This is a genomic window from Moraxella sp. CTOTU47616, from assembly GCF_032017465.1.
In the GTDB taxonomy this organism is placed as follows: Bacteria; Pseudomonadota; Gammaproteobacteria; order Pseudomonadales; family Moraxellaceae; genus Faucicola; species Faucicola tetraodonis.
In genome coordinates this window covers 1-230,686 of record NZ_DALZPU010000003.1, presented here as the reverse complement: position 1 = coordinate 230,686, position 230,686 = coordinate 1, and the positions used below count along the sequence as shown (strand labels likewise).

The window sequence follows — 230,686 nt, the reverse complement described above, 5'->3', positions numbered from 1 at the left end:
TTACTCCCACAAAAAGGATACGCTATGTATCCTTTTTTAAATGCCCCCTGTTGTTGGTAAAGTAAGCTTCAGCAGTGGGCAAGTCAGCGCTTAAAGAGACTGACTTGAAAACCGCAAATCTGCCCATCGTGTTCTAGGTTCTGTAGGGTAATTTGCAAACCATGCAGCTCAGCGATACGGCGCACAATCGACAGACCCAAGCCACTACCAATCTCAGCTTGACCTGCGGGACGAAAAAACCGCTCTGATAGCCGAGCAAGGTCGATAGGTGCAACCCCATTGCCATTGTCGATGACTGAAATCACCTCGCTATCTAACACTAACCGAATCGTGGTATGGTCAGGGCTATAGCGAATGGCATTGTCCAATAGGTTACGCAGCAAAATGCCGATTAACGTGGCGTTACCTGTCAAAGGCAAAATAGCTTTGGCATCCACTAACACATCACGGCGTAATTGGCTGTTTTTTTCGCGGGCACGACGGTTGACTTCTGAGAGGATATCATTGGATAGGGCTATCCAATCAATCGGTGCAAAGGTCTGCGGGTCGAGCCCTTGCTGTGGCGCCAGTTTTGCCAAAATCAGCAATTGTTCGACCAGTCGATTGGCGCGCTCATTACTATGACTGATTTGTCGGCAGTGACTCAGGAGTGCATCGGTTTGACTATCGGTTAAATTGGCTTGCAAAATGGTTTGTTGTAGTACATCGGTCTGTAGTTTGATGGCAGTGAGCGGGCTGCGTAATTCATGAGAGGCATCTGCGGTAAAGCGTTTTTCACGCTCAAGGGTATCCGCGACTTTATCAAATAACTCATTAAGCGCGTTTAGCAAGGGTTGAATTTCTAATGGTGTATCGACCGATAATGGGGTTTTATCTTCAGGGCTGCGAGTGCTCAACAAGTCACTAATCCGTTTAAGTGGAACAAACCCTCGTCGCACTGACAGCCATGTCAGCATAATCAATAGCAGCACCCCAATCAGCGAGGGAACGAGTTGAATGGTTAATGATTTATAGATAATCTCTTGACGCGAATTAAGGTTTTGCCCGATAGCGATGAGATGGTTGGTGGCGTCATCATGCGCATAAAACAGGCGCCACGAGTGACTAAAGGGATTGAGCTCTTGATAGGCACTGTTGTTTTCCAAAAACCCATGTTGTTTGGGCAAAAATGTAAAATGCTGACCGTCTTTATCAGCCATCAGTAATTTACCGTTTTGATCCCAAATCGCAAAACCCATATAGTCTTCTTCGGCATCCCCTAAATCGCCTGATAGCAAGCCATTTTCAAGATTTAAAATTTTAGGCTCATTGGCAGGGTTGGTGAGATGAAGCTTAACGTCTTGAGAAATACCAATCAGATAGCGGGCTAATTGGGTGATTTGGGTGTCATTGATTTCGTTGATTTCGTGTGAAAGCCGCCATACCGATATGAGGGTAATTGATAGCCAAATAATCGGTAGTCCGATGAGCAGGGAATTGAGCAGCTGCCTTTGGATACTATAAGCTTTTTGGGTGGTAGGGGTCATAATGGTAACCGCTTAAAGAAGGATAGCGGGCGAATCATTCAGGGTGCTGCAAGGCAGGATTGAGATAATAGCCAATACCACGCCGAGTGAGGATAAAATCATTGCCGAGTTTTTTTCGCAGGTTATGAATATGTACCTCAATCGCATTGCTTTCAATATCTTGCTGCCAACCGTATAGCTTATCCTCAAGGCTGGCACGGCTATGCACCAAATTGGGATAGCTGATAAACTGCTCAAGGACAGTGATTTCTTTGGCAGTCAAATCCACCCATTTGCCTTGATAAAAAACTTGCTGCTGCTGTGGCAAATAGCTGACATCCCCATAACGGATTTCGGTTTGACTGCGCCCTTGGCTACGGCGAATCAAAGCCTGCAAACGGGCAACCACTTCATCTAAAGCAAAGGGTTTGACCAAATAATCGTCTGCGCCAGCATTGAGACCTGCCACGCGGTTGGCAATGGCATCACGCGCCGTAATAATCAAGACAGGCGTGTCAATCTTTTGCTGTCGCCAATTGGCTAAAATGGTCATCCCATCGCCACGTGGCAAGGTCAAATCCAATAACACGGCATCAAACACCCCTTCATGAATTGCCATTTCACCGAGTTTGGCATCAGCAAACCAATCCACCATCATGTTTTGTTGGCTCAAGCCTTTGACAATACCATCGGCAATGGTGGCATCATCTTCAATCAGTAAAATTCGGGTCATGAGGGTCTTCCGTGTGTTTTAGCTTAGTTTTTAGCGAAGGTATTTATTGAACAGTTTTTTCACCCGTTATCATCGATTTTACCAAGTTTTGCTGTTGTAGTCTGCCCATTATAATCGCGGCTGCCACATGTAAAGGGACTAGTACCCAAAGACTATTGGCTAAAAATTCGTGAATCGCTTGGATGCTATCTTCTCCCCAAAATTGGTCGGTGGTTTGCAGATAGCCTGTGACACCCAGCGCGATAATAACGCCCCACAGCGCAAACATCATCAGCGCACCCAACGGATTGTGACCCAGATGACCTTGAAACTTATGCTGCTTGATGTCGGTCATATGCTCGCGAATGCGGGTTGGGGTAGGGAAAAAATTGCTAAATCTGGCATATTGGCTACCCATCAATCCCCAAAGCAAACGAGATACTACGAGCGCCACGACGGCATAACCCATGTACTCATGCACATCACTACCACCTTCAGTGACGATAAGGTTGGCAAAAATACCCGCAGCGACTGCCCAGTGAGTGATACGCACCCAAATATCCCAGACTTTGACGGTTTGTGCAGATTGTGGTTGTGGTAACATTGCTATTTTCCATTGTCCAAAATATCAACACGGCTAAGTTAGCCGTGTCAAGGCATAACATTGGCAAACCTACCTCAAATTGCGTTGGTTGGACGGTTTGCTTAACCCATCATTAGTCGATTTCTGATTTAACGATTTTGCCATCTTTGGTGTCAAAGTACATTTCGACTTTTTTACCACCTTTGCTTTTGCCATACATCTCAAAGCAGTTGCCATCAGTTTTGAATTTTTTGATAGTAAAGCCATGTTTTTCTAACGCTTTTTGAAAATCGGCTTGCGGGATTTGTTCGTTTTTTGGGTGCGCTTGGCAGTTGGCTTCGGCAAATGCGCTGCTGGCTGATAACATAGCGAGTGCCAATAAGCCTGAGGTGATTAATGATTTTTTCATAATGCCATCCTAAGTTTTTGATAAATTTGTCAGGTCACGGGATAAGGTTGATACTGAGATATATCCGAGTGGCTAAGTGTATTAAAACAACCTAACCTTAACGAAAACTTAGCTGAAGATGGTGCAATAAAAATTAAAGCGAAAAATTAAAACCACTTGCAAAAGCAAAATTTTTTGGTAAAATGGCACTCCTACTTACGCAAGTAGATTGTTAGACCCTTTTAGGCATATAGCTCAGTTGGTTAGAGCACCACCTTGACATGGTGGGGGTCGTCTGTTCGAGTCAGATTATGCCTACCATATTCCAAAAGCCCCAGTCGATTGATTGGGGCTTTTTTATTGCAGTTGTATTAACGGTTTACATGGTTTTTCGAGAATTGAAATTTTGACCACTTTTGTGATTTTGGGCACAGAAAAATCGCTTAAAAATCTTGTGTGCCCATTTTGTGCCCAAATTGTGCCTTGGTTAATTTTTGAGCAAGTAGATTTTGACACCCACCCGAATTTAAAAGAGATGAAACTGAATTTTTTTTGATTTTCATTGCTTATTTTAAATAGCCTTCATGTCCTAAAAAAAATCCTTTTAAAGTATCCCTATCAAAACTATAAACATGAGCAAGTGGCGATTCACTAGTCACTATCCACTTTCATTGTCATCAATGTAGGTTGTTAATTTAAGATGAGGCGTAACTGCCAAATTTCTCCATTAAAAAATCAATGAGAAGCTGTATTTTTTTAGCTTTAACAGGTGTTGGCAAATAGTATAAATAATTGGCAGGAAAGGTTATCCAATATTCTTCAAGTACAGGTATCAACGCTGAATTAGTTGCTAAAGGTTCAAAGATTCGCCCTATGCCTAATCCTTGCAAAGTGGCATCTAACACTTGTTCAGAATCATTAAAAATCAGCGTGTTTTCAATCGGTTGTAGTTTATTTTCCCCATTTATTTGCAAAAATAAGGGCTCGATTCGATTACTACTCATAAAACGAAAGCCAATCATCCGATGATGTTGTAAATCATCTAGGGTCTTTGGTATGCCGTATTTGCTTGCATAGTCTAAAGAAATATACAGCCCTTGCCGAAACGCAGGATAAATGGGCTTAGCCACCACGTTGTCAGTCAAGTTATTACCAAATCTTACCCCCAAATCAAACCCTGCTTCTATTAAATCCACACTAGCATTATTAATAGAAAATTCCAAAATTATCTTTGGATAACGCGCACAAAATTCTGCATAAAAAGGTTTAAATATCAGTTCGAAATGTAGCTGTGATAAAGTGATTCGTACAAGACCACTTGGTTGTTGATACTGATCGCCAATATGTTGCCAAGTGTTTTGTAACCTAGAAATCGGTTCTAGGGTTTGGCTGTAAAGTTGTTCGCCAGCATCGGTTAATTGTAGTTTACGTGTTGTGCGAACGAATAAGGCAATACCAACATTACGCTCTAATGTCTTAAGCGCCTTGCTTACCGATGGTACGGTGATACCTAGCTTTTTAGCCGCATTGGTAATCGATTTTTCTTGAACAATACTATGAAAAATCAGTAATTGCCCAAAGTCAGATTGATTCATGATAGGTTCTCTATTATTGCCTTTTAGCTAATAATATTTTAGCTTATTATAGACTAATCGTTTGTGAATAAGCGTTTTATAATAGCTTAATCTTAACTCAGTCAAATAAAGGAATAAAAATGAACCCACAAAAAATTGCCGTCATCGGAGCCACAGGGTATGTTGGGAAAGCGGTGGTCAAAGAATTAGCACAACGTGGACATCAAGTTACTGCGTTTGCCCGCCATATTGATAAAATCGAACCCCAAGACAATGTCACCGCTGTACAAGCTGACGTGATGAGTGCGGATTTTCCACAAAAATTACAAGGGTTTGATGCCGTTGTGAGTGCATATAACCCCGGATGGACTAACCCCAATATTGGTGAAGAATTTACACAAGGTTCTCAGGCGATTATTGAAGGGGGTAAACAGGCAAAAGTACCTTATCTGCTGATTATCGGCGGTGCTGGTAGTTTGTATGTTGCTGACAATAAACAGTTGATTGATACACCAGATTTTCCTAAAGAAATCTTTGACGGTGCCAATGCAGCACGCCATTTAATCCAAGCGTTAACAGACCGTCGTGATGTGAATTGGGCGTTTATTTCTCCGCCTGCCATGCTTGGTGTAACCGCTGGTTATAGTGAAGAGCGTACAGGAGAGTATCGTTTAGGTGACAACCACCTGTTGATGAACGGCGATATACCTGCAGGTATCAGTGTGGCGGATTTAGCGATTGCCATTGCCGATGATTTAGAAAATAAAACCCATCTGCATCAGCATTTTACAGCGGCTTCTATTTGAATGTAACCGACTGACTGAATTTAACTGAATGACTCACAAGGGCAAGGCTGCTATTGTTATGCAGCCTTGTTGCTTGCAAAAATTTGTTTATAATCTTTTCAATAATAATCCAGTGAAAGCCAACCTCACAAACTGCAAGCAGGTATGAGTTGAAACTGAATAATACCCAACACCCTTCAATCCTATCTTCCTTCAATTCCATCTTCAATATAACCTTCAATCCAATCTTAAAGCATACCAAATTTGCTGCGAGTTAAACTAACCTTTTTTTCTACGGATAATAGCTAGCTCTACGGATAACTGCAGTTAATTTATCCACGCTTCCTTTATATATCCGCAAGCTAAAGTATCCGCATTGTAGAGCGGTTAGAAAATTTCTCTATATTCTTATCAATTATAATTATTAAGCTTTGTTATTATTTTGTGGAATAATGTCACCATTCGATGATACTTGATAGGGCTTTATAGCATTTCATATCGAAAAAATGAAAAATTTTGAGGATAAGGACAAATTGTCCTAAATATTGTATAAGGTATTGTAATGAGAAAAGTTTCTGCTCTACTTATTTCGGGGTTTAGTATTAGCTTGCTATTAGCAGGTTGCCAGCAAAATACCACCAAATCTGCCAATGCGGCAACCACCAATGAAGCACAGACCAATGACGCTAAGAGCGGTGATTCAAAACCACTTGAAGAAGTGCGTATCGGATTACAAAGTTCAGGAGCGTTGGTGTATCTGCGGGAAAGTAAGCTGCTTGAAAAGTCGCTCGAAAAATCCGGCATCAAAGTCAATTGGGTGCAGTTTCAATCGGGACCGCCGATGCTAGAAGCGCTAAATACCAACAATATTGACTTTGGCACCACAGGGGACACCCCACCCATTTTTGCCCAAGCCGCGGGTAGTAATCTGGTGTATGTTGCCTATGAAAAACCTTCACCACAGTCTGAAGCCGTCATTGTCCCCGCCAATTCAACCTTAAAGTCCGTGGCTGAATTAAAAGGTAAAGCTGTGGCGGTGACTAAAGGCTCTAGTGCTAACTATACGTTACTAAAAGCATTGGAACGTGACAAATTGAGTTTTGCTGACATAGATGTCAAGTATTTACAGCCATCTGATGCCCGTGCTGCCTTTGAATCGGGGAAACTGGATGCTTGGACCGTTTGGGAGCCTTATCTGTCGAGTGCCAAAATTGAGCTAAAAGCGCGAGTTTTGACCGATGCTACAGGTCTTAAGCCCAATAATACATCGTTTTATTTGGCATCAACGGATTTTGCTCAAAAACACCCCGATGTGGTTAAAGACATTGTCAAAGCCATTGATGAAGCGGATAAAGCGATTACCGCTGACCCGGTAACTTTTAGCAAAATGATCCAAAAAGTCACCAATCTAAAACCTGACGTGGCGTTAGCCTCGGTGAAATCAAGAAATTACGGTGTCAACTATATCACCGATGACATCATTCAAGCGCAGCAGCAAGAAGCGGATACTTTTTATAAAAATAAATTGCTGCCAAAACAAATACAGGTAAAAGATATTGTCTGGTATCCACCCAAGTAAACCCTATTGCTAGTAAAAACATGGCTAGTAAAAAAGGGTAGGTAACCTTTATGACGCTAGCTTGCACTTACTACGTTGAAGCGATACAGCCGACAGTTAGGCTTTTAACAGTTAGCTTAATAAAGATAAATTTGCATTGAGAGATTGTTTATGAAAACGTCAAGTTTTGTTGCGGATAATTCAGTGGTCGCGGCATCAAAGCCGCTACCGACGAAACCGATAAGGGTGAATGCGCCAGTCAAGACATTGTCAACCCGCAAGGTTGTTAAAACCCTATTTGCGCGTACAGGGGGTTGGTGGTTGCCATTACTTATGTTGGCGGGTTGGCAACTGGTAGCAAGTTATCAATTACTGCCTGAGGCTTACCTTAAAAATATTTCGTCACCCAGTGCCGTTCTTCAAGCGGGCTATGAACTCATAAAAAGTGGTGAGCTTTGGCAGCATCTAGGCATTAGTGCGCTGCGAGCGTTTGCTGGGTTGTTGATTGGCGGGTTGTTTGGGTTGGGGTTTGGGCTATTGACCAGCACTTTGCCTGTATTTCGCACCTTATTGGATACCACCTTTCAAATGCTGAGAAACATTCCACATTTGGCATTAATTCCCTTGGTCATCGTGTGGTTTGGGATTGATGAAGCGGCAAAGGTTTTTTTGGTGGCAGTTGGCACATTTTTTCCGATTTATTTGAATACCTATCATGGCGTCCGTAATGTGGATAAACATCTGGTTGAGATGGCAAAAAGCTATGATTTAACGGGCTGGGCATTGTTTAAAGAAGTGATTTTACCTGGGGCATTGCCGAGTATTTTGGTTGGGGTGCGTTTTTCATTGGGCATTATGTGGCTGACGCTGATTGTGGCGGAAACCATTTCGGCCACCACAGGCATTGGGTATTTAGCCATGCACGCTCGCGAATTTTTTCAGATTGATATCATCATGTTTTCAATCTTGGTTTATGCACTATTAGGATTTCTAGCCGATTTTATTGCCAAAAAGCTTGAGTTTGTTTGGCTCAAATGGCACCCCGCTTACCAACAAGGAGCACACTGATGTCAACGCAATTGTCAGCACCATTGTCAGCGCCATCCAGAACGCCATTAAAAACCTCAACAGGATTGGCTTTAAGCTTAACCAATGTGGTCAAAAAATTTGACAATCGAGAAGTCATTAAAAACCTAGATTTGCACATTCAAAGTGGTGATTTTATCGCTATTGTCGGGCACAGTGGCTGTGGTAAATCAACGTTGCTACGTTTACTTGCTCAGTTAGAAACGGCGAGTAGTGGGGAGTTGACAGCCATGTCAATTGCCAATCAAGCAATGTCGCCTCAGGCATGGCGACAATCCACGCGGCTGATGTTCCAAGATGACCGATTATTACCTTGGAAAACGGTACTGGAAAATGTGGGGCTTGGGCTAAAAATGCCAGATTGGAAAGCGCAAGCGTTGAAAGCGTTAGCGGAAGTCGGCTTGGCAGAGCGAGCGGATGATTGGCCATCGGCATTGTCAGGGGGGCAAAAGCAGCGAGTGGCTTTGGCCAGAGCGATTATTCATCGTCCCCAGCTGTTGCTACTTGATGAGCCATTGGGGGCGCTAGATGCGTTAACCCGTCTTGATATGCAGCAACTGTTGGTCAAATTATGGCAAGAACATCGATTTACGGTGATTTTAGTGACCCATGATGTCAGTGAAGCGGTCATCACTGCTGATAGGGTGATTTTAATTGAACAAGGCAAAATTGGACTAGACTTGCCAATCTTATTGCCACATCCCCGTAATAATATGACTAAAACTGCGCCACTTGAGCAAATTGTGCTGGATAAGATTTTAGCGGTGCATTGAGTCTGTCAATCGTTCAATGACAAGCAACTGACACCTTTTGGCACTCTTTGCCACCCTTTATTGAGCAAAAGCCCATTAAAAAATTAATGGGCTTTTTTAATGATAAAATTAATCGATTTGATTTTTCTGTCTGGGCTAGCCGAAGCTTTGCTCAGTGCTTTTATTGGTGCTAAGTCAGTAAGTAAAATCCACCTAAACATTATGCGCTCACAGTACCGCCTGTTAGCAGAATTTATTATATTCATATCAGTTATGGTTACTAAGTGTAATCAATAATTTATGGAATAATGCCTTTTTCATTTGATACAAGTGCTATATCAATACTGGGAGAAAGGAGCGTGAGGTCATGAAATTTTTAAAAAATGAGGATAATTGGTCGGTTGTACTGGGACTATTTATTGTGGTAGTGATTTGCACCTTGTATATATCGCAAATACCTATTGCCAACTTAAATGTTAAAATAAAACCTTGGTCAGACTTTAGTGAGTTATTTAACCTAGTTAGCCATTCAATCCTAGGACTGCTAAGCTTAGGAATTGGTTTCGGGTTATTGCTATTTTTGGGTGCCAAATCCGCGCAACCTGAAATAAAGTTACCCCCATTTTTAGCCAAATTTGTCCTATTGTTTTTGATGGCGGCGGGCATTTTGATTTTAAGCAGTAATAAGACTGTCAAAGCATGGCAACTAGAAAGTCCTTTGGTAGCCTTGTTCATAGGTCTGTTAATTGGCAATTTTACCTCAATTGCTGATAAATTAAAGGAAGTGCTGAGAACCGAATACTATGTCAAAATTGGTATTGTTTTAATGGGGGCAACCTTACCCTTCACTACGATTTTAAAAGCGGGTCCGGCGGCCATCGTACAAGCCTTAATTGTTTCGGTTGTGACTTTTTCTACCATTTATTTCGTAGCAACAAAAGTGTTTAAGCTTGATAACCGATTTGCAGCGACCCTTGGGGCAGGTGGCTCGGTGTGTGGGGTGTCAGCGTCGATTGCCATTGGCGGTGCCTGTAGAGCCAAGCATGAGCATGTGGCGGCGTCAATTTCGTTGGTGATTGTGTGGGCAGTAATTATGATTTTTGCGCTGCCATTTGCTTGTAAGTTGTTGGATTTGCCACCTGCGATTGCCGGTGCCTGGATTGGAACGTCTGAATTTGCAGATGCTGCTGGTTTTGCAGCGGTTGAAGCGATTGGTAATGAGTCTGCTACCCAAGCCTTTACATTAATGAAAGTGGTAGGCCGAGATATGTTTGTTGGATTATGGGCATTTTTGGCAGCTTATTTATCGGTCACTGTCTGGGAGCGTGCTTCAACGAACGAGCGAATTGATAAATCAGAGATTTGGCGTCGATTTCCTAAGTTTATTATCGGTTTTTTTATTGCCTCAATCATCACTACCTTATTTGTATTGATTGCACCCAACGCTGAAGCTTTTAATAAACAAGCATTAGGTCTTATCAAAGACTATCGCGGTTGGTTTTTTACCTTAACGTTTTTATCCATTGGTATGACAACGCGATTTAAAGCATTGGCAAGCGTGGGCATTAAACCTGTACTTGCGTTTACAGCGGGTGTTTTGGTCAATCTGCCGCTGGGCTATTGGCTCTCTAACCATGTGTTTGCAAACTATTGGATAAATTTATGATTACCCAATCAACCACTATCAAAAGTCAAATCCCATTACCAAAGACGGTGTTAGCACAATTTGGCTTTAGCAATCATTGCTCCCAAGCCGTCTTTGATACGTGGGAGTTAAAAAAAGCCCTCAAAGCAGCGGGTATTGATGAAAATCAATATCAGCTGACAGTAAATTATCACCGACAGTGGGGATATTTTTGATGGTTTGAAAAAACCTATCCCTACAAATTAGCTTTGTTATTGGTTAGAAATTTATCCAAAAATTTACCTGTTGGTCTAAGCCCATTAAAAGATTGATGGGCTTTTTTTATGTTCACCCAATCAATCAAATGACATGCTGTTCATCACATTTCTTGCTATAGATAGCAAAATATCTTGGTTATCTTTGCGAAAAAAAATCTTTACCATGATGCCTTATTCAAGCATTTAGCGGTAAGGAATTAGCATGACGGATTTTAATCAGCCACTTGATAAATATGCCAAAGCGCAACGCATTGTCACTGATGAGCAAGCCATTCAAGCTGCCAAGCAAGTGGCGGCTTTTGCCCTCATCAAGCGCGACGAGCGCGACCAACAGCGACAATTGCCTTTTGCAGTGATGGATCTATTTAGCCAAACCGGGCTTGGCGGCATACGTATTCCCAAACAATATGGCGGCGCCGAAGTGTCAAATCGCACCTTGGCAGAGGTCTTTCGTATTTTGAGCAAAGCCGATGCCAATATTGGATTGATTCCACAAAATCAAATCAGCCTACTCAATATCATCAATATCATCGGCAATGACAGTCAAAAACGTTTTATTTTTGGCGAGATTTTGTCAGGCAGTCGCTTAGCCAATGGCGGGCCAGAACGTGACACCAAAGACAGCAAAACCTTGGCAACGACATTGACCATTGCCAACAATGGTTACTATCTTAACGGGGAAAAATTCTATTCAACAGGCAGCAGTTTTGCCGATTACTTGGCGATTAAAGCCTTACACCCTGAGGGTCATGTGGTACTCACCCTTATTGATAAAACCGCAACGGGCGTTGAGGTAGTAGATGATTGGGATGGTTTTGGACTGCGTACCACCTCAAGCGGCACGGTCAAACTCAACCAAGTCAAAGTCCTACCTGAGCTAATTTTTGATGAGCGCTTGCTTAGCGATGCACCGACGTATCGTGGGGCTTATTCTCAGCTGATACAAGCGGCGATTGATGTCGGAATTGCAGAAGGGGCGTTTGAAGATACCTTAGCTGTGGCAAAAAAAGCCCGTCCCATTGTCGATGCCAAAGTCGAAGCTGCGCGCTTTGAGCCGTATTTGCTACAAGTAGTGGGAAAGTTAAAAGTACGCTTGGATGCGGCTACCCTATTACTGCAAGAAGCGGCTGATTATTTGGATGCGCTGGATAGATTGGATTTTGTCACCGCAGAAGAGGCAGCACTCGCGTCTATCAAAGTGGCAGAAGCCAAAGTATATGCCAATGACGCCGCTCTCACGATTTCTGAAAAACTGTTTGAAATTGGCGGTAGTCGTTCATCACTTAGTGAGCATGGCTTGGATCAGCATTGGCGAAATGCTCGCGTGCATACTTTGCATGACCCAGTGCGCTGGAAGTTACACGCATTGGGCGATTATTACTTAAATCACAAATTGCCCAACCGTCATGCTTGGATTTAGAAAGTAAGGAAAACACCATGTCAGATACCATCACCCGTCCAGTAACGGACGCTCAAGCCTCGTTAATCAAACCTACGCCCGTCGCCCATATCATCAAGTCGGACAACGAAGCATTAGAAATCGCCTATCAGCTTGCCCAATCGTTTAAACAAGCGCGTATAAAACGAGACCGCGAACGGCTATTACCCTTTGCAGAAATTGAAAGCTTGAGCCAATCAGGGTTATGGGCAATCACCGTGCCAAAACGCTTTGGCGGCGCTGATGTATCAAGTTGGACCGTCGCTCAAATCATTGCGCTGTTGAGTGGTGCAGATGGGGCGATTGGGCAAATTCCGCAAAATCATTACTATGCGTTAGAAGTATTAAAAAACACGGGGACAGAAGCCCAGCAGCAACGCATTTTTGCTGAAGTATTACAAGGGGCGCGGCTAGGCAATGCGCTGGCTGAGTTTAAGCCCAAAAATGCCGTTGATAAAACCACCAAACTCACCTCAACGCCAGGCGGTTATCTAATCAATGGCGAAAAATTTTACTGCACAGGCAGTCTGTTTGCACACCGTATTCCGACTTTGGTAAAAGATGACAACGACGGCGAATTTTTGGCATTTGTGCAGCGAGACGCCAAAGGTCTCACGCTAATTGATGATTGGCAAAGTTTTGGTCAACGTACCACAGGCTCAGGCACGGTCTTATTTGACCAAGTTTTTGTGGATAAAGACGATGTCATTGCTTTTGATAAAGCCTATCAAAATCCAACGGTTTGCGGGCCGTTTGCCCAGCTGTTGCACGCCGCCATTGAGACAGGTATTGCACGTGGGGCGTTTGAAGAAACCTTGGTACAAGTGCGGCAAGCTCGCCCTTGGATTGATTCGGGCGTGAATAAAGCCACCGATGACCCACTCACGCTATTGCAAATTGGGCGCAGTGCGGCAGATGTGCGAGCGGTGGAGGTATTACTCAAACACGCTGCCCAAACCATCGATGCCGCTCGTCCAACGCCCAATGAGCAAAATATTGCCCAAGCGTCATTGGCGGTCGCGGCAGTGCGCGCATTAAGCACCGAAGTGGCACTAAAAACCTCCTCACAGCTCATTGAGCTGGCAGGCAGTCGCGGTAGCCAACGTGACAAAGGGCTAGACCTGTATTGGCGAAACGCACGGGTGCATACCTTGCACGATGCGGCACGGTGGAAATACTACTTTATTGCCAACTATGCACTCAATGGGGTATTGCCGCCACGGCGAGGGACGTTGTGATGGGTGAGACGGTGAAACAAGAAAATAACCTGCCAAAGCCGATTATTCTTAACGCCTTTGATATGAATTGCGCTGGGCATATCAATCATGGTTTGTGGACGCACCCAAGGGATGAATCTTATCGATTCAATGAGCTTAGCTATTGGACAGGCTTGGCAAAAACCTTGGAGCAAGGGCTGTTTGATGGGTTGTTTTTGGCGGATATCACAGGCTGTTATGACGTTTATCAACATAACATTGATGTGACCCTTAAAGAGTCGGTGCAATTGCCAAGCCATGACCCGACCACCTTGGTGTCTGCCATGGCGTCGGTGACCGAGCATTTGGGCTTTGGTATCACTGTAAATTTAAGTTATGAGACGCCTTATCAATTTGCTAGACGTATGGCGAGTCTAGATCACTTAACCCAAGGTCGTTTGGGATGGAATATCGTGACAGGGTATTTGGACAGTGCTGAGCGATTGATTGGTAATCAAGGGCTAAAGGCACATGATTTACGCTATGAGCAAGCGGACGAGTTTTTGCAGTTGTGCTACCAGTTTTGGGAAGGCTCATGGCAAAACGATGCAGTCAAAATAGACAAACAGGCGCGCATTTTCACTGATCCTGCCAAGGTAAAAGCGATTCACCATCAAGGGCGTTTTTACCAAAGTGACGGCGTTTTTCAAGTGATGCCGTCTATTCAGCGCACGCCGGTGTTATTTCAAGCAGGGGCATCAGCCAAAGGTTTGGCATTTGCTACCCAGCACGCGGAGGCGATTTTTATTGGGGGTGGCGAAAAATCAGCGATTAAACGGCAGGTGGAGACGATTCGCCAGTTGGCAAAAGCACAAGGTCGCAATCCCAATGACATCAAAGTGCTGATGGGGATAACGGTAGTGACTGACGAGCGTCACGACCTTGCCCAAGCAAAACTGGCAGAGTATGAAGGCTATGCAAGTAGCGAGGCAGGATTGGCACATTACTCAAGTTCGGTGGGGATTGATTTATCACAGTATGCCGATGATGAGGTGATTGCCTACCAACAAACCAATAGCATTGCGTCGGTGAACCAGCGCTTTCGGCAGCAGGTTACCAAAGCGCAGCTGATAGCCGAGCATCGGTTAGGGGGACGCTATCCGCTAATCGTGGGTGATGGGCGCGAAGTGGCTGAGGCGTTGTTGACCTGGGTGGACGAGACAGGAATTGATGGTTTTAACGTTACTCGCACGGTCACGCCTGAGTCTTACGAGGATTTTATTCAGTATGTCATTCCTGAGCTACAACGTCGTGGACGCTTCAAAACCGAATACAAACAAGGCAGTCTACGCCACAAGCTCATTGGCAAAGGTGAGCGGTTACCCAGTTCACACCCAGTGCAAAGCTTTCGATGCTAAGGGCTTGTTTAGAGGACTTTTTTCAGCGTTATCAGTTTTTTATGTTTTAAGCAGCTATTTCTAAGCAGCTATTTTTAAACCATCATTTTTAAGGAGCTATTATGGCAATCGCAGCAAAACATCGTGCTACTGTTTTAGGGGTAACTATCATTGCTGTCTTGGTGTTACTGAGCGGCTGGGCATTTTACAATAAAAGCCAAGCATCAAACGTCACCAAAGACAATCCGTTAACCATCGGTATTAGCCCGCCTTTTGCTAATCCACTTAAAGAAGCAGTCGCGGCGGCAAAACAGCAAGGTATCAACGTCAAATTGGTCGAGTTTACGGATTGGAATACCCCAAATGTAACACTTAACAGTGGCGACATCGATGCCAATTATTTTCAACATCAGCCGTTTTTAACCAATGCACTCAAACAGCATCCAGAGTATAAGCTATCGGCTTTGGGGAAAGGGGTTGCCACCCATGTCGGTTTGTATTCTAAAAAATACCAAAGCCTAGCAGCATTGCCGACGCGTGCCCGTGTGGTGGTGCCAAATGACCCTGTTAATCAAGGGCGAGCGCTACTACTGCTGCAACAGGCAAAATTAATTGGGCTAAAAGACCCAAATAATTTTCTGTCTAACTTAAGCGATATCAGCAGCAATCCAAAACAATTGCAATTTGTTGAAGTTGAAGGCCCGCAGACCGCAAGAGCGGTTGATGATGCTGATTTGGTGTTTAGCTACCCGCATTATTTGCGCTTAGCCAAAACCATTGACCCCAATCAAGCCTTAATCCTTGATGATACCACCAACAACCGCTATGCGATTTTATTTGTCACCCGGGATGATTTTGCCCAAAAAAATCCTGAACGAGCCGAACAGCTGAAAAAATTTATTCACATTTATCAAACGTCACCCAACGTAAAACAAGTGCTTGACAAAGAAATCGGGGGAAAACTTTGGTTTCCAGGTTGGACCTCGTAATGCGTTAACAAGTTTTAGCCATAACAATTACAAAGGATCATGCTATGCAGTCGTTTACTCATATTACCCAAGATGACAGTCATTCATCACCTCCCTATATCCGAATCGATAAGGTCAATAAGTTTTATCAAGGACAAGCGCAAGCGATTCATGCACTAAAAGATATCTCGCTTGAGGTGCCAACAGGCAAAATTCTGGGTATTATCGGTAAAAGCGGGGCAGGCAAATCATCTTTATTACGCATTATCAACGGCTTGGAGTCGATTAGTGATGGTCATGTTTATATCGATGATAACAATGTGGCAGCACTCAACCAAGCCCAGCTACGACAGCTGCGACAAGGCATTGGTATGATTTTTCAGCATTTTAATCTGCTGTCGAGTAAAACGGTACAAGACAACGTCGCCTTGCCATTAAAAGTCGCCAAGGTAAGTCAGGCTGATATCAATAAACGGGTGGCGCAAGTGCTAGAGATGGTGGGGCTCAGTGATAAAGCATTGATGTATCCGTCCCAGTTATCAGGCGGTCAAAAACAGCGGGTAGGCATTGCGCGGGCGCTCGTGAATGAACCCAAAATGTTATTGTGTGATGAAGCCACGTCAGCACTAGACCCAGAAAGTACCCAGTTGATTTTGCAGTTACTCAAGCAAATTAATAAAAAACTCGGCATTACCATTGTGCTCATTACCCATGAAATGCAAGTCATTCGAGATATTTGCGACCAAGTGATTGTCATTAACCAGGGGCAAATCGTTGAAACAGGACCGGTGTGGAAAGTATTTGCCTCACCCATGCACACCATGACCCAAGAGTTACTAGGCTATAACCAGTCATCCATTGATTTGGGTGAGGATAAACTCACCGACAAGCACAATGCCACTCATACCTTGCTCAACCTAAGATACGTTACCCCAAGAAAATCTGCCCCTGATTTAAAAGCAATTTTTGCACAATTTGAAGCGCCCGTCTCTTTGTATCAAAGTCAAGTGGATACCATTCAAGGCTATTTGGTAGGCAATATCGTCGTTGGCGTCGCAACCACGGGTTTAGATGTCGCCCAATTAGCGCATCGCTTGGGACATCAAGTTTTGCATGTGGAGGTAATTGGTTATGCTTGAATTATTACTGACGGGGTTGATTGATACCCTGATTATGGTTGGCGTATCAGCGATTTTAGCATTTTTATTGGGACTACCGATCGCATTGGTATTGGTCAATTCAAGCGAGCAAGGTATTGCCCCATCATTTTTGACCAATCTAAGTTTGGGTTGGTCTGTGAACATTGTGCGTGCCATTCCTTTTTTGATATTGATGGTGGCTATTATTCCAGCCACTCGAATGATTGTCGGTACAAGCTATGGTGTGTGGGCAGCCGTGGTACCGTTAACCTTAGCAGCGACGCCTTTTTTTGCCCGAATTGCCGAAGTGAGTCTGCGTGAAGTTGACCCAGGGCTCATAGAAGCGGCACAAGCGATTGGCTGCAACCGTACACAGATTATTCGGTATGTCTTATTGCCCGAAGCATTGCCTGGCATTATTGCCGGGTTTACCGTGACGATTGTCACCATGATTAATTCGTCTGCCATTGCTGGCGCGATTGGGGCGGGGGGCTTGGGCGATATTGCCTATCGTTATGGCTATCAGCGCTTTGATGTGCAAATGATGGTATCAGTCATTGTGGTTTTGGTGGCATTGGTGATGTTGGTGCAAGCCACAGGCGATAGTTTGGCTCAATGGGTCGATAAACGCCAATTGTAGCTCTGCAGATTTACCACTTTGATATGGCAAATTTGATATAGCAAAAAATCAGCTAAATAATGCAGATATTGTTGTTTCACAAACGGCTTAATTTTTCGTTTAATGGGCTTATCGAAATGTCATCGATTTATCTGATTACACTAAATTAAGGAATAAAGATGTCTATCACTCAAAATTTCACTAATCAATCAAATCCAGCCATGCCACTCAATATCGTTGCGGTATCGGGTGGGCTCAACACACCATCAAAAACCGAAAGTCTGGTGCAAAATATTGTAGATGAGTTGGCACAAGCCACGCCCATCAACGTACATTTTATCAAACTTAGTGAAATCGGGCCTTTACTCAGTGGGGCGATTTATCGTAACCAACTGCCAGAGCGAGTACAAAACGACTTGGCAGCGATTGAGGCGGCGGACGCCTTGATTGTAGGAACGCCGGTGTATCGCGCGTCTTTTACCGGATTGTTTAAACACTTATTTGACTTTGTGGAGCAGACCGCGCTCGTGGATGTGCCGGTATTGTTGGCTGCCTCTGGCGGTAGCGATCGTCATGCACTGGTACTAGAGCACCAGCTTCGCCCATTGTTTAGTTTTTTCCAAGCCCAAACATTACCAATAGGCGTGTATGCGACGGATAAAGACTTTACCCCAGAATACACCGTCTCAAGCCAACAGTTGCGTGACCGTATTGTGTTAGCGGTGGCGCGCGCGTTGCCGATACTTGAGTGGGCACCCGCTAAAGGCCGACGCGCCCAAGCCATTAAAGAAAAATCAGCGCAAGCCAATCAGCAGCTAGGCATTAATAAACAAGTCGAACAAGCCGAAATATTACCCTCTGTGGCAGTGCCAGATTTATCGAGCGCCGAAGCCAGACTACACCCGCAAACTGTTCAATCACAGCCTAAAACCCATCCATTCGTTGCTTGATGGGAGAGTGCCTTAGTGATTATTAGCTGAGCTGACAAGGGCAGTTATCGTCAATATCACCTGAGCAATCGAAAGCTTAGTTTTATTCGAAATATTTTATTTTTAACATTGTTATATGTAATTTTGGAATATTAATTTGTTTGATGGGTGTTTGTTGTCTTAGGCCGCTCGGCTTACACTAATTTGATTGATTATCAGATTATTTAGGCCAACAGACTATGAATTTTCAACAACTTCGTATTATTCGAGAAACGGTACGCTGTGACTATAACTTGACCGAAGTGGGCAATGCATTATTTACCTCACAATCGGGTGTGTCCAAACATATCAAAGACTTAGAAGATGAGCTTGGCGTCGGGCTGTTTGTGCGTAAGGGTAAACGGCTATTAGGTTTGACCGAGCCGGGTAAAGAGTTATTGGTGATTGTAGAGCGGATGCTACATGATGCCAACAATATCAAAACCTTGGCTGAACAATATACCAGCCAAGATAAAGGCGAATTGACCATCGCAGCCACCCATACCCAATCTCGTTATATTTTGCCGCCCGTTGTGCAAGCGTTTAAACAGCTTTTTCCTAAGGTGCATTTACGCTTGCTACAAGCCGCACCGCCAGAAATCGCAGCAATGCTACTTGATGGACGAGCGGATATTGGCATTGCCACCGAAGCCTTGTCAAGCTATAGCGAGCTTGTGACTTTTTCTTATTATCACTGGTATCATGCGATTGTGGTGCCCCCAAACCATCCGCTAACCCAGCTTGAACAGGTAACGCTTGCCGACATTGCCCATTATCCGATTATCACTTACATTAGTGGTCATACCGGGCGAACGATGATTGATGAAGCGTTCGCCAAAGCAGGATTACAGCCTGATATCGTGATGACGGCCTTGGATTCTGATGTGATAAAAACTTATGTGGAATTTGGCATGGGCATTGGTATCATCGCGGATATGGCGTTCAATCCCAATAAAGACACCCAGTTAACATTACTCAATTGCGAGCCGCTATTTCATCAAAATACCACCTTGCTCGCGGTGCGACAAGGGCATTTTTTACGAGGATTTGGCTATCAGTTTTTAGCCTTGTGTAACCCTACGTTAACCCAAGCAACAATGCATGATGCCATACAACCTAGCAGCTAACGCTAAATACTGATAAGCAAGTTGGCAAAACTTATCATCTGCTACATCCGATGTAATACGCGTCAAATTCGCTTGTTGTCTCGCTTGCTGTGCTATTTTTAAGATTTGGGCTTGTTTATCTGATGTTGATATCAATTCATTTGACGATAAAACGCTTTATGGTGAAAACTGTAAAGCTTTTTTTATGTCACTGCTTTAGCGATTAAATTGATAGGGTTAGCAGCAAAATTATTAAGTATTTTTTGTGCTAACCAAAGCAGTTTTTGTTATTTTTTATTGCGCGATATTTGCTTTAAGCTTATGGCTACCGATAAACCGCCCATGACAAAAGGCGAGTTATCTTAATCAATTTTTGAGCTTACAAGCAGGGGTTACGATGAAAATTTTTTGGTTTATACCGACACATGGCGACAGTCGTTATTTAGGTACAAGTAAAGGGGCAAGAACCGTTGACCATACTTATATGAAGCAAATTGCAGTGGCAGCCGATAACCTTGGCTATGAAGGCGTGTTGATTCCGACAGGTCGCTCATGTGAAGACCCTTGGTTGGTCGCTGCTAGTCTCATTGATGCGACCACTCGCTTAAAGTTTTTGGTGGCATTACGCCCTGGGGTGACGACACCCGCGCTTGCCGCTCGTATGACAGGCACCTTTGATCGATTATCAAATGGTCGATTGCTGCTTAATCTGGTCACAGGCGGCGACGAACAAGAGCTTAAAGGCGATGGCATCTTTGAAGACCACGCGACGCGTTATCAGACAGCCAGTGAATACACCACGATTTGGCGAGAGATTTTAACCCGCTCGCACACAGGCGAATCCTTTACCTTTAACGGTGAACGCTTGCAAGTCGAAGATGCCAAATTGCTATATCCCCCTCTACAACAGCCGTATCCGCCCTTGTGGTTTGGCGGTTCATCTGAGGCGGCGCAAACACTGGCTGCCGAACAGGTTGACAGTTATTTGACCTGGGGTGAGCCGCCTGCTGCCGTCAAAGAGAAGATTGAGCAGCTTAAAACCAAAGCCGCTGCCAAAGGTCGCACGTTAAGCTATGGGATTCGTCTGCACGTGATTGTGCGTGAAACCAATGAAGCCGCTTGGCAAGCCGCTGATGAATTATTAAGTCATGTCACTGACGACACCATTGCCGCCGCCCAAGCCAAATTTGCCCAAATGGACTCGGTGGGACAACAACGTATGGCAGCCTTGCATGGCGGTCGCCGTGATAACTTAGAAATTTCGCCCAACTTATGGGCAGGGATTGGACTGGTGCGTGGTGGCGCAGGCACGGCACTGGTGGGCGACCCACAAACCGTTGCCGCGCGTATTCAAGAGTATGCCGATTTGGGCATTGATAACTTTATTTTCTCAGGTTATCCACACTTGGAAGAAGCCTATCGGTTTGCTGAATTGGTTTTCCCATTATTACCGATTGACACCCAAAACAGCTTGGTCAAGCCAAATTTGACAGGACCGTTCGGTGAAATTGTCGCTAACAACTATGCACCCCCGCAACAAACCAGCGACACTGCAACCCCAAAAACACCCGCTACTGCCATACCCAAACACGCTATTGCCTCTTAAATTTATTTTAAAGACATATTAAAGGCGTCTTAAATGCTTGTGATAAAACGTGCTAACTAAGGCACGTTTTGCGTCTCGTCTATACCTATCTATATCTATTATCCGACAGAGTACGCGGAATCCATCCTAGCCATGATAAACCTTTTAACTGATAAATCTTTTAACTGATAGACCTTTTTTTTAAAAGTGAGAGTCAGTTATACCGTGAGATTATACCAGCTCATGCCAATAAGCTACTTTGCTAAAGCTTGTCTTATACCTACTTATTTGACCTATCCAATCCCCACTGTTTTTAGCAAATACAAAGCAGGAAAGATGAATTCTCTATAGCTAGGTTATATTCGGGATGTGAATAACCTATTGATAGTAATGAAAATTTTTTAAGCCAACACTGTTAGTTTTACGGTCTCTAGTATGTCATTTTTTAATCAATAGTTTAGTTTTGTAATTTTATGGGTGATAAAAGTTAATTTAGCGCTTTTTACTTTTTACGGCTTATATAATGAAAAAGATTTAAATCTTAAATAATAAAACAATGGGATAAATAAATTTAAATCATGCACGTCAATTAATGATCAACTAACTATAAGGGCAATAAAACATGACAACTGAAAACAACGAAAAACTTTCTTTATTAGATGATGTGGCATTGAAAGCACAAATGCTCATGGCAAACTTCAAAGAGGGCGCTAATGATGGCTATGACCATTCTGTCACCAGTGCCGGTGAAAAGGGCTTAAAATCAGGCAAAGTGTCTGAACTCACCGCCATCGCTCCCTTAACCAAAGATGGGGCAGCTCGTATCAAGCGAATTTTAGAAATCACCAAAGGCAATCTTGCAGGGGCGACCAATGTAGGCACCTTGCATGATTTGCGGTTGGTGTTTTTAGACAATGATACTAAGCTCCTGTTTTGTACCGCCTATGATGGCGACTGGGATGCTTACATTAATGACTTTGCTACCAAAATTCCAGAACTCATGGACTTGATTTTTGGCAATGTAGAGGGTTGGCCTGGGATTAAAAGCCCGACGGTTAAGCAATTCATCCTTGACCATCAGATTACCGCTACCGGTTGGTATGTGGGTGTGCCTCATCTGACGGTTCGTGATATTGCGCGTAATGACAAAATCGTGCGTGGCATTAATAAAGCCATTGAACAAGCCCAATAAGCCGACTTAGAACCTGTATTCACCATATCACGTTTATCGTACTATTCTAACCGTACTCTGAACGGGCAAGCTTTAGGTTAAAATTTCGATACAAAAGCGATTTGTTCAGTGATTTTACCATAAGCAAGCGATATTTAGCGTGGTGTATGGTGAACAAGCTTTCAGCATCAAATTTTTAAGATTCTCTGCTAGGAACGACCATGAATAACGACAACCCAGCGAATGAAAGCCTACTTGGCAAATTAAAAACCCATCTACAAGATGGTATCGAGCATGGTATAGAGGCCGTTAAAGACAAACTTGAACACAGCGATACACCCGCTGAAAAAGGCAGTGTCAAAGAACGGGTACACGAAGCGAAACAAAAAATCGGCACGCAGCTGCACAGCGTCATGACACGGGCAACGAACGCTATCTATCCCAATATCGCCACGATGGAGCTTGAGGATATTCAAGCTATTATTTTGCATGACCGCCCTGCGCCTTACTACGGCACGCTTGTCGCGCTAAAAGTCAATGACAGCAACGCGGGTCGTGAATTACTAAAAGCGGTATTACCAAACGTCACAGGCTCAAAAAATTTCCAAAAAGATATGGATGCCAATTTGACCATTGTGATGACGTATAAGGGGCTAAAAGCTTTAGGCTTACCGCAAAGCTCGCTTGATTCTTTCCCAGAAAATTTCAAAGCAGGTATGGCAGGCCGCTCCGATATCTTGGGTGACAAAGGCGATAATGACCCTAGCAACTGGCTTGCGCCATTTGGTGATAAAGGCGATATTCATATTTGCGGCGCGGTGATTGCCAATAGCCAAGAAAAATGGCAAGCCAAACTTGCCGAACTTAAACAGACGTTTGCCCCTTATCTAGATACCAGCCGTAACGCGATCGAAATCTTAGTGGAACATGATTTTGGCGTAGATGGTGACGTCAAAAACGTGTTTGGTTATCGCGATGGCATCAGTAACCCAGAAGTTGATGGCAGTGGTATCAGCCTTGAAAATAACACCGAACGTCCGATTGCGGCGGGTGAATTTGTGTTAGGTTATAAAGGTGAAGCGGGCGTGGTACCTCCCATGCCACAGCCTGAAGTATTGGGAAAAAACGGTTCGTTTATGGTACTGCGAAAATACCGCAGTAATGTCGCTGACTTTCACCGCTATTGCCTTGAACAAAGCGACAATGACCCAGCTAAAGCCGATAAATTGGGGGCAAAAATGTTTGGTCGCTGGCGTTCGGGTGCCCCCATCACCCTAAGCCCAGACCATGATGATGAAGCCCTCGGCAAAGACAATGTAGCAAACAATAAATTTGACTACACGGACGATCCCTATGGCAAAGGCTGCCCGTTTGGTGCCCATGCTCGCCGTATGAACCCCCGCAATACCAAAGATTTTATTCTAAGCGATGTGCGTCTTCACCGTATCATCCGCCGTAGTGTATCGTATGGCGATATCGTGCCGCCCAACGTGACCCAAGACGATGGTCAAGAGCGGGGGTTATTTTTTATCGGTATCAACGCCCATGCCATGGACACGCTTGAGTTTTTGCAAAGCCAATGGATTAATGACGGCAACTTTATGAACCTTGGGGAAGAACGTGACCCAATGCTAGGCGTACACGCAGGTAGTGACGCTGATAGCGATGTGTTCACCGTACCCGATGAGCCAATTCGTAAGCGTCATACCAATATTTTGCAATTTAATACCCTACAAGGCGGTGAATATCTTTTTGTACCGAGCTTGTCGGCACTCAAATGGATGAGTGAGCTTAACGAAAATTCATATTAGAGTAAATCTAAATAAAAAAAGGTTAGGAGCTTTTAGTACACCTAACCTGATAAAAATAACAAAGGACAATCATCATGTTAAATAAATTATTCGGTCGTCGTTATGCCAAGTTTGACCCAGCCATCGACCAGCTTACTAGCGCCGATGAAAAAGCCATCGACCAAATCACCGCAGATATTCGTGACTATATCGGCAAATCAGACACGGTTAGCAAAATCAACTATCACACCCGAGATGCCCATGCCAAAGGCTACTGTGCGTTAAAAGCCAACTTTGAGATTTTACCAAAACTGCCCAAAGAATACGCCCAAGGTATCTATGCCAAACCCGCTCGCCATGAAGCGGTGATTCGTTTTTCTAACGGCTCATCTCGTGTGGCTGCCGACAACAAGTTGGGGCTTTCTCAAGGGTTGGCGATTAAAGTCTTTGGTGTCAAAGGCGACAAATTACTGCCAGATGAGCCAGATAGCCCAAACTTTGACTACAATCTGATTAATTTTCCTATTTTCTTTTGTAATACTATCCAAGACTATAGTTATATTTCACGGCTATTTTTACAATTAAATGATTATTTTGCCAAAGGTGCGAAAGGTCAAGCCAAGTTTGCCTTTGATTGGATTACCCAATATGGCAAAAAACTGCCATCCAAAGAATCCCTCAAGACTTTTAGGGCTTTTAGTAAATTTAAAACCATCAAACCGCAAAATACCTTGTTATACAGTTTTTACTCACAAGGGGCAGTGCGTCATGGCGACTATATGGCAAAAATCCGTGTCGCCCCGACCAAAGCTTCACAAGCCAAAATCAAACGCCGTGATCTTGATGTAAACGCTACTAACGAGGCGATTCGTCCTTTGATTTTACAAGAAATCCGTGAGCATGATTATGAGTTTGATGTGCAAATCCAGCTGTGCCGTAACTTAAAAGACCAACCCATCAATGACTTGACCAAAGAATGGGATGAAAAAGACGCGCCATTTGTGACAGTAGCAAAACTTACCATCCCTTGCCAAGATGTACCGGATGACGGCAACTTTGACATTATGGAGCATTTGTCATTTACCCCGTTTCGCTGTATTGAAGCCAACCGTCCAATTGGTAATTTGCAACATGCGCGACTGCGTGCCTATCAAACCGCCTCGACCACGCGCCATCGTTTAAATCATAAAAAACGTGCCGAGCCAACCAACCTAAAACAGGCATTTGATAAAGATTTTTATAACCTTTAATTAAAAAAACCTAATTAAAAAAATAAGGATAACAGCCATGAAAGCACAACAAAATATTTTAGTCACTATTTTTGATGTATCAACTGAAGCCTACAAAGCCTTTACCGAGCTTAAAGCTTACAAAAGCAACGCTGAAACCTTGATTGCGCAAGCGTTACTCATTAAAAAAGAAAACAGTGTGATCACAACGGTCGATAGCCTAGACCAAGGCGAACAAATTAGTGGTGGGGCGGTTATGGGCGGTCTGTTTGGTGCATTGCTTGGCGTATTGGGCGGACCTGCAGGTTTGTTAATCGGCGGCTCACTGGGTATGGTACTCGGTAGTGATGTCGGTGCGGCAGCATCTTTTGGTCAATCATCGTTACTTGAATACGTTGCCCAAAATCTAAAAGACGGTGAAGTGGCGATTTTAACGTTGGTTCAAGAGCAAAACGAGCAACCACTCAACGACTTTTTTGCGCAGTATAACACGCATAGCCAACGCTTTGACGTAGCTCATGTACAAAGTGAAATAATCGCAGCTAAAGAAGCACATGACCAGTCGGTTAAACACTTGCAACAAGTATGGCGTGAACAACGCAAAGCTGACCATTCGTCAAAATTGGACGCATTTCGTGATGAAATAAACCAAAAATTTCATCAATTGGGTGAAAAACTCAATCTCCATAAATAAATCAAAAACCGTTAGTGTTTGAACATGCTAACGGTTTTTTTCTTTTAATCTAATCAAAAATAGTCGACAGCAAATACGATAATACCAAAAATAAAGTTGCGTATTTGCCTGTTAATCTAGGAGTATTGTATGTCAGAGTCGAATTCTCTTGTTAATTTTACCCATATCACAGTCGCAGGCAGTGGTGTTCTAGGCTATCAAATCGCCGTACAAGCGGCGTTTCATGGTTTTAAAGTCGTTGTGTATGATATCAATGACGAGGTGCTCAATAAAGCCAAAACCAAATTTGCCGATATCGCCAAACGTCATCAGGCTGATTTGGGCGAAACAAGCGAACAAGCCAAACAGGCTGAACAAAACTTGCGTTATAGCTCAGACTTAAGCGCCGCCTTAAAAGACGCCGATTTGTTGATTGAAGCGGTGCCCGAAGATGTCGCCATCAAAAAAGATTTTTATAGCAAAGCCTCAGCAGCCGCACCCGAGAAAACCGTATTTGTCAGTAACTCATCTACCATGTTGCCCAGTGATTTGGTCAAATTTACCGACCGTCCTGCTAAGTTTTTAATGATGCACTTTGCCAATGAGATTTGGAAGCGCAATCTTGCCGAAATTATGTCGCATGCCGATACTGACCCTAATGTATTTGATGCGGTGACTGCGTTTGCCAAACAAATCGGTATGTTGCCTATTATCGTCAACAAAGAAACCTCGGGCTATGTACTAAATTCACTACTCAATCCTTGGTTAAATGCAGGGATGCAGCTGTATATCCAAGGTATTGCTGACATTCAAACCATCGACAAAACTTGGATGCTTGGCACAGGCTCGCCGATGGGACCATTTGCTTTTTATGATATGCTGGGGCTGACTACCCCTTACAATATTTACAAGCTTGCTGTAGCTAAGGGCAAACAACAAGACCAAGCGGTCGTCGATATGCTTAAAAAAGAGTATATCGAGCAACATAAACTGGGTGTGCCAACGGGCGAAGGATTTTATCAATACCCCAATCCCGCCTTTAAAAATCCTGACTTTTTAAAACCACCTAAAGCGGATTTATCCAAAGTACCCTATAAAAATATTACCGTGGCAGGTAGTGGCGTATTGGGCAACCAAATTGCGGTGCAATGTGCGTTTCATGGGTTTAACGTGACTATTTATGACATTAACGATGACGCGATTGCTAAGGCGAAAGCTCGCTTTACCGACCTTGCCAATCAGCATCAGCATGACCTAGGTGAAACCGATGCCCAAGTGACAGCAGCTAGCAAAAATTTGGCTTACACCACGGACTTGCATGAGGCGTTAAAAGATGCAGACCTATTGATTGAAGCGGTGCCAGAAAGCTTAGACATCAAAAAAGATTTTTATAGCAAAGCCTCAGCCGCCGCCCCTGCCAAAACCGTGTTTGCCAGTAACTCATCGACGCTATTGCCAAGCGTGTTATCGACCTTTACTAACCGTCCAGAAAAATTCTTGATGCTGCATTTTGCCAATCACATCCATATCCGTAATACGGTGGAGTTGATGGCGGCAGCAAGCTGCGACCCACAAGTCTATGCTGACGTCATCGAATTTGCCAAAGCCATTGCCATGTTACCGATAGCGGTAAAAAAAGAACAATCGGGCTATGTGCTTGATAGCTTATTGATTCCGTTATTGGTAGCGGGGTTAAAACTGTGGGCAAACGGCGTTGCCGATGCCGCAACCATTGATAAAACGTGGATGATAGCCACGGGTTCACCCTTTGGACCGATGGCGATTTTGGATAAAAATGGCATGAAAACCAACTACAACATCTTTAATGAACTGGCAAAAATGGACCCCTCTTTGCAGCAGCCCGCTGAAAAGCTCAAAGCAGAACTGGTCGATACTAACAAACTGGGTGAAGCCACGGGTGAGGGGTTCTATCAATATCCTAACCCAGCTTATTTAGCGAAAGATTTTTTAAGCCTATCTGACTAAATTGCGTTTGGTAGAGGAGAATAAAAAAGGGTTAATTTGCTAACTTGACGTATCTACCGTTGCCACTACCGACATGCCTGGCATCAATTCATTCAGACGACCTTGGTTGCCATCGATGTCAATGCGTACAGAAATGCGCTGTACCACTTTGGTAAAATTCCCGGTGGCATTGTCGGTTTTAATGACACTAAATTCTGACCCTGTTGCGGGGGAGATGCTTTTGACTACCCCCGTAAATTTTTGTTTGCCTAGGGCATCCACAGTAAACCACGCTTTTTGCCCGATTTTCATTTTATCAATTTGGGTTTCTTTAAAATTGGCAATGACCCACATCGATTTTGGGATGAGGTAAACCAACTGTGTGCCTTGCGTCACCAGCTGACCGGTACGGATATTGATTTGCCCTAATTTACCTGAGGTCGGGGCGGTGATTAAGCCATACTCTTGGTTGGTATTGGCTTGATTTAGCTGTGCATTGGCGCTTTTAATCTGTGCCACCAAACCAATCTTTGCTACTTCTGCGGTCTTTTGACCTTCGCGGGCGACATCGACACTGGTGATTGCTTGGCTCAACAGTGCTTCATTGTTTTTTACTGCCGCTTTGGCAGTATCGACTTCATTTTGTGACACGGCGCCAACGCCGACCAAGGATTCAAGTCGTTTAAGCTGTTGGATAGACAATTCTAACTGGGTTTTAACTTGTGCTACTTTTGCCTGCGCGGCTTTGACATCGGCTTTGCGCTGCTCGATGATTTGTTGTTGGTTGGCTAAATTGGTGGTCGCTTGTTCCAGTCCTGACTCGGCTTGTACTACTTGCTGTGAGTAGTTAGCACTGCTGACTTTAACTAACGGCTGACCTTGTTTGACGTCCTCAAAATCACTGACGTAGACTTTTTCGATATAACCATTAATTTGTGCCGACAATAGGGTGATATTGCCTTTGACATAACTGTTTTCGGTTTGTTGCAGTGGCGTATTAAACGGACCCAAATGCCATGCCCATAAAATCACCCCAACACCGAGCAAAAAAACCAATAACATGATAATTAAGGTAAGCGGCCTAGGCTTAATAATCTTTTCAGGCGCCTGTGCGGGTTTGTCATCGCTGTCATCAGCTGGCGCATCATTTTGGGTTTTTGCTTCACTACTCATGAGTTAGGTTTTCCGTAAGCATTTTATTGATGATTAAATTTTATTGGTCATTCAATTTATCATTAAACTGTTATTTAAAAAAACACTTATCTAAAAACAGTTATCTAATTAGGTCGCCTTGTTAGACTCTCTAGCATATCCAGTCTATGTTTGCTTAATTGCTACTTTTTGCCGATTTTCAATGTATTTTTTGCGGGCGATATTAATCATACCCCAAGCAAATAAAAACGTGGCAATGTAACTGTTCACAGTAATGATATCGCCATACGCTTTAATCTGCGCTTCTCGTGTGACAATTTGGTTGAGGGCTTGTTGGGCTTGTTGCTGTGACAAATTGTTGTCGGTGATGACGGGTTTAAACCCTGCTTGGTATTGTTGAAGCCGCTGGGTTACTGTGGCATCTGTCGATTGCATTTGCTGTAAAATACTTTGTTTATGATACTGGGTGCGCTGCTGTTGCAGGGTGCTATAAAAAGCCGAGCCTACCAGCCCGCCAAAGTTTTGGGTCGCACCAAACAATATGATAAAGGTGATGACATGATTAACGCTTTGTCGCAGCGTCAGCCCAAATCCCATCAATACCAATGGACCCATAAACAGTGAGCCTGCAAACGCGACTGCAAATTGACTGAGATAAAAATTTTGGGGTCGCACGTCACTGGTGAGCATATTGGCATCATACACACTGGCAACCGCTACGAGCAAAGTCGCCACCACCATCGGCGGAATCAAATGATCCCGTGAAAAGGTCAGTGCACTGACTATCAAACCTGCCAACATACCAAAAAATATGACCGTATAAAAACCCACAAACTGGTCGGACGTTAGACCTTGGGATTTTAAAAAATTCACCACCGCATAACTTTGCTCAGACATAATCAAACGCAGTAAAAAAGCGCCTACTACAAAGCGCCATAACGCAAAACTCCCCAGCCAGCGGGTCATAATCAAGGGATTTTTGCGGTAATGCTCAAAGAAAAAGCCTGACATCAACAGCGCCAACGCGCCAATGAGCATATACGCCAATAACGGTGAGTTTTCCCACCATAAAATAGGCCCTTGTACCAACACCCCACACAGTAACCCAAAACCGGGCGCCAATAACAAAAAGGTGAGAATGTCTTTCTTTTCATACACTTCGATACGTAAACTTCGTGGCAACTTGACGGCGACCACCATCGCAAAACAACACAGCGCCAAACCAAACTCAAAGGTGTAAAGCCGAGTCCAGTCGTTCACATTGACCAAATAAGGGGAGATTATCCAAGCCAACGGAATCGCCAATGCACTGACCCCAAAGCCAATATACAAACCTTGCAGGCGATACTTACTGGAAAAGGCTTGCATCACATAATAAAGCCCGAGTGAGGATAACGGCGCCGCGACAAAGCCTCCTATCGCCCTCACCAGTAAAGCCATCGGATAGTTTTGCACAAATATATGAATAAACATCACCAGCATGAACATCAGCAGGGATATTTCAGAAAACCAGCGCAACCCAAATTGTTGACGCGCTTTAAACAGCAGCAGGTTGGCGCTGACATTTGCCATCACATACACAGCAGGTATCCAAGCCACTTGTGAGGGTGTCAGCGCATATTCGCCTTGGATTTGCGGTAAATTGGCGGTAATAATGCCGTTGCCCAAGCCACCACAAATGGCAATAAAAACACCGATGACAAAGTACAATATACTTTTTGATCGAGAGTGAGCAATACTCGGCGGGGAACCGGGTAACGCGGGTTTTTCATCTTCGGTCCAATTGGGTGGCGTTTCTAAGATTCTAGGTGATTTCAAAGGGTAGCTCGATTTTGATACTGTTAAGACAAGAGAGGTTGGCTATAGTGTAATCAAAAATAGGCTTAGCGTCAGCGACAAAATAGTTCGATAAATGTGACATGATACAGTTTTATCAACGTGACATATGACATGGACTAGCGCTATGCTAGTCATCATTACCCAACTCTTCGTTATCCAACCAATCATTATTCCACAGGTCATTAAAACCCATCAGACAAGCTATGGTCAAATCCATCCATTCGCTTAAGGTCTAACATTTTTAAACAAAAAAATTCGATTTTTTTGGCACATAAGTATTTTTTAGTTGCCAAAATGCGCTAGGCTATCCATTCATTCATCACTGATTCATCACTGCTATGAACCCGCTTCACCAAACCGATTTGCCGACACTGGGGCGCAATACTGACATTGACCACCATGCTGATTTACAAGTGTTGCAGCGTATCAAACGATTTTTATTGCCCCGTGATTTTGAGGTGTCAAAGGATTTATTGCAACAGATGCAGCAGGGGTATGGTATCGCAGATCAGCCTGTCGATGCGCTGTTATCCAGCGGTATCAAATTTGCCAAACCCCTGCAGCAATTGATTTTGCATGAGCAAGGGATAGCGCAAACGAATAACGTATCAGCAGCCAAAGCGTTATTGCAACAGCCCGCGTTTGAGACGCTGTATCAGCAGTTTTGCCAATATCCAAGTTGGTATGATGCCAAGCTTGCCGAGATTGGCGCAATTGCCTATCGGCGCTATCCGTTAATGCTGATTTGGTTACTGCGTAATGTCGCGCTAATGGCAGGGTATAGTATCCCTGCGCTGTCATTGCCACTCATCAAAACAGGGGCGTTAGTGCATGATGCATTGCCAAGGCTCATGCGAACCTATGGCTATATTTTGGCAGTGTCTGAGTACCCAGCGATTAGCCGCAACCAGCAACCCCCATTGGCAATTGGCACGGAAGGTTGGCGGCAAAGTCTGCAAGTGCGTCAGATACACGGTCTGGTAAGACAACAATTATGCAGCCATGATTGGGACAGTGGCTACTGGGGGTTGCCCATTAACCAAACCGATATGGTGGCAACCCACTTGCAGTTTTCGCTACTCATTATGCGCGGACTAAAATTACTGGGGGCAAGAATCAGCGCCGAAGAGTCCCAAGGCATCATGCACTTATGGCAACTGGCAAGTTGGTGGATGGGGATTGAGCTGGCGCGCATTCCTGAAGATGAAACCGAGGCGTGGGCATGGCTTTATAGCTATTTGGCAACCCAGCAATTAGATTTTGAATTTGGTAAACCTCTCGCCAAAGCGCTGCATGATTTACCCTCGCAAATTATGGGTGAGGATAACAGACGTGGACAGCTGGTTGAGCGCGTCAATGCCAGTGTCACACGGACTTTAGTGGGTGATGATATTGGCGATGGCTTGGGACTGCCTAGCCCAAAATGGCGCTATGGCGTGCTTGTTAGTGTGCCGATTGTGTTTGGGCTTGATACGGCGCGAGCACACAATGCGGCTATTGCCAAAAGATTGGAGCAATTTCGCGCCAAACGCCAAGATAATATGAACTGGTGGCTCAAAAAGCACGACAACTATTACCAATGAGCTAGCACATACCAATCAACTAGCACATACCAATCAACTAGCACATACGACGTTACTAATTTACAAGAGCGACAGTAAAGGTTATCTAGGCAAGGTCGTCTATGCTGGGTTATCTAGGCAATGTTATCCATACAAGCTTCTCTAAGCATTGCAATCACTAGGCTTTTAAAATCACCTTCATCATGTTCCAAAAGGTCTTGCCATACGGTGGTTGAAGCAAATGCGCGAAGTTAAGGTGACTTTGTTTAAACACCGCTTTTGGATGAGAGAAGGTGTCAAAGCTATATTTGCCGTGGTAACGCCCCATTCCTGATGCCCCGACACCACCAAACGGCAGATTTTGCTGGGCAATGTGAAAAATAGTTTCGTTAATACACGCGCCGCCACTCACCGTATGCGCGAGCACGTAGTCGGTGTCGGTTTTGTCCTCGCCAAACACATACAGCGCCAGTGGGCGGTCACGCTCATTCACATACGCCACCGCTTGCGCCAAGTCTTGGTAGGACACCAGTGGCAATACGGGGGCAAAAATCTCCTCGGTCAGCAATTTAGCATCGCTTGGTAAATCGGTGACAATCATCGGCGGGAAAAATCCAGTTTCGATATTCACTTCATAATCGGTCAGTGGAATGAGGGTGGCACCGCGCTGTTTGGCTTCATCAAGATAACCTTGCACGCGGCTGGCTTGCTTGGGATTGATGACAAAGCTATAGTCAGGATTGTCTGCAAGATTGGGGTAGTGGGCGTCAAGCCATGCGGTTGATTGTTCGATAAAGGCGTGTTTTTTATCCGCCTGCATCAACACATAATCAGGCGCAATACAGGTTTGCCCTGCGTTCATGGTTTTGCCTGTCCATACGCGGTTGACAGTTTTTGCCAAATCAGCGCTCGGCGTCACCACGACAGGGGATTTGCCGCCCAGCTCAAGGGTGACAGGGGTCAAATTCTGTGCAGCGGCTTTCATGATATGTTTGCCCACTGCGGTAGAGCCAGTAAAAAATAAATGGTCAAATGGTAAGCGGCTAAAGGCTTGCGCGACTTCGACACCCCCTGTAATCAAGGTCACTTCGTCTGCGGCAAAGTATTTGGGTAACGCATTAGCCAGCCACTGCTCAAAATTCGGTGAGGCTTCTGAGACTTTGAGCATCGCACGATTGCCTGCCACCAATGCGGCAGCCAGCGGCGCAATCACCAAATACAGCGGATAGTTCCAAGGTGCAATAATGCCTACGAGTCCTAACGGCTGTGGCTGGATATAGCTACGAGCGGGCAAAAACCAAATCCCAGTTTTGACCGGTTGTTTGGCAGACCAAGCTTTGCCGTGCTTTTGTGTATAACGAATCGCTTCAAGCGTTGGGAACAGTTCAAGCATGGTGGTTTCAGCCGCTGGGCGCTGTCCAAAGTCGGCATGAATAGCGGTGATAATCTCGCTTTGGTTGTCCATCACCAGCTGTTCTAATTTTTTTAGCCGCGCACTGCGAATTGACCAATCAACATGTTGGTCTTGGCGGCTAGCTGTCCGCATGATGTCGAACTGCTGCTGCATGGTATTGATAGTTGCATCCGAATTAGTTGCATCCGAGTTGTCTTGAGGTGTCATGTGTATTATCTCAATCATTTAGTTAAACTTTAATTCAACATAGCAGTTAAGCCGGTATCTTGCTAGCATCTTTTTGAACGAGCGTCACGTTTTGCCTTGTGGTATCTGCAGCATGCAGTAACTGGGTCGATTTGTGCGGAATATGGCTCATGGCATGTTCTGTCAACGCTGTTATGGTGAGGCTTGGGTTGACACCCAAGTTGGTCGAGATATTGCCGCCATCGCAGACATAAAACCCTTGATAATTAAACAATCGATGGTACTTATCGACCACGCCATCTGCTGCAGAATTGCCTAGCGAAATTCCACCCATACAATGTGCGGTGGTCGGGATGTTCAAAAATACTTCCGATAGCACGCCATAACCGACTCCCCCCATTTGGGTTGCCATCTGCTCGGCAAACGCGCTTGCTTCTGGAATAAAGGCGGGGATGGCAGGGCCATAGGTTTGCATCTGGTAGCGACTACCCAACCAAGCCCGCCACCACGGGCTTTTTTGATAGCGCATTTCAAGCGCATACGGCGTGCTTTGCATACATAGCAAGATAAGGCTTTGTTTTGCCATATTATGCGGTCGAAATGCACGCCACGCTTGACGGGGCTTGACGATAAACTGCACTATAAAACACCATAACCAAGCCAGTAGCGACATTTTTTTGCCGTTTTTATAATTGCTTAACGTCGCCAAAAAGGACGCAATATTAAAGCCTTCAGGATAACGCGTCGCCTCAATATGTGTGCCATCACCCAAATAAATCCCAGAGCCAATAGCCACGCCATCGCTCATGGCGCCATGTTGGTCATCCAAAAATCGCACGCCTAGCAAAGATTCAGCATTGGTATAGATACGCTTGCCAAGATAAGGGGAAATATGGGGCATATTGCCTTTATGGCGCTGCTCAAACAGCAGTTTTTGGCTACCGAGGCTAGAGGCTGACAGCACAATTTGTTGGGTGGCGATTTGATACTCACCTTTATCCGCTGATTGCAGCGTCACCCGATAGCCTTGCGAGCCGTTTTGATAGGCAGGGTCGCTTGATGATTTGCTATCATCAGTTATCGGTACTATATCCGTGACTTTGGTTTCAGCGAGCAGGGTAGCGCCATTTTTTTGGGCAAAATACAGGTAGTTTTTATCTAGGGTATTTTTGGCGCCATAACGGCAGCCCACCATACAGCCACCACAGCCTATACAAGGACTGCGCTTAGGACCTGCGCCGCCAAAATACGGGTCACCATTGACAGAGGGGTGAGCATACGTGTCATGTTCACTAAAGTAGGCGCCCACATTGGTAAGATAAAAACTATCGCCCACGCCACTCATGTTTGCCATTTTTTGTAGCATCAAATCTGCGTTACCGACTTTTTTGTTTTGGCTCACGCCTAGCATGCGTTTGGCGGTCTCATAATGTTGTGGCATCACCGCTTCCCAGTCGTGAAGCCCTGCCCAGCTACCTTGTTGCCAGATTTTGTCTTCTGGCTGTAATAAGGTGTTGGCATAAGTGATTGAGCCGCCGCCCACCGCATTCCCATGCAACACCATGACATGCTTAAATAGCTGAAGCGAAAAAAAACCTTTGTACTTGAGCGCAGGCAACCACAAAAACTGCTTGATATCGCGCACGGTTTTGGGCATGGTCTCGGGGGATATATGCTTGCCTTGCTCAGCGATAATCACGCGATAGCCTTTTTCGGTCAGTCGCATCGCCGAGACGCTACCGCCAAAGCCTGAGCCTATGACCAAAAAATCCGTATCAAATGATTGACCCTCCATGTATCGCTTTCCTTATTTTCCTTAATAGTTGTCCTTATAGCTGACCTGCCGCGTGCTACCTTACAGTGACTTTTTGGCTGTATCTGTCTTTGTATAACAGCGGTTTAGCGCTAAACAGTTCACCCGCTACCTGATTAGGGTATACTAATTTTTCAGCAGGCTGCTGCAACTGTGACATTTGGGTTCGTTTTGTTTTGATAAATTAAGTAAAGGATTGAGTTGAAAGGATTAACGCGTGCCAAAGCCAACCTTCACACCGCTTCTATCGCCCACGGGTACGAGTATTGAGTCGAGCTTGAGTGATTTTGGACAGCAGGCGCATATCATGGGCAATGCCAACACCGTGGTCAGACGTTCGCTCGCCATAGCGCTGCTCAAATTCATGGAGTCCACCCCATTTGCCGATATCAGTGTCACCGAGCTGACCCAAAAGGCGGGCGTGAGTCGCATGGGCTATTACCGCAATTACGATAGCAAACTTGCGTTACTCAAAGACTATTTGGCGCAGATTGAGCATGATTTTCCTTTTATCGATTTGACGGCGGCAAGCGAGGGCGAGTTTTATGCGTTTTTGGTACGCGTGTTTGACTATTTGAGCAAGTTTGAGTTATCAACCAAGATTTTGCTCAATCAAGGCTTTGAAGGGCTGATTTTAGATACGCTGCTCAATAGCAAAATTTTTGTTGAATACCGCAAAAAGCAGTCATTGACTTGTCAAGCTATCACAGCGCCACATCAGGATAAAAGCGGGGAGTACAATCTGGTATTTGCTTCAGGAATGCTGTATCACACCTACATTCATTGGGTGCGGCAAGGGCAAACAGAAACGCCACAGCAACTAGCCAGTTGGCTCATGGCGTCTGGGTTTTATCGGTTATTTCACCCTAATGATGACTAAACTGATGACTAAGCAGATTGGGTTTTATCAAACGCTATCACCATCCCCATACCTACTAGCATGGCGACAAAAAATACCACCCCTTGCCAGATACCCATGCCCATCAGAACCACCGCAGGGGCAGGGCAGATACCAGCGATGCCCCAACCGATACCAAATATCATCGACCCAATCGCCAAGCGCTTATCAATACCGCGGCGAATCGGTGGGAATGGCGCACCCGATAGACTGGTCTTTTTTAAGCGACTTAAGTTAAAACCGATGGTGGCGACAATGAGCGCGCCAACCATCACAAACATCAATGCAGGATTCCACTCACCTGCAAGGTCAAGAAAGCTTTGCACGGTTTTTGGGTTTGCCATATCACTGACAATCAAACCCGTACCAAAAACCAACCCACAGATAGCACTAATCAATAACACAATTTCTTTTCGCATGATATATGCCCCTAACGTCTCAATTAAATCAATGACAACAAATGACGACCGATAAACACCGTCACAAACCCTGCGGACATAAAGACAATGGTTGCCAGCAGTGAGCGCAGTGAAAAACGTGCATTGCCACAAATGCCATGACCACTGGTACATCCTGAGCCCATCCGCGTGCCCACACCGACCAATAACCCTGCGATGACATACAGCCAAGGCGATGATGATACCGTGATGGTTGGCAAGCCAAATAACTGACCAACCAGCCAAGGCGATACCAGCAAGCCCACAAAAAACGCCAATTGCCAAGCAAAATCAGGTGAGTTTGGCTGCCAGAGACTGGCAACAATGCCACTGATGCCAGCAATCTTGGCAATACTCCACCACAGCATAACCGCAGAGAGCCCAATCAACATGCCACCCACCAATGGATGACTATAATCTGCAATAGAAAATAACAACATACGCCACCTAAGTATTTCACAATAATATATATTATACAATATTGTATAATATATAGCGTGTTTAAGGGTAAATTTTTTTAAAACGGGAAAATAATCAACGAAAAACTGCCAACCAACGCGCTTTTTGCAAAAAAACTATGTTAGATTAAAGCTAGATTAAAACAAATACAAAACCATGATGATAGGGCTTAACGGCTTAATTAATAAGGCAACCTATGTATAAACTTACCACCTACATACCGACCGATTATCTAGAGGCTGTAAAGCAAGCCTTGTTTGACGCAGGGGCAGGGCAGATTGGCAATTATCAGTATTGCTGTTGGCAGGTGTTGGGTACAGGACAGTTTATGCCATTGGCAGGCAATCAAGCCTTTATTGGTACCACCAATCAATTACAAACAATCGAAGAATGGCGAGTCGAGATGGTGGTTGCAGAGGAGCGCATCAAAGCGGTGGTGCAAGCCTTAAAACAGGCACACCCGTATGAAACCCCCGCTTATGATGTGCTAAAGCTTGAAGACATTTAGTCATCCAGTTTATCCTCACCCGATGACTGATTCGCTTACCTATCTACTTACATGCCTAAGGTTATTAAACGCCTTTTTTGGCTCGACTACAAGTGAAAATTATGACCAGAATATAGGGCAAAAAGCGATTGTGGCTTGGGTTTAAATGGTCTATAGTCAATAGTAAATAATTTGTTACACTTTACTTCAACCCATCAGCCGACCATTGAATTTAAGGAGCGAGACATGGCAAATCCCCCCAATAGCACAGCGGTAAATAATGCCAAAACTGACAGTGCCAAAACTGACAATGCCAAAACGGATAAAGCGAAGCCCCAAAAATCGCAGCCTACCAAAAACCTAGCTACCAACACCCCAGCGCGCCGCAGCACTAAAACACCAGCGACCGAGCGCATTGACCAGCCTTATGAGACCGACCCCACAGTGTTGCTTGAGCAGTCGCAGCAAGCAGGGGTGAGTGAAAAAGCCAATGCCAAAAAGCGCGCCATCGAAAGCATCATGAATAAAGACCTAACCACAGGCAATGTCGAGAAAATGGCAGAGCACTTGCAAGCGCTGATCAATGGTATGTCCAATGATGAAATCAACGAAGTCAAAAAATTATTTGGCAGCCAAACCACTAGCGTGCAAAGCAAAATTAATAAAGACGACGAATTGGCGGACAACTGGCGTGAAGGCGGTTATCCCTACAAAAACCGTATGTCACGCAAAAACTATGAAGCCCAAAAATATGAGTTACAAGTTGAACTATTAAAACTGCAAAAATGGGTCAAAGATAGCGGGCAAAAAATCGTCATCATCTTTGAAGGTCGTGATGCGGCAGGTAAAGGCGGTACCATCAAACGCTTTATGGAACACTTAAACCCGCGCGGTGCCAAAGTCGTCGCCCTGGAAAAACCCACCGAGCAAGAAGCCGGTCAATGGTACTTCCAGCGTTATGTCCAGCATCTACCGACCAAGGGCGAAATCGTGCTATTTGACCGTTCATGGTATAACCGTGCTGGTGTCGAGCGTGTCATGGGTTTTTGTACCGAAGAACAATACAATGACTTTATGCGCCAAGTCCCAGAGTTTGAAAAACATCTGATTAGCTCAGGTATTCATTTAATCAAATTTTGGTTCTCAGTCAGTCGTGAAGAGCAGCGCCGCCGTTTTGCCGAGCGTGAAGCCCATCCGCTCAAACAATGGAAACTCTCACCCATTGACAAAGCATCACTCGACAAATGGGATGATTACACCCTTGCCAAAGAAACCATGTTCTTTAACACCGACAGTGCAGAATCGCCTTGGATTGTCATCAAGTCAACCGATAAAAAACGCGCGCGTTTGAATGCGATGCGCTATGTATTAAGCAAACTACCTTACGACAATAAAGACCCTAAAGTCGTGGGGACAGTTGACCCCTTGATTGTGGGTCGTGCCGGGGCTTTATATGAAAAAGGCGAATATAACGAATTGGCAGTACCAAATATCTTATTCAATCACCACAAATAATTGCTCAGCAAACTGATGCAATAAACATCACAACACAACAACCCCAGTGCATGGCATTGGGGTTTTTAAATATAAAGATAGCAGCAAGTAGATCGCTACCATTGCTACCAAAACATTGCTGCCAAAAGGTGGGGACATATCAAACAAGCCAAAACCATATTTTTTTATCGACAATCGCCTATTTTTCGTCAGCCAAAGTCAAGCCAGCCAAATTCAAGATAGACGGCAAGCGTATTCAATACCCCCGAATTTTGTTAAAATAGGCAAAAATTTATTCAGCTGAGGGCCCCATGAATTCAAATAACTCAAACAACTCGACAACCAACCAATTACTGTTTAGACAAGCCAAAGCCCATATCCCTGGTGGGGTGAATTCACCTGTGCGGGCATTTGCAGGCGTGGGGGGTACACCTGTCTTTATCAGCCGTGCCCGTGGCAGCAAAATGTATGATACCGAAGGCAAACCCTACATAGATTATGTGGGCTCATGGGGACCGATGATTTTGGGTCATGCCCACCCCCATATTATCGAAGCGGTCAAAAAAGCGGCAGATGACGGGTTAAGTTTTGGCGCCCCCACCACGTTTGAGACCACGGTGGCTGACAAAATCTGCGAATTGATTCCCAGTGTTGAATTAATCCGTATGACTAGCTCAGGCACTGAAGCCACCATGTCCGCCATTCGTCTAGCACGCGGCTATACAGGACGCGACAAAATTGTCAAATTTGAAGGCTGTTATCACGGTCATAGCGACAGTCTACTGGTCAAAGCGGGTTCGGGCATGCTAGATATCGGTGAACCAAGCTCAAAAGGCGTCCCTGCCGATTTTGCCAAACATACCATCACCATTCGTTACAACGACCCGCAAGCCATCAAGGACTGCTTTGCGCAATTTGGCAATGACATTGCTTGTGTGATTGTCGAGCCTATCGCCGGCAACATGAACATGATTGTACCCACGCAAGAATTTCACGATACCTTGCGTGCCGAGTGTACCGCGCATGGCGCTGTGCTAATTTTTGATGAAGTGATGACTGGGTTTAGGGTTGGCTTACAGTCAGCGCAAGCCTATTTTGGCATCACACCAGACTTGACCACGTTTGGTAAAATCATCGGTGCAGGTCTGCCAGTCGGGGCGTTTGGTGGTAAACGTGAGATTATGGAGTGTATTGCGCCGTTAGGCGGCGTGTATCAAGCAGGCACCTTATCGGGCAATCCACTGGCGATGCGTGCCGGTATTGCCATGTTTGATTTGCTCACGGCTGAGGGTTTTTATGACGCATTAAGCGAAAAAGTCGTTTACTTGACTGATAATCTTGAACAGTTGGCGAAGGATGCGGGTATTGGCTTTAAAACCACGCGCTGTGGCGGTATGTTTGGGATGTTCTTTACTGATAGCGATACATTGCCACAAAACTTTGAAGAGGTGTGTCAATGCGATGCGCAAAAATTTGCGACCTTCTTCCACGGTATGCTCGATCGCGGTGTGTATCTTGCGCCATCCGCCTTTGAGGCCGCCTTTGTAAGTAGTGAGCATTCGCAAGAAGACTTGGATGCGACCTTGCAAGCGGCAAAAGAAGTATTTGCGATAATGGCGAAAGCATAACGGTTGCACATAAAAAATTTGCCAAAGGATTTTTAATTGCGTTTGGACGGTTGCCTTTGGTGAAGTTTGCCAAAGGTCAAAGCGCAAATAGTGATTTAAAGACTAACAATTTTCAATCAAATAGATTTTAGAGAATAAAAACCACCCATGCGACAACTTCCCCAAGCGTTAACCCCCGAATCCATTGCACAGCGTAATCTTGAAGAAAGTCAGCAGCCGCAACACTTTTTTGATGAGTTTGCCAAATCTGTTACCTTGTATCGTGATGACGACATTTGGGTCATCGACAAACCGCACGGACTGTTATCGGTGGATGGTAAAGAATTAAAAGTAAGCTTGCAATCGCGTTTGCTCAAAGCCGACCCCAACGTCAAACTTATTCACAGACTTGATATGGACACATCAGGCATTATTATTTTTGCGCGCCATAGCGAGGCGCAAACCCATATCAGCAAACAATTTATCGAGCGTATTCCGAGCAAAGAATACCAAGCGCTGGTCTGGGGAACGCCGCCGCAGCAAGGCGAAATCGATGTGCCGGTGCGCTACGACCCACCTCAAAAACCCAAGCATATCATCGATATGAATTGGGATAAACGCGCCTATACGAAATACGAAACCTTGCACCACGAACTGCGTGAGGGTAAGGCGGTTAGCCGTGTCGCCTTGTATCCTGTCACAGGGCGAAGTCATCAACTACGCGTTCATATGCTGCATATCGGGCATGTGATGCTTGGCGACCCCATCTACGCGCAAGATGTATTGGACGGTCAAGCGTTTGATTTATCGCCTAGGCTTTGCTTACATGCACACAAATTACGCTTAAAACATCCCAATACGGGTGTGTGGATGGAATGGGAAAGCCCCGTGCCGTTTTAACCGCGTGGGTTATTAGCAATCTATCTTTTAAAATGATAGGGTTTAGCGTGCTGTTTTCATCCTACTGTTAGCATCAAACAAGGGGCATAATCACTATGCCCCTTGTTTAATTACCCATGTTGGTGCAACCAATCAAGGGTTTGCTGCCAAAGTAGCTGGTTTTGTCGGCTAAAAAATTTCATATGACCGATATGCTGTAAGCCATAATCTTTGGGTTGTAGCGTTCGGGTGGTGGCTTGCATGTTGGGAAACACCCGAATCATATCGGCGACATTCTTATCATTGGCGATATCATCATCGGGCGCATTCACCCACATAGCAGGCAAGTTAACCTCATTGTAATAGTGGGTTTTCACTGTTTTACCAAAAGCGGTTTTGATATAGCCTGCGCCATTGCACCAATCTCGCCACTGTTTGGCGACATTTTTGGGCAAATCTTCGCCCATGCCAATTTTGCTTGATTGGGTATAGCCAAACAACACATTGGACACGGGAATAAATACATCCATAAACCACATGGCTTTGGCACGATACGGCATCGCCATATTGCGGATTTGCCCAGACGAACAGGCAACGTTAAACACGGATGTGAACTTGTGATGATTGGGCATCAAACCAAATAATTGACCGCCCGCGCTATGACCGACCAGATGATAGGTGGTGTTGGGAAACTCTTGAATCAGCCTATCAAGCACCGCAGTCATATCGTAGCGCCCCCAACTAATCAGTGACGCATTAGAATGCTTGAGGTCGCCTTGCATCGACTCGCCAATATCTTCATTGTCATAGCTAATGACGCCATAGCCATGCTCCATTAAATACTGCGCAAAATTTTGATAAAACTGCCGTTTGATACCTGTTGCCGGCGCAATCATCACGGCGGCTTTAACCGTATCGGGACGAAACACAGTCGCCGCCAGTGTGGCAGGGTGTTTGGTGGCTATTTGAATGGTTTGCTGGGTAGTGTGTGTGGCTAATGCTGACGGTATTTTTAGGTTTAGATTCGACATGACTGTTATCTTCCTTGGTAATCAACTGTTTATACAAGCTTATACGAGCGCTTTTTATACGAGCGCTTTTTATACAAGCACTCAGCCAAATGTTGACAAATGATGATAAGACTCGTTTAAAAGCGACTATAGCAAACAATTTATCGGTGCAAAAAAGTTATCATGAACATAACAGTCATAAAAAAAGCAATCAGCGGTGACCAATTGCTTGCTTGAATCGTTGACGAAACAACTAAGGGGTTTTCACAATAACTTTTTGGTTGGTGTTGATTAAAATCTCAGAAGGCCCATCAACGGTAACGCGCACTTGGTTATTATTAGGGCGCTGTGAGCGAAAATATTGGTCTTCAGCAGGGGTACAGCCCAAGCAGCGATCGAGTGCCGCCAGTGGCTCAAGAATCAGCTTGCGTTCTACCTGATCGATTTCATCGTTATAGATGGTAAATGGCATACTGGCAATCGCCGTCACCACGCCCCCCACCACTGCCAATGCACCCAATGGCTTACCCACAATGGTATCAGCGACCATGGAGCCATAGGTTGGACCAAAATCTTTTTCATCTATTTCGGTAGCGGCAAAGCTGCAAGTCGTCGTTGCAACCATCAAGGCTACGGCTGACGCAATCGTATTTAATAGTTTCATAGCAGGTTCCTAACTGGAAGCAAGACACCATTAACGAGGTAACTAGCTAACTAATTAAATAAGTAATTAATTAGGCAACTAGATAACCAAATAACGGGGGTCGACTGACAGGTTGTACCTAACAAGTTTTGCTAGGTTGTTGCTGAATAGTTCAGGAACATTACATCAATTTTGCCAAGAATTATCAAGTAAAATTGTCTTTGCTGCAGGTTTTTTTACGTTAAAGCAGAGCCGTTATTTTTTTAAGCGTTTTTTTGAGTGGTTTTTTCACTGATTTTTTCACTGATTTTTTGTGGGTTATCAGCGGCTGGCAAGTGGGACAAAACGTGCTGGCACGCTGATTGATTTTGACATTTTCAATGGTAGTGCCACAGCTTGGGCAATCACCGCCTTTATGCCCATATACTAGTAACGTTTGCTGAAAATACCCCGTTTGTCCATCCGCTACGGTGAAATCTTTTAACGTTGAGCCGCCTTTTTCAATCGATGTTTGTAGGACTTGTCGAATATGGGCGACCAAGGTGGTCAGCTGTTCATGGCTGATGAGATGGGCAGGGGTCAACGGATGAATTTTTGATAAAAATAGGCTTTCGGTTGCATAGATATTGCCCACACCGACCACAATCTCTTGCGCCATAATCACCGATTTTATGGGGCGTTCAATCGGTTTTTTGCGACTGTGGATATGGTGATATAGATAGTCAGCGCTAAAGTCTTCTGACAACGGCTCTACACCCAAATGGGTAATCAGCTTGTCTTCATAGTCATCCAGCCACAGTAACATGCCAAACCGCCGTGGGTCATGATAATGCAGTTGGGTGAGTTTTTTGCCATTATTAAATGTCAAAATCACGTGATCGTGTTTACGCTTGTCAAACCCCACAGGATGCTGCTGTAAGCTACCCGACATCCCCAAGTGGATGAGCAGTTTTTTTTGCGCCGCGCCGCCTTTAAAGGTGAGAATCAGGTATTTGGCTCGGCGCTCAATATCGATAAGTTGATAATCTCTCAAACTCACCAAGTCATCAGGCACTGCCCAACGCAATTTGGGCTGAAAGACGCTAACTTTTTCAACGGTTTGATTGAGCAAAGGTTGCAGACTCGTCGCTGTCGTCTGCACTTCGGGCAATTCTGGCATGTGCCGTGTGACTCCTATTTAAAGCATTAAGACTTGTTATTGACGATACGACGCGCCAAGATAATACCATGTTGCTGCTCTAGTTTTGCCAAAAGCTTGGACAACTGACTTAGCCCCGTCACTTCTATGGTAAAATTCAACCGCGCGATATCATCATCCCCGCTTAGGGTGTCGACTTGGCGGATATTGACATTTTCTTGGTCGATGATTTGGGTCAGGTCTTTGAGTAAGCCCCGCCTGTCATACGATTCAAGGTATATTTGTACCAATTGGCTTTTGCCTTTATTGCCATACCAAGCGGCACTAATGGCGCGTTCAGGCTCCCGCTCCACCAGTCGCTCGTATTCGACGCAATCACTGCGGTGGACGGATACGCCATTGGACTGGGTGATATAACCCGCAATTGGCTCACCTTGCACAGGTGAGCAGCAATTTGCCAAGTGAATAGCAATGTTATCCAAGCCATCGACTTCGATTTTATACGCATCTAGCTTGCCTGTGGCTTTGGGGTGAATACTGGGGATAAGCTCAGTATCAGTGACTTCGGGTTCTAAATCTAGATGACGACTGATATGACCGGTCAAATTATGCAATTCAACGTTGCCATTGACTAGTCCTACCAAAATATCATCACTGTTTTTGGCATTAAAAAATTTGACGTAATCATTTAAATCGATACTGTTAGGGTGTACCGACATGCGCGCCAATTCTTTGGTTAATATGTGCTTACCTGTTTCGATATTTTTATCACGGTCTTGCTTATTAAACCATTGGCGCAATTTGCTACGAGCGCGACTGGTATTGATATAACCTAAGGATGCCACTAGCCAATCACGGTTTGGCTCGCGTGATTGCTTGGTAATAATTTCAACTTGTTCGCCTGTTTTGAGCTGATAGGTGAGCGGCACATAGCGTTTGTTGACGCGAGCGGCTTGGGCGCGATTGCCGACATGGGTATGCACATGATAGGCAAAATCAAGCACAGTTGAGCCTTTGGGCAATTCGATGATATCGCCATCACGACTAAACACATAAATCCGCTCAAATTCCCCAAAATCAACAACTTGTTCTTCTTCATCGAGCTCGCCATTCTCATGCTCAACATGTTTATCTAATACAAATTTTAACGGGTCATGATTGTCAGCATTTTCTTGATTGAGCAATAACTGACGCAGTGAGCTGATTTTTTTGGTCAGATAGTCGTCTTTTTTGTTTTTGGTACCTTCTTTGTAGTTGACGTGTGCACACATGCCAAGTTCAGCTTCATAGTGCATGTCAAAGGTACGAATTTGTACTTCAAGCGATTTGTTCTCAGCAATCACCGCGGTATGTAGCGAGCGATAGCCATTGGTTTTTGGGTTGGTGATATAGTCATCAAACTGTTCGGGGATATAACGCCACAAACCATGCACCAGCCCCAGTACGTGATAACAATCGGCATTGTTATGCACCAGTACCCGCAGTGCGCGGATGTCATATAACTGGTCAAACGACAGTGATTTGAGTTTCATCTTACGATAAATCGAATAGATGTGTTTGACACGACCGGTGATTTCCCCGTCAATCCCTTGTGCAGCTAACGCCTCGCGCAGTTGTTGGGCAACCCGGTCAATATAGGTTTCGCGCTCGCTACGTTTTTCGGAGAGTAATTTGGCGATTTCTTTGTAGCGGTCAGGCGCAAGATAACGAAACGATAAGTCCTCAAGCTCCCATTTAAGCTGGGCAATACCCATACGATGCGCTAGCGGCGCGTAGATTGTCATGACCTCACGGGCGACCCGTTGCTGACGCTCAGGACTAGCATACGACAGCTCTCGCATCGCAAAAGTACGCTCAGCCAATTTGATTAACACCACGCGCACATCGTTGGTCATTGAGATGAGCATGTTATAAATGCCCGATAACTGCTCGCGCTGGTTGTTGTTAAAGTGGTCTTCTAAGCGCTTGTTGTTCTCTATCAAATCGGACAGTCGCCCCAGCGCTAGGGTTTCTTGCACCAGCTCTGCGACTTCATCGCCAAAGGTGGCTTGGATTTGTTTGGGGTTAAAAATTTGGATACGCGCGGCACGATATAACATCGCAGCAACGAGTGTGTCTTCATCTTGGTACAGATAACCCAAAATATCGGCAATCCCAATCCCAGTCAAAAACGCATTAGAGCGGTTGCTTTCGGTACTTAAATCTTGATTTTTGAGTAGTTGACAGGCTTTGGTCAGCTCAGGCAGCTCAGTGAGATGAGCGCGTTTTGCCATCGATGCCAGCCAAGCTTCGGTATCAATGGTATGCTCATCGATGATGTGACTGGCAGGCTCAGAGAGAATGGGCAAGTCAGTATGGGTGAAATGACGCTGGCTGGCAGTGATACTCGCAATCATCGTGGTACTATCATGATCAACGTCTTTTCCATCCAAGAGCGGCAAACTTTCTCGTATTTTTACCATGTCAATTCTACACCTTACTTACCAGATTTCCTCAAAGAGCAAAAAAACTAACCTTGTTCATTTAAAATTATCAACTCACTTTCCCTGTGAATTTTTGTGTGATTAAGTTTGATTTGATACTGCGCTAGCAATAATAAAATATGACAGAGTAGTCGCTATAGCAGCGCGTTTTAGCTATGATAGTGCGTTGGTTTTGGGCGTGTTAAGCCTTAAAATAAATGTTAAACGTTAAAATAAAGTAAATACCATATTCACTTTATATATCTTAACCGTTTTAGGGTTGCCCATGTTTAGCCATTTAACACTAACTTTATTACGCTTACTCATGTGTTAATTTTATTAAGATGTGTTTATTAGCAAACAATTGCAAGTCAACACGTCGATAAAATTTTTGTATCACTGTGATGATTCAATCTAAAAACTGTGCGGCACATGTAGCAATAAATGAGTGTTAGGCAACGACCCAATCAGCGATTTGCCCGAACTTCAATCCAAATTAAGATAAAACTATCTTGTTCAGTATAGGTGAGTTTAATGAAATTACCATCTCATTTTGTTACAAATGCGACTACTATAGCGTCAGATTTTACCATGACTCGCTCAAAAAGCCTTGCGAACTTTGGTAAAACCCTGTCGATGTTGGCGATAACGCTGACTTTATCGCTTGGGTTGACAGGATGTGAGTATTTTCAAACGCAAACCGACGCTAACTCGCCCATTGGTGCCAAACAAATTGCCAAACTGATTCCCAAACGTGGACAAGATAGCAAAAGCTGGGCGCAAGACATCAACCAAATTTTTGATACCCTAAAAATAGAAAAAAACGCGCAAAATATTTGTACCGCTGTCGCCATTATCGACCAAGAGTCTAATTTTAAAGCCAATCCGCCTGTCCCGAATTTAGGGCAATCAAGCCTAAAAGCGATGAATGAGGAGTTGGAAGAAAAATTGGGCTCAACGCTAGCCCCATATTTTCGCACCATGCTAAAAACTGAGCCCACGCCTGACAACAGCTTTGAAAAACAAATCGCTCAAGTCAAAACCGAAGAAGAACTTGACGACATTTATCATCAGATGTTTGCGTATTTTTCAAGCAAATATTATGCCAGCAAGCTGAACAGCGTCACCAAATTGGTGGGCGGGGATATCGAAGAAAAATTAGACCCGATTACCACGTTAGGCTCAATGCAGGTGCAAGTAAGTTATGCGCGTGACCATCGCCGGATGAATGGCAATAATCTTGAACTACGTAAAGACCTATATAGCCAATATGGCGGATTGTACTACGGTATCCATCGCTTGCTACTGTATAAAGCCAATTATCAAGACCCGATTTATCGCTTTGCTGACTACAACTCAGGGATGTATTCAAGCCGTAATGCCGCTTTTCAAAAAATGCTAAAAGAGTTATCCAAAGCCGAAATAGACTATGATGGCGATTTATTGATTTATGAAAAAGGCAATAAAATCAGTGCTAACATCAGCCAAAGTGAGCAGGCGCTGATATCAATGATACAACAAGGCATGATTAGCCTGACGGAGCGCCAAGTGCGTATGGACTTGGCAAAAGAAAAAAGCCAAGATTTTGAAAATACCGAAAGCTATCGCACCATTGGCAGTCTTTACAAAATGAAAACTGGCAAAAACGCCCCTACCGCCATCATGCCACAAGTGGTCATCTCTGGCGCAAAACTCAGCCGCGATTATAATACCAAATGGTACGCCGACAAAGTCAACGTACGCTATTTAAATTGTATGAATAAAGCTAAATTTTAGCGTTTCTCAAATCGTGCAATACTTTCCACATGCCCTGTGTGCGGGAACATATCCATCACGCCCGCGTGGGTGAGCTTGTAGCCTTTTTCAAGCAGCACGGCGGTATCGCGGGCAAGCGTAATCGGATTGCACGACACATACACGATGCGTTTGGCATTGAATTTATCCAAATACTGCATCACTTCTAAGGCACCTGAGCGAGGTGGGTCAATCAGCAGTGCATCGACTTGCCCAACCCAAGGCTCACTCGAGAAATCTTTGGTTAAATCTTGGGCAAAAAAGTCGGTATGGTGCAAGCCGTTGGCGGAGGCATTCATTTTGGCGCGCTGTGTCATCTCACTGCTACCTTCCACCCCAATCACAAAGCCAGTTTCACCCACTTGACGTGCCAGTGGCAGACTAAAATTGCCCAAACCGCAAAATAAATCAAGCACTCGCTCGCCTGGCTTCAAATCTAACAAATCAATTGCCAGCTTGGTCATTTTACGATTGACTGACAAATTGACTTGGGTAAAATCCAGTGGTGAGAATTCAAACGTCACATCAGACTCTGGCAACCGATAAAACAAACCGCCCGTCGGTGGCACGGTCAGGCTTGATGGGCGCGCATGGGCAGTATTTTCATACAATGGGTCAATACGATGTACCGTGTCGCTACCTTTGGGCTGTAAGAATAACTGCCAGTTACGCTCGGCAAAAAAAGCTTGCAGTTTTGCGATATCATGCTCACCTAAAGCCACCATATGACGGACAATAACGGCAATTGATTTTTTGCTATCGATAACATCATCAAGCGTTTCACCCATCGCTAATTCAAGCTGTGGAATATGGTCACGGGCGTCAAGCGAACTGATAAGCGCTTTTAAGTTCTCAATTTCAAAGCCGACACGCGGGTCAAGTATATGGCATTCATTTAAATTTGCCAAAAAATTACTGGCGCGCTCACGAAAACCGACCAATGCTGTGCCTTTTTTCTCAACATAGCGCACGCCCATACGTGCCTTGGTGCGGTAGCCCAAACGGTCAGCAACCAATGGGGGAAGCCAGTTTTCAGGCTGGATATGGGCTTGGTGTTCGAGCAGCTCTGCCAGTACCGATTGCTTAAATTGAATCTGCCCATCGGGTTGCCAGTGCTGTAAGCTACAGCCACCACACACCCCGAAATGCGGGCAAGGTGGGGTGGTGCGTTGAGGGTTTGGGTTTGCCAACACTTCAAGCGCGTCACCTTCTTCCATACTTTTACGTGAGCCTGTGATTTTGACGCTCACGGTCTCGTTGGGTAGCGCAAAGCTGACGAATACTTTTTTGCCATGTTTATCAAGGTGATGGTCGGGTTGGTCACCGTAAGTTGCCACGCCCCTTCCGTCATGGGCAAGGTTGGTCACTGTTAGGGTAACGGGTGGGGCGTCTTGCAAACGTTTACGCACCCGCGCGGTGGGTTTGATTTTTTTGCTTGGGTTTTTGGTGAGTTGGTTAGACTGGGTTTGGTCAGCGGTAGCGTTTGACATTTATTAAAAAACCTATTTAATCGAGGGTCAGTGTAAATATTTATTACAAAATTCATCAAAATTTTGCGGTTATGATAGCTTAAAATGGATTTTTTTTATATCAATACCTGACTTTACATCGCTCAAAGAAGAAGGTTTGGATGTGATTGCATAACTGGTCATCACTTATCATAGGGCATTCTTTAAATGCTTTAAAATTTTACCATTAACAAATGAGCCAAGTGGTTATTTTTAAAAAGCAAAGTTGTGCTATGATGGTGTTTTATCCGTTAGCTATATAGGTTAATCGACACCATCATGCACGAACTAGAACTCAAGTTTGCTGTCCCAAGCTATCAACAAGGCGTCTTAAGAAAAAACATCGACACCAAAACTGCGCGGCAACAGCGGCTATCGGCGTATTATTTTGATACCCCCAATCAACATCTTGCCAAACAAGGCATCGCCCTGCGTATTCGTTTTGAAGACAATCAATGGGTACAAACCCTCAAAACAGCGGGTGACGGCGTTGCCAAACGCGTTGAGCTCAATACCGTGCTGAGCCTGACGGGTACGCCAGATACCCTTGATGTTAGCAGCCTTGTGCCTGATATTTCACTGATTACAGAGCCAACAGTCGTAGCGCAGCTGACTAGCATCATGCCGCTCGACCAGCTCGCTCAAGCCTTAACCGTGCAATATTTTACCGATGTCCAACGCACTTCTCGCCAAATTAAGAAAAATAACAGCCGCATCGAAATCGCTTATGATATCGGCAAAGTTGGCATAGGTAGCCTAATCTCACAAAAATCCGTCAATAATCACGGGTTAACCCAATCGGATATTCATGAAATTGAATTTGAGCTTCTTGAAGGTGACCCAAGTGATTTGATTGAGGTAGCTAAAACTTGGTGCAAAAAATACAAATTATATTTATCAACCGTTACCAAAGCCCAGCGGGGTAGTTTGCTACTCGCGAATAAGCAATATGCCCAGCCTGTCAAAGCGGATTTGGCTGTGCTGCAATTACACAAAGGCATCAGCCAATTTGCGTTTTTGCAGGCAGTGGTCAATAACTGCCTCGTGCAGATTTTGCCCAACGCCTCTGCAATTGCTGAAGGCAGTCCCGATGGCAACTTAGTGCACCAACTGCGTGTCGGCATTCGGCGTTTACGTACTGCCCTCAAACATTTCAAATTTGCCCAAGATTATATCGACCCAAATTGGCTGATGGTACTCAAACAAACCTTTAGCCTGCTAGGGGAGTATCGTGATAAAGAAATCTTGCAAATAAAAACCCAGCCCCTGCTAGAGTCAGTCGGTGCACCGCATGTCGAGTGGTCAACGGCAGTCGATATCATGCCGATTGATGCCGTCAGAGCCAATGATTTTCAAATTCTGTTGTTAGAGCTGATTGGTTTTACCCATTTAGCCGTACCTGCGGACAACCCAAAAGCCAAAGCCACTGTTGCCAAAAAGTTGGAAAAACTATTTACCGCGATTGCTGTGGCAAGTGATAAATTTGCCAGTCTCGATACAGAAAGCCAGCATGGTGTCCGTAAAGACCTAAAAAGCCTGCGTTATGTCAGTGAGTTTGCTGCGCCGCTTTTTGCCAGCCAAACCAATGGCAAAAAAGGGAAAAAAGCAGCTGAGCTCAATGCTTTCTTGCAATACTTAGAGCCTGCACAAGACGTACTCGGTGAGTATAATGACAATGTGGTCGGTCATGCCAATTATTTGGAAAAAGCCAAAACCGACCCAAATGCACTATTTGCGGTGGGTTGGTTTAGCGGGCGTGAGCAAGCGAGTGCCGAGCAATGCGCGGTGAGTCTAAAAACGGTTAAAAATGCGCCAAAGTTTTGGTAGTAGTTTGGCTTGATTGTAGGCATGTGAATTAAAGAAAATTGCCTCTGCAGAAAGCACTAATCAGTCAATCACTGTATGACTAGTTAGGTCAGTCATGGATGACAGCATTTAGCCGCTAATTTCGATACCGACAGTAGATAATATGCGGTATATTGTCGGGTTTTTACTGAGCTAATTTTTTAGTTAATGGCAATCAAATTTATATAAAAAAGCCAATACCGTCAGATATTGGCTTTTTGCTGTCACTAGCACTAGCACTAGCACATGCATTGTAGTGCACATTAAAAAATTATTTTCCGTAAACTTTTAAGCGTTTTTCAATAGGTTCAAAGGTTTTTTCACCTGCTGGGGCGGTGATACCACCAAATACCATCTGCGCAATAAGTTTCCAGTTGCTATCGATGTTCCATGTTTCTGCCACTTTTCCATCAATCACGCCATTGTAATGCTGTAAGTTTGCACCGATGTTGAGCGCGGCTAAGGCGTTCCAAATCGCATATTGGTGCATGGCACTGGTGTGTTCAGCCCATACTGGGAAATTATGCGCATACAGCGGGAATTGTTCTTGTAAGCCTTTGACCACTGATTGGTCTTCAAAATACAAGATAGTCCCTGCAGCGGCTTTAAACATGGCCATTTTATCGGCAGTTGATTTGAATTTTTCATCATCATTCACCATCGCGCGTAGCAAATCTTCGGTGATTTGCCAAAGTTTTTGATGGTCTTCACCAAATAATACCACCAAGCGGCTTGATTGTGAGTTGAATGAAGAGGGGGTATGTAACACGGCATGTTCAACCAGTTTAACTACCTCATCTTTTGAGACAGGTAATTGGTCATTGAGCATATAGATAGAACGGCGAGTTTCTGCGATATTGTGTAATGTTTCGACTGACATAATCAGCTCCTTTTCATTGTTATTTGATAATCAATCTACCTTATTAATTAAAGTTAAAGCCGATTGATGTGACACGGCTATTATATGCCTAAAATACTAATAAATAAAAACTATTTTGTAATTTTTTTTAACCATTAATTGTATTTATTAATTTTATCTAATATATTATTAAGGTTAATTTTGATAAATTTACGGCAAAATTTCGACCGCTGTACCAATATCCACTTGGTCATACAGTGTGATAATGTCTTGATTGCGCATGCGGATACAGCCATGAGAAAGCGGAATGCCCATCGGCTCGGTATTGGGCGTCCCATGAATGTAAATGTAACGCGCCTTGGTATCACACACCCCTTGCTCATTGGCGCCTTTATTAAAGCCCGTTTCATTTCCCTCTAACCACAAAATCCGTGTCAAAATCCAGTCTCGATTGGGGAATGTAGTTGCCAAATGATCGTCATAAATTTCGCCGGTAAATTGACGTGCCACAAAAACACTGTTGATAGGTAAATTATCACCAAATTTTTCGCTAATCAGGTGCGCACCGAGCGGTGTACAGCCAGTATCCTGTAGTTGTCCAATACCATTTTTGGCAGTAGAGACGGGGTAAGTTTGTGATTGGGTGGGGCTCAGATGTAAAGTAAGTTGTTGTTTTTTTATTGAAATAATGATTCTTGGGTAACACATAATCGACTCGTTTAACATTAAGCTTAGACTATCATAACAAAAAAACCCATCATATTCATGACAGGCTTTTTAAGAAAAATTTGAAAACATACAAGCACTTATTTAATGTCAGCAGTGGATACCCACAAGGTAGAATCGGCAATGTTCACAAAGCCATTTTTGGCTAATACCCAGCTAAACTTGACGCCTTTGGGCAGGGTCTGCACGACGGGGACGGGGCATAAACGATTGGGACAAGAACGTACAATCGCCTCTTTTTTGGTTTGTGCTTGATGAACGCTATCGGCTTGCGCAGTGAGTGGTAAAACCACCCATACCAAAGCCGCAGCCAAATTTGTCAGTTTATAGTTAGCAAGGAATAATTTAATGCTCGAGCTCATGATTTTTCAAAAAATACAGTCAAATAAATACAGCCAAATAGTGAGAAAATTTTATCAATAAATTATCTATTAAAACGAAAAAACTATTGTCATATTCACGTAAAAATACTGTGACAATAGGTATAACAAAAACTTAAAAAAGAAAAAGGCCTACGAAAACGTAAGCCTTTTTAATTTGGTCGGAACGGCGGGATTCGAACTCGCGACCCCTTGCACCCCATGCAAGTGCGCTACCAGACTGCGCTACGCCCCGAAAGGTGTACTATTCTACCAAAAATGACAGAATTTGCAATACCAACTTATCCAATTAGTTCTTTTAACAGCTGATTAACTTGAGCCGGGTTGGCTTTACCTTTGGAGGCTTTCATCACTTGACCGACAAGACCGTTAAAGGCTTTTTCTTTACCTGACTTGTACTCATCGACCATCGCTTGGTTGTTTTTCAACACGTCTTCGACAATCGCTTTAATCGCGCCTGTATCGGTTTCTTGTTTTAAACCTTTATCGGCAATGATTTTATCTACGGCTGTTTCATCGTCACCGCCTTCGCCAGCGAATAGGGCGATAAAGGCTTGTTTAGCCAGCTTGCCTGATAAGGTATTGTCTTTGATACGCTCTAGCAGTTTGGCAAATTGGCTCACCGAAATCGGGCTTTGCTCAATGGTTTTTTCATCTTTGTTGAGCGCGCCGAGCAGGTCACCCATTATCCAGTTGGCAGCCAGTTTGGCGTTATCATGACCGACTTTTGCCACTACTTGCTCAAAGTAATCAGCGAGCGAACGGCTAGCGGTTAAGATACGGCTATCATATTCAGGTAAGCCAAGCGCCGATTGAAAACGCTCACGACGTGCCACTGGCAATTCTGGCATGGCGTTTTTGATTTGTTCAAAAGTTGCGGTATCAATATGCACAGGTAAAAGGTCTGGGTCTGGGAAGTAGCGGTAGTCGTTGGCTTCTTCCTTGGTACGCATTGAGCGCGTTTCGTCTTTGTCGGGATCGTATAGGCGAGTGGCTTGTATGACTTTGCCGCCGTCTTCAATCAAGTCAATTTGACGCTCGATTTCCACTGTGATGGCGCGCTCGATAAAGCGAAACGAGTTGAGGTTCTTAATCTCACAGCGAGTACCCAAGTCGGCACCGGGTTTTCGCACAGAGACGTTACAGTCGGCACGGAACGAGCCTTCCGCCATAATGGCATCAGAAATACTGAGCCAAGTGACCAACTGGTGAATGGCTTTGACATAGGCAACCGCCTCGGCAGCTGAGCGCATATCAGGCTCCGAGACGATTTCAATCAGCGGCGTACCGGCGCGGTTTAAATCCACGCCTGTCATTTGTGGCACCGCATCATGCACCGATTTGCCCGCATCTTCTTCTAAGTGAGCACGGGTAATGTGAATACGTTTGGGATATTCGTTTTTTTCACCTTCATTGACCACGATGTCGATATAGCCTGTACCGACAATCGGGTGCGCCATTTGGCTGATTTGGTAGCCTTTTGGCAAGTCGGGATAAAAATAATTTTTACGGTCAAAGGCATTCATCATACCAATTTCAGCATTGACGCCAAGCCCAAACATCACCGCTTTTTCTACCACATCTTTGTTGAGTACAGGCAGCGCCCCTGGCATGGCTAGGTCAACGATATTGGCTTGGGTGTTGGGTTCTTGCCCAAATAGCGTTGAAGCCGATGAGAAAATTTTGGTGTTGGTATTGAGTTGGCAGTGGATTTCGATACCGATAACCACTTCATAGCCATCCACTAAAGGCGCTTGCGGTTTATTTTCGTTTGTCATAACAAGGCTCCTTAGGCTTTGGCGATGGGTGATAGTTGTTGGTGAAAATTAGTGACTTGCTGATACGCATCGGCAGTTTTCAGTAGTGTCTCTTCGTCCCATGCCTTTGCAATCAGCTGTAAGCCCACAGGCAGATTGTCACCATCAAAACCCACCGGATGGCTTAATGAAGGTAAACCGGCTAAATTCACGCCAATGGTATAAACATCTCCCATATAAATTTCGGCAGGGCTAAGGCTTGCACCGATTTTATAAGCCGTCGTTGGCGCAGTTGGGGTGGCAATGACATCACAGCTTTCAAAGGCTTTGGCAAAATCTTGGCTGATGAGGCGGCGCACTTTTTGCGCTTTGACATAATAGGCATCAAAATAACCCGCTGATAGCGCATAGGTACCCATCAAAATACGGCGCTGTACTTCGGCACCAAAGCCTTCAGAACGTGAGCGGGTGTATAAATCTTCCAAGTTTTTTGGGCTATCACAGCGGTAGCCATAACGCACCCCATCATAACGCGATAAGTTAGATGAAGCCTCGGCTGGGGCGAGCAAATAATAAGTGGCAAGGGTGATTTCAGGTTTGGTCAAATTCACATCCACCAAGCTTGCACCCAAGGCTTGGTATTGTTTTAATGCCGCTTCTACGCCAGCTTTAACCTCGCTATTTAAGCCATCAGCAAAATACTCGGTTGGGATACCGATGCGTAACCCTTGAAGCGGTTTATCATGGCTGGCATTGGCTTGGCGTTTGCTGGTCAAACTCGCGACAAAATCGGGCACATCTTTGTTGGCAGACGTTGAATCTTTGCTGTCATGACCTGACAACACTTTGAGCAAATAAGCACAATCCTCTGCGGTTTTACCAAAACTGCCAGCTTGGTCAAAACTTGACGCATACGCCACCATGCCATAACGTGAGACACGTCCGTAAGTTGGCTTAATCCCTGTCAAACCACAAAATGACGCAGGTTGACGAATCGAGCCGCCGGTATCTGAGCCTGTGGCAAAGGGCGCAAAACCTGCCGCAACCGCTGCCGCGCTACCGCCCGATGAACCGCCTGGTACACGGCTGATATCCCAAGGGTTGTGCACGGCGCCAAAGTAAGATGACTCATTGTCCGAGCCCATCGCGAACTCATCCATACTGGTTTTGCCAAGCATGACTAAGCCTGCATTTAGGCAGTTTTCAACGATGGTGGCGTTGTAAGGCGCTACAAAATTTTCTAGCATTTTTGAGCCACAAGTGGTTAAAACGCCTTGGGTACAAAAAATATCTTTATGAGCCAGTGGCACGCCCGTCAAGTCTGTACCTTTGCCTTCTGCCAATAATTTATCGGCGGCGGCAGCTTGCGCTAACGCTTGTTCAGGCGTGACTGTGATAAAGCTGTTAATGGCTTTATCATGCTGGGCAATCCGATTGAGAAAGTGCTTGGTAAGTTCGGTACTGCTAAAGTCTTTATTTTTTAGACCTGCTGCCAATTGGGCAACCGAAAACGTATGTAGTTCAGACATAATTTTCACTTATAATTAATTAACAAAAATTTGACAAGGTATTCGATGAGCTGTGGTTTATTCAATGACCTGTGGTACAAGGTATAGACCATCAGCGACACTTGGCGCAATGGACTGATTTAGCTCACGATTGACTTCGACCCCATTACCGCCAATAACATCTTCACGCAGTGGCTGGGTCATATCATGGACATTGGTAAGCGGGGCGATATTGTCAGTATTGACCTCTGCCAAAATATCCATCATCGATAGAATTTTGCTTAGGTCATTGGCATAACTATCTGCCTGCTCAGTAGTCACGCCAAGTCGAGCAAGTTTGGCGATGTTCATAATTTCATCAGTTGAAAGCGTCTGCGACATGATGAGTTCCTTAAGTACAAACAAAAATAAAAAACGGACAAACAAGGCAAATGTTTGATGCGATTTTACACCAGCCAATTATAGCAACAGGCTATAATAAAGCGTGATAAAACTTGATAAAAAACAGTTGCATAAGTTTAGTTGCTTTTAATAACAAATTTGAAAAAATAGGGTGATGTGACCTAAATAATTTGTCACAAAAAATTCGTGAATAAAGATAGAATGTGATTAAATCACTATATTTTGCGATATTTTACCGCTATAATCTAGCACTATTCTTACTAAACGCAAATTAATCGCATTAAAGTCACTATCGCCTAAGCTTCTTTAAAATCATCGTCACTTTTTTTATGTAAAAAGATAGCCTTTTAACTGTGAATCGTTAAGAGTTTCTTGCTATTTTTTATGTAAAATACAGCGGCTGTAAGTAGCTTGCTTCAGATTTTTTTGTTAGTGGGCACAATAGGGTGGTTTTGAAACACGGGCATTAGAAACATCGGCATTAAAAGCTTTTAAATAAATGCTTTTAAAAAATGCGTCGTTGACTCGATATGCGATTAGACACCCCGCTAATTTCTGCTTTGCTTGCAGTGTAGTTTTGTTATCACTGGGAAATGATACATGAGCCTTTTCGGATTTTTATCAAGTAATATCGCCATCGACCTTGGCACTGCCAACACGTTAATTTTCACCCCAGGTAAAGGTGTGGTCCTCAATGAACCAACGGTTGTTGCGCTTCGTAGTAACCGTACCCAAAATCCTACCGTTGCGGCCGTCGGTCTTGATGCCAAACAAATGCTAGGTCGTACCCCAGATAATATCACTGCGATTCGTCCACTCAAAGACGGTGTGATTGCCGATTTTGAAGTGACCCAAAAAATGCTCAAGCATTTTATCAACAAAGTGAAAGTGAAACGCTTTTTGGCCAATCCAAACGTGATTGTTTGTGTGCCTTGTAAATCAACCTTGGTAGAACGTCGTGCGATTCGTGAAGCGGTTGAATCAGCAGGCGCAAACAAAGCTTTATTGCTTGAAGAGCCTATGGCAGCTGCGATTGGCGCAGGGTTACCCGTGCATGAAGCCAGCGGTTCGATGGTGGTGGATATTGGGGGTGGTACCACAGAAATTGCGGTGATTGCGCTATCAGGCTGTGTGTATGCCGACTCCATCCGTATCGGCGGTGATGTGTTTGATGAAGCGATTATTACTCATGTCCGCCGTACCCACGGCTGTGTGATTGGTGAAACCACGGCTGAACGCATCAAAACTGAAGTAGGGACGGCAATTGAAGATCCCGAAAACCCCTTGGAAGTGGAAGTGCGTGGTCGTAGTATGGCAGAAGGGGTGCCTAAGTCATTTGTGGTGACATCCGCCGAAATCCAAAAAGCCTTAAGCGATCCTATTGCTGGTATTATCTCAGGTGTCAAAGCGGCGCTTGAGCAAACGCCGCCTGAATTATCAGCCGATATCGCAGAGCGTGGTATTGTATTAACCGGTGGTGGCGCACTATTACGCAATCTTGATGAACTGATTTCACGTGAGACAGGCTTGCCTGTCACGGTAGCCGAAGACCCCTTGACTTGTGTCAGCCGTGGTGGTGGTAAAGCGTTAGAGTTTATCAATAACAAAGCATTGAATATGATTTTTGTCTGATGTTAACTGATGTGTTACCGTTAACCGCTATTTTTTAATAGCGGTTTTATTGCTTTATTGACAAGATGATTTTACGATAGCTTTGTTTAAAAGCTTTTTGCTACCCTTATCTGTGTTGTGCTGCTTGCTGTACTGACTGTCACGATTTTACTTGGATGTTACTTATGTCACTTACTATTTTTACCCAACAACCGCTCGCCATTCGCAAGACCCTTATTGTGGTGTTTGCGGCGATTGTGCTGATGTTATTGGATAGTAAAAATAGCAGTTGGTTTCAGCCAGTACGTACCGCGACCCATGCCGCCATGCAGCCCATCTATCAAGTATCGGCTTATCCAAGTTTTTTTGCAGGCTGGCTTGATAGTACCATGACCGAAAAAGAAGCGTTACGCCGTGAGAATGTGCAGTTGAAAGCTGAGCTGGTGCATGCCAAAGCGCAATTACAGCAGCAAGATTATCTTGTCGCGCAAAATGCCCGACTGCAAGGGATTTTATCTGCCACCACGCCAGACCAGTTTAATTTGCTGTTGTCGCACGTGATTGGTACCGATAGCAATCCACTGCGGCAAATGGTGGTCATCAATAAAGGCAGCAAAGACGGGGTAATTGTCGGGCAAACGGTGATTGATGAAAACGGTATTCTTGGACAAGTCGTCAATGTTTATCCCGATACCTGCCGTGTGGTGTTAATCAGTGATGACCAACAATCCGTTGCAGTGACTATCAAACGTACCGGGCAAAAAGCCATCGTATCTGGTAAGGGTAATCCGCAGTATTTGGTGCTAGATTATATCTTTAAGGCATCGGATGTACGCATTGGCGATGAGCTAATTTCATCCGGGCTTGGTGGTCGTATTCCTGCTGGATTTCCTGTTGGGCGTGTGGCAAAAGTAGAAGCCGAGCAAGCAGGGGGCTATGCCAAGATTATGGTGAAACCCGCTGCCAATTTTATCAATACGTCTTATGTTTTATTGCTTCAGCAAAAGGTTTAAAATCACTGATTATGGTCGTCGTTCAGCGCAAAAAAACCAAACAGCATTTATATATTGTGATGGCAATCAGTTTTATCATCGCATCGGTACTTAGTGTGTATCCGCTGTCGGCAGAGATTGCGCTATTTCGTCCGATGTGGATGATCATGATGCTGATTTTTTGGCTAATATTTCAACCGACTTTAATTGGCATGGGATTGGCGTTTGTGGTTGGTTTGTTTGCTGATTTACTGACGGATAGTCGAATCGGTCAGCAAGCCTTATGTGCAGTACTGGTGGCATTTTTTATCAAGCTTGTCAGTGGTTATTTACGCCAATTGTCCTCGAACTTGGTGTGGCTTTTGGCGGGAGCCTGTTTGCTGATTTATCAATTTGGGTTAATTTTTCTGCATTTATTTACTCAAGGGGTGTTTGCACCCCAATTGCTTTATACCGTTGCCGTCAGCACCTTGATTTGGCCACTGTTAGTCGCTGTCATGCTGCGTTATACGCGATAAGCATATTGAGAAGTTATTATGTATCAATTTAATGCCATTATACCGATTATCTTGGCGTCCACGTCACCGAGGCGGCGTGAGTTGTTAGATCAAGTTGCGGTGCCACATACTTGCGCGGCAGTCAACATTGATGAATCACAGCTAGCAGAGGAATCGGCGATTGACTATATTGGGCGTATGGTGAGTCAAAAAGCGCAAGCCGCTTTACAAGTTTTGCCAACCGCTATGACCGAGTGTGTGGTGATTACCGCCGATACTATTGGCGTATTGCCGGATGGGGCAGTACTGCAAAAACCTAACGATTTTGCCGATGCCTGTGCGATGTGGCGGCAAATGAGCAATGCCTCGCACCAAGTATGGACTGCAGTTCAAGTGAGCCGACTGGCGCATCGTGACGGTCAATGGCAGATGGATTACGCTGAGCGCACTGTGGTGAGAACCGATGTCAAATTTATCGCACTCACTGACAGCATGATGGCGCATTATTGGCATACGGGCGAACCACAAGACAAAGCAGGCGGTTATGCCATTCAAGGGCTGGGCGCTGCGTGGGTCAAAGCGATTGACGGTAGTTATAGCAATGTGGTTGGACTGCCACTGGTAGAAACTTTAGACTTGCTTTCTCAGGTGATGCAAGCCCATTAGTAAAAATAAACTTAAAAAAAGCCATAAGTGCAAATCTTATGGCTTTTTTATCATGTTTTAAAGGGTTAACCCAATGTTGCTTTGACCAACTTTGAGATCAAAGCGGGGTCAGCGCGACCTGCGGTTTTGACTTTTAACGCATTCATCACAGCGCCCATTTGCTGCATTGAAGTGGCACCTTGCTCAGCAATTTCAGCAGCTACCAGATTGGCAATTTCTGCTTCACTCATGGGTTGTGGCAAGAATTGACTAATCACATCAATCTCGAATTGTTCTTTTTGTGCCAAGTCTTCCCGACCATTGGCGGCAAAAATCGCGAGCGACTCTTGGCGCTGCTTGGTTTGCTTTTGTAAGATGTCTAGTACACCTGGATCATCGAGCGTTATTTGGCGGTCAATTTCGATTTGTTTTATCACCGCTTGTACGTTGCGTAGCACTTTAACTTTTTCAAGCTCACGCGCTTTCATGGCGGTTTTGACCACATCGGTCAGGGTGTCTTTTATGGTAGTCATGGTTTTAACGCTCCCTAATGTTAGCTAATGGCGTTTTTAAAATTGTGGTTAGCAACATAGCATAAAAAAATCCACTTAACAAAGTGGATTTTATCATTTACTGGTATTGGGTTGTCTGTCGACAAATTACCTTAGTAAAGACGAGTCGTGCGTACTGATTCACGTGACATTTTCTTTTTGTAACGTTTTACCGCAGCTGCTTTTTTGCGTTTACGTTCTTGAGTTGGTTTTTCATAGAACTCATGTTTACGTACATCTGCTAAAATACCGGCTTTCTCACAAGCACGTTTAAAGCGGCGAATTGCGATATCTACAGGTTCGTTCTCTTTTACCTTTACTGCTGGCATGTAGACTCCTTAAGTCTAGGCTGAGTGATAGACAATGAATGTGCTATCAACAAAGCGGGGTTAGTGGGTCAGGAACATTAATCCGGCTGTATAGGTGATTATTAGCCAACCTACCCATGGTTTGGCATCAGCTCAGATTAGGATAAAAATAGGTGCGAATTTTAACTAAATATTGCATGTAAGTCAATGTAAATTTTAGCTTTTTAATAACCTGTTAAACTAAAAAATCCTCCTCCTAGCCAATTGCCCTGTTTTAGCTAGCCAGTAAAAAAATTTTTGCCCGTTAGCGTAACAAAATACACAACGATAGTAATGATTTAGCAAGGTGGCTTTAAAATGTTATTTTATTCATACCGCAGTAATGCTAATATAGTCACTAATTCTCATGTGATAACAACATACCGCTAAATGTTGTACTAGCCATTTGCCAGTCGACATTACCACGTAAAACATTACCATGCAAAAACAGTTTGTAGGGCTATTAAAAATTTATACATTGATGTGAAATTAGATTTCACCTTATTTGAAAGGAAAAGGTTATGCCGATATCAACACGCAATGCCACGCTAGCCAGTCTTATGCTTGCCTTGGGTCTTACCATGAGCGCATGTAGTAAGCATGAGTCAGCTGAAAGCAAACCAACCGAAGAAATTGCCGCACAGCAAGGTGAAATCGCTCGTGCAAACCATCCCATGCCAGTGGCTTCACAGCCTGCTTCATTTGTACCACCAACAGCCGCCTCAGCCGCTGCCACCACGACGACAGCAACCGCTACCCCAGTTTCTGCTGATGCTGGTGAAAAATTGTTTGGTAGTGTGTGTACCACTTGTCACACAGCAGGCTTGATGGGCGCACCAAAACTTGCTGATAAAGCCGCTTGGGCACCTCGCATTGCGCAAGGTAAAGACACGCTTTATAAACACGCCATCGGCGGCTATCAAGGAAAATCCGGTGTAATGCCAGCCAAAGGCGGTAGCCAAGCCTCAGATGATGAAGTAAAAGCTGCCGTCGATTATATGGTCTCAAAAGCAAGCTAATAGGTAGTGCGCCATTTATAAAATCAAGGCTATACATTAAAGCCTAGGCAACAACTAGCATCGAGCCTCTCACTAAATCCAGTCACTAGCAAAATAGTTGGCTGGTTTTTTTATACGTTTTTTATACCCAATGTGCTTTGTTTTAACCCGCAGTTTGGTTATGATGAATGACTATGTTCAATCACCAAACCCTGTTAAGAAACCGCCATGACACCTGCCGTTAATCTTGCCAAAAAACTAAAAATCAACTTCCAATTACATGAATACCATCATGACGCTCATAGTGAAAGCTATGGGCTTGAAGCAGCAGAAAAACTACAAGTTGAGCCAAAGCGGGTATTTAAAACTTTGGTGGTGCAAGATGACAACGACAAACTCGCTGTTGCGATACTGCCTGTTGAGCATTTATTAAACCTAAAAAAAATCGCCAAGGCCATTGGCAGTAAAAAAGCACAAATGGCAGACCCTAAATTGGTAGAACGTACCACAGGCTATGTGCTAGGTGGGGTAAGCCCGCTCGGTCAAAAAAAACGCCTGCCCACGGTCATCGATCAGTCGGCACAACACTTTGCGACCATTTATTGTAGTGGCGGTAGACGCGGCTTGGAGATTGAGTTGTCACCGTCGGATTTAGCAGGCGCAGTAAACGCCAAATTTGCAGATTTAATTCAAGAATAAAGGATAACACCATGCCCAATGTCATTATTGAAGTGAGTCACGACCATCTTATTAGTCAGCCTGATAACCTGCTAGCGCGGGTCAATGATACGCTATGGCAGTCTGGCAACTTTAGGCTGCAAAGTGATATCAAATCACGTATCTATTACCCAAATCACGTATTGGTGGGACTGACCGATAGCGGAGATGAAGCCTTTGTTATGGCGCATTTTTATCTGATGCCAGGGCGTGATGACGCTACCATTCAATCATTGGCGCAGCGCATTGCCGATGCTATCAAAGCGCATCTGCAGGAATTCGAAAGTGAGGTGCCTGCTGGCAATTTACAGATTTGCGTCAATTCCACCACGCTAAGCGCCAATTATGTCAAGCAGTATGTCGAATTCAAATAGAGGGGTTAGTGATAAAAATTGACTACTTTAAGCACATTTTTGCTGACTTTTGCCAACTGGTAAGATAGTAGGTTTGGCAACAAAACCCGCAGCAGCAGCGGCCCCGTTGCTAGCCAATGACTAAACAGTCATTTGCGTTATTCTCAACTTATCGCAAACATAGTAAACTAGTCAAGATTTTGTTTTGTCTGCGGTATGTAAAAATTTTAATAAGCATCTTTTAACAAGCATCTTTTAAAGACATCATATAAAGACATCGTGCAAAACATCATTTTTTCGGTTTTCCCCGTTGATTTCAACATAACTCAAGGAGTTAGCAATGATTTATCAAGGAAATAGCATCTCGGTATCGCTACTCGAAGACGGTATTGCTAAATTAAACTACGATAATCAAACTGAGAGCGTTAATAAATTTGACCAAGCCACCATCAAAGAATTTGGCGAAGCAGTCACGGCATTAGAACAATCTTCAGACGTTAAAGGTCTAATCGTTACTTCAGGAAAAAAAGTTTTCATCGCTGGTGCAGACATTACTGAATTTGTTGGTAACTTCAAAAAACCAGAAGGCGAGATTGCTTCGTGGGTACTTGACATCAACAAAACGTTCAACCGTTTTGAAGACCTGCCTTTCCCAAAAGTTGCGGCAATCAATGGCGCATCCATGGGCGGCGGTACAGAGATGACGTTGGTGTGTGACTACCGTGTCATGAGTGACAAAGCGAGCATCGGTTTGCCCGAAGTTAAATTGGGCATCTTCCCAGGCTTTGGTGGTTCAGTGCGCTTGCCACGTATCATCGGTATCGATAATGCGCTTGAAATCATCGCAACTGGCGAAGCACAAAAACCAGCCGCTGCATTGAAAGTCGGTATGGTGGATGCGGTTGTTGCCGCTGACCAGTTAGAGGCTTCAGCGATTGATTTAGTCAAAAAATGTATCGCAGGCGATTTAGATTGGAAAGCACGCCATGACGAAAAAATCAATCCAGTCAAATTAAACGCCCTAGAACAAACCATGGCATTTAACTCAGCCAAAGGTGTATTGTTCTCAAAAGCCAATCCAGCCCAGTACCCAGCACCAAAAATTGCCTTAGAGTCCATCGAAAGACACGTGAACCTACCACGTGACAAAGCGTTAGAAATTGAATCTGCAGGTTTTGCAAAAGCAGCAAAAACCCCACAAGCAGAAAGCCTAGTCGGTCTATTCTTAAACGACCAAGCAGTTCGTAAACTCGCTAAAACTCACAGCGCCAAAGCGCATGATATTAAAGAAGCTGCTGTATTGGGCGCAGGTATCATGGGTGGTGGTATCGCTTACCAAGCCGCCTCAAAAGGCTTGCCCATCATCATGAAAGACATCAAGGCAGAGCAACTTGACTTGGGTATGAGAGAGGCCAGCAAACACCTATCAAGCGGTATGGCACGCGGTAAAGTAACCCCAGCACAAATGGGCGAAACTTTAAGCCGTATCCGTCCTACGCTCAACTACGGTGATTTTGGTGAGACTGACATCGTGATTGAAGCGGTTGTTGAAAATCCAAAAGTTAAACACGCGGTATTAAAAGAAGTTGAAGGGCTAGTTAAAGACAACTGTATCCTAGCATCTAACACTTCGACCATCTCTATCACCTATTTAGCTTCGGTACTAGAGCGCCCAGAAAACTTCGTCGGCATGCACTTCTTTAACCCAGTCCATCGTATGCCGCTGGTTGAAGTAATTCGTGGTGAAAAATCAAGCGAAGAAGCGGTAGCGACTACGGTAGCGTTAGCAGAAAAAATGGGTAAAGTGCCAGTTGTGGTAAATGACTGCCCAGGCTTCTTAGTTAACCGCGTATTATTTCCTTACTTCGGTGCGTTTGACTTATTGATCAAACAAGGTGCTGACTTTGTTCAAATCGACAAAGTCATGGAAAAATTTGGCTGGCCAATGGGTCCTGCTTACTTGATGGACGTTGTGGGTATCGACACAGGGGTTCATGGGGCAGAAGTCATGGCTGAAGGCTTCCCAGACCGCATGAAACCAGACTACAAAGTGAGCGGTCAGATATTGTTTGAAGCCAATCGCTTAGGTCAAAAAAATGGCGTTGGTTTCTACAAATACGAAACGGATAAAAAAGGCAAGCCAGTTAAAACTGCCGATCCACAAACCGTTGAATTATTAAAACCATTTATCGATGCGCCAAAACAGTTTGAAGACCAAGAAATCATCGATCGTTTGATGATTGCATTATGTAATGAAACGGTTCGCTGCTTAGAGGACAACATCGTATCGACGCCTGCAGAAGCAGACATGGCGATGATTATGGGTATTGGTTTCCCGCCATTCCGTGGTGGCCCATGCCGTTACATCGACCAAATCGGTCTACAAAATTACCTAGCCCTTTGCGACAAATACGCAAGCTTAGGTAAAGCCTATGAAGCGCCACAAATGATTCGTGATATGGCGGCAAATGGTAAAACTTTTTACCCACAAGCGTAATCGACGATTATAAATTTTAAGGAGAATAAAATGACTACATTAAGTCCAAAAGATGTCGTGATTGTCGATGGCGTTCGTACCGCAATGGGCAAATCAAAAAATGGTATGTTCCGTAATGTACGCGCTGACAGCATGTCTGCCGAGCTTGTTAAAGCATTGGTAGCACGTAACCCGTTTGATACCCAACTTGTAGAAGATGTTATCTGGGGCTGTGTCAACCAAACCCTAGAACAAGGTATGAACATCGGTCGTAACATTGGTTTATTGGCTGAATTACCACGTACCACAGCAGGTCAAACGGTCAACCGTTTATGCGGTTCATCCATGCAAGCGCTTCACACCGCAGCGGCACAAATCATGACCGGTCAAGGTGATGTGTTTATTATTGGCGGTGTTGAGCATATGGGTCACGTGGGTATGATGCACGGTATTGACATCAACCCAGAGGCTTCAAAATACTATGCAAAAGCCTCTAACATGATGGGTTTAACCGCTGAAATGCTTGGGCGTATGAATAACATCAGCCGTCAAGAACAAGATGCGTTTGGTGTAGAATCACATCGCCGTGCCTGGGAAGCGACACAGCAAGGTCGTTTCAAGAACGAAATCATCGGCATTGAAGGTCATGACGAAAACGGTAACCTACAACTTTGCACTATCGATGAAGTGATTCGTCCTGATGCCAACATGCAATCATTTGCGGCATTACGCCCCGTATTTGATCCTAAAGGCGGTACCGTAACAGCTGCCACCTCATCAGCCTTATCTGATGGTGCATCTGCGATGCTTATCATGTCTGCACAAAAAGCCAAAGATTTAGGTCTAACACCGCGTGCCCGTATTCGCGGTATGGCAGTTGCAGGCTGTGATGCCGCTATCATGGGTTATGGGCCAGTGCCTGCCACCAAAAAAGCCTTAAAACGCGCTGGCATGAGCATCGACGATATGCAAACCATCGAGCTAAACGAAGCATTCGCCGCACAAGGCTTATCGGTTCTTAAGGGCTTAAACCTACAAGACAAACTAGACATCGTTAACCTAAATGGTGGTGCTATTGCGTTAGGTCACCCACTAGGCTGTTCTGGTGCGCGTATCACCACCACACTTCTAAATGTGATGGAGCAACAAGACACCCAACTCGGTCTTGCCACCATGTGTATTGGTCTGGGTCAAGGGATTGCCACCATTATTGAACGTGTATAATTATTTTGTTATTAAAAAACCCTTGATTTCAAATCAAGGGTTTTTTTACGCATGAAGTTTTTTACCCATTTTTTTAACAATGTTTTCTTATCCCTTCTTCTTTAATCAATGTTTGTTTGCTAGTATTGCTTTACCATAAAGTCTAAGAAATTTTTTGCCAAATCTGTTATGTTGTCTAGATAAAAATAGATAAATATGGGTGTATTGTGAGTTTATTCCAAAATCTACTAGTTATTTGTATATTAGTATTGATTTCCAGTTTTTTCTCCATTTCCGAAATTGCCTTGGCAGGTGCTAGGCGCATCAAGCTAAAGTTGTTGGCAGAATCGGGTGACAATCGCGCCAATAAAATTTTGCATTTACAAGAAAATTCTGCCGAATTTTTTGCTACCTCACAAATTGGGCTAAATGCCGTGGCAATTTTGGGCGGTATTGTCGGTGAGTCTGCGCTTCGCCCCTACTTTATTGACCTTATCTCCCCCTTTTATCAAGGCAAAATGCTCGATAATATCGGTTTTATAATGTCATTTTTGCTGGTCACTTTGTTGTTTATTTTGTTTGCTGATTTGATTCCTAAACGCATTGGCATGATTAACCCAGAACGCGTGGCGTTAGCGGTGATTGAGCCTGTACTGCTGTCAATCAAAGTATTTAAGCCGCTGGCTTGGATTATCAACGGGTTGGCAAATCTGATTTTTAGAATTTTCAAAATCAACATGGTAAGAGAAGAAAATATCACCTTTGATGATGTTTCTGCCGTGGTGGATGCAGGGGCGCAAGCGGGGGTGTTGCTCAAGCAAGAACATCACTTTATCGAAAACGTTTTTGAGCTTGAAGAACGCAACGTGCCCTCTAGCATGACCACCCGTGAGGATGTGGTGTATTTCACCCTTGGCGAGTCTGAGCAAAGTATCCGCCAAAAAATCGCCAATTACCCGTATTCAAAATTTTTGGTATGTAAAGACCATATTGATGAAGTGATTGGGTATGTCGATACCAAAGATATTTTGGTAAAACTTCTTAGTAACCAGTCGCAAATTTTGCTCAATGAAACTACGATTCGTAATGTATTAATTATCCCCGATACATTAACCTTATCCGAGCTGCTAGACCGTTTTCGCTCTAGTAAAGAAAAATTTGCTGTGGTAATGAACGAGTATGCGCTCATTGTCGGTGTCATTACGCTCTCTGATATCATGATGACAGTGATGGGGGATTGGGTCGCACCGATTGAAGATGAGCAGCAGATTATCCAGCGTGATGAATTCTCATGGCTGATTGAAGGTACCACACCGATTGAAAATGTCAAACATGCGCTCGGTATCGAAGATTTTCCTGATTGGGATAATTATGAAACTTTAGCGGGTTTTATGATGTATAAACTGCGCAAAATTCCTCGTCCTGCGGATTTTGTTGAATATCAAGGTTATAAATTTGAAGTAGTCGATATTGATCATCATAAAATTGACCAATTACTCGTTACCCGTTATATCAAAGATGAAGAAAACCAAATTATCAGCGATAGTTAGTCAAGGTGACTGGGTAATACTGCCGCTTTGACATTGAAACTGATTAACTTTTTTCACGTTTCTTGTTAAAGTAGTTCATGGTTTCACCAAATCGTGAACTTTTTTCTTTTGGGCTTGGCAAATGGTAAAATTATTTTATGCTTGAAATCCGCCACCTTCAATTATTGACCGCACTACGTGAGCAAGGCTCGCTTGCTGCCGCGGCTGAGGACTTGTATGTCACGGCATCAGCAGTCTCCCATCAGCTCAAAGAAATCGAAAATTATTATGGTGTTAGCCTCGTCAATCGCCGCTCAAGACCACTAAGCTTTACCCCGGCGGGCAAAGAAGTACTCAAGCTTGCCGACAGTGTGCTACCGCAATTTAATCGTACCACCGCCAACCTTAAAAGACTGGGTCGTGGTCAAACGGGACAATTACGTTTGGCCTCGGAATGTCATAGCTGTTTTGATTGGTTGATGCCTATTCTTAATCGTTATCGCAGGGAATGGCAAGACGTTGAGCTGGACTTTAGCTCAGGCTTTGAACCTGAGCCCCACCAAATGCTACTCGATGAAGAAATTGATGTGCTTATCACAGCCAGTCGCTTACCCTTGGAGGGAATCAGCTATCTGCCGTTATTCCAATATGAAAGTCGGTTGGTGTTGTCACCGACGCACCCATTAGTCGATAAAAAATCGCCGATTTTGCCAGAAGATTTGATTGATGAAACGCTTATCGTCTATCCTGTGGAAGCCAAGCGGCTCGATATCATCGCGCATTTTTTTGCGCCTGCAGGACTTGCGCCCAAGAAACTAAGAACCACAGAATTGACCGCCATGTTAATTCAGCTAGTTGCGAGCGAACGAGGGGTTGCCTCATTACCGAATTGGGTGGTCAATGAATACGAAAAAAAAGGCTGGGTAATATCAAGGGCATTGGGGGAAGGTGTGTTTTGCCAGCTTTATGCGGCGACCCGTACCACAAGTAAAGAGGTGGCTTATATTCAAGGGTTTTTAGATTTACTGCCAGAGATTACCCATAAACCGATATTACCAGCCCATCATCGAGCCTAATCGATTAAACCTAACCGATTAAAAATGCTGGATGTGATGTTACAACACCACTATTATGTTGATGAATGCCACACCCAAATTACATATCAACATACGCCAACAAAAGACACGCCAATAAAAGCCAAATCGAGGTCACCCAAACAAAGTAGAATGGAATTACTTTGAAGCCAAGTTAACCTCTTCAGGTGAGATATGCGTTGTTGCTAATACTGTTGGCTCATCGTATTCAACTTTTTCAGTGACCAATTCTTCATGGCGCAGTGTCACAGGAATTTGCGTTTCATGACTGACATTTTGGGTCATTAACTGCACTTTTTCCGCCACAATGGTTTCAATATTTACTTTAGCTATTTGTTGAAGTAGAGGAACCTCAATCGGGGTATCGCCTAAAGTAATCGCTTGCCCATTCACCATCAACTGTGGCACATTGACATTATTAGTAACCACGCTAACTAAATTATCATGAGGCGCGTTAGCCTGGGAAAATACATGTTCAATCACTAACACTTCTTGATTGAGTGTCACAGGAACGTTAACCGTTTGGCTGATGATTTTTTTTGATAATTTAATATTGTCTTTGACAAATCGCTCAATTTGCACTCGGGGGCGTTCAGCTAATAGCTCTAAAGTGTTGGTGGTATCTTCACGAAGATCAACGGTTTTGACAATGTTATCATGAGTATGGGTATCATAGGTGTTTGGTTCAGTAGTATTCATCATCGGGTTTTTCATTGAGTGTTTTCCATTGCAAAGTTATTGTTCCAAAATCCTGTAATAATATATAACAATCACAAAAAAGACAGATGAAATCATCTGCCTTTTTCAAGCCAATGGCAACACCGTTGGCAGAAGTTAAGCTTTATAGTAATTAATTCTAATGATATTAATTATCAAAGTTTACGGGGCGCATTTGGATCGATTGCAGGTGATACATTACCATCGATGGTATCAACACCCGTTACACGCTCAACGCCATCTTTTTGTACATCTAACTCTTCACGGCGAACGGTTTCATTAAAGGTCTCAGTGCGAGTTTGTGCCACTTTATCTACGTTAACTTCTTCAGTGACATAAGTTTGTTTGTTGACATTTGCACGTTCTGCTTCAAGTTCAACCTCAATAGTGGCATTGTCATTATCACCGATGCTGCGGTCAGTAGGTTTATTAACTGGTGTACGCTGGATATGCGCTTGTTCTTCAGTTAACTCAACGTTGACAGTGCGTGGCTCAGACACAACGTGTTTACCAACTTTTAGTAAACCTGCTACGATTTTGTCCTTATTGACTGAAATGCGTTCTTCAAGTAACTGTAATGTATTAGGTGATTGGTAATCGTTATCAGTAAGCTTAACAGGTGTGGCAGCACGGTCAAATACGTGACGGTCACGAACCGTTTGTTCTTCAATACTGTAGTTGTAGTCAGGATCGTAGCTATCCATTGTTTCAACAGTATCTCGGCTGAGCGAATCAAAGTATACATTGTCGTCTTGAATACGAGCTAGACCCGCGGGTACTAAAACTTCTTTCGAGCTAAACCAGCCACCTACATCAACAATGAAATAGCGAATACGGCCTGTGCTCTCATCAACTAAAGCACCTTGAATACTACCCACTTTGTCGCCATTGGCGCCATAAGCGGTTTTACCAGTTGGATCAAAATAATCGTTACCTAAAAGGTCAACGTGGGTATCTTGGATATCGCGTAAACGTATTAAACTTGCCATGGAAAAATCTCCTTTAGATATCTTATTGTTTATTTTTTATTAAGGTAGTTAAGTTAAAAACTAAATAAATATAAGATAGTTTTTTATAGTTAAATGAAAATTGTTATAATAAAATTTTTAAAATTCAACAAATTAAATCTTTCATCATTGATGGATTGTTGAATTCGCCGATGATAAGAGTTATGAAAAAATTCGTAAACTTTATCGTTCGACTTGCAAACAAGATTACTGAAAAAAGCTCCCATTAAGTAGTAGGATTTGATAAATTTTTGTTTAGAGGGTGTAATTGGCAGTTGTCTTAAGTAACTTTTGCAACCAAGCGTAAAAAAAATTGGCTTTTAGCAATAAATTAAAAACATAGAAAAAAGTCGGGTAGAGCACTTAGCGCGAAACACCATTGCCCACCCAATAAGGCGTTATAAAAGATAAGTAATAAAAAATAATGAGTTATCAACATATATATTAGGTGATTTTCGATGACAAAATATCAGGGCAAAATAACCCGCTGGCAAGATGACAAAGGCTTTGGGTTTATTGAGCGGACGGATAACAATTTACAAAACTCAGCCATCTTTTTTCATATCAGCGAATACCGAGCGAACCAACGTCCTGTGCTTAATGAAGCGGTAGTTTTTGAAATAGGGCAAGGCAGAGATGGCAAACCCTGCGCTGTCAACGTGCAGCAACAGACGTTTGTCAGACAAAAAGTTGCCCAACAAAATGCCCGGCAAGTTCGTCAAGCTCAAAACGGCCTTAAAAATCAAACATTACTTACGTGGGTGGCTATTGGGGTGCTGTTTTTTGTGTTACTGACCGCTGTTGTGCTGGTTAAGCACTTACCCTTATGGATTATAGGTTGGTATTTTGCAATGAGTTTAGCGACCTATCTGCTGTACGCGCATGATAAAAAAGCTGCGCAAAATGGTGATTGGCGCGTGCAAGAAGCGTCACTCCATAAATTAGCTTTTGCTGGGGGTTGGGTAGGGGCGGCGTTTGCCCATTGGTTATTGCGCCATAAATCAACCAAGCCAGAATTTCGTAGGGCTTTTTACTTAACAGTGATCGGGAATCTCTTAGCTTTGGCAATCATAAGTTATATCAACCTAAAAATCAAATGATTGCTTGATAGATTGATGGTTATAGGTCGATTGTTGAGCAAAAAAAATCCCTAATCTAGCTTAGGGATTTTTTTTGCATAAGACAATTAGATTAATTCAATGGCTAAGGCAACGGCTTCACCGCCACCGATACATAGGCTAGCAATGCCTTTTTTACCACCTGTGCGTTTGAGTGAGTTGATGAGTGTGACTACGATACGCGCACCGGATGCTCCGACGGGATGACCTAATGCACAAGCACCGCCTTCGATATTAACTTTAGCATGATCAAGGTCATTTTCTTGCATAGCAAGCATGGTTACCATGGCGAATGCTTCATTGATTTCCCAAAGATCAACGTCTTCTTTGCTCCAGCCAGCTTTTGCTAAAACTTTTTTCACACACTCGATGGGTGCGATGGTAAATTCGCTTGGGTGTTGTGAGTGAGTGGCTTGGGCAACGATACGTGCAAGTGGTTTTAAGCCTTTTTCTTTGGCTTTGTCTTCTGACATCAATACAACGGCGGCTGCCCCATCAGAGATTGAGCTTGAGTTAGCGGCAGTGACTGTACCATCTTTTGAGAACGCGGGTTTTAAGGTTGGGATTTTGTCTACATTGGCTTTACCGGGTTGTTCGTCCGTGTCAATGACTACATCGCCTTTACGAGTTTTGACAGTAACCGGAACGATTTCGTTTTTGAAGTGACCTTCATTGATGGCGGTGTTGGCGCGTTTTAGCGATTCGATAGCAAATGCATCCATCGCCTCACGTGTGATACCCCGTTTATCTGCCATTTCTTGCGCAAATGCACCCATTAACTTGCCGGTATCAGCATCTTTAAGACCATCTAAGAACATGGTGTCTTTGATCTCGCCATCTCCCATGCGATAACCACCACGTGCCTTTGGTAGCACATAAGGGGCGTTGGTCATTGATTCCATACCACCTGCTACCACGATATCAAACTCACCACTACGAATTGAGTTGGCACCTAGCATAATGGCTTTCATACCAGAACCACAAAGTTTGTTGACATTGACTGCGCCTGTGGCATCTGGGATACCTGCTTTACGCATCGCTTGACGCGCTGGGCTTTGACCTGCACCTGCGGTTAAGATACAACCCATGATAACTTCGTCAATCTCTTCTGGTTTTACGCCAGCACGGTTAACGGCTTCTTTAATGACGGTTGCACCAAGCTCTGGCATTGATACTTCGTTCAAATCACCTTGGAATCCACCCATTGGGGTGCGAACGCCATCTACGATTACGACTGAATTTTCCATATTAAATTTCCTTTGAGTTAGGGTTTCTGTTGTCACAAGCAAACTACGACCTAAATCACTAGGGTCTATAAACAGGGTTGTAAACGGCAACCATGCCAATCACAATAGATGTTTTAAGTTTTGCTAATGCGATACATTTCATATTATCATAGTTAAAATGTAAATTAAACTACTGAAAACACTGTAAAATATACCAATTAAGTCTACCTAAATTTTACTGCATTAACTCATCCAACCGAATGCGCACCACCTTATCTGTCACGGTATCTAACGCTTCGATTTTAGCAATCGCTTCATTCATATTGCGCTCAACAACGGGGTCAACCATAATAATGATTGGCAAATCAGTGCTAGTATCATCATGCGCTGGCTGTTGCAAAATTGCATCAATACTAATTTTAGACTCACTTAAAATGCGGGTAACTTCTGCTAGTACACCCAAATCATCTTTGACTTGTAGGCGCAGATAGTAGCCTGTGATCATTTCATCGCTCGATAAAATACGTGTGTTATTGAGTGTCTCAGGCTGGAACGCCAAATGTGGCACCAAATTGGCAGTTGAATCATTGGTCTCTGCAAGGGCGCGTACCATGTCCACCACATCTGCCATCACGGCTGATGCAGTTGCCCCTGCGCCGGCACCCGAACCGTAATACAAGGTTTGTCCAACAGGCTCTGCGTCAACCATGATGGCATTTTTTACCCCATTCACATTGGCAAGTAACACCTGTTTTGGAATCAAAGTCGGATGTACACGTAATTCAATACCTTCTTCGCCACTGTCTAAAATACGACGTTTGGCAAACCCTAAATGCTTGATACGGTAGCCAAGCTCGTTGGCATAACGCACATCTTGCTTGGTGATTTTGGTAATGCCTTCACAGTAAACTTTGTCAAATTGTAGTGGGATACCAAACGCAATTGACGCAAGTAGCGTTAATTTATGCGCAGCATCAATCCCCTCGACGTCAAATGTCGGATCGGCTTCGGCATAACCCAGCGCTTGGGCTTCAGCGAGGACATCTGCAAAGTCCCGCTTTTTATCGCGCATTTCAGTCATGATAAAGTTGCCTGTACCATTGATGATACCTGCAAGCCAATCGATTTTGTTGGCAGCTAAGCCTTCACGTAAGATTTTGATAATCGGAATACCACCTGCAACCGCGGCTTCATACGCCACTTTGACGCCCTTGGCCTCCGCCTTGGCAAAAACCTCATTGCCATGTTCTGCTAGTAAGGCTTTGTTGGCAGTCACAATATGTTTGCCATGCTCGATTGCTGCTAAAATCACCTCTTTAGCCGTGGTCGTACCGCCCATCAATTCCACCACAATATCCACATCATCTTGCTGAACGATATCAAGCAAATCGGCAGATTGTTTGATGTCTGTTGGAATATCGGTACGTTTGCGACGCGTGCCTACGTGGGTAATTTTAATCTCACGTCCTGTGCGACGCGTCATTTCATCAAGGTTATTTTGTAGTAGTTCAACCACCCCAGTACCCACAGTACCAAGCCCTAAAATCGCTAATTGAATAGGTCGATTATTCATAAAAAAAATTCTCAAATGTCAAAAATATAAAAATAAAAGTTTAAAAGTTGGCTAGCTAAATATACCATGCTAACTTGTGATTGGTAAGGTATAAAATCCAATTGCCCAAAAAAATTAAAATAAAAAAACCAGCGAGTGATGACTAGCTGGTTTGTATCCCATCCGGGGTTAACTTATTTGAGGTTGAGCGCCTGTGCCAATTCAGCCGGTGGCACATAACCGCCAAGTTGATGACCTTCTGTGTCAAACACGGCTGGGGTGCCATTGATACCCAAGTTCGCACCTAACTCATAAATTTTACGTACGGGGTTACTGCAAGTCGGTGCGTTGATAGGCAGGCCCAATTTGGCATCGGTTAAGGCTTTTTTGCGGTCACTGCTACACCAGATTTTTTCCATGATGGGCATGGTCTGTTCACTACGTGGCCAAGGTAGATAGCGCACTTCGATACCCAGTGCATTTACTTCATCAATTTCACTGTGGAATTTACGGCAATAACCACAATCTGCATCGGTAAACACATAGATTGCTGCTTTCGTCTGCCCCTTAGCAGGGAAGATAATCATGTCTTTTTTATCAATGGTGGCAAGGCTGGCTTTCGCATCTTGCGCTTGCAAGTTCGCTGAGATGTGCTCAGGTTTGGCACCACCGACTTTGATGATATCCCCTTGTACCACATATTGACCTGTCGCATCGGTGAAAAATGCCGGTAAACCTTCGGCTTTGACCCAATAGATGTTTGGCATACTCGTCGCTGTCACCGAGGTGATTTTGGCGGTGATACCTGATTTGGCTAAATTCGCCGCTAGCAGTTGCTGTAGCTGTGATTCATTTTTTGCCGCGGGGGCTGAGCTGTTAGTCGCTTCAAGTTTCTGAGTTTCAGACTTGGCGGGTGTGCGCGATTGGGCATTATCACAGCCTGCCAAACCAACCATGCCAGCCACGGTGATGACACTGGTAATTAAACGGGTAGCTAATGAGGTTTTAGAACGATAAGTTGCAAAACGAATGAGCATGAGAAAACCCACAGAACGTTAATATAGGTTTTTATTTTACCATATTGTTATGGCGTATGAGCGCTACCCCTGTCAACTTATTGTTAATAATCTATCAGGTCTACTAGGTCGGGGCTCACATTTTTGCCCGTTCCAATCTTTCTGCTCGTCTCAATCTTTCCGCTTGTTTCAATCTTTTGGTGCGCTAAAAGCAACCGGCTCAAAGCCAAGTTCTATTAATGGATTAAAAGGTTGTTTAACAAAGTTTGCTTAACTAGGTTTTTTAAAAAAATTCAGCGTTTAAGCAAATAACTTTTGATAAGTTGCAATACAATTTAAACATTGTGTTTGAATGACAAATTTGTAAACTAATAAATCGTCAGCTAGTTATAACTATTATTATTTTTTCATCTTTTACTATTTTTTAGGAATTTATCATGGCAATTGCTAGTTTGTTAACCTTACTCGATGATATTAGCGTCATCCTAGATGATGTATCGGTGATGACAAAAGTCGCTGCCAAAAAAACGGCGGGCGTGTTGGGCGATGATTTGGCACTTAACGCCAATCAAGTGTCAGGGGTAAAAGCCGATCGCGAGTTGCCTGTGGTGTGGAGTGTCGCCAAGGGTTCTTTAGTCAATAAAGCGATTTTGGTGCCGCTGGCTTTAATTATTAGTGCAATTTCGCAAGCCTTGGTGACCGGGTTATTGATGATTGGTGGTTTATATCTGTGTTATGAAGGGGCAGAAAAAGTGGTGCACAAATTTTGGCCCCACTCTGGTAGTAATGACCCTGAGCAAGCCGAGCGGGTAGCAGCCAATGCCGATGAAAGTGTGGATTTGGTGGCGCATGAAAAAGAGAAAATCAAAGGGGCAGTGCGAACGGACTTTATTTTATCGGCTGAAATCATTGTGATTTCCCTCGGCACCATTGCGGCAACGGTGCCTTTACTAGATAAAGCGATAACACTGGTAGTAATTTCACTCATCATGACAGTGGGTGTGTATGGCTTTGTAGCTATGATTGTCAAGATAGATGATTTAGGGCTGCACTTGCAGCAAAAGTCGTCATCAGCGGCACAAAGTATAGGTAAGGCGTTATTAGCCTTTGCGCCTATTTTGATGAAAGTGCTATCAATCGCCGGTACTTTGGCGATGTTCTTGGTGGGTGGTGGTATTTTGGCACATGGCGTTGGCGCGTTACATCATGGAATTGAACATTTAGGTGACTTGTCAGGGGCGTTTTCAGGCTTAACCACCAACCTATTAAATGCACTGGTTGGTTTGATAGCAGGTTTAGTGGTAGTTGCGATCATGACAGTCATCTCAAAAATTCGTAACAAGCCTGCCCATTAAACAAGCCCGCCAATTCATTGTATCTAAAATTTGTAGCTAAAATAAAAAAGCAGTTCATGTTGAACTGCTTTTTTATTGCTATACGTGCACGCAAACACGATTGACTTACTGATTGTGCTGCGGCGCTTCCGATTCATCGTGAGAGGGCGCCAATTCAGTTTGGGCGGTGGTCGTTGATTTTTTAGTGACAACCACGGCATTTTCCACCTTTTTACTGGTACGCGTTTTGGGTTTGGCTGCTGGTTTTTCGCTCGCCTTAGCTTTCCGCGTACGGGTTTTTGGTGCTTTTGGGGTTGCCAAGGTCAGCATACCAACGGTTGCCGGTTTCATTTGTTCTGCCACACTTTCAATCATGTTCTTATAACTTACCGGTGTGGTTTTACGTTTTTGCGCAGCTGCTTCTGCGCTATCTTCTACGTCCGTTTGTTCAAGCGCTTCGGTGCCAGTGTTATGGTCTAATGCGGATTCATCCGCTGTTGGCACTGAGTCAACGTCCTGATTCACTATAGCATCATCCGCTATTGTTGTCGCAGAGACTGGCTCGGTTGGTCGGTTAGCGACTGGCGCATTGTGTGCTTGCAAGTAAGCTTCGACCAATTTACCTTGCTCAATCAACGCATGACCTTTATCGCCCAAACGCGCCACAATCCATGCGCCTACGCTACCTGCTTGATAGGACAGATGGTTTTGGTTAGGCGACGCTGATTGAGTTGAGGCTGCTTCTACTTGACCTGTAACGCTGCCAGTTTCGGAGTTAGGCTCAGCAACTGACGGGTTTGAGTCAGTCGGCGCTTGAGTGACAGCAGTATTAACCAAAGAACCGCGTGGGTCATTGATGGCGCGTTTAGTTACCGCTGGTAGTGCAGCGTCAGTTTTGCCTGCTTGGCGTTGGAACTGATTGGCTGGCAAAATGGCCGTATGATAATCATCCAAATTTTGCGCGGATAGACTGGCATAGCCATAATTTCTAAAGTACTGCCCAAAACGCTGTTGTTCAGCCACTATGACATTATCTTTTGCGGGGGTAGTGGTAGTAGCAGCTTGATGATTAAAAGCATCGATGGCTTGGATAAAGCAGCTAACCACGCTGTCGGTTGCCATTTTTTCAGCGGCATTATCTAAGTACTGGTTAATAAACTGACTCACCGTACCTGAAATTTTTGTCACCGAAGTGCTCACTACAGAGGCAACTGGGCTAAATTGCGCTTGATAAGCCTTATAGACTTCGCGTGGGTCATTTTTGGCACGGCCTTGGCTCGGTGTCACTGCCAGCTGTGCTGTGGTTGGTTCAGCTGATGGCGCAGATGGTGTCGATGCTTTAGCAAGCTCGGCTACCTCGTCATTGGACACTGTAACGTTGCTAGGGTTAACTGGCGTCTCAATTGCCTGTTCGGGCATCGAAGCTGATGCTATTGGCTGCGCCTCAGGTTTTGCAATTTCCCCTTTGCTGGCATCTAGCGAGAGATGCGTTGTTTCAACCGCAGCTATAGGTTGTTGTTGTTCAGTTTTAAATACTTGAACTTGCACACTGTTGGGGTCACGTTGTTTGGTGCCTTTCGGTTTTTCTGCTCTGGATTGGTTGTTTTTTCTACCATCGACAGGGGCAACAGCGGTATCAGTCGCTGTCACATCATTGACTACAGCCGCGTTACTATCTTCATTCGCTAGTGTTGGACGACGTTCTTTGACCCCGCGGCTGTCACGGCGACTATTCGGCTCGCGTTTTGGCAGCTCACTAGTTTTAGCAGTTTTTGACGCATCGTTTGACTTGTCTTTATTACTGTCAGTGTCCTGTGATGAAACTTCCGTCTCACTCGTTTCAGATTGATAACGGTTTGGTTTTTTAGCCTTTGGTTTGCGGTTACCACGTTTACGGCGCTCAGCATCTTTATCGCTTGATTCAGCCGTGGCCGAAGGTTGTTGAGACGCTTCTTGATAAGGATTGGCGCTAGTTTCATTGGTGTTAGCTGTCACCGCAGGGATGCTTGCCGTCAATGCCGCGTAATTGATTTGACCTTGCACCCCCAAGCTTTGCGCGCCGGTATTGACAAGACTTTCAATCGCCGAAGCAGCATCTTGACCACTAAAGTGTGGGGTGACTTGGGCTTGCTGGGTAGGGGCAAACAAGTTCGATAGCCAAGCGACTGCAGAAGTTGCAGGGACAGTGGCAGCCGGCTGCACGGGTTGTGGCGCGGCAGCTTTGGGGGCAGTCGTATTGTTGGCAGTTTGCTGAGATTTGTTGGATGGCGTTGCAGGGTTAGGCGTGGTATTGGCGGCGTTGCTAGCATTACTCCAGGCATTATGATTACCTGTCGGCGCTACACGGCTGACTTCATTGTCATCGGTGTGCCAGTTGCTCGTATCGTAGCCACGGTCTTTATATTCTTGTTGTTGGCTTTCGGCGACACGCTCATAGCTCGATGGCGCGAACCCATCACTGTTATAAGTGATATTAAACTCGGGGGATTCAAGATGCGCATGCGGCAAGATGGTAATGCGCGTACCACTTTCTTGCTCAAGACAGACGAGCGTTTCACGTTTTTCGTTGAGTAAAAATGCCGCGATGTCGGTTGGCACTTCGGCTTGTATTTCGCCATGACGCTCTTGTAGCGCCCGTTGTTCGATTTGACGCATGATTGACAAAGCAAGTGAACGCAAGTCACGAATCATACCGGTACCGTGACAACGGGGGCAGAGGTAACCTGTGGCTTCTTCAAGTGACGGACGCAAGCGTTGACGACTCATTTCAAGTAGTCCAAAACGTGAAATTTCAGCGAATTGGATACGCGCGCGGTCGTTTTTGGTGGCTTCTTTGAGACGACTTTCCACTTGTTTTTGGTGGTCATCGGTTGCCATGTCAATAAAGTCAATAACAATCAAACCACCCATATCACGCAGGCGTAATTGACGGGCGATTTCATCTGCTGCTTCTAAATTGGTATTAAACGCCGTTTCTGAGACATCCGCGCCTTTGGTGGCTTTTGATGAGTTGATATCAATCGATACGAGGGCTTCAGTTTGGTCAATCACAATCGAACCGCCGCTTGGCAAACGTACTTCACGTTGGTAGGCGGTTTCGATTTGTTTTTCAATCCCAAAACGGGCAAACATCGGCTCATAGTCAGTGTATTTGCGCAGTTTATTCGCTTGCTGCGGCATCACCGCTTCAATAAAATTCGCCGCTTCATTATAGGCGTATTCATTGTCGACCCAAATTTCCGTGATATCATCACGCAAGTAGTCGCGTACGGCACGGGTGACTACGCCAGCTTCTTGGTGCAACAGGCGAGGTGAGGGAAATTTTTGGCTTTGTTGTTGGATGCCTTTCCAAATGTTTAATAAATGGTCAAGGTCTTGTTGTAATTCATCCGTGGTTTTACCAATCCCTGCGGTACGGATGATAACGCTCATGCCTTTGGGTAGTCTTAGATCACTTAACGCTTGCTTCATCTCATCGCGCAACTTACCAGAGATTTGGCGAGAGATACCGCCGCCACGCGCATTGTTGGGCATCAATACCAAATAACGACCCGCCAATGAAATCAAAGTAGATAACGCAGCGCCTTTGTTACCACGTTCTTCTTTTTCCACCTGAACGATGAGTTCATCGCCTTCTTTAATCAGTTGTTTGATGTTAGTGGTAGAGCGAGGGTCGCCTGCTAGATACTCTGGGGCGATTTCACGAATCGGTAAAAAACCTTGACGTTGTGAACCGTATTCCACAAATACCGCTTCAAGCGATGGCTCGACACGGGTCACATGACCTTTATAAATATTGGCTTTTTTTTGCTCGCGGGTACGGTTTTCTAAATCGAAATCATACAAATGATTGCCATTGCACAGGGCAACACGGATTTCTTCAGCGTGGGTAGCATTGATGAGGATGCGTTTCATGTGTTTTCTCCTAAACACACAAAACATACGAGTGTCGATAAATGTTGCTATCAAACATTACTATCAAATATTAGGCGAAACAACGTCAAACAGTCTTGACTATACTCGCTGATACCAAGCGCAAGTGGCTTGACAACGCTTGATAACAAGGTTTGTTGTTCACCAAAAATTGCATGATTAAGTTGGATTATTCCCATAGCGAGGTTGTAAGCCTGTTATGTAAATATAGCCGTCATGCTGGATTGGGGTTATAGCCCAAAACAATGTGTGTTTTAGGACAAATGAATGAACCCTTTTTCCCTATTGGTCAAAAAGTGTTAGCGTTAGTTTTCGCTTTAAATGGCAAGCCTGATAAGTTAGGTTTTACAAAGGCGTGGGCAATTTAAAATGGTAAATCGTCCAAAACCGTAAACGTTTATCTCAAAATCGCAACTACTGAGTTCATTTACCTAGGCGCATAATACGCTAATCGTTACCAGCAGTTTTGTGGTTGTAAGGCACAAAACCCACCATTTATCTGTTATCTCTATACATCACTAATCTTTACAAACTATTTGAACATGTTTTCAAATGACAATTATCTTCGTTACTCGTATGTCGTGTGCTGATATTGATTAAAATCAGTCTTAAAATCTATAAATATTGGCAGTCTAGTGCGCCCTATCGTAAGTCATACCGCCATGAATAAATTTCGGCTGTATGGGCGACAGCAAAAGCGACAGTTTAATTATCCCGCATACACTCCATTGTAAAGAAGTTTAACAGGGTCCAGTCGAATTGATGGCGCGAATTCATAGCGGCACAGGCACTAAACTGCTAAACTATAGCAAATTTTTATGTAAACGGCTATCAAAATATGACAGAGCACTCGCAGTCTCCCAAACGTCCTGCCCATCCTAACAAAAAACGCGACACCCCATCGCAGCAATCGGCTCATCAACACCCCAAACGCACGCCCAGCAAACAACCGCCGAGCAAACAACCGCAGTCTGCAGATGATGATATTTTAGATTTTGCTAAAGTCAATTACTTGACCGTCACGCGCCAGCAGCATGACCAACGTGTTGATAATTTTTTGTTGGGTCGTCTTAAAGGACTGCCGCGCTCACACGTCTATAACATGATTCGTTCTGACGAAATCCGTGTCAATGGCAAACGCTGTAAACCCCACGATAAACTGCAGCGTAATGACGTGGTGCGCATTGCACCCATCAAGCTTGCCACGCGTGAAAAACCCGTGATTAGCCCTGACTTTGCCCAGAGTTTGCTTGAGCGCATTGTGTATGAAGATGAGGGTTTAATCGTACTCAACAAGCCATCGGGTATGGCAGTGCATGGCGGCAGTGGCGAGAGTTTTGGCGTGATTGAAGCGATGCGAGAAGCAACGGGTAAAAAATACCTTGAGTTGGTACACCGCATTGACAAAGATACCTCTGGCTTACTGATGATTGCCAAAAAACGCTCAACCCTTAAAACTTTACAAGAGCATTTGCGAGAAAAAACCTTGCAAAAAACCTATCTGTGTTTGGTGGTAGGTTGGATAAGTAGCGAAACACAAACCATTGATAAACCGCTATTAAAATACACGTTGCCTGCCACACAAGAAGGCAAAAGCGGTGAACGCCGTGTCAAAGTAGATGTAAAATCCGAAGATAGCAAGCCAAGCCAAACCCAAATTAAAGTGTTGCAAAAATTCGAGTTAAATGGTCAAAAAGTCAGCTTAATTGAAGCCAAACCGCTCACAGGGCGTACCCACCAAATTCGGGTGCATTTGGCGAGTATCGGGCATCCGTTATTGGGTGATGATAAATACAATCCGAATGTAGCTAAAGGCGATAAAAGCGTGCGCCGCTTGTGCTTGCATGCTTATCAGCTTGCTATTCCAGAATATGAGGTGATTACAGCCGAATTGCCAGACGATATGCAAAATTTGATAGAGAATCAACATGATTAACATGAAAAACAAATCGCTAATCATTTTCGATTGGGATGGCACGCTGATGGATTCGGTTGGCTTAATCGTCGCTGCCATGCGCTATGCCGCTGAAAAGCACGGTTTAACCGTCACCGATGACGCGACAAAATCCATTATCGGCATTGCACTCGTAGATGCGTTTCCGATGCTTTTCCCCAATGACAGTGATAAATATGATGAACTTTTAGCGACTTACTCAGAATATTACGTTAAACATTGCGACAATGACAAACTGTTTGAAGGTATTAAAGAATTGATTCAAGATTTACACGCACAAGGTAAAACCTTAGCGATTGCCACAGGGAAAAAACGAAAAGGTCTGCAGCGCGTACTACCCAATTCTGGCATTCAAGCGTTTTTTACAGTCACCAAAACCGCTGACGAAACCGCAGGCAAGCCAAATCCCTTAATGCTTGAGCAAATTTTGGTAGAAACAGGCACAAGAATTGAAGACGCTGTTTTTATCGGTGATAGTATTCATGACATTCGTATGGCAAATGCAATACAGATGGATAGCATTGCTGTAAGTTATGGCTGTGAAAAAGCTGACGTTTTGGCAAAAGAACATCCAACCAGGCTTGTTGCAACAATCAATGAACTAAAACAACAGCTAATTTAGTTTAGCTTTGTGCAGATAACTAACTTCGAGTAGAATAACGGCAATTAAAAATTTTAAAAAGCTGTTTACAATGACCGAAGAACTACTCATCAACATCAGTCCATCTGAGAGCCGAGTCGCGGTGCTCGAAGATGGAATACTGAACGAAATCTTTATCGAACGCCATAGCAAACTTGGCTCAGTGGGCAATATCTACCTTGGCACAGTGGTGCGCGTACTGCCAGGCATGCAGGCGGCGTTTATCGATATTGGGCAATCGCGTACCGCGTTTTTGCACGTCAATGATATGCAGACCCTGCGTCCTAAGCTCTCAGCCATTGAACCGCCCAAACCGCAAAACCCCGCAATTGACAACACCTTAGACCCTGACACCACTACGCTTGCGATGACCACAACCACCTATCAGCCACCGCCTAGCGAGTTGATAGAGAACCGCTTGTATGAAGGACAGCGTATCTTGGTGCAAGTGATTAAAGACCAATTAGGCAGTAAAGGCGCACGACTGACGACGGATGTGTCATTGCCTTCGCGTTATTTGGTGTACTTGCCGTATGGTGAACATATCGGCATCTCACAGCGGATTGATGGCGATGAGCGAGAGCGGTTAAAAACACAGCTTGGCGAGCTGATGCACCAAGTCAAACTACAAGGCGGATTGATTGCCCGTACCGCTGCCGAAAATATCCCGCAATCCAAACTTGAAGAAGATATTTATTATCTATTGCAGCTTTGGCGTATGGTACAAGCCCGCCGTGAACAAACGCCGACCCATCGCCGTTTTGAGCTAATTTATCAGGATTTGTCGCTACCTTTGCGCGCGATTCGAGATTTGATTGGTGAGCAGACTGAAAGGGTGACGGTCGATAACGCCCGAGTGTTTGACGCTATTCGTCATTTTGCCAAAGAATTTGTCCCTGCCATTTTCCCACGTATTCAATTGTATGAAGGCGAGCAGGCGTTATTTGATGTTCACCGCGTTGAAGATGATTTAAAAGATGCGCTCAATCGCCGTGTTAATCTCAAATCAGGCGGTTATCTTATCATCGACCAAACCGAAGCCATGACCACCATTGATGTCAATACAGGCTCATTTGTCGGAGGGCGTTCCCTTGAAGATACGGTGTATAAAACCAATCTTGAAGCCACCCACGCCATCGCCCGTCAGCTGCGACTGCGTAATTTGGGCGGGATTATCATTCTTGACTTTATCGATATGCAAGAGCAACAACACCGCGATGAGGTATTAGCAAGCCTGCAAGAACAGCTCAAACGCGATTATGCCAAAACCAACATCAGCCAAGTCTCAGCGCTTGGGCTGATAGAGATGACTCGTAAACGCACGCGTGAGAGCCTACAACAACAGCTTTGCGAGCCGTGTCCAACCTGTGGCGGTAAAGGCTTTGTCAAAAGCGCCGAAACCGTGTGTTTGGAGATTTTTAGAGAACTCATGCGCTGCGCCAGAACCTACAACGCCCCTAAGAAATTTACCGTGGTCGCAAATAGCGGGGTAATTGATTTGCTTGAAACCATTGAAGCGGATACGGTGGCAGAGATGGAATATTTGCTGGGTCGTCCGATTAACTTAGAAAGTGATAACCGTTTTAATCAAGAACAATATGATATTTTGCTAGATTAGCCTATTGCTTTTACCCAAAAAATCGGTATAATACAGCCCACTTAACTTATTGCAGGGCGACGAAGATGATTCGTCAATTCATAAAAGAATAAGCCCTTTAATACAGTCGCTCCATTGATTGCGACACGAAATTAAAAAATACAGTTTCACCGACTATTAATAATGCTATCTATGTATTGCAAGTTAGTAGTTTGAGTGGGACTGAAATTTTTTTATTTTCAAAAAGTGCCTGTCAAAAACAGGTAAAAAATGCAAGTTAGGTGTTTACTCAATAACAGCTTAACACCCAACGCAAATTAACCCATATCAAACTTTATATTAGGAGCTTACTGGCATGGCTAACCAGAAAATCCGTATCAGACTTAAATCTTTTGACCATCGTCTGATTGACCAATCAGCTCAAGAGATTGTTGATACCGCAAAACGCACAGGTGCACAAGTTCGTGGTCCAGTACCGCTACCAACTCGCATTGAACGCTTCAACATCTTAACCTCACCACACGTGAACAAAGATGCCCGTGACCAATACGAAATCCGCACATTCAAACGTATGGTAGATATCGTTCAGCCTACTGACAAAACAGTCGATGCACTGATGAAGTTAGATTTGGCGGCGGGTGTTGATGTACAAATCGCATTAGGCTAACCCCTTAGGTTTCATCCTTAGGACTCAGACCTATATTGAATAACAGTAAAAATTAAGAGGTTAACAACATGGCGATCGGTTTAGTCGGAAAAAAATGCGGCATGACTCGTATCTTCACAGAAGCAGGTATTTCAATTCCTGTAACTGTTGTTGAAGTTACTGCCAACCGTATCTCTCAAATCAAAACACAAGACACAGACGGCTACCAAGCTATCCAAGTAACAACTGGTGAACGTCGTGATTCTCGTGTTAATGCAGCTCAAAAAGGTCACTTTGCAAAAGCTGGCGTTGCTGCAGGTCGTGGCACTTGGGAATTTCGCGTCGAAGACAGCGAACTTGAAGGCCGCGAAGCAGGTAGTGAAATCGCTGCTGACTTGTTCCAAGTAGGTCAAATCGTTGACGTAATTGGTACCAGCAAAGGTAAAGGTTTCCAAGGTGGTATCAAACGCCACAACTTCCGTTCACAAGATTGGACACATGGTAACTCAGTATCTCACCGCGTTGTGGGTTCTACAGGTCAAAACCAAACACCGGGTCGTGTATTTAAAGGCAAAAAAATGCCAGGTCAAATGGGTAACAAACGTGTGACCGTACAAGGCTTAGAAGTGATTTCAGTTGATGCTGAAAAAGGTATCCTAGTTATCAAGGGTGCAATTCCTGGTGCCAACGGTGGCGACGTTTTAGTACGTCCATCAGTTAAAGCTTAATCAAGGGGATTAACGTGAATCTAAATACAGTAACAGGTTCGGCGGTTGAGCTATCAGACGTAGCATTTGGTCGTGAATTCAACGAAGCACTTGTACACCAAGTAGTTACCGCTTATTTAGCGGGTGGTCGTCAAGGTAGCCGTGCTCAAAAAACGCGTGGTGAAGTATCTGGCGGTGGTAAAAAACCATGGCGTCAAAAAGGTACTGGCCGTGCACGTGCAGGTTCCATCCGTAGCCCAATTTGGGTCGGTGGTGGTCGCGCATTTGCAGCCAAACCACAAGATTGGTCACAAAAAGTGAACCGTAAAATGTACCGTGGTGCCATGCAATGCATTCTTGCTGAATTGATTCGTCAAGACCGTTTAGTATTGGTTGATGACATCAGCATCTCAGCACCAAAAACTAAAGAGCTTATCGCTAAACTTAAAGACTTAAATGCCCCTAAAGCATTAATCGTTACCAATGAAGTTGACGAAAATCTTTACTTAGCTGCTCGCAATATTCCATACGTCAGCGTACTAGGTAGCACTGAAGTTGATCCAGTCAGCCTAATTGCGTTTGACAAAGTCATCATGTCTGTCGCAGCCGCCAAAGAAATTGAGGGAGTGTTAGCATGAATAACGCAAGACTATATCAGGTACTAAAAGCACCTGTATTTTCAGAAAAATCTCAAATCTTGGGCGATACTTTAGGTGTGCAAGTGTTCAAAGTTGACACCAACGCGACAAAAAAAGAGATTAAAAAAGCCGTAGAATTAATGTTTGAAGGTGTTGAAGTAGTTAAAGTTAACACTTTGAATGTTAAAGGTAAGACAAAGCGATTTGGTCGCACGGTAGGTCGTCGTCAAGACTTCAAAAAAGCCTATGTGACCTTAAAAGCTGGTCAAGATGTTCAAGTAGCCGACGTAGCAGAACAACCTGCTGCTGACAACGAATAAGGATTACACAATGCCTATCGTAAAAGCCAAACCGACATCACCAGGTCGCCGATTTGTCGAGAAAGTGGTGCATCCACACCTTCATAAAGGTCGTCCTTATGCAGCATTAGTAGAGTCAAAAGGCAAAACTGGTGGTCGTAACAACAACGGTCGCATCACTACCCGTCATATCGGTGGTGGTCATAAACAGCATTACCGTGTTGTTGACTTCAAACGTAACAAAGACAATATTCCTGCTGTTGTAGAGCGTATTGAGTACGATCCAAACCGTACTGCACACATCGCATTACTTAAATATGCAGACGGTGAGCGTCGTTACATTATCGCACCAAAAAAATTGCAACAAGGCGATACCGTTATTTCTGGTGAAACTGCGCCAATTCGCCCAGGTAACTGCTTACCACTACGTAGCATTCCAGTGGGTACAGTGATTCACAATATCGAACTTAAAATCGGTAAAGGTGCACAGATCGCTCGTTCAGCAGGTGCTGCGGTTCAATTATTGGGTCGTGATGGTATCTATGCAATCGTTCGTTTACGTTCAGGCGAAACTCGTCGTATCCACGTAAATTGTCGTGCGGTTATCGGTGAAGTATCAAACACTGAAAATAACCTTAAATCATTGGGTAAAGCAGGTGCAAACCGCTGGCGTGGCGTTCGTCCTACCGTTCGTGGTACTGCAATGAACCCAGTTGACCATCCACACGGTGGTGGTGAAGGTCGTAACTTCGGTAAACACCCAACCAGCCCATGGGGTCAAAAGGCTAAAGGCCTTAAAACACGTTCTAACAAACGTACTGACCACATGATTATCCGCCGTCGTCGCGTCAATAAGAAATAAGGAATAATTTCATGCCTCGTTCATTGAAAAAAGGTCCATTCATCGATGCGCACTTGTTTGCCAAAGTTGAGAATGCGTTAGAAACTAACTCACGCAAACCAATCAAAACTTGGTCACGTCGCTCAATGATTTTGCCACAAATGGTCGGCTTAACTATTTCTGTTCATAACGGTCGTACACATGTACCTGTTATCGTAAACGAGCAAATGGTTGGTCATAAACTTGGTGAATTCGCCCCAACCCGTACATATCGTGGTCATGGCGTTGACAAGAAATCTAAGAAATAAGGTGCTCATCATGGAAGTAACTGCAAAATTACGCGGTGCCGCCATTTCGGCACAAAAAGTACGCTTAGTTGCTGACGAAGTTCGCGGCAAATCAATCGAGCGTGCATTAGATATCTTAACCTTTAGCAACAAAAAAGCCGCTAAATTGGTTAAAAAATGCTTAGAATCTGCGATTGCTAACGCTGAGCATAACAATGGTTTAGACATCGATACATTGCGTGTTTCTACCATTTATGTGGATGAAGGCATTACGTTAAAACGTGTTTTACCACGTGCCAAAGGTCGTGCTGACCGTATTAGCAAACGTACTTGCCACATCACAGTTAAGGTAGGAGCATAATATGGGACAGAAAGTTCATCCAATCGGCATCCGTCTTGGCGTAATCCGTAAATCAAACGCTAACTGGTATGCAGATCCAAAGAAATACTCTGAATACTTAATCAACGACTTACAAGTTCGTAAATATTTAGAGAAAAAGCTTAAAGCAGCGATGATCAGCGGTATTAGCATCGAACGTCCTACGGGCGCAGCTAAAATCACTATCGCCACGGCACGTCCTGGTATTATCATTGGTAAAAAAGGCGAAGATATTGAAAGCCTACAAAAAGAACTTACCAAATTAATGGGCGTACCAGCACAAGTTAGCATTGAAGAAATCACCCAACCAGACTTAGACGCACGTCTAGTGGCTGATGGTATTGCTTCACAACTTGAACGTCGTGTGATGTTCCGCCGTGCTATGAAACGTGCTGTTCAAAACAGTATGAAAGCTGGCGCACAAGGTATCAAAGTTGAGCTATCAGGTCGTCTTGGCGGTGCTGAGATTGCGCGCTCAGAGTGGTATCGTGAAGGTCGTGTACCTTTGCATACATTACGTGCTGACATTGACTACTCAAATGTACGCGCAGAAACCACTTACGGTACTATCGGTGTAAAAGTTTGGATTTTCCGTGGAGAAGTGCTTGATGGCATGAACCGTGTATATAATCCAGTCAAAGAAGAAAAACAAGCACGTGCACCTCAAAAACGTCGTGCTCGTAATGATCGTAGCGACCGCCCACGTAGTGAGCGCCCAGCTAAAGACAGAGGTTAATCGATATGTTACAACCAAAACGTACCAAGTTTCGTAAAGTACAAAAAGGACGTAATACGGGGTTAGCTCACCGTGGTAGTAGCGTATCTTTTGGTACAATCGGACTTAAATCAGTAGAACGTGGTCGCATGACTGCACGTCAAATCGAAGCTGCTCGTCGTACAATTTCACGTCGTATCAAGCGCGGTGGTAAAATTTGGATTCGTGTATTCCCAGACAAACCAATTACCGAAAAACCACTAGAAGTTCGTATGGGTAAAGGTAAAGGTCCAGTAGAATACTGGGTATGCGAAATCAAACCAGGCAAAATGCTTTATGAAATCGAAGGGGTTTCTGACGAGCTAGCAACTGAAGCGTTCACGCTTGCAGCTGCCAAGTTGCCTTTCAAAACCACCATTGTTAAACGGACGATAATGTAATGAAGATCAGTGAACTTAAAGACAAATCAGTCGAAGAGCTGACCCAATTACTAGACGAAAAACAGTTAGAAACATTTCGTCTTCGTATGGCAAAAGCCACTGGTCAGTTAGGCAACACCCATGAGATTAAAGCAAATCGTCGTACGATTGCTCAAATCAAGACTCTTATCTCTGAAAAACAGAACACCGAAAACCAAGGGGCTTAATCATGAGTGAGCAAAATACCAACCAAGCTAACGCTACTGAACAAAGTACAGTCACTGGTAAAGTTGTCAGTGACAAAATGGATAAAACCATTACTGTACTTGTTGAGCGTCGTATTCGTCATGCCAAATATGGCAAAATGATTCGCCGTTCTACCAAACTACATGCTCATGACGAAAACAATGAGTGTGGCGTTGGTGATACTGTTCGTATCAAATCAACACGTCCACTATCAAAAACCAAATCTTGGGTGTTAGTAGACGTCGTAGAAAAAGCAGTTAATATTTAATTTAACTTAAATAGATAGTTATAATTGCAAAGCAAGTCAGTAACTGCTACAATACGCCACCTTAAAAATGGCTTATTGTGGCAAAGACTTGTTTTGCCAATTTATGGAGTAACGCGATGATTCAGACTGAAACAATGCTGGAAGTTGCAGACAACAGTGGTGCAAAACGAGTTATGTGCATTAAAGTGCTAGGTGGCTCACATCGTCGTTATGCATCAGTAGGCGACATCATTAAAGTGACTGTGAAAGAAGCAATTCCACGCGGTCGTGTCAAGAAAGGTGATGTAATGAACGCGGTAGTCGTACGCACGAAGTTTGGTGTACGTCGTCCTGACGGTTCAGTACTACGTTTTGATGATAATGCAGCTGTGTTGTTGAACAACAATAAAGCACCAATTGCAACACGTATTTTTGGACCAGTAACCCGCGAACTACGTGGCGAACAATTTATGAAAATTGTTTCATTAGCCCCAGAAGTATTGTGAGGAAAACATGGCAAAATTACGTAAAGGCGACCAAGTGATTGTAATTGCTGGCAAAGATAAAGGCAAGCAAGGTACAATACTAGCAGTAAAAGAAGACCGTGTAAAAGTTGAAGGCATCAACATCGTTAAAAAACACCAAAAGCCAAACCAACAGACTGGCGTTGAAGGTGGTATTATCGAGAAAGAAGCATTTTTACACATTTCAAATGTTGCAATTTATAATGCAGCAACCCAAAAGGCAGATCGTATTTCTTACCAATTGAATGACGAAGGCAAAAAACAACGCGTTTATCGTTCATCTGGTGAAGTTGTGGCGACTGCATAACCATCTAAGGGTATCAGTAATGGCAAGACTTAAAACACAATATAACGAACAGCTTAAGCAAAAAATTCAGCAAGAGCTTGGTTTAGCCAACGTTATGGAAATCCCTAAAATCACCAAAATCACCCTAAACATGGGTGTGGGTGATGCAGCGCAAGACAAAAAAGTTCTTGAGGGCGCATTAGCGGATATGACGGCAATTGCCGGTCAAAAACCTGTAGTAACCAAAGCTCGCAAATCAGTTGCAGGCTTTAAAATCCGTGAAGAATGGCCAATCGGCTGTAAAGTAACGTTACGTGGCGAACAGATGTACGAATTTTTAGATCGTTTAATCTCAATCGCTATTCCACGTATTCGTGACTTCCGCGGGTTTACAGATAAAGCATTTGATGGCCGTGGTAACTATTCACTAGGTATCAAAGAGCAAATCGTTTTCCCTGAAGTTGACTTTGACAAAATCGACCGTATTCGTGGTTTAGACATTACTATTACGACTACCGCAAAAACTGATGATCAAGGTCGTGCATTGCTTAAAGCATTCGGCTTCCCATTCAAGGGCTAACAGCAAGGATAAGGCAATATGGCAAAGAAAAGTATGATTAATCGCGAATTTAAACGCGAAGCGACTGTTGCTAAATATGCTGAGAAGCGTGCAAAGCTTAAGGCAATTATCAGCGACATTAACGCAACTGATGAAGAACGTATGGACGCCATGCTGGCATTACAAGCACTGCCACGTGACGCTTCACCAGTACGTTTACGTAACCGTTGTGCATTGACAGGTCGTCCACATGGGTATTTCCGTAAATTTGGTCTTTCACGTAACATGATTCGTGAAAAAGTAATGCAAGGTGATGTACCTGGCGTTCATAAAGCAAGCTGGTAAGGGGAAACAATATGAGTATGCAAGATACCGTTGCTGATATGTTGACTCGTATCCGTAATGCACAAATGGCTCAAAAAGCGTCTGTGACTATGCCAAACTCAAAACTACGTAAATCAATTGCTGATTTGCTAGTGAAAGAAGGTTATGTTGCAACCGCAGAAACTCAAGAAGTTGGTACAGGTAAAACTGAATTAACTATCGAGTTAAAATATTTTGAAGGTAAACCAGTTATTGAAACGATTAAACGTTATAGTCGTCCAGGTTTACGTCAATACCGTGGTAAAGATGCACTACCAAGTGTCCAAAAAGGTCTAGGTGTAGCAATCATCTCTACCAGTAAAGGCATCATGAGCGACCGTGAAGCTCGTGCAGCTGGATTAGGCGGCGAAGTTATTGCGTTCGTAGCTTAATCAACATTAAGAGGGACAGGCATAGTTTGTTGTGCCTGTTCGTTTTTTTATCACTTTTATAGGAATTACCCGTATGTCTCGTGTGGCTAAAGCCCCTGTAGCACTACCAAATGGTACAAGTGTTACTTTGAACGGTCAGCAGGTTGAAGTTAAAGGTAGCAAAGGTACGCTAACTTTACGCCTGCATGATTTGGTCGAGCTAAAACAGGAAGATAATCAAATTATTCTTTCACCAAAATCTGACACCAAAGACGGTTGGATGCACACTGGTACAGTTCGTGCATTATTAAGCAACATGGTTAAAGGTGTTACTGAAGGCTTCGAACGTCGTCTACAATTGATTGGTGTTGGTTATAAAGCCGCTGTTGCTGGCAATAAAGTTAACCTAAACTTAGGTTACTCACACCCAATCGAATATGTACTACCTGAAGGTGTTACTGCTGAAACTCCAACTGCGACTGAAATCGTGTTAAAATCTAGCGACAAACAAAAGCTAGGTCAAGCAGCAGCAAACATTCGTGGCTATCGCCCACCTGAGCCTTACAAAGGTAAAGGCGTTCGTTATAGCGATGAGTATGTCGCTCGTAAAGAAGCTAAGAAAAAATAAGGTGAAATGACATGTTTGATAAAAAAGCTGCTCGCCTTCGCAGAGCGAAAAAAACCCGTGCACATATCCGTGGTTTAGGCGTAAATCGTCTATCTGTTAATCGTACTAACACCCACATCTATGCACAAGTTATCTCACCAACGGGTGGTGAAGTATTAGCCCAAGCTTCAACGTTAGATACTACTTTACGTGCTGGTCAAACTAGCAACATCGAAGCTGCAACTGCCGTTGGTAAATTAATTGCAGAACGCGCTAAAGCTGCCGGTATTACTAAAGTTGCGTTTGATCGTAGCGGTTTTAAATATCATGGTCGTGTTAAAGCATTAGCTGAAGCCGCTCGTGAAAATGGATTGGAGTTCTAATCATGGCAAAAGTTGAACAAACAGACGGTTTAGTAGAGCGCTTAGTCACAGTTGGCCGTGTATCTAAAGTTGTAAAAGGTGGTCGTATCTTTTCTTTCACCGCACTCACAGTGGTAGGTGATGGTAATGGTCGTGTTGGTTTTGGTCGTGGTAAAGCGCGTGAAGTGCCTGCAGCGATTCAAAAAGCACTAGAAGCTGCCAAACGTAATATGATTACCGTTGATTTAGCAGGTACAACCCTTCAACATCCTATTACTGCTAGCCACGGTGCAAGCCGCGTGTATATGCAACCAGCCTCTGAAGGTACCGGTGTTATCGCGGGTGGTGCAATGCGTGCAGTATTAGAAGTTGCAGGCGTAGAAAACGTATTAGCAAAATGCTATGGTTCAACCAATGCCGCTAACGTTGTACGTGCAACTTTCAACGGGTTAAAAGAAATGTCTTCTCCTGAAAAAGTTGCGGCAAAACGCGGCAAATCAGTTGAAGAAATCTTGGGCTAAGCTAAGGTGATAACATGAAAAAAATGAAAGTTACTCAAGTAAAATCGAGTGCCCATCGCCTAGCAAGCCATAAAGCTTGTTTGAAAGGTTTAGGGTTACGTCGTATTGGACATACTGTCGAAGTTGAAGATACCCCTTCGACCCGTGGTATGGTAAACCGCGTTAACTACTTAGTTAAAGTGGAGGAAGTATAATGGGTCTACGTTTAAATGAATTGAGCCCAGCTGAAGGTTCAAGAAAAAATAAACTTCGCCGTGGTCGTGGTATCGGTTCTGGTATCGGTAAAACCGGTGGTCGTGGTGTCAAAGGTCAAACCTCACGTACAGGTTCTGGTATTCGCTCAGGTTTTGAAGGCGGTCAGATGCCTTTATACCGTCGTTTGCCAAAATTTGGTTTCACCAGTAAACTTGCAATGGTAACGGCAGAAGTGCGTTTATCAGAATTGAACCAAGTTGATGGTGACGTGGTAAGCGTTGAGTCTTTAAAAGCAGCGAATATCATTCGCCACGATATGCAACGTGTTCGTATCATCCTTTCAGGTGACGTAACCAAAGCATATACTTTTAAAGGTGTTAAAGTGACTAAAGGTGCTAAAGCGGCTATTGAAGCAGCTGGTGGTACTGTTGAGGAGTAATCCTACATGACTAAGCATTCAACATCGATGAATCCTCTAGCATTTATTCGTAAGTACGATGAATTATTTAATCGTTTACTATTTTTGTTGGGTGCTTTAGTCGTCTATCGTTTCGGTTCACACGTACCTATTCCTGGTATGGATCCAGAAAGCTTATCGAAATTTTTTCAAACCAATGAAAATACTATTTTAGGTTTGTTTAATATGTTTTCTGGTGGGGCATTAGAGCGGATGTCAGTCATGGCACTCGGGATTATGCCTTATATTTCTGCTTCAATCATTGTCCAGATGATGACGGCGGTTATACCATCATTGGATGCATTAAAAAAAGAAGGCCAAGCCGGTCAACGCCAAATCAACAAGTATACACGCCAATTAACCCTTGCCTTAGCTTTGGTTCAATCAATTGGTATGTGTACAGGTCTGATTAGTCAGAATCTTACATTGACCAGTGGTCTTGGTTTTTATATTCCTGCGGTAACCTCGTTGGTTGCAGGGTCGATGTTTTTGATGTGGTTAGGTGAACAGATTACTGAACGTGGTATTGGTAACGGTATTTCAATGCTAATTTTAGCGGGTATCGTAGCGACTTTTCCACAAGTGGTCACACAGTCAATTAACTCTGTCCAGCAAGGTCAAATGAATATGATTGCCTTGTTGATATTTAGTTTATTGGCGTTAGCAGTGGTGGCAGGGATTGTGTTTATTGAGCGCGCCCAGCGCCGTATACCAGTCAACTATGCCCAAAAGCAATCGCAAGAACGAAAAATATATGCACAGCAGCAATCGCATTTGCCATTAAAAATTAATATGGCAGGGGTGATACCAGCGATTTTTGCTAGTTCATTATTATTATTCCCAGCGAGTTTAGGACAGTGGGTGGGTCAATCACCCAATCCCAATATTTTTCAAAGCTTTTTGCAGAATATGGCATTAGTGTTATCACCGGGTCAGCCGCTGTATTTGGTAATTTTTGCAGCCTTGATTATTTTCTTTTGTTATTTTTATACCGCGTTGGTATTTAGTCCAAAAGAAGTATCAGAGAATTTGAAACGAAGTGGGGCTTATATTCCAGGCATTCGTCCAGGTTTACAAACTCAACGTTATTTAGATCATGTGCTAAATCGCTTAACCTTTATTGGTGCGATTTATATGACAATTATCTGTTTGATGCCGATGATATTGCAATCTGCGTTTGGTATTCCGTTTCATTTAGGCGGTACCTCAGTACTGATTAGTGTGGTCGTGATTATGGACTTTATTGCCCAAGTTAAAGCGCACTTAATGACTCACCAATACCATGATTATTCGCTGATGCAAACCATGGAAGTCAAGCATTCATAACTACTACTAGGAGCTGAAAATGAAAGTTCAAGCATCTGTAAAAAGAATCTGCGGTAGCTGCAAAATTGTGCGCCGCAAAGGCGTTGTTCGCGTTATTTGTAGTGCAGAACCGCGTCATAAACAACGTCAAGGTTAATCTAAATTGTTAGATTGGACTTGAAATCAGGTAGCGGATACTGTATTATCCGCTACTTGTCGTTATTTTGTCACATTTGTAGATAACCAAATGTCTCAAAATGCTACATCAGTAGATGATTAATTCATCTTTTCCTTATAATTGGAGAAATGTCAATGGCTCGTATTGCCGGTGTAAACATTCCGGACAACAAGCACGCTATCATTTCACTCACTTATATTTTTGGTATTGGTCGTACCACTGCTGCTAAAATTTTAGAAGCGGTAAACATTGCGCCAACTACTAAAATCAGTGAACTAAATGATACTCAGCTTGATGCTGTCCGTACCCAAGTTGCAGAATATGCGACTGAAGGTGACTTGCGTCGTGAAATCTCGATGAATATTAAACGTTTAGTAGACTTAGGTTGCTATCGTGGTTTGCGTCATCGTCGCGGTTTACCAGTAAATGGTCAACGCACAAAAACAAATGCGCGTACTCGTAAGGGTCCACGTAAAGCAATCAGAAAATAATTAACTTAGGAAGCTAAAAGATGGCAAAAGACACTCGTAGTCGCAAAAAAGTGACTCGCCGCTCGGTAGCTGAGGGCGTAGCGCACATCCATGCGTCTTTTAATAACACCATTGTAACGATTACCGATCGTCAAGGTAATGCTTTGGCTTGGGCCACCGCTGGTGGACAAGGCTTCCGTGGTTCACGTAAATCTACACCATTTGCTGCCCAGGTTGCGGCTGAAGTGGCTGGTAAAGCAGCACAAGAATATGGTGTCAAGAATGTTGATGTCTTGGTTAAAGGTCCAGGACCTGGTCGTGAGTCTGCGGTAAGAGCCTTAGGTGCATTGGGTTATAAAATAAACAGCATTAGCGATATAACCCCGATTCCTCATAACGGAACTCGTCCACCGAAAAAACGTCGCGTATAAGGAGACTTTCATGGCCCGTTATCTAGGTCCAAAATTAAAACTTTCTCGTCGTGAAGGTACTGATTTACAATTAAAATCAGGCGTAAAAGCGTACGAAGAAAAAACCAAAAAAGCTGACCGTGCCCCTGGTCAACATGGTAATCCACGTAGCAAAACGTCAGAGTATTCTGCACAGCTTCGTGAAAAACAAAAAGTAAAACGCATTTATGGTGTGTTAGAGCGTCAATTCTCAAATTACTATAAAGAAGCTGCGCGTATGAAAGGCGCAACTGGCGAAAACTTGCTTCAAATGTTAGAACGTCGCCTCGATAACGTTGTTTATCGTATGGGTTTTGGTGCAACTCGCGCAGAAGCTCGCCAATTAGTTAGCCACCGTGCTATTCTAGTAAAAAAAGCGGGTCGTGATGAGTTTGTTCGTGTGAACATTCCTTCAATCCAATTGCAAGATGGTGATGTGATTGCTGTACACGAAAAAGCCAAAGAACAATTACGTATTAAAAACGCAATTGAATTGGCAGGTCAACGTGGTACACCTGTGTGGTTGGAAGTTGATCACAGCAAATTGCAAGGTACTTTTAAACAAGCGCCAGAGCGTGCTGATTTACCAACCGAAATCAACGAAAGCTTAATCGTTGAGTTGTACTCTAAATAATTAATTTTACTATAAAGTCGAGGTGACAAATGATGCTAAATGCTACTGAGTTTCTTACACCGAATGCCATTCATGTGGACACGGTCAATGAAACACACGCCAAAGTCACGCTCGAACCGTTAGAACGAGGTTTTGGGCATACATTAGGTAATGCCCTACGTCGTATTCTATTATCTTCATTGCCTGGTGCAGCTGTAATCGAAGCTGAAATCGAAGGCGTTGATCATGAGTATTCAACCCTTGAAGGGTTGCAAGAAGATGTGTTAGATCTATTATTAAATTTAAAAGGTTTAGCGATCCAATTGCATGATCAAAATGAAGTATTCTTGACCCTTGACAAACAAGGTCCTGGCACTGTACTAGCATCAGATATTGAGTTACCTCACAATGTAGAGATTATCAATCCTGATTTAGTTTTAGGTACTTTAAGTGATCGTGGTCATTTAAAAATGCGTTTACGTGTAGCAGTAGGTCGTGGTTATGAGCCTGCCAATGTACGTAAAGATTCTGGTGATAACAAAGTTATTGGTCGTTTAAAATTGGACGCTAGCTATAGCCCAATTTTACGCGTGGCATACCAAGTTGAAAATGCCCGTGTCGAACAGCGCACTGACTTAGACCGTTTGGTTATCGAACTTGAAACCAATGGCACCATCGATCCAGAAGAAGCGATTCGCAAAGCAGCAACGATTTTGCAGCAGCAAATTGCCGTATTTGTTGACCTTGAAGCGGAAGCTACCCCAGAACCTGTTAAGGAAAAAGAAGAAGTTGACCCTGTGCTACTTCGCCCAGTGGATGACTTGGAATTAACGGTTCGCTCAGCAAATTGCTTGAAGGCGGAAAATATCTATTACATTGGCGATTTGGTACAACGCACCGAAACTGAGTTGTTAAAAACCCCAAATCTCGGTAAGAAATCATTAACTGAAATCAAAGACGTCCTTGCTTCTAAAGACTTAGAGCTTGGTATGCGCCTTGAAAATTGGCCACCTGCTGATTTACGTGTTGATGACCGCTTCTCTTACCGTAGCCGTTAAAATTTAAAGGAAGTTTGACCATGCGACATCGTAACAGTGGAGTTAAGTTGGGTCGTACCAGCAGCCATCGTAAGGCCATGTTCCAAAATATGACCAACTCACTATTTGAACATGAACTCATCAAAACTACTCTTCCTAAAGCTAAAGAGCTTCGCCGTGTGGCAGAGCCACTAATTACTTTGGCAAAAGAAGATTCAGTTGCTAACCGTCGTCTAGCGTTTAACCGCTTACGTAATAAAGCGACTGTAGGTAAATTATTCACGACACTAGGCCCACGCTACAAAGCGCGTCCAGGTGGTTATTTACGTATCATCAAATGTGGTTATCGCGATGGCGATGCTGCACCGATGGCATACGTTGAATTAGTAGACCGTGACTAATCATACTGATTAAAAAAACCCCATAGGTTCGCGCTTATGGGGTTTTTTGTTTATAGTGATAAATCCTCAATTAACCTTTGGAAAAATGATGCAATTGAGTTTTGATGTGCTAGTGATGTTAACGTTGGTCGCAGGGATTGCGGGATTTTTAGATGCCATGGCAGGGGGTGGCGGCTTATTGACCATTCCTGCCCTGTTAATGGCAAATGTTCCTACGCTTTATACCTTGGGCACCAACAAGCTGCAAGCAACGGCAGGTTCGCTCTCTGCCTCTATTACCATGATACGCAAAGGCAAAATTCACCCCAAGCAAATTTGGCGTTCGATTATCGCCTGTTTTGTGGGAGCCGTGCTAGGCGCCATGGCTGTACAACTTTCTCCGCCAGTGTTATTAGCCAAAGGCATTCCTTTTTTAATCGCGCTTATTGGTATTTATTATCTGTTTGCACCCGCTATTGGTGAGGTCAAATCTGCACCACGAATCAGCAAAAAAAAATGGCAATATGGGATGTCACCCTTGATTGGCTTTTATGATGGCTATTTGGGCCCTGGTACAGGGATGTTTTTTGCACTAGGCGGTATCACCATGCGGGGCCTGGATATGATTACCGCGACTGCCAATGCCAAGTTACTCAACTTTACCAGCAATGCAGCATCGTTGATGTTTTTTATATTGGGTGGAAAAGTGCTTTGGTCAGTGGGGCTTGCTATGATGGTGGGGCAATTTATCGGTGCTTCATTGGGCGCGCAGATGGTGGTCAAAGGCGGTACCAAGTTTATTCGACCAGTGATTGTGGTGATGTGTTTTGCGATGCTAATTAAATATGTGTTTTTTTCTTAATAATTTTTATTTATGATAGCGGTAGCATTATTCATACTTTGAGTATCGAGAATATGACAACTGAAATGATTTTAAGTATCTTTCTTGGGATTGGCTTAGCGGCAAGTAGCGGGTTTCGTGTGTTTGTACCGCTGTTTGCGCTCAGTTGTGCTGCGTATTTTCATATCATTCCCCTTAATGATAGCTGGCAGTGGGTGGCATCTACGCCTGCGTTAATTATTTTGGGTGTAGCCAGTATTGCAGAGTCGATCAGTTATTTAATCCCGTTGGTTGATCATCTGTTAGATACGGTTGCTGTACCGCTCGCAGGGATTGCAGGAACATTGGTCATGGCTTCGACATTGACCGATATGAGTCCTGCCATGACTTGGGCGCTAGCGATCATTGCTGGCGGCGGCGCCGCGGCTACGATAAAAGGTACAGCTGCCACCACGCGCGTGGCTTCGACTGCCACGACGGGCGGTTTGGCAAATCCCGCTGTTTCAGTGGCAGAGACTGGGACAGCGATAGGGCTGTCGGCTTTGTCGATTTTTTCACCCATGTTTGCGATGATTGCGTTAATCATTGGTTTACTGATGATGATTTGGGTGGTAATAATGGTTAAAAACCGCGTCAAACGCTAAGGCATCTTGCCTGTTTCTTGTAAAGAAAGCGTGCCATCTTGACCCACGATAATATGGTCAATCAAAGTCATATCGACAAGCTGACACGCTTTTGCCAAACTGCGAGTAATTTCCAGATCTGCCTGTGACGCTGTGGCAGAGGTGCTTGGATGATTATGGGCAATAATAAGCTGACTTGCCCCGTATTTTAACGCACAGCGCAACACTTCCCGCACACACACCGAGCACGATGAAATACCACCTGTGAATAATACCTCATACTGGATTAAGGTGAGTTGATTGGTCAAAAACAGCACCGCAAACACTTCGCGATTGAGCGGTCGCAGCTGCGTAGTCAGATAGTCTTTGACTAACTGACTGGCGTTAAGGGTAGGGGCTTGTTTGACTTGGCTGGCAAGGTAGCGTTTGCCCATTTCAAGGCTTGCCAAAATCTGCGCGTATTTTGCCATGCCGATACCATGACACGCCATAACTGCTTCACTAGGGGCAGATAGTAACTGAGCCAGACTGCCAAATTTTTCAATCAAGCCACGAGCCAGTTCGATGGCGGATTGGTCTTTGGTACCTGTGCGTAAGAATATTGCCAAAATCTCGCTATCGGATAGACTCTCAGCGCCTTTTTGCAGTAGCTTCTCTCGGGGGCGCTCGTCTTGGTGCCAGTCTTTGATTGCCATAGGCATTTCCTAATAAATGATGATTAATCATACCTAAAATGGCAGAAAATTGTTACTATAGGCGAAATTTTTTAGTGCTATTATCTTATGAAAAACATCCTTCTTGGTATCACAGGCGGTATTGCTGCCTACAAATCTGCCTCGTTTGCCCGACTATTGATTAAAAATGGCTATGACGTCCGTGTTATTATGACGGCAAGCGCGCAAGCCTTTATTACACCGTTAACGCTGCAGGCCTTGACGGGCAACCAAGTGCATATCGACTTGTTGGATGAGAGTGCTGAGCTAGGAATGGGGCATATTGAACTGGCAAAATGGGCGGATTTACTGATTATCGCACCTGCTACCGCAAATACGATTGCTAAACTGGCCATGGGAATAGCGGATGATTTACTCACTACCGTTTGCCTTGCCACCACGGCACCGATTTTGGTGGCACCTGCTATGAATCAGCAAATGTGGCAACATCCATCGGTCAAACTTAATTTGCAGACGTTAACCGATTATGATTATGAAATCATCCAACCAGCCAGCGGTGAACAAGCCTGTGGTGATATCGGTGAGGGAAGATTGCCAGAGCCAGAGCAGTTGCTTGAATACGTGCAATATTTCATCGCTAGACAAATCACACCACAAGTATTGGCGGGTAAAAATGTGACAATCACCGCAGGTCCAACGATTGAAGCCATAGACCCTGTGCGCTATCTATCCAATCATTCCACGGGCAAAATGGGATTTGCGCTGGCAAAAGCGTGCCGTAATGCAGGCGCGAGGGTAACCTTGATCGTTGGGGGTAAAGTGCCCATACCAACGCCACTACTGGTCAATCGTATCGATGTGTTATCGGCTGAAGAAATGCTAATGACCGCTCGCCAATGCGCTAGTGACGATATATGTGAGTGCCATGACCACCACCATCACGACCATGACCACCCTCATCATGACCATGATCATCACCACCATCATGACCATGATGAATTTGGCAATGATATCGAAGTCGAACCTGTTAGCACAGCGACCGATATTTTTATTGCCACGGCTGCGGTTGCCGATTATCGCACGCGTGATGTCGTGCCGCAAAAGATTAAAAAAACGCAAGATCAGATGGCACTGGATTTGGTGAAAAACCCTGATATTTTGGCGACCATTGCCAAAGAATTCCCTGAGGTTTTTGTGGTAGGATTTGCGGCAGAAACCCAAGATATCGAAAAATACGCCCGTGGCAAGCTTGACGCCAAAAACTTAGATATGATTGCCTGTAATGATGTATCCCGCACCGATATCGGTTTTGGCAGTGATGACAATGCCATGACGGTGTTTTTTAAGGGCAAAGATGCCGCAGTCAGTCTCGAAAAAGCCAGCAAGGATATCATTGCCAATCAGCTGGTCAGCTTAATCGGTAAGCAATTAGCGGGTAAGTTTACCTTGGTAAGATAGTCGCTGATGGCGATTTTTTCCGTTCAGCAAAGCGTTATGCTTTCGATGCTCATGATCCCCGCGATATTTGCCATCGTCAGTATGTTTCATGGGCTGACAGGGATTGGCGTGACGCTGATTGCGACCACAGCATTGGCAAGTTTTTATCCGATGTCGCATGTGCTGCTGCTGACGGTCGTGCCGTGTTTGGTGATTAACTTGGTGGTGTTTTTGGAGGGTGGCAATATTGGCTACTACCTCAAAAAATATTGGCTATTGGTGTTTACTAGTTTTGTGGGCAGTCTGATCGGCACAAAGTTGGTGTTTCTCATCGCACGGCATTATTTGCTGATCGCGCTTGGGCTATTGATTGTCGGATATGTGCTGACCCAGTTTTTGGCAAGTCAAACGGGCAAAAATATTCGACTGCCCAATAATCAACCAAGTTTAATCTTCAGTGGGCTGGTGGCAGGCGTGCTCGGCGGTGCGACCAATGCCATGTCGCCGCTACTGGTGATGTACTTGCTATCGGCTACCGAAGACAGCCTAGACCCCAAAACCGAGCTGATTAAAGCCAGTAATCTGTGCTATGTGGTCGGCAAAATCGCTCAGCTCATCGTGCTGTGGCAAGGGTTTGTGAGCCTACCAACGACAGAATTGGGCGTGATTGGCGTGGCGACGCTGTTGTCGTTGCTGTGTTTGTATATCGGGTTTTATTTTCGTCATAAAATCTCACAAAAAATGTTCAAAAATATGACGTTGGTGATTTTATTACTGTTAGGTGTTAACGCCTTATTCAAAGCTTTTAGTAGTTAATCATTATCGTCTTTTAACATCAACGCTCGTTCATACAAGGCATTTTTCTTAGCCCCTGTGATATCGCTGGCAAGCTGTGCGGCTTTTTTCACCGACAAATCTTGCAACAGTCGTTTTAGCAATTCATCGTGTTGATTATCATGATTCTGTAATTCACTTGCCCCAGCGACCACCAGTACCATTTCCCCTTTTTGCTGATTGGCATCGCTTGCAACAAACTGCTTTAGTTCGCCGAGCGTTGATGGATAAATGGTTTCAAACGTTTTAGTTATCTCACGGCAAAACGTCACTTGTCGATTGTCGCCAAGCACCGTAATCATGTCATCGATACATTCAACAATACGATGGGGCGCTTCATAAAAAATCAGCGTGGCGGTTAAATCCTTGATTTTAGTCAATTCGCTTTGTCGTCCTGCAGTTTTGGCAGGCAAAAAGCCATAAAAATAAAACTTGTCTGAAGGTAATCCTGCGACCGATAGGGCAGCTATGGCAGCACTGGCGCCGACAACCGGTGAGACTTTGATACCTGCTTGGTGACAGGCGCGCACCAGTCGAAAACCAGGGTCGCTAATGAGTGGGGTGCCGGCATCACTGATAAGCGCGATACTTTGACCTGACTGTAAAACTTCAATCAATTTAGGGGTCTGTACTTCGGCATTGTGGTCGTGATAAGCCCAAGTTTTGGTGGGTATGTTAAAGTGATTGAGTAGTTTTCCAGAGGTGCGGGTGTCCTCGCAGGCGATGATAGCCACGCTTTTTAGGCAGTCGATGGCGTGGGCGGTGATATCGGATAAATTACCAATCGGGGTGGCGACGATATAGAGTGTGCCTTGATTTGAAGTCATATTTTTCTCGTTTTCTTTATAAAATTATCGTTCAATGAAAGTTATTTTTGGAACATCTGTGAGACTCGTTAAAACACTAATACAATCACTTTCACCCAGAATAAAGAATTCATTTGGGCGGTTACCCTTCATGTCAAAGACATATTGTGAAGTAAAGCCTTTTCGTAATTTTTCCTGTTCATACCAGCCATTTTCTGAAACAGATAATAACCAATTTTTAGGGTATTCATCATTTGGAAAGTCTAGTAAATCTCCTTCTCTAAGCATTCTAAAACCCATGACATATTCAAAGTCTAAATATACTAACTCATAATCTTGTGGTTTAAATAGCAATGTTACTCGCAATGTACGGCCGTCATAATGAATCGCATCAATGGCGGGAATGAGATTTTCAAAGGGAAGGTTAGGATAAACTTGGCATTTTGGATTTTGCATTGTTTAATTCTCAAAGTATAATAAATTTCATTTTAACATAGTCAATCATCCTTCAAAATGAAACTCACTGCCCCAAAACAACGCCAAGGCGACTATTATGAAATCCTCGCTAAGCACTATCTTGAAGCGCAAGGTTTAACGTTTTTTGCCAAAAACTGGCACTACAAAAACTTGGGCGAGCTTGATTTGGTGATGCTCGAGCCGACACAAAAAACTCCTTGCCTAGTCATTGTCGAAGTGCGTCAACGAAAAGTCAGCCAATTTGGCACAAGTTTAGACAGTATCACCCCCGCCAAACAACGTAAAATCATTAAAACCACCGCAGCTTTTTTACAAGCGCATCCGCAATTTGATAGCTTTGACATTCGCTTTGATGTGGTAAGTTATGAAGGCGCTCAAGCTGCAGGACAGGCTGTCATGCCAACGCCTACGTGGATTAAGGACGCTTTTAGCGTAAATTAAGCATTTTGTATAACGTATAAACTTAGCAAAAATTATGCTATGCTACGCAGCAAAATAGTATAATTTTACCCCTCTTTTATTAGGTATTTCCCATGAACGCACAGGATTTAATTACTTTACTACAACCCCATTTTCCGAGTGGCAAAATCGAAGCCGCCAATCAAGGCAACAAATTTGATGTGCGCGTGGTGGATGACAGCTTTGAGGGTAAACGTGCTGTCGCGCGTCAACAAGCCGTGTTGGGGTTGGTGTCTGATAAATTTGCGTCAGGTGAAATCCATGCACTCAATATCCAAGCGTTGACCTATGCCCAGTGGCATGAGATGCAAGCCAAACAAGCTGCGCAATAAGCCATTTTTAGGAGAAACACATGGATAAATTTTTAATCACGGGTGGCACTCAAGTTAAAGGGGAAGTGGTCATCTCTGGTGCTAAAAATGCGGCATTGCCCTTGCTTGCGGCAATGATTTTGGCAGAAACCCCAGTCACCCTGCACAATGTACCGACACTCAAAGACGTCAATACCTTGGTCAAATTGATTGCGGGCACGGGTATTACCATTGAAAAGAACGGCGATACGGTGACCTGCGATACCAGTACCATCAATAGCTACTATGCCCCGTATGAGCTAGTCAAAACCATGCGTGCATCGATTTTGGTATTGGGACCGCTGCTTGCGCGCTTTGGGCAGGCTGAAGTGTCGCTGCCCGGTGGCTGCGCAATTGGCTCACGCCCTGTCGACCAACATCTAAAAGCCTTGGAAGCGATGGGAGCGACCATTACCGTTGAAAATGGCTATGTCAAAGCCAAAGCACCCGCTAGCGGTCGGCTAAAAGGTTGTCATTTTACCTTTGATGTGGTCACGGTTGGCGGTACTGAAAACACCATCATGGCAGCGGCATTGGCAGAAGGAACCACGCACTTAGAAAACTGTGCGCGTGAACCAGAAGTGGTTGATCTGGCTAATATGCTTGTCAAAATGGGCGCAAAAATTGAAGGCATTGGCACCGCTTATATGACCATTGAAGGCGTTGACAAATTAAATGGCTGTGAGTACTCAGTCGTACCAGACCGTATCGAAACCGGCTCATATCTTGCGCTTGCCATGATGACAGGCGGGGAAGTGACTGCCAAAAAAACCGAAGCAAGCTTAATGCAATCTGTGCTTAAAAAATTTGAAGAAATGGGTGCCCAAGTCACTGTTGGCAGCGACTGGATTAATGTCAAAATGGCAGGTCGTCCAAAAGCGGTTGATATCCGCACATTACCACACCCGGCGTTTCCAACCGATATGCAAGCCCAGCTCATGACAGTTTGCTGTATTGCAGAAGGCACCAGTACCATTATTGAAAATATTTTTGAAAATCGCTACATGCATGTCCCTGAGCTGCAACGTATGGGCGCCAATATCAAAGTCGATGGTCATACTGCCGTTGTTCAAGGCGTCGATAAACTCAATGCCGCGCCTGTCATTGCAACCGATTTACGCGCTTCCATGTCACTGGTAATGGCAGCGGTGGCAGCCCAAGGCGAGACCTGTATCGAGCGCATTTACCACATTGACCGTGGTTATGAGTATGTGGAAGACAAACTGCGCGGCTTGGGCGTCACCATTGAGCGGGTAAAAGGCGAATAACAGGTATAAGACAATGACACAAGCAAATGATGCCAATTATAACGGTCTTACCTTAGCGTTATCCAAAGGGCGAATCTTAAAAGATACCTTGCCCCTACTAAAAAAGGCAGGTATCGAACTACTTGAAGACCCAGAAGAATCACGTAAACTTATTTTTCCGACCACGCATGCTGACGTGCGAATCTTGATTTTACGCGCCAGTGACGTGCCAACCTATGTGGAGCATGGGGCGGCAGATTTTGGTGTAGCGGGTAAAGACGTGCTGATGGAGCATGGCTCAAGCAATTTATATGAATTGCTCGACCTACAAATTGCCAAATGCCGTTTGATGACGGCAGGTAAAGTGGGGCTACAATTACCCAGTCGTCGTCTTCGAATTGCTACCAAATATGTCAATGTGACGCGCGCGTTTTTTGCCAGTCGCGGTGAACAAGTCGATGTGATTAAACTCTATGGTTCCATGGAACTTGCGCCCTTGGTAGGCTTGGGTGATTTGATTGTGGATGTGGTCGATACCGGTAATACCTTAAAAGCCAATGGTCTAGAGCCGCGCCAAGAGATTTGCCAAGTCTCTTCGCGTTTGATTGTCAATCAGGTCAGTTATAAACGCAAATTTGCCCTGCTTGAGCCCATCATCGAAAGCTTTAAGCAAAGCGTCGCTGATAACACCCAGTAACGGTTCAAAAATCACCATGATGCAGCATCTTTTTGTCTATGGCACGCTAGCGCCCAATCGCGATAACCACAGTATTATGACACCCATCAACAACGGCATTTGGCAACCTGCGACTATTCGTGGGCATTTGATGCCAGATGGCGGTTGGGGCTCGGCGCTCGGATTTCCTGCAGTCATCCCAGATGAACAAGGCGACATGGTAGCGGGATGGGTGTTTTCGTCAGATGATTTGGTCAATCATTGGGCGCGGCTAGATGAGTTTGAAGGTGAAGCCTATCAGCGCATTGAAGTAACCGCCACGCTTGACAGCGGCGAGCAAATCATTGCCTTTGTTTATGCGCTGGATGATTCACAAAATTTTTAACCTTATTATTCAATAAAAAAGACGTTAGCATGACGTCTTTTTTATTTTTAAGTGGGCAAAAGTCAAACATATTAGCTTGTTTGGTAAGCTTGAACTATTTTATGGGATTAGCGAATGGGTTTTTAGCCATAAAAGCCGCTTTCATCCATGAAAAATTTGTTATGCTATGGGTTAGTCATTTTTTATTCTTAGGGGAATACCATGCGATTGTTAAATAGCCAACAAGCCAGTTTTGAGCAGGAATTGACAGAGCTGCTTGCTTTTGAAACGGTAAATGATCCAGCGCTACTGGCTACGGTCGATGATATTATCGCGCAAGTGCGTCAGGGTGGGGATGAGGTGGTGTTAAAGCTGACCCAACAATTTGACAACCATCCTGCCAAAACTTTTGCTGAGCTAGAGATTTCACAAGAAAAGCTCAAACAAGCATTTGATGGGTTAAATCCTACAATCAAGCAAGCGCTTGAACTAGCGGCACAGCGCGTCACATCCTTTCACGAACGCCAACGGCAAGAAAGCTGGACGTATCAAGATTCGCTAGGTAATACGCTTGGACAACAAGTTACGCCACTCGATAAAGTGGGGATTTATGTGCCAGGTGGGCTGGCAAGTTATCCATCCAGCGTCTTGATGAATGCGTTACCCGCCAAAGTGGCAGGGGTCGGGCAAATTATCATGGTGGTGCCTGCTCCTCATGGTGAACTAAATCCTTTGGTATTGGCGGCCGCTTATTTGGCGGGTGTGGATAAAGTCTTTACCATTGGGGGCGCGCAAGCGGTGGCAGCGTTGGCTTACGGCACTAACACCATCCCGCAAGTCGATAAAATCACAGGACCTGGCAACAAATACGTGGCAGCCGCCAAACGCGCCGTGTTTGGGCAAGTGGGCATTGATATGATTGCAGGTCCCTCGGAAGTACTCGTATATGCCGAAGGTGTTGCAAATGATAAAGCCGACTGGTTAGCCATGGATTTATTATCGCAAGCTGAGCATGACACCGTTGCGCAAGCGATTTTTGTCACCCCATCTGAGCCATTACTCAAAAAAGTTGCGCAGGAAATCGAAAAAGCCTTAGCAGATTTGCCAAAAGCTGACATCGCTAAAGCAGCGATTGCCAACCGTGGCGCGCTGATTTTGGTGAAAGACCGAGCAGAGGGTATTGAGGTGATTAACCGCATTGCGCCCGAGCATTTGGAGTTATCGGTAGATGACCCAGAGGCAATGGTCAAAGATATCCGCCATGCGGGCGCTATCTTTATGGGTCGCTATACCCCTGAAGCGATTGGTGATTATTGCGCTGGCCCTAATCACGTGTTGCCAACATCAGGTACCGCACGCTTTAGTTCACCGCTCGGCGTATATGATTTTCAAAAGAAATCTTCGATTATTTATTGTAGCGAGCAAGGTAGCCAAACGCTGGCAAAAACTGCTGATATTTTGGCAGTGGAAGAAAATTTGGATGCCCACGCGCGTTCAGCCCGTTACCGTGTGAAATAGGCTCAAACGCGCCTGTGGTAATTCAACAGCTTATGGCAATTCAACGGGGCGTTTAACTCATTTAACTCATTTTAAGGGGGAAGTTAACGCTGCTTTGTCAATACATCTAGACGTAGCCGTTCTTCAGGCGTAAACATCGTCTGCTGTAACGCCACAATTTGTTGCTGTGCTTGCGACACATTACCCAATTTGCCCAGTATTTGATTAGACTGTGTCTGATAAGCTGCCACACGCTGCGCAAATTGCGCTTCGGACTGGTCAAGCTGCTCAAGCCGTTTGACCGCTTCGGGGGAAACGTATTGACTACGCATGGCATTGATTTGGCTTTGCGTTGCCCCTTGCTGCTGCATTTGCTGCGTTTGCGCCAATAACTTGTCAATATTGCGCTGCTGGGTTAGCTTTGTCTGTAGATTTGGGTCGTTAACACTGGCGATATAGGCAGTTTGCGCCTTATCAATGATGGCTTGGCGCTGGTCATTGCTCAGTTGTGCGTTTTGGTTGGCTTCGACGACCGTCATGTTGTAGTCATTGAGGGCTTGTTCATCCCCAAAAAAGGCTTCACGGGTTTTGGCGTCAAAACAGCGGGCTTGCAGCTGTTGTACTGCGCGTAATTGGTTCTTAATCGCAGATAAATCTAATGCGCTGACGTTGGGGTTTTGCTGTACTTTAGGCTTATCTAGCTGGCTGACAGCAGTCAAATAGGTGAGATAATTTTGAAAAATGTTAACCGCTTGGCTTGCGGCAGGCTCAGGCGTATGTTCACGAATATAGGCAATCACCCGTTGTTCAATTTAGCTATCCTTGTAAAGTCATAATGAAGTTTCGCTGTCCTATGGATTAATTTAACCTAAATCAAGAATTTGTGAATCAAATGAAATGACTGATCAGTATATTTTTTGACAAACTCAGTGGATGCAGTATGTAGGTAAGGTTTAGGTAAAGTTAAAAACCAAGTGATGTATTGGCACAATTGATGTGCCATCTACAAAAGCAGACATAAATTATCATTGATTTTTTGCTATGATTTGCTAAGGTAACGGCTAATTTTTCGTTTTTGCTGTTTTTATTTTTTGCCCCTCATTAAAAGAGAATAACTGACCCACTATGTTAGAACTACTATCTGACCCGTCCGCGTGGCTAAGCCTTGCGACGCTTGTCATTCTTGAGATTGTTTTAGGTATTGATAATCTTGTCTTTATTGCCATCTTAGCCAATAAACTCCCGCCGCATCAGCGCGCTAAAGCCCGAAATTTAGGTCTTGGCTTGGCATTGGTCATGCGGCTGTTCTTATTGTCGATTATGTCATGGCTCATTACCTTAACCGATCCCGTGCTCACCTTGGGAAGTTTTGATTTATCGGTTCGCGACATTATTTTATTGGTAGGCGGGGTGTTCTTGCTGTTTAAGGCAACGACAGAGCTGCATGAGCGGCTGGAAGGAAAACCTGAGCATACCAACCAAAGCAAAGTGCAAGCAGGGTTTATGGCGGTTGTCGCACAGATTGTGATTTTAGATGCGGTGTTCTCGTTTGATGCGGTGATTACTGCCGTAGGCATGGCAAAACACCTTGAAATCATGATGGCAGCAGTGATCATTGCCATGGCATTGATGGTGGCTGCGTCTAGAGCGCTCACGGAGTTTGTCGGTCGTCACCCGACCGTGGTGATTTTATGCTTAAGTTTCCTACTGATGATTGGCTTTAGTTTAATTGTCGAAGGACTAGGCTTTCATATGCCAAAAGGTTACTTGTACGCGGCGATTGCGTTCTCAATCTTAATTGAAGCGTTTAACCAAGTAGCCAAACGCAATAAAACCAAATATGAAAATCAAATTCCGATTCGTGACCGTACCGCGGATGCGATTTTACGTTTAATGGGTGGTAAAACCGAAGAAGCGGTTACCCCAGAGAATAATTCAGAATATTTTGATTTTGATAGTATGCCATTTGCGCAAGAAGAGCGTTATATGATTAGTGGCGTACTAGCGCTTAATGAGCGCGATGTACATACCATCATGACGCCGCGCAATGATATCTCTTGGGTCAATATCAACGGTAGCCGCGAAGAAATGCGCGCGCAATTGCTTGATACGCCGCATAGTTTGTTCCCTGTGTGCCGAGATACCATCGATAAAGTGCTTGGGGTAGTACGCGCCAAAGACTTTTTGGATTTGCTCGATAACAATGTCGCAGATATTGAAACCGCCATTAAACCCTTACTTAGTAAGCAGCAGCCTGTGTTTGTGTCAGAGAGCATTGACAATCTAAAACTGCTCAATATGCTCAAAAAAGCCAAAGGTAATTTGGCGATGGTGATTGATGAATATGGTCAAGTTGCGGGGCTAGTGACACCGCTTGATGTGCTAGAGGCGATTGCAGGTGAGTTCCCTGATGAAGATGAAACCTTAGAAATTATCCCCTATGACGATTATTGGATTGTGAATGGCACAGCAAGCTTGCACCAACTACGTTTGGAGCTTGACGATCCAGATTTGCTACTCGATGCCGATCAGTTCACCATTGGCGGATATTTGATTTCGCAGTTGACCGATGTCCCAGAAGTCAATCAAACCATTAATATCGGTGCCTATAAGTTTACCATTCTAGAAACTTCAACATCGCGCATTTTGAAATTAAAAGTTGAACGTGAAGCCCCGATGGTGGCAACGGTGTAAACCAATGCTTGGGTATAAAAAAAGGGGTAATTAACCCCTTTTTTATTACTTTTTTAGGGATATAACAATTAAGGAATTTGCTGAATCGTCAAGGTGATAGTAGGCAAATTGCTCGTTGACGTGGTAGCAGATTGACTGGATACAGGCGCGGATGATAGCGCAGTCAAGGTAATATCCCTATTGGCAAAACGCTGCGTTTGACGCAAGTCACCGCGCAAATCCCCAATCGATAGGTTAAGGGTTTGTGGGCGAGAGGTAGTGGTCATAGCCGTGACCGCCACCGTGGCATTCCCTGCCCAAATACACTGTACATCTGTGGCACAGCGGCTATCATTGAGCACTTTATCAAAAGTCAGATTTAGCTGGTGTTCTTTAACAAAGATGTTTTGCCCCAGTGCAAGCGTGACCGTGCGAGTGGCATTGGTTGGCTGGTTGACTGTTGAAGGCGTTGGCTTGGCAGGCAAAGTGGGCGCAGTCATACAGGCGGTTAATACGCTCGTAGTGAGTAAGGCGATACTTGTGGTTTGAATGATTTTTTTCATCAGTAATTTCCTTTTTTCTTAACGGTTAATTTTATTTCTGGTTTTTAGTTTTGATTTTTAGTGTTATTTTTAGGGGCAAAAAAACGCTGTAGTCCCGCCAATACCAAGTCTTGCCGAATTTCCACGCTGGCTGATAGGTGCGGCTCAAAAGTATGGGCATCACCGCCTGTCATGGTGATTTCAAATTGAGGGTAGCGATGAATGGTTTCATTGATGGCCCCGACAATGGATAACATAATACCATGATGCACCGCGTCTTGGGTATTGGTGCCTGAATCTATACTATCAAAAGTGCCATCAATAATACTAATCTGGCGCGTTCCCGAAAATAGTGACTCGCGCTGCAAATAGATACTGGGGGAAATATAGCCCCCCAAGTGATGACCCTGATCGACCAAATCAATGGTAACGGCAGTGCCGCAGCCAATAACGCATTGTTTTTTGCTAGGCTCGATGATGCCGAGCATTTGTAGCCAGCGGTCAACGCCAAGTTGGGCGGGGTTATAGTCGCTCGACATCAGCGCGTGCTTGGCATGGACTTGGGCAAATTCAAACGGTTTTTGCAATCGCTCTAGGCTTTCTGCAACGTGATTATTGACGGCTTGTCCGAGCACGGATGACACCCCGATAAAATCAGGATTGAGTCGTTCAAGCCGAAAGGTCAACCCTTTGAGCAATTCGGCAGGCGCTTGCAAATGCTGCTCAGCCGCATGATCGAGCACTTGACCGCTATCGTCCGTGAGCCAATATTTTAAGCGGGTATTACCCAAGTCTAGCCAAAGTTTTGTCATAAATAATAGCCTTTGAATGGGATGCTTTATTTGTGTTTATTTGCCTGCAACGATGAAACGGCTGAATCCAAAACTTGAATGGTGCCTGTCCAAATCGTTTGTATGCTGCCATCTGCTTGCTCAATGAGTAGACAGCCTTGCGCATCGATACCTGCTGCAATGCCTGTGATTGATTGCTCAGATAAGGCGTTATGAATTTGCAAATACTTGTTTTTTAATAGGTCTTTTTGGGCAAAATCATGGATAAATTGTTGGCTCGCTTCAGCCGCTTGCAGCTGATTAAATTGCCCAATCGCATTAGTTATGGCATCGCGAACGGGCTGATAAAACTCACTGGGTTGTAAGCGCTGCGCTGTCAAATCTTGCAGGCTTACCGCTTGGTAGTTTAAGCCTTCTTGGGTTTGCTCGGTCAGCACAGGGGCATGGGCAATATTGATGCCCACACCGATAACGATGCCTAGCATGTGACCTGCGACATTGACAGGTTCTATCAAAATACCCGAGAGTTTTTGAAATTGGTCAGGTAGGTTGGCTTGTGGTTGATAAAAACCCACATCGTTCACCCATTTGACACCAATGGTTGGCAAATGCTTTGCCAGTCTTGTTTGATTGATGTGTTCTATGATAGGGATTTGACAGAGCTGATAACCCACGCACAGTGACAAGCGACCATCTAGTCGATAAGATAAGCAAAGATTTTGCGGCAATGCATAGGCTTGTGTCGGCACATACAGCGATAAATAAACATTGCCTAGCGGTGATTGCCATGTTCTGCCATGTTGACCACGTCCGCCTGATTGGGTATCAGCAGTGAGTAAATGGGGGCGGCTAAAATGCGGTCGGTTATGGTCGGTGGGCGACTGGTCGTGATAGCTTAGCACCATCCACTCAATCAGCTGGCTGTTGGTTGAGTGGGTGCTGGCTAAGTGGGTATGGCAAAGCGAATCAATTCTCATAAGGATGGGTACATAGGGTCGGGTTCATAAGCTTAGGCACAATGTTACAAACGTCAAAAAGATAAGTTTGCTATACTAACGCTATTTTTAATCAAAGGAAATGCAAAAAATGATGTATCTGTGGTTTTTGCTGGCGGGGGCATTTGCTGGCACTTGTGCGGGTCTGTTTGGTGTCGGTGGCGGATTGATTATCGTACCTGTGCTGATGGCGATTTTTAAAGCGTATGGCTATCCAAGCGATGTCATTACCCATTTGGCGGTAGGGACATCGCTTGCCACGATTGTGGTGACATCGATAAGCTCCATGCAATCGCACAATAAGCGCGGTGGCGTGCGCTGGGATGTATGGCGCAATATGTCAATTGGCTTGGTGGTTGGTAGTTTTGTTGGTGCTTATATCGCAGATTTATTGCATGGTAAGGTCTTGGCGTTTTTGATTGCTGGCATGGCGCTGTTTATGGGGCTAAAAATGCTTTTGGCTAAAAAATCGGAAGTTATCGCGACCACTCACTTGCCATCTGCGCCTGTGCAAACAGGAGTGGGCGGGTTCATTGGGGCAGCATCGGCGATTTTTGGTATTGGCGGTGGCAGTTTTACCGTACCGTTTTTGAGCCGTTTTGGTTTGACCATGCAACAAGCGGTGGGTACGTCAGCAGCCTGTGGCTTACCGATTGCCATTGCAGGGGCGCTCGGGTTTATGTTTTTTGGCAAAGATGTACAGGGCTTGCCGGCTGAGGCGATTGGCTTTGTGCATATCACTGCGTTTTTGTGTATTTCAGTGATGAGTTATTTATTTGCCAAAGTGGGGGCAAAATTGGCGCACCAATTGCCTGCCAACACCTTAAAGCGCATGTTTGGTGGTCTGCTGCTGATTGTGGGGGCAAAAATGATGCTAGGCGCGCTTGGGATTAATTTATGGTAAAAATAAACAATGGGTTTTGTGTTATGTCATGAGCGTGAATTTTATAACTCATTCTCAATCATATGCCCCATACGCTCTTTTTTGGTGTTGAGGTAGGCTTCATTGTGCGGATTGACCCCAACAAGCAGGGGCACCCGCTCAACCACCTCAATACCAATATCATTGAGATAGTCAATTTTGTTGGGGTTGTTGGTTATCAGCTTTACCTTATCCACACCGACATGCTCAAGCATCGGCTTGCACATCTCATAGGTGCGAGCATCGGCAGGCAAACCGAGCAGCAAATTGGCATCAAGCGTATCATGTCCTTGGTCTTGCAATGCGTAAGCTCGGATTTTATTGGTCAGTCCAATCCCGCGTCCTTCTTGGCGCAAATATAAAATCGCCCCACAGCCGCCATTTTTAGCATAAGCTTGAATCATCTGCATGGTAGCGTTGAGCTGGGGGCCGCAGTCGCATTTAAGCGAACTAAACGCATCCCCTGTCAAACATTCGCTATGAATGCGTACCAATGGGATTTTGGATTTATCAGCCGTGGGCAAACCAACCGTCAGCATGACGTGTTCATGTTTACGATTGCCAAGCGCATCGCGTGCCGTGTCGTCCGTATCTTCAAACACATGAATATCAAATAGCCCATGCGCTGTTGGTAAGGTTGCTTGCGTGATAAATTGATACGACACCCACTACTCCAAAAAAATGACCCACTGACCCAAACAACTGAACCAAGTCGGTAAACCCAAAAATAAAAGTGCCCTTTACATGAAGGCATTGATTAAAATATCAAGAAGGATAGCGTCATTACCCATCTTATCAATAACCCGCAAGCTAGGCTCACATGCTATCTGACGCAACTTTTTTGTCAAAATTTATCAAAAATTCAAGGCGCTAAGCTAAACTTTATAGAAGCTATAAGATACAATCTAAAATAGCGAGGTTTGATGTTTAATCAACAAAAAAATGCTATTATGCCACATTCATGCGCCACATTGGCAATTCAAAGCTGGTAATGCCAGCTTAGCCACCTAGATTTTCAAGCGTTCAACGCTTTGGCAGTCTGTCAACTTTGTGCCAATTTTGTGCCACCAAGAAGGTGTCGATAGTCATTGTGCGTTTTACCATTTATTTTTTTCACCTGTGTCAACAGGGCTCATCGAGTGCCTGTAAGCAATGAAAAGTGTCAGCCAAGATATGTCAAAAACTAAAATAGCTAACCAAAAATACCCATTAAAAACCTTTGATACCATCCCTATGCTAAAGCCGCATACGCCGCTGCTCGATGGTGTGGACAGTCCTGATGACCTAAAAAAATTCAGTACCGTGCAATTGCAGCAATTAGCCGATGAATTGCGCGAGTTTTTGCTGTATGCAACGGGCGTCAGTGGCGGGCATTTTGGTTCTAACCTTGGCGTCGTTGAGCTTACCATTGCACTGCATTATGTCTTTAATTCACCCAAAGACCAAATTGTCTGGGACGTAGGGCACCAAGCCTATCCCCACAAAATTTTAACGGGTCGCCGTGACAAGCTTACCACCATTCGTAGCCAACATGGGCTAACTGCCTTTCCTGAGCGTCATGAGTCTGAGTATGATACCTTTGGCGTTGGGCATTCATCGACGGCGATTTCTGCAGGGTTAGGTATGTCGCTTGCTATGCGCTATTTAGGCAAACGTGACAAAGTGGTTAGCATCGTCGGCGATGGGGCTATGACAGGCGGTATGGCGTTTGAAGCGATGAATGACGCGGTGCAGCAAAATGCCGATTTGATTGTGGTGCTCAACGATAATGACATGTCAATTTCGCAGGCAACGGGCGGATTTTCTAAACATTTAGCCACCCTTTGGCAGCGTGGTTTGGCAGTCGATATCGATAAAAATGGTGATGCGATTTTTACCAAGCGCGTCATTTCCAGTGAAGACCGCCGTATTCGTCATTATTTGCACATGGCAAACGAAGCTTTAGATGACTGGACATCGCGCCTGCCCAATAAAATTGTCGAAAAATTGGCAGAAAAAGGTATTCCAAAACCGTCTCAGTTAGAAACATTACCTGAGAAAATCGCCAATAAACTCATTGATGAAGTGTTCCCCGAAAACTTGTTTAAAGCCATTGGCTTTCAGTATTTTGGACCATTTGACGGGCATGATGTTGCCAAATTGACTCAAGTGTTTGAACGGGTCAAGCAGTTAAAAGGTGCGGTACTTGTCCATGTGCATACGGTGAAAGGTAAAGGCTTTTTACCTGCAGAATGCGACCCGATTACTTATCATGCCATTACCAAACTTAAAAAAATCAACCCAGCGCAAGAAAAATCTGTGCCAGTTGACAGCCAAAAGCCGGCACCCACCCCCGCCAAAAAATACTCGCAAGTGTTTGGTGAGTTTATCTGCGATAAAGCCGCCACTGACAAACAACTGATGGCAATCACCCCTGCGATGGCTGAAGGCTCAGGCATGACCGAATTTGCCAAGCGCTTTTCAAGCCAATTCTTTGATGTGGCGATTGCTGAGCAACATGCAGTGACCCTAGCGGGTGGTATGGCGACCCAAGGCGTCAAACCGATTGTCGCGATTTACTCCACATTTTTACAACGTGGCTATGACCAACTGATTCACGATGTGGCTTTGCAAAATCTCAACGTGATGTTCGCCATTGACCGTGCAGGCTTGGTCGGTGAAGACGGTGCCACCCATGCGGGGGTATTTGACATCGCTTTTATGCGAACTGTGCCTAATATGGTGATTGCTTGTCCCAAAGATGAGAATGAGTGCTATAACTTACTTAATACCTGTTATGAGCATATTGGACCCTCTGCGGTGCGTTATCCACGTGGTAATGGCATTGGGGCAGAGATTGATAAAAACCAAGCGATTTATCCAATCGGTAAGGCAGCGCTTGAGCAGACTATTGATGCCACTGCTGCAGGTACGAGCAACGTGGCGAAAAAAGTTGCGGTGCTTGCTTTTGGTACCATGGTAAAGACAGCGGTCACGGCGTGTCAAAACTTAGCCGAAACTTACCCAATGACGACGTTTTTTGTTTATAATATGCGGTTTGTTAAACCGTTAGACAGCGAATTACTGGATACTCTATTGGCGCAAAACTGCTCCATTGTTACCCTTGAAGAACACCAAGTCATGGGCGGTGCCGGTAGTGCGGTCAATGAATACCTAGTTGCCCAAGCAGCAAAAACAAGCCAAGCCTTGCCAACGCTAATCAACATCGGTATCCCCGATAAATATATCGCGCATGGCAGCCCTGAGCAGCAATTAGCCGATTGTGAGCTAGATGTCGCGGGTGTGGTCAAACAGATGCAAACGATTTTGTCATAAATTTTAGATTTTTATCCTTCAACAAAAGGTCAATTATGGAACCGATGGTCGTCATGGCAGCCCGCGCTGCACAAAAAGTAGGTCAAGAGATTTTAAATGCACACAACAATCGCCACAAGCTAGAGTTCACGATTGAAAGCAAAGGCTTAGATGGTTTGGTGACCCAAATCGACCGTTACAGCGAAGAATTATTGATCGCGATGCTCAAAGAAAGCTACCCAACCCACTCATTTTTGGGTGAAGAATTTGGGCTACAAGAAGGCAAGGGCAATGATAAAGACTGGTGCTGGGTCATTGATCCATTAGATGGTACCCACAACTTTATTCATGGCTTACCGCATTTTTGTGTCTCAATTGGGGTGCAAAAAAATGGCGTCACCGAACATGGCATCATCTATGACCCAGTGCGTGATGAGATGTTTTCAGCCAGTCGTGGTAAAGGCGCGCGTCTCAACCAACGCCGTATCAGCGTCAGTGAGCATAAAACCATTGATGGCGGCTTTTTTACCACCGGTCATCCGCTTGAGCGTAACCGCGCGGAAGGTAAAGTCTCCTATGCCAAAGAGCATTTTGAAAGCTTACAAAAAATCTGCGAACAAGGCGGTCAAGTGCGCCGTGTGGGTTCAGCCGCGTTAGATTTGGCATATGTCGCAGCGGGACGGTTTGATGGTTATTTTGAAATGTCTATCAAACCTTGGGATATATGTGCTGGTGAATTAATTGTCACTGAAGCACGTGGTACTGTGGTTGACCATACAGGCGCACACAATGCGATGCAAACAGGCTCTATCTTTGCAGCAAATATCAAACTATTAAAACCATTGATGCAAACCGTGGTACCAGTTTGGGGCAGTGCCGTTAAAGGCTGATGTTGTTGTGACACTAAAAACGCGCTAATCCATAGCGCGTTTTTTTTCATCATCAATTCGTAAAAAAAAATCTAAGCTAAAGAGGTTAAGTTAAGCAGATAGACAACAACGTTGACATAATAAGAGATGACAATATAAAAACGGCAATCAATATTCACTGATTGCCGTCCTCGTTCTATATGCTGTTTTATAGCATCTTATTTATAGTATCTTGCTAAAATTCACCTAACTGGCGTATGTTAGAAAGGCTATCTTTCAATATACTGTAATTTGTTGGGTACGCCATCCCATTCTTTGGCATCGGGTAGTGGGTCGTGCATGGCTGAGATGTTTGGCCATTTTTCGGCAAGTTCTGCATTCAGTTCGATGTATATTTCTTGACCTTTTGGCACTTCATCTTCTGAGAAAATCGCATTGGCAGGACATTCTGGCTCACACAGCGCACAGTCAATACATTCATCGGGATGGATGACCAAAAAATTCGGACCTTCATAGAAACAGTCCACAGGACAGACTTCAACGCAGTCAGTATATTTACAACGAACACAGTTATCAGTAACGACGAAAGTCATGGCGGTGGCTACCTTTTTTTAGTTGCACAAATGTTAAAAGCATAAAAAATACAATCGTATTATTTTAGCGCGTTACGCTTTTTTTAACAATTCCTTTAATGAATAAATAAATTCTAACGCCTGTTTCGGCGTCAGCTCGTCAGGGTTTAGGGTGTTTAGTTGTTGGCTAAGTTTATATTCATCAGTCTTCAAAGCTTGATAGTCAGCCGCTGCACTTTGCAAATCCAGACCTATTTGTTTCTCATCTTCTGATGGATAGGGTAAAGAATTGTTGGGCAAACTTTTTTGCTCGCTTTGGTTATCCAAATAATATTGCGCTTGGGCTAATAAGTCTTGCGGCAAACCTGCCATTTTGGCGACATGCAATCCAAAACTGCGATGCGTCGCCCCCGGTGCGATTTTATGCAGTAGTAGTAACTGCCCGTTGATTTCTTGGGTGACAAGGTGTTGATTAAACATTTTGGGGTGGCGCTCAGCCAGTTCAGTGAGCTCAAAATAATGGGTGGCAAATAGGGTCAAACAGCCGATTTTTTCTGCTAAATAATTCACGCACGCATGCGCAATCGCTAGACCATCTTGGGTGCTGGTGCCACGACCGACTTCATCCATGAGTACCAATGAGTTGGCATTGGCTTGGTTCATGATATTGGCGGTTTCAATCATCTCGACCATAAAGGTTGATTTACCACTTGCCAAGTCATCTGCTGAGCCAATGCGGGTAAAAATCCGCTCAATACGACCGAGCGTCACCGACTGCGCAGGGACATACGCGCCACAACAAGCAAGTAGCACGATGAGCGCGGTTTGACGCATGTAGGTCGACTTACCGCCCATATTGGGACCTGTGATGAGCATTAAGCGTTCAAGTTGGGTGGCTGTTCCCATGACACAGTCATTGGCGACAAATGGGTCAAGCGATGCCGTCTGATGGTGAGCTTGGCGCTGTTGACCTGCTTCAACCACGATATGGCGTCCGCCTTGGATATTGAGGCTTGCGCTATCATCCGTGGTATTAAACAACGGGCGGCACCAGTTTTTACTATGATGAGAACGATTCTGCAAACGCGTTAGGCTGACCCAGTTGGCAAGTACATCCAAATACCCAATCGCTTTGGCAAGGCGCTGCAGCTCACCAAGCTGTGACTTGAGCTGACGCAGCAGATTTTCATAGATACGCTTCTCAAGGGTCAACGCTTGCCCTTGAGCCGATAAATAGGATTCTTCAATGGTTTTGAGCGCTGGCGTGATAAAGCGTTCGGCATTTTTGAGCGTTTGACGGCGAGTAAAATATTCAGGCGCGTTCTTGGCTTGTAGGGCGCTGAGTTCAAAATAAAATCCGCTCACTTTATTAAAGCCCACTTTGAGCATGGGCAAGTTATTTTTTTGCCGCTCTTGCACCGCCAATTCTTCCAATGTTTGCTCGATATTGCCATGCAGATTTTGTAATTCATCAAGCTGTGGGTCATAGCCCTTTTTTATCATGCCGCCATCACGGATGTGGGCGGGCGGCTCATCGACAATCGCTTGGTCTAGCAAGGCATGGATATTGGCAAAGCTATCAGTTAAGGCTAAGTCAGGTAGCTGTTTGCTAAGCATGGCAAGCAAAGGCGTCTCAGCACTTAGCGTCGTTATGGTGGTAAAATCAAAATGTTGCTGTAACTGCTTTGACAACGCTAACGCTTGCGCCAAGCTCAGACGCAATTTGAGCAAATCGGTCGGTTTTGCTGAACCCAAGCCAATGCGTCCCCCAATGCGTTCGATATCGCTGATTTCGCTTAAGGTTTGTTTAAGCAATTCAAACGCTTCTATCGGTAATGTCATCAGTTGTTCAACCGCATCAAGCCTTCGGTTAATCAGGGTGACATTGCGTAGCGGTCGGTGCAAATGATGGACTAAAGCGCGTTTACCCATCGGCGTTTGGCAATGATCAATCACCGATAACAGCGAAATACCCGATGCCAGCACGGGTTTAAAAATTTCCAAATTTTGCTGACTGATGGTATCAAGCTGCAAAAAATCGCCGTTATGCTCAAGCTGCAGGCTACGAATATGGCGTAAATCAGCTTGCTGGGTCTGTTTGCCGTAATGCAGCACAACCGATGCCGATGAGATGGCAAGCGGTTTTTGCTCAATGCCAAACCCTGCCAGCGTGGTGACACTTAGATGCTGGGTCAGATGTTCAAGTGCGTTATTTGGCAGAAAATAACTGTGCGGCTGTGACAAAATCGGCGGTAGGGTGGCTGTTGGGCTATTTGCGCTCAAACAGTCCTGCAAAAAATGTTGCCACGCCTCAGACAGCTGCTCATCTATTAGCACTTCACTGGGATCAAAGCGGGCGAGCGCGTTAGCAAGCTCGCTTTGTAGCGCCGTATGACTGTCGCAGTTAAGCTCAGTCACACGGATTTGCCCTTGTGCCAAATCCAGCTGTGCCAATCCCACCGACATTTGCTGTTTAGCAAAGCTGATAGCGACGACCGTTGGCGTCTGCCCTTGGGTGATGAGGTTATCATCGGTCAGCGTCCCTGCGGTTAAGGTACGGACGACTTTACGTTCCATAATCTTAGCGGCATTGGCTTTTGTTTTGCTGGTTTTTTTTGTTATGCTTTTGGCTGTGCTATCGGCTGCAGAGTCTTTTGCGGCAGTGTTTTCTTCAGGCTCGTCTTCAGGCTTTTCTTCTTCGACTTGTTCACAGACCACCACGGTTTGCCCGGCATTAATCAGCCGAGCAATATAGCCGTCTGCCGAATGAAATGGCACACCTGCCATCGGGATGGTATTGCCCTGTTTATCTTTGCCACGTCGGGTCAAGGTGATGCCCAAAATATCGGCAGCAAGCTTGGCATCATCGAAAAACAGCTCATAGAAATCGCCCATCCGGTACAGCACCAAGGCATGCGGATAATCCGCTTTTAGGGTGAGATATTGCTGCATCATGGGGGTGTGATGGTCAAGATTGTGAGGCATGGTCTGGGTCATAATGGTTAAACGTTATGAAATTAAGCAACAGGTGCGTTTGTCGCACCATGTTGGGTGTGTGAGGTGGGTTAAGGCTGGCATGCACAAATGCACGTTAATTCCAGCCTATTTTTTCGAGCTTATTTACCAGTTTATTTACCGGCTTATTTAAAAGCTTAAAGCGATTGGATTTTTGAGATCCAATGCTGTTTTTCAGCATCCCCTATAAAAGACGCGTTAAAGCTGTTGATCGCCAATTGTTTGATATCGTCATTTGATAGCGCTAGCGCTTGCTCAATAGCGACAAAGTTGTCATTCATATAGCCACCAAAATACGCCGGGTCATCTGAGTTCACCGTCACGCACACGCCTTGGTGCAGCATGGTTTTAATATTGTGCTCGCCCATGTCTTGCACCACTTTTAGTTTAAGGTTACTTAATGGACACACCGTCAACGGCATTTGCTCCGCTATCAAGCGTTGCATGAGTTTATCATCTTCTGCCGAGCGCACACCGTGATCGATACGATTGACCTTTAACAAATCCAACGCTTGCCAAACATACGCGGGATCGCCTTCTTCGCCCGCATGCGCAACCGTCAAAAACCCAAGCGCACGCGCTTTGGCAAATACCCGTTCAAACTTAGCGGGTGGATTTCCCACTTCGCTAGAGTCAAGCCCCACGCCAATGATATTATCTTTAAATGGCAAGGCCTGCTCAAGGGTGACAAATGCGCTGTCTTCGCTCAAATGACGCAAAAAACACAAAATCCAATGCGAGGTGATACCCATTTTTGCTTTGGCATCTAAGCTTGCTTGATAAAGCCCTTGAAAACAGGTGGCAAAATCCACCCCCCGCTCAGTATGGGTCTGCGGATCAAAGAAAATCTCCGTATGCACCACATTATCAGCCTGGCATTTTTCAAAATACGCCCACGCTAAATCATAAAAATCCTGCTGTTTGACCAAAACGTTTGCGCCGGCATAGTAGATATCCAAAAACGATTGTAAATTATGAAAATTGTAGGCATTTTTGACATCTTCAATGGTTTGGTAGGGTATATCGATTTGGTTGCGTTTAGCGATGGCAAACATCAGCTCCGGCTCAAACGTGCCTTCGATATGCACGTGTAGTTCGGCTTTGGGTAATTGATGAATCAGTTGTTGTGGCGTCAATGTGGCAGTCATAGCAAACTCAATAGCATAATGGCAAAGATGGCGTTAAAATCTTTCAAGAAAATTTCAACAATGAAAATTTCGAAAATAAAGCTCAATTATGGGGATGGATTGATAAAGATAAAGGTAATAGAGGCAAGCGGTTCAAACTCACAGGCTGTCATAACCTTGTATCTAAAAAAAGCAAACCCATATATAATAGCAAAATTTATTTTGAACACCTTTATTAACCGTCATTGTATTAAAAGTCATTGCACTTATTGATTTGAGCACTTTAGGAAAACCCTCGTATGTTAGGCAAAATGATAGGCAAGGTTATCGGCACCAAAAACGACCGTGAGCTTAAGCGAATGCGTAAGTTGGTCGACAAAATCAACGCCTTAGAACCCAAAATCCAGCCCCTCTCTGACGAAGCATTAAAACAGAAAACTGCGGAATTTAAAACCCAATTTGAGCAGGGTACTAGCCTAGATACCATTTTACCTGAAGCCTTTGCGGTCTGTCGTGAAGCCTCAAGCCGTGTCCTTGGCATGCGTCACTACGATGTACAGCTCATCGGCGGTATCACCTTGCACGAAGGTAAAATCGCCGAGATGCGCACGGGTGAAGGTAAAACCTTGATGGCAACGCTTGCGATATATCTCAACGCGATTAGCGGTAAAGGCGTGCATGTCGTCACCGTCAATGACTACTTGGCAAGCCGCGATGCCGAATTAAACCGCCCGTTGTTTGACTTTTTGGGCTTGACTGTCGGCGTGATTTACTCACAGCAAGACCCGATGGAAAAATTTGAGGCCTATGCCGCAGATATTACCTACGGTACCAACAACGAATACGGCTTTGACTACCTACGTGACAATATGGTATTTCGCCTAGATGAGAAAAAACAGCGCGGACTGAACTATTGTATCATCGATGAGATTGACTCGATTTTGATTGATGAAGCGCGTACGCCGCTGATTATCTCGGGTCAAGCCGAAGACTCATCGGCTATGTACAGGCTGATTGACACCATCATCCCGCGCCTCAAACGCTCAGAAACCGAAGAAGGCAACCGCGAAAACCGTGAGCAGGATTTTTGGATTGATGAAAAAAATCGTCAAATCGAAATCAGTGAAAAAGGCTACGAGAAAATCGAAAAATTCTTGGTGGAAAAAGGCGAGCTTGGCGAAAACGAGAGTCTATATAGCCCAACGCGCTTGCCACTACTAGCCCACGTTCAAGCCGCGATTCGTGCGCACCATTTATTTGTTAAAAACATTCACTATATCGTGCATGAAGGCGAAGTCATCATTGTCGATGAAAACACAGGGCGTACCATGCCCGGTCGCCGCTGGTCAGAAGGGTTGCACCAAGCGGTTGAAGCCAAAGAACAGGTCGAAATCCAAGCCGAAAACCAAACCCTTGCCACCACGACATTCCAAAATTATTTCCGTCTGTATGACAAACTCTCAGGCATGACAGGTACAGCCGATACCGAAGCTGCGGAGTTTAAACAAACTTACGATTTAGATGTGGTGATTATCCCCACCCACAAACCAATTCAGCGTATCGACCTTGATGACCAAATTTTCCTAAGTAAAATGGGCAAATATCAAGGCATCATCCGCGAAATCAAACGCATTCAAGAGAAACAGGCGCCGATTTTGGTGGGGACGGCAACCATTGAAGCCAGTGAAGTGCTTTCAGAGTTACTGACGCAAGAAGGCATTCAACATAACGTCCTTAATGCCAAACAGCACGAGCGTGAAGCCGATATTATCGCGCAAGCGGGTAGCCCCAATGCGGTCACTATTGCCACCAACATGGCAGGTCGCGGTACCGATATTATCTTGGGGGGTAACTGGCAAGCAGAGCTCGCCAAAATCGATAATGTCACCCCTGAAATGAAACAACAAGCCCATGCCGAATGGCAAGTGCGAAACCAACAAGTGCTAGAGGCGGGTGGCTTACATATCATCGGTTCTGAGCGTCACGAATCGCGCCGCATCGATAACCAATTGCGCGGTCGTGCGGGCCGTCAAGGTGACCCGGGGGAGTCACGCTTTTTCTTGTCGCTTGAAGATGACTTGATGCGGATTTTCGCTGGCGATCGCGTGGTGAATATGATGCGCGCCATGGGGCTAAAAGAAGACGAAGCCATTGAGCACAAAATGGTGTCACGCTCGATTGAAAACGCCCAAAGCAAAGTGGAAAACCGCGACTTTGATGCCCGTAAGAGCCTACTCAAATACGATGACGTTGCCAACGAACAACGTAAGGTTATCTATAAGCAGCGCGATGAACTGCTCGCCGAAAGTAATCTACAAGCAGCTATCGAAGCGATGCACTACGATGTATACAATGCCTTGATTGACCAGTTCGTGCCACCCGGCTCGATTGATGACCAATGGGACATTGATGGGCTTGAAGACGAGCTTGAAAATGAGTTTCGTATTTATATGCCAATCAATGACTGGCTAGATGCCGATCGTCGTTTGGATGAAGAAGGTTTACGCCAAAAAATCATCGAGGCTGCGTTACTCAACTACCGCGCTCGACGTGAGCAAATGGGCGAGGAAAATGCCGCCCAACTTGAGCGTCACTTTATGCTATCTAGTCTAGATAAGCATTGGAAAGAACATCTCAACCAAATGGATCAACTGCGTAAAGGTATCCATCTGCGAGGCTATGCGCAAAAAAATCCTGAGCAAGAATATAAATCTGAATCTTTCTCTTTGTTCCAAAGTATGCTCGGTGCCATCAAGTCTGAAACCGTGCAAGATTTAGCGCGTGTGCATATCCCAACGCCAGAAGAAATCGCTGAGCTTGAGCGCCAGCAACGCGAACAAGCCGAGATGATGCGTCTGCATTTTGAGCACCAAGAAATGAATGGCGTGACCGGTGAGCTGAGTGACGATGAAGACATGATTGCGCGTAATAGCCAGCAACGCACGCGAGCTACGTATTCCTTTGGTCTAAGCGGCTCAGCAGCGGCAACCGCGAGTCCAGAGATGGCTGAAAATGGTGACAATCCATATGCCAACTTAGCGATTAGCCGAAATGCCCCTTGTCCATGTGGTTCTGGTTTAAAATACAAGCAATGCCATGGTAAAATTTAAGGTGACATCATTATCATCTTTGAATTAGCAACCTTGTTGATTGAGCAATTTTTACTATATAGACTATCAAGTACGTTGTCGGGTTGAGCGATTTATTGATAGTAGAGGATTACCCATGCAAAACACACTAGCAAAAATCACCATGCTGAGTTTAGTATCGGCGCTTACGTTGACAGCTTGTGATAAAAAGACAGACAGCACAGACAATGCCGCGGCAGCATCAGCGGCAGAATCACAAGCCGTACCAATGTCAGCTGCGCCTGCCGATGAAAAAAATAGCGCCGCTGTGACCGAAGCCAATGCCACCGTAGATGCCGGTCCTGACGCTACCAGCGCCAGTGGCACAGCAGCGACCCCTGTTGATGCGATGCCAGCGAGTAACACCGAGGCAGACGCTGCAGATGACGGCGGCGCGGATAATTCAGACATGGATAAGATTACGGAAAATGATACCGTGATTGATAATGCACCTGCTTCGCCCAATGCACCAAAAGCCAGCGATGATGCAGCGCCTGCCGTCGGTAACCAAAAAGTTGGTCAATAACAACTACACCCACAAAAAAAGCTGATACCCATCAGCTTTTTTTTAACACTTCATTTAAACGCTGTTCAAATAATTATCAAAACGCACGATCTCATTTGATAGGCTTAGGTTAGGCGATTGGTCTGCAAGAAAAGGCGCTGATTTGGGTCTTTTGACTACTACCACACCCTGTGGGGTTATTTGCGCCAACGCTGCTGACAATAATTGTTGTGATTGCGCAATCGACGGTGGGGTCGTCACAGTATGCAACATCTGCATATGTTTATTAACCGCTGATTTGTAGCTATCAGCGGGAAACATCGGGTCTAGATAGACACGGTCGACTTTAGGCAACTTAGCCAGCAATTCTATCGCATCGCCATGATAAATCGTTAATCGACTCATCAATTTTTGCCAGTTGCGATGCTGCGCCATTTTTTGCTGTTCTAGTTGCAGTAGCAAAAACATGAGTGGCTGCTGTTCAAGCAAAGTCACACTGGCACCGGTACTTGCCAAGATTAAGCTATCATGCCCAAACCCTGCGGTTGCATCAATGACAGTCATGCTGGCTTGTAGCTGCATGGCTTTGAGTAGCAGTTCAGTTTTTTTGCCCGCTTTGACCACACGCTGTTGTAGGTTTTGCCAATTTGGGCTGACTTTCATGCCCGCTGCGATGACAAAAACATCACCTACCTCATCAATCAGCACACTGTTATCATCGACTGATTTCAGCCATTTTTGAGTTACTTTGCTAGTAATCTTTTGCAATTGTAAATTGACGGATAAAGGGGCGAGTATCGTTTCAACATTTGCCAAACGCTGCTCGCTTGGCAAAGTGTCAACATAATACAGTTGGATTGATTGATGAGATAGCATAGGGATTTAAATATAGCCCAGCATACCAGCGATGAGTACCAGTACGCCTACCACGATGCGCCACCAAGCAAAAATCGTAAAATCGCGGGTACTGACCCAGTTAACCAACCATTTGATGAAAATCATGGCAAAAATAAATGAGACTACCACACCCACTGCCATGATGGTCCAGTCTTCAGTGGTGGTTAAAATATGATGGTTTTTGGTCAGATCTAGTAGCCCAGCACCCACCAATACAGGAATCCCTAAAAAGAAAGAATACTCCGCAGACGCCTTACGTGATACCCCCAAAAATAGCGAGCCGATAATGGTAGACCCTGAGCGAGAAGTACCAGGAATCAAGGCAAGACATTGAATCAAACCGATGATAATCGCCGTTTTAATATCGATATCTTCTGCTTCGGCATATTTGACCGTATGTTTGTGTTGTTGGCGCTCTGCCCAAAAGATAATCAAACCACCGACAATCAATGAGATTGCCACCACGGTTGGGTTAAATAACGCCGCTTTTAACGCTTTATCAAACATCAAACCTATCAGCATAATCGGAATGGTGGAAATAATCAGCGAGATGCCCAATTGACGCGGGTTTTTACGCTCAGGGTCTTTACCCGTAATCAGTCCCATCAAGGCACGCCATAGCCGTCCCCAGTACAAATAAATTACCGCTGAAATCGCACCCAGCTGAATGACGACGATAAACAAGTCGGCTTTGTCTTTGGTCCAAAAATTTAACAGGGAATCGGCAAGAATTAAATGCCCGGTACTTGAAATCGGTAAAAATTCGGTAATGCCCTCAACCATGCCCATGATGATGGCTTTAAAAATCAAAATAAGATCCATAACGTATCCAACTATGTTAGTTATTAACAGTCAAAGCTAACAATTTTTGCGCTTATAACAAGGTAAAGGGTAGCGAGTCAAACTTAACACAACATGAGTAATCAGCCGATAAATTAAGCCTTTTGTTGTTCGGCTAGGGTTTTCCACGCATTATTTCTTAAATAAACTGGCAACGCCAGCTCAGCAGGGACGGATTGGTGCTGCTGGTACAAGATTAGCCCAAGTTTGGCAATGATAATCGCTGAGGGGCGAATATCGGCAAAGATGGCTTGACCTAGCTGCGCATTGACCAAGGTTGCGCCATTGCCTACTAAGGCTAAGTCTTTGTCTATCACACTGTCATAATCAAGTAAATGCTCAGTAGCACCTGCCACAAGCTGCATGATACCATCGCTCATGGCGTATTCACCGGCGTACACTTGGTTCATGCGCGCGTCTGTCAGCGCCAATACGTGGGAGCGTTGATGTAGTTCAAATGCCGCTTGGGCGACAGTTTGCAGGCTTGATACCGGCAAACAAGGCACATCATGGGCAAAGGCGATGGCTTGCGCTACCGCTGTATTAATGCGTATGCCACTAAAAGCCCCGGGACCTCGATTAAAAGCAATCGCAGTCAGTTGTGACCAATCAATCGATGATGCCGTCATCAGCGCATGTATCATCGGCAAAATTTGCTGGGTTTGCAGACGATTCCCCGTCAGGGTCTGTTCAGCGACCACATTACCAGCTAAATCCACGAATGCCACTGAGCATTGGTCAAATACACTTTCAAGTGCCAAAATCATAACAAATTGCCTTTACCGTTTGTAGCAATCATGCGCTTAAAGCACACAAATTTTGCCTAAAAAATTGCTTGGTATGATACCACTAAAAACAAATTTGAGCACAATTTAGTTAACATTGATTTAGGTAAAAATGCCCTCAACCCCGTCAATAAAGTGCTATAATCCTTACTATTTTTAGGGATTTAAAGCCAATGTGTTAAAGTTGGCGGATTCAAATCCCAAGTGCAACGTAACCGAAACTAGATTTTACCTCAAAGGGCGTTCTAAAACCTAATACTTTTCTAGGGCGATTATTCAAATTATTCTCAATCGCCTGAATAACATCATCCGATAAATTATCAAAAGATATCGACTTAGGTAAGAACTGGCGAATTAAACCATTGGTATTTTCATTCGTACCACGCTCCCAAGAATGATAAGGGCGAGCGAAGTAAATATCAGCACCGAGCTTATCAGCGATAGATTCATGCAAAGCAAACTCCTTACCATTATCAAATGTAATAGATAGTGTTTGCTCATCTTTAAGTAACTGATTACAAGCATTAGCCACTGCCTCTGCTTTTCGATTTGACAAGGCTTTGATTTTGGTTTCTCGAGTGGTTCTATCAACTAAGGTAACAAGAACGCCCTTATGCCCATGTCCGATAACTGTATCGCCTTCATAATCGCCAAGACGTTGTCTTTTATCAATGATGCTTGGACGATCACTGATATCTTTGCGGTTAGGTATTTGTCCTCGTCTGTCTTGTCCTGCTAAATTGCGTTTACGGTAGGTTTTTTGACAGCGTAGGTGGGTGTGTAAGTCACCTCCTGTTTTTTTGTCAGCATAGATGTGTTGGTAGATGGTTTCATGGCTAGGTACGTCTTTCCAGCCAAGCATGGTTAGTCTACCTGTGATTTGTTCAGGTGAGTATTTTTGACATAGTAGGTGTTGGATGTATGCCCAACCAAATAGTCTGATTCGACCATTGTTCTTGGCTTTACGTGTTTCACTAAGCTGTTGGGCTTGTTTAGGCCGATAGCCTCTTTGTCCGGTGTTGCGTTTAAGTTCTCGAGTAATGGTGGATTTGTTGCAACCGATGATTCTAGCTATTTCGCTATTGCTGATTGTGGTTTTCTTTAGGGCTGATATTTGGTATCTTTGTTCTTGAGTAAGGTGTGTGTATTGTTTCATGTCGTTTGATATGTGAGAGTTGAAAAGCAAGTGCAACTGCATACATCTTACTTCTCTTTTTGTTCATATTAAACGTTGCATTTCGTGTTGGAATCTAAGGTTGATAGCTAACGGTTAACAATGGTTTGCAAAGTCACTCAGAGTTATTCAAAGTCACTTTGCTGGACAATTTTATAGCGTATGTTATAGCATGTTTTATTAGTGGTCTAAGTTTTATTTGTCGGTTAAATGGGTAGATAGGTTATGAGCGGTAAAATAATTTTTGATAATGGCAAGCATCAGTGCATTATGTTTAGTGATTTGGTAAAAGGTGACGGTATTCAGTCCAATCAATTTTTAATTTTGCACTCAGATGAAGAAACTGTCGGCGCGGTTATTGACCCAGGTGGGGATTTGACCTATACGCCGCTAACCCTAGCACTGCTCAAACATACGGATATAAGGCATATCCGCTATGTGATTGGCTCACACCAAGACCCCGATATCATTGCGTCATTGCCGCGTTGGCTATTGCATACCCAAGCCAATATCGTCATCTCAAGATTGTGGGAGCGTTTTTTACCGCATCTTAACTCCGCGTTTACCACTGACCGTCTGCAAGAAGGGTATCTTAAGCGCTTGATTGCGCTACCAGATGAAGGCGCGGTGTTGCCTTTGGGGAAAAGCCAGTTATTTGCTTTGCCTGCGCACTTTTTGCATTCAGAAGGTAATTTTCAGTTTTATGACCCCATCAGCAAAATTTTATTTTCAGGCGATATGGGGGCTTCGTTGTTGGGTGATGCGAATGTGCCAGTGGAAGATTTTGACGCGCATATTCCGACCATGCGAGGGTTTCATCAGCGCTACATGGTCAGTAATAAAGTCACCCGCTTTTGGGCAGATGCGGTTCGACAGTTAGATGTCGAGATGATTGTGCCGCAGCATGGCAAATCTTTTGTTGGCAAAGCTATGATTAATCGCTTTTTGGATTGGATAGGCAATTTGCCTTGCGGGGTTGATTTGCTCACACAAGACGATTATGACTATGCAGGGCTGATTAATAGTGTTAAAGTTAACTGATTTGTTGTTTTAGTCGATGATGCCCTGTACTGTTACCCCTGTTTTTGAACAATTTGCCACCTCATACGATGCCGCCACGCCGATTCAATCGCAGGTGGCAGAGCACTTGGCGCAGCTCATTGTGCGTTACCATACCGGCGTAACCGATATGTGCATGGTGGATGTGGGTTGTGGCACAGGAAAATTGACGCAGGCGGTAATGTCAAAGTTTTTACAAAACGCAGCGTTAGCTTCCGCTCAGTTATATGGCGTCGATACTGCTGCCAGTATGCTTGCAATTTGGCAACAGCGAGTCGCGCATCTTTTGTCGATGCCGCTGTCATCTACCTCATCCCCACCAACTTCTCCAATGACGCTACACAGCCAAGCGCTTTGCGCCAATATGGCAGATATGGCATTGGCAAATAAATCTGCCGATTTGGTGATAAGTAGTTTTGCCCTTCATTGGACGTCGCCAAGCGTTATCGCAGAGCTTGGGCGCATCGTCAAAACCAAAGGTCAGCTGCATTTGGCGATTCCGGTGGCAGGTTCTTTTCATGAAGTCAGTCAGCGCTTTCCCAAGTTACCTGTTTTTGATTTTTTACCCAGTCACGCTTGGCTAGCGGCGATAGAGACCTTGCGGCAACAGCGCCAAGGCACGCTAATGTATCAAGCCGAGCAATCGTTTGCTGCCTCTTATGCCAATTTAAAAAGTCTGTTAAAAAATCTCAAGCAAATGGGTGGCGCCGTCTCTGGCAAAGACAGCATCGATACGGCGACATTTAGACGCTATTTGCAAGACCAATCACCGATTGGGCTGGATTACCAACTGCTGATGATTGGCTTACAGCTGTAAGGGTAACAAATTTATCGACGATTTGGCTAACGTTTAGCGTTACACTAGCATCAACTTTATCCCCCTTTTTGATTAGTTTAATTAACAATTCTATGACTACACACACTCTGTCTTTTAAAGATAAGCTACAAGCCTATATTCACCTGACCCGCTTTGATAAGCCTGTGGGCATTGAGCTGGTGTTTTGGTCGACTTTATGGGCGGTTTTTTTGGCGGCAAAAGGGTTTGAGCAATTCCCCCCTTGGCATGTGGTGGCAATCTTTGCGGTGGGTGCGGTGTTGATGCGAGCGGCAGGCTGTGCCATCAATGACTTTGCTGATAGAAAAGTCGATGGGCATGTGTCGCGAACCAAAGGTAGACCGCTGGCGGATGGTCGCTTGACGGGTAAAGAAGCGGTTTGGACGTTTTTAATTTTATCTTGGGTGAGTGCAGCGTTATTAATATTTTTGCCCGTGCAGGTTTTTATTTGGTCATTTGGTGCGGTGGCGCTGGCGTTTATCTATCCGTTTATGAAACGCTTTACCCATTTGCCGCAAGTATTCTTGGCAGCGGCTTTTGGTTGGGCGATTCCGATGGCGTATGTTGCGGTATCGCAAGTATTAACAGGGCAGACCGAGGTTGATATTTGGTGCTGGCTGCTGTTTTTCGGCTATATGTGCTGGACGGTGGCATATGATACCCAATATGCGATGGCAGATCGTGAGGATGATTTAAAAATTGGGGTCAAATCCACCGCAATTTTATTTGGTAAATATGATGTGTTGATAATTAGCCTACTTCAAGGGGTGTTTTTGCTCAGTTTGGCGGGCGTGTTTTGGCATTATTTTGCCGCGCTTTCAGTATTGGCGCTGTTACCTATCGTTGCCATGTTTTACCGACAGAATAAACAATGTCTTACCTATGATCGCAAGCTTTGCTTTAACGCATTTTTAGACAACGTGTGGGTAGGGCGCTATGTATTTTTGCTAATCGTGATATTGAGTGTATCGGCACTTCGAGGATAAATTGTGATAACCATAAAAAAACGCCTACAATCAAATTTAGGCGTTTTTTTATGGTTATAGCCATAATTTCATAGGCAAATTGAGTCCAAGGCGGTTGGTGAGTTGGTTATTGTTAAGCGAAACAATCCGCTCAGCAAATAACCCCACCACCATAGGCAGCAGTTGGTGTTCCATCGCATGGACGCGCTGCTGTAATTGGCTCGCATTTTCAGCCGCGTTGACGCAGGTCACCGCTTGTGCGATGACTTCCCCTGCATCGAGTTCGCTGGTTACCAGATGCACGCTGCAACCATGATAGCGCTCGCCAGATTGTAACACGCGGGTATGGGTGTCCAAGCCTTTATAATTGGGTAGCAGTGACGGGTGCAGATTTATCATCGGCACGTTTAAACCCGTGCTACTGGTCACCCCATCAATAAACAGCGGCGTTAAAATCCGCATAAATCCTGCCAATACCACCAAATCAGGTTGCCAAGCGCGTAATTCTTGCAGTGCCTGTTGTTCAAAACCGACACGGGTATATTTTTTGCCATTATCGTCACGCTCAATCACCGCGGTTGCAATATTGACTTGTTGCTCATTGGCAAGGCGGATGCGCTCAAGCGCATAGGCATCGGCTTTATTACTAATCACGCCCACGATTTGAATGTTCAATAGTTGCTGTAGCTGCTTATCAATTAATACTTGCAGGTTACTGCCACTGCCAGAGACGAGGACGGCAATTTTTAACGGGGTAGGGTTTGTCATGTTCAATTTCACAATGATAGCAAAGCAATAGGTTGGAAAAAGTAAGGTGCGTAAAAACGCACCTTTTAAACTAGCTCAATGGTAAATTGGCTCAATGGTAAATTAGCTTAAGGGCAAAATAGCCCAATAGTAAAGTAACCGATTGAGTCGCTGATAAAATTAGCGATAGGTTACCGCATCGCCCTGTCTTTCAACGATTTCACCCAATTTCCATGCGGTTTCGCCTTGCTCATTGAGTAAGTCAATGGCTTGGTCTGCTTTATCTGCCGGCACCACGACGACAAAACCCACGCCACAGTTAAAGGTGCGGTACATTTCCATCTGCTCGATATGCCCTTTTTGCTGAAGCCATTGAAACACAGGCGGGAATGTCCAAGAATTCACATCAATTTGCGCCGCCAAATGGTCGGGCAATACGCGTGGTAGGTTCTCCGTCAAGCCGCCACCGGTGATATGTGCCATCGCATGCAAGCTTGCGTTGCCCAAGGTTTTTTGCAGTTGCCCAATGGCTTTGACATAGATTTTTGTCGGTGCCATCAGCACGTCTTTTAATGCTTTGCCGTCTAATTGTTCAGTGGCAACATCGGCACCACTGACTTCAATCACTTTACGCACCAGTGAGTAACCATTTGAATGCACGCCGCTAGAGGCGATACCGATTAACACATCACTGTTGGCAACGTTTTTACCCGTGATAACTTCCGACTCTTCGACGACGCCGACACAAAAACCTGCCAAATCATAGTCGTCATCTTGGTACATACCCGGCATTTCAGCCGTCTCGCCACCGATGAGCGCACAATTTGCCAATTTACAGCCGTCACCGATACCGGTGATAACCGTTGCTGCGGTATCGACGTCTAGTTTTCCTGTGGCATAATAATCCAAGAAAAATAAAGGCTCGGCGCCACAGACTAGCAGGTCATTGACACACATCGCCACCAAGTCTTGACCAATGGTGTCGTGCTGCTGAAGTTGTAAAGCCAGTTTGAGTTTGGTACCGACACCATCAGTCCCTGAGACCAATAAAGGGGATTTATAGCCTTGTGGAATACGGCACAAGGCGCCAAATCCACCCAAACCACCGACTACTTCAGAGCGGCTAGTTGCTTTGGCAACTGATTTAATGCGCTGAACTAACGCTTCGCCAGCATCGATATCGACGCCAGCATCTTTATAACTTAATGAAGTGGGTTGTGTAGTCATGGTCTTCCTATCGCCAGAATCATTGGGAAAAGTAATACGCGCATTATACCCAAATTCCCATCAAAAAGAAAAATAATCCATCGCTTTGCTACCTGGCAATATTAGGCTGTTTATCATTGATGACGCCTTCTAGCCTCACAAATGTGATAGGGCGTTATAACATAGCTTTGAATATTTGTATGAGTTGTGCAGTTTGCGCTATCTATTTTTGTCAAATTACCTAAAATTAGTCGAAAATACAACGATGGCAGTGACCGTCTTTTATTTAACTTTACCCTTATATTTTTGGCGTATTTGGCTTTTTTGAGGAACCTATGTACAACCCATCCCCTTATCGATTTACGAAAGATGTATTTTTCAAACGGGTATTTATATCGCTGTTTTTGGTTGCAATAGGCTATATCATTTATCAATTACAATCGGTAATTTTGCCATTTTTGGTAGCATTTATTTTATCGTATGCGATTAATCCGCTGGTGCAAAAATTACAGGACAAGGCACACATTCGCCGCTGGGTGGCGATTTTGCTGGTATATTTGTCCACTGCGCTGATGATTGGATTGATACTCTGGTGGCTCATTCCACTGGTGTGGGAGCAGTTACAATCGGCATGGAAGTATGTACCGACGGCAATTGACTATTATAACAATACGCTGCGAGGCTGGGTGCGTTCTCACACACCCATACGTTTACCTGCCATGCAAGTACGTGATATGTCCAAAGGCTTGGTCGATTTTCTCAAAGAAAACTACAATATCACCGATGCACGCTCATTTTTTACCAATTTAATGTTATCAGGCATGAATATAATCAACGTGGCGGGCATTGTGGTACTGGTGCCGATTTTGATGTTTTATTTTTTATATAATTGGGATGAGCGCTTGGTAAAAATGCGTCATATGATTCCCAACCGTTATATTCCATCGGTCTATCGTATCGCCAAAGAAAGTGATGAAGCGTTGATGTCATTTATCAAAGGTCAGCTACTGGTAATGGTGCTGCTGGGTATGGTGTATGCGGTGCAACTGCAACTCATTGGACTTAAAGTCGGTCTTATTATCGGTATGATGGCGGGTATCGCAAGTTTTGTGCCTTATCTTGGCTTTACCCTTGGCTTTATTGCGGCGATTATTGCAGGGCTGTTTCAATTTGGCGTAGACTGGGTACATTTACTACTAATTATCGGTGCCTTTATGGTAGGGCAGGCGGTTGAAGGTTATATTCTGCAACCGTTATTGTTGGGTGATAAAATTGGTTTATCACCATTGTGGGTGATATTTGCCGTACTTGCCGGGGCGGCACTTGCAGGCATTGCAGGTATGCTGATTGCTTTGCCGCTCGCCGCTGTGCTCAATGTGCTATTCAAACATGCGTATGACAGTTACCGTGAAACTGAGTTTTATAAAGGCGATGCCCAATATAGTCTATTTAAAGAAAAAAATCTGATGGATATCAAACTTGAGCAGCAACAAAAAAAAATCGAGGAGCAAATGAAAAAAGAAAATACCAGTTGGATGGCGCGGATAAAAAATATCTTCTAAAACAGCAAGATGTCATTCAAATGACTACAAGCGCGTAATTTTGCCGTATAATAGCCGACTATGTGATAGGCGGTTATAGATACGCTCAATCAAGCATTTATTGTGAGGGGTTGGTCTGCCTTACGTTAAATGCTTTTTTTTATTTGCTATTTTTCCAATAAATAACGCGTCGTTGATAGCTGATAGCGTCCTCATAGGTTTATTTATTGGTTTATCATCAGTTAGGTATCTTATGCAATCAAACAATTCTGTAAGCCCAGTAGCAGCCATGTCTGCCGCTGAATTAAATCCCCAACGATTAGCCCAACTATTAGAGAGTGACGTAGACTCAGATAGTGACATAGATGGGCTTGATAATAATGATTGGGATGATGATGCGTCAAACAATGATGGTTTAAACAATGAAGCGCAGCAAACCTTGGGCGATGCCAATGCTGACAGCCAAGGCGATGACATCAAATCTGCGCGTTTTCGTAAGCTACAAAAAAAATTACGTAAGCTGGTCTCTTGGGCGATTCGTGACTACAACATGATTGAAGACGGTGATGTGGTCATGGTGTGTATTTCAGGCGGTAAAGACAGTTTTACCTTACTGGATATTTTATTGTTCTTAAAGAAAATAGCACCGATTCAGTTTGATGTGATTGCCGTCAATCTTGACCAAAAACAACCTGATTACCCTGAAGATATTTTGCCCAATTATCTGACCAAGCATGGCATTCCGTATTATATTTTAGAAAAAGATACCTATAGCGTGGTCAAGCAAATCGTACCAGAAGGTAAAACTTACTGTTCTGCCTGTTCACGTCTGCGCCGTGGTTCGTTATATGGATTTGCCAAACAAATCGGTGCAACCAAAGTGGCACTGGGTCATCACCGTGATGATATCATGGCGACGTTTTTCTTAAATTTATTTCACGGCGGTAGTCTCAAAGCGATGCCACCAAAACTGTTATCGGATGATGGGCAAAATATTTTGATTCGTCCGCTTGCGTATGTGGAAGAAAAAGACATTATCAAATATGCCAATTACAAGCAGTTTCCGATTATTCCTTGTAACCTGTGCGGCAGTCAAGAAAACCTACAACGGGCGATGATTAATGACATGCTGCGTACATGGGATCAACAATACCCGAATCGCTTGGATTCGATATTCGGCGCGATGCAAAATGTCGCACCGTCACAGCTCGCTGACCGTGAGTTGTTTGACTTTGAAAATTTGCAGTTAAAGCGTGATGAGCATATCCGTGTATTTGAAGGGGAAAACATCCAAGCGGGGCAGATTGACGAGCAGCTTCAGCAAAAAGGGGTACCAACCGCACCCGCTGTACAAAGCTTTGACCCCACCAAATCTCAGAAAAACAAAGCGTCTCAAAGATCCAACGCCAGCCAAAACGCTGAAAGCCAAAAAATACCGACAATCAATCCTTTGGTTTGATAACCAAGCGGATCAAGCACACGGCTATTTTGACTACTGTAATGGGTTAAGCTATTGAGGTGATAAGCGGTTGATTTAATAAGCTACTGGTTTAATAAAAAAGTTCGGTTAAATACACCCGAACTTCTTTTTTAGTTCTAACCTGTAAATTATCGTCGTCACGCATTGGGTTCCAAGCAGCGGGTTCCATCGTTCAATGAGATTGCGCAACGAGATTTCAAAACAAAATTTCACGATAAGTTCGTCGCGTTGTTTTTATCTTAGCTGCGATTATTTTTTGAACCTATGGTTGCATCATTGCTAGGGGTAATAGGGCGAGGCGCTACAGGTTGGCTTGATTTAGGCTGATTGGTATCGCTGTATTTTGGGTAACGGATGTTAGGTACACTCCGCGGATAATACGGACGTGACCCTCTATCTAAACCGCCCCAACCACCAAAACGACTACCGTAGAAGGGTGAGCCCCAAAATGGGTCGGTGTTGTACCACAGTTGATTTAGCCTTTGCTCACGTTGGTAGTTGAGATAACCTTCGTCATGCGCTTTTAACAAATCAAGCGTCATCGATTGTGGACATACATCATTGTAGTCGTAGCCCTCACGTCCCAACTGATAAGCGCGTAGCGGTGTGCAATAACGTTTTAACCCTTCTTCACGACCTTGTTGCCACTGTTGCTGATTAGGCACAGTATTGGCTTTAGCGCATTGCTTGATATGCTTTTGAATATAATTTTGACTGCGACCGAGTAAACCGTCTTGATAACCAATGGTTTGCCAATTGCTTTGTTGGCACTGAGTGGGTGTTAATCCGCCGCCCAAGGTAGCACAACCTGCCATCGAGGCAGTGATAGCAAACAGTCCAAGCATTTTTTTTGAGGTGGTTGCTAGGTGATAGGTTTCTATGAATGAAAGCATCGTCATGGTGGCACCTTTGAGGTTTACGGTCGCTATTAGCCAGTCAAAAACTGGCTAAATCGATTAAACCGTTAATGAATTGATATTTTTTAATTTAGCAGATTATTTATATAAAAGCATTTATCAATGGTTAAAATTTTGTTAGGCTACTTAATACAACCAAATGAATAGCATCAAATTAATAGGGTCAAAATTTGGGTTAATGTGGTGATATTGCATTAATTTTTTATCAACAGGGTGAGGGTCATGCAAAAAATTTTAATCGCCAATCAAAAAGGGGGATGTGGTAAAACCTCGATTGCGGTGAGTCTAGCGGCGGCATTGGCAAACCAAGGCAAAACAGTGGCATTGGCAGATGCAGACCCCCAAAAATCAAGCCTGCAGTGGCTAAAAATGCGCCCAGCGGACGTACCTGCCATTATCGGTATTGACTGGCGCGATAGCAATGATATAGGTGATATCCCAAAAACCTTGGGTAAAAACGACTGGCTGATTATTGATGCCCCAGGTGCGTTATCAGGCACTAAAGCCGAGCAGCTGATTGCCGAATGCAAGGCGATTTTAATTCCTGTTTTACCCGCTTTTTTTGATATTGACAGTACCAAACGCTTTTTAAAAAGTCTAGAAGACATCAAACGTATCCGCAAAGGTAAAGTCGATATTTATCTTGTTGCCAATCGCGTGCGTAGTCAATTGATGCAGGACAATGAGCCGACCGAAAAACTGATAGCGTATTTTACTGATATTGGGCAGCAGCCACTGGCTTGGCTATCTGAGCGTAGTATTTATCAAGCGTTGGCAGAGCGCGGCTTGACGATTTTTGATAAAAGCCAAAAACCGTATCGCGACATTCAAGCCCAGTGGCAGCCGATTATGGATATGTTAGCTTCCGAGCCGCAGCCGACTGACAAAATTGACGCCAAAGCCGAAAACAAAGCTGACACCAAAACTGAAGCAAAAACGTCATCTAAAAAATCCAAAAATAGCAGCTGGTACGAGTAATATAATCAATGGGAATATGGATAGCCATCGCCATCGGGGTGTTTATTGTCGGTAGTATCATGGGGTTAAAACCCTCTGCTCGCGAGACCATGCGTGATAATCTGCGCATGGCAGCCAGACGCGTGGGCGTGCAGCCAAAACTGGTCGCATGCCCCGATTGGATTATCGGCGATACAGGCGAACGCGGTAAAGGCATGATGGCGCAATACGGCGTGGTGATTGAGGATGCAAAGATGCGCCCCTGTGATTATCAAGTAATTGAGGGCAAATGGCGACCCTTTACCAGGCATTATCCCGCCAATTTTGCGCTTGATAATCGCGAGGTTGATTTACCGGCATCCATCGCAACAACCGTTAAAGGTTTAAGCTGTAAAGCCAATTTTGTGTGTATTTATTGGCAAGAAAATAGCCAACTGGGCATGAAATCAGAACTTGAAACCACCGAAAAAGACCTAATCATGTTAAAAAGTAAATTGCATGATTATGCCAAATTGGTGCAGAATAGCTAACTTTTCGTATTTTAACTTACCCTTTTTAATGATTTTGTGAACCCAACATGAGTAAAACACCGACAGCGAGAAAATCAACCAAAACCACGGATACGGCTGATACAAAAGCAGACACGAAAGCCGCCGAAAAAGCCGCCGCGCCCAAATCAACAGCCACATCAAAAGCATCAAAAACAGCGCCTAAAACGTCGGGGCAAGGCAAAGCCTTGGTGATTGTGGAATCCCCTGCCAAAGCCAAAACCATCAATAAGTATCTGGGAAATGATTTTATCGTTCGCTCTAGTGTGGGGCACGTGCGTGATTTACCTGTGTCGGGTTCTGGTGCAGCAAAAACCGACGATAAGTCGGATACCAAGCTCACCAAAGAGCAAAAAGCGCAGCAAGCCTTGGTACGGCGCATGGGCATTGACCCCGAGCACGACTGGGTGGCGCATTATGAAATTCTACCCAGCAAAGTTAAAGTCATTAAAGAATTAAAATCCCTTGCCAAAGACGCCAAAGAAATTTATCTTGCAACCGACTTGGATAGAGAAGGGGAAGCGATTGCCTGGCATCTCAAAGAAGTTATCGGTGGCAGTGATGACAAATACAGCCGCGTGGTATTTAACGAAATCACCAAAAACGCAATTCAAAATGCCTTTAAAAGCCCCACCAAGCTAAACTATGACCGTGTCAACGCGCAGCAAGCCAGACGATTTTTAGACCGTGTCGTAGGTTTCATGGTATCGCCATTGCTATGGCAAAAAGTAGCGCGCGGACTGTCGGCAGGGCGAGTACAATCTGTCGCCACGCGTTTAGTGGTGGAGCGTGAACGTGAAATTCGTGCTTTTACCCCAGTGGAATATTGGGAAATCCACAGCAATACCCACAGCCAGCAAGCCAAACAAGAGACCATTCGCCTAGAAGCGGTAAAAAAAGCGGGCAAACCCCTTGAACTAAAAAACGAAGAACAGACCAATGCGATTGTTGCGCTGCTTGAAACATCCGATTTTATCGTGGCGGATCGGGAAGAAAAACCCACCCAATCAAAACCGTCTGCACCCTTTATCACCTCGACACTGCAGCAGGCCGCAAGTACCCGCCTTGGTTTTCCGGTCAAAAAAACCATGATGCTGGCTCAGCGCCTGTATGAAGCAGGTCATATCACTTATATGCGAACCGACAGTACTTTTTTGTCAGCGGATGCACTTACCAGTGTGCGCGGTTTTATTGACAAGCAATACGGCGCAAAATATGTCCCAACATCGCCCAATGTGTATGGCAACAAGCAAAACGCCCAAGAAGCGCACGAAGCGATTCGCCCGTCAGATGTTTTGGTGCAATCTGCCTCGCTAAAAGACATGGAGCGCGATGCCCAGCGTTTATATGAGCTGATTTGGCGCCAGTTTGTGGCGTGTCAGATGCCACCTGCGCAGTACCAATCCATGACGTTGATTGTCAATGCTGGCGAGATTGAGCTTAGAGCCAAAGGTCGCGTGATGACCTTTGATGGCTATACCAAAGTACAGCCCCCTGCCAAAAATGAAGACAATCTATTACCTGATGTAAAAATCGGGGAAAAACTGGTGGTCGATAGTATCGAACCTACCCAACATTTTACCAAGCCACCAGCCCGCTACACTGAAGCAAGCCTAGTCAAAGAATTGGAAAAACGTGGGATTGGTCGTCCGTCCACCTATGCTGCTATCATCTCAACCATTCAAGAACGTGGTTATGTCAAGGTAGAAAACAAACGTTTATTCGCCGAAAAAATGGGTGATATCGTCACTGACAGATTGATCAACAGTTTTCCGAATTTGATGGACTATACTTTTACCGCAGGGCTTGAAGAAAACCTAGATGAAGTCGCTGAAGGTCAGCAAAACTGGAAAAAAGTGCTGGATGATTTTTATGGCGATTTTAAAGGCAAGTTAGAGCGTGCCAAAGACGAAGACGGCATGAAGCCCAATGACCCAACCGATGTTCCAGATATTCATTGTGACCTATGTCAGCGCCCAATGCAGATCCGTACAGGCTCTACAGGGGTGTTTTTGGGTTGTACCGGCTATAATTTACCCCCCAAAGAGCGTTGTAAAGGCACCAAAAATTTGATGCCTGTGGAAGCTTTTCATAGCCAAACCAGTAAAGAGAGCCAAAATCTCGGTGAGGACGATGCGGACAACAACGACGAGATACAAGCGCTACTTGAGAAAAAACGCTGCCCGAAATGCCATACCGCGATGGATGGGTATATTGTCGATGGCGGGTTAAAACTCCATGTCTGTGGTAACAATCCTGACTGTGATGGCTATCTATTAGAAAAAGGCGTGTTTGAAACCGCAGGCAATGATGATGTGCCTACTATACCCTGTGATAAATGCGATGGGCAAATGGTGCTTAAAACTGGGCGTTTTGGTGCCTATTTTGCCTGTCAGCAGTGCGATAACACCCGTAAAGTGCTCAAAAATGGCGATGCAGCGCCACCACGCATGACCGCAATTCCTATGCCAGAACTCAAGTCGCAAAAATTTGATGACCATTATATTTTGCGTGAAGGGGCAGCAGGATTATTCTTGGCAGCCTCAAAATTTCCCAAAGTGCGAGAGACGCGCCCACCAAAACTGTCAGAATTACGCGCGATACAAGATCAGTTGGAAGATAAATTCCAGTATTTATTTAGCGCGCCAGATACTGATAATGAGGGCAATCCAACAATTTTGCGTTGGAGCCGTAAAAATGCCGAGCAATATATCGGCTCAGAAAAAGACGGCAAAGCGACTAAATTTGCCTTGGTTTATCGAAAAGGCAAATGGGTGGAAGAATAATGGCAACTAACAAAAAACCCTAGCCTATGCTAGGGTTTTTTATGGATAAATAAAATCTTTATTTTAAATCAGTGCTGTCATCTTCAATTACAAAGCTAACAATCATCATCACGTTATAGCTAGTGATGTTACCATCGCTAATGCGTACTTTTTGCTCTTTAATCCAAGCACCTTCCACGTTATTAACCGTTTTGTTGACTTGTGTAATGCCTTTTTTGATCGCGTCTTCAAAACTTACCGTTGAGCTGCTACTAATTTCAATATTTTTTGCCACTGACATAACGATATCCTTATTTTCTATTATATTATTTTCCTAATTAATTTTTAATCTAAAACTTATCAAGTTTAACTTAAGTTATCGCAAACCTGATGCTTATAACTTATCAAATATGCAAAAAAATACCAAAGTTAACTTGTAACTTTGGTATTAGTTTTGGCTATCACATCAACTAGAAGCGTAACCAATATTGCGCTATTTTAAATGATGTAAAAGTAGCTATGCAAGCCTTTAAATTAAGCAAAAATCATTTCAATATCTTTGTGATCAAAACGGTAAACATGTCCGCAGAAACCACAATCTAACGCCACCGCGCCCCCATGCTCATTAGCGATTTCTAATGCAGCTGGTTTGCCCAACTGAAAAATTGCCGATTCACTTTTCTGCTGTGAGCAAGTACAAGCAAAGGTCAACGGCATAGGCTCAGCCGTCACCACGTCTTCTTCATGATACAAGCGATATAAAATCTCATCGGCTGGTAAGGTGGTTAATTCTTCAGCTTTTAGCGTTTTGGTTAAGATTTTTAAGCGGGGGAACAAGTCATTATCCACCGTCTCATACTCTTCTTCTGTGGTACGTGGTAGCAACTGCAGCACGATACCGCCCGCTTGCTCACCATCACAAGCCAAGTTGATTAAGGTAGGAATCTGTACGGATTGCTGTTGGTAATGTGCCAAACAATCCGCTAAATTATCCGCCACACGCTCAACAATACCTTGATAACCTTCTGCTTGTGTGCCATACGTGGCATCAGGTTGGATATTAATAAATAACACCCCTTCACCGACTTTACCAAGCTTGGCAAAGGCATCATTCGCCGTTTGTGCGGATTGCCACGCGCCTGTCCACTCTGCAAGACCGCGAATATGACCTTGATGGTCGCACTCTGCCATCGCCCAAGTTAAGCTGTCCTGTTCAGGGTCAGTGGCTGCGCCTGAATTTTGCAATTGAATGGATAGACGACCTTCAATTTTTAAGGTGCCAATCAGCAAGCTTGCCGCAACCAACATTTCCCCAAGTAGTTTTTGCAGGGCAACTGGGTAATCTTTTTGCTGCAATATCGTCTGCAGGCTATCGTTGATTCGTACCACGTCACCGCGTACGGGGCTTTTCTCAAAATAAAAACGTTGGCGCATATCAAAATCGTGAAGTGCTTGAGTCGCTGTTGTCATAAATAACCTATCTTAAGTGAAGTTTAATCAATTTATTGAGCTATAAATGGGGATAAAATACAAAATAGCAAAAAAATGGTAAAAAAATTGTCGATGAAGAAAAAAATATTTTTTGTAAATCTATTGTCACAACACAGAAAAGTAAATTACTATAAACTCACATTTGAAATCTTTTGAATATCCTTAACTATTTTTTATCAGTCATTGTGCAAGGTTTTGCCAGATTTTAATGGGTGCAATGAGGGATGATGAAGGACAGGGAAGGATAAACACAAAGAGATGGGGGGAGTCTTTTTACTCGATTTGGCATTGACGGCCACACAGCGAAAAGATTAACTAAGAACGTATCATACGACAAGGATCATAGGATGATTTTAATCTCTAAAAAGCCAATCGCCTTAGCAACCGTTGCTATTATGGCATTAGGTCTTGCAGGTTGTAACAAAGCCAGCGACAACAAAGCAGCAGGGACTGAAGGTAGCCAACCAGCGGCAGCGGCTACTGGTGAAAAAACGCTCGATAAAATTAAAAAATCAGGGGAAATCGTACTGGGTTACCGTGATTCCTCAATTCCATTTTCTTATATCGCAGGTACGCCAAACCAACCTGTGGGTTATGCTCATGACCTCCAATTAAAAATTGTTGACGCAGTCAAAAAACAATTGAATATGCCAGACCTCAAAGTGCGTTACAACCTCGTAACCTCACAAACCCGTATCCCATTGGTACAAAATGGTACGGTTGACTTAGAGTGTGGTTCAACCACCAACAATGAAGAGCGCCAAAAACAAGTGGCTTTCTCAAACGGTTTCTTTGAGATTGGTACTCGCTTATTAACCGCTAAAGATTCAGGTATTAAAGATTTTGCGGATTTAAAAGGCAAAACCTTAGTGACTACCGCAGGTACTACCTCTGAGCGTTTTATCAAAAAACTCAACGATGACAAAAAAATGGGCATTAACATCGTTTCTGCCAAAGACCACGGCGAATCTTTCTTGATGTTAGAAAGCGGTCGTGCGGCAGCCTTTATGATGGATGACGTACTGCTCGCGGGTGAAAAAGCCAAAGCCAAAGATCCAAACAAATGGGTCATTGTTGGTACCCCACAATCGTATGAAATTTACGGCTGTATGATGCGTAAAGACGATAGTGAATTCAAAAAAGTAGTCGATGATGCGTTGGTTGCGACTTATTCATCAGGTGAAATCAACGACATCTATAAAAAATGGTTCATGTCACCGATTCCACCAAAAAACATCAACATGAACTTCCAAATGTCTGATAACTTAAAAAGCTTGTTAGCAAACCCACATGACGGCGCGCAACCAAAAGACGTCGCTAATGCAGCCGCATCTGCTACCGTTAATGCAGTAGCAACGGGCGCGAGTAATGTGGCAACCGCTGTGGCATCTGCAAGCAATGCAATTGCAAGTGCAACAAAACCTTAGTTGATGGGATAACAACAAACTAGGTTAGGAAGGTTACTATCCAACATAAAACTGACGTCATCACCTATCAATTGTGGTTACGTCAGTTTTAGTTTTTGGGTAAATCAATTTGCTAGACAGGATTTTGGGGGTGGCAATGAATTATAGTTGGAATTGGGGCGTGTTGCTGCAACCAACAGGTGTAGGCAACGAAGTCTACTGGCAGTGGCTATTGACAGGCTTTAAATGGCTGTTGGTCATTGGTGGGAGTGGCTGGCTGATTGCCTTAATTATCGGTACGATTTTAGGTATTATGCGTACTTTACCAAACAAAACTGCCAGAGCGATTGGTACGGCTTATGTGAGTTTTTTTCGTAACATTCCGCTATTAATACAGTTATTCTTCTGGTTTTATGTGGCACCTACTTGGCTGACACCTGCCTTACAAAAATGGTGGTTTCAAGAGTTAGACCCAAATACCTCGGCAGTTATTTCAGCAAGTATTGGTCTTGGGTTATTTACTGCGGCTCGTATTGTAGAGCAAGTGCGTACGGGTATTGAATCATTGCCAAAAGGGCAGACCAATGCTGCCTATGCGCTCGGGTTCACCTTGCCACAGACGTATCGCCATATCGTATTGCCACAGGCATTTCGGGTGATTTTACCACCGATGAGCTCTGAGCTTACCAACTGTTTTAAGAATGCCTCGGTCGCTTCATTGGTCGGGGTTACTGAGCTGATTAGCCAAACCAAAACTATCAGTGAATATACCCAAAACAATATCGAAGTATATACCTTTACCACGATTATTTATTTATTGTTTAATTTGGTGTTGATTTATTTTATGACTTGGCTTGAGAAAAAATTACGCATCAAAGGTCAAATCGATGGGGGTGGCGCATGAATATGATGGAATTACAAGCCGCAATGCCAGGGTTGATGGGTGGCTTATGGATCACCTTCAAAGTGTTATTTTTAGCTATCATTGGCGGTTTGGCGCTGGGTACGATTTTAGCCTTGATGCGGTTGTCGGGCATTCGTATTTTAGCCGTGCCTGCCAAGCTGTATGTCAACTTTTTCCGTTCAGTGCCGCTGCTGTTGGTATTGCTTTGGTTTTATTTTGCTGTACCGATGGTGTACAACTTGGTGACGGGCACGTATTTGACGTTGGATACCGCGTTTACTTCGTGCGTGGTGGCATTTATGGTGTTTGAAGCCGCGTATTTTTCTGAGATTGTACGTGCGGGTATCCAATCAATTGGCAAAGGACAGGTCAATGCTGCTAAAGCCTTGGGTATGACTTATGGTCAGACCATGCGCTTTATTATTTTGCCACAAGCGTTTCGCAAGATGTTTCCGCTACTTCTACAGCAGTCGATTATTTTGTTCCAAGATACCACCTTGGTGTTTGCGATTGGCTTGGTGGATTTCTTCCGAGCCTCATACGTACGCGGTGACTTGATGGGGTTATTAACCCCCTATATCTTGTTGGCAGGGGCGTTTTATTTTGTGGTCAGTCTAACCGCATCGACCGCTGTCAACCACCTACGCAAACGCTTTCGCATGGCTTAATCAATATTGAATAAAGGAATAATAACATGTCAGTAGTTACTAAAATTGATGAAACCACCTGGCTCAACGAATTTGGTGGCTTGGTATCAAACAGTGGACACGCCAGTCCCGATATCATGATTAATGTCAACAAAATCAGTAAATGGTATGGCGACTTTCAAGTATTGACCGACTGTACCGCGCATGTGCACAAAGGCGATGTGACCGTCATCTGTGGTCCATCAGGTAGCGGCAAATCAACTTTAATCAAAACCGTCAATGGGCTTGAAGCCTTTCAACAAGGTGAAATCTTGATTGATGGCATTTCGGTCGGCGCCAAAGCAACCGACTTGCCAAAACTACGTAGCCGTGTAGGGATGGTATTTCAGCATTTTGAACTGTTTCCGCATTTATCCATCTTAGAAAATTTGACCTTGGCACAAATCAAAGTATTGGGTCGTAGTCAGTCTGAAGCGCAGAAAAAAGGCTTAGGTTATCTTGACCGCGTGGGCTTGTCAGCGCATGCCAAAAAATACCCTGCCGAGTTGTCAGGCGGTCAGCAGCAACGGGTAGCAATTGCACGCGCGCTTAGTATGGACCCGATTGCAATGCTGTTTGATGAGCCAACTTCCGCACTTGACCCTGAGATGATTCAAGAGGTACTTGAGGTGATGATTGAGCTTGCTAATGAGGGCATGACTATGATGTGTGTGACCCACGAAATGGGCTTTGCGCGCCAAGTCGCCAGCCGTATCATCTTTATGGATCAAGGTCATATCGTTGAAAACTGTAGCCGTGAAGAATTCTTTGCCGGTGCGCGTAGCGAGCGTGCGAAAGATTTTTTGTCAAAAATCTTAAATCACTAAATATAAGATAAAGTTTATTTCATTAAAAAACGGCAGTCACTGCCGTTTTTTATTGTCAAAGTTTGCATTAGCCTAATTGCTCATGAGTGATTCAAATTCTTTGAGTTCCTCTTCCATATAGGTGAGTAATCGTTGGCTATGGGGCAATATTTGGCTACAGGTGACGATACAAAACTCGATTTTATCCACGTAAGTACACAAGGTGATATTCATCGCTTGGTCATTGAGCACGATCGAGGCAGGATACAGCGCCTGCAGTTTTGCCCCTTGCCAATACAATGGCTGATGAGAACCTGGTACATTTGAGATAATCAAGTTAAAACCGCGATAATCGGGAAACAGACCGGTAAGTACCTGCAACCCTGCACGGCTATAAGCAACCCCACTATAAATAATCGACGAGGCTTGCTTCATCCGTGAAAAGCGTTTTTTACTATTTTTGGTGCTGCCATTAATCGTCTTTAACCGGGCAACAGGGTCGGCAAGGTGGGTGGCAAGATTGGCTAAAATAAAGGTAATTTGATTGCCAACGTGTTGGCTTGCGCTATCGTTGTCACCGCGCAGTGATAAGGGTACAAAAGCAATCAAGGGTTTTTTGGGTAAGCCATCGATATCGAGCAAATAACGGCGTAAAGCGCCCGAACAAATCGCCAAAATCACATCATTGACGGTCACAGTGTAATGTTTGGCGATGGTTTGAAAACGAATAAGCTCATAAGATTGGGCAGAGATACGCCGTGAGCTTGATACCGGTTGGTTGAGGGGGCTATCTGGCGCTTGGGTGGTGGTAATATAGTCCTTGTCAAATCGCTCTACCACATTTTTACCTAAGGCTTTGATGGCGGGTGGGATAGCCAGCGCTTGCTCTTTGACGACACGCAGAAGGGATTTATCTTCTGGTATCAAAGCATCGAGTTGGTGACGATGACGGGTCATTAGCGACCAAATTGGCAAGCTAATGCGCTCGGTTGGCGATTCTGATAGCGATTTTTTGACCAAACGAATCGCCGCTATCCCATCGACCATAGAATGATGAATCTTAAAATACAACGCAAAACGATTGCCTTCAATCCCCTCGATGATGTGACATTCCCACATCGGTTTGGCACGGTTGAGTAATTTGCTGTGCTCTTGGGACACATAAGTCAATAGCTCACGGATGCGTGCCGGTTTGGGCAGGGCGATATGGCGAAAATGATGGTCGACTTCAAAGTTTTCATCGGTTTTCCACCATGCTAGATGATATAACACTTGGTTAAACGGAAAACTCGGCGGCGTCTTTTGCGTAACCATCTGCTGCACCAAATCACTGACAAAGGTATCGCTTGCGCCATCGGGAATCTCAAACAAGAACAGCCCACCAATGTGCATCGGCTGATTGCGATTTTCAAGTAAGATAAATAACTGGTCAATGGCGGTGAGCAGACGCATGCGATGTCCTTAAGTGTGAAATAATAAATTAGCGGAAAAAATAGCCAGTCTGTGGCGAGCTAGCTTGTGCCATATAGCGTGCTGGCATACGACCCGCCAAGAAGGCTTCGCGTCCAGCCATCACCGCATGTTTCATGGCAGAGGCCATCAATACAGGGTTTTGCGCATGGGCAATCGCGGTGTTCATCAGTACGCCATCACAGCCTAATTCCAAGGCAATGGCGGCATCACTGGCCGTACCCACGCCTGCATCCACCAAAACAGGCACTTGGGTTTGCTCGATGATGAGACTTAAGGTATGGCGATTGAGCAATCCTAGACCTGAGCCAATCAAACTGCCCAATGGCATAATCGCCACACAGCCCATGCTCTCTAATTCTTTGGCAACAATCGGGTCATCTGAGGTGTACACCATCACATCAAAGCCATCATCAATCAAGGTCTTAGCCGCTTTCACGGTTTCGATGACGTTAGGATACAAGTTTTTTTCATCGCCCAATACTTCAAGTTTGACAAGGTTGTGCCCATCCAATAATTCACGCGCTAATTGACAGGTACGCACGGCAGTATCAGCATCAAAACAGCCAGCGGTGTTGGGTAAAATAGTGTATTTTTCGGGAGAAATCACATCGAGTAGATTGGGTTCATCTTTTTTCTGCCCGATATTTACGCGTCGAATGGCGACAGTGACGATTTGCGCGCCGCTGGCAGCGATGGCTTCACCTGTTTGTGCCAAATCTGTATATTTGCCAGTACCGACGAGCAAACGAGAGTTAAACGTGCGCGAACCAATGTGTAGGAGGTCGTTTGCGGTTATCAGCGTATTTTGGATTGAAGAATTTTGGGTTTCAGGATTTTGAGTTAAAGTGGTTTGGGTCATTGTCATCCCTTTTTAGAGTTTGATTGTCATGGTTATCAATCAGTAAAAAATGCTTTAGTATAACAAAATATAGCCTGACTCAGGGTCTTTTTGTGCGCCTTGGTAGGATTTGTCTTGTTGATAAGCTACAATGGAACGCATCTTTTCTTGGCTTATTTCATTTGATAATCCCTATGCTAAATCCGATTGCCTTGCCGTATAGTTTTGCCAAACGTCATCAACTGCTGTTGCAATACTCGCAAGATTTGACTGCCCCGCCGACGTTGTTGATGACGGCGGATACCCCTATGGAAGCCATCAACGAAGCCAACCGTTTTGCCAGTCAAGCAGGGGTACCGCTGCCATTGAATTTTGCCATGGCGCAAAGTGACGATTTTGAAAGGCAGTTAGCCGCTGTGTATGCAGGCAACACAGGGGAATCTCAGCATATTGCCGCTGGGCTTGAAGACCATCCCGACTTGATGAGTCTGGCTGACAGTGTCCCTGAGACGGAAGACTTGATGGACCAAGAAGATGACGCGCCCATCATTCGCCTAATCAACGCGCTACTGTCCGAAGCTATCCGCCTAAACGCCTCAGATATTCACATCGAAACCTTTGAAAAACGCCTATCGGTACGCTTTCGGGTGGATGGGGTGCTTAAAGAAATCGTCAGTCCAAAACGGGAACTGTCACCACTACTGGTGTCGCGTATTAAAGTCATGGCAAAACTGGATATCGCTGAAAAACGGGTGCCGCAAGATGGACGCATCTCACTACGTCTGGCTGGGCGAGAAGTGGATGTGCGGGTGTCGACCTTGCCATCAAATTTTGGTGAACGTGTGGTGATGCGGCTGTTGGATAAACAAGCGGGTCGGTTAAATATGACCTATTTGGGTTTGTCAGACAATGATTATAGCGAGCTTAAACGCTTAATTCATCGCCCGCACGGCATTATTCTTGTCACAGGTCCGACAGGTTCGGGCAAAACCACGACGCTGTACGCGGCTTTAACGGATTTGAACGATAACACCCGTAATATTTTGACCGCTGAAGACCCGATTGAATTTCAGCTAGATGGTATTGGGCAAACCCAAGTCAATAATAAAGTCGATATGACCTTTGCCCGTAGCCTGCGAGCCATGCTACGTCAAGACCCTGACGTGGTGATGGTAGGGGAGATTCGCGATTTAGAGACCGCAGAAATTGCGGTGCAAGCGTCACTCACAGGTCACTTGGTACTCTCGACCCTGCATACCAATACGGCGATTGGTGCGGTGACGCGGCTACAAGATATGGGGGTTGAGCCGTTTTTGTTGTCATCGAGCCTCATTGGCGTGGTGGCACAGCGACTAGTGCGTACCTTGTGTCCGCATTGTCATACATGGGCACTTGCCGATGCCTATCAAACGCAGATTTTTACTGAAATAGGCGAAGTCGGAGAAATTAAACTGCCAAAACCCGTGGGCTGCGATAAGTGCAATCAATCAGGATTTCGGGGACGTACTGCGATTTATGAAGTGGTGCCTGTCGATGACAAATTGCGACAACTGATTCATAGCCAAACGGCGGAGTTTGAGTTAGAAGCGTATGCGCGGAGTAAGACACCGTCAATTCGTGCGGATGGACTCAAAAAAGTATTGGCAGGGAAAACCACGCTGGAAGAAGTGCTTCGGGTGACGAAAGAAAAAGAGATGTGATATATTTTTCTAGTGTTAATGAAAAAATGAATATAGGTCGCTAAATTGATACAAATAACTTTTGACCAAAATAAAGCTGAAAGTAATAAAATCAAACATGGTGTAAGTTTTGATGAAGCAAAAATTGCATTACTTGACCCGAATGCGCTAGTACGTGAAGATTTTGACCACGATGAACCAAGATTTGTATTATTAGGAATGGCAAATCGCTTATTAGTTGTTGTCTATTGTTATGTGGATAATGATGATATGATTCGGTTAATATCTGCACGAAAAGCAACCAAAAACGAGGAAAAACAATATGCAAACTGAATACGATTTCTCAAATGCTCAAAGAGCGACACAAATTTCCCATCTTAATCAGTTGCGAGAACAACAGCATTTGCTGGATAAAGATGTGAGTGATTGGCTTGTAACCCAAGATGATGATACTAAAAAACATATCAGTGAAATGATTCGCCAAGTAATGGCGATGAAAATTCACACACAATCTACTGTTTAAATTATGTGTTTTAGTCACTGATGCAATGAATAACTTGCATTTTTTCAATTGACAAACGGATAAAGTTTTCGATTTTCTGACAGTGAGTGATAGATTGCTTATGGTTATTTTTCGCAAAATAGTCTGCCAAATTATTTAATTCAACGACCAGTGATTTAGCAACATTCGGATAAATCACTGGGTCATTATAAAAGTTATCCAATAGCCAAGTAAGCGTTGAAAAGTTAGTGTTACCTTCGGCTAAACGTAAAATACGTTCGTCCTCATGCGAAATTTGACAATTAATTTTCTCATTGTCACAATCAAACCACATGTCAAATGCCATTATCTTAACCTAAAACCTCCACCAACTCACCTTCCACCAAATGCGGACTCATGGCTCGCGTGACTTTTACCATCACCAGTTTACCAATCAACGTGTCATCGCCTTTGAACAATACCGTTCGCGTATTATCTGCCGTTCCCATCAAAAATTCAGGATTGCGGTCGCCATGTTGCTCCACCAGCACACGCACGGTTTGACCCACCATGCCTTGGGTTTTTGCCCAAGTCGAATCGACAATCACCTTTTGAAACTCAGCCAAACGGGCTTTTTTGGTTGCTATATCGATATTGTCGGGCAAGTCTGACGCAGGCGTACCTGGACGCTTGGAGTAAATAAAGCTATACGAATGGTCAAAATCCAAATCTTTGGCAAGATTGAGCGTATCTTGGAAATCTTGGTCGGTTTCATTGGGAAACCCGATAATAAAATCGCTTGATAAATACATATCAGGGCGCACCGCGCGCAGTTTGCGGATTTGCTCAATGTAGATATCAATGGTGTGGTTACGCTTCATGGCAGCTAGGATAGCGTTGGAGCCACTTTGCACGGGTAGGTGCAGGTGGGATACCAGTTTTGGTATTTTGGCATACGCTTCAATGATATCATCGCTAAATTCCAGTGGATGGCTGGTGGTATAGCGAATACGCTCAATGCCGTCAACGTGCGCCACATAATGCAATAACTCACTAAAACGGCAAATTGTGCCATCGTGTTTTTCACCGCGGTAGCCATTGACGTTTTGCCCCAATAGCGTTACTTCACGTACCCCTTGGCTAGCAAGGCTGTCAATCTCGGCAAGTACGTCATCGAGGGGACGCGAGATTTCTTCGCCTCGGGTGTAAGGCACCACGCAAAATGAGCAGTATTTTGAGCAGCCTTCCATGATGGATACAAACGCCTTAAACCCTTCCACTTTGGACTCGGGTAAAAAGTCAAATTTTTCAATGCTAGGGAAAGACACATCGACGACGCCGATACGGTTTTTGGGTTTGACATCCAGCTGTTTGGTGGATTGGTCATACAGTTCTGGCAGGCGATGCAGGGTTTGCGGTCCAAACACCATATCGACATGCGGGGCACGGCTTTGGATTTTATCACCTTCTTGTGACGCCACGCAGCCACCCACACCGATGACCAAATTCGGGTTTTTCTCTTTAAGCTTTTTCCAGCGTCCGAGTTCAGAAAATACTTTTTCTTGCGCTTTTTCACGAATCGAGCAGGTATTCATGAGCAGCACATCGGCTTCTTCAGGATTGTCCGTCAGCACCATGCCATGGGAGTCGCCTAGCACATCTGCCATTTTTTCAGAGTCATACACATTCATCTGACAGCCTTGGGTCTCGATAAACACGCGTTTGACACGAGTATCCGCTGGTAGCATGGTGGGTTCAACACTCGCCGCTAGCGTTGGCGTTACCAAATTTTGAGTTTTGGAAATCTGTGCTTTTGGGTCAAAAGTAGTAACTGTCATGACTACACCTAAATGTTTCGCCTAAAATAAACCCTCAATTATAACAGATTTTTTTGGCAAGATGCGGTAGTGATTATTTTGACAGCACTAAATAAATGACATCGGTGCTAAAATTGCCAGACTCATCTATCTCAAAATATTGTCTAACAGGCGCGGCACAATTTTTTTGTAAGCCTCGTATCACTTGTATGCTAGTGTCAGCTGTATGCATACGGGCGACCCAACTGTCAAAATTTAACGCCAGTTTTTGCATCTCGACAGTCGCCACGCAAAAGCCGGTGATTTCTGCAAAATACAACCACTCGGCAAGACTATAATCTTTGACATGACTGGGATCGCGGATGGTTTCAATGGTCTGTAAAAAATTATTGAGCACTGGGTTGCTATTGCCCAACACATCGACAATCACCACTTTGCCACCGTCAGCTAGGGCGCGATGCATCTCAAACAGCGCTTGTGGTACATTTTGCCAATGGTGCGCAGAATATCGCGTGATAATGGCATCAAATTGGTGGTCGGCAAAAGGTAATTTTTCTGCCGTACCGATTTGCGTGGTGATATTGGTTAAGCCGCGTGCTTTGGCTTGCCTGGCGACAACTTCGGTCATCGTAGGGGTAATGTCATAAGCAATCACTGATGTGGCAACAGGTGAAACCTGATAACTGACGTGCCCACCGCCACAGCCCAAATCTAATATATGCGCAAGCTTGTGCGCCTCAATCAACTGCTTTATTTTGTCAAACTCAGCACCTTGTGCATGAACAGGGCTATTGAGGTAATTGTGGGATTTGTCTTGGTATTGTTGAATATTTAGGGCGTGTTGGGTATGGGTCATGGCTTGTCGCATCTAGTTTGGTAATAATAGACTCATCATAAGCGAAATAATTTATGATTTATAGTTAATTAAATTTAAAAATAAAAAACTATTAGTTATATAAAATACGCTGCAACATTTTTATACAATTAGTTGAGATTTGGGTAAATTTTTTTTAGTCGACAATCGTTATAATCGCTTCAGCAAGGTTAACCAATTTTTACATTATTTTTGTCATTTTTTGTCTATTTATCCTATTAAAGGTCTTACCAATTATTATGAAAAATCTCAAGCTTTCGATGATTTCATGCGGTGTGATTGCTGTTTTTGCAGAATCTGCTTGTGCAAGTAGCTATTCTGTAGGGACGCCTAGCACCGCAGATAGTTATTTTAACCAAGCCGAACGTGAAGCTAGCCGTGGCAACTTATCGCAAATGGGCAACTATCAGCAAATGATGGCGGGTGGCAGTCTAGACATGTATCCAGAATATTGGCAGCTCAATAAAGACTTAGACGCCCAGCTGGCATCAGCGATTGTGAGTTTTGCCAACCGTTATCCACAAACTGCGATGGCAGAAAAATTGGCGGCGGATTATGCGGAAACCAAAGCGCGGATGGGTGATTATGATGCAGTTAGACAAGTGGCGAGCTATGTAACCAATGCTGATGCCAGTGAAGCTTGTGCCATTGCGTTAGGCTTTAATCACGGTGGCGATAGCATGCGCGCTTATACCGAAAAAGGTAATGTTTGGCTCAACACGGATAAAAAACTGCCGCAGCTTTGCCAACAGTTGGCGACAGAGCTCAATGGCAATCGCATGGTTAGCAATGATGACCGTGAGCAGCGACTGTACCGTATGCTACGCACGGGCAACAACGGTGATATCGTGCAACTTGCCAGCCGATTGGGCGTGCAGATGAGCTACAATCAGCTCATGAGCATCAGTAGCAGTCCCAATGCGTTTTTCTCACAACTCGGAAGTATGCCAGCGACTGCCAGCAATCGATATTTATATTTATATGCTTTAGGGCAACTTGCCAAAAAATCTGTCAGTGAAGCGGCGATGCAGCTTAACTATGATTTGGGGCGAAATCCGCAGTTTTTTGATGCCAAAACCCGTCAATATGCCTACCGTACCTTGGGCGTGGCAAGGATGGGGGTCAATACCGATCAAGGGTTTAGTAGTGACGCGGTTGATTGGATGCAAAAAAGTCTGGGCGTACCATTTAACAATGAAGAAGCCGAAAACTATGCCCAAGCAGCGATACGCTATAGCCGATGGTCAGATTTGGCACAAGCCATTGGCGCAATGGACTATAAAAATCAGCAGCAACCGATATGGCAATATTGGCTTGCCAAAGCCTACAAATTGGGCGGCACTAACCAGCAGCGTCAACAAGCCAATCAGCTATTTAGTCAATTGGCGCAAACCAATGACTATTATGGGCTGCTTGCCAAAGACCAACTGGGGCAGCGTTTTGACCGATTGCCGACCAATCCACCGCTGAGCAATAGTGATTACTCACGCCTCGCAAGCGATAGTTTCTTTAATCGAGCATTTACCCTCTATAAACTTGCCGCTAATCCCAGCTATACCAACCGTGAATGGAACTGGGCGGTAAAAAAAGCACGTGACCGTGGTGATGAGACGATGATTTTGGCAGCGGCGCAAACCGCATCGGACATGGGATGGTACGACCGTGCTATCTACGCATTGGAATCCACCAAAACGATTCCAAATTCGGCACTGGCATTCCCAATGCCCCATCAGTCTAGTGTCGTGCAATACAGCCGCCAAGCGGGAATCGATCCTGCATGGGCGTATGGCATCATGCGTCAAGAGAGCCGTTTTAATATCGGCGCGCGTTCGGGTGTTGGAGCAGGGGGGTTGATGCAAATCATGCCAGACACCGCGCGCTATATCGCACGTAAGTTGGGCGAACCGTATGAGCCATCTCGCGTCGCAGGGGGCGATACCAATATCCGCTATGGTACGTATTATATGGGCGATATTTTAAATAAATTGGGCGGTCAACCTGTACTAGCTACCGCGGGCTATAATGCAGGGCCAGGTAAGGCCAAAACTTGGCAACCTGAGAACGGTAGCCTAGCGGCAGATCAGTATGTTGAGACCATTCCTTATTCAGAAACGCGCAATTATGTCAAAGCCGTGATGGAAAATACCACCCATTATGATGTGCTCCTTGGCGGCAGCAACCAACCGATTAGTCAGCGTATGGGTACCATTGCTGCTAAATATTAAATTAATCTGTATTAAATAAACCCGCTAAATCTTCGCAAAAACAACAGCTAATTAATTGATAATGGTCAATAAATTACTGTTGTTTTTTAGTATATACAGGGTTTACAAAATCTGACCCAGTTAGTATGATTTCAAAAAATTGGCATGACTCATAAACATTAGTTTCGTTTGACAAAAATTTAGTTATTTCAAGCAAAAAATTAATCAGTCAATGACCATTTTTATCACTTCTATTTTAAAAGCTCACTGTAAATTTAAAAGCTCACTGTAAACGTTAAAACAACCTGCTTGTTTTTAATCACCAACTATTTGGTTTAATTGTTATGCTGTCATCTTGTCTAAAAACATTACTCGATTTTACCAACTTGCACGCGGCATCACACGCCGCCACATTGGGGTCGTTAAAGATTAGAGCAAAGTTTCAAGATGCTGAGGCAGCGGCAAATTTAGCCAGTTTAATTATCAACTCAAGTCATCAAAAAAGCACAAAGTTTAGTGGCTATTTGTCAGTTGGCTGCTTGGCGGTGATGGGTGCTTTAGCAACCTCAGCTGCCCACGCCGACAGTGTTTTAGGGGTTGAATTATCCCCTGCCATCTGCAAGCTTAACCCATACATGGGTAATCTTCGCCAATGTATCGAAGGCAATCCGATGACGGTGAATTTTTATCGGGTGGCGAACCAGTCTTGTAGTAATAGCCGCTACAGCATGTCGCCACTGCAAGAAAAGATCACCTCAAAAGTCATTCCAGACGGTAATATTCGCAAAAATATTTGGCAGCAGTATGGTCGCTGCAGTGGTCTAAGTACCCCTAATTATTTTCGCACCATTACCTCACTTGCCAGTCAATTAAAACTTCCAAAAGAACTCAGTAGCGGTCGCAGTTATCGATTCACGTCCAGTGGCTTGAGCCACCAATTATTATCTTTAAACCCCGGCATGAAGCCAAACTCGTTTAATTTTTTCTGTCAAAAAAATAGTGCAGGTCAATCTGTACTGACCTATATTAACGTGTGTTATGACAATAACGGACGTTTTGCCCAATGTGCCACCCGCTCTTATGCCTGTCCCAGTCAATTTTTGATTGATGGTAATTATTGAGGGATGGCGGTATCAATTTTTGCCTAGTTTTAAGCGTTTTTTATTTTGTTCTTTGCCTTACTTTAACCCATAATTGTCAAGCTCACCCGACAATTGACCCCATAAATTTATGGTCTTTGATGGTGACAAGTGATAAACTAGGCAGGCTTTTTTAGACAACTTTTTCTGCTTTTTTCACTGCCTTGCTTTTGCAAAGGATCTTGTACTTATCATAATAGGAGCTTTCAATGAAACAGCCTGTTCGTGTTGCGGTGACTGGTGCTGCTGGTCAAATCAGTTATTCATTATTATTTCGTATCGCATCGGGTGATATGTTAGGTAAAGACCAACCTGTCATTTTACAATTATTAGAAATCACGCCAGCCTTAGAAGCCTTAAAAGGTGTGGTAATGGAACTTGAAGATTGTGCATTCCCATTGCTAGCGGGCGTCGTACAAACTGATGACGCTAACGTTGCGTTCAAAGATGCGGACTATGCCCTACTGGTAGGTGCCCGTCCTCGTGGTCCTGGCATGGAGCGTAAAGATTTGCTCGAAGCCAACGCCGCCATCTTCTCTGCACAAGGTAAAGCGTTAAATGACAACGCTAGCCGTAATGTCAAAGTATTGGTTGTGGGTAACCCAGCCAACACCAATGCCTTAATCGCACAGCGCAATGCCCCAGACCTAGACCCACGTAACTTTACAGCGATGACACGTCTTGACCACAACCGTGGTATGGCGCAACTGGCTGAAGAAACTGAAACTACCGTGAATGACATCAAAAAAATGATCATTTGGGGTAACCATTCTTCAACCCAGTACCCAGATTTGACTTTCACTACGGTAAAAGGTCAACCTGCCCTAGAGCAAGTACAACGTGACTGGTACGAAGGTACTTATATCCCTAACGTACAACAACGTGGTGCTGCCATCATTAAAGCACGTGGTGCCTCATCAGCGGCGTCTGCTGCAAACGCTGCCATTGCGCACATTCGTTCGTGGGCACTAGGCACTGACGAGAATGATTGGGTATCTATGGGTGTTTACTCAAATGGTGAATACGGTATCCAAAAAGGTCTTATCTACTCATTCCCGTGTACTTGCCAAAATGGCGATTGGAAAATCGTTGAAGGGCTAGACGTTTCATCGGCGTTCTCACAAGAAAAAATGAAAGCCACAGAAACTGAGCTTGCTGAAGAGCGTGATGCGGTCAGCCACTTACTACCTAACTAATTAGGTTAGAATGTTTTAACCGAAAAAAAAACCAGTCTCATTAGGCTGGTTTTTTTACATGAAATAACCACACTATACAATCAAATCACATTTTTTTTACTCAATTTTGGCTACAATGGTCTAACGGTAAGAATAACCCATGGCACTTTTTTGATAATTTTGAATAAAATGAGTGCTAAACAATAATGATATTACAATAACCATTGATACTTTTTAGAGTACTAGGAGAACCACAATGATGATAGATGGCGAAAGAAACATTAATATGTTGTTTGAGCAAATGGGCATGGACAGCGATGATGCATCCATTGAAGCTTTTATCCAAAATAACCAACTGCCACAGTCAGTAAAGCTTAGTGATGCGACCGTTTGGACTGATAACCAACGCAAATTTTTAAAAGAAGAATATCATGCAGATGCAGGTTGGATTGAAATTATCGATGAATTAAATACCCGTCTGCATAAAGATGCCATGGATGCACAAAAACTGGCTAAATAAGTCCTTTTAATACTGTCAAAGGTATTTTCTAAATGTATTAAAAAATAACTAAAAAACCCAATCACTGATTGGGTTTTTTACATTGTTAAAACAAGTGGTCAAAATAATTACGGAGCCAATTTTTGTAAATGGGCAATACGGTCATCAAGGGAGGGGTGGCTGGCAAATAACTGGGCAAAACTAAATCCCCCTTTACCTTCATTAATCGCAAAGGCTTTCATGCCTTGTGGCATATAGTCAGGATGCTGGCTGGCAGGCTTTAACGCTTCTAAGGCAGCAATCATGTTGTATTTACCCGCCAAACGTGCGCCTGCTTCATCCGCACGGTATTCACGGTAACGAGAGAACCACATGACAACCGCTTGTGCAGCAATACCAAACACAATATCTAACACCATACTGGTAATGTAATAACCCATGCCAGGTGAATTGCTGTCATTTTTAAATACTGCCTGATCTACAAATAGCCCCACAATGCGCGCAAAGAACATCACAAAGCTGTTAACCACCCCTTGAACAAGCGCTAAGGTCACCATATCACCATTGGCAACGTGACCAATTTCATGGGCAAGTACTGCTTCGACTTCTTCTTGGTTCATCGATTGTAGTAGCCCAGTCGATACCGCAACCAAAGCTTTGTTTTTATTCCAACCTGTCGCAAAGGCATTGGGTGATGGATTATCAAAGATACCCACTTCTGGCATATCAATATTGACGTTTTGCGCCAAACGGCGAACCGTTTCGACCAGCCAAACTTCCAACTGGGTAGCAGGCTGTTCAATAACTTGCGTACCTGTAGAGCGTTTGGCGAGCCATTTTGACATCAACAGCGATACAAAAGACCCTATCATACCGTAGATGAAACACATCACCAGCAGGCTAGTGGTGCCTGTGCCACCCAAATTGAACCCTAGCATTGGCGCGATGACGTTCATGACGATACCAAACACCACCATCACCGCTAGGTTAGTTAAAAGAAATAAGCCAATTCGTAACATGACGGTTTCCTAAAGACAATCAAACGATTAAATATACTTATCAACAATAAGTTGACTATGATATTTAGTATAATAGCGTTTAATGCAACAAATTAAAGGGAAAAGTAGCATAAATTTGTAACATAAAAAAAGCCAGTATTAAACTGGCTTTGGGCTTCTGGTTTTGGGATTATAGACATGGTTGTTAGCGGACAATCGTATAAGGATTTGACGAATTATAGCTAACATTTTGAAAGCCATTGCTGCTAGTACTAGAGCGCAGATTGGGGTCATTGCGATATAAGTTGTTGTAGCGGCTTAACACACGTTGTACGTAGTCACGGGTTTCACGAAATGGGGGAATACCGCCGTATTTACTGACGTTGCCTTCACCGGCATTATAGCTCGCTATCACATGCTGAACATTACCAAAACGGTTTTGTAAAAATTTCAAATACTTTGCCGCGCCTTCGATGTTCTCCGCAGGGTTCCAAGCATTATACACACCAAAACGTCTAGCTGTCGCAGGCATTAATTGCATTAACCCCTGCGCCCCAACAGGTGAGCGTGCATTGGGATTAAAACCTGATTCAGTATGCATCATCGCTTTCATCAATGCAGGGTCGACACCATGACGCAGCGCAGAAGCCACAATCATGCTATCGTAGCTATTTTTGTTGCCACGCGCACTGGCAGGTACTGCAGCTTCATTGGCGCCCCAATTGCTATAACTATGCACATTAGTATCCGCGTAATAAGTCACTTTGACTTTTTTGGTAAAATTTTGGAAATTATTTCCTGCAGGACGGTTGTTGCTGACTACATTGGTCAACAGTACCTGACCGTTGCTATCTTTAAACACATACATATTGCCAGCATTCGCTGCATCCATACTTGCCAAACCACCCAATGACAATAGGGAAGCCGATAGCAAATAGGGTAGGCGAGTTTTCTTTGCAAACAATACCATAAATATACCTATGTAAAATTTTTGACAATACGTCACGGTAAAGCACATGACTATAAAATTTGAAGTTAGCGTAATGCTTTAAACCGACATAAAAAGATAAAATTCGTTATGTTTCAATGACATTTGATAACAGTATTATAAAACAATTGGCATGAAATATACCATAAATCTGTCAAAAACTGGTTAAAGTTTACAAAAAATCAGATAAGGGGAAATAAGGGAATAAATTGCCAAAAAACTTGTAGACCTTTTGGGTTGGATACGAAGGATTAGAAAAACAAGGGCTCAAAATTTTTAGCCATAAAAACTATCAAATTTTCAAGCCTTAAATCTTAAAAAAAAAGTAAAATTTTTTGCTTGCACTTTGCAAAAAACTATAACTCTATGATTTATATAAATAAAATAATTGGTTAAAAAATGACCAATTTAGAGATAACCTATAGCGATATGCGGTTTATTGTTGTCAAGTCAGAAGTTATCCACATGGTTATCCACATAAATTGGGGAAAATAACCTAAATGTTTGATATTGATAAAAAATAAAATGAAATAACCCCCAAAATAACTGAAAAAAATCTGATAGCGCAACGGGCGACATGACAAAAGAATGACAAATTGACGAATATATTTTTAAGATTTAATCAACTTATGGTCAATAAGCGCAGTTTATCGCGTGGTATGGTCATTTATTCAGCCAAAAAAAACCTGCACCAACTTAAATTTTGATACAGGTCTACTATTGTTATATTGTTAAATGGCTAACAAGTTATGTCTCGTCGGCGGTATCCAATGGCTGCTGTAGTAATTGTTCAAATGGTTCAAGCACTGGCGCAAGCAGTTTGGCTTGTGCTTGCGACAACACTTCCTCAGGGGCGATACCAAATTCACCCAACAACTGCTTAAGCTTGTCCACCGACATCATGGCAGTCAGTTTGGTTTGACCTGTTTCATCATAGCTGAGGTCTTCAATCACTTCTAACTTATGCAGTTCGTGTTGCAATTGTCCAAAATTGGCGGGTAAGGTTAATTCAAACCGCTGTAATTGACCTACCAATAACTGCTGCACGGCAAGGGTGAGTTGCTCGATACCTAATTGCTCATGGGCAGAGACATACACCCGATTGGGCTTGGCTTTATCACTATAACCGATGTGCGGCGGCTCACCTGTGAGATCAATTTTATTAAACACATTTAGCACAGGCACTTGATTATCAATTTCCGCTAACACGGATTGTACCGCGGCGATTTGCTCATGCATGTCTTCACGGTGACTATCAATGACATGCAGTAACAAATCTGCCTCTAAGGTTTCTTCTAGCGTGGCATGGAAGGCTTCCACTAGCTCATGCGGCAAATGACGAACAAAACCGACCGTGTCGACAAGTACCACCTTACCCACGCCTGACCATGACACACTCCGTAACGTCGGATCAAGCGTCGCAAATAGCTGATTGGCGGCATAGGTGTTTTCATGGGTCAGGGTATTGAACAAGGTAGATTTACCCGCATTGGTATAACCCACCAATGAAATTGTCGGTACTGATGATTTTTGGCGTTTGGCACGACCTTGCGCGCGGGTTTGTTTGACCTTATCAAGCTTGGCTTTGAGCTGCCCGACACGCACTTGTAACAAGCGTCTATCGGTTTCAAGCTGGGTTTCGCCTGGGCCGCGCAGACCAATACCGCCTTTTTGGCGTTCCAAGTGCGTCCAGCCGCGTACTAAGCGAGTCGCTAAGTGATTGAGCTGGGCAAGCTCAACTTGCAGTTTACCTTCGTAGGTTCGAGCACGCTGGGCAAAAATATCCAAGATAAGACCCGTTCTATCAAGTACACGGCACTGTACCAAGCGCTCAATATTACGCTCCTGCGATGGGGTCAAACTATGGTTAAAAATGACAATATCTGCCTCATATTGCTTGACAAGTTCCCCGATTTCTTCAGCTTTACCCGTACCCACAAAGTATTTGGCGTCAGGCTTAGACCGCGTACCTGTGACCAAGGCTTGTTTTTGCGCCCCAGCCGAATCCACCAGTAATTCAAATTCTTCCAAATCGTCTGGGTCATTGAGATGGGTAATATTTAAATGGACTAAGATGGCTTTTTCACCACCTTCATAACGCTCAAAATACTCCAATGATTTATCCTTTCGTTGTGAGTGTAAAAGTGTGTCTGTATCTAAATGTATTATCTAAGTCTATTAGGTTAAACATTCGCTTAAATAGTCGATAGCCGCGTTAGAAAAGCGCTAGACACGATAGAGGGATTATGTCTATCAATATAAGGTTTTTTTGCAGAACTTTTAGTCAAATTTACAATTAGTAACTTAAAACGGGGGTAAAGGCGAAGGTTTGGTCATGGTTTTGCCATGAAAACGTCATTGAAACGACACGGGTGTCACGCATACTGAATTCATCCAGACTGACTAACCATCCAATTAGATGATGGGGGCTTTGTAGCTTTGAGAATGAGTCAATGACAAGCTAAGGCATTTTTCGCTCAGCAGCTGGCCAATGCCATAGCAAAAACCACCCTAGGTAACCGTAAGATGACTGATTTTGTAGAACAAGCTAATTTTCTAGAACAAAATAACGGCGCCAAATTATACGAAGATATCGCCACTTATCCTGTTGATAGTCTTTTTAATACCCAGTTTGTTGCGCAGTTACTGGCACATAATTTTGCTGATATAGCAGTGGTAGAGACGCTAGCCCCGCTGGTCAAGCCAACGATTAGCCGCCCAAGCGCGCGTCATCGCCCGTTATTTAAGTCAGTGATTATTAACGTGAGCGAGGATAAGTTTTCGCTACAAACCGAGCAGCATTTGCTCAATGCCCAGCGCCTACGCACTTTGACCTTTACCCAAGCGTTTTCAGTAAGTTTTGCGGGATTTCATCCAAGCTCAGAGCAGCCGCTAGATCGGGATGATTTTGATAATTATTGCACCCATGTGGTGGTGTATGACGAAACCAAGCAAGATAGCTTTGGGCAGCCACTCGCGGTGGCAACCACCCGATTATTGGATAAAAACGGCGCGATAAAAGCTGGGCAGTTTTATAGCGAGCATGAGTTTAGACTGGGTCGCTTGCTCGATGATTACCCGTATAATGTGCTAGAAATCGGTCGCACCTGTGTGCACCCAGATTACCGAGGTATTACCACAATTAATCATTTGTGGGAATCCATCGCGGCAGTCGCCAAAGCTTACAATGTCAATGCGTTTATGGGCTGTGCCTCAGTTCCGATGGAAGAGGGCAATGTGCAAAACTGGTTAGATCATCAGCTTGATAGTACCAAGTTAGATGTCAAAGTGACCCGTAAATTGCCAGAAGACAAATTATCCGCTATCGACTTGGCGCAAGTGGCTGATGTGGACTTGGCGAATCCGCAAAATTTTGCCTTGCCAGCGCTGTTAAAAATGTATGTCAAAATGGGCTGTAGTCTTGGTGAAGCGGCTTGTTATGACCCTGAGTTTGATTGTGCCGATGTGTTTGTTTGGTTGCCATTTGAACAAGTCAAACCGCGCTATCAGCACTATTTGCACTAACCGGTTTATTAATAAAGGCAAAGATGCTAATCTTGAGTAATATAAACCGGGTTTGGTTACTGTTATTGAGTGATTGATACTTAGTTATTATTAGTCGGTTATTATTACTCGGCTATTGATACTTAGTGATTGCTATTGGGTTATTGTTGAAACTCAAGAAGACGCAGTAAGCCGTGTGCCCAATAATTTGCTATACTACATCCACAATTTTTCACTCACATATTTACCTTATGCAAAAATCTAACCGCAAAACCGCGCCATCGGCGTTGACAATCAGTAGCCTACTTAGCGAAACAGCAAAACAACTGCGACAACCTGCTACCTACAGTAAAAAGAATTTGGCGACCCAGTGGCAACGTAGCAAGCGCCTTATGAATTTAATGGCTGCGATTCAAACAGGGGTTGGCTATGCATGGCAGATTAGCCGCACACCAAATCCCGATAATCAGCAAATCATCCAACTGATTCAAAAATTCTGTAAAAAATCGCTCAAAGCGTTAGGCATTGAGGTGACTGCACTTGAGCCAATACCGACACATCACGCGTTGTGGGCGAGCAACCATATCTCTTGGCTCGATATCCCTGTGGTGGGTAGTATTGTACCGACCTTCTTTTTGTCCAAAGCCGAAATCGCGCATTGGCCGGTGATTGGTTGGATGGCGACCACCGCCCACACTTTATTTATCCAGCGCGGTTCGGGCGATACCAGCAAAATCAGTGAGCAGATGAGTGAGTTTTTATCACAAGGCTCACCCGTGGTTTTCTTCCCAGAAGCGACCACCACAGACGGTACAGCGATTAAACGTATTTATGGCAACTTGTTGCAGTCTGCGATGGACAGCCAAGTGCTCATTCAACCGATTGTGATTTGCTATGTCAACCAAGATGGCGAACTTGACCAAAACATTCCGTATTATGGCGATATTGGCTTGATAGATAGCGTCAAACGTGTCCTTGATAACCGCCCTGCCAAAGCCTATGTGTTGCCGTTAGCAGCCATTGACCCTGCGGGTAAAACCCGAAACGAAATTACCGCCATCTTGCAGCAGCGCATGGTGGATGGACTGGCGCGCTTGCATGGGCAAGTGCTTCACCCTAAACAGCCTTAATCGTTACGACTATAATTAAGTAGAAAAGCCAAGCTGCCATCACCTTGGCTTTTTTTTATCATGTGAATATCACAGACGCTCACTAAATTTTTTCAGTCAAATAGCATTGTAATAAAAGGTAAAAATTTCACCAAATCTGTTATTATGTACGTAACAAAACGTTATATGACAATCACTTGCGATTAAATACTCGCTACAGCGGTTAAACCGTTAACCTGCATCAATTACCCATGAGCCATGCTTAATCAAACCATCACTTGACAACGTTTGTCATCTATTTGAGCACGGTTGTTTTTATACGATTATTTTTGCACCGTTATTTTTACACTTTGCCCACCACAATGATGAATGAGTTTAATACCGATTGGATGAGCGCAAGCTTGTGGTTATTTTGCCCCGTAAATTTTTTCACTACCCCTCTAAATTTGTTTACTAAAAAGGTTCTTGATATGCGTACCGATATGTTCCAACAAATCTTAAATGACCTAAACAGCTCTTCAGCAGACGTAGAAGCCTCTGCGCTGATTTCAACCGATGGTTTGATGATTGCGTCAGCCTTGCCAGCGGGCATTGATGAAGACCGTGTCGGTGCGATGTCAGCCGCCCTACTATCGCTCGGTGACCGTGCAGGTCGAGAACTAGCGCGTGGCAGTATCGAGCGCGTCATGGTGCAAGGCGAAAAAGGCTATGTGATTATGTCGGCATCGGGTACAGAAGCGGTATTGACCATTTTGACCAAACCAAATGCCAAATTAGGTCTGGTGTTCTTGGATATGAAGCGTGCGGCTGAAGCCTTATCAAAACTTATCTAAAACTTATAAACATTAAAAAGTTTCCCCTTTTCAGCCAATCACTAATATTAGCAACCGTGACTCAATCAAAAATTTATAAGGAGAGGTAATGAAATCTGTACAATTACCCGATATGGACAAACCGGCGGGCGATGCCACAGCGCATCGTCTGACTTACTCAGATGGCTTAAGTCGTGTCGTTTATACCACCGAAAACGAGCTACCTTACCCAGATGGCAAACTTATCGTTTCACGCGTGGATTTAGATGGCATTATCACCCACGCCAATGACGCCTTTGTGGATATCAGTGGCTATAGCCGTGATGAATTAATTGGCGCGCCGCATCATATTTTGCGACATCCACAAATGCCAAAAGCCGCCTTTAAAGACTTGTGGCAAACAGTCGAAACAGGCAAAAAATGGCATGGCTATGTCAAAAACTTGTGCAAAGATGGCAGCTACTACTGGGTGTATGCGACAGCTGTGCCCAATATCCGCCATGGCGAAACGGTTGGCTATACCTCGGTACGACGCAAACCATCACGCAGCAAAATCGCGCAAGCTGAAGCACTGTATCGCAAAATGCTAGAGGAGCAAGCCTAATGACAATTAATTTACTCATTGCGCCTGACTTCGCGCCTGAGCGTTTTGCAGGCTGGCATATGCTCAATACACTGCTACAAAAAAAATCTGGCATTCACATTCACTTACTGACACCGGCGTCTGCGCATGAACAAAACGACTTAATCCAAGCGCAAAACGTGGATATTATCTATGCCAATCCCTTTGACGCAGCGACAATGATTCGGGAGCAGGGTTATCGCGCGGTGGCGCGTCCACTGGGCAAATCTGATGAAATGGTGATTGTTGCAAAAGCCGATAGCGGCATTGTAGCACTTGATGATTTAAAAGTAGGCTGCACCATTGCCATGGCAGATAACCGTGATGTCAAATTGATTGGGCTTCGTCTCCTAGAAGCCGTGGATTTGTTAGAAGCTGACATTACTTGGAAAGTTACCGAGACTTACCAAGCCGCTGCCCGTAATTTGATTAAAGGCGAAGCCGATGCGGCATTCTTTTTATCAGATGTCTATCATAGCTTGTCACGCTTGACCTTATCGCAGATGCAGGTATTGGTTGAAAGTGATTTGAGCGATATCAGCCATGTGTTGCTGGTTAAAGAGAGTTTTGCCGACAGTGAGCCATTTATCGATGCCTTATTAAGCTTAAAAGACACAGCCGAAGGCAAACAAGTATTACAAGAACTGGGGATGAGCGACGGTTTTGAGCCGATGACCCAAGAAGACGGCGAGTTTATGATTGATTTAATGGATACCTTATTGGATTAATCAGTCAAGCTTGTTATCTTGCCCAATAGCGCAACTCATGTTTAGATGGAGTTGCGCTTTTTTTATGCTGAAGCGTTTTGATTGCAATCGGGTTTAATAGTATAGTAGGGGATAAATGCGTGGATTTTTCACAGCGTCAGTCACTAATACCTCACCCTTGTCACATAACTTTTTATATAATTAGGCTAATTTTTTGAGGAATCAGCATGTATTCATTGTCGAATCGTAATCGTAGAAAATTTCAAAAACATTGGCTTAATTTTCGTCTCTATAGTCGAAAAGTGATTGACCAACCGATGAACATGGATATCCATACCAGCCGCATCATGGCAGCGATGGAGCTTGATGAAAAAGAGCCCTTACAAGGTGCGTTAGCCGATATGTTTTATGGTTGTTGGTTTGACGTGCCCTATTTTGGTGACCGTATGCTCAACCAAGTGAGAGAAAAACTAACGCCAACACTGCTACAAGGGTTTGACCAATGCATCAATCATGGTGAGTATGTGTTTAAAGTCAGCAATCTTGCCACCCGCTGGAGCGTATTGGTATCGCCTTCAATGAACACTTATCAGCATCAGCTGCGTGTGTCCACTGATGACTCAAAAGTAGTGGCACAAATGACGATTGCTGCGTTATTAGATATCATGGAAGAAGAAGACGATCCAGAAGACCAAGCTGAGCAAATTGCCGAAATCGAGGAAGAGTTCTTTAACCATTGTCTTGTTTGTCATGACCGATTGGCATTTAGCATGGTTTGGTGGGAAATGTCAAAAAACAAATGGGATTTTAATGACAAATGGCTTGAGACCAAAGAATATTTTGCCAAGCAAGCCGCTTAACCTTAACCGAATCGATAATTTAGCAACCCAACCGATGAATGAGCTTTTGCATTCACCAACGCTATCATACAACATTAGCTTTGCCGTCTATCAAAATTTAAGGAAAACACCATGCCAGAACAAAACGACACCTATGTGATTTTAACGCCTGCCGGGGTATTGCATAGTTTCTCAAGCGCCAATCCCTCAGAGCAGCAACTAGCCTTACAAGCGGTGCTCGCCCCTGAACAAAGTATGACGGCACGGGAATGGGGTGAGCGTTATAGTGACACTTGGTTAGATATGTTTATCGAAGAAGGTTGGATTGAAACCATTGAAAAGCGGGTGGTCGCTCCGCACGTGCAGCTGGATAATTTCTTAAAATATGTAGCAGCGAGCCTATCGGGTAGTCGCCGTGTCGTAATTGCGTCAGATGAAGGCTTCTGTCTGGCAAAAATGGGCTTTACTCAGCAAGAAGCAGATACGCTATCGGTAGCCGCTGCCGATTTTTATGGCTTTTTAGAGCGCCAACAGCAGCGCGGTTGGGCGGTACATGGGTATGGGGTGTCATTTTTTACCAGTATTGATATGTTGATGCCCAATACCAGTATTGTGTTTTTATGGATCAACAAAACGGGCTATTTCTTGATTATCGAAGATGAGCCGCTCATCAATAACCGCGCTTTTGTGGAATTGGTGTGGGGTATTAAAGCGACGGGCGAACGTTTTGAGCAACGTGCAAGACTGGCAGAACAATCAGACGCTAAAGAAGGTGATGCGGCAGACGATGATACCCAAACGGTTAATTGATAAACTGTAAAAATAAAAACCGTTGAGAGTTAATCAGCGGTTTTTTATTGTCAGTGATTCTTATTGAAAGCTTCCATTCAGCTGAATGCCAGATGAATGTCAGCTTAGTGTGATACCTTTACTGTCTTTTGGCGTCACTCTAAAAATCTGCACTTTAAATAGTATATTTTGACCTGCCAATGGATGGTTAAAATCCACTTTGATGGCGTCTTCAGTGACGTCACTGACCACACCCACGAGGGTGGTTTTGCCTTTGTCTTCAAATTCCATCATGGTACCGACTTCAGGCAAATTGCCCGTCACTGCAAACTGCGCATGACTAAAAGTCTGTACGTTATCAGGGTTCCACTCACCAAAGGCTTCGTCAGGCGACAGCGATGCGGTGCGCGTATCGCCGGCTGTCAAGTTGATGAGTACCTTCTCAAACCCTTCAAGCAGGCTACCATCACCCACTACCAAGCGAACAGGTTCGCCACGCTCAAAGGTTGAGTCGATGACGGTGCCATTTTCTAAGCTGACCTCAAAATGCAAATCAACGGTTGAGTCCTGAGTGATGCGGGTTTGTTCGTTTGGCGTAATAATGTCATGATTCATGCGGTTGTTTATCCATCTAAAAATTAAAGGGTGTTACGTTTGGACTCTAATAAAAACGCATCGATTAAAATCAACGCAACGCCAATATTAATCGCCACATCAGCGATATTAAAAATCGGGAAATGCCACGCATCGCCATAGTGGACATGCAAGAAGTCAATCACATAGCCCAAACGTACCCGATCAATCAAATTGCCCAAAGCACCCGCCATCACCAATGCCAAGCCCAAAGCCAATAATTTGGCTTGTTGGGGTATTTTGCGTAGATACGCCATGATACCAAAGGAAACAGCCAGTGCCAGTCCGCTAAACAGCCATTTTTGCCAGCCGCCTTTATCTGCCAAAAAACTAAACGCCGCGCCATGGTTGTGGGCAAGGGTAAAGTTAAAAATCGGCTCAATAATCGCCGTGGTTTGGTACAGCTGGTAGTTGTGCTCAAAGTACAACTTGGTGATTTGGTCGATAATTATTGCCAAAACCGCGATACCATACCACATCATGGCTTTGTTGCCGTTGATGGGTAGGGTAGTGGATGAATGAGTGGCAGCAGTCGTTGCCTGGGTGTTAGGCATAATGACGTACCTCGCCTTGACCTTCGACATTCTCCACGCAGCGACCACAGATTTCTGGGTGGGCAGGATTGATGCCGATATCCTCGCGGATGTGCCAACAGCGGATACATTTTTCGCCCGTGGCAGGCTTGACCACTACCGCAACTTGGCTGTCTTCGTCGGTATAGGTCACATCGCTTGGTTGGTTGGTTAATGCCGCTACATTGGCTTGGCTTGAAATCAACACAAATTTGAGTTCATCGCCTAATCGATTGAGTGAAGCCATGGTAGTATCTGGTGCATACACGGTGACATTAGCCGATAAATTGGCGTTAATCACTTTGTCAGTGCGCGCAATTTCATAGGCTTTGTTGACGGTTTCTTTGACATTCAAAATCGCTTGCCAATCTGATTCGCTCACGTCATCCAATGCCACTGGTGGGAATTCATACCATTCTTCGGTAAAGATGTAGCCATTGCCATTGCTTGTATGGGGACCTTTTAAGATTTCCCAGGCTTCTTGTGCGGTAAACGACAAAATCGGTGCAATCCAGCGCAGTAACGCATGGGCAATATGATAAATTGCAGTTTGTGCTGAGCGGCGCGCTTCACCATTGGCTTTGGTGGTGTATTGACGGTCTTTGATGATGTCTAAATAAAAACCGCCCAAATCTTGTGAACAAAAACCCACCACCGCTTGACATACTTGGTGAAAATCCATGTTGGTATAAGATTGACGAATGTCAGCTTGTACCGCCTCAGCGCGTTTTAAAATGTACTTGTCAAGGCTGACCAAATTGCTAGCATCCACCATGTCGGTGGCTGGGTCAAAGTCGTCTGTATTCGCCAGTAAAAAGCGAATGGTGTTACGAATACGGCGATACATATCGGTAGTGCGCGCAAAGCCTTCAGTCGATACTGCCATCTCGTAACGGTAGTCGCTTGAACCGACCCATAGACGCACGATATCAATACCATATTTATTGGCAAGTTCTTGCGGCTCAAAGCCTTTGGTATTGCCTTTGGATTTTGATAATTTATAGCCTTTGGCATCTACGGTAAACCCGTGCGTCAACACTTGCTTATATGGTGGACGACCATAAATCGCTTCACTCACCAAAAGTGACGACTGGAACCAGCCCCGATGTTGGTCAGAGCCTTCAAGGTATAAATCCGCAGGATTGGCCAAGTCAGGACGATTGGCGAGCACGGCAAAATTGGTCGACCCTGAGTCAAACCATACATCTAGCGTATCGGTCGATTTTTGATACGCTTTAGCATCGTCCCCGATAAAATCTTCAGCCGCGGCATCAAACCATGCTTCCACACCACCTTGCTCAATCACTTGCGCGACTTTTTCCATCAGCTCAGCCGTATTTGGGTGCAAATTGCCCGTGTCTTTATGGATGAAAAAGGCAATCGGCACGCCCCAAGTACGTTGGCGGCTGATACACCAATCTGGGCGACCATGCATCATCGATTCGATGCGATTTTGTCCCCAACTTGGCGTCCATACCACCTTTGGAATATCGGTCAACGCTTGCTCACGCAGACCTTGGCTTTCCATGTTGATAAACCATTGTGGCGTTGAACGGAAAATAATCGGCGTTTTGTGTCGCCAGCAATGCGGATAGCTGTGAGTAATCACGTCATGCTTGAGCAAATGGCCACTGGCTTTGAGCGTTTCGATGATTTTTGGTTGCGCTTTATAAATATGCTCGCCGACAAAAACTTTGGCTTCAGGCAAATACACGCCGTTACCTGCGACTGGGTTTTCGGTGGGCAAGTGAAATTTTTGCCCGACCACATAGTCATCGACACCGTGCGAGGGCGCAGTGTGTACCAAACCCGTACCGCTATCTGCCGTCACGTGGTCGCCTGTGATAATCGGCACTTGGCGCTCGGCAATCAATGGATGCTGGGCTTTAAGTACAGTTAATGCATCGCCTTTCACGGTGGCAACAACGCTATATTCTTTGGCGTTAAACACACTCATTAAATGCGGAACTAAATTGTAAGCGACAATTAAATGGCTGATTTTCGCCTGTGGTTTTTCGCCTGCCATTTGATAAAACAAGCGCTCGCCTAAACCATTGTCAGCGGTTTTGTGATAAGTTGCGCCAATTTTTTCTAACGCTTTAGCCGAACGCTGATTATCGGGGGCAACATGAAACCAAATCGTTTCTCGCTGCGATTGGGCGTGGTTTAGCATCGCCGATTTAATTTCAGCATTGGCCCCTGACCCCCAATACTCACGGGTCAAAAAGGTGTAGCCAATGGCAATTGAATTTTCTTCAGCATTATCATCATAAAAACGGGTCGTGCCAATAATGTTATTGGTTTTTTTATCGACAATCGCAAAGGCTTTTTGCTCAAGGGCTTTTTTGAAATACGGCTCAAATACGGCAGGTTCGTGGCGTTTTTCCGGTAACGATTCCCAAATCAAAGGGTCAGATGCACTTGCCTGTAAAGCGGTTTTATCGTCTTTGGTTAAACGGCGAAGTAAATAATTGGGCGTGTCAAGGGTGGTGGGAATAGCAAATGCTTGTTTGTTAAACGTGACTTTTACCACGGAGTACTCTAGCTCAGAGCTTGCGGTAATCGCCTGATTGGCAGGCAACGTCCAAGGCGTGGTAGTCCAAATCACCGCCTGCAAAGCGCCATCAATCGCTTTAGTCGCCGCTAACGCCTCACGGTTGACGATATCAAAACCGACATAAATCGCATCGGATTTTTTATCTTCATATTCCACTTCCGCTTCCGCGAGCGCCGAACCACAATCCAAACACCAATTCACCGGCTTCATACCGCGAGTGATATGACCGTTTTTGTAGATTTCTGCCAATGCACGGACGGTATCAGCTTCTTGCTTGAAGTTCATGGTCAGATAAGGATTTTCCCAGTCACCCAGTACGCCCAAGCGTTTAAAGTCGACCATTTGCAGGTCAATTTGGCTTTTGGCATAATCACGGCAAGCGCCGCGAAACTCGGTTGACGTCACAATGGCACCGTTTTTACTTTTGTCTTTATGGGGTTGACCCACTTTACCGATAATGCCTTCTACCTTTTGCTCAATCGGCAATCCATGACAATCCCAACCCGGTACATACGGCGCGTCATAACCGTCAAGCGTCTTGTATTTGACAATCATGTCTTTAAGCACTTTATTCACCACGTGACCCAAGTGAATCTGACCGTTGGCATAGGGAGGGCCATCATGCAATACATACTTTTCACGACCTTGACGAGCGCGACGAATTTGGGCATACACATCGTCGGCAAACCATTGTTCTAGCCATTTAGGTTCGCGTTTGGCAAGGTCGCCACGCATGGGAAATACGGTATCGGCAAGGTTTAGGGTATCTTTATAGTCGATTGACTGATTGTCAGTATTGTCGGTCATGTAACTCTCGGTATTCTCTAAAAAGTGCAAAAGGTAAAAAATTGATAACAGGGTATTATATGTTAAAATTGGCAGATTGACAAAGCGTGGTTTGGCTTATCTCATGCTTGATTTTGGTAAGTTTGTCACAAAAAAATCTCACTCACCAAAATAGCTATAAAATGCTAAAAATAGTTGAAAACGCTAAAAATAGTTGAGGAAAGATACAATTTTCCACCAGCGTACAAGGGTTAAAGCATTTACAGTCAATGCCAAATGGCAACGCAGGCTATAAGGAAGTGTAGGTAGGTTATTTTGACCCTGCCGAATCAGAGAGTTTGGCTAGCGTGGGTAAGCCTAGTATGTTGCTTAGGAGTAGCAGGGTGGAGGCTGACACGCCAAAGTCGCTAAGGGCATGATTTCGCAAAAGCTTGCTGCTTACGCCAGTCAAGTAAATCCACCACGTCTTGGGCAATGCCTTGTCTTAACGCGTCAAGGCTTGGATAATTAATTTCCCCATGTAAAAAATGCAAAAACGTCACCGTCAGTTCTCTGCCGTACAAATCCCCATCAAACTTCGGAAAATTGACTTCCAGTCGCCATTCTACCCCATACTTATTTTTTAGCGCAGGACGAGTACCCACATTGCAAGCGCCAAACAAACTGCCTTTGTTGAGCCCTTGCACGCCAGTTTGAGTATTTTCCCCCAGTGTTGATAAATCCGTGCCATCGGTAGCGGTCACCGATACCGCAAAAATCCCATGCAGGGCAGGCTTGATACGGTTTAGCGCAATATTGGCGGTGGGAAAATCAAGCGTGCGACCAATTTTATCGCCATGTTCCACCATGCCAGTAATCGCATAATCTCGCCCTAGCAGATGCTTTGCCGTTGCCAAGTCCCCGTGTTGCAAACAGTCTCGAATGCGGGTTGAGCTGACGCGCTCATCTTGATGCGCATGGTCGGTCACGGTATGCAAAATTTGTACAGGCAAGCCAAACGCACGCAAAAACTCACTATCGCCAGTGCGGTCATGCCCAAAGCGAAAATCATCGCCCAATACCAAATGCTTCACGTTTAATTCGACCAACATTTTGGCAAAATCGTGTGCCGATAAATTCCGAAAGTCATTATCAAAATTTGCCACAATCAAGCTATCGATATTGTGTTCAGCAATCAATTGGGTTTTTTCTGCCAAATTGGTGAGCCTTGCAGGGGCGGTTTGCGGGCTAAAAAACTCACGCGGCTGTGGTTCAAAAATCATCACCATGCTGGCAAGTTGCTGAGATTTTGCCAAAGACTTGGCTTTATCTAGCATCGCTTGGTGACCCAAATGTACCCCATCAAAATTACCAATCGTCAGTACCGAATCAGGTAATAGGGTTGGATTTTTTAGCCAGTCAGATAAGTCAATTACGTTCATGAGCATCGCAAACTATCAATTTTATGAAATCGCTTATTATAAAGTAAAAATGTTGTTAACATACGCGCTAATAAGATTTTTCGGCAAATTTTAGCCGCATTTTTTAGTTCAATTTTGGAGTCGCTATGTCTGCAGCGCATCACAACCTTAGTATTCGCCTAGCTGCGATTGATGATTTACCGCGCATCGTTGAAATTTATAACCAAAGTATCGCAGGTAAGCAAGCCACAGCGGATTTACAGCCTGTGAGCGTGGCAGATAGGCAAGCGTGGTTTGACGCCCATACGGGCAATCGTCCGTTGGTGGTTGCTCAAACTAGCTCCGAAACTAGTTTAGGTGAAATTGTCGGTTGGGGCAGTTTATCTGATTTATACGCGCGTCCCGCCTATCATATCAGTACTGAAATCAGTATCTATGTGGCAGAGGAAGCCAAGGGGCAAGGCGTGGGCAAAGCGTTGGTCAATTATCTAATCGAAGTTGCGCCGAGTTGTGGCGTGCAGCAAGTTGTTGCGCTGATTTTTGCCCATAATACACCGAGCCTTGCGATGTTTGAAAAGCTAGGATTTGAGACATGGGGCAAGTTTAAGCAAGTTTGTGATATGAACGGATTTATTGCTGATGTGGTGATTTTGGGAAAAAGTGTAGCTTAGATAAACAAGGCTCAATATGAGCCTTTTTTGTGTTACATAGTTACTATGATTATTGGACAATAGCCTGTTGTTAGAACATTGTGTTCTCATTTGCGGGGCTATTATCATCAGATTGCAGGGAGAAATTTAGTTCATTTTCATCAATTTTATTGGCTGATTTACTTTCCAGCTTAATAAGTAGGCGTAAATCATTGGGTGAGTCAGCGTGTTTGATGGCATCGCGGTAAGTGATTTCGCCATTTTCATACAAATCAAACAACGCTTGGTCAAAGGTTTGCATACCGAGTTCACGAGAGCGTTTCATCACGGGCTTAATTTCGTGGATTTCCCCTTTACGGATGTAATCACCAATCAGTTGGGAATTGAGCAAAATTTCAATCGCAGCGCGGCGACCTTTGCCATCAGGGGTGGCAATCAATTGCTGCGCCACAATGGCTCGAAGGTTTAAGGACAAATCCATCAAAATCTGCTCATGATGTTCGGCATCAAAGAAGTGAATGATACGGTCAATCGCTTGGTTGGCATTGTTGGCGTGGAGGGTGGCAAACACCAAGTGTCCTGTTTCGGCATATTGAATGGCATAATCCATGGTTTCGCGGGTACGAATCTCGCCAATCAAAATCACATCAGGTGCTTGACGTAGGGTGTTTTTTAATCCTGCTTCAAATGATTTGGTATCAATGCCAACTTCGCGTTGGGTGATGATACAGCCTTTGTGCTCATGGACGTATTCAATCGGGTCTTCGATGGTGATAATATGACCGCGCGAATTTTCGTTGCGATACCCCATCATAGCTGCCAGTGTGGTAGATTTACCTGTACCTGTCGCACCGACCAGTAGCACGATACCGCGTTTTTTCATGGCAATTTCATTCAAAATCGGCGGTAGATTGAGCTGCTCTACCGTCGGAATTTTGGTTTCAATTTTACGTAGCACCATGCCCGCACAGTCTTTTTGGACAAAGGCAGAAACACGAAAGCGGGCGTTTTGGTGTTTGTCACTAATGGCAAACTGGCATTCGAGGGTTTCGTCAAATTCTTTGATTTGAGCAGGTGTCATCACGCTTTTGACCAGCGTCATCGATTGCTCTGGGGTCAGCGCTGACTTGGTGACTGGCATGATAGTACCATTGACTTTCATTGATGGTGGCGCATCGGCGGTGATAAAAAGGTCAGAGCCGTTTTTTTGTACCATTAGCTGCAGTAATTTATCAAAATCCATAACAGGTATCTCGCATTGTTCTATAAATTGTTCTATAAATTTTTACAAACTGTGTTTTGATAAACATTGTTTCTATAAGATAGTTTCTATAAAACAGTGATTACATAAAGCTTTCCGGTTGTTTGGCATATTGGCGTGCTGATTCTTTGCTAATCACGCCTTTATTGACCAGCTCGCGAAGGCTTTGATCAAGTGTGGTCATGCCATCGCCTGCACTGGTTTGGATGGCAGAATACATTTGGGCAACTTTGTTTTCACGAATCAAGTTACGAATCGCAGGCGTACCAATCATGATTTCATGTGCGGCGACACGACCACCCGTTTGGCGTTTGAGTAGTGATTGCGAGATAACCGCTTGCAGCGATTCAGATAACATCGCACGAATCATGTCTTTTTCAGCGGCGGGAAACACGTCGACCACACGGTCAATGGTTTTGGCAGCAGATGAGGTATGCAATGTCCCAAATACCAAGTGCCCTGTTTCAGCAGCGGTCAATGCCAAGCGGATGGTCTCAAGGTCACGCATCTCACCGACAAGAATAACATCGGGGTCTTCACGTAGGGCAGAGCGCAGCGCGGCGTCAAAGCTTAAAGTATCACGGTGCACTTCCCGTTGGTTGATGAGGGATTTTTTTGATTGATGCACAAATTCAATCGGGTCTTCGATGGTTAAGATATGTTCTTTACGGTTTTCGTTGATATAGTTAATCATCGCCGCAAGGGTGGTTGACTTACCCGAACCCGTTGGACCGGTGACCAGTACCACGCCGCGTTTGTAATTAGAGATTTTCTCAAAAATCGGTCCCATTCCAAGCTGCTCCATCGTCAAGACCTCAGACGGGATGGTACGAAATACCGCACCTGCGCCCCGGTTTTGGTTAAAGGCATTGACACGAAAACGCGCCACATTGGGAATTTCAAACGAAAAGTCGGTTTCAAAAAACTCTTCATAATCGGCACGTTGTTTGTCATTCATGATGTCATAAATCAAACTATGCACTTTTTGGTGATCGAGCGGCGGCATGTTGATTTTGGTGATTTCACCATCTACCCGAATCATCGGCGGTAAGCCTGCTGAAATGTGTAAGTCAGAGGCTTTATTTTTGAATGCAAAACGCAATAAATCGTCAATCGATAATTCTTTTGCCATGATAGCGAATCCTACAGGTGGGTAATGAAAATACAAAAGCAGCAATAGAAAAAAGCAGCGGGAAAAAAAGATAGCTATACTATAATCATCCGCCCACAAAAAAAACAGAAAAAACTGACTAGGGGTCATAGTTTTTTGTTGATTTTAGCTTATGTTAAACTCAATTGGAAAATTGGGCACACAAGTGCAAAAAAACGTTACCTTAACCCGGTAACCATCAAACCAGTCACCTATCAACAGGAAAAGTTCAACAGGAAAAGTTAACCATGCAAACATTCGACGCACAGCAACCATTGGCGACAATCGCACCAGACGCTGAAAACCAAGCCTTGATAGCGCGTTGGCGACAGGTGAAAACTGACGTTGCTAGGCTCAATCCAACTGTCAAACTGCTTGCCGTATCCAAAACCAAACCCAACTGGATGATTCGCACGTTAGCGCAGCAAGGTCAGCAGGATTTTGGTGAAAACTATGTGCAAGAAGCGGTGGCAAAAATCGCCGCACTCAAAGACGTTACTGCCAACGAGCAGCCATTGGTGTGGCATTATATCGGTCATATCCAGCGTAACAAGACCAAAGAGTTGGCAGCGCATTTTGATTGGGTGCATGGGGTGGATCGCTTAATTATTGCCCAGCGTCTCAATGAGCAAAGGGGTGAACACCTTCCGCCACTCAATATCTGTATCGAAGTCAATATTGATGATGAAGCCAGTAAATCAGGTTGCCAGCCAGACCAGTTACCCGAATTGGTGACACAGATTAGTCAACTGCCCAATTTGCAATTACGCGGACTGATGATTATCCCTGCCAAAAATTCCGCTTCTGCCTTTGTCAAAACTCAGCAATTATTTGAGCAAAACAGGCGCTATCATGCGCATCCTGAGCAGTGGGACACTTTGTCAATGGGCATGAGCGGCGACATTGAGCAAGCCATTACCGCGGGTGCCACCATCGTTCGTATTGGCACGGCAATTTTTGGGGCAAGAGATTAGCGAGAATGACGGGGTAAAAGACAGCAATTTAACAACTTTTAGCGGTTTTTGCTCAACTATTAGGCAGGGTCAGTTACACATTGACTCTGCTTTTTTTACATTACACCAAAATAAATACGGGGTAATAGGTAGTTATTTAACCCAATGTTATGTTAAACCAACGATTTTATTACCCAATTATTGCTGTATGCTTTCTATAAGCTTTCTGTAAGCAAATTAGCTTACATTGTAATATTTTTTAACATTTTATGGAGAAAAGATATCCATATCCAAAAAACTTTATTGGTATGATGGCGTTGTTTTACAGAATGTAACCAATACAATAGTTATGTAATTTTTATCCGTATATCAACTTTTTAGCTTCTAGTAATCAATTTTGATATAGCCCATATACGGATAAAAGTTCTGAACGGATTAAAGCCCTATGAACTTTCTTCAAAAAACTTTATTAACCGCTCTACCTTGTGTCTTGTTCAGCCTAGCCCCAACCGCTGCCAATGCCGACAATGGTATCACAGAATATTTCGGTAGCTTTAACTCAAGTGTTTCTCAAAATCCAGAGGGTGGCTCAAAAGCAGATAGCCTCATTGCAAAAGCCAAAAACTTTATCGGTTTACCATACCGTTTTGGTGGTACTAGCCCAACGAGTGGTTTTGACTGTAGTGGCTTTATGCAGTATGTTTATAAACAAACCGCCAACATCAATCTGCCACGTACTTCAGGCAGCATGGCGCAAGTGGGTGAACGTATTAACCGTGGTGAGTTAAAACCAGGCGATATGGTGTTTTTCTCTCAAGGTGGTGGTCGTATCTCTCATGTGGGCATGTACATCGGTGAAGGTCGTTTTATTCATTCACCATCAACGGGCAAAAGTATTTCTATTACAAGTTTAGATTCTGGCTATTGGGCAAATAAATTCGTGACAGCGCGCCGTGTCTTGGACGCTTGAGTGTAATCGAGAACGTTACTATTAAAGAATATTGTTGAAAAAACCCATAAAGTTAAAATGCTGTGAAATGTTGATCAAGGTAAGCTTATGCTTACCTTTTTTATTTTGTCGAGGAAATTTTGATAATATAGATAAGTCAAGAATAATTAAAAAAATTAAACATTTACCCACTGGTCATTAATAAAGTATTAGAATGAAGTAACAATACCTTATATAATCTTTAAGGTAACTTAAATGCAAACGACTAAAACTAATCAATGAACGACAATGACTGACATAACCGTCTTGATCTGTTTAATGCGTGACGCCCTTTTTTAATAGATTTATTGATTTTGCAATAATCCTATGACCCAAACCGCCTTGCCAAGTTTTAAAGAACAATTGCAGCAAACGCTAAAATTTTTTAGCTTTAAACCTTCGCTATATATCAATTCGCCAAGAGTCAACGATACCAATAAATTCATGTTGTTTATTATATTGGCGTTGGTTGAGACATTTTTTCATTTGATTTGGTATGCGACAGTTCTTGTCATCACATTGCCTATAGATATCTTTCCTTTTGCGCACAACTTTAACCAAATCTTTAATCGCAGCTTGATGATAAATATCACCTATTTGGGACTGGCGATGGTGTTGTTTTGCGGGTATTCACTATGGGTCATCACCCGCATGCCTGAACAGTCAAGACTTTGGCGGGAGTACCAAATATTTTTTGTAATCATCTATTTGATTTATGAAAATCTTTTTATCGTTTGGATTGGTAACAACAGTGCGCTTGAAGGCGTAATGCTGATTAGTGCCACCGGTCTTGGGATGGTGCTATTAAGATGGCGACTGGTCTGGGTGTCATTTGTCAGTTGTATTGTTGCATTATTTATTTTTAATATGAGTAATAGCATGAACTGGTGGCAATTGTTGCCTAGGTTGTATCCAAGTTTAGCAGCGCGTAGTCATTGGCTTTGGGGATTATCTTTTAGCTTTTTGGTAACTGCCAAGGCAACGGTCACGCTGTATTGTATTTTGCAGGGCATGAAAGTCATGAGTTTTCAGCGCCGCAAAATTTATGATTTGCTAGAAGCCGATGCACTCACTAATATTGCCAATCGGCGTACGATTTATAGTTTTTTGAGTTATTTATGGCAATGTAAAAGCGATTGGAACACGCTTAGTGTGATTTATATTGATTTGGACAAATTTAAACACATTAATGACGAATATGGTCATGACGCCGGTGATGCGACATTGATTTGTACCGCGAATACCTTAAAAAACTTCTTGCCCACAGGGACAATGTTTGGACGTATGGGTGGGGAAGAGTTTTGTGTCATCTTGCCAAATACCGGGATTGAGCAAGCTTTCGATATGGCAGAACAGCTGCGCCAAGCGTTTGAAAAACAAGTGGTGAGATATGGAATTTTTGATACAGAAATTCAATTTACCGCAAGCTTAGGTATTGCCAGCGTTTATCAAAATCATGGGAGAGATAACGACCGCGCGGTTGATAATCGCGGTTTTATCGAATATATGCGCGAGTATATACATAGTTTACCGACCATGCCTGCACTGCCGCCTGCCCTTGAGCGAATTATCAAGTTCTCCGATTTGGCAATGCAGCAAGCCAAAGCCAATGGTCGCAACTGCGTGGTCAAAGGTCAATGTTATTTATTGATGACGCAAAGCAATCAGCCTTCATAACTCAGTGGTGAGTGCCGAGCTTGCAACAAGCGTATCAATCATCGTCGTCGCAAAACTGCCTGCCGGTAATTCAAACTCTAACACCAATGTCTGATCCTCTTGCCAAACCCATTGCAAGTTACTGGGCAGCATACGTAGGGGGCGGCGCTGCTGCTTTAAACCAAACTCAATCAAGCCTTGACTTAGCTGCTGATAAATGGGATTGTCAGTGATAACTGATAGTTCTAATGCGTTAACCTTACCACTGCTTTTTAACTCACCTGCGCCCCACAGCGGTGCAGTCAAATGGATATCGCCACTTTGTAGCCTTGATATCATAGTCTCATCTATATGGTGTGCCACAAAGATACTGTTTGAACCCGCCAAATTCATCACGTCGCCATCAAGCGGTTGGTTCCAAATGCCCAATGCGATACGTCTTGCCAAGATAGCATTGAACAATTCACTACGCGCTGCCGACAGATACAGACTGATTTTATCTTGATCAAATTTGCGATGAATTTTTTTACCCCGAATTGTATGATGGGTGAATAGTTCGATAGCGGCATCAATATTATTGGCATCTTGCCCAAAGCGCTGCTCGCCAAAATAATTGGGAACGCCTTGGGTTTTGATGGTCGCAAGTTGTTGCTCGATGGCGGCTTTCTCACCCACCACATTGCGTAAGGTGATGATAAACTGATTGGCCTCATGAGTACCGCGACCCAGTTTTTTGTGATGCCAATGCTGTGCTAGTATTTCTAGGGTTTCATCGCTCGCTAATTTGGTCTGGACAAATTGCTCAAAGTTTGGTTCAGGGGCAATTTTTTTTGGCAAGCGAAGACTAAACCATTGCGTCGTCAGTGCATGACGATCTTTGAGCCCCGAGTATCCCACATCCTTGAGTGGGATGCCTGCCCATTGTGACAGCAACTTTGCCACAAAATTGGTATTCATTCGGGTCTTTTGAATATGAAGCCAAAGATGTTCGCCTGTATGGCTGCATTCAATGCCAAGTTTTTCATGGACAATAAAATCAGTGGGTTGTTGTTTGTAAATGGCGGACTCAATTGCAGGGGTATAGGGTGAAGGCAGTTTTGGCATGCTAGTATTACTTGTAAAAGGTTTATTTTAACAAATGGATGATTGATAAACCATCTCGATTACGGATTCGATTACAGCAGCGCTTTATTATCGGCATGCTTTATTGTCTTATATAAATAGGTTAAAAATATGACGGCGACAACAATGACATCAAATACGGCTTGAATGCCAAAGTAATAGACAATAAAGTAGTGCTTGCTAAGTTAGGTGTGTTGGCTAATTTGGGTGGGTGCATTGGGTGGCAAAATCGGTCAGCTGACTTAGCAAAATGTTTAACGCATCCTATGTTTAGCGAATGTGAGTATAAAAAGAGAAAAAACATGAAAAACCCTGATAGCGATATCGATAAAAACGCCGTGCAATTACGCGTTGCCACGCAACAAGACGTCGAAACTTTGGTCACTTTGCTCAATCGTTGTTACCGCTCAGATGAAGGCTGGACCAATGAAGCGGCTTTAATTGGTGGGATTCGTACCACGCCCGAGGAAATGACAGCCCTGATAGACAACCCGAACGTTTATCTGTTCGTGTTTGAAAATCCGCACGATAGCGATGATTTGCTCGGGTGTATTTCTGTGGATTTCTCACCCATTAACCATCAGCCAGCGGCGTATATTGGTACTTTTGCGGTTCATCCTGCTGTGCAAGGTAAAGGCATTGGCGATACGATGTTGTCTGCGGTAGAAACGTTTGCTATCAGACACGCCCACGCCAAAAACGTAACCCATTTACCTTTAACCCATTTGTCCATGTCGATTTTAAGTCATCGACCAGAGCTGTTAAGTTATTATCAGCGCCGCGGTTATCTACTGACAGGGGAGAAGATGGCATTTCCAAGAGACGGCAACAATGGCGACCCCAAACGCGATGATGTATTTTTAGAGTTTTTGCAAAAACCCATTCAAGCAAATGAAGCGTCCATCAAATCTAGTAATACAATCGAATAACAATAATCGTCATGCTGAGCAATAAAGTTTTAAGGGTATTTTATATAATGGTTGCAATAATTTTTTACACAATAATTTTAAACAAAAGGAAATCATGATGAAAAGATGTGCCAAAATCTACTCACTAGCGCTAAGTTGCTTGATAGCAGGAACGCTGGCAATGACAGGCTGTCAAACCATAGCGGATAGTAAGTTAGGGATCGTGAACCCGACCCAAGCGGTCACCTTACCGTTAGCCGATGCCACGTTGCAAAATTATCGCTGGCAATTGGTCTCGGTGACTGATTTGTCGGGTAAACCCACTAAACTTGAATTATTTAACCAAGCCAAACCACTGTTGGTCGACTTTGATAAAGGTCGTGTCAGCTTTGACAACACCTGCAATCGTATGTGGGGCAATTATAGCCTGACCCATGACAATGTATTGATAAAAAATATCGTTTCCACGCGCATGATGTGTATGCCAGAATCGCGCATGGCATTTGATGCCGCTGCGCCATCCACACTACAAGGGCAATTTAAACTGACCCAAGATAGCAAAGGCGAACTGATGTTGACGGTGACGGATAAGAGCCAAATCAGTCTATTTAAAGCGATTGCCAATAAAGCGATTGCCAAATAATGGTTTTTATCCTCCGTTGCCGTAAAACCACCGACCTCAGGCAATGGATATAAGGCAACTTAAGCAACTATGCTTACACGCTATAATACTTGCATAAATTTTGCTAAAATAACCCCATGAAAACACTCAAGCTACGCATACGAGATAAACATACAGCAAAGCTTAATAAGTTAAGCGGTTCAGTCAATTTCGTATGGAACTACGTCAATGACTTGAGTTACAAACATCTACAAAAAACAGGCAAATTCTTTTCAGCTTATGATTTGAACGAATACACCAAAGGTAGCGGTGAATTACTGGGCTTGCACTCTCAAACCATTCAAGCCATCAATGAAACCCATGCTAAAAGCCGTAAGCAATTCAAAAAGGCTAAACTCAACTGGCGAACCAATAACCCCAATGCCAAGCGTAAATCGCTTGGCTGGCTACCGTTTAAACAATCGGCTATTAAGCATATTGCCACTCACCAAACAGGCAAAAAGGGCTTAAAATCAACCCTGCAACTAAGTCTAGCCAAAGGGCAGAAACTCATCATCGACCTATGGGACAGCTACAACCTATCGCTTTACCAAATCAACACCTGCGAGATTGTGCAAGACAGCCGTAACCGTTGGTATGCGTGTATCATCGTTAAAGACTACCCTAAAACCACTTGTGGAACTGGTAGTGTAGGCATAGATTTAGGTTTAAAAGACAGTGCCACTACCTCAAGCGGTGACAAACTCACCATTAAGCAAACGTTAAAATATGCCAAAGATTTAGCCACCGCCCAACGTGCCAAAAACAAACAGCATGTAAAGGCAATCCATGCCAAAATCAAAAACACACGCCAAGACCTGATACATAAATTCACCACCCAATTAGTCAAGGACAATGCCCTAATCGTGGTTGGTGACGTTAAAACCACCCAGTTTAACAGTAAAAAAGGCAAACTAGCCAAGTCGGTTTACGATGCAGGTTGGTTTGAACTCAAAAGGCAACTGACCTATAAATGCGAGAACGCAGGTTGCCGTTTTGAAATCGTGAATGAACGATACACTACCCAAACTTGCTCGTGCTGTGGCGATATGTCCAGTAGCTTGAGCGGTAGAGCAGGTTTGCGAATAAGAGAATGGACTTGTGTAAAGTGTGACACACGGCATGATAGAGATATTAATGCCAGTAAGAACATTCTTGCGGTCGGGCTTGACCGTCTGGGAGCAGGAATCCCCTCACTTTAGGGAGGGGAGGAAGTCAATACCAATAATTAAAGTGGGTTTGTGAAAACAATTCATTTGATTACCAAAAGTTTTAGCTGTCACTGTCTGATTTCCCCATGCCCAAACACAATCCATTTTTGCGATGTTAAACCTTCAAGACCCACAGGGCCGCGCGCATGGATTTTATCGGTAGAGATACCAATCTCTGCACCCAAACCATATTCAAATCCATCGGCAAAGCGGGTTGATGCATTGACCATCACGCTACTAGAATCAACTTCACGCATGAATGTTAACGATTTTGAGTAGTTTTCGGTGATAATCGCATCGGTATGGTGTGAGCCATGGGTATTGATATGGGCAATGGCTTCATCGATATCGGCGACTACTTTAATCGCCAAAATTGGCGCCAAATATTCGGTATCCCAATCTGCTTCACTCGCCGCTGACAGATGAGCGGTTAATTCAGCGGTATCGCTCAAGATGGCTAAGGTTTTTGGACAGCCGCGTAATTGCATGGCACTGTCTGCAGCGACAATGGCGCTGGCGATTGGCGGCAAGGCTTGCGCAGCGATTTGGCTATCAATCAGCAGCGTTTCCATAGTATTACAAGTGCCGTAGCGGTGAGTTTTGGCATTGACGCAAATAGCGGTTGCCATAGTCAAGTTTGCATCGCGATCGACAAAGGTATGGCAGTTACCATCTAGATGCTTGATGACAGGGACGCGCGCTTCATTACTGATACGCTCAATTAGGCTTTTACCACCTCGCGGCACAATCACATCGACATAGCGATTCATGGTAATGAGTTCCCCCACTGCCGCGCGGTCGGTGGTTTCGACCACTTGCACTGCGGCCTCTGGCAAACCAACTGCCTGCAAACCCTGTTTGACACACGCAGCCAATGCTTGGTTAGAATAAAACGCTTCTGACCCCCCGCGTAGGATAATCGCATTGCCAGATTTTAATGCCAAAGATGCAGCTTCAATGGTCACATTGGGGCGAGATTCATAAATCATCCCGACCACACCCAGCGGCACGCGCATTTTACCTAGCTGAATACCCGATGGACGAAAGGTCATATCCGTGACCTCGCCAATCGGGTCAGGTAGCATGGCGACATCTTTTAGCCCTTGTAACATGCCTTCAAAACGCGCATCGGTGAGCGCTAATCGGTCAAGTAGGGCGTCATCCAGTCCTTTTTGTTGACCGTTTTGCATATCGGTGGCATTGGCCGTCAACACCTGTGATTTGGCTTGTTGCAGGGCGTCATAGATAGCGAGTAGGGCGCTATTTTTGAGTGCGGTGTCTGCTTTTGCCAAAATTGCTGAAGCGGCGCGCGCTTGCTGTCCCACGGTTTGCATATAATGTTTGGTATCAGTCATGGTTTGCATAGTCAGTCCCTAATATAATCATCGCTTCATCATAACAACTTCAATCCAAAAATGGAATTTAGAAAGTTTTGACAGATAAAAATTAATGGTTATGACTCAATCTAAAAACAAGCGCTAAAGACCGGCGCCATAAAATAAAGTTAAATGAGAGAAAAAGTTGCGTTTTAGTAGCGTTTTAAGCGAAAATAGACAGTTTTTTTCCACCTATCGTCAAATTTTGGATTGAATATCATGTCAGATGCTATGCCAAACTTACAGCGTCCTGTAGCCTTGCAACTTAACAATATCCACAAGAATTTTGGATCGCTTGAGGTACTAAAAGGTGTATCGTTGACCGCTTATGATGGCGATGTCATCTCAATTCTCGGCTCCAGCGGTTCGGGCAAATCCACCTTGCTACGCTGTATAAATTTGCTTGAAAACCCCTCGCAAGGGGAGGTTTTTTTGGGCAATGAAGCATTGGTATTAAAACCGAATAAATCCGGGGATTTGGTTGCCGCCAATCAGCGTCAGCTTGAGCAGTTTCGCTCAAAAATGGGTTTTGTGTTCCAAAACTTTAATTTATGGCCACACCGGACTATTTTGCAAAACATCATTGAAGGGCCGACCCAAGTCCTAAAAATCGCCAAAGACCAAGCCATCAGTGAAGCTGAAGTGCTACTAAAACGCGTAGGATTACTGGACAAAAAAGACGCTTACCCAGAAAACTTATCGGGTGGGCAACGCCAGCGTATCGCCATTGCTCGTGCGCTAGCGATGAAGCCGCAAGTGTTGTTATTTGATGAGCCAACCTCTGCGCTCGACCCAGAATTGGTTAATGAAGTATTAGCGGTGATGAAATCGCTTGCTGAAGAAGGTCGCACCATGCTGATTGTGACCCATGAAATGCGTTTTGCGCGCGATGTATCAAGCCAAGTGGTGTTCTTGCATGAGGGACGTATCGAAGAAATAGGCACACCCGAGCAGGTGTTTGACAATCCGCAATCAGCGCGGGTGAAAGACTTTATGGCAAGCCATCAAAAATAATCCAATCAGCCTATCAGCCGTCAATCGCCATGCGATTGGCGGTTTTGTAGTTTTAGGCATCAGAAAAAATTTATTTGATTTAATTGTTGCTGCATACGTTTTTCACTTGCAAAAATGTTAATTTATGTTAATTTTAACTAAATTGTAAACTCGCATTGATTTTAAATATTGAAATCGCTGAAAGCGAAACCTGATATTAAATCGCTTTTTATTCAAAAATTTCATTTGTAAGGAATATCCATGCAATCAACCTTGAATTCAATCTACTCAAAACTTGCTTTGGCAACGGTATGCGCAGTTAGCATGGGATTAACCGCCTGTCAAAAACCTGCTGAAAAAACAGAAGGTGCAGCCGCGAGCCAACCCGCTGCCAGTGCCAGCACAGGCAAAAAAATTCGTATTGCCACTGAAGGCGCGTACAAACCATTTAACTACACCAATGCCGATGGCACGTTAGGCGGTTATGACGTGGATGTTGCCAAAGCCGTGTGTGCCCAAGCGAAACTCGACTGCGAAATCGTAGCGCAAGATTGGGACGGTATTTTGCCAGGCTTGATGGCGAGAAAATACGACGCGGTGGCGGCGGGTATGTCAATTACCCCAGAGCGTTCAGCGCAAGTGGATTTCACCACGCCTTATTTTAAAAACACCATGGTTTGGGTCGCTGCCAAAGGTGGCAAATTCAACCCACAAGCGATTTCAGGGTTAAAAATTGGCGGTCAACGTTCAACCACTATGGCACAGTACCTTCAAGATAAACTGAGCAAAACCAACGAAATCAAATTGTATGACAACTATGACAACGCCTACATTGACCTAAAATCAGGTCGTATCGATTCAGTGCTGTCTGAAAAAGTAACCGCAAGCGAATGGCTAAAACAAAACAGCAACTACCAAATCGTAGGCAGTGAGATGGATAATGGTGACAACATCGCAATGGCCATTCGTAAAGGCGATCCACTAAAAGCAGAATTTGACAAAGCCTTAGATGCGCTACAAAGCAATGGCGAGTTGGCAAAATTACAAAAGCAACATTTTGGTAATTAATTGACGTTGTATTGAGCGATTTAAGATTTACACAATAGATGCGGGTGACCCTCAAATTTTGACAAAAAGGTGTTGTTATGAAACAGTTATCGGTTTTGGGTATATCGTCGTTAGCCATTTTGATGGGGGTAACTGCCTGTCAAAAACCTGCTGAAAAAGCGGCAGACACGGCAGCAGCAAGTAACGCTACCACAGCAGCAAGCGCAGATATGCCACAGATTCGTATCGCTACCGAATCAAGCTTTGTCCCCTTTAGTTATAAAGATGCCAATGGCAAATTAATCGGCTTTGAGATTGATTTGGCAGATGCGCTATGTGCTGAAGCCAAACTAAAATGTGAAGTGATTTCCCAAGATTGGGATGGACTGATTCCAGGACTACAAGCACAAAAATACAATGCCATCATGGCGGGGATGTCAGACACCGCAGAGCGTCGCCAAGTGGTGGCATTTAGCGACCCATACTTTACCAACAACCTCGTTGTCATTGGCAAAAAAGGGGTAGAAAAAGGCGCTGATGACCTAGCGGGCAAATCCGTGGGTGCGCAGCGTTCAACGACTGCCGCTGAGTACTTAGCCAAAAACTTCCCAAAAGCCACGCCAAAACTGTATGACACCCAAGATAATGCCTATCTTGACCTAGAATCGGGTCGCACAGATTTGATGATTTCTGACAGCGCCCCAGCTTTATCATGGTTAAAAACTGCCAAAGGTCAAGGCTTTGAAGTTAAAGGTCAACCGATCAATATTGATGACAAAATTGCCATTGCCCTTCGTCAAAATGATCCATTGATTGGCAAATTCAACACCGCACTGGCGGCGTTAAAAGCCAATGGTACTTACGATAAAATCAGCCAAAAATATTTTGCAGATTTACCGAAATAAGCCGTTAAATAACTGATTAAGCTGTTCGTTTTCTTACAACTCACAAGCAAAAATTGTCATGTGTTAGACGTTAAAAATTAGGAGTATCAGGTGAAAGCAAATATTTCATTATTGGGTAGTTTGGCATTGGCAGGTCTAGCGCTAGTGGGTTGTCAAAAACCTGCAGAAAAAACGGCGGCAACGACGGGTAGCGCAGCCGCTTCTACAACGGTGGGTAGCAGCACAGAGACATCAAGCAGTATGGCAGGCAAAACCATTCGCATCGCCACTGAAGGCACTTATAAACCCTTTAGTATCACCAAAGCGGATGGCAGTTTGACAGGTTTTGATGTGGATTTTATGCAAGCTTTATGTGCACAAATGAAAGCCAACTGTGAAATCAAGCCACAAGATTGGGATGGTTTATTGCCAGGCTTGATGGCAAAAAAATATGACGTGGTAATTGATGCGATGTCTATCACCCCAGAACGTCAGGCGCAAGTCGATTTTACCGACCCCTATTTTACCAATACGTTGGTGTTTTTGACCAAACAAGGTAGCCCAATCAATCCGGATGACCCTGCCCAAATTGACAGCCATAAAGTTGCGGCACAGCGTTCAACGCTATCAACCCAGTGGATGGAAAAAAATCACCCAAAAGCCCAGCTAAACCTGTATGAAGGGTTGGACAATGCGTTTATGGACTTGGCAGCAGGGCGCTCAGATATGATGATTTCGGATAAAGCCCCTGCCGCTTATTGGCTGACCACGCCAGAAGGTAAAGGCTTTGAAATCAAAGGTAAAGAGATTGATGTCAATGACAAAATGGGTATCCTCGTTCGTAAAGGTGACCCACTGCGTTTAGAATTTAACAAAGCGATTGCCACGTTGAAATCAAATGGCACGTATGACAAAATCTATAACCAATATTTTGGTAATGCAACCACCACAACGGCGGCAGCAAGCAGCGTGGCAGTTACGGTCTCTAGTACCACAACGACCACGACGACTGTGGCAAGTACCAGCAAATAACTTAACCAAACGCTTGGGTTCAGTCAAAAACTGGGTGAAAAGTCACTCAGTTTTTTGTTTTTTTTGATGGTTTTTGATAGGGCAATCACGTAAAATTGCACCCTGCAAAAAACAAAGCAAAAGGTTATATCCGTTATCACCTTTTGTGTATGCGATGGTAAAACTGCGTTTTAAGCATTTTTTGGGTAATAGGTCAGCAAACAGAGTTAACAAGACAGGGTATCAATATTGTGTTAGATCTACAAGGTTTTGGGCAGCTATTATTAAGTGGTGCTTGGGTCACCATCAAACTGGCACTGACTAGTTTGGTCATTGGGCTGATTTTGGGATTATTGGGCGCGACCGCTAAGATGTCAGGGTTTAAAGTGCTCAATGCCATCGCCACCGCTTACACCACCATTATCCGTGGTATTCCAGAACTGCTGTCAGTCATGTTTATTTACTTTGGCGGCTCGATGTTGATGGGGCTTATTCTATCGCAATTTGGCAATACGGGATATGTGGATGTCAGTCCGTTCTGGGCGGGGGTTACAGCGCTGTCCGTGGCATTTGGTGCGTATGCGACCGAAACTTTTCGTATGGCATTTCAAGAGATTCCAAAAGGTCAAGCTGAAGCAGCGCAAGCGATTGGCATGAAAAAATTTCAAATCCTTTGGCGAGTGACGTTGCCACAAGTGTGGCGTATTGCACTGCCAGGACTGGGTAATTTGTTTTTGGTACTGCTCAAAGATACCGCGTTGGTTTCTGTGGTCGGGCTTGAAGATATCATGCGCCACGCCAAAACGGCAGCGACTTCCACGCAAAGCCCGTTTACTTTTTATATGGCAGCAGCATTGTTGTACTTGAGTCTGACCGTCATCATCACCGGTGTGATTATGTGGTTAGAATGGGTCAATAACCCAGCAGAGCGTTATGCAAAACGCCTACAAAAAATTGGCATGGCAAAATAGGGGATTCATCAATGAACTGGAATTGGCAAATTATTATTGATAGTATCCCAAAACTGTTGCAAGGCAGTATTATCACCATTGAGCTTGTGGTGTTGTCGGGTTTATTGGGGTTTATATTGGCAGTGCCGCTAGCCTTGGCTAGGCTATCAAAAAAACCTTGGGTACAGGCATTGCCGTTTGCGTATATTTTCTTTTTTCGGGGTACGCCGCTACTGGTGCAAATCTTTTTGATTTATTATGGATTGTCACAATTTAAATGGGTGACGGAGTCCGTGCTGTGGAAATCGGGTGTGTTAGCGAGCCCATTTTGGTGCGCTATCATCGCTTTTACCCTCAATACCGCAGCTTATATTGCCGAAATCATCCGCGGTGCTATCAAGTCAATACCCAAAGGCGAGAATGAAGCTGCCGACGCCATCGGCATGTCATATAGCCAAAAATTGCGCCGAATTATTTTTCCTCGCGCCTTTGGAATCATGCTGCCTGCGTATGGCAATGAAGTGATTTTTATGCTCAAAGGCAGTGCGCTGGCATCGACCATCACTTTGATGGATATCACCGGTGTGGCAACGACGATTATGTCAAAAACTTATACTGTTTTTGAATTGTTCTTTGCCTCAGGTATCATTTATTTGTTATTGTCTTGGCTATTGATTGGGATGTTTCGATTGGCTGAAAAACGCATCAATCGTCATCTGTCTTATCAGCCCATCAGTAATGGGGGCGTCACTGCCTAAGCTAGGCTAAGCTAGACAAAGAGTTTGGATATATTGGAGGCGTGCCAATGAAACAAGCAGTTATGATATCAAGTTTGCTGATAGGTGGGGTGTTACTCTCGGCTTGTCAACCTGCCAGTGATAACAAGCCACAGCAAAACAGCACAGCAAGTGCCACAGTAGCTAGTATTCAGAGTCCACATCACGTTGCCAGTGTAGCTGCTGCCAGTACCGTATCCCCCCAAGCCGCCCAAAACGGTGCGCCCAAACAAATCAACTGGGCATTGGTGGATTCGGGCGTTAAGCCAGTCGATAAGGCTAGCTTTAAATATCCCTTTGCGCTCGATAGTGAGCCTGTCAAAGCCTATGCCGAGATGTATCATGTGGATAATGAAACCTCCCGCTACAACTTAACGGTGGGTATGGCAGTCAATGAAGTCTTATCCAAAGTGCTCGACCAGCTGGGGACTGCCTATGTGTCACATGAACTCACAGCCGGCAAGAACAGCGCGTTTGTCATCCATACCACCCAGCAAATTGCCCCGAGTCAATACACTTACGTCTTTGCCGAGCCCTTTGCCAAAGGGTTAACCATTCCTGTCAAAATTATCAATGATGGCAAAAAATAACTAACTTGCCATCGGTATATTGACGTTTATTTATCGTTTAAGGAAATACCATGCGTGTGCTAGGACTGGAAACATCCTGCGATGAAACGGGATTAGCCATTTTTGATAGTGACCAACGTCACCAACCCAATCAAGGTTTGGTCGGGCAAGTGCTATATAGTCAAATCGCGCTACATGCGACATATGGTGGGGTAGTCCCTGAACTTGCAAGCCGCGATCACATCCGTAAATTAGTGCCCTTGTTGCAGCAACTGCTTGATGACTGCCAACTCAAAAAAACCGATATCGATGCCATTGCCTTTACCAAAGGTCCTGGACTGGTGGGCGCGTTGATGACAGGGGCATTGTTTGGGCGCAGTTTGGCGATGGCGCTTGATATTCCTGCGATTGGTGTACATCACATGGAAGGACATTTACTCGCGCCGCTATTAGGCGCCAATCCGCCCGATTTTCCGTTTGTCGCGTTGCTCGTGTCGGGTGGACATACTATGTTAGTGGCGGTCAAAGGCATCGGGCAATATGAAATATTAGGTGAATCTATTGACGATGCCGCAGGTGAGTGCTTTGATAAAGCCGCTAAAATGCTAGAGTTACCTTATCCTGGTGGACCTAATATTGCCCGCTTGGCGCAAACAGGCAATCCATTAGCCTATGAATTACCGCGCCCGATGCTCGGCAAAGGATTGGATTTTTCTTTTAGTGGTATGAAAACCGCCGTGCATAATTTGATTAAAGACCATCCAACCGATAGCCATAATCCTGAGCATGCCCAGACGCGCGCCGATATTGCGGCAAGTTTTCAATATGCGATGGTCGATACGTTGGTGAAAAAATGCGTTAAAGCCTTGCAGCAAACAGGCATGAGACGCTTAGTAATCGCAGGCGGGGTGAGTGCCAATCAACAACTACGAGAATCGCTAGCTGAGGCATTAGCCAAAATCAACGCCACCGTGCATTATGCACCGCCTGCCCTGTGTACTGACAATGGCGCCATGATTGCCTTCGCCGGGTGGCAGCGCTTGAACGCCGGCCAACACGATGAGCTAGCGGTTAGCTGCTTGCCGCGTTGGGACATGACAATGCTGCCTGCTGTCAATCCAGCTAACCCATAACCATCTACAAGGACTTGAAGATGGCATGGCTATGGATAGGACTGGGGGCGGGATTTGGGGCAATACTGCGCTGGTGGTTAGCCAGAATCAATAGCGTACATCCTTGGCTGCCCTATGGCACACTATTTGCCAATGTACTAGGTGGGCTGTTGATGGGCTTTGCCTTGATACTCACCCAAAAGATGCACCCAAACTTACGACTGTTTATCACCACAGGGTTTTTGGGGGGACTAACAACCTTTAGTACGTTTAGTGCCGAAGTGTTTACTTTGTTGAATACCGGCAAGGTAGTGCAAGGTTTAGCCTTGATTGGCATCCATGTGCTTTTAACTTTGGTTGCGACTGCCATTGGTTTTTATAGTCTTAAGCTACTAAGTTAAGAGTTAAGAAGTTGTTAAGTTAAGAAGCTGTTAAGTTGAGAAGCAGTTAAATGGTTAATCGCTTCTTTCCCATGCACCGCTAAAAGTCGCAAAGCTTTTCAAGGCTTTGGCAATCAATAAGCGAGTTAAATGCACTTATCTAGTCTACTTATAACGTGCGCAATCGGTCAGTCATCAAATTGTCATGATACTGTCACATTTCTTTGTAATCATATACACAATTTTTATACAAACCGAATTATGATTATTATCATGACAGTTAAATCGGTCAGCTGTGAGCTATATCAGCTTTGAGCTATCCTAGTGAAAATAACCAAAAAAGTTAAATCGTACCGTTGGTGACAGTTATTTCATTCAGGCAGTTTCATTGTAAACTCAAAAAATGTTTTTAGGAGCTATCCATGCGTTATTCATTATTAAGTGTTGTCGTAGCATCGACCTTAGCATTAACCGCTTGTGGCAACAAGCAAGCAGACAATAAAGCAGCGGGTGCCTCAGCGACGTCAAGCACTGCGACTACAGGCGCGGCAGGTAGCGACAAAAACGCCGTATTTACCATCACAGGTGCAGGCGCCTCTTTCCCACAACCTATCTATGCTAAATGGGCAGGTGAGTTCAAAAACGCCACTGGCGGTCAAGTGAACTACCAATCAATCGGTTCATCAGGTGGTATCAAACAAATCCAAGCCAATACCGTTGACTTTGGTGCGTCGGATGCGCCTTTAAGCAAAGAAGAGTTGGATAAAAGCGGTTTAATCCAGTTCCCAACCGTTATCGGGGGTGTTGTACCAGTTGTTAATATCGATGGTGTTGCACCCGGTCAATTAAAACTAGATGGTGCCACCCTTGCCAATATCTACTTGGGTAAAATCACTAAATGGAATGACCCAGCGATTACCGCATTAAACGCAGGCGTGACACTACCAGATGCGCCAATCACCACGATTTTCCGTTCTGACGGTTCAGGTACAACCTTTAACTTTGCAAGCTACTTAGCCGCTGTATCACCAGAATGGAAAGCAGGTCCAGGTGTAGACAAATCCATTAAATGGCCAACCGCTGCCACAGGTGCAGGTGGTAAAGGTAACGAAGGCGTGGCAAGTAACGTCGCTCGTGCCAAAAACTCAATCGGTTATGTTGAGTACGCTTACGCAAAACAAAACAAAATGGCTTACACTCAGTTGAAAAACGCAGCAGGCAACTTTGTACAACCATCGGCTGAAAGCTTTGCCGCTGCAGGTAATGCAGACTGGAAAGGTACACCAGGCTTTAACATCGTATTGACTAACCAAGCAGACCCAAATGCCTGGCCAATCTCTGCGGCAACATTCATCTTAGTCCATACTAAACCAACCAACCCAGAAAACGTCAAAAATACCCTTAAATTCTTTGATTGGGCGTATTCAAGCGGTGATGAACTAGCAAAATCACTGGACTTTGTACCGTTCTCAGCAGAAAGCAAAGCTATCTTCCGTGAAGAGTGGAAGAAAGTTGTAGGGGCTGATGGTAAGCCACTATTTAGCTCAGAGGCTGCCACAGCAACTGCGTCAGCGGCAAAATAATCTCATGATGATGGTTAACAGTTAACAGGGTTAGGCATGTCAAACGATACGTAGAGCAATAAACAAGTTAATGCTCTACGTTTTTTTTTAAATTTATAGAATTAGTAAACTAAAATTATTTTTTTGATGGCTGGGTTCTTATGTCAGATTTACACGCAAAACTCGCAAAGCAAAAACAATTAGACTGGTTGTTTGTCAACGCGACTCGTCTTTTTGCGTTTATCGTGCTGTTGTTGTTAGGTGGTATCTTAATCTCACTATTTCTTGGCGCATTGCCAAGTATGAAAGCGTTTGGCATTAACTTTTATACCAGTAAAGACTGGGATACAGGGATGGATGTATACGGCGCACTCGCACCAATCTATGGTACGCTAGTGACTTCTGTCATTGCTATTTTGATTGCGGTGCCTGTCAGTTTTGGTATTGCTATGTTTTTGACAGAGCTTTGCCCAAATTTTTTAAAACGTCCTTTGGGTATTGCCATTGAGTTATTAGCGGGTATCCCTTCAATTATCTATGGTATGTGGGGATTTTTCGTATTTGCACCTTGGTTTTCAGAACATATCCAGCCCTGGCTGATTGACCATTTGGGGGATGTGCCTTACGTGGGTCGTTTATTCCAAGGTGCGCCGATGGGTATTGGTCTGTTCACCGCAAGTTTGATTTTGGCCGTCATGATTATCCCGTTTATTGCATCGGTCATGCGTGACGTTTTCTCCATTACCCCAAAGATGCTTAAAGAATCTGCCTATGGTTTGGGTTCAACCACTTGGGAAGTGATGCGATACGTGGTGTTGCCTTATACCAAAGCTGGTGTGATGGGTGGTATCATTTTGGGATTGGGTCGCGCATTGGGTGAAACGATGGCAGTCACCTTTGTTATTGGTAACGCTTATAACGTCAGTCCAAGTTTGTTCCAGTCAGGGGTGTCAATCACTTCGGCATTGGCAAATGAGTTTGCAGAGTCTGAAGGCTTGCACCAATCATCGCTATTACACTTAGGTTTCTTACTATTTATCATTACCTTTATTGTACTGGTGATTTCAAAATTGATGCTCAGTCGTATGGATAAAAATGCGGGTACGAAATAAGGACGCTGGGGAATACTATGACTACTACCAACATGAATCGTAATAACGCCATTTACAAACGCCGCCGTCTAAGCAATGCTTTAGGACTGGTATTTGCCGGTTTGTCCATTGTATTTGGCTTGACCTTCTTAGGCTTAATTTTATTTAAATTGTTTTTATCAGGCTCGCATGCGTTATTGACCATGCCCATTTTTACTCAAGACACCCCATCACCAAACGAAATCGGCGGTCTGCGTAATGCGATTATCGGCTCAATCATGGTGACAGGATTAGGGCTTGTAGTCGGCACACCGATTGGTGTCATGGCAGGTATTTATCTTGCTGAATTTGCCGAAAACAGCTGGCTTGGTAAAGTCACCCGTTTTATGAACGACATTTTGCTATCCGCACCCTCGATTGTGATTGGTCTATTTATTTTTGCGCTCATGGTACAAGGTCGTAACTTCTCAGGTTGGGCAGGTGCAATGGCTTTAGCGCTATTGGTTATTCCTGTGGTGGTACGTACCACCGAAAATATGCTTCGTCTAATTCCCAATACATTGCGTGAAGCGGCTTATGCGTTAGGGACGCCAAAATGGAAACTGGTAACATCCGTTACTTTACGTGCTGCCAAAACTGGGGTGTTAACAGGTATCTTACTGGCATTTGCGCGTATCTCGGGTGAGACCGCGCCATTACTATTTACCGCGCTCAATAACCAATTCTTTAGTACCGATATGGGTCAGCCCATTGCCAACTTACCAAACGTGATTTATCAATACGCCAGCCAACCATACCCTATTTCAAACCAATTGGCTTGGGCAGGTGCGTTACTCATCACCTTGGCAGTATTAACATTGAATATTTTGGCACGTGCGCTCAGTGGTAAAGAGCAATCATCACATTGATGATCAATAGAAGATTAAAACTATTTGCTAGTATCAAACAAAATTTATTAAGGTATTCATCATGACCGCAAAAATGCAAATTCGTAATCTACAGTTTTATTACGGTAAATTTTTAGCCCTTAAAAATATCAACATCGATATCGCTGACAAGAAAGTTACTGCGTTTATTGGACCCTCAGGTTGTGGTAAATCAACTCTGCTACGTACCTTTAACCGTATGTATGACCTATATCCCGGCATGAGTGCCACGGGGGAAATCAACCTAGATGGACAAAACATCTTGGATAAATCGGTGGACGTCAACTTGCTGCGTGCTCGCGTGGGTATGGTATTCCAAAAACCAACGCCATTTCCGATGTCAATTTATGACAACGTGGCATTTGGTGTGCGTCTGTACGAAAGCTTAAGCCGCGCTGAACTAGACGAGCGCGTAGAATGGGCGCTCAAAAAATCGGCACTATGGAATGAAGTCAAAGATAAACTTAAAGCATCGGGTCTGTCATTGTCGGGTGGTCAGCAGCAGCGTCTGTGTATCGCCCGCGGTGTGGCAACCCGTCCTGAAGTATTGCTACTAGATGAACCCACCTCGGCACTTGACCCTATCTCAACCGGCTCAATTGAAGATTTGATTTCAGACCTAAAAAATGATTACACCATCGCCATCGTCACCCACAACATGCAGCAAGCGGCACGGGTATCTGACTATACCGCGTTTATGTACTTGGGCGAAATGATGGAAATGGGGGATACCGATAAAATGTTCACCAACCCAGACCGTAAAGAAACTGAAGAATACATCACCGGTAAATTCGGCTAGGCTATTTTGTTATTAGGCGATCTGCGCGTCATTTAATCAATCACAATACCTCGCTACCTCGCTGGTGCGGGGTATTTTTTTGCTTAAACTTCTAAGCTCAATCAGAGCAAAATAAATATTGATAACGATTCTCATTTACCCTATAATTCGCCAATTGTCATTATTTTTTTATTTTTTATCACTTTTTACTTTTAAGGATGTTTTATGTTGAGCCGTACTTTTACCTTATCAATATTACCTCTAGCGATATCTGCATTACTATTGACGGCTTGCCAAAAAACCGAACAAAAAACCGACGTAGCACCTGCTGCAAGTGCAACGACTAACGCTTCTGCAGTCACAGCGTCGGCGCAGAGCTCAGTTGATTTGAGTAAAGAAACGGCGGAATACAAAGCTTGGGTACAAACCCAAATTGATAGCTTGCTCGCCGATACCCAAAAATTTGTCGCACTGCTCGAAGCGGGTAAATTAGAAGAGGCGAAGGCGTTATACCCAAAAGTACGCATGTATTATGAGCGCTCAGAGCCGATTGCTGAAAGTTTTGGCGACCTTGACCCGCGTATCGACAACCGTGAAGCCGACCTTGAGCCCAATGAAGTATGGACAGGGTTCCATGCGATTGAAAAAATCTTGTGGACACAAAATACCACCAAAGGCACTGAAAAACTGGGTAAACAACTGATTGCAGATGTCAAAGAATTGCACGCCAAAATTCCAACGGCAGAGGTCACAGGCGACTTGATGGTACAAGGTTCAGTAGATTTGCTCAATGAAGTATCAACAAGCAAAATCACCGGCGAAGAAGAAATTTTCTCGCACACAGACTTGTATGATTTTAAAGCCAATATTGAAGGCGCAGAGAAAATATTTGCCATTTTAAAACCAAAAATCCAAGCCAAAAACCCGGCGTTAGTCACGGAGCTTGAGCAAAAATTTGACGCAGTCAACCAACTACTTGCCAAACACCAAGTCGGGCAACAAGACTATAAATCTTACAAAGAGCTAACCCCTGCAGATACCAAAGCGCTAGCCGAAGCAGTGAATAAACTCGGTGAACCCTTAGCGCAGATGGGCATTGTATTGCAATAAGTGAAAGGTGAAGCAAAAAATTGCTTCACTTTACGGTTTTAGGGTGGAATAAAAAGGTCAGTAGCAAGTTAGGGGCAGTATGAAACATAGTGAATTAGATAAGCAAGCGCAAGAAACAGGGGTGGGATTAAAAACGTCAAATCGTCGCAGTTTTTTACGCCAATTTGGTGCGCTCAGTGTCGCAGGCGCAGGTTTAGCCGTGTCGGCCTGTCAGCAAAAACCAAGCGAAAACTTACCTAACTTGCAAGCTTTGGATAGTAATCAGTCCAAAGATAGCGATAAAAACGAAAATCCTAAACATGCTGGTAGTGATGCCAATACTACCAAAAATAGTTTTGCGGATGTCAAATATGATTTTTATGGCGAACACCAAGCAGGCATTACCACGCCGTCACAGCGTAATATTTATTTTTTGGTGATGGATTTACATACCGATAAGCTTGATGATGTCAAACAGATGTTCAAAGACTGGACAACCTATGCGGCCAATTTGACGCAAGGTAAAAACATCAAAGCGTACGAAAAAAACCCGTTTGTGCCCCCAACCGACACAGGCGAAGCAGACAGTATGGGCGCGTACGGATTGACGTTGACCTTTGGGATTAGCCCAAGTTTTCTAAAAAAAATGGGACTTACCCATAAGCAGCACAAAGAATTCCAAGACTTGCCCAAGTTCCCGCGCGATCAATTACGAGAAAATTTGACGGGGGGTGATATCTGTATTCAAGCCTGCGCCGAAGATGCCCAAGTGGCGTTCCACGCGGTACGGCAACTGGTTCGCCAAGCGCGTTCTAATATTACCATGCGTTGGAGTCAGTCAGGTTTTGTTGGGTTTGATACCGGTGACCATACGCCCCGTAATTTATTCGGTTTTAAAGACGGCACTGCCAACCAAAGCACCATCAAAGCTGCGGACAAAAACTTATGGGCGGACGCGCCTGATTGGATGAAAGGCGGCACTTATTTGGTCACCCGCGTCATTCAGATGCATCTTGAAACTTGGGATCGCACCTCGCTTAAAGGTCAAGAAGATACCTTTGGTCGACATCGTGATAGCGGCGCGGCGATTGGACAAAAAGGCGAATTTGACACCTTTGATGTGCACGCCAAAGACGCGCAGGGTAAAGCAGTGATACCTGAAATTTCCCACATGGGACTGGCAAAAAGCACAGGCGTGGAGATGCTACGCCGTTCGTATTCTTACAGTAGCGGCATTAACCCAGCCACGGGGCAGTTTGATTCAGGGCTGCTGTTTATTTCATTTCAGAAATCGCCCGAGCAATTTACCATCATCCAAAATGCCCTAGGTCGTCTTGATAAAATGAATGAATACACCACCCACATTGGCAGTGGCTTATTTGCTTGCTTCGGTGGTATTCCGCAGGGTGGCTATATTGGACAAGCATTATTTGAAGCTTAAGGTTCAAATGCAACATCCATCACTTAAAATAGACGGTTCAAAACACACGCTTAAAAATAGACGGTTAAAAAGTTACTCATGATAAACATCACCCAAAAAACCTTGCTAAGTTTTGGTCTAGCAAGTTCGCTGCTCATCACCAGTCAAGGCTTACAAGCCCAGCAAACAACGCCTGCAAGCGCCCAGATAGCGACGCAAGCCAGTCAATCAGCCAGCAAAAAGCTGAATTTAAGCCCTATTTTTATCAAGCTATCAGACGCGATGGCAGCGATTAAAGTCAATGATACCCCGAAAGCCAAGGACACCCTTGTGCAAATTCAAACAGCCTTTGATGCCATAGATGCAACGGCAAAAAATTCCACGCTTGGGCAACAGACAAGCCAAGCGATTGAGCAAGCCATCAGCAACCCCACAGAAGTCAATTTATCCGCCGTGTCAAATGCATTATATGCCTTTGAAAAAGAACAAAATCCTGTAGATTACAGCGGTAAGCGAAAAGAGTTTGCCAAAAAAATGGTACCGGCGTATGACAATCTTAATCAAGTCATACAACATGCAGCAGCGACAGATGTCGAAGCGTTACGGGGGGCTTACAACCAGTTTAATGCAGTTTGGCTAGGTAATGAGCGGGTCGTGCGCAATACCAGTATGGGGCACTACGGCAAAATCGAAACATCCATGGCGCTGATGCGAGTGGCGATTGAAACCCAACCCATCAATATGGCGCAAATCAAAACCCAATCTGCTGCGCTAAAAGATGCCATCGACAGTTATAACAAGGGTGACGTAGCTGCTGTACAAACCACACAAACCGTCACTCTAGCAGATAGTATCCAGCTACTGCGCGATGGTTTACAGGCGTTTAAAACAAACGACGCAGCAACTGGTCAAGCCAAGTTAGGCGAGTTTATTAGTATATGGCCAACGGTCGAAGGCGATGTCAGCACCCGTAACCCCAGTTTATATAATCGGGTGGAAAGTCAAATTCCGCTAGCCATGGCGAAGGGTCAAGACCCTAAACAGCAGCAAACACTGCAATCGATTATCAATGAATTGGCGGCAATCAATCCAACAGCCCAATATACCGCGGTTGACTCAATGCTGATTCTGCTTCGAGAAGGGTTGGAAGCCTTATTGATTGTCATCTCGCTGTTATCGGCTTTAACCGCTGCCAAACAAGTCAAAGCCAAAAAATGGGTGTATGCTGGTGTCGCTATTGGCTTACTTGCCAGTATCGTAGGCGCGATGGCATTACAGCTATTATTCCCTGCGGTGACTTCTGCCGCCAATCGTGAGATGTTTGAAGGGGTGATAGGCATCGTTGCGGTCATTATGATGATCGGCATTGGGGCGTGGCTGCATAGCAAATCATCCGTCCAATCATGGAACGCTTATATCAAGCGTCATATGGGACAAGCCATGACGGCAGGTAGCTTTGTGTCGTTATTTGGATTGAGCTTTTTATCCGTGTTTCGAGAAGGCGCAGAGACCATATTGTTCTATGTCGGTATATTACCCAATATCAGCATGAGTAATTTTTTAACCGGGATTGGTTTGGCGCTTGTAGCACTGGCAGCAGTAGCTTGGGTGATGCTAAGAACCTCGGTTAAATTACCGATTCCACAGTTGTTTAAAGTCTTAACTTGGGTGATTTACCTATTGGGCTTTAAGATTTTAGGTGTCAGTCTACACGCGCTGCAATTGACAGGGTATCTACCAATGACCGCCATGAGCCGCTTGCCCGCCATTGAATCGTTGGGATTTTACCCGACGCTACAGACATTTTTGGCACAAATCGGCTATGTTATTATTGTAATCGCCATCAATCTTTGGATGAAAAACCATCAACGTCAGCAAACGGCTGCATTGGCATAACCTTTAATCAAAGATAATTAACGCCATAAAAAAATGGGTAAAACTTGTTTACCCATTTGGTTGTAGCGCTTAGTTTATAACGCATAGCTTGTATAGCCATAGTTTATATAATAGTGTAGCCTAAACTAGGCTATAGACTACACTACGCCGTTTTTTCCATACGCTCGCGCTGCGATTGACCTTGCCATAAGCCTTCTAGGTCATAAAACGTGCGGGCTTGTGGCATCATCACATGCACCACCACAGCGCCCAAATCAATCAAGGTCCAATCACTGGTGCCTTGACCTTCCACACCAATCGGATTAAATCCTGCTTGCTTCGCTTTCATCGCGACATGGTCGGCAACCGCTTTAAGGTGGCGGGTAGATGTCCCTTCGGCAATCACGATACGCTCCATGACTTCAGTCATATCAGCAACATCGAGTACGGTAATGTTTTTGGCTTTTAGATCATCCAAGGCATCTTGAACGATGTCAAGGCAAGTGGTTAACTGTTGGTGGGCAGGGTGTTGATTGACTAAACTAGCAAATTGGGTATCGGTCATAAATGCGTGGGTTCCATGGATTGGGTCATAATGATTAGGTTATAAGAGTAGCTTAAAATAGGATCATGACAATCCTAAAAAAAGTGCGCTATTTTAACAAAAATCTAACACACAGGTTATCAAAAAATGTAAATCAATATCAGGCTACATGTGGGGCATATAACTGATGCTCAACAATATACCGATAAACTTGACTCGGTAAACTTAGCCGCGCTTGCTGTCGTTGCTCAGCTTCTGTGCTGTATATCCAAGCCCTGATATCACGACTGGCAATATCAGGCACGACAAACTTATCAATATAGATATGGGTAGTGGTTTGATTTATCAAGTCTTTTGGCGAATGAATGATAAAAGGCACTAGCCGATTATCAATATTTATACTAGGGGGTTTATCCGTATTGGCTAAAGCATTTTGATTTAAATTTTGTTTCAAATTCTGGCTTAAAGTGTGGTTTAAACTGGGGCTAAGACTGCCCAAGGCAGGACGGGGTAGCACCCATAGATTGGTCAGCGAAAGCAGCTCAAAGCCGCGATACCATTTATCAAGTTGTTCAACACTGTCTTGTCCGAGGACAAAAATCAGTAGGTCATTAGGGTAACGCTGTTTAAATTCACTCAAGGTATGAAAGCTATACACAGGTGGCTGACACTGCAGCTCAGTCTCATCAATCGACAAAAAAGCCATATCGTCAATCGCAAGTGCAAGCATCTCAAGGCGCTGCTGGTTGGAAGTTGGCTTGGTTTTTAAGGGTGAACCCGCCGTGGGCAGTAATTTGGCGATGATATCAACGTTGGGGAAAGCGCGCATGAGCTCATGGTACACATGCGTAATCATCTGTAAATGCGCCAAATGTACCGGATCAAATGAGCCACCCAACCAGACACGAATACAGCGAGGCATTGTCATAACCACAAGCCCAACACAAGTTTAGGGCAAAGAAAACTAAAATCCTTCATCATCACTACAGCATCTTACGGTTGGTTTGGCGGTTCATCGGTTGGTACATTGCGCACAAAAATTACTTTATGCTGATTGTCATTGGGGTAGCGCTCTTGTACCTCAAAATAGCGCGGATAGGCACGTAGAAAATCACTGAATTTGTTAAAGTTAAACAAGCGCGCATCAAAATCGGGCTCGACTTTTAGCAGATAGTTTTTGACAGGTGCGATATTTGCCCAGCCTTGGTCATCCGCCATACTTGAGATGGCAAGCTTGACCAAAGTGATGGCGACATCCACAGGCTTCATCTGATTACCTTTAGTGGAGAACAGCATATCAGCAGAGTCATAAAAATCTACCGTCGAAGGGGTTTGGTTTTCTTCAAAAAACTCAAGATAAGTAAAACGGTCACAGGCTTGCACAAAAGGCTTGGGCGTGGTGCTACGACCAAAACCATACACCAATAACCCTTGCTCACGAATACGCTGGGCAAGTCGGGTAAAGTCGCTGTCAGACGACACCAAACAAAACCCATCAAAACGCTCGGTATACAACAAATCCATCGCATCAATGATTAAGCTTGCATCGGTAGCATTTTTACCCGTGGTGTAGCTAAATTGCTGGATCGGCTGAATAGAGTAGCTCAGTAACACATTTTTCCAGCTGTTTAATTGTGGGCGCGTCCAATCACCATACGCGCGTCGAACGCTACTAATCCCGAGCGTGGCAATTTCAGACAACAGCGCATCAAGATGATTGACTGACGCATTGTCAGCATCAATCAATACGGCAAGTCGGGCGTCAACGCTCGTTGAATAGTTCTGCGAATGTGCCATGTTGGTCACCCAGCGATAAAGTTAGATGTGGTTGAGCGACATTTTACCATAAAGCAATTTTTGGGCATAACAGATTGTGGCGCACTAGCCTAGTGGTGGGAAAATAGCCTATTCAGCGAAAAATAGGCGAGTGGTTGCACAGTAGCCTTGCATTGCATTTAAGCTGATATCCTGTGTGACAGGCAATTGTGACAGACAACAAAAAGGTGAGTGTCAAACTCACCTTTTTTTAAATATAAACGCTTAAAACTCACCGCTATCGGCTTGAACGGCTGTGAGCGCAATGGTATAGACAATATCTTCAACTAAGGCGCCACGCGACAAGTCATTCACAGGCTTGTTGAGACCTTGGAGCATAGGACCGACGCTCACCACGTTGGCAGAGCGCTGCACCGCTTTATAGGTGGTATTGCCAGTGTTCAAATCTGGGAAGATAAACACATTGGCTTGACCTGCCACCAGCGAATTTGGCGCTTTTGATTTTGCCACGCTTGCGACACTGGCAGCGTCATATTGTAACGGACCATCAATGAGCAAATCAGGCGCTTTGGCTTTGGCGATTTCGGTGGCTTGACGCACTTTATCCACGTCTGCGCCTTCACCTGATGACCCTGTCGAGTAACTAATCATGGCAACTTTGGGTTCGATACCAAACGCTTTGGCAGATTGGGCGGATTGTAGGGCGATTTCAGCCAACTGTTCTGCGGTAGGGTCTGGGTTGATGGCACAGTCACCATACACCACCACTTGCTCAGGCAGTAGCATAAAGAAAATAGACGAAACCAGTGAATACTGCGGCGCTGTTTTAATTAACTGAAACGCCGGGCGGACAGTATTGGCGGTGGTATGTACGGCGCCAGATACCAGACCATCGACTTCACCCAAGTGCAGCATCATGGTACCCAGTACGACGGTGTCTTTGAGCTGCTCACGGGCTTGTAGTTCATCGAGTTTGCCTTTACGGCGCTCAACCATAGGCTTGACGTACTTGTCAATCAAGCTTTCTGGGTCAAGAATCTGCAGGCCTTCAGGTAGGGTGAGCCCCAAGTTCTTGGCAACCTCTTCGACTTCACTGCGTTTGGCAAGTAAGATACAATGGGCAATACCACGAGTCTGACAGATGACCGCCGCTTCAACCGTACGTGGCTCATTGCCCTCAGGCAATACGATGGTTTTTTTGGCGGCTTGGGCTTTTTTGACCAAGGTATGACGAAAAGCCGAAGGCGAGAGTTTGCGGTTGTTGTTGCCTTGACTAAAAGTGGTTTTGATCCAGTCCAAATCCAAATGCGCGGCGACAAAATCGGTGACTTCACTGGCGCGAGTGGTATCATCTGCGGGGATTTCATGGCTGATGTGGTTAAGTTTGGTAACAGTATCAAAGCTGTCAGTGTCAACCAGCATCACAGGAATCCCTGTTTTTAGAGCGGGGCGACACAGATTGATAATTTTTTGGTTCGGCACGATACCGCCTGTCAGAATAAGACCTGCTAGCGGTACACCATTCATGGTGCTAAGCGCAGTCGCCAAAATCAAATCGTCTCGGTCGCCTGCCGTCACCAGTAAGTTACCACGGGTGAAAGAATCTTCAATATTGGCAACGGTACGCGCAACCAGTAAAGTATTGAGCACACGGCGGTTTTTGGCGTCGCCTTCATTGAGCCATTTGGCATCAAGCTCACGAGCCACGTCCCAGGTACGGGGCACACTTAAGGTATTGCTAAAAGGCACTACGCCAATCAAGCGAAATTTATCGGAGTCAAAATAAGGCGAGTGGGATTTAATCGCCTGTAACTGCTCCGCTGCCAAATCAACTTTGGCTTTACCAGGCGCGACGGGTGCTTCATCATAGTGGTTGTCCACGTTTTTGACGCGCATCAAAATCGTGCCTAACGTACGCTCGCTTGCCATACCGCCAAAATCACGGGCAAAAATATCTAGCTTGTCTACCAAACTATCAGGGTTTGCAATATCACCACTACTGACCAAGATAACTTTGGCATCTAGCGCATTGACGATGGCTAAATTCACCAATTCTGCATAACTTGAATCATTGTCAGCAGCCAGACCCTCACAGACGATAACGTCATATTGCTCAGCCAATGCTTGGTGTTTGGCAACCACTTCTTCCATCAAGTCATCTAACTGACCATCCCCAATCACGCGCTCTAAGCGGCTGCGGTCAATGGAGGGTGGCGGGTTTAAGTTAAAGGCATGTTTTGCAAGCACACTTGAGCTGTCATCACTCTCATGATTGGCAGTGATATTTTGGCTAAAGGGTTTTAAAAATCCGGCTTTTAGCCCGATATAATCAAGTGCACGGATAAAACCCAAACAAGCTGAGGTCAAGCCAATGCCGCTACTGGTAGGCACAAATAAAATAGTTTGCATGATAGTTCCTATTTGTTATTTTATTCAAACTAAAAACCCTGATGGGTCATCAGGGTGAGAGGGTTTATAAACCTAAGACTTCTTTGGTTTCTTTGGCGATTTGGTATTCTTCATCGGTCGGAATCACCCACAATTGCAGTAGGCTGTCGGCTTGGTGGAAGCTACCTTCTACGCCGCGAGAGAGTTCAGCATTTTTTTCAAGATTCGCTTTGATGCCAAAATGCGGCAAGTTTTGTAAGATTTTTTGGCGAATTGAGGCGCTGTTTTCACCGATACCACCGGTAAATACCAAGCCAGTAAAAGTCGGTAATGCACAGCTGAGTGAAGCGATATAACGGGCTGCTTTATAACAGAAAATTTCGATGGCAAGTTTGGCATCTTCGTTGCCTTCATTGGCGGCTTGCTCCACCGTGCGCATGTCGCTTGAGATACCTGAAATGCCCAACAACCCGCTTTGTTTATTTAAAATTGTATCAATTTGGTCAAGGCTATAGCCCAAAATACGGTGTAAGTGAATATGCAAACTTGGGTCAACATCACCACTGCGCGTACCCATGACCACGCCTTCTAGCGGGGTCAGACCCATGCTGGTGTCCAAGCTTTTGCCATCATACACGGCGGTTAACGAGCAACCATTACCTAAATGCACCGTAATCCAACCATTGGCTTGGTGATGAGGGGCTAGGCTATCAGCGCGGTGGCTAACATAGGCGTGCGAGCTACCATGAAAACCATAGCGACGGATATAATGCTCATTGTACAAATCTTTTGGAATGGCATAGCGGTAGGCTTTGGCGGGCATGGTTTGGTGAAAGGCGGTATCAAACACGACCACTTGCGGCAAATCTGGGTAGATTTTTTCCACCGCCTCAATACCTAAGGCATGGGCAGGGTTGTGCAGGGGCGCCAATACTTTTAGCCGTTTGACTTCCGCCAAGACATGGTCGTTGACTTTTTCGGCATGAGAAAACTCACGTCCGCCATGCACCACACGGTGACCCACGGCAACGGGTTTGTAAGCGGCTAATAAACCTAATATTTTTTGCAGCGCCCATTGGTGATTAGCGCCTGCCAAAGAGATTTCGACTTTTTCCCCATTGAGGTCGGTGTGTTTGATACGTGCCGTATCTAAGCCCAAGTTTTCCGCAAGACCGGCAACGCGCTCGCTGCTGTCATTGCTTAATAACGCGTATTTGATTGACGAAGACCCACAATTAAGTACTAAGATCGGATTTTGCATGGCTGTTCCTTTAGACAAGATCTTGTGCATTCCTTGCAACAAGCCCCTTCCTAACTGGATTAAATTTTAAGCTATCCTTGTCTTAAGTAATTTATTGTAGATTAAAAAAAATGTATTGTGGTAATTTTTTGCCAAATTTTTGTTGTCATCACTATAGCGAAAAAGCATACCACAACAATGCTGGTGTCAACAAAATGAAAAATTAACAAAAATCATCGATTTAACGCTCATCTTTAATAAGGTGAGATAATTGCTTATAAAACGCAAAAACAGCTACAATAACCCCATCACAAATTTTATTTTTACACTTATTTTATTCTTAAAATTAAGGGCATTCATGCAAATTTCAAAACTATCCTCAACAATGACCGTGCTGACCGTGCTGACCGTGCTGACGGTGATGTTGGCAACCAATGTGCTGACAGGATGTGGGCAAAAAGGGGCATTGTACCTACCGAGCAACCATAGCCAACAAGTAGTCGATGCTGCCGCCAAACCGACCAGCACCACTGCGAATGCCTCTGATGCCAAAGTCGATGTCAACACCCAAGATCCCAACGTCATGATCGACAATAACGCAACGCCAACGCCGCAATCAGCGCCTCACTCAGCGACCACGCCATCGGTGCCATCTGTGCCATCGGTTGGAGGTAAAAATGATTACTAATGATGCAGCCGCAAGTTTAGCAATCAATCCGACCGAACACGTCAAGTCAATCAATGGTCTGAGTTATGATGGCACTGCCTTGATGATGGATGGCGTCAGTCTTGCGGATATCGCAAAGACCTTCGGCACACCGACCTATGTATATAGTCAGCAGTCGATTTTGGCAGCCTATAAAGCTTATGATGATAGTTTTACTGAGATTGAGCATCAGATTTGTTATGCGGTAAAAGCCAATAGTAACCTTGCGGTATTAAACGAACTTGCCAAAGCAGGGGCAGGGTTTGATATTGTTACAGGGGGCGAGCTTGCGCGAGTTTTGGCTGCGGGCGGCGACCCCAAAAAAATCGTATTTTCAGGACTTGGCAAAACCGCTGAAGATATCCGCACTGCCCTTGAAGTAGGGATTGCTTGCTTTAATGTCGAGTCAGAAGCTGAGCTGTACCGTATCAATGCAGTGGCAGGCAAACTACAGCAGCAAGCGCCAATTTCGCTACGCGTCAATCCCAATGTCGACGCGCAAACCCATCCATATATCTCCACAGGGCTCAAAGAAAATAAATTCGGCATTACCCATGAAGATGCGCCCCGTATCTACCAAATTGCCCATGACTTACCGCACTTAAAAGTCGTCGGTATTGATTGTCATATTGGCTCGCAGTTGACCCAAGTTCAGCCTTTTATGGATGCATTGGATAAAGTCATTGAGATGATTCACGCACTTGCCAAGCAAGGTATTGCGCTTGAGCATATTGATTTGGGGGGTGGCTTGGGTGTGCAGTATATTGACGAAGACGTTGCAAGTATTGAAGAATTTGCGCAGTTACTGTTACCAAAACTGAAAACTTTAGGCTTAACACTCTATTTAGAGCCAGGTCGTAGCATCGTTGCCAATGCAGGTGTATTGTTGACCCGCGTGGATATTTTAAAACCTACCGAACACAAAAATTTTGCCATTGTCGATGCCGCGATGAATGATTTGATTCGTCCGGCACTTTATCAGTCAGAGATGGCGGTCATCCCCACACAGTTGAACTCACCGGTTGAACCCAAAGTATGGGATATGGTCGGGGCGATTTGTGAGACGGGCGACTTTTTGGCAAAAAACCGTGTGTTAGCGTTGGCTGACAATGATATCCTAGCCATCACAGGCGCAGGGGCGTATGGGTTTGTAATGTCGAGCAATTACAATAGCCGCCCTCGTGCTTGTGAAATCTTGGTCAAAGATGGTCACGCTCATGTGATTCGCGAGCGTGAAACGGTTGAGAGCCTTTGGCAAAAAGAAAAATTGGTAGATTAAATCTATCCTATAAGGTTTGCTGGCTTTGCTGGCAACGCTAAGCCTTATTTGTCCCGCTGAGCCCAAAACCTTAGCAACTGAAACCAAAACCTTAGTAACCGAGCCCAAATTGCTTGACTTGCTAAGGTTTTTTTGTTCCCCAATTACCTTATAAAAAATCAGCTATCATGATAAGATAGCGTGCATAAATCAAAATAATTTTAAGGAATAACAATGTTAATTGAATTTACCAAAATGCATGGACTGGGGAATGACTTTATGGTCATTGACCTGGTCACACAGCGACTTCACTTGACCAAAGAGTTGGTAGCGTTGTTAGGGGATAGACACTTAGGGATTGGCTTTGACCAGTTGTTGATTGTTGAGCCGCCAAGCCGCCCTGATGTCGATTTTCGCTATCGTATTTTTAACAAAGATGGCAGTGAAGTGCAGCAATGCGGCAATGGCGCTAGATGTTTTGCCCGTTTTGTGCAGGCGCGCAAATTGTCATTTAAACAACGTATTCGGGTAGAAACCGCCAGCGGTATTATTACCCTTAGCACCGATGATTATGGCTGGGTAAAAGTGGATATGGGCAAACCAAAATTTGAGCCTGATGAGATTCCTTTTACCCCCAAAACCATTACTAAAGTTCAAAACTCATACCGGCTAAATGTGGATGGTACGCCTGTGACACTCTATGTGGCAAATATGGGCAATCCCCATGCCATTATCAAAGTAGATGATGTATTGACCGCTGAGGTGGAAAAACTCGGTAAAGCGATTGAGAGCCACCCTGCATTTCCGGAGCGCGTCAATGTCGGGTTTATGCAGGTGATGAATAATCGCCATATCCGGCTACGCGTCTATGAGCGCGGTGTCGGCGAAACGCAAGCTTGTGGTACGGGCGCGTGTGCTGCCGTTGCTACAGGGGTGCGTGAAGGCTGGCTAGATGAAGGCGTGGATATTCGAGCCCAGTTGTATGGCGGCAGTTTGGCGATTCGTTGGCAAGAAGGCTATCCTGTTTATATGACCGGTCCTGCGACCTTTGTGTACGAAGGGGTGTTTAGTCCTGAGGGTTTGATGGCAGGTGCGGGGCTGAAATTTGCGCCGGCACAATCAAGTGAGGAACATCGCTCAGATGAGGGACATCCTTATCATGAATAGCACCCAACCTCGCTAACCGACACTATGACAACTAGCCGTAGCCTAAGTCAAGGGAAAAATAGTCAAGGGAAAAAGGGCAACCGTGTAGGCAAATCAGCAAACGATGATTTGCCCACGCACTTAACGCCGCATGCGGCAGAAACTGTGCTCAATACCGATGACCAAGCTTTGGTAAATCGCTGGCTGGCTGAGCTAAGCAATAAGCGTTATAGCGCAGCGACCATCAAAAGCTACCGCCAAGCGCTACAGCCTTTTTTGGCGTATTGCTATGAGCAACATACCGAGCTTTGTCACATCACCCGCCAGCAATTATCAGACTTCCTAATTCGCCGATTGGATGTCGATAAAATATCCAAATCCAGTAGTCAATATGAACTGACCGTGTTGCGTCAACTTTATAAATGGTTGATTGTTCAGCAGCTGATGACACTAAATCCCACCACAACTATACGTCTTAAACGCGCCCCGAGACCTTTGCCCACGCTACTTGATATCGATGTATTATCCCAGTTATTAGACCAAGCTGCGCCAGAAGATAGCCATGAAGCACGGTTATGGATTCGCGATAAAGCCATGCTAGAATTACTGTATGGCAGTGGTTTGCGGGTTGGCGAGCTCGTGGGACTCAATATGTCTGACATCGACAAATCACAGCGGCTGTTACGAGTATTGGGTAAAGGCGGAAAAACGCGCATCGTACCGATTGGCGAAAAAGCCTGGCAGGCACTCATCAACTATTTGCCGCATCGCTCGCTGTGGGTGGAAGAGCAAGACCCTGCGGTATTTGTCAGTGAGCGTTATGGCACGCGTATTTCAACGCGCACCGTGCAGCTACGTATCAAGCTACACGCCAAACGAGCCGGCGTCGCGCAAGACTTATACCCGCATCTACTTAGACACTGTTTTGCCTCACATATTTTAAGTGATAGTGGTGATTTGCGTGGCGTTCAAGAATTGCTAGGACACAGTGATATCAGTACCACACAGATTTATACCCATTTGGATTTTGGGCATTTATCGCAAGTGTATGACAAAGCGCATCCCCGCTCACGACGATAGCGCACAATAATAGGCAGGTTAAGCAGTGATATTAAACATGAAAAAAATATTAAGCTTAAGCCTAGCCACATCAGCCTTAGCCATCTTAAGCATTTACCGCGCGGGTCAAATGCTCAGAAGTACGGCGAAGATTTAGGCTCAAGATAATCGCTAAGCCACGCAGCATCTCAACACCGATACGAGGATAATCTGACAACAGTCGCTCAAAGTCAGCGCGGGACAAGGTGACAAGCGCACATAGGCTGGCGGCTTTAATGGTAGCGGAGCGAGTTAATAAATCTAACAGTGCCATTTCACCCGTACTTTCGCCCGCCCGAATTTCACCGACTTTAATTTCTGCCCCTGAAGGGCTGTATTTAATGACTGATAGCTCCCCAATCAGCAAAAAAGCCATAAAATCGCCATGCTCGCCTTCCGTAAATAACACTTCTTGCGGACTCAACTGTTTAAAATGCAATGAGTTTTCGACCACTTGAAACATATAAGGATCAAGACGGCTAAAAATTGGGCTATTCTTTAAATATTCAAAAAGTGGATTATCCATTTTTCGCTTAAAGGTCGTTAGATATTATTTGCTATGATAGTCAATTTTTGACATTCGAGCAACGCAATATTCTGCCGAGTTATTTGCTGCGCATCCGCATCAAAGTCGGCAAAAATCACGCTCGGGGCTTTTTGGTAAAAGGTTGTCTTATCAGCAGTTTGGTCAAGCTCTGGGCGACCATCTGGCTTAGGCAGCCAGCTTGCTGCTTTGGCAGATAAAGGTAAATGCGCTAAATTGTTAGTGATGTCAAAATCTAGATTTGCTGCATGGTTTGCTGTTTTGTTTGCTGCATTGATTTTTTGTGTGAAAACGTTCTCGCCATCACTGCTGATAAATTCGCTATGCCCCCAAGTGCTGCGAACATTGCTAGGCGCTGAGGGATTGACCACATGGTCACCCGTCTGACCTGCGCCAATGACCATGCATTGACTATCGAGCGCCCTTGCGGTGAGTAGGGCATGCCAATGTGCTTTACCTGTTTGGTAAGTAAACGCCGAAGGCGCTGTCAATATATCTGCGCCTAGTTCGCGTAGTTTGACCGCAAGGGTGGGGAAACGAATATCAAAACATACCATCATGCCGACTTTGCCAAACTCGGTATCCGCCACAATGAGCTCATTACCGGCTTCGAAGGTTCTACCTTCATCATAGTTGCCTGTGCTATCATTGACGGTGGCTTTGAACAAATGAATTTTGTCATAGCGCGCTAAGCAGTCGCCAGCAGGGTCAAATAATAGTGAGCTTTGCCGAAGTTTGCCGTCAGCGACAGGCGTACCGTCAGGTCGATACGGGCAGGGCAAGGTACCTGCCAGCAGATACACACCATAGTGGCGGGCAGCCTGTGCCGACCAAGCTTTTAAGGCATCAAAATATTGACTGGCAAAACCTTGTTTGCCAAAACAAAAAGCGTTTTCTGGTAGAATCACCATGCGGGTGCCGCGTTCACTGGCAATTTTAATACCTAATTCAATAGATTGAAGATTTGCTAAGATATCGGTCTGGCTATTGAGTTCAACAATCGCAAATTTTTTCAGTTTTGTCATGGTGTGATTTCGTAAGCAAAAAATTTAGGAAAATTTGTGGATGCTGCAGCTAAGCATAGTTAAGCTAAGTGCAGATAATTAATATACGGCTGAATGTCAAAAAATACTAGCATATCTTGTTGAAACAATACTAAACTAGCAACCTAGCAGAGCATAGACACACCATAGACACACCATCTAAACTAACCTCATTAGAGTAAGGCTTAAAAAAACGCGTTATGAAAATTGGTATTGGGGCAAAGCTAACGACGGGGATGACACTCACCCCGCAAATGCAGCAGGCAATTCGCTTGCTGCAATTATCGAGTCTTGAGCTTGAACAAGAAGTGCAGCTTAAACTCGATAGCAACCCCCTGCTTGAGCGTGAAGAAGAGTGGGAGACGTCTTATGACGACGCCGATAACCTACCCGATGGCGAAAACTATCCAAAACAAGACATGGATAACGACTATGACTATGACGATGATGACTATCAAGTAGAAGGTGTTGAGTTGTCTGAAGCTGATTTGGATGACTATAACCGCCATGAAACTGAGGTGTTGGAAGATTATCTAGCGTCGGATGATTTTTATCCTGCTTCTGCTAGCCAAGATTATCCCGAGCACAGTGAACCCTCGGCAGTGCATGAGTATGCAAGTGATAGTTATAGTGACAGTTATGCAGACAGCGATTATCGCTATGATGAGGAATTTGGCTTAGACGGCATTGATAGTAGCGAGCATCTTAGCAGCCAGCAAATCGATATGCCGGTGGATGCACAGTGGGATGATATCTATAGCTATGAATCTGCGGCAGCCACTGGCATTGATAGCGAAGACAGTCAGGATGATTATAAGCTTGCCACGCAAGGAAATATTCAAGATTATGTGCGTTGGCAACTGAATTTAAGACGGCTCTCCACCATCGATATGCTGATGGCGGAGTATCTGATTGATAGCATGGACGAGCGCGGTTTTATCACGCTATCGAATGATGAGCTATTTCAAAGTTTTGATACCATGTTGTCATTTTATCAAGTTGAAAACGTGGACTTGGCGCTTGAAGACATTGAACTTGTGGTTAAGCAAATACAAAACTGCGAGCCACTGGGCGTTGGTGCAAGAAATTTGGCAGAATGCTTGCTGATTCAGCTCAATAAATTGCCGAGTGATACCCCCTCTTGGCAAGCAGCCAAGCAAATTTTGATGCATTCAGAGTTTTTTGCCAACAATAACATCAATGCACTGCTTAAATCATCCAATCTTGATGTCTCTGAGATTCAGCCTGCCCTTGCCTTATTGCGCACATTAAACCCCAATCCTGCACTGTCTTATGAAAAATCACAGCGCCAGCTAGATAAAGGCATTGAAAGCTACGACATTCCTGATGTCATTGTGGTGCAGCGTGGACAGCATTGGGAAGTCAGCCTAAACCCAGAAACCTTGCCAAAACTGCGTATTAACCAAGTGTATGCCAAGCTTGTCAATCGCAATGACAACAGTGAACAAGGCGTTTATCTAAAAGAGCAGCTGTATGATGCGCGGCTGTTTATCCGTAGTATCGAAGAGCGTAATCAAAATCTACTAAAAGTTGCAACCTGTATCGTCAAACGTCAGCAGGCTTTTTTTGAGCAAGGCGTCATGGCAATGCAGCCGATGGTACTTAAAGATGTGGCAGATGAAGTCGGCTTACATGAGTCAACCGTTTCTCGTATCACTACTAGCAAAACCATCGTTACCCCCAAAGGGCTATTTAGCCTAAAATATTTCTTTTCAAGTCAAGTCAGTAGTGATGAGGGTGAGGGCGTTTCTTCGACCGCTATCAGCGCGATGATCAAGCAAATGATAGAGGCAGAAGACCCCAAAAAACCGCTATCTGATAGTAGTATTATGAAGCATTTGCAAGGTAAAGGTATTGATATTGCCCGTCGTACCGTGACCAAATACCGAGAGGGTATGAACATCGGTTCTTCCACGCAGCGTAAAGTGCGGTTTTGACCGCAATGTTGTGATTAGAGGGTCAGTCAAAATCTTTTCTAGCTGAATTCTCAAATTTAACTAAGCCGTCAAATATAACTAAATTTTCAAATATAACGCAGCTTTTAAATTTAACTGAATTTTCAAATTTAACTCAACTCTCGAACTGTTAACAAATCTCTTGGTATTTTCCTAAACACCAATGGTTGATGGCATGCCCACCTTTTTGCATAATGGATTCATAAGGGATAAACCTTTTACGCAGTAACATGGCTCTTTTAGCAACTTATCTTGGTACACGGGTATGCTTGATGCTTGAACACTATAATTTGATTTTACTTTTTTTGGGGTTGGCGTTTTTAATCGGGGCATTCTTTCCTGTGCTACCGCGCAAGCTTTCGATATCCCTACCTATGATACAAATTACCTTTGGCGCACTGCTAGGGTATTTTTTTATGGGGCTGCCTAGAATTAATCCGCTTAATTATGGCGTTCCTATCGAAAAAGTTACAGAAGTGGTGGTGCTGATTTCGTTGGTCGGTTGTGGTATCAAGCTCGATACTCCGCTCAATTGGAAAACTTGGCAACCGACCTTAAGGCTATTAGTGATTGTAATGCCAGTGGGTATCGCCGCGATGGCATTGATGGGGCATTACATTTTTGGACTCAGTATGGCGGCGGCTATTTTGCTCGGTGCGGTGCTAGCGCCAACCGACCCTGTATTAGCGGCAAGCATCCAAGTCGGTCCACCCAACTCCGAACGACAGGAAGATGTGACCCGATTTACCCTCACCTCTGAGGCGGGTCTCAATGATGGACTGGCATTTCCGTTCGTGTATTTAGCGATAGCCATTGCTACGGCTGCCTCACTCAATCAGGGTTTTGGTGCAGAGGATTGGCTGCATTGGTTGGGCTATGATGTGTTATGGCGAATCATTGCAGGGGTGGTGGCGGGTTACTGTGTCGGTAAGTTTTTGGCAAATTGGCTATTTACTAAGGCATATCCCGATAAAGTCGAGCAGAGTTATATGGTGTTAGCCTTGATGTTAGTGTCTTATAGCATCACTGAGTTCGTGCATGGTTATGGTTTTATTGCCGTATTTGTCGCCGCGTTAACCCTTCGGCGCTCGGAATGTGAACATGAATATCATCAAGGCTTGCATGATTTTGCTGAGCAAATTGAAGGTTTGTTGATGTCGCTTGTGATGGTATTTTTGGGACTGCTAGTGGGTCAAGCATTAGCGAGTGATGTTACCCTTAGCTGGCAAGTGTATGTGGTATGTTTGGCGTTTATATTTTTGATACGTCCCATCGTGGGTTATTTTAGTCTAGGTAAACTGGGGATGAGTCGCAATGAACGCTGGGTAACGGCAGGACTGGGCATTCGCGGGATTGGTACATTGTATTATATCGCCTATGCGATGAATAAAGGCGTATTTACCAGTGATGAAGCGCTAAAAATTTGGGTGATTTGTGTGGTAACGATTGCAATGTCGGTGTTTTTACATGGGCTAACCGCCAATCGCTTATTAGCCATGACCAAAAATTAGTGTAATGCAAAAATAAAAAAGCGGGTAAGTTACCCGCTTTTTTTACGCTGATATGATTAGCCACCACCCACCGCTTGCACCACTTCAATGTTCATACCATCTTGCAAGGTGACATTTGCCAATTGGCTTTTTGGAATCAATTCACCGTTGATTTCAACAGCAAAACGACCTTGGGTTTGCCCCATTTCATCCAATAGTTGTAAAAGATTTTGATGTAACGTTTGTTTGACGTCACCATTTAAAGTCACTTGTGGCATTATTTCGCTTCCTGTTTTGTTACGCTTTCTGTGATGGTTAAATAGGGTTAAACTGATGAAGTGTGCTTAGCAACACTGATCGCAAGCCAAACCCATGCAATAATAAACAGCGTGCCGCCAATCGGGGTAATGGCGCCTAACCAGCGCGGCATACCCAAAGCCATCAAATATAGTGAACCTGTAAAAAGCACAATACCCAGTTGCATCACCCACGCGATAATAGGCGATGCGAGGTTTATACGCAATAACATACCAACAATCAACAACCCAAGCGCGTGATAAAAAAAGTACTGCGTACCCGTCTGCCACCAAGCCATCTGCTCGGCTGATAAACGCGGTTTAAGCCCATGTGCCGCAAAAGCCCCACAGGCGACCGCCACTGCCATATTTATCGCGCCAATACTTAGCCAATTCATGACAGTTAATCCAACTGCAAATGGGTATTGGCTAACATGGCTTCTTTGATTTTATCCATGGCATTTTTTTCAATTTGACGTACCCTTTCTGCGGAGATATTGTACTCTGCCGCCAACTCGTGCAAGGTCGCTTTTTGCTCATTGAGCCAGCGCTGCTGTACGATATCCCGCGAGCGATCGTCTAAGTCTTCCATCGCTTCCATCAAGGCTGAATTGTTATTTTCTTCCCAATCAGCATCTTCTACCATATCGGCAGGGTCAGCCGCATCTTCCAAAAAATACTGCGGTGCATAGCGACCTTCGTCTTCATCATCACTTTGTGCTTCAAACGATGCATCATACGAAGTCAGACGGCTTTCCATCTCTAGCACTTGTTTGACGGTAACATTTAAGTCTTTGGCAATCGCTTCGGCTTCTTCGAGCGTTAACTGGTTGTTGGTTTTTTTCAGTGAGCGCAAGTTAAAAAATAGCTTGCGGTGCGCTTTGGTGGTTGCGACTTTGACGATACGCCAGTTACGAATCACAAATTCATGGATTTCAGCTTTGATCCAATGCACGGCAAAAGACACCAAACGCACACCTTTGTTTGGGTCAAAACGTTTCACTGCTTTCATCAAACCGACATTGCCTTCTTGAATCAAATCGCCTTGTGGCAAGCCATAGCCAGAGTAGCTGCGCGCAATGTGAATCACAAATCGCAGATGCGACATAACCAGCAGCCGTGCTGCTTCTACATCCCCTTCGTCAGTATAGCGATGCGCTAGCTCCTGTTCTTGCTCTGCCGTCAAAATAGGAATTTGATGAACCGCGTTGATATACGCGCCTAAATTTACCCCAGGCGCAGATAGCGCAGTCGGCATGGTAGGAACAAGGGCATTGGTCATGGCTTTCTTTTGACGGGATCGCGATGCAGTCTTACGTGGTTTTTCAGCAAACTCATCGTCATAGTCGTCATCATCCTCGTCCACCAACTCATCATAGTCATCATAACTATCAGGGAGCTGTGCAAGGTCAATATCGTCGTCGCCTAAGCTATCAAAGTCTGGCTCGTCAAATTCATCGAGTTCGTCGTCATCGATGTCATCAAATGCAGCGTGTGGATCGTCACCCAGCTTAGCGTCAAGCTTGGTCGATTTTTTTGCGTTGGCAGTCTTTTTTATTGTCGTTGTTTTGGTCTTTGTAGCCATGAAATAGCCTGTCAATTGTCCTTTAATTTCTGTTATTTAGTATGCCTTAAAGCCAGCTTTTTTGTAAGAGGCGTTTAGCAATTTTTGGTTATGATCGAGTGAAAGATTGTGTCTGTTGTATTTTCAGACGGTATGATTGATGTGTGCTGTACGAGTGTATATCCGGCATGCTGACAAAAAGCTGCGATGTCACGCTTGCTGTTAGGGTCGGTTGCGGTCACATACACCGCATGACCCAACGCGGTCTTTTTTAGTGCCATTTTAAGTTTAAGCAGCGGCATCGGGCAGGCGAGTCCTTTACCATTTACATAGTGCTCAATTTGAGCATTGATGTTGAGATTGTTATGTTCGCCTGAGCGAAACAATCCCCAATCTTGGCAAAAGGCGTCATCTGAGAGTAAGGCAGGATTTAGCGTAATCTGAGAAGAATCCGTCATGGTAATAAAATCGCTACTGGAAAATTTAAAGTGTGTTAGGTGGTTATTATAGGCTAAATTACAAGTGTAGACGATTGAGATAAATCAAAGTTAGCATTATATTTTTGAAAATCTAACCTTTATCCTGTACTTAGTGGTCGGTAGATTGCAGCAAGATATCATTACAAAATTTGGCTTTTTAAAGCTGCTGAAATTTGTATATTGAGCAGTATTATTTAGCATTTGCCTTTTTTTTAAACACCATTTTTTAACCACCATTCTAAGCTAATTCGCTGTCAAAGGTCGCGCATGCCCATCAATCCATTTGCTGGTTATTTATCTGCTAGTTATTTATTAAGAAAAACGCTCATAGTAGCTATATTAAGTACCCTATCAACAGCGGTTTTTGCGTTAGATAACTTCTCCTATCAAAGTGCGCCTGCTTTTAATCCAGTCATGATTGCAAGTGCTGAGCCTACCAAGGTGAATAGCCAATTAGCCTCTATGGACAATGGACAAGCGCTCATCGATACCGAGCAAAATCGCCAAGTCGGTGAGTGGGCGCTTCGACAAATCAACGGCAATGCAGCGCTGATAAAAGACCCTTGGTTGCAGCAATCGCTTGAACAAATTGTGTGGCAAATCAATGCGGTAGCAGGTCTCAACGCACCCATGGGGCTAGTGATTATCAATGACAAGCAAATCAATGCCTTTGCAGTACCGTCTGGGCTTATCGGCATCAATGTCGGTTTGTTGGATAAAGCTAAAAGTCTGGATGAAATAGTGAGCGTCGTCGCGCATGAGATTGCTCATGTCAGCCAGCGCCATTATCAACATCGCAATGATGAAAAAACCAAACAGCTACTGATGCAGGCAGGCGGTCTTTTGGCGGGCGTCGCAGCATCCAAAGTCGGGGATGGTGATGCCGCTGCCGCTGTCATGCTAGGCTCTCAGGCGATGTCTGCCAACGCTGCTGCTTCCTATAGCCGCGGTCAAGAGCGAGAAGCCGACCGTATTGGCATGCAAATCATGAACCAAGCGGGCTATGACGTCAATGCCATGCCCAGTTTCTTTGCCACCCTAGACCAACAAAACCCTGTCAAAAGTAACACCTTGATTCCCAGTTTTATTTTAAGCCATCCGCTCACCGCAGATAGAATCAGTGAAGCAAGGGCGCGAGTCGCAACTTACAAGCGTGATAGCCAAGCTAATATGGCATCAAACCGTTATCAATCTATTCAACAGCAGCGTGCGCAACTGTTTGAACAAATCCAGTGGCGTGCTCGCTACTATGGCTATCTAGTAAACAAAGCCGATTTGGAACAAGGGGCGAAAACCAGTGAAGGTGCCAAGCTTGCGCTGATTAATTATTATCTTGATAACGGACAACCCAAAGCGGCACAAAGCTTAATGCAGGATTTTGACAAGGACATCAATACGCTCGCCAATCCCCTAGCAGTCGTGACATTTAGCCAGTTAGCGGCGCAGCAAGGCAATGTCGATGTGGCAATCGCTAAATTGCAGCAACTCGCTTCTGTGTATCCTGAGCGCACAGATGTGCCACGCTATCTAAGTGACATTTATTTAAAATATCGACCTACTGCAGAAAGTGGTCAAAAAGTATTAGCGCTGCTTCAACCCTTATCCAAGCAAAATCCCCGTGACGTCATGGTGTGGGATCGATTACAACAAGCCAGTCAACTACTTGCAAAACATCGTAGCGGCGATGAGCAACTGATTCATCGCATCAATACGTTACGCTATCGCGCGTATAGCGAGTTATGGCGCAATGAGCTAAAAGACGCGGTGACATCACTCACCCAAGCCAAATCGTTAGCAAAGCAGCTACCTAGTAACCAATCTTTGCTAGCACTGCTGAATCAGCAAATCAACCAAGTACAAGACGCCAATCAGTTTAAACCATCTTAACGATTAGACGGCTAACGTAGGTTCATTATCCGTTGGCTCATCCTGCTCCGGTAGCGCCAACCAACTGGCAAGTTTCAGTGACAGTTCTTCGAGACCAATTCTATCTTGGGCAGAAAATAATTGAATACTAAACGGCAATTTTAATTTATTAAGCTGATTGCGGGTTTGCTGTAACGTGTTTTTGGCAGCACCATATTTGAGCTTATCGGCTTTGGTTAATAGCACATGAACCTCAAGCTCACCGTCTTTTGCCCAGTGTAGCATTTGCTCATCAAAGAATTTTAGTGGATGGCGAATGTCTGTGAGCAGCACTAAACCTGCGAGGCTTTTACGCGAAATTAGGTATTTTTCCAGCTCTGACTGCCATTCTTTTTTCATCACCTCGGGCACGGCGGCATAGCCATACCCTGGCAAATCCACCAACCGCTGATCCAAATTGCCCATATTAAAAAAGTTAATCATTTGGGTGCGACCTGGGGTTTTGGAGGAGCGGGCTAACTGGCGCTGCTGGGTCAATGCATTAATGCAAGAGGACTTACCAGCATTTGAGCGGCCAGCAAAAGCAACTTCGCGACCCGTATCGGCAGGACACAGTTTGAAGGTAGGGGCAGACAGCATAAATTGGGTTTGATGCAACCAGCGTTTTGCCGCATCACTATCGTCAGTAATCGCAGTCGGCGCAAGGGTGTTAGTAAAATCCATCATCAGCACATAATCTTAATGTTAAAGCGCTATTGTATCAGCAAATACCCATAACCCAAAATTTTGAGCACTTGCTACCGCTGTTTTGTGAGATATTTTTTGTAGTGAAACCCGCTTGCCAACCTGCAAATGACTTTTACATGATTATCGAGTTATGGCATAATAATCAGCCATATCAATTATTCGATTATGGTTTTAATCATGACTGTCACTGTAATCGACAAAACCCTCGGTGTTTTAAAATCATTTAGCTAACTTAAATGCCGTATTAGCCATATGATTAGCGTTCATTAATAGGGTAGCCTACAAATTTTGCAGACAAGCGCATGGTTGTCTTGCTATAATATTGTAACTTAGTAGATACATTCACCAGTGTTAAAGCAATAAATATATATGATGATAACTGGGTGTTGCTTTGATATTGTAAGTAATGCCTTTGTCGCTAGCTCATTGTGAGTCATAACCAACACGCTTTAGTAGGAATTGTTACCGATGAAAAAAATACTCACTGCCGCAAGCCTTTTAATTGCCAGCGTAAGCGGTTCTGCAGCTGTTACCGTACCAAAATATGACATTGCCAAAGGTAAGGTTATTGCTGAATCAGTTTGTGGTGCTTGTCATGGCGTCAATGGTGTTAGTACTGTTCCTGCACAGCCTAACCTTGGCGGACAAAACGTTAAGTATCTCTATAAACAGCTAACCGAATTCAAATCAGGCGCGCGTGTCAATCCTATTATGTCAGCGCAAGTGGCAAAATTAAATGACCAAGACATGGCGAATGTGGCAGGTTATTTTGCAAGTCAACCTCGTTGGGGGGTAGGTTATGCTAATCCTGCTTACGCAGCAACAGCGCAAAAATTGTATTATGGTGGTAATAGCACACGCGGTGTGATTCCTTGTGCAGGCTGTCACGGTGGTAAAGCCAATGGTAATGATTTAGCCGCTTTCCCACGTATTGGCGGTCAGCATTCAGCTTATATCGCAACCCAATTAAAACTGTTCCGTGCGGCGGGTCGTGAAGACGATGTAACCGACCCTTCACAAATGCGTATGAATGATGCAGCTAAAAAAGGCGATAAAGGCATGATGCAAATCGTGGCATCAAAATTATCAGATAATGATATCAAAGTATTGTCTGACTATATCAGCGGTCTACATTAGTATTTAGCGATATATCATTTAGCCAAGCTTAGCACTTGGCTTTTTTATTGCCTAAAACCACCTGAACCAATAGTAAATTTTAGTGGCAAATTAACCGGTTAACAAAAGCTTAAGCATAAAAAAAGAGCCACCGAAGTGACTCTTTTGTATGCTCGCTAACGATTAGTCGTTAACTTTAGCAACAACACCCGCACCTACAGTACGGCCACCT

Annotated in this window: 223 protein-coding genes and 2 tRNA genes; 146 read left to right on the top strand and 79 right to left on the bottom strand. The window is 44.4% G+C overall.

Going from position 1 to position 230,686, the window contains the following annotated elements; translation table 11 throughout:
• Window positions 1–83 precede the first annotated feature (83 nt).
• From RTS10_RS05255 to RTS10_RS05240, 4 genes are all read right to left on the bottom strand, one after another.
• On the bottom strand, window positions 84–1,526 hold the full coding sequence (locus tag RTS10_RS05255; protein ID WP_312385310.1) for an ATP-binding protein: 1,443 nt from the start codon (window positions 1,524–1,526) through the stop codon (window positions 84–86).
• Between the two features lie 34 nt (window positions 1,527–1,560).
• Complete coding sequence (locus RTS10_RS05250) at window positions 1,561–2,238, bottom strand: response regulator (RefSeq protein WP_138018489.1); 678 nt, start codon at window positions 2,236–2,238, stop codon at window positions 1,561–1,563.
• A 43-nt stretch (window positions 2,239–2,281) separates the two neighbouring features.
• The gene (locus RTS10_RS05245) at window positions 2,282–2,821 is read right to left on the bottom strand and encodes a cytochrome b/b6 domain-containing protein (protein ID WP_312523397.1); all 540 of its coding nucleotides are present in this window, start codon (window positions 2,819–2,821) and stop codon (window positions 2,282–2,284) included.
• 112 nt (window positions 2,822–2,933) lie between these two features.
• Window positions 2,934–3,209 (bottom strand): PepSY domain-containing protein, encoded by a 276-nt coding sequence (locus tag RTS10_RS05240; RefSeq protein ID WP_007117114.1) that lies wholly within the window; start codon window positions 3,207–3,209, stop codon window positions 2,934–2,936.
• Window positions 3,210–3,432: 223 nt separating this feature from the next.
• On the opposite strand from RTS10_RS05240, the gene RTS10_RS05235 reads away from it, so the two are divergent.
• Window positions 3,433–3,509, top strand: a tRNA-Val gene (locus RTS10_RS05235).
• A 374-nt stretch (window positions 3,510–3,883) separates the two neighbouring features.
• Here RTS10_RS05235 and RTS10_RS05230 read toward each other — a convergent pair.
• A complete protein-coding gene (locus RTS10_RS05230; protein ID WP_312539510.1) occupies window positions 3,884–4,783 on the bottom strand; it encodes a LysR family transcriptional regulator in 900 nt (299 codons plus the stop codon).
• 119 nt (window positions 4,784–4,902) lie between these two features.
• On the opposite strand from RTS10_RS05230, the gene RTS10_RS05225 reads away from it, so the two are divergent.
• From RTS10_RS05225 to RTS10_RS05130, 20 genes are all read left to right on the top strand, one after another.
• Window positions 4,903–5,568 (top strand): NAD(P)-dependent oxidoreductase, encoded by a 666-nt coding sequence (locus tag RTS10_RS05225; protein ID WP_312539509.1) that lies wholly within the window; start codon window positions 4,903–4,905, stop codon window positions 5,566–5,568.
• Between the two features lie 541 nt (window positions 5,569–6,109).
• Window positions 6,110–7,126 carry an aliphatic sulfonate ABC transporter substrate-binding protein gene (locus RTS10_RS05220; protein WP_219331698.1) on the top strand — a complete coding sequence of 339 codons (1,017 nt, stop codon included), beginning with the start codon at window positions 6,110–6,112 and terminating at the stop codon, window positions 7,124–7,126.
• Between the two features lie 150 nt (window positions 7,127–7,276).
• Window positions 7,277–8,173 carry an ABC transporter permease subunit gene (locus tag RTS10_RS05215; RefSeq protein ID WP_257619666.1) on the top strand — a complete coding sequence of 299 codons (897 nt, stop codon included), beginning with the start codon at window positions 7,277–7,279 and terminating at the stop codon, window positions 8,171–8,173.
• On the top strand, window positions 8,173–8,964 hold the full coding sequence (locus RTS10_RS05210) for an ATP-binding cassette domain-containing protein (RefSeq protein WP_219331697.1): 792 nt from the start codon (window positions 8,173–8,175) through the stop codon (window positions 8,962–8,964). The genes RTS10_RS05215 and RTS10_RS05210 overlap by 1 nt, the downstream gene beginning before the upstream one ends.
• A 346-nt stretch (window positions 8,965–9,310) precedes the next feature.
• Window positions 9,311–10,609, top strand: coding sequence for a YeiH family protein (locus RTS10_RS05205; RefSeq protein WP_065253424.1), 1,299 nt, complete (start codon window positions 9,311–9,313; stop codon window positions 10,607–10,609).
• Complete coding sequence (locus RTS10_RS05200) at window positions 10,606–10,803, top strand: hypothetical protein (RefSeq protein ID WP_007117079.1); 198 nt, start codon at window positions 10,606–10,608, stop codon at window positions 10,801–10,803. The genes RTS10_RS05205 and RTS10_RS05200 overlap by 4 nt, the downstream gene beginning before the upstream one ends.
• 244 nt (window positions 10,804–11,047) lie before the next feature.
• Window positions 11,048–12,265 (top strand): SfnB family sulfur acquisition oxidoreductase, encoded by a 1,218-nt coding sequence (locus RTS10_RS05195; protein WP_099834429.1) that lies wholly within the window; start codon window positions 11,048–11,050, stop codon window positions 12,263–12,265.
• A gap of 17 nt (window positions 12,266–12,282) precedes the next feature.
• On the top strand, window positions 12,283–13,521 hold the full coding sequence (locus RTS10_RS05190; RefSeq protein WP_284034762.1) for an SfnB family sulfur acquisition oxidoreductase: 1,239 nt from the start codon (window positions 12,283–12,285) through the stop codon (window positions 13,519–13,521).
• On the top strand, window positions 13,521–14,897 hold the full coding sequence (locus tag RTS10_RS05185; protein ID WP_284034761.1) for an LLM class flavin-dependent oxidoreductase: 1,377 nt from the start codon (window positions 13,521–13,523) through the stop codon (window positions 14,895–14,897). The genes RTS10_RS05190 and RTS10_RS05185 overlap by 1 nt, the downstream gene beginning before the upstream one ends.
• 101 nt (window positions 14,898–14,998) lie before the next feature.
• Window positions 14,999–15,865: a MetQ/NlpA family ABC transporter substrate-binding protein gene (locus RTS10_RS05180; RefSeq protein WP_007117075.1), complete on the top strand. Its 867-nt coding sequence runs from the start codon at window positions 14,999–15,001 to the stop codon at window positions 15,863–15,865.
• Window positions 15,866–15,909: 44 nt separating this feature from the next.
• A complete protein-coding gene (locus RTS10_RS05175; RefSeq protein WP_312539506.1) occupies window positions 15,910–16,983 on the top strand; it encodes a methionine ABC transporter ATP-binding protein in 1,074 nt (357 codons plus the stop codon).
• On the top strand, window positions 16,976–17,623 hold the full coding sequence (locus tag RTS10_RS05170; RefSeq protein WP_065253422.1) for a methionine ABC transporter permease: 648 nt from the start codon (window positions 16,976–16,978) through the stop codon (window positions 17,621–17,623). The genes RTS10_RS05175 and RTS10_RS05170 overlap by 8 nt, the downstream gene beginning before the upstream one ends.
• A 200-nt stretch (window positions 17,624–17,823) precedes the next feature.
• Window positions 17,824–18,552, top strand: a complete 729-nt coding sequence (gene msuE, locus RTS10_RS05165) for an FMN reductase (protein ID WP_409455586.1) — start codon at window positions 17,824–17,826, stop codon at window positions 18,550–18,552.
• 218 nt (window positions 18,553–18,770) lie between these two features.
• Entirely contained in the window at window positions 18,771–19,697 is a 927-nt protein-coding gene (locus tag RTS10_RS05160) for a CysB family HTH-type transcriptional regulator (RefSeq protein ID WP_312539504.1), read from the top strand.
• 376 nt (window positions 19,698–20,073) lie between these two features.
• The gene (gene ssuD / locus RTS10_RS05155) at window positions 20,074–21,282 is read left to right on the top strand and encodes an FMNH2-dependent alkanesulfonate monooxygenase (protein ID WP_312539502.1); all 1,209 of its coding nucleotides are present in this window, start codon (window positions 20,074–20,076) and stop codon (window positions 21,280–21,282) included.
• 601 nt (window positions 21,283–21,883) lie between these two features.
• Window positions 21,884–22,453, top strand: coding sequence for a hypothetical protein (locus RTS10_RS05150; protein ID WP_007117067.1), 570 nt, complete (start codon window positions 21,884–21,886; stop codon window positions 22,451–22,453).
• 200 nt (window positions 22,454–22,653) lie between these two features.
• Entirely contained in the window at window positions 22,654–24,243 is a 1,590-nt protein-coding gene (locus RTS10_RS05145) for a Dyp-type peroxidase (RefSeq protein WP_005233314.1), read from the top strand.
• A gap of 74 nt (window positions 24,244–24,317) precedes the next feature.
• Complete coding sequence (locus tag RTS10_RS05140; protein ID WP_312539500.1) at window positions 24,318–25,472, top strand: catalase family protein; 1,155 nt, start codon at window positions 24,318–24,320, stop codon at window positions 25,470–25,472.
• 37 nt (window positions 25,473–25,509) lie between these two features.
• Window positions 25,510–26,145, top strand: a complete 636-nt coding sequence (locus RTS10_RS05135; protein ID WP_159374158.1) for a DUF1269 domain-containing protein — start codon at window positions 25,510–25,512, stop codon at window positions 26,143–26,145.
• Between the two features lie 129 nt (window positions 26,146–26,274).
• On the top strand, window positions 26,275–28,110 hold the full coding sequence (locus RTS10_RS05130) for a 3-hydroxyacyl-CoA dehydrogenase (protein ID WP_312539498.1): 1,836 nt from the start codon (window positions 26,275–26,277) through the stop codon (window positions 28,108–28,110).
• Window positions 28,111–28,149: 39 nt separating this feature from the next.
• Here RTS10_RS05130 and RTS10_RS05125 read toward each other — a convergent pair whose 3' ends face one another.
• A complete protein-coding gene (locus RTS10_RS05125) occupies window positions 28,150–29,262 on the bottom strand; it encodes an HlyD family secretion protein (RefSeq protein ID WP_312539497.1) in 1,113 nt (370 codons plus the stop codon).
• Between the two features lie 144 nt (window positions 29,263–29,406).
• Complete coding sequence (locus RTS10_RS05120) at window positions 29,407–31,059, bottom strand: MFS transporter (protein WP_312539495.1); 1,653 nt, start codon at window positions 31,057–31,059, stop codon at window positions 29,407–29,409.
• Window positions 31,060–31,418: 359 nt separating this feature from the next.
• Here RTS10_RS05120 and RTS10_RS05115 point away from each other — a divergent pair, with 359 nt between their 5' ends.
• Entirely contained in the window at window positions 31,419–32,663 is a 1,245-nt protein-coding gene (locus RTS10_RS05115) for an oxygenase MpaB family protein (protein ID WP_312539494.1), read from the top strand.
• 157 nt (window positions 32,664–32,820) lie between these two features.
• Here the strand turns inward: RTS10_RS05115 and RTS10_RS05110 are convergent, their stop codons facing one another.
• A complete protein-coding gene (locus RTS10_RS05110; protein ID WP_312539493.1) occupies window positions 32,821–34,263 on the bottom strand; it encodes a coniferyl aldehyde dehydrogenase in 1,443 nt (480 codons plus the stop codon).
• 46 nt (window positions 34,264–34,309) lie between these two features.
• Entirely contained in the window at window positions 34,310–36,037 is a 1,728-nt protein-coding gene (locus RTS10_RS05105) for a GMC oxidoreductase (RefSeq protein WP_312539492.1), read from the bottom strand.
• 235 nt (window positions 36,038–36,272) lie between these two features.
• Between RTS10_RS05105 and RTS10_RS05100 the strand changes: the two genes are divergently transcribed.
• On the top strand, window positions 36,273–36,935 hold the full coding sequence (locus tag RTS10_RS05100; RefSeq protein ID WP_312522396.1) for a TetR/AcrR family transcriptional regulator: 663 nt from the start codon (window positions 36,273–36,275) through the stop codon (window positions 36,933–36,935).
• 8 nt (window positions 36,936–36,943) lie between these two features.
• Here RTS10_RS05100 and RTS10_RS05095 read toward each other — a convergent pair whose 3' ends face one another.
• Together RTS10_RS05095 and RTS10_RS05090 are read right to left on the bottom strand one after the other, a co-directional pair.
• Window positions 36,944–37,372 (bottom strand): DUF6691 family protein, encoded by a 429-nt coding sequence (locus tag RTS10_RS05095; RefSeq protein WP_312539491.1) that lies wholly within the window; start codon window positions 37,370–37,372, stop codon window positions 36,944–36,946.
• A 23-nt stretch (window positions 37,373–37,395) separates the two neighbouring features.
• Entirely contained in the window at window positions 37,396–37,830 is a 435-nt protein-coding gene (locus tag RTS10_RS05090; RefSeq protein WP_312539490.1) for a YeeE/YedE family protein, read from the bottom strand.
• 215 nt (window positions 37,831–38,045) lie between these two features.
• Here RTS10_RS05090 and RTS10_RS05085 point away from each other — a divergent pair, with 215 nt between their 5' ends.
• The 4 genes from RTS10_RS05085 to RTS10_RS05070 all read left to right on the top strand — a co-directional run bounded on the left by RTS10_RS05085 (window position 38,046) and on the right by RTS10_RS05070 (window position 42,337).
• Window positions 38,046–38,357, top strand: a complete 312-nt coding sequence (locus tag RTS10_RS05085; protein WP_312539489.1) for a YqfO family protein — start codon at window positions 38,046–38,048, stop codon at window positions 38,355–38,357.
• A 567-nt stretch (window positions 38,358–38,924) separates the two neighbouring features.
• The gene (gene ppk2, locus RTS10_RS05080; protein ID WP_409455585.1) at window positions 38,925–39,851 is read left to right on the top strand and encodes a polyphosphate kinase 2; all 927 of its coding nucleotides are present in this window, start codon (window positions 38,925–38,927) and stop codon (window positions 39,849–39,851) included.
• A 290-nt stretch (window positions 39,852–40,141) separates the two neighbouring features.
• On the top strand, window positions 40,142–41,458 hold the full coding sequence (hemL, locus tag RTS10_RS05075; protein ID WP_312539488.1) for a glutamate-1-semialdehyde 2,1-aminomutase: 1,317 nt from the start codon (window positions 40,142–40,144) through the stop codon (window positions 41,456–41,458).
• A gap of 147 nt (window positions 41,459–41,605) precedes the next feature.
• Complete coding sequence (locus RTS10_RS05070; RefSeq protein WP_312539487.1) at window positions 41,606–42,337, top strand: RluA family pseudouridine synthase; 732 nt, start codon at window positions 41,606–41,608, stop codon at window positions 42,335–42,337.
• A 110-nt stretch (window positions 42,338–42,447) separates the two neighbouring features.
• On the opposite strand, the gene RTS10_RS05065 is transcribed toward RTS10_RS05070, so the two are convergent.
• The 4 genes from RTS10_RS05065 to RTS10_RS05050 form a co-directional block, all read right to left on the bottom strand.
• Window positions 42,448–43,347: an alpha/beta hydrolase family protein gene (locus RTS10_RS05065; RefSeq protein ID WP_312539486.1), complete on the bottom strand. Its 900-nt coding sequence runs from the start codon at window positions 43,345–43,347 to the stop codon at window positions 42,448–42,450.
• Window positions 43,348–43,579: 232 nt separating this feature from the next.
• On the bottom strand, window positions 43,580–43,990 hold the full coding sequence (locus RTS10_RS05060) for a hypothetical protein (protein WP_312539485.1): 411 nt from the start codon (window positions 43,988–43,990) through the stop codon (window positions 43,580–43,582).
• 220 nt (window positions 43,991–44,210) lie between these two features.
• A complete protein-coding gene (gene mutM / locus RTS10_RS05055) occupies window positions 44,211–45,128 on the bottom strand; it encodes a bifunctional DNA-formamidopyrimidine glycosylase/DNA-(apurinic or apyrimidinic site) lyase (RefSeq protein WP_312539483.1) in 918 nt (305 codons plus the stop codon).
• A 26-nt stretch (window positions 45,129–45,154) separates the two neighbouring features.
• A complete protein-coding gene (locus RTS10_RS05050; RefSeq protein WP_312539481.1) occupies window positions 45,155–47,569 on the bottom strand; it encodes a RelA/SpoT family protein in 2,415 nt (804 codons plus the stop codon).
• A 591-nt stretch (window positions 47,570–48,160) separates the two neighbouring features.
• Between RTS10_RS05050 and RTS10_RS05045 the strand changes: the two genes are divergently transcribed.
• Window positions 48,161–49,345 (top strand): DUF1615 family protein, encoded by a 1,185-nt coding sequence (locus tag RTS10_RS05045; RefSeq protein ID WP_312539562.1) that lies wholly within the window; start codon window positions 48,161–48,163, stop codon window positions 49,343–49,345.
• Here RTS10_RS05045 and rlmD read toward each other — a convergent pair.
• Window positions 49,342–50,853, bottom strand: a complete 1,512-nt coding sequence (rlmD, locus tag RTS10_RS05040) for a 23S rRNA (uracil(1939)-C(5))-methyltransferase RlmD (RefSeq protein WP_312539479.1) — start codon at window positions 50,851–50,853, stop codon at window positions 49,342–49,344. The genes RTS10_RS05045 and rlmD overlap by 4 nt on opposite strands.
• 297 nt (window positions 50,854–51,150) lie before the next feature.
• Between rlmD and RTS10_RS05035 the strand changes: the two genes are divergently transcribed.
• Window positions 51,151–52,698: a CYTH and CHAD domain-containing protein gene (locus RTS10_RS05035; RefSeq protein ID WP_312539477.1), complete on the top strand. Its 1,548-nt coding sequence runs from the start codon at window positions 51,151–51,153 to the stop codon at window positions 52,696–52,698.
• Window positions 52,699–52,987: 289 nt separating this feature from the next.
• Here the strand turns inward: RTS10_RS05035 and RTS10_RS05030 are convergent, their stop codons facing one another.
• The 7 genes from RTS10_RS05030 to gatC form a co-directional block, all read right to left on the bottom strand.
• Complete coding sequence (locus tag RTS10_RS05030; RefSeq protein WP_312539476.1) at window positions 52,988–53,596, bottom strand: nitroreductase family protein; 609 nt, start codon at window positions 53,594–53,596, stop codon at window positions 52,988–52,990.
• Between the two features lie 189 nt (window positions 53,597–53,785).
• On the bottom strand, window positions 53,786–54,283 hold the full coding sequence (locus RTS10_RS05025; RefSeq protein WP_050324647.1) for a L,D-transpeptidase: 498 nt from the start codon (window positions 54,281–54,283) through the stop codon (window positions 53,786–53,788).
• 98 nt (window positions 54,284–54,381) lie between these two features.
• Window positions 54,382–54,663: a hypothetical protein gene (locus RTS10_RS05020; RefSeq protein WP_312539475.1), complete on the bottom strand. Its 282-nt coding sequence runs from the start codon at window positions 54,661–54,663 to the stop codon at window positions 54,382–54,384.
• Window positions 54,664–54,839: 176 nt separating this feature from the next.
• Window positions 54,840–54,916 (bottom strand) — tRNA-Pro (locus tag RTS10_RS05015).
• 46 nt (window positions 54,917–54,962) lie between these two features.
• On the bottom strand, window positions 54,963–56,459 hold the full coding sequence (gene gatB / locus RTS10_RS05010) for an Asp-tRNA(Asn)/Glu-tRNA(Gln) amidotransferase subunit GatB (protein ID WP_096489322.1): 1,497 nt from the start codon (window positions 56,457–56,459) through the stop codon (window positions 54,963–54,965).
• 11 nt (window positions 56,460–56,470) lie between these two features.
• Window positions 56,471–57,967, bottom strand: coding sequence for an Asp-tRNA(Asn)/Glu-tRNA(Gln) amidotransferase subunit GatA (gene gatA / locus RTS10_RS05005; RefSeq protein WP_312539472.1), 1,497 nt, complete (start codon window positions 57,965–57,967; stop codon window positions 56,471–56,473).
• Window positions 57,968–58,024: 57 nt separating this feature from the next.
• Window positions 58,025–58,327, bottom strand: a complete 303-nt coding sequence (gatC, locus tag RTS10_RS05000; protein ID WP_099834394.1) for an Asp-tRNA(Asn)/Glu-tRNA(Gln) amidotransferase subunit GatC — start codon at window positions 58,325–58,327, stop codon at window positions 58,025–58,027.
• Between the two features lie 621 nt (window positions 58,328–58,948).
• On the opposite strand from gatC, the gene RTS10_RS04995 reads away from it, so the two are divergent.
• From RTS10_RS04995 to RTS10_RS04980, 4 genes are all read left to right on the top strand, one after another.
• The gene (locus tag RTS10_RS04995) at window positions 58,949–59,980 is read left to right on the top strand and encodes a rod shape-determining protein (RefSeq protein WP_065253383.1); all 1,032 of its coding nucleotides are present in this window, start codon (window positions 58,949–58,951) and stop codon (window positions 59,978–59,980) included.
• 164 nt (window positions 59,981–60,144) lie between these two features.
• The gene (gene mreC, locus RTS10_RS04990; RefSeq protein WP_065253382.1) at window positions 60,145–60,972 is read left to right on the top strand and encodes a rod shape-determining protein MreC; all 828 of its coding nucleotides are present in this window, start codon (window positions 60,145–60,147) and stop codon (window positions 60,970–60,972) included.
• 11 nt (window positions 60,973–60,983) lie between these two features.
• Window positions 60,984–61,469 carry a rod shape-determining protein MreD gene (gene mreD, locus RTS10_RS04985; protein ID WP_144918028.1) on the top strand — a complete coding sequence of 162 codons (486 nt, stop codon included), beginning with the start codon at window positions 60,984–60,986 and terminating at the stop codon, window positions 61,467–61,469.
• A gap of 18 nt (window positions 61,470–61,487) precedes the next feature.
• The gene (locus RTS10_RS04980) at window positions 61,488–62,114 is read left to right on the top strand and encodes a Maf family protein (RefSeq protein WP_312539468.1); all 627 of its coding nucleotides are present in this window, start codon (window positions 61,488–61,490) and stop codon (window positions 62,112–62,114) included.
• A gap of 65 nt (window positions 62,115–62,179) precedes the next feature.
• On the opposite strand, the gene RTS10_RS04975 is transcribed toward RTS10_RS04980, so the two are convergent.
• Together RTS10_RS04975 and rpsU are read right to left on the bottom strand one after the other, a co-directional pair.
• Window positions 62,180–62,626 carry a GatB/YqeY domain-containing protein gene (locus tag RTS10_RS04975; protein ID WP_138018538.1) on the bottom strand — a complete coding sequence of 149 codons (447 nt, stop codon included), beginning with the start codon at window positions 62,624–62,626 and terminating at the stop codon, window positions 62,180–62,182.
• A gap of 131 nt (window positions 62,627–62,757) precedes the next feature.
• Window positions 62,758–62,973 carry a 30S ribosomal protein S21 gene (gene rpsU / locus RTS10_RS04970; protein ID WP_007115522.1) on the bottom strand — a complete coding sequence of 72 codons (216 nt, stop codon included), beginning with the start codon at window positions 62,971–62,973 and terminating at the stop codon, window positions 62,758–62,760.
• Between the two features lie 539 nt (window positions 62,974–63,512).
• Between rpsU and RTS10_RS04965 the strand changes: the two genes are divergently transcribed.
• The 7 genes from RTS10_RS04965 to RTS10_RS04935 all read left to right on the top strand — a co-directional run bounded on the left by RTS10_RS04965 (window position 63,513) and on the right by RTS10_RS04935 (window position 71,343).
• Window positions 63,513–64,010, top strand: coding sequence for a c-type cytochrome (locus tag RTS10_RS04965; RefSeq protein ID WP_312539467.1), 498 nt, complete (start codon window positions 63,513–63,515; stop codon window positions 64,008–64,010).
• Window positions 64,011–64,217: 207 nt separating this feature from the next.
• Window positions 64,218–64,688, top strand: a complete 471-nt coding sequence (gene ybaK, locus RTS10_RS04960; RefSeq protein WP_007115525.1) for a Cys-tRNA(Pro) deacylase — start codon at window positions 64,218–64,220, stop codon at window positions 64,686–64,688.
• Window positions 64,689–64,699: 11 nt separating this feature from the next.
• On the top strand, window positions 64,700–65,080 hold the full coding sequence (locus tag RTS10_RS04955) for a 5-carboxymethyl-2-hydroxymuconate Delta-isomerase (RefSeq protein ID WP_312539465.1): 381 nt from the start codon (window positions 64,700–64,702) through the stop codon (window positions 65,078–65,080).
• Window positions 65,081–65,399: 319 nt separating this feature from the next.
• Window positions 65,400–67,556, top strand: coding sequence for a fatty acid oxidation complex subunit alpha FadB (fadB, locus tag RTS10_RS04950; protein WP_312539464.1), 2,157 nt, complete (start codon window positions 65,400–65,402; stop codon window positions 67,554–67,556).
• Window positions 67,557–67,586: 30 nt separating this feature from the next.
• Window positions 67,587–68,759, top strand: coding sequence for an acetyl-CoA C-acyltransferase FadA (fadA, locus tag RTS10_RS04945; RefSeq protein ID WP_312539463.1), 1,173 nt, complete (start codon window positions 67,587–67,589; stop codon window positions 68,757–68,759).
• A 206-nt stretch (window positions 68,760–68,965) separates the two neighbouring features.
• Window positions 68,966–70,288, top strand: coding sequence for a polyamine export protein PaeA (paeA, locus tag RTS10_RS04940; RefSeq protein ID WP_312539462.1), 1,323 nt, complete (start codon window positions 68,966–68,968; stop codon window positions 70,286–70,288).
• Between the two features lie 137 nt (window positions 70,289–70,425).
• Window positions 70,426–71,343 (top strand): LysR family transcriptional regulator, encoded by a 918-nt coding sequence (locus RTS10_RS04935; protein ID WP_099808455.1) that lies wholly within the window; start codon window positions 70,426–70,428, stop codon window positions 71,341–71,343.
• Window positions 71,344–71,499: 156 nt separating this feature from the next.
• Here the strand turns inward: RTS10_RS04935 and RTS10_RS04930 are convergent, their stop codons facing one another.
• Together RTS10_RS04930 and RTS10_RS04925 are read right to left on the bottom strand one after the other, a co-directional pair.
• The gene (locus RTS10_RS04930) at window positions 71,500–72,063 is read right to left on the bottom strand and encodes a DUF2382 domain-containing protein (RefSeq protein WP_312539461.1); all 564 of its coding nucleotides are present in this window, start codon (window positions 72,061–72,063) and stop codon (window positions 71,500–71,502) included.
• 170 nt (window positions 72,064–72,233) lie between these two features.
• A complete protein-coding gene (locus RTS10_RS04925; protein ID WP_312539460.1) occupies window positions 72,234–73,067 on the bottom strand; it encodes a DUF2382 domain-containing protein in 834 nt (277 codons plus the stop codon).
• Window positions 73,068–73,543: 476 nt separating this feature from the next.
• On the opposite strand from RTS10_RS04925, the gene RTS10_RS04920 reads away from it, so the two are divergent.
• Complete coding sequence (locus RTS10_RS04920) at window positions 73,544–74,185, top strand: DUF1294 domain-containing protein (protein WP_312539459.1); 642 nt, start codon at window positions 73,544–73,546, stop codon at window positions 74,183–74,185.
• Between the two features lie 86 nt (window positions 74,186–74,271).
• On the opposite strand, the gene RTS10_RS04915 is transcribed toward RTS10_RS04920, so the two are convergent.
• The 3 genes from RTS10_RS04915 to RTS10_RS04905 form a co-directional block, all read right to left on the bottom strand.
• Window positions 74,272–75,450 carry a thiolase family protein gene (locus tag RTS10_RS04915; RefSeq protein ID WP_050324664.1) on the bottom strand — a complete coding sequence of 393 codons (1,179 nt, stop codon included), beginning with the start codon at window positions 75,448–75,450 and terminating at the stop codon, window positions 74,272–74,274.
• Between the two features lie 214 nt (window positions 75,451–75,664).
• Window positions 75,665–77,002 (bottom strand): homoserine dehydrogenase, encoded by a 1,338-nt coding sequence (locus RTS10_RS04910; protein WP_312539458.1) that lies wholly within the window; start codon window positions 77,000–77,002, stop codon window positions 75,665–75,667.
• 173 nt (window positions 77,003–77,175) lie between these two features.
• Entirely contained in the window at window positions 77,176–78,018 is an 843-nt protein-coding gene (locus RTS10_RS04905; protein WP_312539457.1) for a DsbC family protein, read from the bottom strand.
• Window positions 78,019–78,434: 416 nt separating this feature from the next.
• Here RTS10_RS04905 and RTS10_RS04900 point away from each other — a divergent pair, with 416 nt between their 5' ends.
• Window positions 78,435–79,352 (top strand): DUF808 domain-containing protein, encoded by a 918-nt coding sequence (locus tag RTS10_RS04900; RefSeq protein ID WP_312539455.1) that lies wholly within the window; start codon window positions 78,435–78,437, stop codon window positions 79,350–79,352.
• 105 nt (window positions 79,353–79,457) lie between these two features.
• On the opposite strand, the gene RTS10_RS04895 is transcribed toward RTS10_RS04900, so the two are convergent.
• Window positions 79,458–83,246, bottom strand: coding sequence for an Rne/Rng family ribonuclease (locus tag RTS10_RS04895; RefSeq protein WP_312539453.1), 3,789 nt, complete (start codon window positions 83,244–83,246; stop codon window positions 79,458–79,460).
• An 856-nt stretch (window positions 83,247–84,102) separates the two neighbouring features.
• On the opposite strand from RTS10_RS04895, the gene RTS10_RS04890 reads away from it, so the two are divergent.
• From RTS10_RS04890 to RTS10_RS04730, 33 genes are all read left to right on the top strand, one after another.
• Window positions 84,103–85,200 (top strand): RluA family pseudouridine synthase, encoded by a 1,098-nt coding sequence (locus tag RTS10_RS04890; RefSeq protein ID WP_312539452.1) that lies wholly within the window; start codon window positions 84,103–84,105, stop codon window positions 85,198–85,200.
• Window positions 85,193–85,840, top strand: a complete 648-nt coding sequence (locus tag RTS10_RS04885) for an HAD family hydrolase (protein ID WP_219331654.1) — start codon at window positions 85,193–85,195, stop codon at window positions 85,838–85,840. Before RTS10_RS04890 ends, RTS10_RS04885 begins: the two co-directional genes overlap by 8 nt.
• Before the next feature lie 70 nt (window positions 85,841–85,910).
• On the top strand, window positions 85,911–87,476 hold the full coding sequence (locus RTS10_RS04880; protein WP_312539450.1) for an Rne/Rng family ribonuclease: 1,566 nt from the start codon (window positions 85,911–85,913) through the stop codon (window positions 87,474–87,476).
• Window positions 87,477–87,810: 334 nt separating this feature from the next.
• Entirely contained in the window at window positions 87,811–88,122 is a 312-nt protein-coding gene (gene rpsJ, locus RTS10_RS04875) for a 30S ribosomal protein S10 (protein WP_007115544.1), read from the top strand.
• Between the two features lie 68 nt (window positions 88,123–88,190).
• Window positions 88,191–88,829: a 50S ribosomal protein L3 gene (rplC, locus tag RTS10_RS04870; protein ID WP_312539448.1), complete on the top strand. Its 639-nt coding sequence runs from the start codon at window positions 88,191–88,193 to the stop codon at window positions 88,827–88,829.
• A gap of 14 nt (window positions 88,830–88,843) precedes the next feature.
• Window positions 88,844–89,446: a 50S ribosomal protein L4 gene (gene rplD / locus RTS10_RS04865; RefSeq protein WP_007115546.1), complete on the top strand. Its 603-nt coding sequence runs from the start codon at window positions 88,844–88,846 to the stop codon at window positions 89,444–89,446.
• On the top strand, window positions 89,443–89,766 hold the full coding sequence (rplW, locus tag RTS10_RS04860; RefSeq protein ID WP_007115547.1) for a 50S ribosomal protein L23: 324 nt from the start codon (window positions 89,443–89,445) through the stop codon (window positions 89,764–89,766). Before rplD ends, rplW begins: the two co-directional genes overlap by 4 nt.
• Window positions 89,767–89,776: 10 nt before the next feature.
• Window positions 89,777–90,607, top strand: coding sequence for a 50S ribosomal protein L2 (gene rplB, locus RTS10_RS04855; protein WP_007115548.1), 831 nt, complete (start codon window positions 89,777–89,779; stop codon window positions 90,605–90,607).
• An 11-nt stretch (window positions 90,608–90,618) separates the two neighbouring features.
• Window positions 90,619–90,894 (top strand): 30S ribosomal protein S19, encoded by a 276-nt coding sequence (rpsS, locus tag RTS10_RS04850; protein ID WP_007115549.1) that lies wholly within the window; start codon window positions 90,619–90,621, stop codon window positions 90,892–90,894.
• Between the two features lie 10 nt (window positions 90,895–90,904).
• Window positions 90,905–91,234, top strand: coding sequence for a 50S ribosomal protein L22 (gene rplV, locus RTS10_RS04845; protein WP_007115550.1), 330 nt, complete (start codon window positions 90,905–90,907; stop codon window positions 91,232–91,234).
• A 1-nt stretch (window position 91,235) separates the two neighbouring features.
• Window positions 91,236–91,988, top strand: coding sequence for a 30S ribosomal protein S3 (gene rpsC / locus RTS10_RS04840; RefSeq protein ID WP_007115551.1), 753 nt, complete (start codon window positions 91,236–91,238; stop codon window positions 91,986–91,988).
• Between the two features lie 5 nt (window positions 91,989–91,993).
• Window positions 91,994–92,407, top strand: coding sequence for a 50S ribosomal protein L16 (rplP, locus tag RTS10_RS04835; protein WP_007115552.1), 414 nt, complete (start codon window positions 91,994–91,996; stop codon window positions 92,405–92,407).
• On the top strand, window positions 92,407–92,613 hold the full coding sequence (gene rpmC, locus RTS10_RS04830; protein ID WP_007115553.1) for a 50S ribosomal protein L29: 207 nt from the start codon (window positions 92,407–92,409) through the stop codon (window positions 92,611–92,613). The genes rplP and rpmC overlap by 1 nt, the downstream gene beginning before the upstream one ends.
• Window positions 92,614–92,615: 2 nt before the next feature.
• Window positions 92,616–92,900, top strand: a complete 285-nt coding sequence (gene rpsQ, locus RTS10_RS04825; protein WP_007115554.1) for a 30S ribosomal protein S17 — start codon at window positions 92,616–92,618, stop codon at window positions 92,898–92,900.
• Window positions 92,901–93,016: 116 nt separating this feature from the next.
• The gene (rplN, locus tag RTS10_RS04820; protein ID WP_007115555.1) at window positions 93,017–93,385 is read left to right on the top strand and encodes a 50S ribosomal protein L14; all 369 of its coding nucleotides are present in this window, start codon (window positions 93,017–93,019) and stop codon (window positions 93,383–93,385) included.
• A 7-nt stretch (window positions 93,386–93,392) separates the two neighbouring features.
• A complete protein-coding gene (gene rplX, locus RTS10_RS04815) occupies window positions 93,393–93,710 on the top strand; it encodes a 50S ribosomal protein L24 (protein WP_007115556.1) in 318 nt (105 codons plus the stop codon).
• Between the two features lie 19 nt (window positions 93,711–93,729).
• Entirely contained in the window at window positions 93,730–94,269 is a 540-nt protein-coding gene (gene rplE / locus RTS10_RS04810) for a 50S ribosomal protein L5 (protein ID WP_007115557.1), read from the top strand.
• 18 nt (window positions 94,270–94,287) lie between these two features.
• Complete coding sequence (gene rpsN, locus RTS10_RS04805; protein WP_007115558.1) at window positions 94,288–94,593, top strand: 30S ribosomal protein S14; 306 nt, start codon at window positions 94,288–94,290, stop codon at window positions 94,591–94,593.
• Between the two features lie 11 nt (window positions 94,594–94,604).
• Window positions 94,605–95,003: a 30S ribosomal protein S8 gene (rpsH, locus tag RTS10_RS04800; protein ID WP_065253364.1), complete on the top strand. Its 399-nt coding sequence runs from the start codon at window positions 94,605–94,607 to the stop codon at window positions 95,001–95,003.
• A gap of 73 nt (window positions 95,004–95,076) precedes the next feature.
• Window positions 95,077–95,610, top strand: a complete 534-nt coding sequence (gene rplF, locus RTS10_RS04795) for a 50S ribosomal protein L6 (RefSeq protein WP_007115560.1) — start codon at window positions 95,077–95,079, stop codon at window positions 95,608–95,610.
• A gap of 11 nt (window positions 95,611–95,621) precedes the next feature.
• Window positions 95,622–95,972, top strand: a complete 351-nt coding sequence (gene rplR / locus RTS10_RS04790) for a 50S ribosomal protein L18 (protein WP_007115561.1) — start codon at window positions 95,622–95,624, stop codon at window positions 95,970–95,972.
• A 2-nt stretch (window positions 95,973–95,974) separates the two neighbouring features.
• Window positions 95,975–96,472, top strand: coding sequence for a 30S ribosomal protein S5 (gene rpsE, locus RTS10_RS04785; RefSeq protein WP_007115562.1), 498 nt, complete (start codon window positions 95,975–95,977; stop codon window positions 96,470–96,472).
• 14 nt (window positions 96,473–96,486) lie between these two features.
• Window positions 96,487–96,666, top strand: a complete 180-nt coding sequence (gene rpmD / locus RTS10_RS04780) for a 50S ribosomal protein L30 (RefSeq protein WP_007115563.1) — start codon at window positions 96,487–96,489, stop codon at window positions 96,664–96,666.
• Complete coding sequence (gene rplO, locus RTS10_RS04775) at window positions 96,666–97,106, top strand: 50S ribosomal protein L15 (RefSeq protein WP_007115564.1); 441 nt, start codon at window positions 96,666–96,668, stop codon at window positions 97,104–97,106. Before rpmD ends, rplO begins: the two co-directional genes overlap by 1 nt.
• Before the next feature lie 6 nt (window positions 97,107–97,112).
• Window positions 97,113–98,450, top strand: coding sequence for a preprotein translocase subunit SecY (secY, locus tag RTS10_RS04770; RefSeq protein ID WP_007115565.1), 1,338 nt, complete (start codon window positions 97,113–97,115; stop codon window positions 98,448–98,450).
• 19 nt (window positions 98,451–98,469) lie between these two features.
• The gene (gene rpmJ, locus RTS10_RS04765) at window positions 98,470–98,586 is read left to right on the top strand and encodes a 50S ribosomal protein L36 (protein WP_040403280.1); all 117 of its coding nucleotides are present in this window, start codon (window positions 98,470–98,472) and stop codon (window positions 98,584–98,586) included.
• Window positions 98,587–98,741: 155 nt separating this feature from the next.
• Window positions 98,742–99,098, top strand: a complete 357-nt coding sequence (gene rpsM / locus RTS10_RS04760; RefSeq protein WP_007115566.1) for a 30S ribosomal protein S13 — start codon at window positions 98,742–98,744, stop codon at window positions 99,096–99,098.
• A 20-nt stretch (window positions 99,099–99,118) separates the two neighbouring features.
• Window positions 99,119–99,508, top strand: a complete 390-nt coding sequence (gene rpsK, locus RTS10_RS04755; protein ID WP_007115567.1) for a 30S ribosomal protein S11 — start codon at window positions 99,119–99,121, stop codon at window positions 99,506–99,508.
• Window positions 99,509–99,518: 10 nt separating this feature from the next.
• A complete protein-coding gene (gene rpsD / locus RTS10_RS04750; RefSeq protein ID WP_007115568.1) occupies window positions 99,519–100,160 on the top strand; it encodes a 30S ribosomal protein S4 in 642 nt (213 codons plus the stop codon).
• Window positions 100,161–100,189: 29 nt separating this feature from the next.
• Window positions 100,190–101,197: a DNA-directed RNA polymerase subunit alpha gene (locus tag RTS10_RS04745; protein WP_007115569.1), complete on the top strand. Its 1,008-nt coding sequence runs from the start codon at window positions 100,190–100,192 to the stop codon at window positions 101,195–101,197.
• A gap of 20 nt (window positions 101,198–101,217) precedes the next feature.
• On the top strand, window positions 101,218–101,577 hold the full coding sequence (gene rplQ / locus RTS10_RS04740; protein WP_036593417.1) for a 50S ribosomal protein L17: 360 nt from the start codon (window positions 101,218–101,220) through the stop codon (window positions 101,575–101,577).
• Window positions 101,578–101,665: 88 nt separating this feature from the next.
• Window positions 101,666–102,418, top strand: a complete 753-nt coding sequence (locus RTS10_RS04735) for a TSUP family transporter (RefSeq protein ID WP_159771674.1) — start codon at window positions 101,666–101,668, stop codon at window positions 102,416–102,418.
• Between the two features lie 53 nt (window positions 102,419–102,471).
• Window positions 102,472–103,041 (top strand): DUF4126 domain-containing protein, encoded by a 570-nt coding sequence (locus tag RTS10_RS04730; protein ID WP_007115572.1) that lies wholly within the window; start codon window positions 102,472–102,474, stop codon window positions 103,039–103,041.
• On the opposite strand, the gene radC is transcribed toward RTS10_RS04730, so the two are convergent.
• Complete coding sequence (gene radC, locus RTS10_RS04725; protein WP_065253360.1) at window positions 103,038–103,715, bottom strand: RadC family protein; 678 nt, start codon at window positions 103,713–103,715, stop codon at window positions 103,038–103,040. The genes RTS10_RS04730 and radC overlap by 4 nt on opposite strands.
• Window positions 103,716–103,802: 87 nt before the next feature.
• Between radC and coaBC the strand changes: the two genes are divergently transcribed.
• Both coaBC and RTS10_RS04715 read left to right on the top strand, forming a co-directional pair.
• A complete protein-coding gene (coaBC, locus tag RTS10_RS04720) occupies window positions 103,803–105,152 on the top strand; it encodes a bifunctional phosphopantothenoylcysteine decarboxylase/phosphopantothenate--cysteine ligase CoaBC (protein ID WP_312539446.1) in 1,350 nt (449 codons plus the stop codon).
• A gap of 45 nt (window positions 105,153–105,197) precedes the next feature.
• Complete coding sequence (locus RTS10_RS04715; protein ID WP_312385101.1) at window positions 105,198–105,947, top strand: sulfite exporter TauE/SafE family protein; 750 nt, start codon at window positions 105,198–105,200, stop codon at window positions 105,945–105,947.
• Here the strand turns inward: RTS10_RS04715 and rsmI are convergent.
• Both rsmI and RTS10_RS04705 read right to left on the bottom strand, forming a co-directional pair.
• Window positions 105,944–106,792 (bottom strand): 16S rRNA (cytidine(1402)-2'-O)-methyltransferase, encoded by an 849-nt coding sequence (gene rsmI, locus RTS10_RS04710; RefSeq protein WP_312539445.1) that lies wholly within the window; start codon window positions 106,790–106,792, stop codon window positions 105,944–105,946. The two genes, RTS10_RS04715 and rsmI, sit on opposite strands and share 4 nt — an antisense overlap.
• A gap of 24 nt (window positions 106,793–106,816) precedes the next feature.
• Window positions 106,817–107,227: a hypothetical protein gene (locus tag RTS10_RS04705; protein ID WP_007115576.1), complete on the bottom strand. Its 411-nt coding sequence runs from the start codon at window positions 107,225–107,227 to the stop codon at window positions 106,817–106,819.
• A gap of 57 nt (window positions 107,228–107,284) precedes the next feature.
• Between RTS10_RS04705 and RTS10_RS04700 the strand changes: the two genes are divergently transcribed.
• The 6 genes from RTS10_RS04700 (at window position 107,285) to hisD (ending at window position 111,862) form a co-directional block, all read left to right on the top strand.
• On the top strand, window positions 107,285–107,689 hold the full coding sequence (locus RTS10_RS04700) for a YraN family protein (protein WP_312385097.1): 405 nt from the start codon (window positions 107,285–107,287) through the stop codon (window positions 107,687–107,689).
• A 92-nt stretch (window positions 107,690–107,781) separates the two neighbouring features.
• Window positions 107,782–108,039 carry a BolA/IbaG family iron-sulfur metabolism protein gene (locus RTS10_RS04695; RefSeq protein ID WP_036594190.1) on the top strand — a complete coding sequence of 86 codons (258 nt, stop codon included), beginning with the start codon at window positions 107,782–107,784 and terminating at the stop codon, window positions 108,037–108,039.
• Window positions 108,040–108,059: 20 nt separating this feature from the next.
• Window positions 108,060–109,325 (top strand): UDP-N-acetylglucosamine 1-carboxyvinyltransferase, encoded by a 1,266-nt coding sequence (murA, locus tag RTS10_RS04690; protein ID WP_138018559.1) that lies wholly within the window; start codon window positions 108,060–108,062, stop codon window positions 109,323–109,325.
• A 13-nt stretch (window positions 109,326–109,338) separates the two neighbouring features.
• The gene (gene hisG / locus RTS10_RS04685) at window positions 109,339–110,001 is read left to right on the top strand and encodes an ATP phosphoribosyltransferase (RefSeq protein WP_065253353.1); all 663 of its coding nucleotides are present in this window, start codon (window positions 109,339–109,341) and stop codon (window positions 109,999–110,001) included.
• A 16-nt stretch (window positions 110,002–110,017) separates the two neighbouring features.
• Window positions 110,018–110,365 (top strand): gamma-glutamylcyclotransferase family protein, encoded by a 348-nt coding sequence (locus RTS10_RS04680; protein WP_312539443.1) that lies wholly within the window; start codon window positions 110,018–110,020, stop codon window positions 110,363–110,365.
• Between the two features lie 201 nt (window positions 110,366–110,566).
• Window positions 110,567–111,862, top strand: coding sequence for a histidinol dehydrogenase (hisD, locus tag RTS10_RS04675; protein WP_312539442.1), 1,296 nt, complete (start codon window positions 110,567–110,569; stop codon window positions 111,860–111,862).
• Window positions 111,863–111,945: 83 nt separating this feature from the next.
• Here hisD and RTS10_RS04670 read toward each other — a convergent pair whose 3' ends face one another.
• Entirely contained in the window at window positions 111,946–112,641 is a 696-nt protein-coding gene (locus tag RTS10_RS04670) for a lipase secretion chaperone (protein ID WP_312539441.1), read from the bottom strand.
• A gap of 325 nt (window positions 112,642–112,966) precedes the next feature.
• On the opposite strand from RTS10_RS04670, the gene RTS10_RS04665 reads away from it, so the two are divergent.
• A complete protein-coding gene (locus RTS10_RS04665; RefSeq protein WP_312539440.1) occupies window positions 112,967–114,535 on the top strand; it encodes a TerC family protein in 1,569 nt (522 codons plus the stop codon).
• Between the two features lie 68 nt (window positions 114,536–114,603).
• On the opposite strand, the gene RTS10_RS04660 is transcribed toward RTS10_RS04665, so the two are convergent.
• The 3 genes from RTS10_RS04660 to RTS10_RS04650 are packed head-to-tail and all read right to left on the bottom strand — an operon-like array spanning window position 114,604 to window position 116,824.
• Window positions 114,604–115,077, bottom strand: coding sequence for a hypothetical protein (locus tag RTS10_RS04660; protein ID WP_312539438.1), 474 nt, complete (start codon window positions 115,075–115,077; stop codon window positions 114,604–114,606).
• 44 nt (window positions 115,078–115,121) lie between these two features.
• On the bottom strand, window positions 115,122–115,868 hold the full coding sequence (locus RTS10_RS04655) for a pantothenate kinase (RefSeq protein ID WP_065253347.1): 747 nt from the start codon (window positions 115,866–115,868) through the stop codon (window positions 115,122–115,124).
• A gap of 26 nt (window positions 115,869–115,894) precedes the next feature.
• Window positions 115,895–116,824 (bottom strand): biotin--[acetyl-CoA-carboxylase] ligase, encoded by a 930-nt coding sequence (locus RTS10_RS04650; RefSeq protein WP_312522943.1) that lies wholly within the window; start codon window positions 116,822–116,824, stop codon window positions 115,895–115,897.
• Window positions 116,825–116,933: 109 nt separating this feature from the next.
• On the opposite strand from RTS10_RS04650, the gene RTS10_RS04645 reads away from it, so the two are divergent.
• Entirely contained in the window at window positions 116,934–117,746 is an 813-nt protein-coding gene (locus RTS10_RS04645; RefSeq protein WP_050324694.1) for a sulfite exporter TauE/SafE family protein, read from the top strand.
• Window positions 117,747–117,787: 41 nt separating this feature from the next.
• Here the strand turns inward: RTS10_RS04645 and ribA are convergent, their stop codons facing one another.
• A complete protein-coding gene (ribA, locus tag RTS10_RS04640) occupies window positions 117,788–118,429 on the bottom strand; it encodes a GTP cyclohydrolase II (RefSeq protein ID WP_312539436.1) in 642 nt (213 codons plus the stop codon).
• A gap of 508 nt (window positions 118,430–118,937) precedes the next feature.
• Between ribA and RTS10_RS04635 the strand changes: the two genes are divergently transcribed.
• Both RTS10_RS04635 and RTS10_RS04630 read left to right on the top strand, forming a co-directional pair.
• The gene (locus RTS10_RS04635; RefSeq protein WP_312539435.1) at window positions 118,938–121,079 is read left to right on the top strand and encodes a 1-deoxy-D-xylulose-5-phosphate synthase; all 2,142 of its coding nucleotides are present in this window, start codon (window positions 118,938–118,940) and stop codon (window positions 121,077–121,079) included.
• Window positions 121,080–121,114: 35 nt separating this feature from the next.
• Entirely contained in the window at window positions 121,115–121,948 is an 834-nt protein-coding gene (locus RTS10_RS04630; protein WP_007115595.1) for an inositol monophosphatase family protein, read from the top strand.
• A 248-nt stretch (window positions 121,949–122,196) separates the two neighbouring features.
• On the opposite strand, the gene fdxA is transcribed toward RTS10_RS04630, so the two are convergent.
• The 3 genes from fdxA to RTS10_RS04615 form a co-directional block, all read right to left on the bottom strand.
• Window positions 122,197–122,520 (bottom strand): ferredoxin FdxA, encoded by a 324-nt coding sequence (gene fdxA, locus RTS10_RS04625; protein ID WP_007115596.1) that lies wholly within the window; start codon window positions 122,518–122,520, stop codon window positions 122,197–122,199.
• 72 nt (window positions 122,521–122,592) lie between these two features.
• Entirely contained in the window at window positions 122,593–125,496 is a 2,904-nt protein-coding gene (mutS, locus tag RTS10_RS04620; protein ID WP_312539434.1) for a DNA mismatch repair protein MutS, read from the bottom strand.
• Window positions 125,497–125,651: 155 nt separating this feature from the next.
• Window positions 125,652–126,662 (bottom strand): adenosine deaminase, encoded by a 1,011-nt coding sequence (locus RTS10_RS04615; RefSeq protein WP_409455583.1) that lies wholly within the window; start codon window positions 126,660–126,662, stop codon window positions 125,652–125,654.
• Between the two features lie 278 nt (window positions 126,663–126,940).
• Here RTS10_RS04615 and secA point away from each other — a divergent pair, with 278 nt between their 5' ends.
• Both secA and RTS10_RS04605 read left to right on the top strand, forming a co-directional pair.
• Window positions 126,941–129,751 (top strand): preprotein translocase subunit SecA, encoded by a 2,811-nt coding sequence (secA, locus tag RTS10_RS04610; protein WP_312539433.1) that lies wholly within the window; start codon window positions 126,941–126,943, stop codon window positions 129,749–129,751.
• 115 nt (window positions 129,752–129,866) lie between these two features.
• Window positions 129,867–130,295, top strand: coding sequence for a hypothetical protein (locus RTS10_RS04605; protein WP_096489283.1), 429 nt, complete (start codon window positions 129,867–129,869; stop codon window positions 130,293–130,295).
• Between the two features lie 54 nt (window positions 130,296–130,349).
• Here the strand turns inward: RTS10_RS04605 and RTS10_RS04600 are convergent, their stop codons facing one another.
• The 4 genes from RTS10_RS04600 to RTS10_RS04585 all read right to left on the bottom strand — a co-directional run bounded on the left by RTS10_RS04600 (window position 130,350) and on the right by RTS10_RS04585 (window position 133,952).
• Complete coding sequence (locus tag RTS10_RS04600; RefSeq protein WP_312522952.1) at window positions 130,350–131,150, bottom strand: class I SAM-dependent methyltransferase; 801 nt, start codon at window positions 131,148–131,150, stop codon at window positions 130,350–130,352.
• A 6-nt stretch (window positions 131,151–131,156) separates the two neighbouring features.
• Entirely contained in the window at window positions 131,157–131,993 is an 837-nt protein-coding gene (locus tag RTS10_RS04595; RefSeq protein ID WP_312539432.1) for an undecaprenyl-diphosphate phosphatase, read from the bottom strand.
• A 113-nt stretch (window positions 131,994–132,106) separates the two neighbouring features.
• Window positions 132,107–132,778 carry a tRNA (adenosine(37)-N6)-threonylcarbamoyltransferase complex dimerization subunit type 1 TsaB gene (gene tsaB, locus RTS10_RS04590; RefSeq protein ID WP_312539431.1) on the bottom strand — a complete coding sequence of 224 codons (672 nt, stop codon included), beginning with the start codon at window positions 132,776–132,778 and terminating at the stop codon, window positions 132,107–132,109.
• Window positions 132,779–132,989: 211 nt separating this feature from the next.
• Window positions 132,990–133,952 (bottom strand): IS30 family transposase, encoded by a 963-nt coding sequence (locus RTS10_RS04585; RefSeq protein ID WP_312539430.1) that lies wholly within the window; start codon window positions 133,950–133,952, stop codon window positions 132,990–132,992.
• A gap of 243 nt (window positions 133,953–134,195) precedes the next feature.
• On the opposite strand from RTS10_RS04585, the gene RTS10_RS04580 reads away from it, so the two are divergent.
• The 3 genes from RTS10_RS04580 (at window position 134,196) to ubiA (ending at window position 136,850) form a co-directional block, all read left to right on the top strand.
• Window positions 134,196–135,011 carry an oxygen-binding di-iron domain-containing protein gene (locus RTS10_RS04580; protein ID WP_312539429.1) on the top strand — a complete coding sequence of 272 codons (816 nt, stop codon included), beginning with the start codon at window positions 134,196–134,198 and terminating at the stop codon, window positions 135,009–135,011.
• Window positions 135,012–135,027: 16 nt separating this feature from the next.
• Complete coding sequence (locus tag RTS10_RS04575) at window positions 135,028–135,846, top strand: methyltransferase domain-containing protein (protein ID WP_312539427.1); 819 nt, start codon at window positions 135,028–135,030, stop codon at window positions 135,844–135,846.
• A 92-nt stretch (window positions 135,847–135,938) separates the two neighbouring features.
• Window positions 135,939–136,850 (top strand): 4-hydroxybenzoate octaprenyltransferase, encoded by a 912-nt coding sequence (ubiA, locus tag RTS10_RS04570; RefSeq protein WP_312539426.1) that lies wholly within the window; start codon window positions 135,939–135,941, stop codon window positions 136,848–136,850.
• 54 nt (window positions 136,851–136,904) lie between these two features.
• On the opposite strand, the gene purN is transcribed toward ubiA, so the two are convergent.
• Together purN and purM are read right to left on the bottom strand one after the other, a co-directional pair.
• Window positions 136,905–137,597: a phosphoribosylglycinamide formyltransferase gene (gene purN / locus RTS10_RS04565; RefSeq protein ID WP_312539425.1), complete on the bottom strand. Its 693-nt coding sequence runs from the start codon at window positions 137,595–137,597 to the stop codon at window positions 136,905–136,907.
• Between the two features lie 159 nt (window positions 137,598–137,756).
• Window positions 137,757–138,803 carry a phosphoribosylformylglycinamidine cyclo-ligase gene (purM, locus tag RTS10_RS04560; protein WP_099834354.1) on the bottom strand — a complete coding sequence of 349 codons (1,047 nt, stop codon included), beginning with the start codon at window positions 138,801–138,803 and terminating at the stop codon, window positions 137,757–137,759.
• A gap of 314 nt (window positions 138,804–139,117) precedes the next feature.
• On the opposite strand from purM, the gene RTS10_RS04555 reads away from it, so the two are divergent.
• Complete coding sequence (locus RTS10_RS04555) at window positions 139,118–140,344, top strand: AI-2E family transporter (RefSeq protein ID WP_312539423.1); 1,227 nt, start codon at window positions 139,118–139,120, stop codon at window positions 140,342–140,344.
• Between the two features lie 268 nt (window positions 140,345–140,612).
• Entirely contained in the window at window positions 140,613–141,782 is a 1,170-nt protein-coding gene (ttcA, locus tag RTS10_RS04550) for a tRNA 2-thiocytidine(32) synthetase TtcA (RefSeq protein WP_312539560.1), read from the top strand.
• Between the two features lie 260 nt (window positions 141,783–142,042).
• Here ttcA and RTS10_RS04545 read toward each other — a convergent pair whose 3' ends face one another.
• On the bottom strand, window positions 142,043–142,702 hold the full coding sequence (locus tag RTS10_RS04545) for a DUF2799 domain-containing protein (protein WP_312539420.1): 660 nt from the start codon (window positions 142,700–142,702) through the stop codon (window positions 142,043–142,045).
• Window positions 142,703–142,942: 240 nt separating this feature from the next.
• On the opposite strand from RTS10_RS04545, the gene RTS10_RS04540 reads away from it, so the two are divergent.
• Genes RTS10_RS04540 through topA form a run of 3 tightly spaced genes read left to right on the top strand, consistent with a single transcriptional unit; the run spans window position 142,943 to window position 147,011 of the window.
• Entirely contained in the window at window positions 142,943–143,698 is a 756-nt protein-coding gene (locus tag RTS10_RS04540; protein ID WP_312539419.1) for a ParA family protein, read from the top strand.
• An 8-nt stretch (window positions 143,699–143,706) separates the two neighbouring features.
• On the top strand, window positions 143,707–144,207 hold the full coding sequence (locus tag RTS10_RS04535; protein WP_312539417.1) for a hypothetical protein: 501 nt from the start codon (window positions 143,707–143,709) through the stop codon (window positions 144,205–144,207).
• A gap of 47 nt (window positions 144,208–144,254) precedes the next feature.
• Complete coding sequence (gene topA, locus RTS10_RS04530) at window positions 144,255–147,011, top strand: type I DNA topoisomerase (protein ID WP_312539416.1); 2,757 nt, start codon at window positions 144,255–144,257, stop codon at window positions 147,009–147,011.
• Between the two features lie 58 nt (window positions 147,012–147,069).
• Here the strand turns inward: topA and RTS10_RS04525 are convergent, their stop codons facing one another.
• Entirely contained in the window at window positions 147,070–147,291 is a 222-nt protein-coding gene (locus RTS10_RS04525) for a dodecin family protein (protein ID WP_065253328.1), read from the bottom strand.
• A 233-nt stretch (window positions 147,292–147,524) separates the two neighbouring features.
• Entirely contained in the window at window positions 147,525–148,460 is a 936-nt protein-coding gene (hslO, locus tag RTS10_RS04520) for an Hsp33 family molecular chaperone HslO (protein WP_312539415.1), read from the bottom strand.
• A gap of 368 nt (window positions 148,461–148,828) precedes the next feature.
• On the opposite strand from hslO, the gene RTS10_RS04515 reads away from it, so the two are divergent.
• From RTS10_RS04515 to RTS10_RS04500, 4 genes are all read left to right on the top strand, one after another.
• Window positions 148,829–149,908, top strand: coding sequence for a glutamate/aspartate ABC transporter substrate-binding protein (locus tag RTS10_RS04515; RefSeq protein ID WP_138018584.1), 1,080 nt, complete (start codon window positions 148,829–148,831; stop codon window positions 149,906–149,908).
• A 136-nt stretch (window positions 149,909–150,044) separates the two neighbouring features.
• Window positions 150,045–150,791: an amino acid ABC transporter permease gene (locus tag RTS10_RS04510; protein WP_040404072.1), complete on the top strand. Its 747-nt coding sequence runs from the start codon at window positions 150,045–150,047 to the stop codon at window positions 150,789–150,791.
• Window positions 150,788–151,459, top strand: coding sequence for an ABC transporter permease subunit (locus RTS10_RS04505; RefSeq protein ID WP_007116978.1), 672 nt, complete (start codon window positions 150,788–150,790; stop codon window positions 151,457–151,459). Before RTS10_RS04510 ends, RTS10_RS04505 begins: the two co-directional genes overlap by 4 nt.
• 116 nt (window positions 151,460–151,575) lie before the next feature.
• A complete protein-coding gene (locus RTS10_RS04500; protein ID WP_203172620.1) occupies window positions 151,576–152,304 on the top strand; it encodes an amino acid ABC transporter ATP-binding protein in 729 nt (242 codons plus the stop codon).
• A 72-nt stretch (window positions 152,305–152,376) separates the two neighbouring features.
• Here RTS10_RS04500 and RTS10_RS04495 read toward each other — a convergent pair whose 3' ends face one another.
• Both RTS10_RS04495 and RTS10_RS04490 read right to left on the bottom strand, forming a co-directional pair.
• Window positions 152,377–153,735: a WS/DGAT/MGAT family O-acyltransferase gene (locus RTS10_RS04495; RefSeq protein WP_312539413.1), complete on the bottom strand. Its 1,359-nt coding sequence runs from the start codon at window positions 153,733–153,735 to the stop codon at window positions 152,377–152,379.
• A gap of 28 nt (window positions 153,736–153,763) precedes the next feature.
• Window positions 153,764–154,615 carry a thiazole synthase gene (locus RTS10_RS04490; protein WP_312539411.1) on the bottom strand — a complete coding sequence of 284 codons (852 nt, stop codon included), beginning with the start codon at window positions 154,613–154,615 and terminating at the stop codon, window positions 153,764–153,766.
• Window positions 154,616–154,788: 173 nt separating this feature from the next.
• On the opposite strand from RTS10_RS04490, the gene gspE reads away from it, so the two are divergent.
• The 3 genes from gspE to RTS10_RS04475 are packed head-to-tail and all read left to right on the top strand — an operon-like array spanning window position 154,789 to window position 156,796.
• Complete coding sequence (gene gspE, locus RTS10_RS04485) at window positions 154,789–156,294, top strand: type II secretion system ATPase GspE (protein ID WP_409455582.1); 1,506 nt, start codon at window positions 154,789–154,791, stop codon at window positions 156,292–156,294.
• A gap of 45 nt (window positions 156,295–156,339) precedes the next feature.
• Window positions 156,340–156,606 carry a BrnT family toxin gene (locus tag RTS10_RS04480; RefSeq protein WP_076776833.1) on the top strand — a complete coding sequence of 89 codons (267 nt, stop codon included), beginning with the start codon at window positions 156,340–156,342 and terminating at the stop codon, window positions 156,604–156,606.
• Window positions 156,596–156,796: a hypothetical protein gene (locus RTS10_RS04475; RefSeq protein ID WP_203172219.1), complete on the top strand. Its 201-nt coding sequence runs from the start codon at window positions 156,596–156,598 to the stop codon at window positions 156,794–156,796. Before RTS10_RS04480 ends, RTS10_RS04475 begins: the two co-directional genes overlap by 11 nt.
• Window positions 156,797–156,806: 10 nt before the next feature.
• Here the strand turns inward: RTS10_RS04475 and RTS10_RS04470 are convergent, their stop codons facing one another.
• From RTS10_RS04470 to RTS10_RS04460, 3 genes are all read right to left on the bottom strand, one after another.
• Entirely contained in the window at window positions 156,807–157,121 is a 315-nt protein-coding gene (locus RTS10_RS04470) for a hypothetical protein (RefSeq protein ID WP_219333418.1), read from the bottom strand.
• Between the two features lie 4 nt (window positions 157,122–157,125).
• Window positions 157,126–158,592 carry a tRNA (N6-isopentenyl adenosine(37)-C2)-methylthiotransferase MiaB gene (gene miaB / locus RTS10_RS04465; protein WP_312115554.1) on the bottom strand — a complete coding sequence of 489 codons (1,467 nt, stop codon included), beginning with the start codon at window positions 158,590–158,592 and terminating at the stop codon, window positions 157,126–157,128.
• A 73-nt stretch (window positions 158,593–158,665) separates the two neighbouring features.
• Complete coding sequence (locus tag RTS10_RS04460) at window positions 158,666–159,427, bottom strand: class I SAM-dependent methyltransferase (protein ID WP_312539409.1); 762 nt, start codon at window positions 159,425–159,427, stop codon at window positions 158,666–158,668.
• A gap of 257 nt (window positions 159,428–159,684) precedes the next feature.
• Between RTS10_RS04460 and RTS10_RS04455 the strand changes: the two genes are divergently transcribed.
• From RTS10_RS04455 to RTS10_RS04440, 4 genes are all read left to right on the top strand, one after another.
• Window positions 159,685–161,670, top strand: coding sequence for a lytic transglycosylase domain-containing protein (locus RTS10_RS04455; RefSeq protein ID WP_312539408.1), 1,986 nt, complete (start codon window positions 159,685–159,687; stop codon window positions 161,668–161,670).
• A 323-nt stretch (window positions 161,671–161,993) separates the two neighbouring features.
• The gene (locus RTS10_RS04450; RefSeq protein WP_312539407.1) at window positions 161,994–162,770 is read left to right on the top strand and encodes a T2 family ribonuclease; all 777 of its coding nucleotides are present in this window, start codon (window positions 161,994–161,996) and stop codon (window positions 162,768–162,770) included.
• Window positions 162,771–162,997: 227 nt separating this feature from the next.
• Window positions 162,998–163,984, top strand: coding sequence for a malate dehydrogenase (locus tag RTS10_RS04445; protein ID WP_007116966.1), 987 nt, complete (start codon window positions 162,998–163,000; stop codon window positions 163,982–163,984).
• A 235-nt stretch (window positions 163,985–164,219) separates the two neighbouring features.
• Window positions 164,220–164,483, top strand: coding sequence for a DUF2789 family protein (locus RTS10_RS04440; RefSeq protein ID WP_284034678.1), 264 nt, complete (start codon window positions 164,220–164,222; stop codon window positions 164,481–164,483).
• A 107-nt stretch (window positions 164,484–164,590) separates the two neighbouring features.
• On the opposite strand, the gene htpX is transcribed toward RTS10_RS04440, so the two are convergent.
• The 3 genes from htpX to hflX all read right to left on the bottom strand — a co-directional run bounded on the left by htpX (window position 164,591) and on the right by hflX (window position 168,563).
• Window positions 164,591–165,481: a protease HtpX gene (htpX, locus tag RTS10_RS04435; RefSeq protein WP_312536405.1), complete on the bottom strand. Its 891-nt coding sequence runs from the start codon at window positions 165,479–165,481 to the stop codon at window positions 164,591–164,593.
• A gap of 184 nt (window positions 165,482–165,665) precedes the next feature.
• Complete coding sequence (locus tag RTS10_RS04430; RefSeq protein WP_065253316.1) at window positions 165,666–166,430, bottom strand: lytic transglycosylase domain-containing protein; 765 nt, start codon at window positions 166,428–166,430, stop codon at window positions 165,666–165,668.
• A 765-nt stretch (window positions 166,431–167,195) separates the two neighbouring features.
• Entirely contained in the window at window positions 167,196–168,563 is a 1,368-nt protein-coding gene (gene hflX / locus RTS10_RS04425) for a ribosome rescue GTPase HflX (protein ID WP_065253315.1), read from the bottom strand.
• A gap of 411 nt (window positions 168,564–168,974) precedes the next feature.
• Here hflX and RTS10_RS04420 point away from each other — a divergent pair, with 411 nt between their 5' ends.
• The 7 genes from RTS10_RS04420 to RTS10_RS04390 all read left to right on the top strand — a co-directional run bounded on the left by RTS10_RS04420 (window position 168,975) and on the right by RTS10_RS04390 (window position 174,851).
• Window positions 168,975–169,973, top strand: a complete 999-nt coding sequence (locus RTS10_RS04420) for a GNAT family N-acetyltransferase (protein WP_312385875.1) — start codon at window positions 168,975–168,977, stop codon at window positions 169,971–169,973.
• A 230-nt stretch (window positions 169,974–170,203) separates the two neighbouring features.
• A complete protein-coding gene (locus RTS10_RS04415; RefSeq protein WP_312385874.1) occupies window positions 170,204–171,082 on the top strand; it encodes a lysophospholipid acyltransferase family protein in 879 nt (292 codons plus the stop codon).
• Between the two features lie 449 nt (window positions 171,083–171,531).
• Complete coding sequence (locus tag RTS10_RS04410; RefSeq protein ID WP_007117205.1) at window positions 171,532–171,894, top strand: roadblock/LC7 domain-containing protein; 363 nt, start codon at window positions 171,532–171,534, stop codon at window positions 171,892–171,894.
• A gap of 88 nt (window positions 171,895–171,982) precedes the next feature.
• Complete coding sequence (locus tag RTS10_RS04405) at window positions 171,983–172,477, top strand: PAS domain-containing protein (RefSeq protein WP_050324728.1); 495 nt, start codon at window positions 171,983–171,985, stop codon at window positions 172,475–172,477.
• A complete protein-coding gene (locus RTS10_RS04400; protein ID WP_312539404.1) occupies window positions 172,477–173,223 on the top strand; it encodes a phosphate/phosphite/phosphonate ABC transporter substrate-binding protein in 747 nt (248 codons plus the stop codon). The genes RTS10_RS04405 and RTS10_RS04400 overlap by 1 nt, the downstream gene beginning before the upstream one ends.
• Window positions 173,224–173,429: 206 nt before the next feature.
• Complete coding sequence (locus RTS10_RS04395) at window positions 173,430–174,062, top strand: hypothetical protein (protein ID WP_312539403.1); 633 nt, start codon at window positions 173,430–173,432, stop codon at window positions 174,060–174,062.
• A gap of 111 nt (window positions 174,063–174,173) precedes the next feature.
• Complete coding sequence (locus tag RTS10_RS04390; protein ID WP_312539402.1) at window positions 174,174–174,851, top strand: hypothetical protein; 678 nt, start codon at window positions 174,174–174,176, stop codon at window positions 174,849–174,851.
• A gap of 99 nt (window positions 174,852–174,950) precedes the next feature.
• On the opposite strand, the gene fkpB is transcribed toward RTS10_RS04390, so the two are convergent.
• The 4 genes from fkpB to ribF form a co-directional block, all read right to left on the bottom strand.
• Window positions 174,951–175,445 (bottom strand): FKBP-type peptidyl-prolyl cis-trans isomerase, encoded by a 495-nt coding sequence (gene fkpB / locus RTS10_RS04385; RefSeq protein WP_065253310.1) that lies wholly within the window; start codon window positions 175,443–175,445, stop codon window positions 174,951–174,953.
• 23 nt (window positions 175,446–175,468) lie between these two features.
• Window positions 175,469–176,017, bottom strand: coding sequence for a signal peptidase II (gene lspA / locus RTS10_RS04380; protein ID WP_312539400.1), 549 nt, complete (start codon window positions 176,015–176,017; stop codon window positions 175,469–175,471).
• On the bottom strand, window positions 176,010–179,327 hold the full coding sequence (ileS, locus tag RTS10_RS04375) for an isoleucine--tRNA ligase, N-acetyltransferase domain-containing (RefSeq protein ID WP_312539558.1): 3,318 nt from the start codon (window positions 179,325–179,327) through the stop codon (window positions 176,010–176,012). The genes lspA and ileS overlap by 8 nt, the downstream gene beginning before the upstream one ends.
• 458 nt (window positions 179,328–179,785) lie before the next feature.
• Window positions 179,786–180,799, bottom strand: a complete 1,014-nt coding sequence (ribF, locus tag RTS10_RS04370) for a riboflavin biosynthesis protein RibF (RefSeq protein ID WP_312539399.1) — start codon at window positions 180,797–180,799, stop codon at window positions 179,786–179,788.
• Window positions 180,800–180,924: 125 nt separating this feature from the next.
• Between ribF and RTS10_RS04365 the strand changes: the two genes are divergently transcribed.
• On the top strand, window positions 180,925–181,449 hold the full coding sequence (locus tag RTS10_RS04365; protein WP_312539397.1) for a GNAT family N-acetyltransferase: 525 nt from the start codon (window positions 180,925–180,927) through the stop codon (window positions 181,447–181,449).
• 70 nt (window positions 181,450–181,519) lie between these two features.
• Here the strand turns inward: RTS10_RS04365 and RTS10_RS04360 are convergent, their stop codons facing one another.
• On the bottom strand, window positions 181,520–182,671 hold the full coding sequence (locus RTS10_RS04360; protein ID WP_312539394.1) for a PilT/PilU family type 4a pilus ATPase: 1,152 nt from the start codon (window positions 182,669–182,671) through the stop codon (window positions 181,520–181,522).
• Between the two features lie 100 nt (window positions 182,672–182,771).
• Complete coding sequence (locus tag RTS10_RS04355) at window positions 182,772–183,821, bottom strand: type IV pilus twitching motility protein PilT (RefSeq protein ID WP_128680027.1); 1,050 nt, start codon at window positions 183,819–183,821, stop codon at window positions 182,772–182,774.
• A 266-nt stretch (window positions 183,822–184,087) separates the two neighbouring features.
• On the opposite strand from RTS10_RS04355, the gene RTS10_RS04350 reads away from it, so the two are divergent.
• The 3 genes from RTS10_RS04350 to RTS10_RS04340 all read left to right on the top strand — a co-directional run bounded on the left by RTS10_RS04350 (window position 184,088) and on the right by RTS10_RS04340 (window position 187,457).
• The gene (locus RTS10_RS04350; RefSeq protein ID WP_312539392.1) at window positions 184,088–184,813 is read left to right on the top strand and encodes a YggS family pyridoxal phosphate-dependent enzyme; all 726 of its coding nucleotides are present in this window, start codon (window positions 184,088–184,090) and stop codon (window positions 184,811–184,813) included.
• 424 nt (window positions 184,814–185,237) lie between these two features.
• Window positions 185,238–185,762, top strand: a complete 525-nt coding sequence (locus RTS10_RS04345) for a C40 family peptidase (protein ID WP_312539390.1) — start codon at window positions 185,238–185,240, stop codon at window positions 185,760–185,762.
• Between the two features lie 345 nt (window positions 185,763–186,107).
• Window positions 186,108–187,457 carry a GGDEF domain-containing protein gene (locus tag RTS10_RS04340; protein WP_312539389.1) on the top strand — a complete coding sequence of 450 codons (1,350 nt, stop codon included), beginning with the start codon at window positions 186,108–186,110 and terminating at the stop codon, window positions 187,455–187,457.
• Here RTS10_RS04340 and truD read toward each other — a convergent pair.
• Window positions 187,452–188,540 (bottom strand): tRNA pseudouridine(13) synthase TruD, encoded by a 1,089-nt coding sequence (gene truD, locus RTS10_RS04335; protein WP_312539388.1) that lies wholly within the window; start codon window positions 188,538–188,540, stop codon window positions 187,452–187,454. The genes RTS10_RS04340 and truD overlap by 6 nt on opposite strands.
• A 320-nt stretch (window positions 188,541–188,860) precedes the next feature.
• Here truD and RTS10_RS04330 point away from each other — a divergent pair, with 320 nt between their 5' ends.
• The 3 genes from RTS10_RS04330 (at window position 188,861) to RTS10_RS04320 (ending at window position 191,329) form a co-directional block, all read left to right on the top strand.
• Window positions 188,861–189,487 carry a GNAT family N-acetyltransferase gene (locus RTS10_RS04330; protein WP_312523363.1) on the top strand — a complete coding sequence of 209 codons (627 nt, stop codon included), beginning with the start codon at window positions 188,861–188,863 and terminating at the stop codon, window positions 189,485–189,487.
• 94 nt (window positions 189,488–189,581) lie between these two features.
• Window positions 189,582–190,109 (top strand): META domain-containing protein, encoded by a 528-nt coding sequence (locus RTS10_RS04325; protein ID WP_312539387.1) that lies wholly within the window; start codon window positions 189,582–189,584, stop codon window positions 190,107–190,109.
• A gap of 116 nt (window positions 190,110–190,225) precedes the next feature.
• Window positions 190,226–191,329 carry an RNA-guided endonuclease InsQ/TnpB family protein gene (locus RTS10_RS04320; protein WP_095355910.1) on the top strand — a complete coding sequence of 368 codons (1,104 nt, stop codon included), beginning with the start codon at window positions 190,226–190,228 and terminating at the stop codon, window positions 191,327–191,329.
• A gap of 77 nt (window positions 191,330–191,406) precedes the next feature.
• Here the strand turns inward: RTS10_RS04320 and RTS10_RS04315 are convergent, their stop codons facing one another.
• Window positions 191,407–192,702, bottom strand: a complete 1,296-nt coding sequence (locus RTS10_RS04315; protein WP_409455446.1) for a glutamate-5-semialdehyde dehydrogenase — start codon at window positions 192,700–192,702, stop codon at window positions 191,407–191,409.
• A 231-nt stretch (window positions 192,703–192,933) separates the two neighbouring features.
• On the opposite strand from RTS10_RS04315, the gene RTS10_RS04310 reads away from it, so the two are divergent.
• The 16 genes from RTS10_RS04310 (at window position 192,934) to RTS10_RS04235 (ending at window position 209,198) form a co-directional block, all read left to right on the top strand.
• Window positions 192,934–193,728: an ABC transporter ATP-binding protein gene (locus tag RTS10_RS04310; protein WP_178086206.1), complete on the top strand. Its 795-nt coding sequence runs from the start codon at window positions 192,934–192,936 to the stop codon at window positions 193,726–193,728.
• Between the two features lie 240 nt (window positions 193,729–193,968).
• On the top strand, window positions 193,969–194,775 hold the full coding sequence (locus tag RTS10_RS04305) for a transporter substrate-binding domain-containing protein (protein ID WP_312539385.1): 807 nt from the start codon (window positions 193,969–193,971) through the stop codon (window positions 194,773–194,775).
• Between the two features lie 77 nt (window positions 194,776–194,852).
• A complete protein-coding gene (locus tag RTS10_RS04300; protein WP_203172195.1) occupies window positions 194,853–195,659 on the top strand; it encodes an ABC transporter substrate-binding protein in 807 nt (268 codons plus the stop codon).
• A gap of 90 nt (window positions 195,660–195,749) precedes the next feature.
• The gene (locus RTS10_RS04295; protein ID WP_312523368.1) at window positions 195,750–196,670 is read left to right on the top strand and encodes a transporter substrate-binding domain-containing protein; all 921 of its coding nucleotides are present in this window, start codon (window positions 195,750–195,752) and stop codon (window positions 196,668–196,670) included.
• Between the two features lie 230 nt (window positions 196,671–196,900).
• A complete protein-coding gene (locus tag RTS10_RS04290; protein WP_201665902.1) occupies window positions 196,901–197,620 on the top strand; it encodes an ABC transporter permease in 720 nt (239 codons plus the stop codon).
• Window positions 197,621–197,631: 11 nt separating this feature from the next.
• A complete protein-coding gene (locus RTS10_RS04285; RefSeq protein ID WP_312539383.1) occupies window positions 197,632–198,357 on the top strand; it encodes an ABC transporter permease in 726 nt (241 codons plus the stop codon).
• A gap of 47 nt (window positions 198,358–198,404) precedes the next feature.
• A complete protein-coding gene (locus RTS10_RS04280) occupies window positions 198,405–198,965 on the top strand; it encodes a hypothetical protein (protein ID WP_282841318.1) in 561 nt (186 codons plus the stop codon).
• Window positions 198,966–199,015: 50 nt separating this feature from the next.
• Window positions 199,016–200,077 carry a tRNA (adenosine(37)-N6)-threonylcarbamoyltransferase complex transferase subunit TsaD gene (tsaD, locus tag RTS10_RS04275; protein WP_138018613.1) on the top strand — a complete coding sequence of 354 codons (1,062 nt, stop codon included), beginning with the start codon at window positions 199,016–199,018 and terminating at the stop codon, window positions 200,075–200,077.
• 20 nt (window positions 200,078–200,097) lie between these two features.
• The gene (gene crcB, locus RTS10_RS04270) at window positions 200,098–200,457 is read left to right on the top strand and encodes a fluoride efflux transporter CrcB (protein WP_312539381.1); all 360 of its coding nucleotides are present in this window, start codon (window positions 200,098–200,100) and stop codon (window positions 200,455–200,457) included.
• Window positions 200,458–200,858: 401 nt separating this feature from the next.
• On the top strand, window positions 200,859–202,019 hold the full coding sequence (pstS, locus tag RTS10_RS04265; RefSeq protein ID WP_312539380.1) for a phosphate ABC transporter substrate-binding protein PstS: 1,161 nt from the start codon (window positions 200,859–200,861) through the stop codon (window positions 202,017–202,019).
• Window positions 202,020–202,159: 140 nt separating this feature from the next.
• Window positions 202,160–203,110 carry a phosphate ABC transporter permease subunit PstC gene (gene pstC, locus RTS10_RS04260; RefSeq protein WP_036593090.1) on the top strand — a complete coding sequence of 317 codons (951 nt, stop codon included), beginning with the start codon at window positions 202,160–202,162 and terminating at the stop codon, window positions 203,108–203,110.
• 17 nt (window positions 203,111–203,127) lie between these two features.
• Window positions 203,128–203,997 (top strand): phosphate ABC transporter permease PstA, encoded by an 870-nt coding sequence (gene pstA / locus RTS10_RS04255; protein ID WP_188874750.1) that lies wholly within the window; start codon window positions 203,128–203,130, stop codon window positions 203,995–203,997.
• Between the two features lie 61 nt (window positions 203,998–204,058).
• Entirely contained in the window at window positions 204,059–204,814 is a 756-nt protein-coding gene (gene pstB, locus RTS10_RS04250) for a phosphate ABC transporter ATP-binding protein PstB (RefSeq protein ID WP_159375112.1), read from the top strand.
• Between the two features lie 204 nt (window positions 204,815–205,018).
• The gene (gene efeO / locus RTS10_RS04245; RefSeq protein ID WP_095355921.1) at window positions 205,019–205,903 is read left to right on the top strand and encodes an iron uptake system protein EfeO; all 885 of its coding nucleotides are present in this window, start codon (window positions 205,019–205,021) and stop codon (window positions 205,901–205,903) included.
• 79 nt (window positions 205,904–205,982) lie between these two features.
• Entirely contained in the window at window positions 205,983–207,323 is a 1,341-nt protein-coding gene (gene efeB, locus RTS10_RS04240) for an iron uptake transporter deferrochelatase/peroxidase subunit (RefSeq protein WP_312539378.1), read from the top strand.
• A gap of 78 nt (window positions 207,324–207,401) precedes the next feature.
• A complete protein-coding gene (locus RTS10_RS04235) occupies window positions 207,402–209,198 on the top strand; it encodes an FTR1 family iron permease (RefSeq protein ID WP_312539376.1) in 1,797 nt (598 codons plus the stop codon).
• Window positions 209,199–209,340: 142 nt separating this feature from the next.
• On the opposite strand, the gene rsfS is transcribed toward RTS10_RS04235, so the two are convergent.
• The 5 genes from rsfS to RTS10_RS04210 form a co-directional block, all read right to left on the bottom strand.
• Entirely contained in the window at window positions 209,341–209,742 is a 402-nt protein-coding gene (gene rsfS, locus RTS10_RS04230; protein ID WP_050324756.1) for a ribosome silencing factor, read from the bottom strand.
• Window positions 209,743–209,881: 139 nt separating this feature from the next.
• Entirely contained in the window at window positions 209,882–210,649 is a 768-nt protein-coding gene (nadD, locus tag RTS10_RS04225; RefSeq protein WP_312539375.1) for a nicotinate (nicotinamide) nucleotide adenylyltransferase, read from the bottom strand.
• Between the two features lie 65 nt (window positions 210,650–210,714).
• Window positions 210,715–211,518: an NYN domain-containing protein gene (locus RTS10_RS04220; protein WP_007115203.1), complete on the bottom strand. Its 804-nt coding sequence runs from the start codon at window positions 211,516–211,518 to the stop codon at window positions 210,715–210,717.
• Between the two features lie 243 nt (window positions 211,519–211,761).
• Window positions 211,762–213,906, bottom strand: coding sequence for a phosphate acetyltransferase (gene pta, locus RTS10_RS04215; protein WP_312539373.1), 2,145 nt, complete (start codon window positions 213,904–213,906; stop codon window positions 211,762–211,764).
• A gap of 64 nt (window positions 213,907–213,970) precedes the next feature.
• Window positions 213,971–215,146, bottom strand: coding sequence for an acetate kinase (locus tag RTS10_RS04210; RefSeq protein ID WP_312536492.1), 1,176 nt, complete (start codon window positions 215,144–215,146; stop codon window positions 213,971–213,973).
• Window positions 215,147–215,483: 337 nt separating this feature from the next.
• Here RTS10_RS04210 and lptM point away from each other — a divergent pair, with 337 nt between their 5' ends.
• The 4 genes from lptM to RTS10_RS04190 all read left to right on the top strand — a co-directional run bounded on the left by lptM (window position 215,484) and on the right by RTS10_RS04190 (window position 219,315).
• Entirely contained in the window at window positions 215,484–215,813 is a 330-nt protein-coding gene (gene lptM / locus RTS10_RS04205) for an LPS translocon maturation chaperone LptM (RefSeq protein WP_312539372.1), read from the top strand.
• Window positions 215,803–217,110, top strand: coding sequence for a diaminopimelate decarboxylase (gene lysA, locus RTS10_RS04200; protein WP_409455581.1), 1,308 nt, complete (start codon window positions 215,803–215,805; stop codon window positions 217,108–217,110). The genes lptM and lysA overlap by 11 nt, the downstream gene beginning before the upstream one ends.
• Window positions 217,111–217,323: 213 nt before the next feature.
• Window positions 217,324–218,256: a diaminopimelate epimerase gene (gene dapF, locus RTS10_RS04195; protein WP_282841307.1), complete on the top strand. Its 933-nt coding sequence runs from the start codon at window positions 217,324–217,326 to the stop codon at window positions 218,254–218,256.
• 24 nt (window positions 218,257–218,280) lie between these two features.
• Window positions 218,281–219,315, top strand: a complete 1,035-nt coding sequence (locus RTS10_RS04190) for a tyrosine recombinase XerC (protein ID WP_312536500.1) — start codon at window positions 218,281–218,283, stop codon at window positions 219,313–219,315.
• Between the two features lie 85 nt (window positions 219,316–219,400).
• Here the strand turns inward: RTS10_RS04190 and RTS10_RS04185 are convergent, their stop codons facing one another.
• Both RTS10_RS04185 and RTS10_RS04180 read right to left on the bottom strand, forming a co-directional pair.
• Window positions 219,401–219,859 carry a cyclic nucleotide-binding domain-containing protein gene (locus tag RTS10_RS04185; protein ID WP_036594464.1) on the bottom strand — a complete coding sequence of 153 codons (459 nt, stop codon included), beginning with the start codon at window positions 219,857–219,859 and terminating at the stop codon, window positions 219,401–219,403.
• 17 nt (window positions 219,860–219,876) lie between these two features.
• Window positions 219,877–220,902 carry a nitrilase-related carbon-nitrogen hydrolase gene (locus tag RTS10_RS04180; protein ID WP_257619658.1) on the bottom strand — a complete coding sequence of 342 codons (1,026 nt, stop codon included), beginning with the start codon at window positions 220,900–220,902 and terminating at the stop codon, window positions 219,877–219,879.
• A 218-nt stretch (window positions 220,903–221,120) separates the two neighbouring features.
• Between RTS10_RS04180 and RTS10_RS04175 the strand changes: the two genes are divergently transcribed.
• Both RTS10_RS04175 and RTS10_RS04170 read left to right on the top strand, forming a co-directional pair.
• Window positions 221,121–222,878: an RNA polymerase factor sigma-54 gene (locus tag RTS10_RS04175; protein ID WP_312539371.1), complete on the top strand. Its 1,758-nt coding sequence runs from the start codon at window positions 221,121–221,123 to the stop codon at window positions 222,876–222,878.
• Window positions 222,879–223,126: 248 nt separating this feature from the next.
• The gene (locus RTS10_RS04170; protein WP_312539370.1) at window positions 223,127–224,407 is read left to right on the top strand and encodes a cation:proton antiporter; all 1,281 of its coding nucleotides are present in this window, start codon (window positions 223,127–223,129) and stop codon (window positions 224,405–224,407) included.
• Between the two features lie 56 nt (window positions 224,408–224,463).
• On the opposite strand, the gene thiS is transcribed toward RTS10_RS04170, so the two are convergent.
• The 4 genes from thiS to RTS10_RS04150 form a co-directional block, all read right to left on the bottom strand.
• Window positions 224,464–224,664 carry a sulfur carrier protein ThiS gene (gene thiS / locus RTS10_RS04165; RefSeq protein ID WP_060995472.1) on the bottom strand — a complete coding sequence of 67 codons (201 nt, stop codon included), beginning with the start codon at window positions 224,662–224,664 and terminating at the stop codon, window positions 224,464–224,466.
• Window positions 224,665–224,711: 47 nt separating this feature from the next.
• Window positions 224,712–225,080, bottom strand: coding sequence for a DUF423 domain-containing protein (locus RTS10_RS04160; RefSeq protein WP_138018626.1), 369 nt, complete (start codon window positions 225,078–225,080; stop codon window positions 224,712–224,714).
• A 5-nt stretch (window positions 225,081–225,085) separates the two neighbouring features.
• A complete protein-coding gene (gene rpoH / locus RTS10_RS04155) occupies window positions 225,086–226,267 on the bottom strand; it encodes an RNA polymerase sigma factor RpoH (RefSeq protein WP_312385565.1) in 1,182 nt (393 codons plus the stop codon).
• A 74-nt stretch (window positions 226,268–226,341) separates the two neighbouring features.
• Window positions 226,342–226,704 (bottom strand): sulfurtransferase TusA family protein, encoded by a 363-nt coding sequence (locus tag RTS10_RS04150; RefSeq protein WP_312385566.1) that lies wholly within the window; start codon window positions 226,702–226,704, stop codon window positions 226,342–226,344.
• Between the two features lie 288 nt (window positions 226,705–226,992).
• On the opposite strand from RTS10_RS04150, the gene RTS10_RS04145 reads away from it, so the two are divergent.
• On the top strand, window positions 226,993–228,612 hold the full coding sequence (locus RTS10_RS04145) for a M48 family metalloprotease (protein WP_312539369.1): 1,620 nt from the start codon (window positions 226,993–226,995) through the stop codon (window positions 228,610–228,612).
• Window positions 228,613–228,615: 3 nt separating this feature from the next.
• Here the strand turns inward: RTS10_RS04145 and yihA are convergent, their stop codons facing one another.
• Window positions 228,616–229,317, bottom strand: coding sequence for a ribosome biogenesis GTP-binding protein YihA/YsxC (gene yihA, locus RTS10_RS04140; protein ID WP_312539368.1), 702 nt, complete (start codon window positions 229,315–229,317; stop codon window positions 228,616–228,618).
• A 489-nt stretch (window positions 229,318–229,806) separates the two neighbouring features.
• Between yihA and RTS10_RS04135 the strand changes: the two genes are divergently transcribed.
• Window positions 229,807–230,475 carry a c-type cytochrome gene (locus RTS10_RS04135; RefSeq protein WP_312539367.1) on the top strand — a complete coding sequence of 223 codons (669 nt, stop codon included), beginning with the start codon at window positions 229,807–229,809 and terminating at the stop codon, window positions 230,473–230,475.
• Window positions 230,476–230,686: the final 211 nt, after the last annotated feature.

Bases quoted from the DNA above. Each gene is read 5' to 3' on its own strand.
- rplO (WP_007115564.1), top strand. From the start codon at position 96,666: ATGGGTCTACGTTTAAATGAATTGAGCCCAGCTGAAGGTTCAAGAAAA.
- gatA (WP_312539472.1), bottom strand. From the start codon at position 57,967: ATGTCTGAACTACATACGTTTTCGGTTGCCCAATTGGCAGCAGGTCTA.
- secY (WP_007115565.1), top strand. From the start codon at position 97,113: ATGACTAAGCATTCAACATCGATGAATCCTCTAGCATTTATTCGTAAG.
- RTS10_RS04445 (WP_007116966.1), top strand. From the start codon at position 162,998: ATGAAACAGCCTGTTCGTGTTGCGGTGACTGGTGCTGCTGGTCAAATC.
- RTS10_RS05115 (WP_312539494.1), top strand. From the start codon at position 31,419: ATGAACCCGCTTCACCAAACCGATTTGCCGACACTGGGGCGCAATACT.
- hisD (WP_312539442.1), top strand. From the start codon at position 110,567: ATGCGATTGTTAAATAGCCAACAAGCCAGTTTTGAGCAGGAATTGACA.
- lptM (WP_312539372.1), top strand. From the start codon at position 215,484: ATGCAAATTTCAAAACTATCCTCAACAATGACCGTGCTGACCGTGCTG.
- rplC (WP_312539448.1), top strand. From the start codon at position 88,191: ATGGCGATCGGTTTAGTCGGAAAAAAATGCGGCATGACTCGTATCTTC.
- RTS10_RS04525 (WP_065253328.1), bottom strand. From the start codon at position 147,291: ATGTCAGTGGCAAAAAATATTGAAATTAGTAGCAGCTCAACGGTAAGT.
- RTS10_RS04315 (WP_409455446.1), bottom strand. From the start codon at position 192,702: ATGCAAACCATGACTGATACCAAACATTATATGCAAACCGTGGGACAG.
- RTS10_RS04355 (WP_128680027.1), bottom strand. From the start codon at position 183,821: ATGGCAAAAGAATTATCGATTGACGATTTATTGCGTTTTGCATTCAAA.
- rplW (WP_007115547.1), top strand. From the start codon at position 89,443: ATGAATAACGCAAGACTATATCAGGTACTAAAAGCACCTGTATTTTCA.
- RTS10_RS05255 (WP_312385310.1), bottom strand. From the start codon at position 1,526: ATGACCCCTACCACCCAAAAAGCTTATAGTATCCAAAGGCAGCTGCTC.
- pstB (WP_159375112.1), top strand. From the start codon at position 204,059: ATGACCGCAAAAATGCAAATTCGTAATCTACAGTTTTATTACGGTAAA.
- ribF (WP_312539399.1), bottom strand. From the start codon at position 180,799: ATGAACGTAATTGACTTATCTGACTGGCTAAAAAATCCAACCCTATTA.
- RTS10_RS04410 (WP_007117205.1), top strand. From the start codon at position 171,532: ATGCGTACCGATATGTTCCAACAAATCTTAAATGACCTAAACAGCTCT.
- gatC (WP_099834394.1), bottom strand. From the start codon at position 58,327: ATGTCGCAGACGCTTTCAACTGATGAAATTATGAACATCGCCAAACTT.
- RTS10_RS05220 (WP_219331698.1), top strand. From the start codon at position 6,110: ATGAGAAAAGTTTCTGCTCTACTTATTTCGGGGTTTAGTATTAGCTTG.
- RTS10_RS04415 (WP_312385874.1), top strand. From the start codon at position 170,204: ATGCAAAAATCTAACCGCAAAACCGCGCCATCGGCGTTGACAATCAGT.
- yihA (WP_312539368.1), bottom strand. From the start codon at position 229,317: ATGATGGATTTTACTAACACCCTTGCGCCGACTGCGATTACTGACGAT.
- RTS10_RS05230 (WP_312539510.1), bottom strand. From the start codon at position 4,783: ATGAATCAATCTGACTTTGGGCAATTACTGATTTTTCATAGTATTGTT.
- RTS10_RS04655 (WP_065253347.1), bottom strand. From the start codon at position 115,868: ATGACAAAACTTTGGCTAGACTTGGGTAATACCCGCTTAAAATATTGG.
- RTS10_RS05225 (WP_312539509.1), top strand. From the start codon at position 4,903: ATGAACCCACAAAAAATTGCCGTCATCGGAGCCACAGGGTATGTTGGG.
- crcB (WP_312539381.1), top strand. From the start codon at position 200,098: ATGGCATGGCTATGGATAGGACTGGGGGCGGGATTTGGGGCAATACTG.
- RTS10_RS04650 (WP_312522943.1), bottom strand. From the start codon at position 116,824: ATGAGAATTGATTCGCTTTGCCATACCCACTTAGCCAGCACCCACTCA.
- mutM (WP_312539483.1), bottom strand. From the start codon at position 45,128: ATGCCAGAATTGCCCGAAGTGCAGACGACAGCGACGAGTCTGCAACCT.
- rpoH (WP_312385565.1), bottom strand. From the start codon at position 226,267: ATGGCTACAAAGACCAAAACAACGACAATAAAAAAGACTGCCAACGCA.
- RTS10_RS05110 (WP_312539493.1), bottom strand. From the start codon at position 34,263: ATGACACCTCAAGACAACTCGGATGCAACTAATTCGGATGCAACTATC.
- RTS10_RS04955 (WP_312539465.1), top strand. From the start codon at position 64,700: ATGCCCAATGTCATTATTGAAGTGAGTCACGACCATCTTATTAGTCAG.
- RTS10_RS04630 (WP_007115595.1), top strand. From the start codon at position 121,115: ATGGAACCGATGGTCGTCATGGCAGCCCGCGCTGCACAAAAAGTAGGT.
- RTS10_RS05030 (WP_312539476.1), bottom strand. From the start codon at position 53,596: ATGTCAGTCGAAACATTACACAATATCGCAGAAACTCGCCGTTCTATC.
- RTS10_RS04330 (WP_312523363.1), top strand. From the start codon at position 188,861: ATGAAAAACCCTGATAGCGATATCGATAAAAACGCCGTGCAATTACGC.
- rplX (WP_007115556.1), top strand. From the start codon at position 93,393: ATGGCAAAATTACGTAAAGGCGACCAAGTGATTGTAATTGCTGGCAAA.
- purN (WP_312539425.1), bottom strand. From the start codon at position 137,597: ATGACAAACCCTACCCCGTTAAAAATTGCCGTCCTCGTCTCTGGCAGT.
- RTS10_RS04175 (WP_312539371.1), top strand. From the start codon at position 221,121: ATGAAAATTGGTATTGGGGCAAAGCTAACGACGGGGATGACACTCACC.
- RTS10_RS04305 (WP_312539385.1), top strand. From the start codon at position 193,969: ATGCAATCAACCTTGAATTCAATCTACTCAAAACTTGCTTTGGCAACG.
- RTS10_RS04925 (WP_312539460.1), bottom strand. From the start codon at position 73,067: ATGGCAAGTTTAATACGTTTACGCGATATCCAAGATACCCACGTTGAC.
- pstC (WP_036593090.1), top strand. From the start codon at position 202,160: ATGTCAGATTTACACGCAAAACTCGCAAAGCAAAAACAATTAGACTGG.
- gspE (WP_409455582.1), top strand. From the start codon at position 154,789: ATGCTAAATCCGATTGCCTTGCCGTATAGTTTTGCCAAACGTCATCAA.
- RTS10_RS04185 (WP_036594464.1), bottom strand. From the start codon at position 219,859: ATGGATAATCCACTTTTTGAATATTTAAAGAATAGCCCAATTTTTAGC.
- msuE (WP_409455586.1), top strand. From the start codon at position 17,824: ATGCCACTCAATATCGTTGCGGTATCGGGTGGGCTCAACACACCATCA.
- dapF (WP_282841307.1), top strand. From the start codon at position 217,324: ATGTTAATTGAATTTACCAAAATGCATGGACTGGGGAATGACTTTATG.
- secA (WP_312539433.1), top strand. From the start codon at position 126,941: ATGTTAGGCAAAATGATAGGCAAGGTTATCGGCACCAAAAACGACCGT.
- RTS10_RS04880 (WP_312539450.1), top strand. From the start codon at position 85,911: ATGACCGAAGAACTACTCATCAACATCAGTCCATCTGAGAGCCGAGTC.
- ppk2 (WP_409455585.1), top strand. From the start codon at position 38,925: ATGTCCAATGATGAAATCAACGAAGTCAAAAAATTATTTGGCAGCCAA.
- RTS10_RS04170 (WP_312539370.1), top strand. From the start codon at position 223,127: ATGGCTCTTTTAGCAACTTATCTTGGTACACGGGTATGCTTGATGCTT.
- RTS10_RS04645 (WP_050324694.1), top strand. From the start codon at position 116,934: ATGATGTATCTGTGGTTTTTGCTGGCGGGGGCATTTGCTGGCACTTGT.
- hemL (WP_312539488.1), top strand. From the start codon at position 40,142: ATGAATTCAAATAACTCAAACAACTCGACAACCAACCAATTACTGTTT.
- RTS10_RS04300 (WP_203172195.1), top strand. From the start codon at position 194,853: ATGAAACAGTTATCGGTTTTGGGTATATCGTCGTTAGCCATTTTGATG.
- RTS10_RS04555 (WP_312539423.1), top strand. From the start codon at position 139,118: ATGTACAACCCATCCCCTTATCGATTTACGAAAGATGTATTTTTCAAA.
- RTS10_RS04595 (WP_312539432.1), bottom strand. From the start codon at position 131,993: ATGGATCTTATTTTGATTTTTAAAGCCATCATCATGGGCATGGTTGAG.
- RTS10_RS04145 (WP_312539369.1), top strand. From the start codon at position 226,993: ATGCCCATCAATCCATTTGCTGGTTATTTATCTGCTAGTTATTTATTA.
- rplR (WP_007115561.1), top strand. From the start codon at position 95,622: ATGTTTGATAAAAAAGCTGCTCGCCTTCGCAGAGCGAAAAAAACCCGT.
- rplE (WP_007115557.1), top strand. From the start codon at position 93,730: ATGGCAAGACTTAAAACACAATATAACGAACAGCTTAAGCAAAAAATT.
- RTS10_RS05215 (WP_257619666.1), top strand. From the start codon at position 7,277: ATGAAAACGTCAAGTTTTGTTGCGGATAATTCAGTGGTCGCGGCATCA.
- RTS10_RS04730 (WP_007115572.1), top strand. From the start codon at position 102,472: ATGACAACTGAAATGATTTTAAGTATCTTTCTTGGGATTGGCTTAGCG.
- RTS10_RS04510 (WP_040404072.1), top strand. From the start codon at position 150,045: ATGAATTATAGTTGGAATTGGGGCGTGTTGCTGCAACCAACAGGTGTA.
- RTS10_RS04150 (WP_312385566.1), bottom strand. From the start codon at position 226,704: ATGACGGATTCTTCTCAGATTACGCTAAATCCTGCCTTACTCTCAGAT.
- RTS10_RS04210 (WP_312536492.1), bottom strand. From the start codon at position 215,146: ATGCAAAATCCGATCTTAGTACTTAATTGTGGGTCTTCGTCAATCAAA.
- RTS10_RS04665 (WP_312539440.1), top strand. From the start codon at position 112,967: ATGTTAGAACTACTATCTGACCCGTCCGCGTGGCTAAGCCTTGCGACG.
- RTS10_RS04400 (WP_312539404.1), top strand. From the start codon at position 172,477: ATGACAATTAATTTACTCATTGCGCCTGACTTCGCGCCTGAGCGTTTT.
- RTS10_RS05195 (WP_099834429.1), top strand. From the start codon at position 11,048: ATGACGGATTTTAATCAGCCACTTGATAAATATGCCAAAGCGCAACGC.
- RTS10_RS04470 (WP_219333418.1), bottom strand. From the start codon at position 157,121: ATGGCATTTGACATGTGGTTTGATTGTGACAATGAGAAAATTAATTGT.
- RTS10_RS05050 (WP_312539481.1), bottom strand. From the start codon at position 47,569: ATGGTAAAAATACGAGAAAGTTTGCCGCTCTTGGATGGAAAAGACGTT.
- nadD (WP_312539375.1), bottom strand. From the start codon at position 210,649: ATGACAATGCCTCGCTGTATTCGTGTCTGGTTGGGTGGCTCATTTGAT.
- RTS10_RS05060 (WP_312539485.1), bottom strand. From the start codon at position 43,990: ATGAAACTATTAAATACGATTGCGTCAGCCGTAGCCTTGATGGTTGCA.
- RTS10_RS04920 (WP_312539459.1), top strand. From the start codon at position 73,544: ATGACAAAATATCAGGGCAAAATAACCCGCTGGCAAGATGACAAAGGC.
- ybaK (WP_007115525.1), top strand. From the start codon at position 64,218: ATGACACCTGCCGTTAATCTTGCCAAAAAACTAAAAATCAACTTCCAA.
- RTS10_RS04310 (WP_178086206.1), top strand. From the start codon at position 192,934: ATGTCAGATGCTATGCCAAACTTACAGCGTCCTGTAGCCTTGCAACTT.
- rplB (WP_007115548.1), top strand. From the start codon at position 89,777: ATGCCTATCGTAAAAGCCAAACCGACATCACCAGGTCGCCGATTTGTC.
- RTS10_RS05200 (WP_007117079.1), top strand. From the start codon at position 10,606: ATGATTACCCAATCAACCACTATCAAAAGTCAAATCCCATTACCAAAG.
- rpmC (WP_007115553.1), top strand. From the start codon at position 92,407: ATGAAGATCAGTGAACTTAAAGACAAATCAGTCGAAGAGCTGACCCAA.
- pstS (WP_312539380.1), top strand. From the start codon at position 200,859: ATGCGTTATTCATTATTAAGTGTTGTCGTAGCATCGACCTTAGCATTA.
- RTS10_RS04965 (WP_312539467.1), top strand. From the start codon at position 63,513: ATGCCGATATCAACACGCAATGCCACGCTAGCCAGTCTTATGCTTGCC.
- RTS10_RS04515 (WP_138018584.1), top strand. From the start codon at position 148,829: ATGATTTTAATCTCTAAAAAGCCAATCGCCTTAGCAACCGTTGCTATT.
- RTS10_RS04505 (WP_007116978.1), top strand. From the start codon at position 150,788: ATGAATATGATGGAATTACAAGCCGCAATGCCAGGGTTGATGGGTGGC.
- rsmI (WP_312539445.1), bottom strand. From the start codon at position 106,792: ATGACTTCAAATCAAGGCACACTCTATATCGTCGCCACCCCGATTGGT.
- RTS10_RS05240 (WP_007117114.1), bottom strand. From the start codon at position 3,209: ATGAAAAAATCATTAATCACCTCAGGCTTATTGGCACTCGCTATGTTA.
- RTS10_RS04910 (WP_312539458.1), bottom strand. From the start codon at position 77,002: ATGAATAATCGACCTATTCAATTAGCGATTTTAGGGCTTGGTACTGTG.
- RTS10_RS05210 (WP_219331697.1), top strand. From the start codon at position 8,173: ATGTCAACGCAATTGTCAGCACCATTGTCAGCGCCATCCAGAACGCCA.
- RTS10_RS05090 (WP_312539490.1), bottom strand. From the start codon at position 37,830: ATGTTGTTATTTTCTATTGCAGATTATAGTCATCCATTGGTGGGTGGC.
- hslO (WP_312539415.1), bottom strand. From the start codon at position 148,460: ATGACAACAGCGACTCAAGCACTTCACGATTTTGATATGCGCCAACGT.
- rplP (WP_007115552.1), top strand. From the start codon at position 91,994: ATGTTACAACCAAAACGTACCAAGTTTCGTAAAGTACAAAAAGGACGT.
- RTS10_RS04395 (WP_312539403.1), top strand. From the start codon at position 173,430: ATGTATTCATTGTCGAATCGTAATCGTAGAAAATTTCAAAAACATTGG.
- RTS10_RS05095 (WP_312539491.1), bottom strand. From the start codon at position 37,372: ATGCGAAAAGAAATTGTGTTATTGATTAGTGCTATCTGTGGGTTGGTT.
- RTS10_RS04340 (WP_312539389.1), top strand. From the start codon at position 186,108: ATGACCCAAACCGCCTTGCCAAGTTTTAAAGAACAATTGCAGCAAACG.
- RTS10_RS04575 (WP_312539427.1), top strand. From the start codon at position 135,028: ATGATGCCCTGTACTGTTACCCCTGTTTTTGAACAATTTGCCACCTCA.
- tsaD (WP_138018613.1), top strand. From the start codon at position 199,016: ATGCGTGTGCTAGGACTGGAAACATCCTGCGATGAAACGGGATTAGCC.
- RTS10_RS04390 (WP_312539402.1), top strand. From the start codon at position 174,174: ATGCCAGAACAAAACGACACCTATGTGATTTTAACGCCTGCCGGGGTA.
- fadB (WP_312539464.1), top strand. From the start codon at position 65,400: ATGATTTATCAAGGAAATAGCATCTCGGTATCGCTACTCGAAGACGGT.
- RTS10_RS04585 (WP_312539430.1), bottom strand. From the start codon at position 133,952: ATGAAACAATACACACACCTTACTCAAGAACAAAGATACCAAATATCA.
- rplF (WP_007115560.1), top strand. From the start codon at position 95,077: ATGTCTCGTGTGGCTAAAGCCCCTGTAGCACTACCAAATGGTACAAGT.
- RTS10_RS04160 (WP_138018626.1), bottom strand. From the start codon at position 225,080: ATGAATTGGCTAAGTATTGGCGCGATAAATATGGCAGTGGCGGTCGCC.
- RTS10_RS04700 (WP_312385097.1), top strand. From the start codon at position 107,285: ATGAAACTCACTGCCCCAAAACAACGCCAAGGCGACTATTATGAAATC.
- pta (WP_312539373.1), bottom strand. From the start codon at position 213,906: ATGCAAACTATTTTATTTGTGCCTACCAGTAGCGGCATTGGCTTGACC.
- RTS10_RS05105 (WP_312539492.1), bottom strand. From the start codon at position 36,037: ATGGAGGGTCAATCATTTGATACGGATTTTTTGGTCATAGGCTCAGGC.
- lspA (WP_312539400.1), bottom strand. From the start codon at position 176,017: ATGCCTAACACCCAGGCAACGACTGCTGCCACTCATTCATCCACTACC.
- miaB (WP_312115554.1), bottom strand. From the start codon at position 158,592: ATGACAGTTACTACTTTTGACCCAAAAGCACAGATTTCCAAAACTCAA.
- RTS10_RS04495 (WP_312539413.1), bottom strand. From the start codon at position 153,735: ATGCGTCTGCTCACCGCCATTGACCAGTTATTTATCTTACTTGAAAAT.
- RTS10_RS04890 (WP_312539452.1), top strand. From the start codon at position 84,103: ATGACAGAGCACTCGCAGTCTCCCAAACGTCCTGCCCATCCTAACAAA.
- purM (WP_099834354.1), bottom strand. From the start codon at position 138,803: ATGACTACACAACCCACTTCATTAAGTTATAAAGATGCTGGCGTCGAT.
- RTS10_RS04220 (WP_007115203.1), bottom strand. From the start codon at position 211,518: ATGGCACATTCGCAGAACTATTCAACGAGCGTTGACGCCCGACTTGCC.
- rplQ (WP_036593417.1), top strand. From the start codon at position 101,218: ATGCGACATCGTAACAGTGGAGTTAAGTTGGGTCGTACCAGCAGCCAT.
- RTS10_RS05140 (WP_312539500.1), top strand. From the start codon at position 24,318: ATGTTAAATAAATTATTCGGTCGTCGTTATGCCAAGTTTGACCCAGCC.
- rsfS (WP_050324756.1), bottom strand. From the start codon at position 209,742: ATGACCGATACCCAATTTGCTAGTTTAGTCAATCAACACCCTGCCCAC.
- RTS10_RS04635 (WP_312539435.1), top strand. From the start codon at position 118,938: ATGTCAAAAACTAAAATAGCTAACCAAAAATACCCATTAAAAACCTTT.
- RTS10_RS04695 (WP_036594190.1), top strand. From the start codon at position 107,782: ATGAACGCACAGGATTTAATTACTTTACTACAACCCCATTTTCCGAGT.
- RTS10_RS05145 (WP_005233314.1), top strand. From the start codon at position 22,654: ATGAATAACGACAACCCAGCGAATGAAAGCCTACTTGGCAAATTAAAA.
- RTS10_RS05070 (WP_312539487.1), top strand. From the start codon at position 41,606: ATGCGACAACTTCCCCAAGCGTTAACCCCCGAATCCATTGCACAGCGT.
- RTS10_RS04405 (WP_050324728.1), top strand. From the start codon at position 171,983: ATGAAATCTGTACAATTACCCGATATGGACAAACCGGCGGGCGATGCC.
- rpsS (WP_007115549.1), top strand. From the start codon at position 90,619: ATGCCTCGTTCATTGAAAAAAGGTCCATTCATCGATGCGCACTTGTTT.
- RTS10_RS04350 (WP_312539392.1), top strand. From the start codon at position 184,088: ATGCAAACATTCGACGCACAGCAACCATTGGCGACAATCGCACCAGAC.
- RTS10_RS04735 (WP_159771674.1), top strand. From the start codon at position 101,666: ATGCAATTGAGTTTTGATGTGCTAGTGATGTTAACGTTGGTCGCAGGG.
- rpsQ (WP_007115554.1), top strand. From the start codon at position 92,616: ATGAGTGAGCAAAATACCAACCAAGCTAACGCTACTGAACAAAGTACA.
- RTS10_RS04745 (WP_007115569.1), top strand. From the start codon at position 100,190: ATGATGCTAAATGCTACTGAGTTTCTTACACCGAATGCCATTCATGTG.
- fdxA (WP_007115596.1), bottom strand. From the start codon at position 122,520: ATGACTTTCGTCGTTACTGATAACTGTGTTCGTTGTAAATATACTGAC.
- RTS10_RS04440 (WP_284034678.1), top strand. From the start codon at position 164,220: ATGATGATAGATGGCGAAAGAAACATTAATATGTTGTTTGAGCAAATG.
- RTS10_RS05245 (WP_312523397.1), bottom strand. From the start codon at position 2,821: ATGTTACCACAACCACAATCTGCACAAACCGTCAAAGTCTGGGATATT.
- RTS10_RS04930 (WP_312539461.1), bottom strand. From the start codon at position 72,063: ATGATGAATACTACTGAACCAAACACCTATGATACCCATACTCATGAT.
- RTS10_RS04605 (WP_096489283.1), top strand. From the start codon at position 129,867: ATGCAAAACACACTAGCAAAAATCACCATGCTGAGTTTAGTATCGGCG.
- coaBC (WP_312539446.1), top strand. From the start codon at position 103,803: ATGAAAAACATCCTTCTTGGTATCACAGGCGGTATTGCTGCCTACAAA.
- RTS10_RS04680 (WP_312539443.1), top strand. From the start codon at position 110,018: ATGATGCAGCATCTTTTTGTCTATGGCACGCTAGCGCCCAATCGCGAT.
- RTS10_RS04460 (WP_312539409.1), bottom strand. From the start codon at position 159,427: ATGACCCATACCCAACACGCCCTAAATATTCAACAATACCAAGACAAA.
- RTS10_RS04345 (WP_312539390.1), top strand. From the start codon at position 185,238: ATGAACTTTCTTCAAAAAACTTTATTAACCGCTCTACCTTGTGTCTTG.
- rpsJ (WP_007115544.1), top strand. From the start codon at position 87,811: ATGGCTAACCAGAAAATCCGTATCAGACTTAAATCTTTTGACCATCGT.
- RTS10_RS05205 (WP_065253424.1), top strand. From the start codon at position 9,311: ATGAAATTTTTAAAAAATGAGGATAATTGGTCGGTTGTACTGGGACTA.
- lysA (WP_409455581.1), top strand. From the start codon at position 215,803: ATGATTACTAATGATGCAGCCGCAAGTTTAGCAATCAATCCGACCGAA.
- rplN (WP_007115555.1), top strand. From the start codon at position 93,017: ATGATTCAGACTGAAACAATGCTGGAAGTTGCAGACAACAGTGGTGCA.
- RTS10_RS04900 (WP_312539455.1), top strand. From the start codon at position 78,435: ATGGCAATTGCTAGTTTGTTAACCTTACTCGATGATATTAGCGTCATC.
- RTS10_RS04705 (WP_007115576.1), bottom strand. From the start codon at position 107,227: ATGCAAAATCCAAAATGCCAAGTTTATCCTAACCTTCCCTTTGAAAAT.
- RTS10_RS05125 (WP_312539497.1), bottom strand. From the start codon at position 29,262: ATGAGTAGTGAAGCAAAAACCCAAAATGATGCGCCAGCTGATGACAGC.
- htpX (WP_312536405.1), bottom strand. From the start codon at position 165,481: ATGTTACGAATTGGCTTATTTCTTTTAACTAACCTAGCGGTGATGGTG.
- rpsK (WP_007115567.1), top strand. From the start codon at position 99,119: ATGGCAAAAGACACTCGTAGTCGCAAAAAAGTGACTCGCCGCTCGGTA.
- murA (WP_138018559.1), top strand. From the start codon at position 108,060: ATGGATAAATTTTTAATCACGGGTGGCACTCAAGTTAAAGGGGAAGTG.
- RTS10_RS04975 (WP_138018538.1), bottom strand. From the start codon at position 62,626: ATGACTACCATAAAAGACACCCTGACCGATGTGGTCAAAACCGCCATG.
- RTS10_RS05180 (WP_007117075.1), top strand. From the start codon at position 14,999: ATGGCAATCGCAGCAAAACATCGTGCTACTGTTTTAGGGGTAACTATC.
- radC (WP_065253360.1), bottom strand. From the start codon at position 103,715: ATGGCAATCAAAGACTGGCACCAAGACGAGCGCCCCCGAGAGAAGCTA.
- fkpB (WP_065253310.1), bottom strand. From the start codon at position 175,445: ATGAATCATGACATTATTACGCCAAACGAACAAACCCGCATCACTCAG.
- RTS10_RS04580 (WP_312539429.1), top strand. From the start codon at position 134,196: ATGAGCGGTAAAATAATTTTTGATAATGGCAAGCATCAGTGCATTATG.
- RTS10_RS04615 (WP_409455583.1), bottom strand. From the start codon at position 126,662: ATGACTGCCACATTGACGCCACAACAACTGATTCATCAATTACCCAAA.
- pstA (WP_188874750.1), top strand. From the start codon at position 203,128: ATGACTACTACCAACATGAATCGTAATAACGCCATTTACAAACGCCGC.
- rpsC (WP_007115551.1), top strand. From the start codon at position 91,236: ATGGGACAGAAAGTTCATCCAATCGGCATCCGTCTTGGCGTAATCCGT.
- RTS10_RS04190 (WP_312536500.1), top strand. From the start codon at position 218,281: ATGACAACTAGCCGTAGCCTAAGTCAAGGGAAAAATAGTCAAGGGAAA.
- RTS10_RS05130 (WP_312539498.1), top strand. From the start codon at position 26,275: ATGTCAGAGTCGAATTCTCTTGTTAATTTTACCCATATCACAGTCGCA.
- rpsD (WP_007115568.1), top strand. From the start codon at position 99,519: ATGGCCCGTTATCTAGGTCCAAAATTAAAACTTTCTCGTCGTGAAGGT.
- RTS10_RS04535 (WP_312539417.1), top strand. From the start codon at position 143,707: ATGGGAATATGGATAGCCATCGCCATCGGGGTGTTTATTGTCGGTAGT.
- RTS10_RS04935 (WP_099808455.1), top strand. From the start codon at position 70,426: ATGCTTGAAATCCGCCACCTTCAATTATTGACCGCACTACGTGAGCAA.
- efeO (WP_095355921.1), top strand. From the start codon at position 205,019: ATGTTGAGCCGTACTTTTACCTTATCAATATTACCTCTAGCGATATCT.
- RTS10_RS04980 (WP_312539468.1), top strand. From the start codon at position 61,488: ATGTATCAATTTAATGCCATTATACCGATTATCTTGGCGTCCACGTCA.
- RTS10_RS04600 (WP_312522952.1), bottom strand. From the start codon at position 131,150: ATGCTATCTCATCAATCAATCCAACTGTATTATGTTGACACTTTGCCA.
- rpsM (WP_007115566.1), top strand. From the start codon at position 98,742: ATGGCTCGTATTGCCGGTGTAAACATTCCGGACAACAAGCACGCTATC.
- topA (WP_312539416.1), top strand. From the start codon at position 144,255: ATGAGTAAAACACCGACAGCGAGAAAATCAACCAAAACCACGGATACG.
- fadA (WP_312539463.1), top strand. From the start codon at position 67,587: ATGACTACATTAAGTCCAAAAGATGTCGTGATTGTCGATGGCGTTCGT.
- rpmD (WP_007115563.1), top strand. From the start codon at position 96,487: ATGAAAAAAATGAAAGTTACTCAAGTAAAATCGAGTGCCCATCGCCTA.
- RTS10_RS05150 (WP_007117067.1), top strand. From the start codon at position 21,884: ATGACAACTGAAAACAACGAAAAACTTTCTTTATTAGATGATGTGGCA.
- rplV (WP_007115550.1), top strand. From the start codon at position 90,905: ATGGAAGTAACTGCAAAATTACGCGGTGCCGCCATTTCGGCACAAAAA.
- RTS10_RS04430 (WP_065253316.1), bottom strand. From the start codon at position 166,430: ATGGTATTGTTTGCAAAGAAAACTCGCCTACCCTATTTGCTATCGGCT.
- RTS10_RS04235 (WP_312539376.1), top strand. From the start codon at position 207,402: ATGATAAACATCACCCAAAAAACCTTGCTAAGTTTTGGTCTAGCAAGT.
- RTS10_RS04540 (WP_312539419.1), top strand. From the start codon at position 142,943: ATGCAAAAAATTTTAATCGCCAATCAAAAAGGGGGATGTGGTAAAACC.
- RTS10_RS05185 (WP_284034761.1), top strand. From the start codon at position 13,521: ATGGGTGAGACGGTGAAACAAGAAAATAACCTGCCAAAGCCGATTATT.
- ssuD (WP_312539502.1), top strand. From the start codon at position 20,074: ATGAAAATTTTTTGGTTTATACCGACACATGGCGACAGTCGTTATTTA.
- RTS10_RS04475 (WP_203172219.1), top strand. From the start codon at position 156,596: ATGCAAACTGAATACGATTTCTCAAATGCTCAAAGAGCGACACAAATT.
- ileS (WP_312539558.1), bottom strand. From the start codon at position 179,327: ATGCGTGGCGACCTTGCCAAACGCGAACCTAAATGGCTAGAACAATGG.
- RTS10_RS04365 (WP_312539397.1), top strand. From the start codon at position 180,925: ATGTCTGCAGCGCATCACAACCTTAGTATTCGCCTAGCTGCGATTGAT.
- RTS10_RS05175 (WP_312539506.1), top strand. From the start codon at position 15,910: ATGCAGTCGTTTACTCATATTACCCAAGATGACAGTCATTCATCACCT.
- RTS10_RS04135 (WP_312539367.1), top strand. From the start codon at position 229,807: ATGAAAAAAATACTCACTGCCGCAAGCCTTTTAATTGCCAGCGTAAGC.
- RTS10_RS05085 (WP_312539489.1), top strand. From the start codon at position 38,046: ATGTATAAACTTACCACCTACATACCGACCGATTATCTAGAGGCTGTA.
- mreC (WP_065253382.1), top strand. From the start codon at position 60,145: ATGTCACTTACTATTTTTACCCAACAACCGCTCGCCATTCGCAAGACC.
- RTS10_RS04715 (WP_312385101.1), top strand. From the start codon at position 105,198: ATGCTCATGATCCCCGCGATATTTGCCATCGTCAGTATGTTTCATGGG.
- RTS10_RS04545 (WP_312539420.1), bottom strand. From the start codon at position 142,702: ATGACGATGCTTTCATTCATAGAAACCTATCACCTAGCAACCACCTCA.
- RTS10_RS04995 (WP_065253383.1), top strand. From the start codon at position 58,949: ATGAGCCTTTTCGGATTTTTATCAAGTAATATCGCCATCGACCTTGGC.
- RTS10_RS05020 (WP_312539475.1), bottom strand. From the start codon at position 54,663: ATGAGCTCGAGCATTAAATTATTCCTTGCTAACTATAAACTGACAAAT.
- ttcA (WP_312539560.1), top strand. From the start codon at position 140,613: ATGTCTGCCGCTGAATTAAATCCCCAACGATTAGCCCAACTATTAGAG.
- RTS10_RS04450 (WP_312539407.1), top strand. From the start codon at position 161,994: ATGCTGTCATCTTGTCTAAAAACATTACTCGATTTTACCAACTTGCAC.
- mreD (WP_144918028.1), top strand. From the start codon at position 60,984: ATGGTCGTCGTTCAGCGCAAAAAAACCAAACAGCATTTATATATTGTG.
- RTS10_RS05135 (WP_159374158.1), top strand. From the start codon at position 25,510: ATGAAAGCACAACAAAATATTTTAGTCACTATTTTTGATGTATCAACT.
- mutS (WP_312539434.1), bottom strand. From the start codon at position 125,496: ATGACCCAGACCATGCCTCACAATCTTGACCATCACACCCCCATGATG.
- truD (WP_312539388.1), bottom strand. From the start codon at position 188,540: ATGCCAAAACTGCCTTCACCCTATACCCCTGCAATTGAGTCCGCCATT.
- RTS10_RS04915 (WP_050324664.1), bottom strand. From the start codon at position 75,450: ATGGAAAATTCAGTCGTAATCGTAGATGGCGTTCGCACCCCAATGGGT.
- gatB (WP_096489322.1), bottom strand. From the start codon at position 56,459: ATGACAAACGAAAATAAACCGCAAGCGCCTTTAGTGGATGGCTATGAA.
- RTS10_RS05045 (WP_312539562.1), top strand. From the start codon at position 48,161: ATGACTCGCTCAAAAAGCCTTGCGAACTTTGGTAAAACCCTGTCGATG.
- RTS10_RS04420 (WP_312385875.1), top strand. From the start codon at position 168,975: ATGACTGATTTTGTAGAACAAGCTAATTTTCTAGAACAAAATAACGGC.
- rpmJ (WP_040403280.1), top strand. From the start codon at position 98,470: ATGAAAGTTCAAGCATCTGTAAAAAGAATCTGCGGTAGCTGCAAAATT.
- RTS10_RS05035 (WP_312539477.1), top strand. From the start codon at position 51,151: ATGCACGAACTAGAACTCAAGTTTGCTGTCCCAAGCTATCAACAAGGC.
- rpsU (WP_007115522.1), bottom strand. From the start codon at position 62,973: ATGCCAGCAGTAAAGGTAAAAGAGAACGAACCTGTAGATATCGCAATT.
- RTS10_RS04180 (WP_257619658.1), bottom strand. From the start codon at position 220,902: ATGACAAAACTGAAAAAATTTGCGATTGTTGAACTCAATAGCCAGACC.
- RTS10_RS04660 (WP_312539438.1), bottom strand. From the start codon at position 115,077: ATGAAAAAAATCATTCAAACCACAAGTATCGCCTTACTCACTACGAGC.
- RTS10_RS05190 (WP_284034762.1), top strand. From the start codon at position 12,283: ATGTCAGATACCATCACCCGTCCAGTAACGGACGCTCAAGCCTCGTTA.
- rpsE (WP_007115562.1), top strand. From the start codon at position 95,975: ATGGCAAAAGTTGAACAAACAGACGGTTTAGTAGAGCGCTTAGTCACA.
- RTS10_RS05170 (WP_065253422.1), top strand. From the start codon at position 16,976: ATGCTTGAATTATTACTGACGGGGTTGATTGATACCCTGATTATGGTT.
- rlmD (WP_312539479.1), bottom strand. From the start codon at position 50,853: ATGTCAAACGCTACCGCTGACCAAACCCAGTCTAACCAACTCACCAAA.
- RTS10_RS04325 (WP_312539387.1), top strand. From the start codon at position 189,582: ATGATGAAAAGATGTGCCAAAATCTACTCACTAGCGCTAAGTTGCTTG.
- RTS10_RS05160 (WP_312539504.1), top strand. From the start codon at position 18,771: ATGAATTTTCAACAACTTCGTATTATTCGAGAAACGGTACGCTGTGAC.
- RTS10_RS04285 (WP_312539383.1), top strand. From the start codon at position 197,632: ATGAACTGGAATTGGCAAATTATTATTGATAGTATCCCAAAACTGTTG.
- tsaB (WP_312539431.1), bottom strand. From the start codon at position 132,778: ATGATTTTGGCACTTGAAAGTGTATTTGACCAATGCTCAGTGGCATTC.
- efeB (WP_312539378.1), top strand. From the start codon at position 205,983: ATGAAACATAGTGAATTAGATAAGCAAGCGCAAGAAACAGGGGTGGGA.
- rpsH (WP_065253364.1), top strand. From the start codon at position 94,605: ATGAGTATGCAAGATACCGTTGCTGATATGTTGACTCGTATCCGTAAT.
- RTS10_RS04500 (WP_203172620.1), top strand. From the start codon at position 151,576: ATGATTAATGTCAACAAAATCAGTAAATGGTATGGCGACTTTCAAGTA.
- ubiA (WP_312539426.1), top strand. From the start codon at position 135,939: ATGACTACACACACTCTGTCTTTTAAAGATAAGCTACAAGCCTATATT.
- RTS10_RS05250 (WP_138018489.1), bottom strand. From the start codon at position 2,238: ATGACCCGAATTTTACTGATTGAAGATGATGCCACCATTGCCGATGGT.
- thiS (WP_060995472.1), bottom strand. From the start codon at position 224,664: ATGCCACAAGTGACTTTAAATGGTGACGTCAAACAAACGTTACATCAA.
- hisG (WP_065253353.1), top strand. From the start codon at position 109,339: ATGACACAAGCAAATGATGCCAATTATAACGGTCTTACCTTAGCGTTA.
- rpsN (WP_007115558.1), top strand. From the start codon at position 94,288: ATGGCAAAGAAAAGTATGATTAATCGCGAATTTAAACGCGAAGCGACT.
- RTS10_RS04280 (WP_282841318.1), top strand. From the start codon at position 198,405: ATGAAACAAGCAGTTATGATATCAAGTTTGCTGATAGGTGGGGTGTTA.
- RTS10_RS04905 (WP_312539457.1), bottom strand. From the start codon at position 78,018: ATGCTCATTCGTTTTGCAACTTATCGTTCTAAAACCTCATTAGCTACC.
- RTS10_RS04455 (WP_312539408.1), top strand. From the start codon at position 159,685: ATGAAAAATCTCAAGCTTTCGATGATTTCATGCGGTGTGATTGCTGTT.
- RTS10_RS04320 (WP_095355910.1), top strand. From the start codon at position 190,226: ATGAAAACACTCAAGCTACGCATACGAGATAAACATACAGCAAAGCTT.
- RTS10_RS04885 (WP_219331654.1), top strand. From the start codon at position 85,193: ATGATTAACATGAAAAACAAATCGCTAATCATTTTCGATTGGGATGGC.
- RTS10_RS05025 (WP_050324647.1), bottom strand. From the start codon at position 54,283: ATGTGTTACCCAAGAATCATTATTTCAATAAAAAAACAACAACTTACT.
- RTS10_RS05065 (WP_312539486.1), bottom strand. From the start codon at position 43,347: ATGTCGAATCTAAACCTAAAAATACCGTCAGCATTAGCCACACACACT.
- RTS10_RS04360 (WP_312539394.1), bottom strand. From the start codon at position 182,671: ATGGATTTTGATAAATTACTGCAGCTAATGGTACAAAAAAACGGCTCT.
- RTS10_RS04490 (WP_312539411.1), bottom strand. From the start codon at position 154,615: ATGACCCAAACCACTTTAACTCAAAATCCTGAAACCCAAAATTCTTCA.
- RTS10_RS04895 (WP_312539453.1), bottom strand. From the start codon at position 83,246: ATGAAACGCATCCTCATCAATGCTACCCACGCTGAAGAAATCCGTGTT.